Below are 226,230 nucleotides of genomic sequence, written 5' to 3' on the forward strand. Positions count from 1 at the left end.
TCAGCGTGTTCGGGGCCAGGTCGGTCGAATAGCGGCCAGGGTCGGCCCGCGCGATTGCAGGCAGGACCGCGCCCGCCATCGCCCCGGCCAGCAACCCGCGCCGGTTGATCCAGGTCGCGCGCGGCGTGACATCGGACCAGCGCAGAGAGTTCGGTGTCTTCGCGGTCATGCTCATCTCCTCCACGGCAGACCCGGATCAGAACCCGGGCTTGCCCCGCACCCTGACACAGAAGGCGCGAAACTCCACACACAGATAAGAGAGCGGCGGCCCTATCCGGTGGAATTCCGGCTTTCATCTGTCCTTAAATATCCCCGCCGGAGGCATCCGACGACAGGAAAGGGCGGCAAGGTTTCCCTGCCGCCCCATTCTGGTTCAGTGAACCTGCGTCCCGCCCGGCCGCGTCCGGTGCGAGGCGACGACGCGGTCGCCCACCTGCAGCCCTTCATCCGAGGCCGTGACATGCACGATCGAGCCGTCGAGGATCTCCCCCCCAGGAGCATCTCGGCCAGTGGATCCTGCAATTGCCGCTGGATCACCCGTTTCAGCGGGCGGGCGCCAAAGACCGGATCATAGCCCTCCTCGGCCAGCCAATCCCTGGCCTTATCGTCCAGCGCCAGCGTGATCTTGCGATCCGCCAGACGTTTCTCCAGCCGTTTCAGCTGGATCGAAACGATACCGGACATATCGGCACGGCCCAGGCGGTCAAAGATGATCATCTCATCCAGCCGGTTGAGGAATTCGGGGCGGAAATGCAGCCGCACTGCTTCCATAACCTCGGCCTTCGCCCTCGACGTGTCCGCGCCATCCGGCAGTTCAGACAAAGCCCGCGCGCCAAGGTTCGAGGTCAGGATGATCAGCGTCTGTTTGAAATCGACCACACGCCCCTGACCATCGGTCAGTCGCCCGTCATCCAGCACCTGCAACAGCACGTTGAACACATCCGGATGTGCCTTCTCGACCTCGTCGAACAAGACGACCTGATAGGGCCGGCGCCGCACGGCTTCGGTCAGCACACCGCCCTCGTCATAGCCGACATAGCCCGGAGGGGCGCCGATCAGCCGCGCGACCGAATGCTTCTCCATGAATTCCGACATATCGATGCGGACCATCGCATTGTCATCGTCAAAGAGATATTCGGCCAGAGCCTTGGTCAGTTCGGTTTTCCCCACGCCGGTCGGCCCGAGGAACAGGAACGAGCCAAGCGGCTTATTCTCATCCGACAGCCCTGCCCGCGCACGCCGCACGGCTTTCGACACCGCTTCCACCGCCTGACGCTGACCGATCACCCGTTTCCCGAGCTCCTCCTCCATCTTCAGGAGCTTCTCTTTCTCTCCCTCCAGCATCTTGGTGGTGGGGATACCGGTCCAGCGCTCGACCACTTCGGCGATCTGCTCGGGGCGCACCGATTCCGAGACCAAAGCCTCGCCTTCCCGGCCCTCCGCCTCGCCAAGCTGCTTTTCCAGCTCGGGGATGGTGCCATATTGCAACTCGCCCGCTTTGGCGAAATTGCTTTCGCGTTTGGCCTGGTCAAGCTCTGCCCGGGCGCGGTCAAGCTGTTCCTTGAGATCGCGGGCCTTATTGAGGTTGTCGCGCTCGGCCTGCCATTTCGCGGTCATCTCGGCGGAATGGTCTTTCAGATTGGCAAGTTCCAGCTCCAGCTTGTCCAGCCGGTCTTTCGACGCCACATCCTCTTCTTTCTTCAGCGCTTCGGCCTCGATGGTCAGCTGCAGGATCTGACGATCCAGCGCATCGAGTTCTTCGGGCTTGCTGTCGACTTCCATCCGCAGCCGTGCCGATGCCTCATCGACAAGGTCGATCGCCTTATCCGGCAGGAAGCGGTCGGTGATATAGCGATGCGACAGCTGGGCCGCCGCAACCAGAGCCGAGTCGGTGATCTTGACCCCGTGATGGAGCTCGTATTTCTCCTTGATGCCGCGCAGGATCGAGATCGTGTCCTCGACGGTCGGCTCTTTCACCAGCACCGGCTGGAAGCGCCGGGCCAGAGCCGCGTCTTTCTCGATATATTTGCGGTATTCATCAAGCGTGGTCGCCCCGACGCAATGCAGCTCCCCCCGGGCAAGCGCAGGCTTGATCAGGTTGGCGGCATCCATTGCGCCGTCGGACTTGCCGGCGCCAACAAGCACATGCAGCTCGTCGATAAAAAGGATGATCTCGCCGGCGGCGGCCTCGATCTCTTTCAGGATGGCCTTCAGCCGCTCCTCGAACTCACCGCGATATTTCGCCCCGGCGATCAGCGCGCCCATATCCAGCGCCATCAGCTTTTTATTGCGCAGGCTCTCCGGCACATCGCCGTCGATGATGCGCAAAGCGAGGCCCTCGGCGATGGCCGTCTTACCGACACCGGGCTCCCCGATCAGCACCGGGTTGTTCTTGGTGCGGCGCGACAGCACCTGCATCGCGCGGCGGATCTCGTCATCGCGGCCGATGATCGGGTCGATCTTGCCCTGGGCTGCGGCCTCGGTCAGGTCGCGGGCATATTTCTTCAGCGCCTCCATCGTGTCTTCCGACGAGGCACTGTCAGCCGTCCGGCCCTTGCGAATGTCATTGATCGCGGCGTTCAGACCCTGGGCCGTCACGGCACCTGCCGTCAGCGCATCTTTCGCACGGGTGTTCACCAGCGCGAGCGCGGTCAGCATCCGCTCGACCGGCACGAAACTGTCGCCCGCCTTTTTGGCAACCTCTTCCGCCTCGTCCAGCACGCGGACAAGTTGCGGGTCGATATAGGTCTGACCGTCACCGCCGGTCACTTTCGGCAGTTTCTGGATGGCGGCATTCACCGCCTCATTGACGCGCTCAGGCGCGCCACCGGCACGGCGGATCAGGTTGGAGGCCAGGCCCTGGTCATCATCCATCAGGGCTTTCAGCAGGTGATCGGGCAGCACGCGCTGGTGGCTTTCCCGCATCGCAATCGTCTGGGCCGCCTGGATAAAACCGCGCGACCGTTCCGTGAACTTTTCTATGTTCATCGGTCTCTCCTTTTCATAAGCGCCGATCTTTGCGGATGCCCTGAAAAGGCACATCCACCCCGGCCTTCGCCTCTCAATCTGGGGCGGCGCAGGGCGGGGTTCAAGCCGTCCGGGGGCACCCCGGCGAAAAAATCCCACGCTCTGGCGGGGCCATTTTCCGCCGAGGCGCGGCGGAGATTTCGGCGGCTTTCGTCGCGCGCTTCTGCGAGAGCGACGCCAGACCTTGTCCCCATGCGCCTGGCACAGGCACTGTTACAGCAAAAGAGGATAAGAGCATGACCGAGAGACTCGAAGCCATTCTGCCGCAGGTGCCCGTCGAAGGCATCGCCGTTCATATCGGCCGCGCCGGGATCTGCATGGGCGATATGGCCGAAGCGCGGCTTTTGCCCGATGGACGGGTCGGGATTTACGCGATGGTCCGGCGCCGGCTCATGGGGATCATTCCGGTCAGGCGGATGAGCTATCTCGGTCATCTCGGGCCGGTGGCCGAACGTATTCTGGCCCCGGCACTGATCGAGGGGCTGATGTTGCGGCTGAGGATCGTGGTGCTGACGCCCGAACATCTCGCCACATCCGGGCCGCCCGAGATCCATGTCTCGGTCTGGGCCGATCCCTACCGGCTTGCGCCCTGCCTGAGCGATGATGCGCTGATCCTCCCCGAGCCCCCGCGCGACGCTGACCGGGATGAGGACGCGCTGAGCCCGGCCTGAGGCCCGGCGCGCGACCGTAGCAGCAGCACAGGATCAACCGCTCAGGGTTCGTAGCGGATATAGGCAAAAGCGCTGCCATCCGGCGCCCAGGACGGCACATTGATCGTCCCCTGGCCCCCGGTTATTTCACGCAGGACCCGACGATCCCCGCCATCTGCATCAGAAATCATCAGCCACACCGGCAGATCGGCGGGATGCCCTTCGGTCCCGGGCGGATAGGACAACCAGCACAGCCAGCGCCCACAGGGCGAGGGATGCGGGAACCAGTTCACCCGGTCATCCTGGAAAAGCTGGCGCTGATTGCCGCCATCCGCCGCCATCACCCAGATCTGCGCATGGCCTGCGCGGTCGCTGTTCCAGTATATCTGCGCCCCGTCATGACTGAAATCCGGCCCGTCATTATGGCCTGCGGCTTCGGTCAGCCGGGTCTCAGGCCCTCCCGCCAGCGCGCGGCGGTATATATCGATCTGACGCTTTTCGCCCCGCGCTGCCGGATAGGTCATGGTCAGACCATCGGGAGAAAGCCCGTGCCACCAGCTCGGGGTCGCAGAGGACACTTTCTCCGGCGCCTGACCGGCCCCGATCCCGGCCACGGGCACCGCATAGATCTGCGCGCCCTCGGCCTCGTAATGGCTGCCAAACAGGATCCGGCCATCACGGGTGAAACCATGATCATTGTTGCAGCGCCCCGCGATCCCGGTGCCGATCGGTTCCAGCCGGGGCGACTGCGCAGGCACCCGCCAGAGCCGCCCCCCGGCATTGACCAGAAACCAGGTGCCGCCAGATGATCCATCGGGCGACCAGTTCGGCGCCTCCAGCCGCTCCTGCCCTTCACACCCCTGATGGCGCAGCACCTCCGTCACCTGCCCGTCAGGGGTGACGGTTTCCAGAACCGAGATCACTCGCGCACCTTTGGCGTCAGAAGCTTCTTCGGCCTCAGCGCCTCAGCCGCCTTAAAGAGGCCAAAGGTCTGGTTGACGTAATTCACCGCGCCGCCGATCTGGTCGATATAGGTATCCAGCTCGGCCGTGCGTTCGGCCGCGACGACCTGCACCGTGCGGGACGGATCCACCCCCTCGAACTGCACATAGAACAAGGGCTCGCCCCGGCGCAGCACGAGGTCTTTCTGCGGCTCATGCCATTCGAACGCCCACATCAGCGGGCGCGGCCAGACCGAGATCGGGAACCGCCCGCCGAAGATCGTGCCCGGCAGCGGATCGGGGCGGTAATGCATGAAAGGCGACAGCTGCGTCAGATAGACCAGCTCATCCGCGATGAAGCAGTAAGGCAGCGAAAGCTGGATCGTCGGGCGGTCAGGATAGCGCCATTCTGCCTCGTTCACGAGGGTCAGCATCTCATTAAGCTTGTTCCCCCGGACCGGGCTCGCGCTCCCAAGCCGGTTGATCAGCACCGCGCGGCCATCCTTGTCGCGGCCAAAGCCGATCTGCAGGTCAAAGGGGCATTTCACCATGAAGTACCGGCTTTCCAGCTGGATCACCCCTGGGCAACGCGCGGCACTTTTGGCATGGCTGCGGTTTTGCTGGCGAAACATCACCCGCTCCGGCGGATCGTAAAGCACCGCATTCTTGTCTTTGGTCAGGAACCAGCCCACCTGGATCGGGCCCGAGCCCGGCCCGTCCTCGGGGCGCTCGACGGTAATCGTGATGTCCATATGCCTGCCTTCGGATATTTCCGCCAAAGTCGCGTCATTAACCCTGTCTGTCAATCAAGCCCGGCCTTCGGTGAACAGCGGCTTAACGGTGCTGCCCTTTCGCGCGGGGCTTCCCTTGTCAAATGCGCGCGCGCGTGAGAGAGGGGCCGAAACCCCTTTGCAGCCCCCCGCTTTACAGCTCCGGAGAAGCCCGATGGATGACCGCCTGATCGTCGCGATGGATGTGCCGAATGTGGTGGCGGGCCTCGCCCTGGCCGACCGGCTGGGCGATGCGGTCGATTTCTACAAGATCGGGCTTGGAATGCTGACCGGCGGTGGCCTGGCACTTGCACTGGAACTGAAGAATGAGCGCGAAAAGCGGGTGTTCCTCGACCTCAAGCTTTTTGACATCGGCCAGACCATCGAGAATGCGGTGAAGGGGATTGCCGGGCTTGGCCTCGATTTCCTCACCGTCCATGGCGACCCGCAGGTGGTGCGGGCGGCCGCCGAAGGCAAGTCAGGGACCGATCTGAAGATCCTCGCGGTGACGGTGCTGACCTCGCTCGACCGGGGCGATCTGGATGCGAATATGATCCTGCCCGGCGACATCCATGACATCACCGTCGAACGGGCGGCGCGGGCGCTCGCCGCCGGCGCCGATGGCGTCATCGCCAGCCCGCAGGAGGCGGCGCGGATCCGCGCCCTCCCCGAGGCCGTTGGCAAGCTGATCGTCACCCCCGGCGTGCGCCCGGCAGGGGCTGCAACCGGCGATCAGAAGCGCATCGCCACGCCCGGGGCCGCGATCCGCGACGGCGCCGATCATATCGTGGTGGGCCGCCCGATCTGGGCCAGTGCCGATCCGGCAGCCGCGGCCCGTGCGATTATTGCGGAACTGCCCTGACCAGACCTTCCGCGACCAGACCTTCCACGCTGAAATGGCGCGGGAAAAATGCGGTGACACAGACCATCAGTGTCGCCAGCGCTTCGCTTGCATCATAAGGTGACTGCATCGTCATCATATCGAGCCAGACACCCTCGGTCGTGACCCGGAGAACCCGCGCCGTGCGGGTCGGATCGACCATATAGCCATGATCCTCATTCATCCGACGGCAGAGCTCTTCCAGATACTGGTTATACTGCTCGTCGTTTGAGCCGCATTTCTCCTGGTAAAGCGGCCTCCCCGAGGTCTCGCCCCAGAACGAACACCAGGCCGCCAGCCGCCCCGGCGTGCAGATCTCGGGCCGGAAATCAGCCGCCAGCATGGCATAAAGCTGTTCCGCCGCCCCTGGCCCCGCCGCCTCGACCGCCCCGGTCCAGTTCTGCCGGTATTCCGCGGACAGATAGAGCAGCGTTTCCGAGAGCAGGTTTTCCTTGGTCTGGAAGTGGAAATTCACGAGCCCATGCGAAAGGCCGGCCATCCGTGCCACCTCGGACATCGTCGTCCTGGAATAGCCAAAACGTGCGATGGTCTCGATCGTCGCCTCGATCAGCTGCACGCGCCGGGCATCGCGCGGCATCTTGCGGGGCTGGGAATCAGGGGTCCCGGATTCTGGGGTATCGGTCTGCTCGATTGCGGCCATCTGCGTCTCCGTTCGCGGCCAGTCTTGCCTGAAAAACCTGCCCGGTAAAAGCGATTTCAGATTCTGATTGACAGTTCAGTCAAAATAATTCGACAGTTTGGAGAGCCGCAACAGGAACAGGTTTACGCCATGACCACCGCGCCGCACCGCAAGCTGGAAAAGTCCAACGCCCATTTCCAAAAGGCGCTGAAGAAGCTGCCGCTGGGGTGGCCTCGACCTTCCGATACTGGGGTGATGAGCGAACGATCTATGTCGATCACGGCAAAGGCGGCCGGACCTGGGATATCGACGGCAATAATTACGTTGATTACCGGCTGGGCTACGGGCCGGCGATCCTCGGCTATGCAGACGACCGGGTCGATGCCGCCGCAAAGCGGGGGATGGAGGTCGGCGGCGTCTTTGCCCTCTCGACCGAGCGCGAGCTGGCCGTGGCCGAACGCATCTCGAAAATGGTTCCGGCGGCCGAACTGGTGCGGTTCTCCAATTCCGGCACCGAGGCGGTGATGTCCGCGCTGCGTCTCGCCCGCGCCTATACGGGGCGCGAGAGCTATCTGCTGGTCGAGGGCGGCTATCACGGGTTGTTTGATGCCGCCATGTGGATGGCGAATATGGATGAATGGGACGCGAAATCGAACAGCGATCCCGAGATCGTGCCCTATGGCCAGGGCATCCCGAATACCGTCAAACAACTCGCCCATCTGGTGCCGATGAACGATATGCAGCGGCTGGAAGACACCTTCCGCCGCCATGGCGACGATATGGCCGCGATGCTGATCGAGCCGATCCAGGGCAATTGCTGCGGCATCTCGGCCCGAAAAGACTATGTGCAGCGCGCCCGCAAGCTCTGCGACCAATATGGCGTTTTGCTGATCATTGATGAGGTGAAAACCGGCTTTCGCGTCGGCAAGGGCGGCATTCAGGGTATCCTGGGCGTCACGCCCGATATCACCACCTTCGCGAAAGCGGTCGCCAATGGCTATCCGATCTCGCTGGTCGCGGGGCGCGAGGATATCATGCGCACCTTCCGCTATGGCGGCGCGTCGCATGGCGGCACCTATACCGCCCATTCCGTCAGCCTCGCCGCCGCCGAGGAAACGCTGCGCATCCTTGATGAGACCCCGGCGCTTGAAACGCTCGCGAATTACGGCACCCGGCTGAAGGCCGGCATTTCCGAAATCCTCTCGGCGCGCGGCATCACGCATAGTTTCTCGGGCCATCCCTCGATGTTCGGCATCTTCTTCGCGCCCGAACCACCGGACAATTACCGCGCCTGGAAGACCTCGGATTACTCCTTCTACGACCGCATGGCCTGGTACCTGCATGATCTTAACATCATCGTGGAACCCGACTCGCGCGAGCCCTGGTTCATGTGCGAGGCGCATGGCCTGGACGAGACCTGCTACACCGACACCATCCGCGCGGTGGAGACAGCCGTTGACCTGACGCTGCGTGACCAGGCGGAAGGCAAGCTGGACGCCGCCGAATGACATATGACGCCCTGATCCTTGGTGCCGGGCATAACGGGCTGGTCACCGCCTGCTACCTCGCCCGCGCCGGGATGAAGGTGCTGGTGATCGAGAAAAACGACTGGGTTGGCGGGGCCGCCGTCTCGCGCGAACTGACCCCCGGCTTCACCTATTCCAACTGCTCCTATGTCGCATCCCTCTTCCGCCCCGAGATCATGCGCGACCTTGAACTGCCGCGCCACGGGTTGCAGATCCTGCCCTATGAGGGTGGCGCGGTGTTCCAGGAGGGCGGCGGCTACCTCGGCATGTATCGCGACCATGATGCGAACCGCCGCGAATTCGCCCGCCACTCGGCCCGCGATGCCGAGGCCTATGATGTCTATTCCCGCGACGTGCTGCGCTATTGCCGTTTCATCCGCCCGATGCTTCTGCGCACCCCGCCGGACCCGGCGCGGTTCCGCCCGCGCGACATCGGAGAGCTGCTGTTCATCGGCAAACAGGTCTCGGGCCTGTCGGAACGCCAGATTGCTGACATGGTCCGCTTCTGGACCATGTCGATCTCGGATTACCTCGACCACTATTTTGAAAGCCCTGTGATCAAGGCCTATCTCGCGGTTTCCGCAATCATCGGCACCGCGCTCGGTCCGATGTCGCCCGGCTCGGCCTATGTGCTCTTGCATCACTATATGGGCGATGTGGATGGCAATATCGGTGCCTGGGGGTTCGCGCGCGGCGGCATGGGGTCGATCACCAAAGCGCTGTCGTCGTCCTTGCAGGCCTCGGGTGGCGAGATCCGCACCGGCGCACCGGTCGCCCGGGTGCTGGTGAAGAACGGGCGTTCCATCGGCGTTGTGCTGGAGAACGGCGATGAGATCCGGGCAAAGCGCGTGATCTCGAACATGGATGTCAAACGTACGATGCTGAAACATGTCGAGGAGCGCGAGCTTCCCGGCGATTATCTCGCCTCGGTCAAAAAGTTCAAAACGCGCGGCTCCTCGGGCAAGCTGAACATCGCGCTGGACGCCGCCCCGAAATTCACCGCGCTTCCCGAGGGGTCACCCGCGATCAAAGGTGATCTGCATTTCACCGATTCCATCGAAAAGATGGAACGCGCCTATGACGACTGGAAGGCCGGGCATTTCTCGCGCGACCCGTTCCAGGATGTGATGATCCCCACCATGATCGACCCGACCATGACGCCACCGGGCAAGCATTTCATGTCGTGCTTCGTGCAATATGCGCCGCCAAAGATCGGAGGCCTGGCAGAGGGGGGCCGCGACTGGACCGATGCCGATCGCGATGCTTTCGGCGAAGCCTGTCTGAACCAGATCGAGCGTTACGCACCCGGTTTCAGAAACCTCGTCCGCCATGTCGAGATCCGCACCCCGCGCGAGCTGGAGGCCGAAGTCGGGCTGACCGAAGGCAACATCTTCCAGGGCGAGCTGACCTTTGACCAGTTGCTCTTCAACCGGCCGGTGCCGGGATATGCCAATTACCGAACCCCCGTTCGTGATCTCTGGATCTGCGGCTCCTCGACCCATCCCGGCGGTGGCGTGATGGGCGCGCCGGGGCGCAATGCGGCGTCAGAAATCCTGCGCGATGCGAAACTCTCTCCAAAGGATATGAGCGATGCCTGGCCCGTCCTTTGATCGTGATGTGATCGTCATCGGGGCCGGGCCTAATGGTCTGGCCTGCGCCCATCGACTGGCATCGAAAGGCCGCAAGGTGACGCTGATCGAGGCCGAAGCCACGCCCGGTGGCGGCATCCGTGCACTTCCGGATCTGGCGCCCGGACTGACGCCTTCGCTGGCGCATCTTGTCTGGCAGATCGACCCGCGGGTCGACGCCGCGATGGATCTGTCGCGCCACGGCCTCACATGGGAGGCCACAGATATTGCGACCACAGTGATCGGGCGCGACGGCAACCTGGTGATCCGGGGGCCACTGACCGAGGGCCCTGACGCGGCGATCTGGAAGGCGCTTTACCAGCGCCTCCTCTCCTTTGCTGCCGCGCTGGAGCCTTTCCGCCGGATGGCGCCGCCGCGCCTGCAGGCCGGCGGCAATTCCTGGGTCAGGCTTGCAAAGAACCTGCTTGGTATCCGGGCGCTTGGCACGAAGGATTATCGCGAATTGCTGCGGGTGATCCTGATCAATGCCCATGACGTGGCTCAGGATGAACTGACAGATCCCCGGCTGCGCGCCGCCCTGTGTTTCGATGCCGTGCTGGGCGCCTGGGCGGGGCCGCGCTCTCCCAATACACTGATTTTGCTTCTGGATCGGCTGTCCGGAGAAATCGCGGGACGTAAGGGGGCACTCGGGTTGCCCAAAGGCGGGATGCCCGCGCTGGCGCTGGCTATGACAAATGCTGCGACTGCAGCAGGTGTTTCGCTGCGCAGCAATTCCCGCGTCAGCCGGATCAGCATCGCCGATGATCGCGTCACCGGCGTGATCCTTCACAGCGGCGAAACCCTTGGCGCGCCGGTGGTGATCTCGGCGATCGGGCCAAAGGCGACGATCCTGTCCCTCGCTGGCCCGGAGCATTTCGACACCGGCCTTGTCACCGCTTTGCGTCATCAGAAATCGCGGGGCGGCACCGCAAAACTGCATCTCGCGCTTTCCGCCCGCCCGGATTTTCAGGGCGCCGACCTGCGCTCCCGCCTGCTGCTGGCCGCAGATGAGCATGAGGTTGAGACCGCCTTCAACCCGGTCAAATATGGCGAAGTGCCTGACCGCCCGGTGATGGAAGTCGTGATCCCCACGGCATTTTCCGGCGGCACTGGCCCGCATCTTCTGTCGGCCAATGTGCAATTCGCACCCCATGCGCCGAAGGCGGGCGAAGACGCGGCACGTGAGGCGATGCTCAAGGCCAGCCTCGCGCGGCTGGAGGAGGCGGCGCCAGGGATCAGCGCGCTGATCACCCGTGCCGGGATCCTGATGCCCTATGATATCGAACGACAGTTCGGCATGGCGGGTGGCAACTGGCATCATGGCGAGCTGGCGGTTGAACAGATGCTCTTCAACCGCCCGATCGCGCCGCTGTCGCGCTATGCAACACCGCTGAAAGGGCTCTGGCTTACCGGCGCCGGAACCCATCCGGGCGGCATGTCGGGCGCCGCCGGCTGGAACGCGGCTGACGCGGTGCTGGAGGCGAAAGCATGAGCGCAGCCCCCCATCTTAATGCGCCGCTGGTGCTGACCCATTTCACCGCCCCGCTGGCGCAGACCCCGTTCCACCCGCGCACCGAAGCCGCGAATCGCCTGCAGGGCTGGGCGCCCTGGGCCGGATACATGACTGCCACCTGTTTCGGCGACAGCACCATGGAACATACCGCGATCCGCAATGCGGCGACGCTGTATGATATCTCGCCCATGGTGAAATACCGCATCACCGGGCCGGATGCGGTGGTCTATCTCAACCGCCTGACGCTGCGCGATGTGGGGCGGCTGGCGGTGGGTCAGGTGCATTACACCGCCTGGTGTGACGATCTGGGCAAGGTGATGGATGATGGCACCGTCTTTCGCCTCGGGCCTGATGATTTCCGGCTGTGCTGTCAGGAGCGGCACCTGCCCTGGCTGCTCGACAGCGCCTGGGGTCTGGAGGTGCGGCTCCGGGACGAGACCGAAGATCTCGCCGCGCTGGCGCTGCAGGGGCCGGTTTCGGCGACGGTGCTGGCTCAGGCCGGGTTTGACATCCAGGCGCTGAAACCCTTCCGGCTGGCGACTTTCCCGTTCCTGACCGGCGAGGTGATGATTTCGCGCACCGGATTTACCGGCGATCTGGGCTATGAGCTCTGGATCGGCCCCGATCTCGCTTTGCCGCTCTGGGATCACCTGATGCAGGCGGGCGCGCTTTACGGGCTGATGCCGGTCGGGTCCGAGGCGGTGATGCTTGCGCGGCTTGAAGCCGGGTTCATCACGACCGGCATGGATTTCGTCCCTGTCCAGCATGCGGTGCGCGAAGACCGGGCGCGCTCGCCGTTCGAAATCGGCCTCGACTGGATGATCGCCTGGGATAAGGGGCATTTCACCGGGCGGCGCGCCCTGATGGCCGAGCGCGACGACAAATCATCGAAATGGGCGCTGGTCGGGCTCGACATCCCCGGCAATGTCAGTGCCGAGGGCGCGATCCTCTACTTCGACAAGCGCCGCGAGGCGGGGTTCATCACCGCCGCCTGCTGGTCTCCGACATTAAAACGCAACATCGCCATCGCCCAGGTCGAGGCGCGTCACGCCAGTTGCGACCATCTCTGGGTCGAAATCTACGCGCTGCGCGAGCTGCAATATCAAAAACTTATGCTGCCGGTCACCAAAACCGCCCGGCCGTTTTTCGCCCCGAACGCCGCCGTGCCACCCCACCGGGGAGGTTCTGATGCCGCATGACATCGCCCAAAGCCCCCATCCTGACAGCCCCCGCCTCAGCCACTGCCCCGAAACGCTTCCCCGTGCGGCCTGGATCGCCCCGAGTGGTTCGCCCGGGAAATGGAGACGATTTTCGCGCACGAATGGGTGATGATCGGGCGACTGGCCGATCTGCCCGCCGGCACCATGCGCGGAACCAGGGTGGGAGAGGCCCCGGTTCTGCTGGCGCGGGCGCCTGACGGCAGCGTCTCGGCCTTTCACAACAGCTGTCGCCATCGCGGGTCTGAACTGTGTCGCGAGGGGGAAGAGCGGTCCTTCAGCAAGCTGATCACCTGCCCCTATCACGCCTGGGCCTATGCCGCCAAAGACGGGCGACTTGTCTCGACCGCCCATGCCGTGCCAACCTCGGATTTCCGCAAGGAAGACCACGCGCTGAAGCCGGTCGCCGTGCAGATCTGGAACGGCTTCATCTTCCTGAACCTCGCCTCCGATCCCGGCCCGCTGACTGCCGATATGCCGCTGGAAACCTATGACAACTGGCCAATGGCGGGGATTGTCACCGGGCATCGCTGGGTCTCGGACCTCGACTGCAACTGGAAGGCATTCTGGGAGAATTACTCGGAATGCCTCCACTGCCCCGGCATCCATCCCGAACTCTGCGACATGGTGCCGGTCTATCGCCAGGGCATCATGGGCGCCAACGAAGCGCGGGACTGGGCACCCGATCAGCCCACCGGCCCGAACCTCAAAGCAGGGGCCGAAAGCTGGACACCTTCGGGCGCGCCTTGCGGGCCGGTCTTTCCCGGGCTGACACCTGAGGAACGCGCGCGCGGCTATACCTTCGTCACCCTCTGGCCCTCGACCTATATCGTCGCGCATGTCGATTATGTCCGCGCCGTGCGGCTGGAGCCGGTCTCGCCCACCCGCACGAGGCTGGTGGCGGAGTGGTATTTCCTGCCCGAAACACTGGCACAGCCCGGCTTTGACGCCGCCACCATCGCGGCTTTCGCGAAACTGGTGATGGAGCAGGACGGCGCCGCGTCCGAGATGAACCAGCGCGGCATTGCCTCGCCATCGTTCACGCGCGGCACGCTGATGCCCGAAGAATATGAGATCCACCGTTTCCACCAATGGGTGCTGGCGGCCATGGCGACCGGCGGCAAGAGGGGGGCTGCATGACCATATTTCCCGATACTCCGCTGCGCTCTGACCCGATCCCGACAGGCTGGGACCGGCGCGGATTGCCCGCCTGGACCTATCATTCCCAGGCCCTGTTCGATCTGGAACGTGAAGAGATTTTTCTGACCCACTGGCAGGTCGCGGGCCATATCTCCGACATCCCGGCACCGGGCGACTGGCTCTCCTTTGACCTTCTGGGCGAGCGTGCAGTGATCATCCGGGGCCAGGATGGCGAGATCCGCGCCTTCATGAACCTCTGCCGCCATCGCGGCGCGCGGGTGGTGGATGGCGCGCAGGGCAAGTGCAGGGGCGCGCTGGTCTGCCCCTTCCATGGCTGGGTCTATAACCTTGACGGCACGCTTCGCGGCGTCTCGCGCCCCGAAACCTTCGGCGATGGCCTGGACAAATCTGCCTTCGGGCTGAAACCGCTGGAGCTTGAGATTTTCGCAGGCTTCCTCTTCCTGCGCTTTCGCCCCGGGCCTCAGCCGGCGGTGCGCGACCTCCTTGCGCCCTATGCGCCCGATTTCACCGCCTGGAGCGGCGAGAGGCTGATGCCGCTCGATATCTCCGGCTGGTGGGCGGAGCTTGCAGTGAACTGGAAATCGGTGCGCGATGTGGACAATGAGGGCTATCACGTCGCCCTCGCCCATCCGTCTTTGCAGGATCTGTACGGCCGCGATTATCGCGACCTGTACCTGCCAGGCGGCCTGCATGTCAGCTACGGCTTTTACGGCGACCGCCCGGGCCGGAGCTGGTCGGTTAGGAACTATGTCAGGCATTCGCCGCAGCGCGCAGATCTGCCGCCACATCTGCAACGGAACTGGGCCTATTACGGCCTTTTTCCCAATACGGTGATCGCCTTCACGCCGGAAAGCGCACAATTCTACCATGACCTGCCGCTGTCACCGGGCAAAACGCTCCTGACCGGCCGCCAGTATCGCCTGGCCGATGAAGACCGCCAGACCCGCGTCGCCCGCTATCTCGCGCAGCGGATCGACCGCGACACCTCGGCCGAAGATCAGCAGCTGTCGATCTGGTCGAACGAATCAATGCGGTCTGAAAATTTCGAAGGCTTCCACCTCTCGGACCTCGAATACGGGTTGCGCCGCCATCATGATCAGCTGCGCCGCCTGCTTCCGGTGATGTCCCGCAGCGCCGCACCCGCAGAGGGTGAAATGCGCGCCCTGAACAAGGATTTGCTTTGTGCAAAGGCAGGGCGGGCTTAGGCTTTCTTAAAAATCAGACAATAAAACGCCAGGGAGACTAAGATGAAGCTGACCCGTCGCCACGCACTTACCGCCCTTTCCGGTTCCGTTCTTGCCGGACCGCTGTCTGCGCCCTTCATCCGCCCGGCCCGCGCGAGCGCAGGCTCGGTCAATGTCTATAACTGGTCGGATTACATCGGTGAGACCACAATTGCCGATTTCGAGGCCGAAACCGGAATCTCGGTCACCTATGACCTTTATGCCAGCGCCGAAGAGGTGGATGCCAAAATGCTGGTCAGCGGCACCGGATATGACCTCGTTTTGCAATCGGGCATGTCCTATCCGCGTATGGTGGCGGCTGGTGTCTATCAGAAACTCGACCGCTCCAAATTGCCGGGATGGAGCAATCTAGACCCCGACATCCTGAAAATCATCGAAGATTACGATCCCGGGCAGGTCCATGGCGTCCCCTATATGTGGGGATCGGTCGGTATGGCCTACAATATGCAGATGGTACGCGCGCGGCTGCCGGATGCTGATCTGAACAGCCTTGATGTTCTGTTCAAGCCCGGGAATGCGTCGAAACTGGCCGATTGCGGCATCTCGGTTCTCGATAGCCCAAGCGATGCCGGCTATATGATGCTGAAATATCTGGGCCTCGACCCCAATACTGCCGGCCCCGCCGAATATGCGAAAATGACCGAGGCTTTTGCGCCGATCCGGAAATATATTACCACATTTGACAATGCGAATTACCTCAACGCGATCCCAAATGGCGAACTCTGTGTGATCAATTCCTGGTCCGGTGATTACGCTGTCGCCAAGGCTCGCGCCGCCGAAGCCGGGATCGAAATGGAGCTGGCCTATTTCGTTCCCGAAACCGGCGCGCCGGCCTGGTTCGATCTCTGGGGCATTCCGGCCGATGCGCCGAATGTGGAAAATGCCTACATATTGCTCGATTATCTGTTGCGGCCCGAAGTGGCGGCGGCCTGCACCAATTTCACCGGCTATGCCAATGCCAATAAGGCGGCGACGCCGCTGGTCGATCCCGCAATCGCCGGCGACCCGGCGATCTATCCCGATGCCGAGACCCTCTCGCGCCTCTTCACCACGCGCCCGATGACCGAAGACCAGGAGCGCGACCTGAACCGAGCCTGGCAGACGATCAAGAGTGGCAGTTGAGGCGAGGCCCGTCATGTCAGAGCCCGTCATGTCGGAAAATGCCCCTTTCATCCGTATCGAGGGCGTCACCAAACGCTTTGGCCAGTTCGAGGCGGTACGTGACGTAAATCTGACCATTGGCAAGGGCGAGATCTTCGCCCTGCTCGGCGGCTCCGGCTGCGGCAAGACCACGCTTCTTCGGATGCTGGCGGGCTTCGAGACCCCGACAGCGGGGCGGATCTTCATCGACGGCCAGGATATGGCCGATACGCCGCCCTGGGATCGCCCGGTCCATATGATGTTCCAGAGCTACGCAATCTTTCCGCATATGAGCGTCGAAAAGAACATCGCCTATGGGCTGAAGCACGAAAAGATGACCGCCGCGCGGCGTGCCGCCCGGGTCGAAGAGATGCTGGCCCTGGTGCAGCTGACGCCTTTTGCCAAAAGGAAACCGCATCAGATTTCCGGCGGACAACGCCAGCGCGTGGCACTGGCGCGCGCGCTGGCGCGGCAGCCCAAGGTGCTTTTGCTGGACGAGCCACTCGCAGCGCTCGACAAGAAACTGCGCGAACATACCCAGTTCGAACTGATGTCGATCCAGCAGAATACCGGCGTCACCTTTGTCGTGGTGACCCATGATCAGGAAGAGGCGATGACCCTCGCCGACCGTATCGCGGTGATGGATAAGGGCGAGGTCAAACAGGTCGGTCCGGCGAACCAGATTTACGAATACCCCAATTCCCGCTTTGTTGCCGGCTTTATCGGCGCGATCTCGACCTATCCGGCCCGCGTCATCCGCCTGACCGGCGATCTCACCGAGATCGACATCCCCGCCATGGGCGGCACCTTTGCGGCCCGATCCCTCCCCGGCCTGACCGAGGGCCAGACCGTCACCGTAGCCCTGCGCCCCGAGAAAGTCTCCATCTCGAAAACCTGCCCCGATGCCGTCAATGTGGTCGAAGGTCAGGTGAAAGACCTCGCCTATTTCGGCAAGGACAGCCTCTACCGGGTGATCCTGCCGGGGGGCGATCTGATCTCGGTCCATACGGTCAATGCGCGGCGCGCCTCGGAATCCGGCCGCCCCGCCGACTGGGATGACCGCGTCTGGCTGTCCTTCGAGCCTGCCTCAGCCATCCTCCTGACGGATTGACGCTATGCGAAAAGCCGCCCCCTTCCTCCTGACACAAATACTCCCGGGGGTGCGGGGGCAGGCAGCCCCCGCCGCGAGCCCCAGAACACGAGGCCTGCCATGAAATCCCTCGCCTCCTGGTTCCACCGCCGCGGCTGGCGCGATCTGATCATCGGCATCCCCTATCTCTGGCTGATCGTCTTCTTCCTGATCCCCTTCCTCATCGTCGTGGCGATGAGCCTCGCGACCCGCACCCCCACCGCGCCGCCCTTTGGCTATGGCGGCGAGAACCCGATCCTTAATTTTGACGGCTATGCGCGGCTTTTCACCGAGACCCTCTATATCCGCGCCTTTATCACCTCGCTGATAAATGCCGCCGTCGCCACGGCGATCTGCCTGATCATCGGCTATCCGATGGCGCTCGGCCTCACCCGGGTTTCGAAATCCTGGCGCAATATTCTTCTGATGCTGGTGATCCTGCCCTTCTGGACCTCGTTCCTGCTGCGCGTCTACGCCTGGATGGGGATGATGGGGCGGAACTCCTGGTTCAACGGGCTCCTGACCGACATCTGGAATCTCCTCACCCCGCAATCTTACGCGCTGACCTCGATCCCGATGATGAACAGCAATTTCGCGGTGGTTCTCGTCATGGTCTATTGCTACCTGCCCTTCATGATCCTGCCGCTTTACGCCAATCTCGAACGGCTCGATCCGGTGCTGGACGAGGCCGCGATGGATCTCGGCTCAAGGCCTTTCCAGGTCTTCCGCGATGTCACCCTGCCGCAATCGATACCGGGCATCATCGCGGGCGCCATGCTCGTCTTCATCCCGGCAGCGGGAGAGCTGGTGATCCCCGCCCTCGTCGGCAACCCCTCTTCGCCGATGATCGGCCGCATCATCTCGGATGAATTCGCGCAGGTCAGGGACTGGCCCATGGCCTCGACCGTCGCCGTGGCGCTTCTGATCCTGATGGTCGGGCCGACCATGCTTTATTCCCGCTATCAGCAAAAAGCCGAGGGCCGGGCGGAGGAGCGCCCATGACCCGCCGCCCCGTCTTTCTGATCACCGTGATGTGCTTTGGGTTCGCCTTTTTCTACATCCCGATCCTCTCGATGATCATCTATTCCTTCAACGAAAGCCGGCTGGTGACGGTCTGGGGCGGATTCTCAATCAAATGGTATGTCTCGCTGTTTTCCAATCGCCAGATCGGCGCCGCGCTCTGGCTCTCGTTGCAGATCGCCCTGATCTCGGCCTCGGTCGCGACGGTGCTTGGCGCCATGGCCGGGATCACGCTGGCGCGGTTTCGCAAATTCCGGGGCCGCACCGCGTTTTCCGGCATGGTCACAGCACCGCTGATCATGCCCGAGGTGATCACCGGCATCTCGCTGCTGATCTTCTTCACGCTGCTTGCGAACTGGATCGGCTGGCCGGGGCAGCGCGGTTTCACCACGATCACGCTGGCGCATATCACCTTCTCGATGGTGTTCGTCACCACCGTGGTCCATTCGCGGATGATCCAGATGGACCGCTCGATCGAAGAGGCCGCGATGGATCTTGGGGCCCGTCCCTGGCAGGTGCTGAAGGACGTGACACTGCCGGTGATCTCGCCCGCGCTGCTGTCGGGCTGGCTGCTGGCCTTCACCATCTCGCTTGATGATGTGGTGATCACCACCTTCGTGATGGGGCCGGGATCGACCACGCTTCCCTTGCTGATCTGGTCCAAGGTCAAGCTGGGCGTCACGCCCGATATCAACGCACTCGCCACGCTGATCGTGGTGATTGTGGGGATCTGCGTTGCCATTGCCGGCTGGCTGATGAGCCGGGCCGAAAGGCGGCGCCTCGCCGAAGAACGCCTCGCTTACCGGAGCAACGGATGACGGATCTCAGAACCGGCGCGCTATGGCTTGCCCTGGCTGAGCCCGCCGGCCCGCCCGGCTCCGGGCGTCGCCGCTACGGCGCGGCGATGGCGCTCCACGCAGCCGGCGCGCTGAGCACCGCCCAGCTCGAGGCTTACCGCGAGGCGGCCACCGCCGATGCCGTCGAGCCATTCCGCGTCATGGCGGATCGCGGGCTCGCGCCACCCGCCGCGCCCGCGCCCGATGCCGCCGCCCGCCTCGCGCATCTCATGGCCGAGACAGACCGCTGCCTTGCCGCCCTTTCCGGCCCGGGGATTGCCGAGACCCGAACGCTTCTCGCCCCCGCCCTGCTGCAAAAGCCAGACCCACGCCCCGGGCGCGCAAACCTGGTGGTCGAAACCCATATGGATACCGCATTGGAGGCCGCAAAAACCATCGACCCGACACTGGCCGCCGCCATCGCCGCCGCGACGGGGGATCTGACCTGGATCACCTATGACGCCTATCCGCCCGATCAGATCGGGCCGCATTTTGCCTCTTCCCACGCCTTCTGCTCACTGATCGGCGCAGCCGCGCCCTGGACAGCCAGCGATTTCGACCTTGGCCTCTTCCTCGTCGCGCCTGGCATTCTCTACCGCGATCATGCCCATCCGCGCCCGAGCTTTACCTGCCGCTCACCGGCCCGCATCGCTGGCGTTTCACCCCTGACGGAGTCTTCCGCACGCTTCCCGCGCTGCAGCCGGTCTGGAACCCGGCGTTAAAGCCGCATGCGACCCTGACCGGGGCCCTGCCCTTCCTCAGCCTCTTCGCCTGGACCCGCGATGTCGACCAGCCTGCCCATGTGCTGCCGGCCAGCGACTGGAGCCTTTATGAGTGACCACCTCCTGATCAATGGCCACATCCATACGATGGACCCGGCTTTGCCGCAGGCGCGCGCGATCCTGATCCGCGACGGCATTATCGCAGCCGTCGGAGGCGATGACATCGCCGCCCTCGCCCACCCCGAGCACGGATCACCGACCTTGGCGGGCGGCTCGTCCTGCCCGGGTTTCAGGATGCCCATACCCATCTCCTCTCCGGCGGCACCGATCTCGCCACCGCTGCACAGCTTTACGAGGCCGAAGACCTCGCTACGCTGGCACAGCTGATCCGCAGCCATGCCGCAGCTCATCCCGACCTGCCTTTGCTGGTTGGTGCCGGCTGGCAGCCGGGGATTTTCGGCGACCATAACCTCACCGCCGCCTGGCTTGACCCGCTGACCGGTTCCCGCCCGGCGCTGATCTATGATTCCAGCTTCCACTCCGCCTGTTTCAACTCTGCCGCACTGGAGATCGCCGGGATCACCGATGACACAAACGATCCGCCCAATGGCCATATCCTGCGGGATGCGACCGGCCAGGCCACCGGCATGTTGCATGAAGAAGCGATCCCCTGGGCGCTGGAACGCCTGCCCGGCTTCACCGATGACCAGCTGTTGGCCGGGCTGATGGCAGGCCAGGCCCATGCCAATCGCCATGGCATCACCGGCGTGATCGACGCCAAAATCACCGCGATCGAGGCGCGGATCTATGCCCGTGCCGCGCGCGAAAACCTCCTCACCCTGCGCGTCGCCGGGGCGGCCCATGTCTCCGAGGCCGATACTCCGGAAACCGCAGTGGCACGGCTGAGCGCATTGCGCGCCGCCCATCCGGGTCCGGATTTCCACATCAATGCCGCGAAGTTTTTCATGGACGGCGTGTTCGAGAACCGAACCGCCGCCTGCCTCGTCCCCTATGCCGATGCAGAGGGCGGCAATGCACCCTGCATGTTCCGCCATGATCAGACGCTGGCGCTGATGACAGCACTGGATGCCGCGCGCTTTCAGATCCATGTCCATGTGATTGGCGATGCCGCCTGCGCCCGCGCGCTGGACGGGCTGGAGGCAGCGCTGGCCGCCAATGGTCCCTGGCCCGCCTGCCACCAGATCACTCATCTGCAACTGGTGGCCCCCGCCGATTTCCCCCGCCTCGCGCGGCTCGCAATGGCGAATATTCAGCCGCTCTGGGCGCGATTCGACCCGAAGATCCCCGATATCGCGCTCGACATGATCGGGCCCGCGCGCCTGCCGCAGACCTATGCGTTTCGCGACATGGTGAATCTGGGAGCCAGTTTCGCCATGTCGTCGGACTGGCCGGTCTCGACCCTGAACCCGTTCGAGATCATCGAAACCGCCATTACCCGCCAGGCGCGCGCCCATGATCATCCCGGCCCGCCCTTCCTGCCTGCTCAGGCGCTCAGTGTGACCGAATGTGTAGCGGGCTATACGATTAACGCCGCCCGCGCCTCCTGGCGTGACGGCTATAGCGGCCGGCTCTCTCCGGGTTTTTCTGCCGATCTGATCGTGACGGATCTGGATATTTTCAGCTGTGCGCCCGCGCGGATTTCTGCCACCCGCGTCCTTCTGACCCTGTTCCGGGGACAGGAGGTCTGGCGCGATCCTTCTCTGCGCTGAAAGAACAGATCCCGCATAAACCCATTCTAAACGCTCTGGCTTGCACAATGCCCCTGATTTTCAGCAAGGGCCGGCAGGCATGTATCCGCTCCATCTCTTCCTCCGGCTCGAAACCGGCACCGGGCGTGACGACTGGCTGCTCCTCAGCGTGGCAGCGGCGGCGCTTACAACCTTTATAGGCATCTGGCTGAGTTCGGGCGGCGCCGATCAGGTCACGCTCGGTCTGCGCGGCGTCATCTCGGATGCGGTGTATGAAATCGGCCGCGAGGAAGGGCCAGTGCCCGACCTGCCGCCAGGAGGGGAGGAAATACCGTGAAAGTCAGGATTCTGATGCTTATCCTGTTTGGCATCCTGCTCTCTGTGGCCGCGGGTTTCGGGACGTTTCAGTATTCGCGCGCGCTGGAAACGGAACTCGCCACCGCCAGGGTCAGCCTGCGCGCCTTTGGTGACACCGTGCTGGTGCCGGTACCGGCCCGCGACCTCGCCCCGGGCAGTATCCTCAGCCAGGAAGATTTCCTGCCGGTCAGGATGCCGGGCAGCTTCCTTCCGGCCAATGTGTTGCAAAAGCTCCCTCCCCCGAGTGAGGGCGGCCTTATCGCGCTGGCCGCAATGCGTCAGGGGGCGCTCGTCCTGAATGGCGATATTGCCACATCTGCCGGGGGCCCTGATTACGGGTTTATTCTCTCCGGCGATGCCAGGGCCATCGCCATCAAGGCACAAAATCTGCTGGATTTTATTGATCGGCTGAAACCGGGTGATCCCGTCGACCTGTTATGGACCCGCAATATCGGTGGCGGCACGACTGAGACGCGGATGATCGGCTCGGCCCTGCGGATCCTCACGCTTCCGGGCAACAGCGGCGAGGGGCCGCTGGCCGATAAAATGATGCTCGAAGGCGCCTCGCAGGACGCGATGCGTGTGGTGGAGGCATCGTCTTCAGGCGTGTTCAGCATCCTGCCCGCAGCGCGCAAGCTGAGTCTTGAGCACGAAGAATTTGTGGTTGGCCCGGCCGATCTGGCAACTTTGCCACTGGTGGTACGCGAGGGACAGACCGACGGGATCGCGCAGGTCTCGGCCCGCGCAAGGTGCCAGACAGCCATCGTGCGTGGCGGAGCACGGTCGGTGATGGATGTGCCATGCTGACAGAGGATCCTGCCCCAACAGCTGAAGACGACGCGCCGCTCAGGATCTGTGCGATCTGCGACGGGTTCGATGCGCTTTTACGGATGTCGGCCTGGCTTGTGCATCTGCCGGCGAATGCCATCCGTTCCGATCTGAGCCTGACCGAGGCGCTGGATATGCTGCATCAACCAGAAGCGCAGGATTTCGACCAGATCATCCTCGCCCCGGATACCGGCAAATCGGTTGCGCCAAAACTGGTGACCGGTGTTTTGCAGGCTGCGGCCAGCCTCAATTGTGAACTTGCGTTGCTGCTGCCACCCGGCGCGAGGCTGACCCTGCCACAAATCCCCGAGATGCAAATCCATTACGGTCCCCCCTTCGCCCCGCCAGATCGTCGCGCTGAACACGAAGCTGACCTTCCAGGCATCGCGCGCGATGAAACCTTACCCTCGCCAGATTCGGCCCGACGCCCGGATGAGGTTGCGCCCCAGACCGGCAGAACCCTGGTGAGCCGCCTGTTGCGCCGGCAGTCGGTGAATGCCGCGCCGCAGATCAAGGCATTCACCGCGCCCGAGCTGCCGCAGCACCCTTGCCGAATTCTGGCCTTTCAGCCGGTTGCCGGCGGCGTCGGCGCCACTACGATAGTGGTCAACCTTGCGATCGAGCTCTCTCGCCTGTCTCCGCCTTCGGAAATTTGTCTGATTGACCTCAATCCGCAATTCGGAAACGTCGGCACCTATCTTGATCTGCCGGCAAATTCGCGGGTGACCGACGCCTATCGGCAGCTTTCGGCGCTGGACTACGACTCCTTTCAGTCCTGTCTGCTGCGTCATTCTGACCATCTGCGGGTCTTCACAGCCCCTGCGGAAATCCTGCCGGTCGATGGGATTTCAGAACGGGATCTGCGCCGCATTCTCGCGCTTGCCCGCGACAGTGCCGATCTGATCCTTCTCGATCTGCCACATCTGATCACCGACTGGAGCGGAACCGCCTGGGCCGAGGCTGACGCCATTTTCACCACCAGCCGGGCCGATGTGCGCTCGGCCCAGAATATGGCGCGGCTGCTCGCCCTGCTGCGGTCCGAAAGACTCGCCGATGGCCGGCTCTTTCATCTGCTGAACATGGTGCCGGCCCGACCCGATGCGGGCTGGACCGCCTCGCGAAACGGGTTTGAAACCGGCCTCGGCGCAGGATTCTTCCGCCTTCTGCCCGATGGCGGCCATGAGGTCGGGGCGGCCTGCAATTCCGGCACTCCCCTGTGGCGGGCGGCTCCTGACAATCCGCTGCGCAAGGTGATCCTCGGTCTTGGTGAACTCCTGGCGCCAAAGATCGGGCGCCGTCATCTGAATGAAACGGGAACCGCCTGATGTTCGACAAATTCCGCCAGAGCAAATTCGGCGAGGCCACGCCGGTCGCCGCACAGAATCTTCCCCTGCCAGGGACGGCCGAAGCCGAGCCCATCCCCTCGACTGACGTTTCTACAGCCAGGCAACGGCGCCGGAAGCTTGCTGAAATCCGGCAGCAGGCACATCAGCAACTGTTGGAAATCCTGAACCTTTCCGCGCTGGTGCAGGCCTCTGAGGCCGATATTAAGGCCGAGATCGCTACGGTCCTCAAAGCGCTGATTCCATCGCAAAGTGTGGCCGTCAGCCGCTCGGAACGGGATGGGCTGGTCGAAGACCTCTATTATGAGGTGATGGGCCTTGGCCCGCTTGAGATCCTGATCAATGATGAGACGGTTTCCGACATTCTGATCAATGGGCCGGAACAGGTTTTCGTAGAACAAGGTGGTCTGCTCGAGATCACCGATGTGCAATTCCAGGATGAGGCGCATCTGCGGCGCATCCTGCAAAAGATTGTCGGCATGGCGGGCCGGCGGCTCGACGAATCGACGCCCTATGTCGATTCCCGTCTGCCTGACGGGTCGCGGCTCAATGCGGTCATCGCGCCGATCGCGCTGGGCGGCACGCTGGTTTCGATCCGCAAGTTCCGCAAAGACAAGCTGAGCCTTGAACAACTGACCTTTCTCGGCGCCATGAGCGATAAGATGGCCATATACCTGCGTGCCGCCGTCGCCTGCCGGCTGAATATCGTGATCTCGGGCGGCACGGGATCGGGGAAAACCACGCTGATGAACGCGCTTTCGGCCTTTATTGGCAAGCGGGAGCGGATCATCACCGTCGAAGACACCGCCGAGTTGCAATTGCAGCAGGCGCATATCGGCCGGATGGAAAGCCGGCCCGCGAATATCGAAGGCAAAGGCGCCATCACCCAGCGGGATTGTCTGAGGAATGCCCTGCGGATGCGCCCCGACCGGATCATCGTGGGCGAGACCCGCGGCGATGAGGTGATCGACATGCTGCAGGCAATGAATACCGGTCATGATGGCTCGATGACCACGATCCACGCCAACTCCGCCCGTGACGCCACCAGCCGGCTGGAAAACATGGTCGCGATGTCGGGCGTTGAGATCCCGCTCGGCGCGTTGCGGCGCCAGGTCGCAAGCGCGGTCAATCTGATCGTGCAGGTCAACCGGCTGCAAGACGGCAGCCGCAAAGTGACCTCCATCACAGAAGTCACCGGCTGCGAAGGCGAGGTTATGACCATGCAGGAGCTGTTCTTCTTTGAGCATACCGGCGTCACCCCGGATGGCAGGGTCGAGGGCGATTACGGCACGTCAGGGGTGCGCTCGGCCTGGTCCGACCGCTTCCGACGCTGGGGGATTTCCCTTCCCCCGACCTCTACGGGGTATGACCATGTCGCTTTCCCTGACCTTCGGCCTGATCCTGACCCTCGGCTGCGGCCTCCTCCTGCTGGCCCTGTGGCAGATCTCGGAGCTTGGCCCACGGCGCAGGCGGCTTATGGCGATCCGGCGTTTCTCGGGGCAGGTCCGCAGCGAGGACCCGCTGCTGGAAGCGGCCGATGCCATCGCACTCCGCCGGGACGGGTTGCACAAAAGCTGGCTGGGCCTGTCTGGTGCGGCCGCCGGCGGGCGGGCAGATGTGCTGCCCCGCCATCTCGCCCTGATCCTCGTCCTCACGGTTACCACGGTTGTGACATTGCTGGCGCATGTCATCCTTGGACTCGGGCTCGCGATCGGGGTTGCCTGCGGCCTGATCCTCGCCGTGACCATCTGGATCCTGCAGGTCCGGCGTCTGATCCACCGTCGCGCCCTGGCCATCGAGGAAGCCCTTCCCGAAGCTATGGATCTGATCGTGCGTTCGCTCAGGGTGGGCCAGCCGGTGGGTCCGGCCGTTCAGACCGCCGGGAAAGAGCTCAGCGGCCCGATTGCGGAAGAGTTCTCTGAAACCTCGGCGCGGATCAGCTATGGCCAGGAACCGGTGAGCGCATTGCGCGACATGGCAAACAGAACGGACTGTCAGGGCCTGCGCTTTTTCGCGGCGGCAGTTGCGATCCAGTCCAACACCGGCGGTAATCTCGCCGAAGTGCTGGACCGGCTCGCCGCCATCGCGCGCGGGCGACAGCAATTGCACCGCAAGGTGCGCTCCATCACCTCGGAAGCGAAATGGTCCGGGCGGTTTCTGTCTTTTTTCCCGCTGGGCGCAACGGGGATGCTTCTTATGGTAAACCCTGATTATTTCTCGGAAATATCTGACAAACCTTTCTTTTTGCCAATGCTGGGCCTGGTGGGGACTTTGCTCTTTCTCAACATTCTCTTCATGCGCTGGCTGGTCAAAGTGGAATGACACGGCAGTTCAGAAATCTGGCAGGCGGATACCGGCAATGACCTCATCCCTGTTTTTCCTCGGTGCCTTCACACTCGGCGGATCGCTTTTCTCCCTGGCCATGCTGGTGGTCAGCCGCCTGCCGGAAAGCGCCTTCCGCGCCAGGGAGCCGAGCGATCCGGCCGCCCCCGCGCCACTCTCCGGCAATGCGGCCGAGCTGCGGCGTCAGCTCTTCCAGGCCGGCTTCAGCCATCCCGAGGCCGCGCGCTATTTCACTCTGGTTAAAATCGGGCTGTCGGTCCTGCTGGTCGCCCTGGTTGCGACGTCTCTGGTCCTTATCGGGCCCCTCGACGAACTCACCCCGGTGAAAAAGGCGATCGCTTTGGTGGGCGCCTTTCTCGCGGGCTATTTTCTGCCCACCCTCATCGTTGACAGAAGGCGCAAGGCCTGGAAAAAGCGGATCGCCATCGCGCTGCCGGATGCGCTGGATTTCATGCTCGTCTGCGTCGAGGCCGGGCAGACCACCGATCTCGCATTGCTGCGCGTCGCCGAAGAACTGGAACCGGTACACCCCGATCTTTCAGCCCGTCTCCAGGCGCTGACCGAGGCGCTGACCGCTGGAGCCGAGAGACAGGATGCCTGGAGCCGGCTTGCCCTTGAGACCGGCAATGATGATCTGCGTCAGCTCGCCACCATCATCGTGCAATCCGGCACGATGGGCACGCCGGTCGCCCATACATTGCGGGTGTTCAGCGCCGATCTGCGCGACCGCCGGGTGCGTCAGATCGAAGAGCGCGCAAATGTGCTGCCAACCAAGATGACGCTCGGGACAATGATCTTCACTGTGCCCCCGCTGCTGATCCTGCTGCTTGCGCCCGCGATCTACCGTCTGATCACCACCAGCTGACGGCGAGGACCCCCGCAATGGACCAGAACCGGAAACACAGTGAGGGAGAACGGAGCTGGCGCCCGGCCACGGTCTTTTGCCTGACCCTCATACCGGCGGCGGGTCAGATCCTGACCCCGCTCGCCAAACAACCGACCGTGCAGCCACTCGCAACCGCAGTTTTTGGCGCTGTCCTGACAGGTATCCTCACGGCCCTCTTGCCGATGGACAGGTTTGGCGGCCGGATCACCCTGGTGCTCGTCCTCATAGCTGCGTTGCTCTTGCAGCCTGCATTCGGATTCAGCAGTCTCTTTCTGCCCGATGGCACCGGTACCGGCGAGCCCGTTGTCATGACGTCACTCTGCTGGGGGGGCGGCGCCCTGCTCGCCTTGCTGGCCCGCACCTCGCGACAGGTGCTCAGCTGGCAGGCCGTCGCGAATTCAAAGGCACTGATCCACCCTATTCATCTGGTTTTCGCCTGTTCGGTCTATGCGACCGGGTTCTGGCTTATCGCAACCGTGGTGCTGCCGGGCCTCAGCTCCCCGTTCTCGGCCGAACGCGCCCTGCTGGCCGCAGCGCTCGCCGCCCTCACAACCGGCATTACGCTCCTCTTCGGGCTTGCCGTAACCATCGCCAGTGACCGCAAGGAAATGGCGCCATCTGAACTGACCCCGGTTCTTCTCGCCATAGCCGCCATGCTGGGCTACGGGATCATTACCGGCAACCGTGTCGCTGCTGAAACGTCCTCCGGCTTCCTCACCCTGTTGCTGGTGCCCGCGCTGCTCACGGTTTTTCTGATGCGGCGTTTCACAGCGCTGACCCTTATGGGAATGCTGCTCTGCCTTTCGACACCGCTGTTTTGCGGCTGGTTGCTCAGCAATCCGACAGGCGACCCGGGTCTCATTGCGCTTCTGCTGGCGCTTCCTTTCAGCATCATGCGCACCAGCCGACGCAGCGGCGGCACTCTCGTGCGCCGGGCCGGCGACCCTCCGCCTGCGGTGATCTCAGCCTTCAACCGCGATTCGACCAGCTGGCTCGTTCTGCTCGACCTGGAAAAGCAGATAGTGCATTTCCCCTTCGGATCCGCCTTTTCGGCAGAGCGCGGGCCACCGGTCAGCTTCAATCGAATCTTCCATGAAAGCGCCTCGAGCGGGCTGCTCGATTTGCTGCGCGAGCTGCAAAAGCCAGAGGGAGCGCAGTCCGCGCCGGTCAGAATTCGCCTGCAGATGAAACGCGCTGGTGAAACGCGCCACGAGGTCAGCGGGCCGCAGCTTTTCGAAGCGCGGGTGCTGGAGAAGACCCTTCCAACCGCATGGCTCGCGCTTTTCAGCCTTTCGCATGAAAAAGAACTGGCCGAACGTGCAGAACGCGCAGAAAGGCTGCTGGCAGATGCCGTCCTGCGCGAGGAAAGGCTGCTCTCCTTTGCCGCACATGAATTGCGCACCCCATCGCCATCCTCTCGATGCTCGCCGAAGAGCTGCGCAACGGCGCGCTCTGGGAAGATGTTCGAGAAGGGTTTGCACAAACGATGGACCGGATCAGCTCGATCATCGAAGATCTCAGGGCAGATTCCGGCGCCTCAGCCCTTCCCGTCGGGCAGAGCTTTACGCCCATCGACCTGATATCCCAACTGCTTGAGATTTTCTCGCCGGTCGCCACCACCCATGGCATTACAATTGAGGCCAGCCGGACGGAGAGCGCCGATCTGCAGTTTCGCGGCGATTTCGCGCGGGTTTTTCATTGCGCTTTCAAAATTACTTCACAACGCGATCCTGCATTCGAAAGGCTCGGCAATCCGCCTCAGCGTGATTGCAGGTCGCGGGCTGGTGCCGAGGTCATGCTCACCTGGCATGTCGCCGATAATGGCATCGGCATCCCTGACGCGGAACGCGCGCGGATGTTCGAGCCCTTCAGCACTCCGCCCGAACACCGCCCGGGGCGTGGCGGCGCCGGCTTGGCCTTTATACCGCACGCAAGGCCATTACTCTGCTCGGTGGCGAGCTGAACCTGCTTGAAACACCCAGGGGCGCCCATTTCGTGCTGAGCCACCCGGTGCGCAGTGTCACTGCCCCACCCCGACCCAGATGCCAGGGACACTTTGCGAAGAAGACCCGGCCAATTCTGCCGGCGCACCGCGCTGGTTTGCCCGGAAGGTTCTGCTGATCGAGGACAACCGCCTTGTCGGCGAGATCACCCGCACGAGGCTGCGACGGCTGTTTCACCTGGTCGACAGGGCCGAGACCGGACCAGCCGGTCTGGATATGTGGGCGCGCGGGAATTACGATCTGATCCTCGTCGACCAGCTGCTGCCGGGCAGTACCGGTTGCGAAATCGTGAGAGAAATCCGCAAGACTGACAAAAATGTTCCGATCATCGGCATCACCGCCTCGACGCTGGGGTCCGAATGTCGGGACCTCGAAGCCGCAGGTGTCACCCTCGCGCTGGAGAAACCCCTCAGCTATACTCAGCTGCTCGGCCTGGCCGAGGAATGGTATCCTGCCGAAGATGCATATCGGGGTCGCAGATGAGCGGGTAACGAAAACTCTGCTCCGCAGATCCGGGCAAACGGCAATCAGCACCAAGCCGTAAGCAGGTTGCCCCATAGGCTACCGGCGGCTGGCTGTAAAAGCGATCCTCGACGGTTCACCCGTTTTCTCCAGAACCCAAGGGGGAGATCCAACCGCCCCTGTCGCTCAGCGGGAGGCAGACCTTTTCGCGACAAGGATACCTGCGAGGAAATCGACACCCGTTCGGGGCCATCGACCCTGCCCTCGCCACTATGCAGCCAGGGCAAGGCACCGGGTTTGCGTTTTGCCTGTCGGGCCAAAGCTGCACAACCGGGCCAGGTTGCGAAATCATAGTTTCGCTTTGCGAATTGCGCAGCGTCGTCCATCCCGGTGCAAGGCATCGCATCGAACGGCAAGCGCTGCGAACGCGTGTGCCTTTCCCAGGCGATGCGATCCCCTGGACTGTTCCCTGATCTGGCGCGCCTCAAGCCCGTTCTGGCGCATCGATTCGCCGATTTACAGACCATCACATCCGGCGTTCCGCCTGCAGAAGACCGCATTGCTGACCCCATGCTTGCCGCAGCTGGCGAGGACGGAATCGCCCGCCTTCCTCTCGCTCACTATGCAGAGCGATCCGGCTTTCGCTGAAGCCCACGCGCTTCACATCTGGTTATTTCAATTGTGGCAGGACCCGCTCAAACCGGATTGGCCGCAGACGGCGACGTCATCAGCTGCCGGTCGCGGACGGGTGAAAAAGAACCGGCCCCCGACTAAGAAAGCCGGGGCCGTGATATCATGTTGCCCTAGCGGGGCAGTGGTCAGCGCTGCGCTCAGCTGCGCGGGCGTTTCGGCGGGGTGAAGCGCTTTGAGGTATCGGTGGCATCTGCCGGGCGCGCCGCAGGCTTGCGCGGAGCAAAGCCTTTGCCTGCGTCAGGTTTCGCGCCAAAGGGCTTGCTGCCGGCCGCGCGCGGTGCGCCTTTGCTATAGGCCGGTTTCGCATCACCTGATTTTGCCGCTGCGGACTTCCCGGCATAGGGCTTGCTGCCCTCCCGTTTCTCAAAAGGCCGGCCCTCGGCGCCCCCTTCGGCGTGCGGTTTGCGCGGCGCCTCATCGCGGCCCGCATAAGAGTCGCGGCCTTTCGGCGCGCCGGCATGGCTCTTGAATCCGGTAGAGCGCGCCGGGCGATCCGGGCTGCCACCATGCGATTTGAACCCGGTCGAGCGCGGTGCGGGCTTTGACGGCCGGTCATCGCGCATCGGGCGCTCGCCTTCGGTCGGCGTCCAGCGCGGTTTGGCCGACGCATCACTATCCTCACGGCGCGTATAGGGTTTCCGCGGCGCATCGCTGTCCTCACGGCGCGCATAGGGCTTACGGGGCGCATCGCCATCCTCACGCTTTGCCCAGGGCTTGCGCGCTTCGCCGCTTTCAGCTGCCTCACGCGGGGCGCGCGACGGCGCGGCGCCTCTTCTTCGCCCTCGCCACGCGACGGGCGCGGCGACCAGGCCGGTTTGCCTTCACGCGGGGCGCGTTCGGGCCGGCCACCGGTCACCCGGCCCTTCGGCCCGAATTCCGGCGCCTCAGCGACACGCTCCATCGTAAGACCCGGCTCGATCTCGGTCGTCTCTTTGAACCGCCCGGCCAGCTGCTCGGCGATCTGCACATAGGTCACGTCCTGCTGCACCCGGATCGCGCCGATCCCGTCTTTAGAAATACCGCCGGCATCGCAGATTTTCGGCAGGAGCCAGCGCGCTTCGGCCCGGCCCTCGTGCCCAACCGAAAGCTTGTACCAGACCGACGGCCCGAACTCGCCCCGCTCACGCGGCGGCAAAGCGGCGGGGGCGGCAGGTCTTCGACCAGCTCTTCCGGGGCCGAACGCTTGGCGCGCCACAGCCGCACAAAAGCTGCAGCGATTGCCTCGCCGCCATGTGCCTCTAGCAGATCAGCCGCGATCCCGGCCTCTTCGCCCGGCGCCTCGGTCAGAGCCGGGTCCGAGATCAGACGCTCATCCTCGCGCGACTGCACCTCATCAGCGCCCGGCGCCTTGCCCCATTCGGCGACCAGCTTGGCGCCTTGCAGGATACGGTTCGCTTTGCGGAATTCGGCCTGCGGCACCACAAGGACCGAGGTCCCCTTGCGCCCGGCGCGGCCCGTCCGGCCCGAACGGTGCAACAATGTTTCCGGATTGGTCGGCAGATCGGCATGGATCACCAGATCCAGCCCCGGCAGATCGATGCCGCGTGCCGCCACATCGGTCGCGATGCAGACGCGGGCGCGCCCGTCGCGCAGCGCCTGGAGCGCATGCAGCCGCTCGCTTTGCGACAGCTCGCCCGAAAGCGCCACCACCGGGAAGCCCCGGTTCACCATCCGCGCATGCAGGTGGTTCACATTGGCCCGGGTTTTGGCGAAGACAATCGCCACCTGCGCATCATACCAGCGCAGAAGATTGAAGATCGCCGGTTCCTTGTCCCGGTTCGACACCGAGATCGCGCGATATTCGATATCGGCATGCTGGCTGGCCGAAGATTTCACCTCGACGCGGCGCGCTTCGCGCTGATAGGTCGCGGCAAGCGAGGCGATCTCTTTCGGCACCGTGGCCGAGAACATCAGCACGCGCTTTTCTTCCGGGGCGCCGCCCAGCAGGAATTCCAGATCCTCGGCAAAGCCCATATCCAGCATCTCATCGGCCTCATCGAGGACGACCGCCGCCAGTTCCGACAGATCAAGCGACTTGCGCTCGACATGGTCGCGCAACCGGCCCGGAGTGCCGACCACGATATGGGCGCCCTGGGAAAGAGCTCGGCGTTCGGTGCGGTAATCCATCCCGCCCACGCAAGAGGCCACGACAGCCCCCTCATACAGCCAGACCAGTTCGCGCTGCACCTGAAGCGCCAGTTCGCGGGTCGGCGCGATGACCAGAGCCAGCGGCTTTTCCGGCGGCAGAAGCCGGTCGATGCCGCCCAGAACCTCGGGCGCGATGGCCAGGCCGAAGGCCACCGTCTTGCCCGACCCGGTCTGCGCCGAAACCAGCAGATCGCGCCCGATCAGTTCGGGGCCAGCACGGCCTCCTGCACCGGGGTCAGCGCGGAATAGCCCTTGGCTGCCAGCGCCGCCTTAAGCGGGCCTGCGATAGAATCAATCGTCATTATTTGTCCTGTCAGGGAGCCAGTCGCCCCCGCATATGAGCCAGAAAGAAGGCCCAGAGCACCGCCGCAACCCTCCCGGTCGCGGCCCGGAGCAGACAGGCCTGGGGGCGCCATACAGGGTTTTCCCGCCACTGTCCATAAATCACCGCCCATCAGGCCCCAGACAGCAAATCGCCCTGCCCGCCAAGGCCGAACCGGGCCCGCCACCTCTGTTCCAAGGCCGATGTTCCGGGTATGATCCCCGCTATTATGCCAGCCCTCTGCCGCGATTGCCTGACCCGATTCGAACCAGGACAGCCAGGTATCGACCAACCGGGCCTGGTGGGGCGTGGCCGCCGCTGCCCCTCCTGCCGGTCGCCCAGGGTCATCGTCCATGCCGAGCTCGACCACCTTTCCATCGCCCATATGGATTGCGACGCCTTTTACGCCAGCGTTGAAAAACGCGACAATCCGGCGCTGCGAGACCAGCCGCTGATCGTCGGCGGCGGCAGGCGCGGCGTGGTTTCGACCTGTTGCTATCTTGCCCGGATCAAAGGCGTGCGCTCGGCCATGCCGATGTTCCAGGCGATGAAGCTCTGCCCCGAGGCCGTGGTCGTGCCCCCCCGCATCGCGCATTACGCCGAAGCGTCGCGGCAGATCCGCGCCATGATGGAAGAGCTGACTCCCGACATTGAACCCCTGTCGCTGGATGAGGCCTTTCTCGATCTCTCTGGCACCGCGCGGCTGCATGGCGCGCCGCCTGCCGTGCTGCTCGCGCGGCTGACAAAGCGGATGGAGGACGAGATCGGCGTTTCCGGCTCGATCGGCTTGTCGCATAACAAATTTCTGGCCAAGATTGCCTCGGATCTCGATAAGCCGCGCGGCTTTTCGGTGATCGGGCGGGCCGAGACCCAGGCTTTCCTGATGCCAAAACCGGTCGGCATCATCTGGGGTGTCGGCGCAGCGAGCCGGAGCGCGCTTGAGGCCGCAGGGGTCAGAACCATTGCCGATCTCCTCCGCTGGGACCGTCGCGATCTGGCATTGCGATTTGGCCAGATGGGCGAACGCCTCTGGCACCTGGCGCGGGGCGAAGACCATCGCCGCGTCAGCCGCGATACCGGTCTGAAATCCATCTCAAAGGAAACCACATTTTTTGAGGACACCACCGATGCCGATTTGCTCGACGGCCATCTCTGGCGGCTTGCCGAACAGGTCTCCGACCGCGCGAAAGCCAAGGACCTCGCCGGCCGCACCGTCACGCTCAAACTGAGAAAGGGTGACTTCCAGATTGTCACCCGCCGCCAGGCGCTGTCAGATCCGACCCAGCTTGCCGACCGCATCTACCGCACCGCGCGCAATATGCTCGACCGCGCAGGCGTCAGGGGCCCGTTTCGCCTGATCGGAACCGGCCTTGCCGATCTCTGCCCCGGAACTGAGGCCGACCGCAGCCCCGACCTTCTCGACCCGACCGCCGCCCAGCGCGCAAAGGCGGAACATGCGGCAGATGCGATCCGCGCCCGTTTCGGCAAGGATGCCATCATCAAAGGCCGGGCCTTGCGCTGAGCCTTTTCCTTCTGGCGTAATATTCCCGCCAGCGACGTCTAGAGCCTCCCCGGAGACAGAACAGAGACGGGCACTGCGATCTGACCCTTGCTGATCTTCAGAGAGGGGGAAAGCGATGCTGTGCTCAGCAAGGCGAGACGGCACTGACCTGCCCCGAACCTGGATCCAGCGCGCGGCAAGCCAGGTCAGCGGGTCGCGGGCCGCGACATTTCCCCTTCCACAGCCCCGCCCGGAAGGCGCCTCTTCTGCCCCCGCAATTGTGTTTTCAACCGGGCGAATAAGGTCAGTCGAAGAACGGCGTCATCTGCGCCACGATCACCGAATTCTCGGCCAGAGCGCGCTCCATCAGCACGACCTCGTCTTCGCCGATCTCATCCCCGGCGGCCCGGCGCTCTTCAAGCGTGCCAAGCCCCTGGACTTCCAGCGGCGAGAGATCGGCATCCTTCAGGATCGCCACCGTCTCGCGCACCGCCTCTGCCTCATCCACGCCCGAGGCATAGCACAGCAATGCCGCTCCGGTCGCTTTCTCCGGGAGACCGTCACCGGCCTTGCGACCAACCTCGACCACCAGCGAATAGACCTGCTGCGGACGTTTTTCTTTTACCGGCTTCTCAACATCATCCATGTCGCGCCCCCAAATCCTTCAAAGGATTTGGGCCGGTTTCTGCTCAGAAACCGACCCGCGCCCCTGTTCACCTGCGGCTCAGTCGCGCAGCAGCTCGTTGATCGAGGTCTTGGACCGCGTCTGTGCATCGACCCGTTTCACAATCACCGCGCAGTAAAGGTTCACCCCGTTCTTCGAGGGCAGCGAGCCCGCGACAACGACCGAACCTGCCGGCACTTCGCCATACATCACTTCGCCGGTCTCACGGTCGACGATCTTGGTCGATTTCCCGATGAACACACCCATGCCCAGGACCGCGCCCTCACGCACGATGCAGCCCTCGACAACCTCGGACCGCGCGCCGATAAAGCAGTTATCCTCGATGATGGTCGGGCCGGCCTGCATCGGCTCCAGCACGCCGCCGATGCCAACGCCGCCGGACAGGTGCACATTCTTGCCGATCTGGGCGCAGGAGCCAACGGTCGCCCAGGTGTCGACCATGGTGCCCTCATCGACATGCGCGCCGAGATTGACGAAAGACGGCATCAGCACCACGCCTTTCGCGATATAGGCCGAACGGCGGACGATGCAGTTCGGCACCGCGCGGAAACCAGCGGTTTTCCATTCGGCTTCGCCCCAGCCGTTGAACTTGCTGTCGACCTTGTCCCACCAGGTGCCGCCCTGCGAGCCGCCCTCATGGATCTCCATATCTTTCAGACGGAACCCCAGCAGGACCGCCTTTTTCGCCCATTGGTTCACATGCCAGACCCCATCCGCCTGACGCTCGGCCACCCGCAGCTGGCCTTTGTCGAGCGATTCCAGCGTCGCCTCGATCGCATCACGCGCCTCGCCTTTCGTGGCCGGGGTGATGGTATCGCGCGCCTCCCAGGCGGCCTCGATTGCGGTTTCCAGCGCGGCGTTCGACATGTGGATCTCCTCGGGCAGATTTATTCGGACAGTTTTGTTCTGGCAGGCTTCGTTCGTGACAGGGTTTTGTTCGGGTCCATGGGGCTATAAGGCTTGTATCCGGGTCACGCAATCGGCCCGGTGACTGGTGGGAGGTATCATGAACGACGAGTCGCGCAATCATCCGTTCCGGGACAGTGGCCAGGATCTGGTCGCGGCAGATAAATGCCCCGATACGCTGCAGACCCGCGCCCCGGCTTACCGGCTGGCCTTTGCCGACCAGGATTTTCTGACGCGCGAAGATCTGCGTCCGGTAAGGCTGCAGCTGGAACTGCTGAAACCGCAGCTGATCATGGATGAACGCGGGATCGAGACCACCATCGTCCTGTTCGGCGGGGCCCGCATTCCCGCGCCGGAACATCGCGATCAGGCAAAGAGCAAGGCGCTGGCCGATCTCTCGCCCTATTACGATGAGGCGCGCCGTTTCGCGAAGATCATGACCGAGCGCAGCCTGGGGTCTTACGGGCGCAAAGGCGTGATCGTGACCGGCGGCGGGCCGGGTGTGATGGAGGCGGGAAATCGCGGCGCGGCAGATGCCGGGGGCCATTCCATCGGCCTCAATATCGTGCTGCCGCATGAACAGGCGCCGAACGCTTATGTCTCACCAGATCTGTGCTTCAACTTCCACTATTTCGCGATCCGCAAGATGCATTTCCTGATGCGAGCCGAGGCGATCGTGGTTTTCCCCGGCGGCTTTGGCACGCTTGATGAGATGTTCGAGGCGCTGACCCTGATCCAGACTCATCGGATGAAGCCCGTGCCCTTCCTGCTCTTTGGCAAGAGCTGGTGGGAAAGTGTGGTCAACTGGAGCCAACTGGCGGATGCGGGGGTGATCTCTCCGGAAGATCTCGACCTCTTCCGCATGGTCGAGACCGCAGAAGAGGCGATTTCGGTGATCGACGGCTGGAAAAAGCCCTGCTGAATGCACGGGCGGGGGCAACCCCGCCCGCAGCTCCTTACCCGCGGGCGGGGATATTCATGGCGCGCTGCATGGCCGGGCGCGCAAGGATCCGGTCCAGATAGGCCGGCACGTTTTTCAGATCCGCCCAGCCTGCGATCTCTGCGGCTTTGTAAAAGCCCTTCAGCGTATTGAGCCAGGGGCCGATTGCCATATCGGCAATAGTATATTCGCCAACCAGCCAGTCCTGCCCCTCAAGCGCCTGATCCAGCACCTTCAGCAGCCGCTCTGCCTCGGCACGGTAACGTTCCTTCGGGCGCGGATCTTCGATCTCTTTGCCCGCAAAATGATGAAAAAAGCCCAGCTGGCCGAACATCGGACCAAGCCCACCCATCTGAAACATCAGCCACTGGATCACCTGCCAGCGTTTGGCCTCGGGCAGGAATTTCCCGCTTTTCTCGGCAAGATAGAGCAGGATCGCCCCGCTCTCGAACAAGGGCAGCGGCTTATCCCCCGGCCCATGCGGGTCAATCATCGCCGGGATCTTGTTATTCGGGTTCAGCGACAGGAATTCCGGGCTGAGCTGGTCATTTTTCCCGAAATCGACCAGATGCGCCTCATAGGGCAGGCCGGTCTCCTCAAGCATCAGGGACACCTTGATCCCGTTGGGCGTGGGCAGCGAATAAAGCTGGATCACCTCGGGATTGAGGGCGGGCCAGCGCGCCGTCACCGGAAAAGCTGAAAGTGTGGACAATGTGGCCTCCTGCGGCTGTTTTGCTAAGAGATAGGCAATTTTTCCCAGTGGGTAAGCCCCAATTTATGTGCGATATTCCTGCGGTAACTGTGCGTGAAGCGCAGAGAAGCGGACCGGCGCAAGAGCCGGAGGAAACAAGGGACAGTCAGATGCTCAATGAGTTCAAGGCCTTTATCTCGCGCGGCAATGTCATCGACATGGCCGTCGGTATCATCATCGGCGCAGCCTTCACCGCCATCGTCACCTCGCTGGTCGATGACCTCGTCAATCCGCTGATCGGTCTGATCGTCGGCGGCATCGACTTTTCGAATGTCAGCTTCGGGCTCGGCGAAGCGCAGTTCAAAATCGGCAGCTTCATCAATGCCGTGATCAAGTTCCTGATCATCGCCTGGGTGGTCTTCCTGCTGGTCAAAGGCATCAACCGCGTCTCGCAACTTGGCAAGAAGAAAGAAGAAGCGGCCCCGGATGCGCCGGCCGCGCCCACCGAGGCAGAGCTGCTTCAGGCGATCCTGGTCGAGCTGAAATCGAAAGCCTGATCTGACAGAACGGCCCGCCTCTCGCGGGCCGTTTTCGATGGCGCGGGGCGGTTGTGACCCGTGGCTTTTGCACGTCAGCCCGGCGAAAAAGCTTCTGTCCTGCCCGACGCGGGCGGCGACACGATCATGGATTTGCTGAACGTCGCCGGAAACAACGGTCTCTTCTGTATTTCGGCGGCGGGTTTCGTGATCCCCTGGAGGACAACAGCTCTGGGACCTGGCCTTTCAGAGACCCGAAAAAGGAAAACCCCCAACCACGAGGGCGGGGGTTGACCTTGTAAGGACCGAACGGCCCCAGTGTTCACGTCCCTGTCTGATCCTCTGGAAAACCGGAAGGACCAGATCGGGAAACGCCTCAAAGCTACCTCGCGGTAAAACTCAGAGTGCGCCTTCGCGTTGCGCTTTCTTGCGCGCGAGTTTACGCGCACGGCGGATCGCTTCGGCTTGCTCGCGAGCTTTCTTAACCGACGGTTTCTCGAAATGTTGCTTAAGCTTCATTTCACGGAAAACGCCTTCGCGCTGCAGCTTCTTTTTCAGAGCACGGAGTGCCTGTTCGACGTTATTGTCGCGGACGCTGACCTGCATGTGGTTGTCACCACCTTCCTAAGCTAGAGTTGCACATATTTGTGCAGGCCCGGCGCGCATAACAGATGCAGGGGCTCCTGTCCACCTTTCGACCTGCGGAGACGATGATGGAAGCGGCGATTGCAAGGGAAAAACTGCTGGATGCGGCCCTGGCGCATGTGGCGTTCGATGGCTGGTCCGAGACCACGCTGAAGGCGGCGGCGGCTGATTCGGGCGTGGCGCCGGGCCTTGCGGCCGCGCTCTTCCCGCGCGGCGGGGTCGATCTGGCACTGGCCTGGCATATGCGGGGCGACCGCGAGATGGCGCGGATCCTTGCCGAAGAGGATCTGGCCGCGCTGAGGTTTCGCGACCGGGTGGCGCGGGCGGTGCTCCTGCGGCTGGAGATCGCGGATCGCGAGGCGGTCCGGCGGGGCACCACCCTTTTCGCGCTGCCCCAATACAGTGCGGAGGGAAGCCGCGCGATCTGGGGCACGGCGGATGCGATCTGGACCGCGCTTGGCGATACATCGGATGATCTGAACTGGTACACGAAACGCCTCAGCCTCTCGGCGGTCTATGGCGCCACGGTTCTGTTCTGGCTCGGGGATGACAGCACCGGCCTTCAGGCCACGCGCGATTTCCTCGACCGCCGCATCGAAAATGTGATGCAGTTCGAGAAAGCGAAAGCAGCCCTTGCCAGCAACCCGATCAGCAAGGCACTGATGGGGGGACCGCTGAAATTTCTCGGCCGGATCCGCCCGCCCGTTCTGCCCGATGATCTGCCGGGCCAGGAGGCAAAGGGCGGCAAAGGCCCCCGCCCGTTCTGATCCATCCCCCGCCCCCTTTCCGCGTCACTGCCCCGCCCCCCGCATCCCTGCCCGCAAAGACAAAGCAAGCCCATGCCCCTTTCCGACAAACTCTCTGATTCCATGCAGGCCATCGAGATCGTTGCCCCCGGCGGCCCGGATGTGCTGCAACCCTGTACTCTGCCGGTGCCGGTGCCGGGCCATGGCCAGATCGTGATCCGGGTGGCCTATGCCGGGGTAAACCGCCCCGATGCGCTGCAACGCGCCGGCGCCTATGCGCCGCCCGCGAATGCCTCGCCGCTGCCCGGGCTGGAATGTTCGGGCACGGTGGTTGAAACCGGCCCCGGCGTCACGCGCTGGAAAATTGGCGACACTGTCTGCGCATTGCTTCCGGGGGGCGGTTACGCGGAATATGCGCTGTGCCACGAAACCCATGCCCTGCCGGTGCCGCAGGGCATGTCGATGAAAATGGCCGCCTGCCTGCCCGAGACCTGCTTCACCGTCTGGTCGAATATCGTGATGCGGGGCGGGCTCCGGCCGGGCGAAAAATTCCTCGTCCATGGTGGCACGTCCGGGATCGGCACCACGGCGATCCAGATTGCCAAAGCGCTTGGAGCGCGGGTCTTCGCGACCGCTGGCAGTGATGAGAAAGCGCAGGTCTGCCTCGATCTCGGCGCCGAGGCTGCCTTCAACTACCGCACCCGCGATTTCGTGACGGAAATGCGCAAGATCGGCGGGGCGGATGTGATCCTCGACATGGTCGGCGGCAGCTATATCCCGAGGAATATCAAAGCCCTCGCCGATGATGGCCGCATCGTGCAGATCGCCTTCCTGCAAGGCGCCAAAGCCGAGGTGAACTTCGCCGAGGTGATGATGCGCCGCCTGACCATCACCGGCTCGACCCTTCGCCCGCAAAGCGATATCGCCAAGGCCCGGATCGCGCGCGATCTGGAACGCCAGGTCTGGCCGATGATCGCCCGGGGGGCGCTGAAAGTGGTGCTCGACAGCGAATTCACGCTTAGCGACGCCGCAAAGGCGCATGAGCGGATCGAATCCCCCGGCCATATCGGGAAGATCGTGATGAAGGTCGAGAATTCCTGATCCGGGCGCGGGCTGAACCCTGCGCCTTCGGCGGGACTATTTCGATCAGGAGAATGCGGCATCCTCCTGACTTAAACACTCTCGCCGGGGGCGTCCGGATCACGCCTTTCAGCGCACCGCGTCAAGCACTGCGTCTTTCAGACGGCAGTCGCGGATCGCGTCCTCGCCACAACGGCGCGGCGCGAGGTCTTTGGTCAGGCAGATCCGAACCTCGCGGATGGCACCGCCTTGGCAGATGACGGTGACCTGATCGGGTTTCAGCCCCGGATTTGAGTCGAGAAAGGCGCCCTCGATCACCTCGGCCGGCACTTTCAGCGTCTTTGACATGCGCGCAAAGACCGGCGGGATTTTGACTCTTTCATAAGCATCCCGGGCCTTTGCATAGTAATCGCGCGGCGCGAGCCCCGAACAGCGCCCGTGCTTTTTCCACTGGTAGAAGGCATAACCGGCGCCGCCCATCACATCCGCCATGGCCGCAGATTCCGCCCGGGTCGGATCGCGCTCCACCGTGCGGCAATAAGATGGCCACCCCTTTTCCTTTTGCGGCCAGAGCCCATGCAGCACAAAGGTAAGCCCGCGCCCCACATCGCATTGCGGATCGCGCCGCGCATCGCCTTCGGCCTCGCACCAGCCCGAAGACCAGGACAGTGCCATGACGTAGTAATCGAAGTCGCCCGCCCGCTCGCCCTCGGCTTTTGCCGGAGAGGTCGCGAGCAGGGACAGCAAGACGAGCGACAGGATCCGCAGCAATTTTACTTTCCCTCTCGCAGGAATCGCACTATATGGCAGGGTAATTCCCCGACATCGGAGAACGTGAACCAAAGGTTCACAGCCGTTTTCCCGGCGCGGGAGAGATTTGTAAAGGCCAGCCCTGCAAACAGGGCAGCAGCTGAAAGGAAGTCCTATGTCGAAGCCGATTATGGCCCGCGCGACCGCCGTCTGGCTGGTGGACAACACGACCCTGACCTTCAGACAGATCGCCGATTTCTGCGGCATGCATGAGCTTGAGGTCCAGGGCATTGCCGATGGTGATGTCGGTGGTGGCGTCAAAGGGTTTGACCCGATCGCCAATAACCAGCTTGAACAGGTCGAGATCGACCGTGGCGAGAAAGATCCGCTTTACAAGCTCAAGCTCAAGTTCAACGCCGCCGCTCTGGGCGAGGAAAAGCGCCGTGGCCCGCGCTATACCCCGCTCTCGAAACGCCAGGACCGTCCGGCGGCGATCCTCTGGCTGGTCAAGTTCCACCCGGAACTCTCGGATGGCGCCATTGGCAAGCTCGTTGGCACCACCAAGCCGACGATCCAGTCGATCCGCGAACGCACCCATTGGAACATCCAGCATATCACCCCGGTTGACCCGGTCGCGCTTGGTCTGTGCCGCCAGTCCGAGTTGGACGCCGCGGTGCAGCAGGCCGTCCGCCGCAAGGCAGCCGAGGGCGGCGTGATGTCGGATGACGAGCGTCGCAAACTGGTTTCGACCGAGCAGAGCCTCGGCATGGAGCCGGTGGCGCGGGTCGAGACCGCCCTTACCGGGCTCGAGGTCTTTGGCGAGGAGCAGCCCGTCGAAGAGGACGAGGCGGAAGAGAAGGACTTCTCGGATGCCGACAGCTTCTTCTCGCTGCCCTCGGGCGACAAGGATGAGGACGAAGATGACGAGCCAGGCCGTCGCTGAGCCGCAATCCGCGCAGCAATTGGCTTGAATCGAGCGAAAAACCGGGCCCCGCGCCCGGTTTTTTTCTTTGTATCGCCTTAGTTCAGCGATCTTTGCCATAGATGACAAAAGCGGATCAGCGGGGGCTGATCCAGTCTGATGTTTCTCTGGAACGTGGATGCTGCTGCTATGAACCTTTCTTTGTTGCCGTCTCTGACGGCCGCCTTTCTTGCGCTGTCCTTTCCCGCGCTCGCCTGCACGGCCGCGTCAGAGCGGCAGCAAATCCGCCAGGAATTCGCGCATTGGGTCAATGGGCTGCGCGCGGAACGGGGGCTTGGGCCGCTGCGCCTCAACGGAACCCTCGACCGTGCCGCCAGGGGGCACGCCTGTGACATGGCCGTGAATGCTTTCATGAGCCATAGTGGCTCGAACGGCTCGTCGCTGAAGACGCGGCTGAAAAGGGCGGGCTACGGGCTGAAGACCGCGACCGAGAACCTCGCGACCAGCAGTTCCGCGCCCAATTCGGCGACGCCGGCACGGCTCTGGCTGAATTCGCCGTCGCATCTGGTCAATCTGCTCAACCCCAATATCACTGAGATGGGGCTTGAGATCACGGTGGCGCGCGGCAAGACCTATTACGTCTTTGTCGGCGGACATCCGCGCCGCAGCTGAGCCCTATGCGGGCCAGCGCGCCCGGGCAAGGACCGCCGCGTCGCCTTCGGGCGGTGCTGCGCCTGTTTCCCAGGCGTAAAGGCGGATGTGATCCGGGCTGGTGCCATCCGGCCCGGCAATCACCCGCCATTCAAGGTGAAAGCCCTCGGGGATCAGCCCTTCGGCCCAGAAGGTGATCTCTTCGCTTTCCAGCGCCTCGGAGGGCAGCGCCGGCCAGCCATCGGCATCGCCCCAGAAGACCAGCGCCTCTATCTCCGGATCCTCACCCGCAAGACGCGCCAGCGGCTGCAGAAACAGCTCTTCCGGTGTCTTCTCCTGCGGCTTTTTCGGCGCCATATCGACCTCCTGCGGGGGGGGGCCGCAGCAGCGGGGGGCTGCGGACTGGCCCGCATAAGCGCAGGAAGGCGCAGCCTGTCAAGCATCCGCTTCCCGGCTGGCAAGGCGCGTGCTAGGTCTGAGACATGAGCCAGATCCCGTCCAAAGAGCAGATCCGTCAATGGATCACCGATAATCCCGGCCTGTCGTCGAAACGCGACATCGCGAAAGCCTTCGGCGTGAAGGCCGATGAGCGCAACGAGCTGAAACGCCTGTTGCGCGAGATGGAGGCCGAGGGGGATCTCGCGAAACGCGCGCGCCGCTTCCTGCCGAAAGGCGAGCTGCCGCCGGTCGCGCTGCTGAAAGTGCTGCCCCCGATGCGGCGGGCGATCTTTTCGCCGAAGCGATGGAGGAAGGCATCGATCCCGATACCGGCCGTATCCTGATCATCGCGAAAAAGGGTGACCCGACCCTGGGGGCAGGAGACCGGATTCTGGCGCGGCTCGCGCGGGTCGATCTTGACGATTACGTCTGGGAGGCGCGGCTGATCCGGCGGATCGGGTCGAACCCGCTGAAGGTGCTGGGCGTGTTCCGCAAAGGATCCGATGGCGGGCGGATCGTGCCGATCGACAAGGGCCAGGACAAGGAATGGCGGGTCCTGCCCGATGGCGATATGGGCGCCAAAGACGGCGAGCTGGTCGAGGGCGAGGCCACAGGCCCACGCCGCATGGGTCTGCCGCAGGCGAAGATCCTGGCGCGTCTGGGCGATCCGGCGGGGCCGCGCGCGGTGTCGCTGATCGCGATCCATCAGCACGGCATTCCTGATCAGTTCCCCGACAAGGCGGTGGAAGAGGCCGATAACGCGCCGCCCTTTACCATGGCACATCGCGAAGATCTGCGGGGCCTCGACCTTGTGACCATCGACCCCCAGGACGCGCGCGACCGTGATGATGCGGTGCTGGCGCTGGTTGATGACGAACCGGGCAATCCGGACGGCTTTGTCCTTTGGGTGGCGATTGCCGATGTGGCGAATTATGTCCGCCCGGGCTCGGCCCTCGACCGCGAGGCGCGGCGCAGGGGCAATTCGAGCTATTTCCCCGACCGCGTGGTGCCGATGCTGCCCGATACGCTGTCGGGCGATCTGTGTTCGTTGCACGAACATGTCGACCGCCCCTGTATGGCGGTCAGAATGCGGGTCAATTCGTCGGGGCAAAAGATCGCGCATCGCTTTACGCGGGGCGTGATGCGGTCAAAGGGCAGCCTTGAATATGGCCAGGTTCAGCGCGCAATCGACGGCCAGCCCGATGCTGCAACCGAGGCGCTTTTGCCGCAGCTCAAAGTGCTTTACGCCTGCTATGACGCGCTGAAACGCGGGCGGGCCTTGCGCCAGCCGCTGGATCTGGATCTGCCCGAACGCCAGATCGTGCTCTCGGATGAGGGCAAGGTGCTGTCGGTCGATTTCAAGGACCGGCTCGACGCGCATAAGCTGATAGAAGAATGCATGGTGATGGCGAATGTCGCCGCCGCCGAGGAATTGCAGCGGGTGAAGCAGCCTTTGCTGTACCGCGTTCATGAGGAACCCTCGCCCGACAAGCTGGAAAGCCTTCGCGAAGTGGCGGAAAGCTCCGGCTTTACGCTGGCCAAGGGCCAGGTGCTGAAAACCTCTCATCTGAACCAGCTGTTGAAACAGGCCGAAGGCTCGGAATTTGACGAGCTGATCAATATCTCGACGCTGCGCTCGATGACCCAGGCCTATTACGCGCCCGAAAATTTCGGCCATTTCGGGCTGGCGCTGAAGAATTATGCGCATTTCACCTCGCCCATCCGCCGCTATGCCGACCTGATCGTGCATCGCGCGCTGATCCGGGGGCTGGGCCTCGGACCCGATGGCTTGTCGGATTTCGACATGGAGAACCTCGGCGAGACCGGCAAGCTGATCTCGGATGCCGAGCGCCGCTCGATGGCGGCCGAGCGTGACACGGTCGACCGCTATCTGGCCGCCTATCTGTCGGACCGGGTCGGCGCAGTCTTTACCGGCCGCGTCGCCGGGGTGCAGCGTTTCGGGCTTTTCGTGAAGCTTGACGAGACCGGTGCCGACGGGCTGGTTCCGATCCGCGAAGTCGGGCGCGAATTCTTCCATTTCGATCCCGAAAGCCAGACGCTGATGGGGGCCGATACCGGCCTGACCATTGGCATCGGCCAGAAGGTCAAAGTGCGCCTGGCCGAGGCCGTGCCGGTGACCGGCGGGCTGATCCTGGAACTTGTCGAACTGGAAGACCGCGCTTTGCCTTCTGGACGTGCCGCGAAAGGCCGGGGCCGCGCGCCGAAACGCGCGCTTGGCAAGGCGCGGGCGGCCGAGGCGGCAAAGCGTCGGGTGGTAAGGCGGCGGAAATGAAACGGCTCGCCCTTGCGTCGGCGCTGATGCTGGCGCCTCCCGCCATGGGGCCGGCGGTTCACGCCCAGACCATCGAAGACACGGAGGGCCGCACAACCGTGGGGCGCGAAAGCGAAAGTGCAGCGGGGTTCCGCGCCTGGATTGGCGAATATCGCGGCAAAGCGCTGGAGGCAGGTGTTCCGGCGGCGGTCTGGGACCGCGAAATGCGCGCGGCGGAGTTCCTGCCCGATGTCGTGCGCCGCGACCGCAACCAGAATGAGTTTACCCGCACGATCTGGGATTATCTCGACATTGCCGTCTCGGATGAGCGGGTGGCGATGGGCCAGGCGGCGGCTGAAAAACATGCGGAGCTGCTGGCCCGGATCGAGGCGAAATACGGTGTGCGCAAGGAAATTGTGCTGGCGGTCTGGGGGCTTGAGACCTCTTACGGCAGTTTTCGCGGCACGACCGACACCATCTCGGCGCTGGCAACGCTGACCTATGACGGGCGGCGCGAGGCGTTTTTCGGCGCGCAGCTGATCGAGGCGCTGAAGATCCTTGAGGCGGGCGAGATCACCCGCGCCGATATGCAAGGCAGCTGGGCGGGCGCGATGGGCCATACCCAGTTCATGCCGACCTCCTGGCGCGATTATGCGGTGGATTTCGATGGCGACGGGCGGCGGAACCTGTGGTCGGATGACCCCGCCGACGCCCTGGCCTCGGCGGCGCATTACCTCAGCCGGCATGGCTGGGCGACAGGCGGATGACCCCGCCGACGCCCTGGGGCGGCGCATTACCTCAGCCGGCATGGCTGGGCGACAGGCGTCCCCTGGGGGATGGAGGTGCAGCTGCCCGAGGGGTTCGATTACGACCTGACCTCTGAACAGGTGGTGAAAGCGGTATCGGACTGGGCGGCGCTTGGGGTGAAGCCGGTGGCGGGGGACTGGCCAGAGGGCGCGCGGGTGTCGATCCTGGTGCCTGCCGGGGCCAGGGGTGCCGCTTTCGCGATCTGGCCGAATTTCCAGGCGATCGAGAGCTATAACCCTGCCGATGCCTATGTGATCGCGATTGGCCATCTGGCGGACCGGATCGCGGGCGGCGCACCCATTGCGGCCGCCTGGCCACGCCACTGGAAGGCGCTGACGCTGGACGAGCGCAAAGAGGTCCAGCAGCTTTTGACGACCGCCGGCTTTGACGCGGGCGGTGTTGACGGACGGATCGGGCCAAAGACCGTGGCCGCGGTCAAGGCCTGGCAAAAGGCGCGCCAGCTGGTGGCGGATGGCTATGCCAGCCCGGATGTGCTGCGCGATTTGCGCACGCAGTAACGGGTCGGGGCGCAGCCCCTACACTGCCGGAATACTCCAGACAGCGGGAAGCCGGGGATTAAAGCCCGAGAAGGCCGGGCAGATCTTTCATGGACTGAAAAAGCGGCACGTTCAGGGCTTTGAGGCCTCTGGCGGGAGGCGTGTCTTCACCATGGGCGGCAAAGCCGAGGCAGGGGATGCCTGCGGCGATGGCGGCGCGGGCGCCGGCCGGGCTGTCTTCGATCACAATACAGGCCTCCGGCGCCACGCCGCAGGCTTTTGCACAGGCGAGGTAAAGATCGGGCAGCGGTTTTGGTTTTCCGATGGCCTGGCCCGACAGCACGGTGCGAAAGCGCGGGATAAGACCTCGCGCGCCCAGGGTGATCTGCATCTTTTCGGGTGATCCATTAGAGCCGACCGCATAGGGAATGCCGGCTGCATCCAGCCGGTCGAAGACCTGGATGATATCCGGGATCAGCGGCACCCCTGCTTCGAGCATAGCATACATATTGGCATAGAGATCGGCGACCCAGCTGTCGGGCAGAACGGCGCCATTGGCACGGGCGCGGCTTGCGACATCCTCGACAGTACCGCCGATATAATCGCGCTCGAGCTCTTCCAGTGTCAGATGAAAGCCGCAGCTGGCAAACTCGGCCAGCATCAGCTCGAAAGTCGGGCCTTCGCTGTCAACGATCACGCCGTCACAATCGAAGAGTACAGCAGCGGGAGGGGTCATGTCGTGCTCCGGTTCTGGCGGGGGCGGCAATCTCTGCCCGGCGCTATCACCCTTGACCCCGTGCGAACAGCGCCCGCGCGAGATCAGATCGGGATTGTGTGATAGCGGTAACGCTCAGGCCACTCCGGGGGCACGCAGCAGTGTAATCCAGGTATCGCCATAGCGGCGCTGGTCGAGCAGCCCGAATGCCCCGGGCGGGGCGGGGGCGGTGCCTTCCTCCCAGACGATGATCGCGCCCGGGGTCAGCCACGCGCCCTCCAGCGCCGAGGCGAGCGCGGCCTCGCCAAGCGCTTTGCCATAGGGCGGATCGAGGAAGACGAGACCATAGCCGGGGCCGCGATTGGCGCCGAGCTTTGTCGCATCGCGGCGCCAGACATCGGTGACGCCCATCGCCTGCATCTTTTCGATATTCTTGCGCAGAAGCGCGCGGGACGCCGCGCCGTCATCGACAAAGGCGACCTGCGCCGCGCCGCGTGACAATGCCTCAAGCCCGAGCGCCCCGGTGCCCGCGAACAGGTCAAGAACCCGTGCCTCCTGGACCGGATTGCCGTAGCCGCCATTCAGCAGCAGGTTGAAAATCGCCTCGCGGACACGGTCGGAGGTGGGACGCAGATGCGCCTCGGCATCCCCCTGCCCGACATCCGTGAGTTGCAACCCGCGCCGCGCGCCTCCGATGATGCGCATTATTTCAGCAAGGCCTTCAGATCGGGTGCGGTGGTGATCACCTCCGGCGCCGGCGATTTGCCCGATTCGATCAGCCGCTTGCCGACCATATAGGCGCGCGCATCGCTCATGGCATCGACCGCGAGCAGGTCATCGCCGCGGTAGTACCAATGCGAGATGCCGCCGATCTCGCGGGTGATCACCCGGTCATAGCCGATGTTCAGCCCGGCAATCTGCAGTTTCAGATCATATTGGTCCGACCAGAACCAGGGTTTTGCCTGATAGGCCTTTGCGGCGCCGAGCATGTTTTCCGCGACGATTTCGCCCTGATCAATGGCATTCCCGACCGATTCCAGCCGGATCCTGCCGCCTCTCCAGGGAAAGGAGGCACAATCACCCGCAGCCCAGATCGCCGGGTCTGAAGTGCGACCGAATTCATCGGTTGCGATACCGTTGTCCAGCGCGATGCCGCTGGCCTCGGCCAGCTCGGCCCCGGGCGAGACGCCCACCCCCACCACAACGAAATCGGCTGCGATCTCGCGCCCGTCTTTCAACAGGACGCCGGTGACCGCCCTGTCCCCAAGAATGCGGTCAAGTGCGGTTTCCTCAAGGATCGTAACGCCCTGCCCGCTATGGGTCTTGCGGACAAAATCAGCGGTCTCGGCGGCGGCGACGCGGCCAAGAATGCGGGGTGCTGCCTCAATCAGGGTGACGGTGAGGCCAAGTTTTTTGGCAACCGCCGCCGCTTCGAGCCCGATATAGCCGCCGCCGATCACGACCAGGCTGCGGCCAGCGGTGAATTCCGCGCGCATCCGGTCGACATCGCGCAGATTGCGCACGGTGAAGACGCCGTCCAGATCCCCGCCGATGGCAGCGGGCAGGCGGCGCGGGCTGGATCCGGTGGTCAGCGCCAGCTGGTCATATGGGATAGTTTCAGCCCCGACCGTCACGGTTTTCGCTGCGCGGTCGATGGCGGTCACGGGCGCGCCGAGATGCAGCCTGATGTTGTTTTCCTGCCAGAATTCCGGTCCGCGCAGCCAGAGGCGTTCCTGCTCCATCTCGCCCATCAGATAGGCTTTCGACAGCGGCGGGCGCTGATAGGGCGGCGCGGATTCGTCGCCGATCATCGTGATCGGACCATCAGCGCCAAGGCTGCGCAATTTCGCCGCCAGCGCCGCTCCGGCCTGACCGGCGCCCACTATCACCACCCGCATATTCCGCCCCCTCTGGAATGTTACGCGACACAGCCTATAACTTCCCGGGCAACAGGCGCAACGCGCGAGGAGACACGTAATGTCGCAAATCACTGTCGGGGCGAAACTGCCCGAAGCGAAGCTCTTGAAACTGGGTGCGAACGGGCCGGAAGCGGTGGATCTGGGCGAGAAGCTCAAGGGCCGCAAATTGGTGATTTTCGGTCTGCCCGGCGCCTTTACCGGCACCTGCACCACCGCCCATGTGCCGAGCTTTATCCGCACTGCCGAAAAATTCGCGGCCAAAGGCGTGGCAGAGATCATCTGCGTCTCGGTCAATGATCCTTTCGTGATGGATGCCTGGGCGAAATCGACCGGAGCCGACAAGGCGGGGCTGATCTTCCTTGGTGATGCGGATGGGGCATTCACCAAAGCGATCGGTCTTGAATTCGACGCGCCGCCCGCCGGTCTGCTGGGGCGTTCCAAACGCTACGCGCTGCTGGCCGAAGATGGCGTTGTAAAGGTGCTGCATCTTGAGGCCTCGCCGGGCCAATGCGAGATCTCGGGCGGCGAAGCGCTGCTGGCAGAGGTCTGATCCCTTACGCGGGTGCCTTTCAGGGGCACCCGCCCGCCCTCGCGAAGATCGGGCGGAAATCGAAAGGCCCGGGCTTCAGCGGCCCTGCGCCCTCACCTCACACAGGCAGAGGATCGGCGTACCATGGTCTTCCATGATCGGGGCGCCGGGGGCGAGCCGGTCGAGCCGCTTCGCCAGGTCGATATCCAGCGCGCTCAGGCCATTGACGTCATGGGTCGTCAGGGTGACATCGACGATATTGTAGCGGTTCGACCAGTCGGGATGGTGGTTCGCACGTTCCGCTGCTAGCGCCACGCGGGTCATGAAGCCCCAGGCCTCTGAAAAACTGCGGAATTTCCAGATCTTGCGGATCGCATCCTTGTCCGGCGCCGCCTTCCAGCCCGTCGCATCCAGATCGGGAAGCAGCGTCTGGCGTTCTTGCTGCGTAAGCAATGCGGTCATGGCAACGGGCCCCTCCTGAAACTGAAGATCAATGGCAGGCTATTCGTCCCCGGTGCTGCGACGGAAGGGGCCGTATTCCGTAAGGATCCCGATCTCTTCATCCAGCGCAAGCGATTCGCGGCTGGTGAAATCGGCAACCGCCCGACGAAACCCGGGATCGGTGATCCAGTGCAGTGACCAGGTTTCCTGGGGCAGATAGCCCCGCGCAAGCTTGTGTTCGCCCTGGGCACCGGCCTCGACCCGTTGCAACCCCTGCTCAATGGCATAGTCGATGGCCTGATAGTAACAGAGCTCGAAATGCAGCGCCGGATACTCTGCGAGCGCGCCCCAATAGCGCCCGAACAGCGCGTCCCGCCCGATGAAGTTCAGCGCGCCGGCCACCGCTGTCGCGCCATCGAAGGCAAGGACCAGCAACATGTCGTCGCGCATCGTCTCGTGCAGGGCGGTAAAGGCGGCGCGGGTCAGATAGGGACGGCCCCATTTGCGCGCGCCGGTATCCTGGTAAAAGGCCCAGAAAGCGCTCCAGTGTTCGGGCAGGATCTGATCGCCGCTGAGCGCCCGAATGGTAAGGCCATGGGCGCGCGCCGCCTCGCGTTCCTTGCGGATCATCTTGCGCTTGCGCGAGGACAGATCGGCTAGGAAGTCTTCAAATTTGGCATAGCCACGATTAAACCAATGGAATTGCTGGCTCTTGCGGGGGATGAGGCCCTGGAACCCGCGCAGCGCCTGCGCCTCTTCAGGCGTGCAGAAGGTGACATGCAGCGAAGAAATCTGATTGCCGGCGGTGATCGAAATGGCGGCTTCGGCCAGCGCCTCGCGGTAAGGGTCGGGGCCAAGAAACCGTCGGCCGCTGACCGGGGTGAAGGGAACCGCCGCCTGCAGCTTCGGGTAATAGCGGCCGCCCGCGCGCTCATAGGCCTCTGCCCAGCCATGATCAAAGATGTATTCCCCCTGGCTGTGGGTCTTGAGCCAGAGCGGTATAAGTGCAGCCGGGCGCCCGGCATCAGACAGAATCAAGGGCTTTGGCAGCCAGCCGGTCTTCCCCCGGTCGAGCCCGAAGCCTCCAGCGCCATCAGAAAGCGATGCGTGGTGAAAGGGTCGATGGGCCGGCCATCCGCCTGTTCCGGCGCAGCAATCGCATCCCAGGTGGCAGCAGGGATTTCGGTCAGGCTTTCGGCGAGGGTAATATCGGCCATCGCGATCCTGTTTGCGGCGCGGGGAGCAGGTGTCTGGTTTAAATGGGTCACCCAGGGGGCAGATCAAGCCGGAAGCGGGGCGCAATACCCTTCGAAGGTGATATTCTGCGCGATTTCACGGGCCTTTGCCTCGGCCTCGGGTGACCGGATGGTCCAGCACAGGATCGCCGCGCCCTGCGCCTTCAGCTCTGCCACGCGCGGGCGCGACAGATCTGCGGCCTCATGGCTGATAAAGGACGCACCGGTGCGGGTGAAATCCGGGATCTCGCGCAGATGGTCGCAAATGGCAGGGTCCAGCGGCGCCCAGTCCTCAGTGTCATAGGCCGAGGTGGTGATCCCCCGCGCGATCCCCGGCGCGAGCCGCGCCATATGGGCGATGGAATGCGGGTTGAAGGACATCACCGCCACATCGCCCCGGTAATCAGCCAGCAACCGCGCAGTCTCGGCCTCAAGCCGCCCATCGGTGTCAGACATGGTCAGGGTCTGATCTTTGATCTCGATCAGGAGCGGCACCTGTCCCGCAACAAGATCAAGCACTTCAGTAAGGGGCGGGATCCTGTCCTTGCTGTCTTTCAACGTGATCCGGGCCAGATCAGCCGCGTTGCATGCATTCAGCGGCCCGGTCTCATGCGTCAGACGGTCGAGGTCCTCATCATGGAACACCATCGCCACGCCGTCCTGCGACAGCTGCAGGTCGATCTCGATCGCATAGCCGGCGCGGATGGCCGCCCTTATGGCGGCGGGAGAATTCTCGATGATCCCCCGCTGCGGTCATGCAAGGCACGATGCGCGACCGGCAGGCAAAGCATTGACGGCGGCAGAGGGACCCGTGTCATGATCAGGCGATCTCGAATATCGCGTCGATCTCGACGGCCACGCCAAGCGGCAGCGAGTTTGCAGAGACCGCAGCCCGGGCATGGCGCCCTTTGTCGCCCAGCACATCAACCATGAAATCCGACGCGCCGTTGATCACCTTTGGCTGATCGGTAAAATCGGCGGTGGAATTGACGAAGCCGGTCAGTTTCACCAGCCGGGTGATACGGCTCAGATCGCCACCACAGGCCGCTTTTGCCTGCGACAGGAGCGAAATCGCGCAGCGACGCGCGGCAGCTGCACCCTGTTCGACCGAGAGGTCACTGCCCAGTTTGCCTTTGATCGGGCCGTTTTCATCGGCGCTGATCTGGCCCGAAATATGGACGAGATTTCCGGTCTGGACGAAGCCCACGTAATTCGCGACCGGGGCAGGCGCGTCAGGAAGGGTGACGCCAAGCTCTTTCAGGCGGGCTTCGATGGACATGGGATTCTCCGCTGATCAATGTCGCGGCCGAGCCTATCCGCAGGCCGCCCGGGCGACAAGCCGGGCGCGTCGGAAACGATTTCTTACAAGAAATCGTGCCGGAGCCTGTGCAGGCTCCGGTCCGGAGTTTTGGTAAAACTCCGGCTCAGCTCTCACGGAATGCGCGATTGAAATAGTCCATGAAGGGTTTGACCAGATAGCCGATCGGGGTGCGAGGATCGGTCTGGATAAAAGCTTCGACCGGCATGCCGGGCATCAGCTGCAGATCTTCCAGTTTGTCCATTTCCCCGACATCAAGCACGATTTCGACCCGGTAGAAACTGGCATGGGTCGTCTGGTCGCTGAAAGCATCGGCCGATACCACCGTCACCTTGCCCAACAGATGCGGCGTGGTGCGCGAAGAAAAGGCCGAGAACACCAGCTCCACCGGCTGGCCGACATGAATCTGGTCAATATCAATCGGCGAGACCTGAGCCGCGATCACCAGCGGGCGATCCTGCGGCACGATATAGAGCAGGGGATCTGCCGCCCTGATGACCGCCCGCGGCGTGGTCACGCCAAGCCCCAGCACGATCCCGGAAACCGGCGTGCGGATATCAAGCCGGGCCACCTGTTCGCGCAGCGCACGCCGCCGTTCGGCCAGTTCCAGCTCCATCGGAGCGATCTCGCGCAGCCGGTCGGTCGCCTCTTCACGACGGCGGATGTCGATACTGCCGATCACCACATTGATTTCGGTGATACGCTCTTCGGCCTGGGCGCGGGTCGAAATCAGATCCCCGGTCTGGCCCAGAAGCCGTGCTTCTTCGCGCTGCAGTGCAAGCACCGAGGCCATCTGGGTCAGCCCGCGATCCAGCAGGCTCTTCTGGCTGGTCAGCTCCTGGCGGATCAGGTCAAGCTGGATCCGGATCGCCTCGGATTGCGCGTCGATGCCGGTGATCCGCGCCTGGATCTGGCCGATCTGACGCCCCAGCTGCTCCGCCTCTTTCGCCGAAGTCGCAAGGCGCGCCTCAAAGAGGCTGATCTGGCCGTCGATCTGCCCCTGTATCTCGGGGCGGGTCTTCGCCTCTTCCCGCAGCGCCTCGGGGAAGTCGAGCATCGGGATATTGTCACGCTCCGCCTCCAGCCGCACCCGCTGCGAGATCACCTCGGAAAGCTGGCCTTCAACAATCGCAAGTTCACTGTGCAAAAGCGTCCCGTCCAGCCGGATCAGTATATCGCCGGCCTCGACCCGCTTGCCCTCAGTGACCTCAATCGCGGCCACAACCCCGCCATCAGGGTGCTGGATCACCTGACGGTTCTGCTCGACCTCGATCTGGCCCCTGGCGACGATAGCGCCCGAAAGGCTTGCCATAGCGCCCCAGACGCCGAAACCGCCGATCAGCGCGATAAGGGCGGTAAAGCCGATGATCAGCGGGCGGTGCATGGGCCATTGCCGCAGGCCGGGGAAGCTGCCGGGGGCAGAGCGGCTCATTGCACGCCTCCCTGGCTGGCCAGGGTCTGGGCGCCCTGCACAGGACGGGTAATATCGCCGGCATTTTTCACCGCCTCACGCAGCACCTGATCGCGCGGACCGAAATTCTGCACCATCCCGTCTTTCATCAGCATCAGCAGGTCACATTCCTGGATCGCCGCCGGACGGTGCGCCATAATGAATACCGCGCAGCCATCGGTTTTCGCCTGTCGGATCGCCCGGTTCAGCGCCAGCGAGCCGTCATTGTCGAGGTTGGAATTCGGCTCATCCAGCACCAGCATCACCGGATTGCCGTAAAACGCCCGCGCGAGGCCAATGCGCTGGATCTGGCCACCTGACAACTGGCCGCCCATGCTGGTCACCGGGGTGTCATAGCCCTTGGGCAGATGCAGGATCAGATCATGCACTGCCGCCTTCTTCGCCGCCTCGACGATCTCAGCGGGATCGGCATTCTCATCGAGCCGCGAGATATTCTCTGCAATGGTCCCGTCAAACAGCGACACCCGCTGCGGCAGATAGCCGATATAGCTCCCCAGCACATCGGGATCATACTGATCCAGCGTCGCGCCATCGAGCCTGATCGTCCCCGCGGCAGGCGGCCAGACCCCGCAAAGTGCCCGCGCCAGTGAGGATTTCCCCGAGCCCGAAAGGCCAATCACCCCGATGGCCTGACCGGGATCGACCCGGAAAGACACGCCCCGCAGAACCGGACGCGGATCACCAGGCGGCAGAACCGCAAGACCCGAAACCTCGATCCGCCCTGTCGGACGCGGCAAGGCGGTGCGGCTCCCCTCGCGCGGCACTTCGGATAAAAGCTTGCCCAGCCGGTCGTGCGCCGCCCGCGTTCTGGTCAGCATCGGCCATTGCCCGATGGTCTGTTCGATCGGCTGCAAGGCCCGCCCCAACAGGATCGAGCCCGCAATCATCGCCCCGGGCGACAGCGCGTTTTTCAGCACGAGCCAGGCGCCAAGGCCAAGAATCGCCGATTGCAGGAACAGCCGCAGCGTTTTGGTCAGAACCGAATAGCCGCCCGAGCGATCCGCCAGCTCCATCCCCCGGATCAGCGCGCGGCTGCGCAGATGATACCAGCGGGTAAAGGCATTGCCGCTCATCCCGAGGGACCGCACCAGTTCGGATTCGGATTTCAGGTTCTCGGCCTGGCGGTCGGCCGCGAAACTGGCCAGCGTGGCCTGTTGGGTGATCGTATCGGTGGCGCGCTGATTGGCCCAGGCCAGCAAGAGCAACAGGATCGCCGCGCCAACCGCAAACCAGCCCAGCACTGGATGAAAAATGAACAGGGCGGCGATAAAGATCGGGGTCCAGGGCAGATCCAGCAGGCCCTGCAGAAGCGGCGAGGCCCAGAAGCGCGCAATCGCCTCCAGATCCGACTGGGCAGCGCGAGCCTCGGTATGCATCGGCGCAACCGAGAGCCTGCGAAACGAGGCTGCCAGCACCCGTTTGTCCAGGGCCTCCTGGAATCGCGCCCCGATCCGGGCCAGGATGCGCGACCGCGCATGATCCAGAAGCCCCATCACCGCGAACAGGAAGACCATCAGCACCGTGAGCGCGATCAGCGTCGGCTCGGATCTCGACAGCAGCACGCGGTCATAGATCTGCAGCATGTAAAGCGGCGAGGTCAGCATCAGGAGATTGGCAAAGACCGAGAAGAGAAATGCCGCCGACAACGCCCCCTTTGAGAGGGACCGGACCGAGGAAAGCTCGCTCAGTCCGGATTGCGAGGTGTCTTTGACCAATGCATTTCTCCAGATGTCACATAAATCGCTCAGTAAAGGGTCTGATTTTGGCCGAAGCCTGCCACCCTGGGGGTCGCTGCAGAAATGTCCGTTGTCTTGAGGATTGCCACACCGTAAGCCTCTCACGCAATATCTCTGCACCCTTCTCCTTGTTTAGTGTCTCGTGACGCCTGAGATTCCGTTAATGACCGTGACCAGCCAGACCGAAATCCTCTCTCTTCGCCCCTTCCTGCTGGTCCTCGGGCTGAGCGCGCTTGCGGCCTGTGCCCAGACGCCGCGCACGGATGGCATCTATGACCCGATTGAGCCGATGAATCGCGGCGTCCATGCGGTGAATAAAGGGCTGGACACGGCAATTGTGCGGCCGGTGTCAAAGGCCTATGGCACCGTGGTGCCGAATCCGCTGCGCCAGGGGGTCTCGAATGTCGCCGATACGCTGGATCTGCCGGGCGTGGTGGTGAACCAGGTGCTGCAGGCCCGAATCGGCGAAGCAACAACAAATACGTTGCGCTTTGCAGTGAACGCGACCGCCGGGATCGGCGGGCTGTTCGACGTGGCCTCGGTGCTGGGAATGCCGAAAACCGATGCCGATTTCGGCCAGACGCTCGCCGTCTGGGGTGTCGGCGAAGGGCCCTATGTCGAATTGCCCATCGAAGGGCCCTCCACTGCACGCGACACGGTCGGGATCGTGGTCGATTTCGCGATGAACCCGCTGAACAATGTGTTCGACGGCAATGATGCCGATGCAACGCTCGCCATTGAAGGGCTTTCACGCCTAAATGATCGCTACCGCTATTCCGATACGGTGAATTCGATCCTATATGACAGCGCTGACAGCTATGCCCAGCTCCGGCTTCTGTATCTGCAGAACCGGCGCCATGAGATTGCGAAGGCAAAGGGCGCAGCGGATGGGGATGATGGCGATTTCATCGACCCCTATGAAGACGATTTCATTGATCCCTACGCGGATTGACGTTGCGAGGACTGACATGTCTGTTCATCTGGTTTCCGGCCTTTCGCGCCGACACTTCCTCGGCACCGGCCTTGCGGCAGCGGCCGCGCTTGGGGCCATGCCCGCCCTCGCCTTCTCGGATGCCGAGGCCAAGGCGCTGATCGACAAGGCGGTCGCGGATATCAATGCGATCATCAACTCGGGCCGCTCCGAAGCCCAGATGTATCCGGCCTTTGAAAAGCTCTTCGTGAATTATGCCGATGTGCCCCAGATCGCACGGTCGGCCCTTGGACCGGCCGCGAAATCGGCGTCAAAGGCCCAGATGCAGGCCTTCACCCAGGCCTTCCAGGGCTATATCAGCCGCAAATACGGCCGCCGCTTCCGCGAGTTCATCGGAGGCCGCATTGAAGTCACCGGCGCCCGCCCGGTGAAAAGCTATTTCGAGGTGATCTCAACCGCCTATCTCAAGGGCTCAAGCCCTTTCGAGGTGCGCTGGCAAGTCTCGAACAAAAGCGGGCGGGATCTCTTTTTCAACATCATCATCGAAGGCGTGAACATGCTCGCCTCGGAGCGCACCGAAATCGGCGCGATGCTCGACAAACGCAGGGGCGATATTGATGCGCTGATCCAGGATCTGCAAAGGGCCTGAGGCCGCGCCTCCCGACCGCCGGAGCGTCCAGGGGCTGCGGCGATCACCACGCTGAAGATGCGCGCTGAACATGGGAAAAGCCCGCCGGAACGACCGGCGGGCTTTGACTTTTGTCAGAGGCGGGGCCCCGCGGCCCCGCGCCCGGGCCGATCAGGAGTGATAGGCGCGCTCGCCATGCGAGGTGAGGTCGAGGCCTTCGCGCTCGGCTTCTTCCTTGACCCGCAGGCCGCCGGTCAGAACGCCGACCACCTTGTAGAGGATGAAAGACAGCACCGCACAGTAGAGAATGGTGATGCCGACAGCTGCGATCTGATAATAGACCTGCTCACCCATGCCGCGGCCTTCCGGATAGCCCTGGCCGCCCAGTGACGGTGCTGCGAAGATGCCCGCGCCAACAGCGCCGACGATGCCGCCGATCCCGTGGATGCCGAAGACGTCGAGGCTGTCATCATAGCCCAGTTTCACCTTCACGACGGCGACGAAGTAATAGGCCGCTGCCGAAGCAATCGCGCCGAGGAAGATCGCGCCGATCGGGCCGACTGCGCCGGCAGCGGGGGTGATGGCCACGAGGCCAGCGATCATGCCCGAGACACCGCCCAGCATCGAAGCCTTGCCGCGCAGCAGCGCCTCAACCAGGACCCAGCCGAGGATGCCGCCGGCGGTTGCGGTGAAGGTGTTGATCATCGCAAGGCCTGCCAGCGTGCCGGCCCCCAGAGCAGAGCCGACGTTGAAGCCGAACCAGCCCACGAAGAGGATCGAGGCACCGACCATGGTCAGGGTCAGCGAATGCGGCTGCATGTTCTCTTTGCCATAGCCGAGGCGCTTGCCGACGCAGATGGCGCCAACCAGAGCCGCAATACCGGCATTGATGTGCACAACCGTGCCGCCTGCAAAGTCAAACACTTCCCAGCCGAAGAAGAGGCCATTCGCGTCCCATGCCATATGTGCGACCGGGTAATAGACCACGGTGACCCACAGCAGCGAGAAGAGGAGCGCCGCCGAGAATTTGATCCGCTCGGCGAAGGCTCCGATGATCAGCACCGGGGTGATCGAGGCGAAGGTCATCTGGAAGGCGATGAAGACATATTCCGGAATGGTGCCCGAAAGGCTCTCCGGCCCCACACCTGCCAGGAAGAGCTTGCCGAAACCACCGAAATACGGGCCCTCGGCGCCACCAAAGGCGAAGGAGTAGCCGTAAACCACATAGGCGACCATCATCAGCGCGGCGATGGTGGTGGTCTGCATCAGCACGGAAAGCATGTTCTTGCTGCGCACCAGCCCGCCGTAGAACAGCGCGATGCCCGGGAAGATCATGAAGAGCACGATGACGGTTGAAATCATCATCCATGCGGTATCGCCGGTATCCAGCGCCGGTGCGGCCTCGGCCACTTCGATCACCGCCTCTGCCGCCGCTTGCGTGGCGTCCTGCGCCAGGGCGGGCAGTCCGGCGAGAAGCGACATCGCCGCCGCGAGACCGGAATATTTGACAAGTTTGTTCATTTTGGCTGTTTTCCCCTGTTCCCTCGGGTCGATGTTCAGATCGCGTCGTCGCCGGTTTCGCCGGTGCGCACCCGCACGGCCTGTTCGACATCGAGCACAAAGATTTTGCCGTCGCCGATCTTGTCGGTCTTGGCGGTCTTCGCGATGGTCTCGACCACCTGTTCGGCCAGCGCATCGGCCACGACGATTTCCAGCCGGACCTTCGGCACGAAATTCACTGCATATTCGGCGCCGCGATAGATTTCGGTATGACCGGATTGCAGGCCGAAGCCCTTGATTTCTGTCACCATCATTCCGCGCACGCCGATCGTGGTCAGCGCTTCGCGAACTTCGTCAAGCTTGAACGGTTTCAGTGCCGCAATGATGAGTTTCACATCTGTCCCCTTCCTGAGAGCGAGCCCGGGGCGAGCGGGCGTCTGAGCAAAAGAAGGCGGGGTTTTGCAGTTGCAGCACAAGAAAACGGCGTGTTCTGAACCGGTGCTTTGCGGTGCAGTTGCAAAATTTTTGCACTAATCGGGGCATGTGATTATTTTTTCATCAGCGGATAGATTCGAATCGTTTCCTCCTGCCCTTCGCAAAGCCGGGCGAACCCGCTATTCTCTGCCGGATTCTGAAAGAACACGCTTCGAGGCGGGCAGCAGGCATATGGCGACGAGTGGCGGGGGCAAAAGCCCTCTGGTGGCAGACAGACGATATCCTCCCCGCTCTTCTGCGGGTGGCGCCGGCGGGTCCGGTGGCAATTCCGGCAGGGGCCAGGGCGGAAGTCCGGGGCGTGGCGGAAATGGCGGCTCGGGCGGCGGCGGGGGCGGAAGACCGCCGCAAAAACCGGCGCCGCGCAAACAGGCGCCAAAACAGCCCCGCAAAGCGGCCCGCGCCCGGCGCAAACATGGTTTCATCCTCGGGACCATCCTGTTCTTCTGGCGGATGATCTGGGGCGTGCTGTGGCGTGTCACCGCCGTCGGCGCATTGGTCGTCGGTGCGGTGGTCGCGTTTTTCTACAGCCAGCTGCCGCCGCTTGAGGCGCTGCTGGACGGGCGGGCACGCGGCTCGGTCACCATGCTTGACCGTGACGGCAAGACATTTGCCTGGCGCGGTGAGACCTATGGCGGCCAGATCACCGCTGATACGGTCTCGCCGCATCTCCTCAATGCCATCGTTGCAACCGAGGACAAGCGCTTCTACTGGCACCTTGGCGTCTCGCCCCGCGGTATCGCCAGCGCGATCCGGATCAACCTTGCCGAAGGGCGCAGTGCGTTCCAGGGCAATGGCGGCTCGACCATCACCCAGCAGGTGGCCAAGCTTCTGTGTCTGGGCGTGCCCTTCAACCCGGCAGAATGGAAATCCGAGGCCGAATATGAGGCGGATTGCCGGGGTGGCGGCATCAAGCGCAAGGTCAAGGAAGTGCCCTATGCCATCGCGATGGAGCTGAAATACTCCAAGAAGGACATCCTCGGCATCTATATGAACCGCGCCTATCTGGGGGCCGGCGCGCGCGGGTTCGAAGCCGCCGCACAGCGTTACTTCGGCAAATCCGCAGCGACCGTGACACCGGCCGAGGCCGCGATGCTTGCGGGCCTGCTGCAGGCCCCTTCGGCACTGGCGCCCACTTCCAACCTCGAACGCTCGCAAAACCGCGCCAATGTGGTGATCGGGCTGATGCAGGAACAGGGTTACCTGACCAAAGCCGAGGCCGATGAGGCCCGCGCCCATCCCGCCACCCCGACCGAGGCCGCGCGGCAGCGCTCGGGCGGCTATTTCGCCGATTGGGTGATGGAGACCACGCCGGATTACCTCGCCCGCGACACGACCGAAGATGTGGTGATCGAGACGACGCTGGATCAGGATCTGCAGCGGAAATCCGAAGAGGCGCTGAAATATGTCTTTGATACGAAAGTCAAAGACGGCTCGACCGCCCAGGCCGCGATTGTGGTGATGAGCTCGGACGGCGCGGTGCGCGCGATGGTCGGCGGGCGCTCGATCCCGCGTGCGGGTGATTTCAACCGCGCGACCCAGGCGCTGCGCCAGACCGGGTCGGCGTTCAAACCCTTCGTCTATGCGGTGGCGCTCGATCTGGGCTACAGCCCGCTCGATTACGTCGATGACAGCCCCTATACGATCAATGTGCCTGGCTCCGGCCCCTATAGCCCCAAGAATTACGACAATAAATTCAAGGGGATGATCACATTGGTCCAAGCGTTGAAGGAAAGCCGCAATATCCCGGCGGTCAAAATCTCGGAAATGGTCGGACGTGACCTCGTGAAAAAGGTCGCGACGGAATTCGGCGTCGCGTCCAAAATGGCCGATGGCCCGGCGCTGGCGCTCGGCGCCTCGGAATCGACGCTGATCGAGATGACCGGCGCCTATGCCGGCATCCTGAACGGCGGCTCTTCGGTAACGCCTTATGGTCTGCGCGCGCTGAAGCTCCGGGGCGAAAATGACGAGCTCTTTGGCAGCGGCGGCGGCATCGGCGAAAGGGTGATCTCGGAAACGGCCGCCCATGCGCTGATCTATATGATGACCGAGGTGATCAATTCCGGAACCGGCGCCCGCGCCCGCCTCCCCGGCCGCGAGGCTGCCGGCAAAACCGGCACCACCAATTCGGCGCGCGATGCCTGGTTCGTGGGCTTCACTTCGGATTACGTGGTTGGCGTCTGGCTTGGCTATGACGATAATCGCCCGCTGACCGGCGTGACCGGCGGCGGCCTGCCCGCAGATGTCTGGCGTGAGGTCATGATCCGGATCAACGAAGGCGTCCCCCCGATGCCGCTTCCGAAAGAGATCCCGCCAAACACGGTCTCGGCCGGTGGATCCTTCGGCCCCTCCCCGGATATCGGTGGGGTCGACCGCCCGGTCCTGCCCGAAGAAGTGCCCTATTTCGACGGCTCTAACGCGCCGGTCTACCAGGGCGGCTCGAACCAGCAAGGCGCTCCCGCCTCGCAAAACCAGGACGATATCGACCGCGCCGTTCGCGACGCAATGGGACTGAACTGAGCCCCGGTCTTCCTCCTGACGGAAATACTCCACGGTGTGGGGAGGAGCCCCCCACCGCGGCCAAGGCCAAATGCAAAAGGGCGGGACATTGTCCCGCCCTTTCCACATCTGTCAGACCGCTCAGAGAACCGAGGCAATCGCCTTTGCCAGCACCGGCACGGTCCCCTTGTTCAGCCCGGCGATATTGATCCGCGAATCGCCGACCATATAGACGCCGAACTCTTCGCGCAGCTTCACCACCTGCGCCTCGGACAGCCCGAGCCGCGAGAACATGCCCCGATGATCCGCGACAAAGTCAAACCGGTCGGAATTGGTGGCCTTGCGCAGCTCGGATGCCAGCTGCTCGCGCAGGCCCAGCATATTGAGGCGCACTTCCTCCAGCTCGGCCTTCCAGTCGGCAGTCAGGGCCGCGTCTTCCAGGATCGTGGTCACGATCCGCGCGCCATGATCGGGCGGGAAGCTGAAGTTCTGGCGGTTGAGGAAGTTCAGATTGCCCTGCACCACCGCTTTGCGATCCGCTGATGTCAGCGCGATCAGCACGCCGGTCCGCTCGCGGTAGATCCCGAAATTCTTCGAGCACGAGGCCGCGATCAGAACTTCATCAAAGGCCGCTGCGACTTTGCGGGTAGCCTCGGCATCCGCATCCAGCCCGTCGCCAAAGCCCTGATAGGCAAGATCGACCAGCGGCAGCGCCTTGCGGCTCTTCAGAACCGCAATCACCTCATCCCACTCAGCCTGCGACAGGTTCGCCCCGGTCGGGTTGTGGCAGCAGCCATGCAGCAGCACCACATCGCCCTCAGTCACCTGGCCGAGATCCTCGATCAGACCGGCGAAATCCAGCCCCGAGGTCTTCACGTCAAAATAGCGGTATTCCGCCATCGGCAGGCCAAGGAATTTCACCATAGACGGATGGTTCGGCCAGGTCGGCGCCGAAAGCCAGACCTTCGCCCCGGGCCGCGCAAGCTTTACCAGCTCGAACGCCTGACGCAGCGCGCCGGTGCCGCCGGGGGTCGAGATCGAGGCGGCACGATCCCCAAACCCATCGCCAAGGATCAGCGCGGTGATTGCCGCATTATAGGCGGGCTCGCCCGCGAGCGCGGTATAGGTCTTGGTGGTCTCGGCTTCCCAGATCTTCTTTTCGGCGGCCTTGACCGCGCGCATCACCGGGGTGAGCCCGGTCGCGTCCTTGTAAACACCAACGCCAAGATCAATCTTGCCGTCCCGCTTGTCCTCGCGAAACATCGCGATCAGTTGCAGGATCTTGTCCTGCGGCTGCTGGGTCAAAGCCTCAAGCATGTCTTCCTCACATCAGCGGGCCAGTCCCCGGCCCCATTGCGCCCGTTCCGGCGGCCTTGCCTTATGCAGCGGGGCCCGTCTCGACCGGCAAATCCTCATACATGCCCCATTCGGCCCAGGAGCCATCATAAAGCGACCAGTTGCGATGCCCGATCCGCTCGAGCGCGAGCGCGAGGATCGCCGCCGACACGCCCGAGCCGCAGCTGGTGATCACCGGCTGCGCAAGGTCGATCCCCGCCTCCTGGAAAATCATCCGCAGGACGGCGGGGTCTTTCATGGTGCCATCCTGGTTCAGCAGATTGCCCCAGGGCAGGTTGCGCGACCCGGGAATGTGACCTGCGCGCAGACCGGGGCGCGGCTCCGGCGCCTCGCCGGCAAAACGCGCGGGCGCACGGGCATCAACCACCACTGCCTGTTTCAGCTTCGCGGCATGGGCGACCTGGGTCACGTCTTTCACCAGGTGGTTCTGGCGCTGCGTGGTCATATGGCGGTCGCGGATCACCGGCGGCAGGTCTTCGGTCTCGCGCCCTTCCGCCTGCCATTTCGGCAGGCCACCATCCAGCACCGCGACATCGGTCTTGCCCATCAGGCGAAAGGTCCACCAGATCCGCGGCGCAGAAAAGATACCGGTCGAATCGTAGACCACAACCTGATGCCCGTCGCCGACCCCCATCGCCCGCATCCGGGACATGAATTTCTCGACCGGTGGCACCATATGCGGCAGGTTCGAGCGGTGATCCGAGATTTCGTCCAGGTCGAAGAACCGTGCGCCCGGGATATGGGCCGCCTCATATTCCGCGCGCGCATTGCGCTCAGACGGCGGCAGGAACCAGCTTGCATCAAGCAGCCGCAGATCCGGGTCTTTCAGATGGCTGGCAAGCCAGTCTGTTGAGACCAGGGTATGTGGGTCATCCTTCGGGGCGGGGGTCAGCGACATGGCGGCCTCAGGTCAAAGGGGGCGGATCAACAGGCGGACCAAAAGCGGTCAGTTTCCTATAGCCCGCCTGTATGCGCGTGCAACCCCGCTCTGCCTGGCACAGGGCAGAGCAGGTGATCTTTGCCGGGAATTTCTGGCTACAGACCTGGACCGGCGGACCTTGCCCGGCAGATTTTGCACCCAGGTTTTGCGCCGGACATTTCCCGGGAACAAGAAATCCCGCCCGGAGGCGATCCGGGCGGGATGGTTTCAGGATCACGACCCCAGAAAGGCTGGCGGTCAGGCAAAATCTGCCTTCGGCTTACTTCACCAGCGCGTTTTTGATCGCACCCACAATGGCCACGAGGATGCCGCCGCCGGCACCACCACCGACAATGCTCTGGAGGATGGTCGAGATGTCGAGACCGGAAGACGTCGCAGCCGCCGCGGCCTCACCTGCACCGCCGAGGCCCAGCATGGACAGGATCTGCCCGCCGCCGACGCCGCCGAGAAGGCCTACCACCGAATTGAGGATCGGGCCCATATTGAGGTTCTTCAACGCAGATCCGGCCGCGTTGCCGCCGATAAGACCGGCAACGAGCTGGATGATAAGTGACATATCCATGATGACTATCCCTGCAAAGGGCCGGTGTGATCCGGCCTCACACCCGGAAAATGGCGTAAAATTGCTCACCGGGCAGGGGGAATACTGCCTGAACCTTCCCATCCTGGCAAATGTTGTGTCAAAGCGGCCGCTGGCTACAAGATCGGCCCTTCTGCAGGATCAGAGCTGGTGACCCTGTTTCATGATCCGCGCCTTCTGGCGATCCCAGTCGCGTTTGGCGCTGGTATCGCGCTTGTCGGCATTGTTCTTGCCCTTGGCCACACCGAGCGCGATCTTCACCATGCCGCGCTCGTTGAAATACATCCGCAAGGGTACGATGGTCATCCCCTCGCGCCTGGTCGCATTCCAGAGCCGCGACAGTTCTTTCTTTGACACCAGCAGCTTGCGGCGGCGGCGCTCGTCATGGCTGTCCCAGGCATTCGACTGTTTGTAAGGCGCAATATAGCCGTTGATCAGCCAGAGCTCGCCGCCTTCGACCGAGGCATAGCTGTCGGCAATGTTCGATCCGCCGATCCGCAGGCTCTTGACTTCGGACCCCTGGAGGATGATCCCGGCCTCGAGGTCGCTTTCGATATGATATTCGAACCGCGCCCGGCGGTTGTCAGCGATGAGTTTGGAATTGGGATCGTGTTTCTTCTGCATGATCGGGCAGAGATAGGGGATGGCGGGCGCTGAGTAAAGAAGCGCGCCCCTCTCCGGCGCGCGCTTTTCATACTTCTGTGGCGGCTTTGCGCGCGCGGATCAGGGTATAAAGCCCGCTCGCGACGATAATGGCACTGCCAAGCAGGGTCAGGTGATCGGGCCGCTCGGCAAGGAAGATCACCGCAAGGATCATCGCAAAGACGAGGCGGGTATAGCGGAAGGGCGTTACGGCCGAGACCTCGCCCGTGCGCATGGCGGCGGTCAGCGCATTATAGCCCAGAAGGCCGAAAAGCGTGGCGCCGAGGATCAGGCCGGCTCCGGTCGGGTCGGGCCAATGGGCGCCGCCGGTGTAAGACAGGACGATCAGCCCGGCAATTCCGAGCATCGAGAAGCCAAGGATCCCGAGCTGCCGGTTCGACATGGTCTTCGGCGCGGCGCGGGTGGCGAGATCGCGCCCGGCAAAGCCCGCCATGCCCGCCACCGCGAGGAGCGACATCGGCGAGAAGCCGTCGAGCCCGGGTCTGAGGACGATCATCACCCCAAGAAACCCAACCGCAACCGCCGACCAGCGCCGCCAGCCAACCTTTTCGCCAAAGATAAGCGCCGCTCCGGCAAGAACCACGAGCGGCGTCGCCTGAAGAATGGCAACCGTGGTGGGCATGGAAGTCAGCGCAATGGCGAGACTGTAGAACAGCCGCCCCGCGATCTCGAATCCTGACCGCACAAGCATAGCGGAAGACAGAAAGACCCGCGGAAAGACGGATTCGCGCGCGGCGCGCGCCATGAGCGCGAAGACCATGGCGCCGCCAAAGCCCATGATCGCCATGACCTGGCCGACCGGCACATGGGCAGAGGCCTTGCGGATAAAGAGATCCTCGACCGCAAAGCCCGCCATGGCCAGCGTCATCAGGGCCGCGCCCCGCAGATTTGGCGTGATGCCCTCGGTCATCCCGCGCGACCCCGGAGTTTTATGAAAACTCCGGGCCGGTTCCTGTGCAGGAACCGGGCGCTAGTTGAGAAGACCGGCATGGGTCATGGCCGCGCGGATCTTTGCTTTCGTATCATCGCTCAGACCGACCAGTGGCAGCCGGACCTCTTCGCTGCACCGCCCCAGAAGTGAGAGTGCATATTTCGCACCAACAAGACCCGGCTCGATGAACAGCGCCTCATGCAGCGGGAAAAGTCGGTCCTGGTAGTCAAGCGCCGTGCGGAAGTCACCTCGCAGCGTGGCCGCCTGGAATTCGGCACAGAGCTTCGGCGCCACATTGGCCGTGACCGAAATCGCGCCGCAGCCGCCATGGGCGTTGAAGGCCAGCGCGGTATCGTCATTGCCGGACAGCTGGATGAAATCTGCGCCGCAGGTCTCGCGCTGCTGGCTGACCTTGCCGATATTGCCGGTCGCGTCTTTCACACCGACGATTCGCGGCAGCTTAGCCAGCTCGCCCATCGTCGCGGGCGACATGTCGATCACCGAACGGCCCGGAATATTATAGATGATGATCGGCAGGGTGCTGGCCTCATGCAGGGCTTTGTAATGCGCGATCAGCCCGGCCTGGTTCGGCTTGTTGTAATAAGGGGTCACGACCAGAGCGGCATCGGCACCGACGCGCTCGGCATGGCGGATCAGCCGGATGCCCTCGACCGTGCTGTTCGAGCCGGCGCCCGCGATCACCGGCACCCGGCCGGCCGCGAATGTCACCACGGCCTCGACCACGGCCTCGTGCTCTTCATGGCTCAGCGTTGGGCTCTCGCCGGTGGTGCCGACGGGAACCAGCCCGGTCGAACCCTCGGCAATCTGCCAGTCGACAAGTTTCTTGAGCATGTCCATATCCACGGCGCCGTCCTTGAACGGCGTAACCAAAGCGGGAATCGACCCCTGGATCATGGCACGCGTCTCCTCATCTGGGGGCCCTTTTCGCCCCTGGCTGCAACGGACTTTCCTTAACCTTGCAATTGCGCCTTGCCAAGCACTGCATGAGTGCACCGGCAGGAGAGGCTCGGGCACAGATCCGCGGCCAGGACGGCGCCCTTACTCACGGGCAAGATCTGGCATGCGCCCGCAGGGCCGGGCCGCTGCTGACAGGAACGTGGCTTGTGGCGATCCGGCCTCTTTGGCAGACTCCGCCCCATGACCTTTCTCATCCACCGCCTCCGCATCCTGACTCTGGTTCTCCCGGCTCTGCTTTCTCGGGTTCTGATCATCCCGGCCCTGATCATCACGCCCCTGTTCCTACCGGCCGCGGCCCGCGCCGATCAGGTGCAGGAGATGCGCAGCGCGCTTGAGCTGGTGCGCAAGAAAGACTGGCCGGGGGCGCTTGCCGCCTCTCAGGACGGCCTGGTGAGGGATTTTGTCATCTGGAGCCAGCTGCGGGACGGCGATGGCCGGCTGGGCGATTACGAAGCCTTCCTCGCGCGGCGGGGCGACTGGCCGGGTCTTGCCCTCTTGCGGCAAAAGGGCGAGGAGGCGGTGGCCAGGTCCGAGACGCCATCGCGGGTGGTCGGCTATTTCCGCGCCTCGCCACCGCGCAGCGGCACCGGCGCCCTGGCCCTGGTGCGGGCCTATAAGGCGCTTGGCCAGATCGGCATGGCCGAGACCGAAGCGATGCGGGCCTGGGCAGAGCTTTCGCTCACCGCCGATCAGGAGGCCGAGCTGCAGGTCCTGATGCCCGATGCGGTGGCGATGGTGAATGATCTGCGGCTGGAAAACCTGCTCTGGGAGGGGCGGCGTGCCGAGGCGCTCCGGATGCTGCCCCGGGTGCCGGAGGCAAAGCGCAAACTCGCCGAGGCGCGGCTTGCCTTGCGCGCCGGTCAGCCCGGGGTCGACGGGCTGGTCGCGGCGGTCCCCGAGGCACTGAAATCCGATCCGGGCCTCAGCTATGAGCGGTTCTTGTGGCGGATGAAGCGGGATCTCTATGCGGAATCGGCAGAGCTGATCCTGTCGGTCGCGCCGGAAAACCTTGGCCGCCCCGAGGAATGGGCGCCGCGGCGCGCGCTGCTGGCGCGCTGGCTGATGCGCCAGGGGCGTGCGCAGGATGCTTACCGGGTGGCGGCGCGGCACGGGATGACAGCGGGCGGCGCTTACGCCGATCTGGAATTTCTGGCGGGCTTTATCGCGCTGAGGAAGCTGAACGACCCCGAAACCGCGCTGAAACATTTCGCGCATCTGCGGGCCGGGGTTTCCACCGCGATCTCGGTCTCGCGTGCCGATTACTGGCAGGGCCGCGCCGATGAGGCCGCCGGCCGGGCCGAGAGCGCAAAGGCGCATTTCCAGCGCGCGGCGCAACATCAGACCGCCTATTACGGGCTTTTATCGGCAGAAAAACTCGGGCTGTCGCTGGATCCTCAGCTTTTGAACGATGCGCCGGCCTCGGGCTGGCGGCAATCGTCTTTCGCCGGGTCTTCGGTTCTGGCGATGGGGCGGCTTATGCTCTCGGCCGGAAACCGGGTCGAGGGAAAGCGGTTTCTCCTGCATCTCGCCGAGGGGCAGGACGCAAGGGGCATCGCCCAGCTCGCCGAGATGGCGCTGGAGATGGGTCAGCCGCATATCGCGCTGGTGCTGGCGAAACAGGCGGCAGAGCGGGGCGCGATCCTGCCCCGCACCTATTACCCGGTGCCGGACCTCGTGCCGGACGGGTTGCATGTCAGCCGCGCGCTGGCGCTTGCCATTGCGCGGCGTGAAAGCGAATTCGAGCCGATGGCGCGTTCGGGCGCGGATGCGCGCGGGCTGATGCAGGTTCTGCCCGAGACCGCCGCGCGGATGGCCAAGGGGCTGGGCCTGGAATATTCGCTGTCGCGGCTTTATGACCCGGGGTTCAACACCCAGGTCGGTTCGGCCTATCTGGCGAAGATGGTCGAGGAATTCGGGCCCTCGATTGCGCTGATCGCCTCGGGCTATAATGCCGGGCCCGGGCGGCCGCGCCGCTGGATCGGCGAGCTTGGCGACCCGCGCCTGCCGGAGGTGGATGTGGTCGACTGGGTCGAGATGATCCCGATCGGCGAGACCCGGACCTATGTGATGCGGGTGGTCGAAGGCGTGGTGATCTACCGCGCGAAACTGCGCGGGACGGTGGGGCCGGTCCGGGTGACGGCAGAGCTGAAGGGCTGAGGCCGGTGGCTCCGGCGGGCGGCACCTGCCTCCGGCGCGGGTATTCAGGTCAGGCGGAAACTGGCAGGCAGGCTTTTCATTCCCGGCCGAAGCTGGTTTCTGGCGCGGGAATGGATGCAGGGGGGTGGTGCTTTGGAACTTAGTCTGGTCGGTATTGGCACCGGCAATCCGGACCATCTCACCTTGCAGGCGGTGAAGGCGCTGAATGCGGCCGATCTGATCCTGATCCCAGAGAAAGGCGAAGACAAAGCCGATCTTGCCGATCTGCGCCGCCAGATCTGCGCGGATCTCGTGACGCGGCCCGGGGTGATCGTGGCGGGCTTTGCCATGCCGGTGCGGGATCCGGCCAACCCCTCTTACCTCGCGCGGTGAATGACTGGCATGATGCGATTGCCGGGGCCTGGGCGGCGGCGATTGACGCGCATCCCGGGGTGCAGCGGGTGGCGCTGATGGTCTGGGGCGATCCGGCGCTTTACGACAGCACCTTGCGGATTGCCGCGCGGCTGGGCAAGCTGCGCGACGTCTCGATCTCGGTGGTGCCGGGGATCATGTCACCGCAGGTGCTGGCCGCTGCGCATCGCATTCCGCTGAACGGGCTTGGCGCGCCGTTTCTGGTGACCACAGGGCGGCGGCTGCGCGAAGAGGGCTGGCCCGAGGGCGTCGAGCGGCTAGTGGTGATGCTGGATGGCAGCTGTGCCTTTCAGAATCTGGCGCCCGAAGGCATCTCGATCTGGTGGGGCGCCTTTGTCGGCATGGCGAATGAGATCACCGAAGCCGGACCGCTGGCCGAGGCGGGGCCGCGTATCCTCGCCCGGCGCGAAGCGGCACGGGCCGAGCACGGCTGGCTCATGGATATCTATATTCTGGACCGGACATCCCCGGCGGCATAAGCCGCCGGGAAGCTGGTTTATGCCTCGCGGCCACGGCTCCAGAGCCAGGCTGCGAAAAGGCCGAGCAGCGTCCAGACCGCAAGACCGACCCCGATGGCGCGGCCGGCGAATTGCGCGGCCAGTTCAGGCGGCGTCGGGCCGGTGAACTCATGCGGATGCGGCGCGCCGACGATATGGGGCGCGAGGATCAGCAGGATCGCCGCCGCCCAGACCGCCCAGTTTTTGCCGAATGCGATCAGCCAGAGACCGATGCCGGTCGCAATCACTGTCGCCACCCACCAGATCGCGCGGGCGTTGACATCGGCCGCGGCCATGCCCGGAAGCTCGGGCGAGAGGCCGAAAGCCGGCGCCATCTGCACCGCGACAAAGCCCGCGATCCCCCAGAGAAGACCCTGGCGCGCGGTGACCCGGTTGCCATTATTCTCGGACAGGGCCATCGCCGCGACAAGCAGCAGCCCATAGCCGGCATAGACCATAATCGAGAACAGGATCGACAGCCCGTCGCGGCCTGCGTCAAAGCCGATACCCGGGATCTCTGCCGCCTCGCCATGGTCATGCGCTTCATCCGCGCCATGGGCATGGCCCGGTTCGGCGGCAGGCTCTGTCTGCGCCCCAGTGGATTCCGGCGCTGGTTCTTCACCGTGATGATGGTCGGAGGCCGCCGCGAAATGGGTGCGCTCGCCGCCCTCATAAAGCTCGGCATGAAGCAGCACGGGCTGCACGAAAACAAGCTGCAACAGGGCGGCAATCAGCCCCGCTGCAGCGCCAGCGATCAACGCGCTGGTCAGCAGTCTTTGCAACATATCAGTGGCAGGGGAATCCGACCGCGTGACGCACATCATGGGCGGCGTCATGCAGGGTTTCCGACTGGGCGAGGCCAGCGACGAAGATCAGCGCAGCACCCAAAAGCGCCACGACGAGGATATTCGCCAGTTTGACATCAGCCTTCGCGCCTGAGCGGGCAATGGTGGACATATGAATCACTCCTTGCCGTCATCCCCGACGGCGGTTCCATCAAATGCGAAGGTCGGTCTCCTGACTTGCAGGTCACAGCCTCTGCCCTCCTTCCCATGGATTGCTCCACAGTGGTTAACGGGGTCGGCTCGCTGCGCACAGTCGCGGGGGCGGTCGGGTCGGGGTCTCCCCCGCCCTGTTCCCATGCCGGTCGCCCGGCACCTTCACGATATCGAGAGTGACAGGCGCGTGACGCCCGGTCAAGCCGCTCTGGTCAGGGCGCCAGCGCGCCGTAGAGGATAAGGGTCGGCGCCGGGTCGGGGGCGGCGCCCTCAAGATACGCGGCCAGGCCCGCAACCGTATCACGGCGGAAGGATTGCGCCGGGGTCGAGACGCCCTGCGCCATCAAAGCGGGCGTGTCGGGCGCCAATCCGGCGGCGATCAGCTTTGCCGCCAGCTGCGGGAATGTCGCCCGCGCCATAAAGACCGAGGTCACCGCCTGGGTATCGGCCAGAGCCGCCCAGTTGAGGCTTTCGGGCAGCGCGCCGGTCACATCATGGCCGGTCACGAACTGCACCCTTCGCGCATTGAGCCGCCGCGTGAGCGGGATCCCCGCCGCCGCCGCCGCAGCCGAGGGCGCGGTGACGCCGGGCACGATCTCATAGCCGATCCCGGCCTCATTAAGCGCGGTGATTTCCTCTTCAAGCCTGCCGAACATGCCGGAATCGCCGGATTTCAGCCGCACCACTTTCAGGCCCGAACGCGCATGATCGACCAGGAGCCGGCTGACATGATCCTGGCGCGGCGAGGCGCGCCCCGCCCGTTTGCCGACCGAAATCAGATCCGCCTCCGGCGCCGCCAGATCAAGGATCGGCCCGGCAGAGAGGTCGTCATAAAGCACCACATCCGCCGCTTGCAGCCGTTTGACCGCGCGCAGGGTCAGCAGATCGGGATCGCCCGGGCCAGAGGAGACAAAGCTGACGATCTCGCTCATGTGGCGGCTCCGATCAGGTGGAAGAAGGTGCCGGTGACAAGGCCTTTGCGCGATCCGGTTTCGGGGACCGGCGCGCTTTCGGCATCAGTCACGCGGGCAAGGGGCGCATCGGGCTGGGCGAGAATGGTCGAATAATGGAACTCATGCCCGCGCAGCCTCGCACCCGCCACATGGCCCGGGATCGGCGCGGAAAGCGCGGCCAGCCGGTAGCCCAGATGCATCCTGCGCTTTTCATACGAGGTCACAAGACCGAGGAGCCCGGCCATCTGATGCCGGGTGCCGGATGCATCGACCAGCGCCTCGCCCAGCACCATATAGCCGCCGCATTCGCCATGAACCGGCTTTACCGCCGCGAAATTTCTGAGGCCCGCAAGAAAACCTGATGCCGCCGCGATCCGGCCTGCATGAAGCTCGGGGTAGCCGCCGGGCAGCCAGCAGAGATCGGCCTCGGGTGGTGGTTCATCGGCCAGAGGCGAAAAGGGCAGGATCTCGGCGCCCTGCGCGTGCCAGGCATTCAGCAGATGCGGATAGGTGAAGGAAAACGCCTCGTCCCGCGCCAGCGCAATGCGCTGACCGGGCGGTTTCGGCAGCTCTCCCGCCGGGGTGCTCACGCCACCCGCCGCCGCCGCGCGCAGGGAAGCAAGATCGGTATGGTCGCGCAAAAAACCGGCATAGTCACTGATGGCGCGTTCAAGATCCGGATGTTCGACAGCCTGAACCAGACCCAGATGCCGCTCTGGCAGGGTCAGGTCGCCGCGCCGGGGCAAGGCTCCGAAAACCGGCAGCCCGACCGCCTCCATCCCCAGCCGGCAGAGCCTCTCATGGCGGGGCGAGGCGAGGCGGTTCAGGATCACGCCCGCGATTTTCACATCCTTGCGATAGGCCGCCATCCCGGCAGCCATAGCCGCCACGGTCTGCGCCGCCCCCGAGACATCCAGCACCACCACGACCGGCCAGCCGGTCAGCGCCGCAATATCGGCGCTGGCGCCGGTTCCGGTCTCGCCCGGGAATGCCACGCCGTCAAACAGCCCCATCGAGCCCTCGGCCAGCGCCATCTCGCCGCCCCGCGCCAGCTGCGCCCCGATCAGCCCGGGCGCCATTGCCCAGCTGTCGAGATTGAAACTCGACCGCCCCGAAGCCGCGAGGTGAAAGGCCGGGTCGATGTAATCGGGGCCGCATTTATAGGGCTGCACCGCCACGCCGTCATCGCGCAATGCGCGCAACAGCCCGAGCATCACAGTGGTCTTGCCCGCGCCGGAGCGCGGGGCGGATATGATCAGCCCTTTGGTCACAGCTTCACCGCATCGGCCCGGCCCGCACGGAAACGGCGGTCATAATCGGTGGAATAAAGGCTCGATTCGATGAATCCCTCCTGCCCCTCCGAGTGCTGCCCCAGGGACGGGCCGACCAGGATCAGTGCGGTGCGCTCCATCGTGTCGCCGATCAGCCCGGCGATGGTCGCAAGTGTGCCGCGCACCACCCGCTCATCCGGCCAGGAGGCGCGCCAGACCACCGCCACCGGGCAATCGGCCCCGTAATGCGGGGTGAGTTCGGCGGCCGTCTCGTGCAGCCGGTGGATCGAGAGATGGATGGCCAAAGTCGCCCCCGTGGCCGCAAATGCCTCCAGCTTTTCGCGTTCCGGCATCGCCGAGGCGCGGCCAGGGGTGCGGGTCAGGACAAGGCTCTGTGCAAGGCCCGGCAGCGTCAGTTCCATCCCCAAGGTCGCGGCGGCTGCGGCGAAAGAGGGCACACCCGGCGTCACATCATAGGGGATGCCCTCGGCCTTCAACCGGCGGATCTGTTCGCCCATGGCCGACCAGACTGAAAGATCGCCGGAATGCAGCCTTGCGACATCAAGGCCTGCCTCATGCGCGGCACGGATCTCGGCGATGATCGCGTCCAGATCCAGCGGCGCGGTGTTGACGATCTTCGCGCCTGGCGGGCAATGCGACAGCACGGCCTCGGGGATCAGCGACCCGGCATAAAGACAGACAGGCGAGGCCGCGATCAGGTCACGCCCGCGCAGCGTCAGCAGGTCGGGCGCGCCGGGGCCGGCGCCGATGAAATGAACGGTCATGGGGCGGCTCCTGTCTGGACGATGGCGATGGCGGCAGTGGCCTTGCCATCGGCGGAAATCACACGCGGCGCAGAGAGGCGGGCGCCGGGGCCAAGGGCGGCCAGCGCGCAGGCCTCTGACACCGACCCCGTTCCATGCGCCGCGCGCGAGGCGGCGCTGTCGGTCAGGGTTGCCGGTGCCGTCAGCGCGGCAGCGGTGACCGGATGCAGGTGATAGCCCAGCCGCGCCAGCTGCTGCGCGGCATGATGGCGCGCCTTGACTGCCGGCAGCGCGATATGGCGCAGGTCAGCGGCGCCGGCGCGCGCCAGCGCATCAAGGATCGATTCAACCTGGGCGGTTTCGCGAAAGCCGATACCGGCGATGCGCGATGGATTGATATGGGGCGGAATCATCGCGTCACACTCCATTGCACCACCGGAAAACTGGATTTCCACCCCCGCTTGCGCCCCAATGGCGCCGCCTCGGCCAGCTCAATGCGCAAAAGCTGGCCGCCTTTGGCGCCATGCCAGGCCGCGAGCAACGTCTCGGTCTCAAGCGTCACGCCATGCGCCACAACCCGCACACCCTGCGGCAGGCAGGCCCAGAGCGCGTTCAGGAGGTTGTCATCGGCACCACCGCCGATGAACACCGCATCCGGGCGCGGCAATGCGGGCAGCACATCCAGCGCCCGCCCCTCGCGGATCTCAAGCTGGTCGACACCAAGCCGGGCGGCATTGCCGCGCGCGCGGCCAGCGCGGGTGGCATCCGCCTCGACACCAATCGCCCGCATGGCGGGATGCGACAGCAGCCATTCGATCGCGACTGACCCTGACCCGGTGCCGATATCCCAGAGCATCTCGCCCGCGCGCGGCGCGAGCGCCGACAAAGCCAGCGCCCGGATCGGGCGTTTGGTGATCTGCCCATCATGCTCAAAAAGGTCATCCGCGCGCCCGGTGGCAAGCGTCGCCGCCCGGCCCGCGCCCCGGATCTCCACTGCGGCGACGACAAGATCCTCTGTCACCGCCTCGTCGAACTCACCGGCGGTGGTGGCGATCACACGCTCTTCCGGGCCGCCGACATGGGTAAAAAAAGTCACCAGGCTTGCAGAAAACCCGGCTTCCACAAGATAAGCCACCAACGCCGCCGGGGCCTTGCCATCGCGAAGCGTCACGATCAGCCGCGCGCCAGGCGCGAGGCCCGGGCGCAGCCGCGACAGCGGCGCTGCGTGAAGCCCGTGGCAGCTGACCTCTTCCAGCCGCCAGCCCTTGCGGGCGGCAACCAGCGAAAAGACCGAAGGCCCTGGAAAGGAGCGCCATTCGCCCGGCGCCAGGTCTCGCGCCAGACTGCCACCGGCGCCAAACCAAAACGGATCACCCGAGGCCAGAACCGCGACCCGCTGCCCGCGCAAAGCCAGAACCGGCGCCAGCGCGAAAGGCACCGGCCAGGGCCGCTTGTCAGGGTGCCCGATCATCGCAAGATGACGCGGGCCCCGAACACGACATCCGCCGCCGCCAGCGCCTGACGGCTTGCATCCGGCAGGCCAGACGCGCCATCTTCGCCAATACCGATGATGGAAAGCCATTCAGCCATGACCCCGAACCTTCTCATTCTTGGTGGCACAACCGAGGCGAGCCAGCTCGCCCGCCTGGTCGCGGAACACGGGATCAGGGCCACGCTGTCCTATGCCGGTCGGACAGAGACGCCGCGCGCCCAGCCCGTCGCGGTCAGAACCGGCGGTTTCGGGGGCGCTGAGGGACTTGCCGCCTGGATGCGCCAGCACCAGGTCTCCCATCTGATCGACGCCACGCATCCTTTTGCCGCGCAGATGAGCCAGAACGCCCATGCGGCGGCGGCCCTGACCGGCACACCCCTGATCCGCCTGATGCGCCCGGCCTGGACGCCCGCGCCCGGCGACGACTGGACACTCCTCCCCGATCTCGAAACCGCCGCTATGCGGCTCGGGGCGGCACCGCGCCGGGTATTTCTCGCCATTGGACGACTGCATCTCGCGGTCTTTGCCGGCCAGCCGCAGCATGACTATCTCCTGCGCCTTGTCGATCCGCCCGAGGCGGCGCTGCCCTTGCCCCGCGTCACGCTGGAAATCTCTCGCGGCCCCTTTGACCTCGCCAGCGATCTCGCGCTGCTCAGGCGCCATAACAGCGACCTCATCATCGCCAAAAACTCCGGGGGCAGCGGCGCGGATGCGAAACTCGAGGCCGCACGCACGCTCGGCCTGCCGGTCTGGCTGATCGACCGCCCCGTTTTGCCGCCAGCGGAAACCGTCTCTGATCCTGCAGAAGTCCTCGCCCGGCTTCATGCCGACCTCGGCGTGTAAACAAACCGTCCGACCCGGCGCGTCAGCGAAGAGCCGACCAGAACCATGGTCCGCATATCGACCATCTCCGGCTGCAGATCGCGCAGCTCGACCACCCGCAGCTCCTGTTCCGGGGTCGAGACCGCGCGGGCCAGCACCACCAGCCGCGACGGCTCGCAGCCCTCGCGCAGCACTTCGATCACCCGCTCGAACCGCCCCGGCCGGGATTTCGAGCGCGGATTGTAGAAGCCCATCGCGAAATCACCTTCCACCGCCAGACGCAGCCGTTTCTCGACCAGTTCAAAGGGCTTGAGGTTATCAGACAGATTGATCGCACAGAAATCATGCCCCAAAGGCGCGCCCGCCGCCGCCGCTGCCGCCAGCATGGCGGTGATCCCCGGCAGAACCCGCAAATCCAGCTCGCGCCATGCCTCCGGCCCCGTCTCCATCGCCTCGAACAGAGCCGACGCCATGGCAAAGACCCCGGGATCGCCCGACGACACCACCACAACCTGCCGCCCCGCCGCCGCCAGCTCAAAGGCATGGCGCGCGCGGTCCAGTTCCACCCGGTTGTCGGACGGGTGCTTCACCAGACCATCCCGGTCCGCAACCCGGGCGACATAGGGGATATAGCCGATCACATCCGTGGCCTCGGCCAGAGCCGCCGCCACTTCCGGCGTCACCATCGCCTCTGCGCCGGGCCCGAGCCCTGCAACAACGACCCAGCCCGTCCTGCTGACAGTACCACGCTGGGGATGCGGGGGCAGCGCCCCGGCCTCTGCATCCGTCATGGCCGCCGCCCTTTTCCATGGATTATGGCAATCGAGAAATAGGGCGCTTCTTCGCCTACATCCTCCAATAGCCGCACCCGCTCGGCGGGCATGGTGCCATGTTCCACCAGCCAGGCCTCCGGCAGCCGCCCCGCCGCCGCCAGCACACGCCGGAGCTTCGCGAGGTTGCGCCCGATCTTCATCACCACCAGCGCATCGGTATCCGCCACCCGCCGCGCAAGCTCCGCCTCGGGCAGGGTCGCCGGCAACACCGTCAGCACATCATCTCCCCAGGTCACTGGCTGGCCTGTCGCATGCCAGCAGCCGACCATGCCTGGGATCCCAGGTACTACTTCAACCTTCCCCGCAGGCAGCCGCGCTTGCAGATGCATGAACGAGCCGTAGAGAAAGGGATCCCCTTCACACAGCACCACAACATCCGCTTCTGCCGACTGAAGCCGCGCGGCCCAATGGTCGTAAAACGGCGCCAAAGCCGCATTATAGCCTGGATCCTGCACCGGAATCTCGGTCGTGACCGGATATTCCATCGGCCATTCCTCGGCCCCTGCCGGGATCAGCCCCTCGACCATCCGCCGCGCCTGGCCTTCGCGACCGGGCTTGCGGAAATAGGCGACGATCCGCGCCGAGGTCAGCAGCCGATGCGCCCTGACGCTCATCAGATCCGGATCGCCCGGCCCGAGGCCGATACAGGTGACTTTGGCCATGCTCACTCCTTACGGCTGGCAAGCGCGTTGACCGCCGCCACCGTGATCGCCGAACCGCCGAGGCGGCCATCCACCACACACCAGGGCAAAGGGTTGTCTTCTGCCAGCGCCGCTTTCGATTCCGCCGCGCCGATAAAGCCGACCGGGCAGCCGATGATCGCCGCCGGGCGCGGGAAATCCGGGTCCTGCAGCAGGTTCAGCAGATGGAACAACGCAGTCGGCGCATTGCCGATCGCCACCACCGCGCCCGCAAGATAGGGGCGCCACAGTTCCACCGCCGCGGCCGAACGCGTATTGCCGATCCGCGCCGCCAGCTCCGGCACAGACGGGTCCTGCAGCGTGCAGATCACCTCATTGCCTGCCGGCAGACGGGCGCGGGTGATGCCCTCGCTGACCATTTTTGCATCGCACAGGATCGGTGCCCCCGCCTCCAGCGCCGCGCGGGCCTCGATTGCAAAGCCCGGCGCAAAGCGGATATGGGGGGCCAGTTCGACCATGCCGCTGGCATGGATCATGCGGACCGCGACCACCTCTTCCTCGGGGGTAAAGCGCGCCAGATCGGCCTCGGCGCGGATGGTGGCAAAGCTTGCGAGATAGATCTTCGCGCCGTCGGTTTCATAATGGTGGGTCAAGGCGGCCTCGCAAAATCGCAGGAAGGTCATCGGGGGAAAGCCCGCGCAGGGCGGGACTGGCACTGGCGGCGCCGTCTTCAATCAGATCGAAGCGGCCTTGTCTTGCAGTAAGGGTCAGGCGGGCGGGGCCTGGATGAGCGCAGCCCTTGCCACAGCCCGAAACATGCAACAAGGCGCCCTCCGGCACCAAAGGCGCCAGGCTGCGGGCAAGGCCCCGCACCGGCGCCTCGGCAGACAGGCAACCGGGCGCGCCAGTGCAGGCCGCCACGCGCAAAAGCGGATCATGAGGGTCTTCGATCAGGCCGGTGACCGGCGCGCGGGTGATGTCTTCCAGGATCACCGACCGCCAGGGCGTCAGCCGCAGCGGTGCAACCGCCAGCGCCCTGAGCGTTGTCGCCCCGATCTGACCAAAGGGCAGCGCGAGGCAGAGCCCCGCCGCAGTCCTGCCCGGGACCAGCGCCGGCCCGGTCATCGGCAGTTCGGTCGCGTTCAGCGGCGGGCGGGCCGCAAGCCGTGCCATCCGGGTCGCAGATCCTTGCGCGAGGAACCAGTGCAGCACCTCGATCAGGCGGGGAATGGCGGTGTCCGGGGTCACTGGCTCGCCTCGTTCCATCCCCTCGGCGCGCAGGATCAGGCCCTGAGCCGCACGTTCGATCCTCAGATCCGCCGAAGCGCCCCCTAGGATCGCCGCCGCCCCGGTATCCACGGCAAAGCCGAATTTTGCGGGAAGGACCGGCGCGTCCCGCAAAGCCTCTTCCAGGCCTTCGACCAGCGTCAGCGTCTCATCGCCCGCGCGGTGCAAGGGTGTCGTGAGGATATTGCGCCGCGCCTCGGCCTCGGCGCTGGAATCAAGGAGATCAAGCGAGATCAGAGCCTGATGCAGCGCTGGCAGCGCAGCCTCGGTGACGCCGCGCAATTGCAGATGCGCCCGCGAGCCGAGGTCGATCAGACCATTGCCATGGGTTTCCGCGAGATCCGCCAGCGCCAGCACCTGTTCCGGCATCAGCCGCCCGGCATGGGGGCGGATGCGCAGCACCAGGCCGTCGCCGGACATCATCGGCCGCAGCGCACCCGGACACCAACCTTGAACCTGCCCGCTCATGCCACCCCCTCTGACGACATCCTGGCTGCGCGGGAATTGGAGCGGCTTTGCCACAGACCCGCCGCTTCCAGCGCGCGGAAGCAATCCTCCATCGCAGCAAGGGCATCGGGGTTCGCAGTCTCGAGAAAAGCCCGGATCGCCGGGTCGTCCAGCGTCGCCTCGCGGTAAAGGTCGAAGAGATGCGACGGCACCACGCGGGCGAGATGGGCAAAAGCCGCGAGATGTTCCAGCGTCGCGGCGATCTCGGCGGCCCCCCGGAACCCATGCCGGGTCATCGAGGTCAGCCAGACCGGATTGGCAGCGCGGGCGCGGGTGACACGGGCGATTTCCTCGGTCAGCGCCCGGGCGCGGGGCTGGTCGGGGCGGGTGGCGTCAAGGTGGTAAAGCGCCGGTTTTGCCGCCCCAAGCCGCTCCATCGCGGCGGCGAAACCGCCTTCATGGCTGGCGTAATCCATCGCGAGCAAAAGATCGGTTTCCGGCATATCCTGGGTATGAAGGAAGGCGTCCGCCGCCCGAAGCCGCGTTTCAAGCAGATCGCGTGCAGGGGCGCCCTGGGCCGTATGGTCCGAAGCCGCAAGCCAGGCCTCGCCCGCCGCCTTGCGGGCGCTTTCGGAGTAATCGCCCTCGCGGATCCCGAGACCATAGCTGCCGGGGGCAGGCGCGAAGACCCGGGCCCCGCGCGGCGCGGTCGTGTAGGGGTTCATATCGGCAGCTTCGTCACGCTCGGCCAGCGCCTCGCAGCCTGCATCAAAAAGCCGGGCGAGATCGGGAAAGACGTCTCTGAACAGGCCGGAAGCGCGGATCGAGACCTCGATCCGGGGGCGGTCCATCAGGGTCAGCGGCAGGATGCCAAAACCGGTGACGCGGTCAGAGCCTTCGTCCCAGATCGGCTCCAGCCCGGCGAGATGCAGCGCCATGGCGAATTCCTCGCCCGCCGTGCGCATCGTGGCCGACCCCCAGAGGTTGAGGACAAGGCCGCGCGGGTAATCGCCATGATCCTGGAGGTGGCGGCGCACCAGTTCTTCGGCCAGTCTGATGCCCTGGGCATGGGCGGCGCGTGACGGCACAGCGCGCGGGTCGGTGCCATAGAGGTTACGTCCCGTGGGCAGCACATCGGCGCGGCCCCGCCAGGGCGAGCCGGAGGGTCCGGGCGGAACTGGCTGGCCGTTGAGCGCGGCGATGAGGTTGTCGCGTTCGGAGGTCAGCGAGTCGGGATCGCCGGATGGCTGGCCCCGGGGGCTGTCTGCCCCCCCGGGCCCGGAAGGGTGGCCCCCGAGGATATTTTCGGACAGATGAAAAGGTGTGCCGCGGGCCCAGATGTGGAGGCCTTCGCCGAACTGGCTTTCTTTCAGGTCGCAGACGAAACGGTCGATCCTGGGGATCGCCTCGGCGGGGGAGGCGGTTTCCGGGATGTCAAGATCCTGTTCGACATGCGCGCTTTGCGCTTCCTGACGGATAGCGGCGATCAGCCGGTCACGGCGGGCCGGGTCGAGGCCATCGGCGGTGGAATATTCATCAAGCAGGCGTTCAAGCCGGGCCAGCGCCGGGGGCATTGCGGCATCCGCCAGCGGCGGGGTCAGATGACCGAGCGTGACGGCTCCAATGCGGCGGCGGGCCTGAGCGGCCTCGCCCGGGTCATTGACGATGAACGGGTAGATCACGGGAAGCGGCGCGACCAGCGCCTCGGGCCAGCAGGCGGCGGAGAGGGCGACCGCCTTCCCGGGCAGCCATTCGAGCGTGCCATGGGCGCCGATATGGAGAAGCGCATCTGTGCCCTGCCGCAGCCAGAGATAGAAAGCGGTATAGGCGTGGCCGGGGATGCGACCGGTATCGTGATATTCGCCGTCACGATCCGGGCTGCGGCTGCGTTCGGGCTGCAGGGCGATCAGAAGATTGCCGCGCCGCGTCGCCTGGAAATGGAAGGCGCCGGCCTGGATCGCCGGATCGTCTTCTGGGCGGCCATGCGTCTCTGTTATGGCGGTTTTCAGGGGTTCCGGCAGTCGGGCGAGCGCCTCGCGATAGGCCGAAAGCGGCCAGGCGATGGTCTCGGACTGCAGCGCCTGATCAAGCGGAGCACCGGGTTGAATGCTGAAACCGGCGGCGCAGAGGTCCTCGGCCATCGCCTCGGCCGAGGCCAGAACGTCAAGGCCCACGGCATGAGCCATGCGCCAGGATTTGCCCGGATAGGTCGAGAGAACCATCGCGATGCGGCGGCTGGCCGGGGGCTCTGACGCGAGGCGGATCCAGGCTCTGACCTTCGCGACCACGGCCCCGATACGTTCGGGGTCCGGCGCGTGGCTGGTGCGGGAAAATTGCAGATCCGGGTCGCGCGGCGCCTCGTCCTTGAACGAAATCACGCCGGCGGTGATGCGGCCATCGACCTCGGGAAGCGCCACATGCATGGCCAGATCGGCAGGCGAGAGGCCGCGCCCGGCCCCTTCCCAGGCGGCGCGGGTGGAGGTGGCGTGGATCACCTGGAAGACCGGCACACCGGCGGCCTCCAGCGGTGAGCCACTGGCGGCGCGGGCGGAAAAGGCGGTGGCATTGACCAGCGCTTTCAGTCCAGGCGACGGGAGGGTCTCGCGCAGCCAGCGGGCGGCGGCCTCGTCCTTGAGGCTGGGAAGGAACGCGCCAAATGCCCGAAAGCCTGCGGCTTCGAACGCCAGGATCAGGGCGTCGATGGCAGCGGTGTCGCCGGCGGCGGCCCAGGCACGATAGAAGGGGATCAGGACAAGCGGCGTCTCGCCATGTGGCAGGTCACGGAGCACGCCGGCAGACGGGTGCCAGAAGCCAAAGCCCGGCAGCGATTTCGCGCCGGGCACCGGCCCGGCATAGAGACCCGCCGCAAGCGCGAGCTGCGCCAGCGCGCCCTGGGCCGCGACCGCCCCGCCGGTATCGCACAGCGCGGACAGGCGCCGCAGCGTGGCCACCGGCAAAGTCGAGGCGGCATCCAGTGCAGGGTCGGGGCGACCATCCGCCGGCAGGAGCGCCAGCGCGATCCCGCGTGATCTGGCGATGTTAGAGACCTGTTCGACGCCGTAAGCCCAGTAATTCACCCCGCCGATCAGCCGGATCAGCACGCCTTTCGCCCCGGTCAGCGTCTGCCCGATCCAGGTATCGACCGAGAGCGGATGCGTCAGCCGCGACAGGTTTGCCAGCCTGAGGGAGGGCAGCGTCTCGCGCCCCCGCTTCCACCCTGCCGCAAAAGCCCCGAGGTCGCTGTCGGAAAACGACAGCACCACAAGATCCCCGGGCGTCTGCCCGAGATCCTGCGGCATATCGGTCTCTTCCAGACCGTGGCTTTCGCGAAAGAGGACGTGCATCAGGCGCCTTATGCCCCCAGAGCGGCCCGAACGGCGGCCGCGTCGATATTGCCATGTTCCGCGATCACGACAAGCTGCGAGCGGCGGGGCTGGTTGCCCCAGGGCCGGTCGAACTGATGACGCACACGCGGGCCGACGGCCTGGATCAGAAGGCGCATCGGCTTGCCCTCGACCGCCACATGGCCTTTGACGCGCAGGATGTTCTGCGCGGCTGCCAGGGCCGAGACTTTCGCCGCAAGTGCCTCCGGGTCGGTGATCTCGGGCAGATCGACCACGATCGTGTCGAAATCGTCATGATCGTGATCATCATGGCCATCGTGATGCGAGGGGCGCTCATTCAGGCTGTCTTCGGCAGCCGCGCCGATCCCCAGCACGACACGCGCATCGATCACGCCTTCGGTCAAAGGCAGCATCGGCAGAGGGCGCGGCGCCTCGGCCTCGATCACGGCTTTCGCCTTTGCGATACCGGCATCCCCCGCGAGATCGGCCTTGGACAAAAGCACGATATCGGCGCAGGCGATCTGATCTTCGAAGACCTCGGAAAGCGGCGTCTCGTGATCGGCCTCCGCCGCGCCGGGCTGTGCCGGGTTCGGGGCGAAAAGGCCGGCGGCGACCGCTTCGGCATCGGCCACCGCCACCACACCGTCGATGGTGATTTTAGAGCGCAAAGCCGGCCAGTCGAAGGCCTTCAGCAGCGGTTTCGGCAGCGCAAGGCCCGAGGTTTCGATCACGATATGATCGGGGCGCGGCTCCATCGCCATCAGCTTTTCGATCGAGGGGATGAACTCGTCGGCAACGGTGCAGCAGATGCAGCCATTGGTGAGCTCGACAATCGAGCTTTCCGGGCAATTCGCATCGGCGCAGTCGCGGATCAGGTCGCCATCAACACCGACATCGCCAAATTCATTCACCAGCACAGCGAGCCGCCGCCCGCCCGGGTTTTGCAGCAGGTGCCGGATCAGCGTGGTTTTCCCGGCGCCAAGAAAGCCGGTGATCACGGTGACGGGGGTTTTTTCCAGGGATTTGTCTGCGGACATGTCAAAGCTCCATCGGAGGGATACGGGCGATTGTGTTCTTGCGGATGACCTCGGGCCGCGCACGCCAGGGGACGATGCCATCGGGCGTCGCCGCAAAGGCGTGATACATGGTGACGAGGTCGTTCAGATGCAGATCGGGGTCGAGATGGCCCTGGACATAGGTCCAGCGGCCCGGGCCGCGAAACACCACGGCGCAGCCATTGGAACAGGCAGACAGGCATTCCTGACGGCGATGTGCCACACCTTTGGCGGTCAGCGCCTCAGAGAGGCGCGCGCCATCGCGTATGGCCTCGGGGCTGCTGCCCGGCAATCTGCATGTGGTACAGACCACAAGCTCGGTTTCTCCGGCCATTTGCCCCTCCGGCATGGCTGTGGCTGCGCGGGGAACAGGTGGCGGGCAAAAGCACCACCAGACCCGCGGCTCACCCCGGCCGCCCGTTACGAATGATGCGCGCCCCGAAGGGCCGCACCGGCGCTGGCAGGTCTCCCGGCTTGCGGATTTCGGGGAATCCCCCTGCGGGCGCCCTGCCTTCCCGGCCGGGTGGCCAGTGGCGGTTGGGCGACCTTTCCGGTCACGGTCGCGGGGGCGGCTGCGTCTGGGCTTTCGGCCTGTCGCATTCCCTCTTCGCCTGCTGTATGGCAGGAACCAGCGATGGCCACAGCCAAGCCACCAGACCCACCGAATGTCAAGCGAGGCCAGGAATGACCGATGCTCCCGATCCCGCCGCAAATCCTGCGGAAGATGCTGCCCGCCACGCCGCAAAAAAGGCGAAGATCAAGGCCGCGCGCGACCGGATGATGGCGGAAAAGACCGGCGAGAAGGGGCTGATCATCGTCCATACCGGGCCGGGCAAGGGCAAAAGCTCCTCCGCCTTCGGGATGATCCTGCGCTGCATCGCGCATGAAATGCCCTGCGGCGTGGTGCAGTTCATCAAAGGCGCGATGTCGACCGGTGAGCGCGATCTGATCCTGAAGAATTTCGGAGGTCTCTGCCAGTTCCACACGATGGGCGAGGGCTTTACCTGGGAGACCCAGGATCTGGAGCGGGACCGCGCCGCAGCGGCGCGCGCCTGGGAAAAGGCGAAAGAGCTGATCCGGGACGAGCGGAACCGCATGGTGCTGCTGGACGAGATCAATATCGCGCTGCGCTATGACTACCTTGTTCTGGCCGAGGTGCTGGCGTTTCTGCGCGATGAGAAACCCCCGATGACCCATGTCGTGCTGACCGGGCGCAATGCAAAGCCGGAACTGGTGGAACTGGCCGATCTGGTGACGGAAATGGCGATGGTGAAACACCCGTTCCGCGCCGGGGTTAAAGCCCAGGCCGGGGTAGAGTTCTGATGTCTGGCCAGACGCCTGGCCGCGCGCTGATGATCCAGGGCACAGGCTCGAATGTCGGCAAGTCGCTGCTGGTCGCGGGGCTTTGCCGGGTGGCGCGGCGGCGGGGGCTGACGGTCCTGCCGTTCAAGCCGCAAAACATGTCGAACAATGCCGCGGTCACAGTGGACGGGGGCGAGATCGGGCGGGCCCAGGCACTGCAGGCGCTGGCCTGCGGGGTGGAGCCGCATAGCGATATGAACCCGGTCCTGCTGAAGCCTGAAACCGATACCGGCGCGCAAGTGGTGGTGCAGGGGCGTCGCCTGACCTCGGTGCGCGCAAAGGATTATGCTGGCCTGAAGCCGAAGATCGCCGAGGCAGTGCAGGAGAGCTTCCGCCGCCTCAGGGCTCAGGCGGATCTGGTGATTGTCGAAGGCGCCGGCAGCCCGGCCGAGGTCAATCTGAGGCGGAATGACATCGCCAATATGGGCTTTGCCTTGGCGGCCGACGTGCCGGTGGTGCTGGCGGGTGATATCGACCGCGGCGGCGTGATCGCGCAGATCGTCGGCACCCAGGCCGTGCTGGACGCAGGCGATAACGCGCAGATCGCGGGCTTTCTGATCAATCGCTTTCGCGGTGATCCCTCATTGTTCGATGATGGCTACCGGCTGATCGGGGACCGTACCGGCTGGCGCGGTTTTGGCGTTTTGCCCTGGTTTCGCGATGCCCGGCTTTTGCCGGCGGAAGATGCGCTCGACCTGGCGCCATCGGGCAAGGGGCGGGTAAAGGTCGCCTGCCTGGCTCTCAGCCGCATCGCGAATTTCGACGATCTCGACCCGCTGAAACTGGAGCCGGATCTGACGGTTTCGATGATCCTTCCCGGTCAGGCGATCCCCGGCGATAGTGATCTTGTGGTGATCCCCGGGTCGAAATCGACACGCGGAGATCTGGCGTTTCTGCGCGAACAGGGCTGGGATATAGACATTCTCGCGCATCACCGGCGCGGCGGGCGGATCCTCGGGCTCTGCGGCGGCTATCAGATGCTGGGCCACTCGGTCGCCGATCCCGATGGGATCGAAGGCGCGCCGGGGGTGACGCCGGGGCTTGGCCTTCTCGATGTGGAAACGGTGATGTCGGGCGACAAGCGGCTGGCACGGGTCACGGCCCGCCATGCCGCCACCGGCCTCGATGTGACCGGCTATGAGATCCATATCGGACGGACCGAAGGCCCTGACCGCGCCCGTCCCTTTGCGTATCTCGGCGACCAGCCGGAAGGCGCGCGTTCGCCCGATGGCAGGGTCGAGGGCAGCTATCTCCACGGGCTATTCACCAGTGACGCCTTCCGCGCCGCCTGGCTGAAGGATTTCGGCATCACCGCCGGCGCAACCCGATACGGCGCCGAAGTAGAGCGCATCCTTGATCGCCTTGCCGATCATATGGAAACCCATCTCGATTGTGACGGGCTGCTTGCGCTCGCCCGCTGATCGGGCAGAGTGACACGCCGCAACAGGAGGCCGCCATGGGACAATATCTGCGCCGGACACTGCGCCATGCCGGCCCCGCGATGGGCTTTACCGGCTGGACCGAAACCCTGCGCGCCACGGCAGGCATGTTTGTCGGCATGGTGGCGCTGATCCTGTTCCTCAGCCCCGACCCGGGCGCCTCGGCCTGGGGGCTGTTCGTCATCGCGCCCTTTGGTGCCAGCGCGGTGCTTTTATTCGCTGTGCCAAACAGCCCGCTGGCGCAGCCCTGGTCGGCGGTGGTGGGCAATGCGGTCTCGGCCCTTGTCGGCGTGGCGCTGGTTCTGACCATCGAGACGCCCGAGCTGCGGATCGTGCTGGCCCCGGCGCTGGCCGTCCTGGCGATGCATCTCAGCCGTGCCCTGCATCCGCCCGGGGGGCGGTTGCGCTGGCGACAGTGCTGGCCCCGCATGCGGCGGCGGAGCTCGGCTTTTTCTATGTGCTGGTGCCGGTCGCGCTTGGCACGCTGGCGCTGGTGCCGGTGGCGGCGCTGGCGGCGGCACTGACCGGGCGGCGCTATCCGTTCCGTCAGCCTGCCACCGCCGCCCCCGGCCAGCCCGATCCGCGCCCGCTTGACCGGCTCGGCGTTTCGCGCGCGGAACTGGCCGGGCTGCTGCAGGAATTTCACCAAAGCGCCAATATCGGCGTTGAAGACCTCGCCCGGCTGATCTCGGCCGCCGAGCTGCTGGCCGCGCGGCACAAGACCGAAGGCATCACCTGCGGCGAGATCATGTCGCGCAACCTTGTGACCGTTGGCCCCGAGACGCCCCTGACCGAGGTTGGCGCGATCTTTCGCGACCGGGGCTTTACCTCGCTGCCGGTGGCGGCGACGGATGGCAGCTATCTGGGCGTGATTTTCCAGATCCACCTGATCCGGCGCGGCGCCGAAGACGCCCGGCTGAGCGGCACCCGCTTTACCGCAAACCTTGCGCGGTTGCTGGGCGCTGCGGGCGGGCGTACCGTTCGGGCGCGGGAGGTGATGGATCCCCATGTGCCGACCCGCAGCCCCGGCACGCCGGTCCATGATCTGCTGCCGCTGCTGGCCGAGGGGCCGAATGATGCGGTGCCGGTGCTTGAAGGGGCGCGTATCCTGGGCATCGTCACCCGCACTGATCTGATTGCTGCGCTGGCACATCAGCGCAAGGAAGAGGGCTGAGATTTGCATTTCGATCTGGAAAGTACCGCGGCAGGGATCGCCTATAAGCTGCTCGTCGCCACGGTCATGCCGCGCCCCATCGCCTGGGTGGTGACGAAATCCGCCGCCAGCGTGGTGAATATCGCACCTTTCAGTTTTTTCAACGTGATGGGGGATGAGCCGCCCACCGTGGTGCTGGGGATCAGCCCGGGCCGCGACGGCGGGCTGAAACATTCGGCACAGAACATCCTCGACAGCGGCGAGTTCGTGGTGAACCTGGTGCCTTTCGCGCTGGCCGGGGCAATGAACCTGACCTCGATCGACGCGCCCGAAGGCGTGAGCGAGGCGGAACTGGCCGGGCTGGAGCTGACGCCTTCGGTCAAAATCACGCCGCCCCGGATAAGCGCGAGCCCCGTGGCGCTGGAATGCCGCCTCCTGCAGCGGGTAGAGACCGGGCCCCGGCAGACTCTGATCGTCGGCGAGGTGCTGTCGATCCATATCGAGGACCGTTTCGTGCTGGATGAGGCGCGCGGCCATGTCGACACGCCCGGGCTTGACCTCGTCGGGCGGTCTTTTGGCGCGGATTATGTACGCACGCGCGATGTGTTCCGGCTGGAGCGCCCGTTCTGGCAGGACCGCATTGCCAAAGACCGCGGCTGAGGCACGATTTTCGCTGGCATTTCCTGCCCGCTCAATGCAATAAATTTGTACTAACGTACAGGAGGCCCGTCAATGGACCCGGAACTGCGCAGGTGTTTTGTCGAAGGCATGAGCCGGGCTGCGACCTTTGTCGCCGTCGCCACCACGGATGGAGAAGGCGGGCGCTTTGGCGTGACGATTTCCTCACTGACCTCGGTTTCGGCGGATGGCGACCATCCCTCGCTGCTGGCCTGTATCCATCACCGCAGCTCGACCGCGACAGCGATCCTGAAAAACCGCGCCTTTTGCGCCAATCTGCTGCATGAGGGCCAGCACGAGATCGCCAATATCTTTGCCGGCCGCAGCGGTATGGCCGATCATGACGCGCGCTTTGCCCAGGTGCCCTGGCAACCGGGCAGCCTTGGCCAGCCGAAAATCGCGGGGGCGACGGCGGTGTTTGAATGCCGCCTTGCCACCGCGCTTTACTGGGAAACCCATCATATCTTTGTCGGCCATGTCACCGGTGTGACCCTGTCGGAAGATCCCGCAACCCTGCTTTACGGCCAGCGCGCCTATCGCCGGGCGGTGGATATCAGCTGATCTGCCGGGTCCCCCCGATCAGCATTCCGGATAGCCGAGGCGGATCAGTTCTGCCCCGCTCACCCGGAGAGGGCTGTCGAGCCTGTAACGCGCCGTTTCCATGAACCAGCTGCGAAGCGGTTCGCGGTAATTCTGCGCCATGATCTGCGACCAGTGGTCAAATTCCGGCTTTGGCAGCGGCTTGCCGTAAGAGCTTGGGCCATGAAAGCCAAAGCTCGCGCGGCGGTGGACGCAGATATTGTCGAGCCCGAGATACATCGTGCAGGCCGAATTGCAGGTGCCGCGCAGCTCGACGCGGTCGCCGCTGGCCCGCAAGCGCTGAACCTCGCGTTCCCTGGCCGCGATCAGACCACCCGGGTCTGCCCGCACCACCCTGATCGTGCCGATATGGGTCGGCCGCATCTGCGCCAGGGCCTTTCCCGGACTGAGCGGTGGCATTGCACCGCTGGCTATTGAAAAGCAAAGTACTGCAAAGCCCGCCCGCACCCGGGTCGAGACATGTTTCATGACGAACCCCTTTCCACCTTTGCGGCGGGGTCATCTGATCGTCCAACCCTCACCCGTCGCGAAGATGAGCAAAGCAGAGGCGTGCTTAAGACGAGGTTTTCACAGCAGAGGCCGGGGGCATTCGAGTCATTAAAATCGGTCCTTAATGCCCTGGACCTGCCATATTCCGCGCGGCCTACGGACCCGGATCAGGCCCGGGTCAGCTTCGGATCAGGGCGGCAAGCGCAGCATCGCCCGGGGCGCAGGCCGCGATAAGACGCGCCCTCTCAGCGGGGCAAGCCGGTCCGCGCGAGACGGGCGCGACACCGGCAGGGCGCCGGCCTCCCGCAGCCAGCCCGCCGGGGCCGATACGCCCAGATACAAGGCCAGCGCCGCCAGTTCGGGCTCTGGTGTCGCGATCAGCGCCTCATAGGAAAGGTGATGCCAGCGCGCCCGTGGCAGGGTCGCAAGCGCTTGCGCCCCCCGGATCATCATGGCCGACCAGAACCGCGCCAGCAGCAGCGGATCGGCGGACCGATCCAGCATCGGCGTGACCGGCATCGCAATGCTCAGCGCCTGCAGGACCCGCCAGATCCGCCCGCGCCCGTAATGGCTGTCAGGGTCAAGAAGGTCGATGCCAAGGCGCCGCATCCGCTGCCACATCCGCGCGGCCAGCCTGGTGGCGGGGTAATCGCTCATCGAGAGCACGGTTTCCGGGCCGCTCCGCGTCAGCAGGACAAGGCGCGCCTCGGGAAACAGGCGCGCCAGCGTCCGCGTCGCCACCAGCGAGCCACCCGAGCGTTCGACCCAGAGCCGGCGATTGCGGGCCATGGCCATCGCGCCAAACAGCTGGCGGTAGTGATCCGTAACGCTTTGCCGGGGATGAGCCGCAACCTCCGCCGCCAGCTGGTCGAAAAGGTCGTCGGGCGCGTCAGTCAGATGCGGCAGCGCGACCTGGAGGAGCGGCGGGCAGCGAAACGGGTCATGGCGGTTGCCCTGCTGGCGCCCATAGAGAAACTCGCGCGGCGCCCGCAGCGGATTGCCGGCCAGCGCGCCGATCCGGGTTGGCTCCGCGAGGCCGCGCCAGAAGTCTAGCGCCGAAAGCTGACCGGGCGGGAAGGCCCGCGCGCCGGCAGTGGCAAACACCTCCGAGAGGCTGAGAAGTTCGGGATGCAGCCGGATCAGATCCGAAACCAGCGTCGACCCGCAGCGCGCAGATCCAAGGATGAAAGCCCCCGCCATTTTTTAGCCCTTCGGCTTGAGCCGGCTGAGCATCGCATCCAGCACCGAAGCCGCGATCTCGCCGGCGCTTTGTGTGGTCAGGATGTCGAGCCGGCGGTCCACCTCCAGCGCCACCGCGCCATGAACCGCGACATAAAGCTGCTCGGTCAGCCGCATGGCACGATTGTCATCCAGATCGGGCGCATGTTCGCGGAGCAGCTCTGTCAACCGCCCCATCAGGCCCCGGACCGCCTCGCCATACCAGGCGGGGAAAGTCTCGCGCTGGCGCGTACCGCCGAAAAGCGCGCTCCACAAAGCCGGGTTGCGACGCATGAAAGAAATATAGCTCTGGCAGATCAGATGCAGCCGCGCCGCAGGGGTGCCAGTGTCGGGCAATGTGTCAAACAGCTGTTCAAGCCGGGCAAAGGTCTCGCGATTCACCTCCATCAGAATATCCGACATCGAGCCGAAGACATTGTAGATCGAGGCCGCAGTATATCCGACCTCACGCGCGATCGCGCGGGCCGAGAGACCCGGGACGCCTTCGCGATCCAGGATCCCGCGTGCAGACTCAAGGATGGCCTGGCGCAGCTCTGCCCGCGGCACACGCTGGGGTCGGCTCATATTCGCCTCCGTAAGGTTTTGCATACTGAACGTTGTTCAAAAACTTCTTGACGCAAAGCCCGGCCCAGGTCAAGGGTTAGTGAACAATGTTCAATAAGGTGCGTCATGCAGAGTACATCCCATCGGAACAGCCCACCTGCGATGCGGATTCTCGGAACGGGTATGTATCTGCCGCAACAGCGCCTTGCCTCATCCGCGATTGACCAGCGGTTCGGCTGGGCTGCGGGCACCACCGAACGCCGCTATGGGCTTGCCGCCCGCCATATTGCCGGGCCCGAGGAAAGCACATCGATGATGGCGACCGAAGCGGCGCGCCAGGCGCTTGAGGTGGCCGGGATCCGCGCGGGCGATCTCGATCTGATCCTTGGCGCCTGCGGGGTGATGGAACAGGCGATCCCTTCGACCGCGACGCTGGTGCAGGCCCGGCTTGGGCTGGGGAAATCGGGTATTCCTTCTTACGACGTGAATGCGACCTGTCTGAGTTTCGTGCAGGCGCTGGATCTGGCCGCGATGCGAATAGCCGCCGGGCGGGCGCGCCGGGTGCTGGTGTTTTCCGCCGATATCGCCTCGGTCGGGCTGGACTGGTCCGAACCCGATACGGCGGCGATCTTCGGCGATGGCGCGGCGGCGGTGGTTCTGGGCGCAGATGCGGGCGAAGGCGTGCTGGCAAGCCGGTTTGAAACCTATTCCGAAGGCCGGGCCGCCTGTGTGCTTGAAGGCGGCGGCACCCGTTACGGCGGCACCCGCGATCCGGAACTGCTCGACCGCACCAATGTGTTTCATATGGATGGGCAGACCGCCTTCCGCATCGCGGCGCGCTATCTGCCGCGTTTCCTCCGGGCGCTCATGGACGAGGCGGGTGTCGGCTACAACGATCTGGCCTGTATCGTGCCGCATCAGGCCTCTGGCCCGGCGCTGGATCACGGGCTGGAGCGGCTGGGGATACCGCCCGATAAGGTGATCCGGACCTTCGGGCAGCTGGGCAATCAGATCGCGGCCTCGATCCCGAATGCCCTGCATCACGCGATCACCTCGGGGCGCCTGCAGCGCGGCGAACTTGCCCTGCTGATCGGCACCTCGGCGGGGCTGTCGCTGGGTGGCATGGTGGTGCGCTGCTGATGGCGATTCTGATCACAGGGGCGACAGGGTGTCTTGGCGGCGGTATCACGCGGCAGTTGCTGGCCGCAGGTGTCAGGGTCATTGGCCAGGGTCGCGATCTGCGGGCCGGCGCAGAAATGGTGCAGCAGGGCGCGGAATTTCTGCCGCTCGATCTCTGCGATCCGGTGCCGCTCGAGCCGGTTTTAGCCGGCACAGAGACTGTTTTCCACTGTGCCGCCCTGTCTTCGGCCTGGGGTCGCGCCCGCGATTTCCAGGCGCTGAATGTGGATGCAACCCGCAGGTTATTGGACGCGGCACGTGACGGCGGGGTGAAACGGTTCATCTTTGCCTCTTCCCCCAGCATCTATGCCAATGGCTCCGACCGGCTGGATCTGACCGAAGACGCGCCCCTGCCCGCACACTTTGCCACCCATTACGCCCGGACCAAGGCGGAATCCGAGGCACTGGCGCTGTCTTATGACCAGCCCGGCGCGATGCGGGTGGTGGCCCTGCGCCCCCGTTCGATCTATGGGCGCGGCGACCGGGCGCTGATGCCGCGTCTTCTGACGGCGATGCGGCGCGGGACGCTGCCCCTGATCTCGGGCGGCGCGGCGCTGATTGATGTCACCCATGTCTCGGATGCCGCGCGCGCGATGGTTCTGGCCGCAGCTCACGCCCAAAAGGTCGGAGGGCGGGTGTTCAACATCACCTCGGGCGAGAGTTGGCGGTTCGCGCAGCTTGCCGATGCGGCGGCGGATCTCTTTGGCCTCACGCCGCGCCGCAGGCACCTGCCCTATGGGGTCGCCATGACAATCGCCACCGGGTTCGAGGCCCTGCATCACCTGTTTCGCCCCGATATCGAGCCGGTGCTGACCCGCCAGGCCGTGGTCTCGCTGGGCCGCAGCCTGACGCTCGACATCTCTGCCGCACGGGCCGATCTGGGATATCGCCCGCAAGTGACCCTTTCAGAAGGGATCCGCGACTATGCTGCCTGAACTCATCCCGTTTCGCGTCGGATATTGCTGCGCCCCCGCCAGGCTGTCGCGCCGCGATGCGGGCTGGCGGCCCATCCGCTTTCCCGCCGGTGTCGTGCTGATCCGCCATCCGGGCCTCGGCGATATCCTGTTCGATACCGGCTACGGACCTGCCTTTTTCGAGGCAACCCGCCCCTTCCCGGAACGGCTCTACCGTTGGCTCACGCCAGCGCAACTGGACGCAGACCAGCGCCTGCCCGCTCAGCTCGGCCGCCATAGCGCACAGATCCGGCAGGTGGTGCTCTCACATCTCCATGCCGATCATATCGCAGGGCTGTTCGGGATGGATCCGATCCCGCCCGTCATCACCTCGCGCAAAGCCTGGGATCATCTGCACCAGGGCAGCCGCCTCGCCACGCTGAAAGCGGGGTGTCCCGAAGGGCTCAGGCGGCGGCTTCAGACTCTGACACCGCAGTTTTTCGAAGATTTCCCGCAGGCCGCGCCCCCGGATGGCAGCAGCGGCCTGGGATTGTTTCACGACATTTCCGGCACTGGCAGCCTGCTTGCAGTGGCCTTGCCCGGGCATGGTCATGGCCAGTTCGGCCTATACCTGCCCCAGACCACCAGCGGCCCGGCCTTTCTGATCGCCGATGCGGCCTGGAGCCGCCAGGCGCTGCGCGATGGCTGCCCGCCGCCCGATTACACCCTGCGCCGCCTTGGCGATGCAGCGGCCTATCTCGCCACCTTCTCGGCCCTGGCCGATCTCGCCCGGAACCGGCCCGACATCACCTTCTGGCCGTCCCATTGCCCGGAGGCCTTTGCGTGACCCCCTCGCCCCTCACCGCCTTTCTGGCCGCACGTTACGGACGCGGCTTTCGCTCGCGCGCGGAAATCATCGCCTGGCAGGCCGCCGGGCTGCGCCGCCTGCGCGAGCAGATCATGCCGCGCTCGCCCTTTCACGCCCCCTTTGCCGCAAGGCGCATTGCGGACTGGCCAATGATGAACAAGGCCCGGCTGATGGAGCATTTTGCCCGCATCAACACCTGTGGCATTCATCGCGATCAGGCCCTGGATATAGCGCTGAAATCCGAAGAGAGCCGCGATTTTTCACCGATGATCGGCGAGGTGGCGGTGGGGCTTTCCACCGGCACCTCGGGGCAGCGCGGGCTGTTTCTCAGCGACAAAGGCGAGCGCGCGCTCTGGGCGGCGGTGATGTGCGGCCGGTTCTGGCCCGCGCCGCTTTTGTCGCGCCAGCGGATCGCGTTTTTCCTGCGCGCGAATAACGCGCTCTATGAAAGCCTTTCGAACCCGCTGATGCAGTTTCGTTTCTACGATCTTCTGTCTGAGTTCGAAGCGCATCTGCCTTTGCTGAACCAGCAGAACCCGACCGTGCTGATCGCCCCGGCGCAGATCCTCGGCCTGATCGCAAAGGCGCAGGCGGCGGGGCAGATCCGCATTCGCCCAAAGCGGATCATCTCGGTCGCCGAGGTGCTCTCTCCCGAAGATTGCGCGGTAATAGAGACTGTTTTCGACCAGCGTCCGGATCAGGCCTATCAATGCACCGAAGGCGTTCTGGGCTATACCTGTCGCCATGGATCGCTGCATCTGAACGAGCGCTATATCCATTTCGACCGCGATGTGATCGACGAAACGACCGGCGCCTTTTGCCCGGTGATCACCGATTTCACCCGGCAGAGCCTGCCGATCCTTCGCTACCGGCTGGATGATGTACTGATCCCCGATCCGGAGCCCTGCCCCTGCGGCTGCGCGAGCCAGCGGCTGAAACGGATTGAAGGGCGCGCTGATGATATCCTCTGGTGGGCCGGCGCGGATGGCAGGCCGCGCATGGTGCCCTCGGACGCGATCCGCCAGGCGGTGGCAACCCTGCCGGTGCCGGTGCGCGACTACCGGGTGATTGAAGAGGCGGGGCGGCTGACGGTCTGGCTCGACACCACGGTCGGGGAAATCGCCATCCCGGCGATGGAGCATTCGCTTACCCGCCTCGCCGCCGGCCTTGGCTGCATCCCGCCGGTGATGGAGTTCCGCACCGGATTGCCCGCCGATCTGGCCGCAGATCCGGGCGCCAAACGGCGGCGCGTGCTGGTGCGGCGCTGACAGGGGCAGTCTGAATGCGGTCAGTCTGAAAGGGACTTGCCAGCGCAGGGGCGTGACGGGCAGGCTGCCATGATGGACAAGCTGCAAGATATCCTGAACGAGATCACTGCCACGCTCGCGAGCCGCGAAGAGCGCGGCCATCCCGCCGATTACATCCCGCCGCTGGCCCATGTCAGCCCGAAGCATTTCGGCATCGCAGTCGCGCTGAATGAGGGCGGGCTTTTCACGGCAGGCGAGGCGGATCTGCCTTTCTCCATCCAGTCGATCTCCAAGGTTTTCACCCTGACACTGGCGCTTGGGATGTATGGCGACGCGCTCTGGCGCCGTGTCGGGCGCGAACCTTCGGGAAGCGCCTTCAATTCCATCGTGCTGCTGGAACAGGAAAAGGGCATCCCGCGCAACCCGTTCATCAATCCGGGCGCGCTGGTGGTGGCGGATGCGCTGCTGGCGCATGCCCGGGCGCCGCGTGAGACGATTGGCGAGATCCTGCGGTTTTTGCGTTTCATCTCGGATGATGACACGATCAGCGCCGATCCGGCGGTGGCGCGCGCCGAAAAGGCGACCGGTTTTCGCAATGCGGCGCTCGCGAATTACCTGCATTCCTGGGGCAATCTGACCAACCCGCCGGACCATGTGCTGGGCGTCTATTTCCACCATTGCGCGGTCACCATGAGCTGCGCGCAACTGGCCCGCGCCGGGGGTATCTGGCCAATGGCGGTAAGAATCCGGTGACCGGGCGCTCGGTGATCTCGGGCGTCAGGGCGCGGCGGATCAATGCGCTGATGCTGACCTGCGGCCATTATGACGGCTCGGGCGATTTCGCCTACCGCGTTGGATTGCCCGGGAAAAGCGGGGTCGGAGGCGGGATCCTCGCGGTTGTGCCAGGGGTGGCCTCGATTGCCGTCTGGTCGCCGGGGCTGAACGCGAATGGCAATTCGCTCCTGGGCGCCGAGGCGCTTGAGATGTTGTCGCAGCGGATGGGCTGGTCCGTGTTCTGACGCCCCGGCTTCTGATCAGCGCGTCAGGTAATCGCGGATGATATCGACCTCTTCCGTCGCGCCAAAGACCAGCGGAATATGTTCGTGATGGGCCTCGGGCAGACGGGTCAGGATCGTGTTGATGCCATCCGTCGCCCTGCCGCCCGCCTGTTCGATCAGGAAGGCAATCGGAAACGCCTCGTAAAGCGTGCGCAAGCGCCCGTTCTCATAACCTTTGCGGCTGTCGGCGGGATACAGAAACGCGCCGCCCTCGATCAGGATGCGGTGGAGTTCCCCCGCCGCTGCCGCGAGCCAGCGCATATTGAAATCGCGCCCGCGCGGGCCGTCACGGCCAAGCTCCATATCGCAGACCCAGTCCTGCAACCCTTGCGCCCAATGCCGCTGGTTCGAGGCGTTATAGGCAATTGTCGAGGCCTTCGGCTTCAGTTGCACATTGGCATGGGTCTGGCGGAAGTCGCGCCCCTGCGGGTCGTAGCCAAAGATCTGAACGCCCTCGCCCAGCGTAAAGCCGTAATCCAGTGAATGGCCGATCGAGGCATAGCCCGCCGCCACGATCTCAGCCCCTGAGCGCAGGAAATCGGTGCCTTTGGCCGGGAAGACCGCGAAGAACATGCCCAGAGGTGCCCCGATCCCGATGGAGTTTGATCCGTCAATCGGATCCATCGCCACATCCCAGAGCCCGTCCGGGTTCAGGGTGACGATATCCTCGGCCTCTTCCGACAGAACAAGCCGGACGCCCGCATCGCGCAAGTAAGGCAGCACATAGTGATGCGCCGCGTCATCCATCGCTTTCTGTTTGTCGCCGCTTTCATTGATGCCGATCACCGCGGCCGGGTCAGAGTAAAGCCGCCCCGCCGCAAGCCGCGCCGCAATCCCGGGAAGCGCCTCTGCAAAGGCCCGGATCACGGAAACCGGGCCGGATTTGCCGGTCAGGTGATCTTCAAGACGCATCCCGTCAGGCGCGTGATCAGCGGGGAGGGTCAGCATCGGCAACTCCGCAAATAGGTGGGGCGCGAGAGGAGGAGGAGGAGTTCGCGCCCCGACAAGCCCCGTCGGGGATAGACCCCGGGGGCTTGTTGTTCAATGGGGCTCAGCCGCCCGAAAGCTTCGCGTTATATTTCGCGCCGACCGCGTCGATGGCATCGACATTGCTGGCGGATTTGCCGGCGGCGTCGAAGTTTTCGGTTTCCGAGAGCCAGGCATCGGCAATGGCTTTCGCCAGTTCCGGCCCGATGACGCGCGCGCCCATGGTGATGATCTGGGCATTGTTCGACAGGGCCGCGCGGGTGGCGGAATAGGTGTCATGGGTCAGTGCTGCACGGATGCCCGGCACCTTGTTCGCCGCGATGCAGACACCGATGCCGGTGCCGCAGACGAGGATCGCGCGGTCATATTGGCCCGCCATCACCTCGGAGCCGACGCGGTCCGAGAGGTTGGCGTAAAACGCATCCGGGCCCGCATCGGTGCGCGAGATTTCCGAGACCTCGAATTTGCCTTTCAGGTGATCGGCCAGGATTTTGGCGAGACCTTCACCGGCGCTGTCGCCTGCGATTGCAAGTTTCATCTGTCTTCCCTCACAGTTTGGCGCTGACTTGCGCCATGATACCCAGATAGCCCTCGACCTCCCAGGCCGAGCGACCGACGAAAAGACCGTCAATATGCGGGCACTGGATCAGTTCCTCGCAATTGCCGGGGTTGACCGAACCGCCATAGAGGCAGGCCACGCGGCGGCCCAGAACCTCGGTGGCGACCGCGATGATTTCGGCCTGGCGCGCATCGGCATAATCGGCTTTCGCCGGGATGCCGTTGACACCGATGGCCCAGACCGGCTCATAGGCCAACAGGATCTCGGCCTGTTTCTGTTCAGGGGAAAGGCGCTCCAGCGCAGAACGGGTCTGTTTCGCGAGCACCTCGGACGCGCGGCCCGAATTGCGGTCTTCCAGCGTCTCGCCGATGCAAATGAGCGGCACGAGGCCGTGGCGGATCGCGGATTCGGTCTTCAGCCCGACGCCTTCATCGGTCTCGCCAAACATCTCGCGGCGCTCGGAATGGCCGAGCTCGACCATATCGAGACCCGCATCTTTCAGCATCATCGGAGAAATCTCGCCGGTGAAGGCGCCCTCGGATTCCCAATGCATATTCTGCGCGCCGACCCTGACCGAAGTGTCCTTCAGCATCGCTTTGATTTCACGCACATAAAGATAAGGCGGGATGATGAAACGCTGGATGCGCGGGTCGCGATCTTTGTCTGATGCGATCAGGCCCTCGGCAAAGCGCTTTGCTGCGGCCCAGTCCTTATGCATCTTCCAGTTGGTGCCGATCCAGGTTTTCCCGGTCCAGGTCTCTTGTGCCATTCTCTTTCCTCTTCAGTCCAGCAGCGCGCGCGCTGTCGGCTCATCTGTGATCAGCCCGCTCAGCCGGCCGCTGGCCAGCACGGCCCGGATGGCGTGGTGTTTGTCGGCACCGCCCGCGATGGCGACGATGCGGTCGCCCCCGGGCCGGAACCCGACCGAAAGCGTGCGGGCGGTCAGGCTGGTTTCCACCTCGCGCCCGAGCGCGTCAAAGAAATGCCCCAGCATCTCGCCCGCGCCGCCGGTGGCGGTGATCTCTTCAATCTCGCGCGGCTCAATCATGCCCGAGGCCACCAGCCCCGCCCCGGCATCCGCCGTGCCAATCCCCACCAGTTTCAGCCCGGCCCCGGCCGAAAGGTCGAAAATCTCGCGCACGCCGGGCTGCGACAGCAGTACCTCGCGATCCGTGACCGAGCGGGCAAAGAACGGCACCGGCAGCACAAAGGCCATTGCGCCGGTTTTTTCCGCCAGGCTGTGCATCACATCATGCGGATTGGCTGCGTAATTTCGCGTAAGCCCGCCCAGAAGCGAGACAAAGCTGACGCCGGACGCATTGATCCTGGGCAATTGGCGCACGGTCGCCTGCATGGTCCGGCCATGGCCCAGACCGATCACCGGCGTTTCGCCCCGTTCGATCTCGCGCCGCAAAAACCCGGCGCCCGCCATGCCGAGGGCGCGCAGAGGCATCCCCTCTTCGCCCAGATCCGGCGCCACTTCGCAGTAATCCAGCCCGTAACGGCGCGACAGCCGGTCTTCAAATTCCACACATTCGACGATGTCGCCGTCAATCGTGACCTTGACCGCGCCCTCAAGCACCGCCCGGGCGATCAGCCGATGGGTCTTGACGGATGCAAGCCCCAGCCGTTTCGCCACCGCGGCCTGGGTCAGCCCGCCTGCGTAATGCAGCCAGGCCGCGCGGATCGCGAGGCTTTCTTCGGGGTCAATGTCGCGGCGCGGTGCCATTGTCGTCCTGGGGTTAAGGCTGTTGCCCTGGGTTAACGCGGCGTCAGATATGCAGGTCCTGCACACCGGTGTCGATATGCGGCGCCCAGAAGGCGACGCTTTCCGCGATCTGCGCAATCACCTGGCGGTCATTCGGTTCCCGCTCCTTGAAGCTCAGCTCAAGGCAGATCTCGTTATCCACCGCCCCGCCTTCGCGGAAGGCGGCGAGCAGCGGCTCGGGCTGGATGCGGCCTTTGGCGTTGAAATCGGCGGTGAAAGGCTTGTGGCCGGATTTGTCCATCATCGACTGCTTGATATGGATGATCGGCGAAAGCTTCGGGACCGCCCGCGCCCAGGCATAGGGGTCGGTGTCATCGGGGTTCGGGCTGGTGACATCGCCATGGTCGATATCGGCCATCATCCACATCGGCACCGCCATATTCGCCGCCGTCAGCCGGTCTTGCAGCGCGATGGCCTCGCGGATCGTCTCGCCGAATTCGCGGCCCACCGACATCGGCTCCCAATAGACATATTTCAGGCCCGCGCCTTTGGCATGTTCCGCCACTTCGGCCCAGTGGTCGATGGCGATTTGCGTCAGCTCTTCGCGCCGGGCCTGGTCGTCGAAATCCTTATAGGTGAAGATCGCGAACTGGGTGCCGACCGAAACGCCGCCCAGATCGGCGGTGATATCGGCAAAGGTCTTGAACCAGTCGGTATAGTAGCGGCGCACATCCCGGTCCGGGTGGCCAAAATGGTTCAGCCGCCCGTAGGGCCCGGTCATGCCGGAGGTTACCCGCACCCCGGTGCGGGCCTGAGCCGCCTGCATCTCGCGCGTCAGACGGCGGATCACCGGGGCGGGCCAGGACGGGTTGATGAATTCATGCGTCAGCTGCAGGTCGCGGATCCTCAGATCGCGCGCCACGGTCTCGATCAGGTCCGAGGGTTCCGCGAAACGGTTCACCAGCGGGTTGGTGTTCAGGGAAAGTGTCAGTTTCATGCGCGCGCCCCCGCTTTCCAGCCGTCAAACCAGGTGGTGAATTCCGCAAGCTGATCTTCGGTCAGGTGCAGCTTGTGCTTGGTGCGGCGCCAGAGAATGTCTTCCGCCTCCATCGCCCATTCTTTCGCCACCAGGTATTTCACCTCGGCCTCATAAAGATCGCCGCCGAAATGCCGGCCAAGACCGTCGACCGAGGTCGCGCCCGCGATCAGATCCTTCATCCGGCTGCCATAGCGGCGGGCATAGTAAAGGATGAGCGCGCGCGGCATCCAGGGGAAGGCCTCCCGCTGGGTCTCAATAAAGCTCTCATAATCCGCGTTCGGCATCTCGCCACCGGGGAGTTTCGCTGTCGCGGTCCAGTCCGGCCCCATCTGCGGGAAGATATGTTTCAGCTTATGCATCCCGCGCTCGGCCAGCTCGCGGAAGGTGGTGATCTTGCCGCCAAACACGTTCAGCATCGGCGCGCCGCCGGTCTCGTCGAGATCAAACACATAGTCGCGGGTCACCGCCGAGGGGTTCCCCTTGCCATCGTCAAACAAAGGCCGCACGCCGGAATAGGCATGGACCACATCCTCACGCCGCAGCTTTTCCTTGAAATAGCGGTTCACGCATTTCAGCAGATATTCGATCTCACTCTCGTTGATCTCGACGTCTTCGGCGCGGCCTTCCCAGGGGATATCGGTGGTGCCGATCAGCGCCATATTCCCCTCATAGGGGTTGATGAAGATCACGCGCTTGTCGTGGTTCTGCACCAGATAAGCATTCTGCCCGGCCCACCATTTCGGCACGATGATATGGCTGCCCTTGACCAGCCGCACGCCGCGCGTCGATTTGGTATGGGCGACATTCTGGATCACGTCCGAGACCCAGGGACCCGCACAGTTCACGATACATTTGGCGCGGTAGGTCTGCTCCTCACCCTTGTGATTGCGAACGGTCACCGTCCAGCCCCCATTCTCGCGCACAGCAGAAGTCACCGGCGAGCGGGTCAGGATCGTCGCGCCCTTTTCCGCTGCGCCAAGCGCGTTCAGCGCCACGAGCCGCGCGTCATCGACCCAGCAATCCGAATATTCAAAGCCCTTTTTGTACTGATCGAGGATCGCCGCCCCTTCCGGGTCACGATGCAGGTTCAGCGTCCGCGTGCCGGGGAGTTTCTTGCGGCCCCCCAGATGATCATAAAGGAACAGCCCAAGGCGCACGAGCCAGGCGGGCCGGTCCGTCGGCGAATGCGGCAGCACGAAGCGCATCGGCCAGATGATATGGGGTGCGGCGTTCAGGAGAACCTCGCGCTCGATCAGCGCCTCGCGCACCAGGCGGAATTCGTAATATTCCAGATAGCGCAGCCCGCCATGCACCAGCTTGCCCGAGCGCGAGGATGTCCCCTGCGCCAGGTCGTCTTTCTCCGCCATCACCACGGAAAGCCCGCGCCCGGCTGCATCGCGCGCCATACCGGCACCGTTGATGCCGCCTCCGATCACAAAGAGGTCGATCATATCGGTCATGTCATTCTCCTGACGGGCGGCGGGCGCGGGACAGCTGATCCCAGACCGGGACCAGCGCCTGCCGCGCCGATTGATAGGCGGGAAAGATGCGGTGATAGGCGTCAACAAGGCCCGCATCCGGGGCTTCGGGCGCGCCCAGAAGCGGGATCACCCATTCATTGACGCAATCATCCATGGATTTATAGGCGCCGATGGCAACGGCGGCCATCATAGCGGCCCCTGCAGCCCCGGCCTCATCGCGGGCTGATACCCGGACAGGCGCATCAACCGAAGCCGAAAAGATCTTACGTAAAGCGCCCGACCGCGCCGCGCCCCCGGTCAGCCGCAACTCTCCGGGCAGTTTGCCCATCGCCGCGTAGCAATCGCGCATGGCGTGCCCGAGGCCCTCGGTCACCGCGCGCAAGAGATCGGGGAAGCCGTGATATTGCGAAAACCCGGTAAAGCCCGCACGGGCCTGAGCATTGACGAAAGGCCCGCGCTCACCCGCCTCGGAAATATAGGGGTGATAGACGATCTGACCGGGCTGGCTTTCCGACAGCCATGCGTCGATCCGCGAGACCAGCTCTTTATGGCTGACCTCATGACCAAAGGCCTTGAGCGCATCGCCGGCCAGGCCAAGCGCCCAGTCGACATTCAGCGTGGCCGCCATATTGGTCTGCACCTGGGTCACCACGCCGGGGACCGGCAGGCAGATCACATAGCCGGTGCCTTCCTCTTTCAGATGCACATCCTGCCATCTGACCGCCCGCATATGCACCCCGGTCGAGCCCACGGTCGAACAGGCGACATCCTCGCCGCCGCCGCCATAGACCCCGGCGCCAAGCGCGGTCATCACCATATCGACATAGCCGAGGCTGACCGGCGTTCCGGCCCTGAGCCCGGTCGCAGCCGCAGCCGCAGCACTCAGCGGATGCGTGACTTCGGTGCCCTCGACGATCGGCGGCAGCAGATGGCGCTGAGCCTCAAGCCCGAGGGCCGCGATCACCGTGTCATCATATTGCCGGTTGCGGTAATTCCCGAAGGTGAAACTCGCCTCTGACGGGTCGGTTGCCCGCACCCCGGTCAGGTTCAGGTAAAGCCAGTCCTTGCAATGCAGCGCGACCTCAGCCGCCTCCAGCAATTCAGGCCGGAAGCTTTGCATATGGGCGATCTGGCTGCCCATCTGACAGGTGTTGAGCCCGGTGCCGGTGGCCTCGAACCGCGCGCGGTTTTCAGCACAATGGGCGAGCCGCTCGACCGTCGGCGCCGCGCGGGCATCAAGCCAGAGCCAGGCATCGCCGACCGGGCGGTTCCCCGCCCCGGCAAGCCAGGTGCCGTCGCCTTGCCCCGTCACCGCCAGCGCGGCGGTGCGCCCCGCCAGCCCTTCGACCAGCTCGCCCAACTCACGCAAGGCGCGGGCGCAATCATCCCAGGTCTGGCCCAGGGGCTGCGTCGCCGATCCGTCAGCGGCAGTCGCGTAGCGATTCGGCACCGCAGCCGAGGCCAGTTGCCGCCCCGCGAGATCAAAAGCCACCGCCTTGATCACCGAAGTGCCCGCGTCAATTCCGATCAGAATGTCAGTGCCGGCCATGTCCGGACCCTCCCCCAGCCGCCATGACAGCCCTTGCGGCGGTCACGCCAGTGCGGACCCGCAGGGATGCCGGAGCAAGATCTCTCTGCCGCCCGATATGAAAGCCGATATGCAATCCATCCCTCCCGCCGATCCGGTCGCATCCGCGACCTCCCCCGTTTCGGCTGAAAAATCCAGGCCCGCATTTTGCCATGCAGACCCGCGCGAGGTATATCCCACAATCATACCATAGTGAATGAATTTTTTTACGGACAAAGTAATTTATTTCAGATATTCTTGGGGAAAGGAGCCAGCATCCGGCCAGGGCTTTCCCCGCCTGCCATCCCCGGAGGGCTGATAACCGGCGCCGGATTATCATGGCGATGCCAGAGGTGGATCTGTGCCAGTTCCCGCCATCAAATCACGTTAAATCAATAAATTGCGATTCAATTTCGCTGCTTATGCAGCACGCCCGGCTGCAACAGCAGCATGTTCGCCGCGAGGGCCAATATCCACGACCCTACCAGACGGAATCAGCGGGAGCGCCCGGCCTTCCCGGAAATTTCAAAGCCTGCATCCGCCTCATTTCATATCTTACTTGACGGATTAAATATCACTATAATATCACAAAGGCTGCAAACGAAGGCGAAAGTCCCCTGGCCCAAAGCCAGCGCGTTGAGGAGCGTGACACCCGGGACCGTCGCAAGGTGAGGAGTTAAAGGTATGCAAACGGACGTTCTGGCCTTCGCCGCCGGCGGCCATGCCCGCTTTGGCACTGGCCCCCTGATGCCGCGCCTGCCGCTTCTCTCAGACATCACTTTCCCGGGAACCAAATCATGAGCCAAAGCCTGGAAACCGCAGCCGCGCCGCGCAGCGAAAGCCGTCGCAGGATCTGGATCGCCGGCGCGATTGTTCTGGCCGTGATCGCGGCAATCGCGCTCGACACTAAGGTGGTACGGGTCGGATCCGACTCTGATACCCGCCAGCAGGCCTTCTCGCCCGACACTTATGGCCAGGCCGAGTTTCCCCGCATCAAAGACGCCGTGATCGCGAAAGCGGTGGATGTGGTGACGCTGGCCCAGGCCGTCCAGGCAGATAAGGCGGCGGCCGCGAAGGAATATGGCACCCCGGCGACCACCGGCACCGTGATGATGGTGAAATTCACCGGCGTCGCGGGCGAGGCGAAATCGGGCGTCTATGAAATGGCGATTGACGGGATGCCGGAAGGGATCAGCGTCCGGCTTCAGACCGGGCCGGCGATCAATGGCACCGACCTGCGTGACGCGCCCGGCGATATCGAATTCGGCGCCTTCAAGAACCAGATCGAGTATCAGGATGCCGGTTCGGCGATCAACCGCGCCATGAAGACCGCCGTTCTGGACGGGATCGACACCGCGAACCTGACCGGCAAGACGCTTGAGGTCACCGGCGCCTTCACCCTGATCAATGCCAAAATGTGGCGCATCACCCCCGTCAGCGTGACGGTGCAGTGATGAGCACTGAGACAGCCAAATTCGACACCGCCGAAGTGGTGCTTGCCGCGCGCAATGTGGCGAAATCCTACGGCGCAGTTCATGCCCTGAAGGGCGTGAATTTCGACATTCATCGCGGCCAGGTCACCACGCTGTTCGGCGAAAACGGCGCCGGCAAATCGACGCTGATGAAGATCCTTTCCGGGGTCATCCAGCCGAGCTCGGGCGAGATCATTCTGGATGGCCAGCCGGTCCATTTCCAGAATTCGACTCATGCCCGCGATCTGGGCATCTCGATCATCCACCAGGAGCTGAGCCTCGCGCCCAATCTTTCCGTGCGCGATAACATCTTCATGGGCCGCGAGATCAAAGGCCCGATGGGCGTCGATTTCGCCGAGGAAGAGCGCCAGGCCCGCAAGCTGATGCAGGATCTGGAGCAGGATATCGATCCGCTGACCCCGGTCGAGGATCTGCGCCTTGGTCAGCAACAGATCGTGGAAATCGCCCGTGCGCTTTCCGTCGACAGCCGCATCCTGATCATGGACGAGCCGACTTCGGCGCTTTCCGCGACCGAGGTCGAGGTTTTGTTCAAGGTGATCAATGACCTGACCTCCAAGGGCGTGTCGATCGTCTATATCTCGCACCACCTGGAAGAGGCGCTGCTGATCACCGATCACGCCGTGGTTTTGCGCGATGGCGCTATGACCGCCTGGGCACCGCGCGCTGACATCGATCTGAACTGGATCGTGCGCAATATGGTGGGCGAGAATTACAATCTCGGCACGCCGCCGGACGGGTATGAACTCGGCCAGACCGCGCTTGCTGTTAAAAACATGGTCGTCCCCGATCCGGGCGGCAATGCCTATAATGTGGTCGACAACCTCTCGCTTGAGGTGAAGGCCGGCGAAGTCGTCTGTATCTACGGGCTGATGGGCGCCGGGCGGTCAGAGCTGATGGAGACCCTGGCCGGGCGGCTGCATGCGGCCTCGGGCCGGATCGAGCTGAAAGGCACAGAGATCTCGCATCTTTCCATCGCGCAGCGGATCGCGCGCGGGCTTGCGCTGGTGCCGGAAGACCGGCAGCGCGACGGGCTGGTGCAGACGATGTCGGTGGGGCAGAACCTGTCGCTCGCCTCGATCACCGCCTTTACCCGCGGGCTTTTCACCTCGCGCAGGGCAGAAAAGGCGCTGATCGCCGATTCGATCAAACGCGTGACCGTCAAGACCTCTGGCCCGGACGCCGCGATTGGCTCGCTTTCGGGCGGCAACCAGCAAAAGGTGGTCATCGGCAAGATGATGGCGACCAATCCGCAGGTGATCTTGCTGGACGAGCCGTCGCGCGGGATCGATATCGGCGCCAAGGCCGAGGTGTTCCGCCTGCTCGCCGATGGCGCGAAACGGGGCCTCGCCGTGGTCTATACCACATCGGAAGTCAGCGAGTGCCTGTCGATCGCGCATCGCATCATCGTCATGCACAAGGGCCGTATCACGGCTGAATTCGGCGCAGACGCCACCAAAGAAATGATCATGGCCGCCTCTGGCGAACAGCACGCGGCTTAAGAGCGAAGTTCGGGGAAAACAGAACAATGTCCGACACCACCAAACCCGCCCCCGCCACCAGGAGCGAAGGTTTCAGCCTGCTGAAGCTTCTGCTTGAAGGCCGGGCTTTCTTCGCTCTGATCGTGATTGTCGCGGTCTTTTCATATCTCTCACCGAATTACTTCACGACTTCGAACTTCCTGATCATGGCCAGCCAGGTCGCGATTTTCGGCCTGCTGGCCATCGGCATGCTGCTGGTGATCCTGAATGGCGGCATCGACCTGTCGGTCGGCTCGATCCTTGCACTGTGCGGCGTGATCGGCGGCGCGCTGATGCAGGGCGTCGAGATCGACGCGCTCGGCGTGATCCTTTATCCGCCGGTCTGGGCGGTGGTGGTGATCACCCTGGTCGTGGGCGCGCTGGTCGGCGCGGTCAATGGCGTGCTGGTCGCATACCTGAAGGTTCCCGCCTTTGTCGCCACGCTTGGCGTGATGTATGTGGCACGCGGCGTCGCCCTTCTGATGACCAATGGCCTGACATATAACCGCCTCGCAGGCTCGCCCGATCTGGGCAATACCGGCTTCAAATGGCTGGGATCCGAGCGGATCGCCGGCGTGCCAATCTCGGTTCTGGTGCTGGCCTTCTGCGCGATCGTCGCCTGGCTTGTTCTCAGCCGCACCGCCTTTGGCCGCTGGCTTTATGCTTCGGGCGGCAATGAGCGCGCAGCAGAGCTGTCGGGCGTGCCGGTTAAATTCGTCAAGGTCACCGTCTATACCCTGTCGGGGATGCTTTCGGCGGTGGCGGGTCTGGTCCTGTCGTCGCAGCTGACCTCGGCTGGCCCGACCGCAGGCACGACTTACGAGCTGACCGCGATTGCCGCGGTGGTGATCGGGGGCGCCGCCCTGACCGGCGGGCGCGGCACCGTGCTTGGCACCATGCTCGGCGCTTTCGTGATCGGCTTCCTGTCGGCGGGCCTCGTGATCACCGGCGTCTCGTCCTACTGGCAAACCGTTTTCACCGGCGGCGTGATCGTGCTCGCAGTGCTGATGAACTCGATCCAGACCGGCAAAGGCGGGAGGAAAGCCTGAGCCACACCCCTTCGCCGGGGCGCCTGGACCATACCCCGCGCGCCATTGGCAAAGACCGCAAGACTGCATGCAACCCCTGGGAGGATTACACATGCTTAAACTGACCCGCCGCGCGCTGATGGGTGCTGCCGCCGCTCTGCCGATGATGGCTTTCGCCGCATCGGCCGAAGGCCTGATCACCATCATCGTCAATGACCCGGCGAACCCCTATTGGTTCACCGAGGGCGAAGTCGCCAAAGCGACCGCAGAAGAGCTTGGCTACACCGCCAATGTCTCCTCGCATAAGGGCGACACCAATACCGAGAGCACCCTCGTCGATACCGCGATCACCAATAAGTCGGTCGCGATCATCCTCGACCCGGCCAATGCCGATGGCTCGATTGGCGCAGTGCAGAAGGCTGTTGATGCGGGCATCCCGGTTTTCCTCGTGAATGCCGAGATCAACCAGGAAGGCCTGGCCAAGGGTCAGCTCGTCTCGAACAACGCTCAGGGCGCAGCTCTGGGTGCCCAGCAATGGGTCGAGGCCGTTGGCGATGCGGGCAAGTTCGTTGAACTGTTCGGCAACCCGGCAGACAACAATGCCGCGACCCGTTCGAACGGCTATGAAACCGTCATCACCCAATATCCGGATCTGGTGAAAGCCGGTCAGGAAGTGGCGAACTGGGACCGCACCCAGGGCTACCAGAAGACCCAGTCGCTCCTGCAGGCGAACCCGGATGTCATCGGCCTGATCGCCGGCAATGACGAAATGGCGCTTGGCGCGATTGCCGCGCTGAAAGAGGCCGGCAAGCTGGCTCAGGTCAAAGTTGGTGGCTTCGACGGCTCGCCCGACGCGGTCGAGGCAATCAAGGCCGGTGAGCTGCAATATACCGTTCTCCAGCCGGTCGCGATCTTCTCGCGCGAAGCTGTGGTTCAGGCCGACAAGTTCATCAAAACCGGCGAAACCGGCGCGGCATCGGAAAAGCAGCTCTTTGACTGCCTGCTGATCACCGCAGACAATGTCGACAAATACACCGCTCCCTTCGTTCTGTCGGAGTAAGCCCCGGCGCGGGCCGGCCCTCCGGCCCGCCGCTTCTGCCTTTTGCCGGTGCCGGATTGTTCCGGCCCGGCTTTCCCTCCGCTGAACATCGCCGTCGTTTGCCTTTCGGGTGAAATGCAGTAACCGGCTGGCGGGAGGCCCAAATGTCCGAGCATAAATACTTGTCAGATCCGATTCAGGATCCACGCCCCGATCTTCTGGGCAGCGATGCGATTCCGTCTGACAGCCGCCATGCCCGCCAGATCGCGCGGCGCCAGCTGATTGCAGAGACGGTGATCGCCGAGGGCTCGATGCGGATCGAGGATCTGACCTCGCGTTTCGGGATCAGCCTGATGACGGCGCATCGCGATCTCGATGAGCTCGCTGGTCGCGGGCTTTTGCGCAAGATGCGTGGTGTGGTTTCTGCTGCACCAACCAGCCTGATCGAGGCCTCGGATCTGTGGCGCACTTCCCGTCAGGGCGCCGAGAAACGCGCCATCGCCGCTATGGCCGCAGCAGAGCTGGAGCCGGGCCAGGCCGCGTTTTTCGATGACAGCACCACCGTATTCGAGATGGTGCCGCATCTGACCACCCGCGTGCCGCTGACCGCGATCACCAATTCCCTGACGCTGATGAATGCGCTGCGCTCTACGCCGCATATCACCCTGCTCGGCCTGGGCGGGCAGTTGCACAACTGGTGCAATGCCTTTCTCGGGCCGGTGACCGCGACCAGCATCCGCGCGCTCCGCGCCGATCTCGCCTTCATGTCCACCGCCGCGATCACCGATGGCCAGGCCTTTCACCAAAGCCCCGAGATGACCGAGATCAAGCGCGCCATGCTCGATTGCGCCGATCGCCGCATCCTGCTGGCCGATCATTCCAAATTCACCCGCCGGGCGCTGCATTCCATGGCGGGTTTGCGGGACTTCGACCTGGTGATTGTGGATGACGGACTGGACCCGACGCTGGCCAGCCATCTCCTGCGCGAAGGGGTGCGGTTAAAACTCGCGCCGCTCGCGGAGGGTGATCCGGCAATGTAACATCACTTGATGTTACATTAACATCATGAAATGGTGCCTTTCGTGGAACCGCCCATGTCGCGCGGTCGGGAGGTCTGTTTCATGGCTGATCAAGGTCCCTGCCTTCTTGGCATCGACAATGGACTGACAGTGACCAAAGCGGTCGTGTTCGACGCGATGGGCCGCCCGCTTGCCGTGGCGCGCCGCCGCCTGCCGCAGCTTATGCCCCGCCCCCGCCATGTCGAACGCGATATGAACCGGCTCTGGGCCGCGACGGCCGAGGCGATTTCCGAGGCGCTGGCGCTTTCGGGCCGGGCCAGTGATATCGCGGCGGTGGCAGCAACGGCGCATGGGGACGGGCTTTATCTCCTCGACCGCGAAGGTGCGGCGCTTGGGCCCGGGGTCCTTTCGCTCGACAGCCGCGCGGCGGATCAGGTGGCGGAATGGGAAGGGAATGGTGTCTCGGCTCGCGCACTGGATCTGTCGGGCCAGATGCCGCATGCCTCGGCGCCAACCGCGCTCCTTGCATGGATCCAGGCGCATGAGCCGGAGCGGTTCGCGAAGATCGGCCATATCCTCGCCTGCAAAGACTGGCTGCGCTATTGCCTTTCGGGGGTGATCGGCACCGATCTGACCGAGGCGAGCACCTGTTTCACCAATGTCAGGACGCAAGACTACGACCCTGAGATCCTGAGGCTTTTCGGGCTGGAGGCATTGTCACATGCGCTGCCGCCGGTCGCGCTGCCCGATCAGATCATAGGCCAGGTCACCGCTGCCGCAGCACGGCTGACGGGGCTGCGCGAAGGCACGCCCGTGGTCGCGGGGCTGCATGATGTGACTGCCTCGGCGCTTGGGATTGGCGGACATGGTGCGGGGCGCGTGGCGATTGTCGCCGGCACCTATTCGATCAATGAAACCGTCTCGAACACGGCCAAAACTGATGCGCGCTGGTTCTGCCGCAATGGGCTCAGGAAGGGCGAATGGAACAATATGTCGATCTCGCCGGCCTCGGCGGCGAATTACGACTGGTTCCTCGATACGCTCTGCGGCGATGACCGGGCAAAGGCGGAAGCGGCGGGCGAGAGCTTTCACGCGCTGATCACGCCCGAGATTGAAGCCGCATTTCAGCGCCCCTCGACCTTGATGTTCCACCCCTATCTCTTTGGCTCGCCGCATGGGGCGGGGGCTTCGGCGAGTTTTCTCGGCCTGCGCGGCTGGCATACCCGTGGCGATATGCTGCGCGCGGTGATCGAGGGGATCGCTTTCAACCACCGTATCCATGTCGATGCTTTGCGCGATGGGTTTCAGCCGCAAACCGCGCTTCTGACCGGGGGATTTCGCGCAATCCGCTTTTCGCGCAGGTCTTTGCAGATGTGCTTGGCCTGCCGGTCACGGTGACGGCAACCGAGGAACCCGCCGCCTGGGCGGCAGCACTTTGTGCGGGCTCGGGCGTGGGGCTGTTTGACGGCCCGACCGCCGATCCGCGTGACCTTGCAACGCTTGGTAAGACCTGGGTGCCTGACCCGGTTCGCCGCGCTGAGATGGACGCGCGCTACCGGCTGCATTGCGATCTGGCGGCTTCGCTCGCGCCGCTCTGGCCGCAGCTGGAAGCGCTGGCATGAGCAGCGCGGCAGGCAAACCGGGTCGCCGCGACGAGATCGCAGCGCTGGTGATCGAGAAAGGCGAGGTCCGGATCGACGATCTGGTCCAGGCTTTCGGCGTCTCGCGCATGACGATCCACCGCCATATCGAGGATCTCGCGCGGCAGGGGGTTTTGCGCAAGCTGCATGGCGCGGTCTCGGCCCAGCCTTCGGGCGTCTATGAAAGCCTGATCGCCTGGCGCGAGACCCATGCCGCCGGCGCGAAAGCCGCGCTGGCCCGCGCCGCGCTGGCGGAAATCCAGCCGGGCCAGGCGGTGATCCTTGACGACAGCACCACGGTCGCCGCGCTTGGGCCCCATCTGGGCCAGATCGACCCGCTGACGGTGATCACCAACAGCCTTGGCATGATGCAGCGCCTTTCTGCCCCCGAGGGGCCGCAGCTGATCGCTTTGGGCGGCGATTATCACCCGACCTATAACGCCTTTATCGGCCATCTGTGCGAGACCGCGCTGGCCGGGCTGCGGGCAAATCTTGTGATCTGTTCTGCCTCGGGCGTTTCAGGGGCGGTCGCCCTGATCCAGGACGCGCGGGCGGTGCGGGTCAAACAGGCGATGCTGAAAGCGGCGGCGCGGCGCGTCCTGCTGCTGGACCATACCAAATTCGGCAAACTGGCGCTGCACCGCTTTGCCGATCTCACCGAATTCGACGCGGTCTATGTGGATCGCGGCCTTGCCCCCGACACGGAACGCGATTTGCGTGCGGCGGGTGTCCCCCTGATCCTGGTGGATGAGAATGACTGACATACAAGATATTGACGTGCTGATCCTCGGTGCCGGGGTCAATGGCGCCGGTACCTTCCGCGACCTCGCGGAACAGGGCGTGAGCGTGGTGATCGCGGATAAGGGCGATTTCAGCTCGGGCACCTCGGCGGCGCCGTCGCGGCTGATCCATGGCGGGATCAAATACCTTGAGACGGGTGAATTCGGCCTGGTTGCGCAGTCGACGCTGGAGCGCAACCTGCTGCTCAGAAACGCGCCACATGCGGTGCATCCGCTGCATACGGTGATCCCGATCTTTTCATGGTTCAAAGGCATTCCGGCGGCGATACGGACGCTGTTCGGATCGACCACCGCGCCCCGGTCGCGGGGGCGGTGCTGATGAAAATCGGCCTCAGCCTATATGATTTTTACGGTGCAAAACGCCGGGTGATGCCGAAGCACAGCCTCTGGTCGAAAACGCGCGCGCTGAAGGAAATCCCGCCGCTGACGCCGAAGATCGTCGCGGCAGGCACCTATTATGACGCGACGGTGCGGATGCCGGAACGCCTGGTGCTGGAACTGCTGATGGATGGCAAACGCGCCAATCCAAATGCCGAGGTGCTGAACTACACGACCGGTCTTGTGGTCGAAGGTGATGTAATCCGCCTGACCGCAGCGGACGGCACCTCGCGTGCCTTCCGCCCGAGGATCGTATTGAACGCAGGCGGCCCCTGGATTGACCGGGTCAATGCGCAGCTGGGGCTGACCACAAAACTGATCGGCGGCACCAAGGGCTCGCATATCCTGCTGGATCACCCCGGAGTCATTGCCGCGCTGAAGGGCCGGATGATCTATTTCGAGGCCGATGACGGGCGGATCTGCCTTGTCTTCGACTATCTTGGCCGGGCGCTGGTGGGGTCGACCGATATCCGCGCGGCGGATCCGGATGATGTGCGCTGCGAAGAGGACGAGATCGACTATTTCATGCAGGCGATTGCCTCGCTGCTGCCTGGGCTGAGTTTCTCGAAGGATCAGATCGTCTATGCCTATGCCGGGATCCGGCCACTGCCGGCCTCGGATGCGGCAAATCCCGGGTTGATCAGCCGCGACCATTCGGCGCCGGTGATCGAAGCCGAAGGCGCGCGGACCTGGCCGGTGATTTCGCTGGTGGGCGGCAAATGGACCACTTTCCGGGGCTTTTCGGAAGAAGTGGCCGATGTGGTGCTGAAACGGCTCGGGCAGCCGCGGAAAGTGTCAACGCAGGATCTCGCCATTGGTGGCGGGCGCGACTATCCGGCGGATCAACCGGCCTGGGTGGCGCAGGTCGCAAGCGAGACCGGTGCCGGCCAGGGCAGGGTGAAGGCGCTGTTCGCGCGGTATGGCACAACGGCGCGCGCGGTGGCAAAGGCCGAAGGGTCGCGCCCGATCACGCTTTCGGATGCGCCGGATTATTCCCTGCAGGAACTGGGCTGGATCATCCGCAACGAACAGGTCGTGCATCTGGATGACCTGGTCAAACGCCGCACGGCGCTCTCGGTGACCGGTGTGCTGACCGATGCCAGTCTTGAACAGGCGGCGGGCGTGGCTGCCGCCGCGCTCAACTGGGATGAGGCGCGGCGGGCCATGGAAGTAGAGCGGGCGCGGGAGGATCTTAAATCCCGCAACCGCCTGCGGCTGAAATGATCAGCCGTTGATTTTGGCTTCGAGGTCGCGCATCGCCTTGACGGCTTCTGCGGCCTCGGCGCCTTTCTTGACGAAATGCGCGTGGTAAAAGCCTTCCAGCACTTCCACCGGCTGGAAGTTATGCGGCGTCAGCGAGACGGAATAGACCGGCACTTCGGTCTCAAGCCCGACCTGCACCAGGCCGTCCACCACCGCACCGGCGACGAAGTCATGGCGGTAGATGCCGCCATCGACGACCAGGGCCGCAACCACGATGCCTTCATATTTGCCGGTTTTCGCGAGCTTTTTCGCCACCAGCGGCGCCTCGAGCGCGCCGGGCACGTCAAAGACGTCGATCCCGGTGCCGGGCAGCACTTTCTCCGCACGCTCGGTAAAGCCTTTCAGCGCCTGATCGACGATTTCAGAATGCCAGCGGGCACGGATGAACGCGATGCGCGGGGATTTGGAGGAGGAGTTATCAGTCATTTCGGAACCTATCCGTTGAGTTAACGTCTTCGGCCCCAGAGCATTGCCCGCCTGACAGACCGGCGAAGCCGGGTTTCCCATCAGACAGGTTCTCTTTCATCCGGACTATACCGTCGGCCCCGGAATTTCACCGGATCTGCTGACCCTCTCCCACCGGGAGAAGCGCTCGCGGGCTATAACCGCCGGTGGGGAATCTCACCCCGCCCTGAGAACTCCTAAGGGCTAACATGAGAGAAAATATGAAATCAAGGCCCGGCCGCGCATTGCCGCTCTTGTGATCCTCACAAGAACAAATAAGCATTGCCGCCGAAGACCCGGGAAAGCGGTCGGTCCGATACAGCTATGTCAGATTGACCACTCGGACCGGAAAGTTCAGTTAAACACGGTTCAAGACCGGAATAGTGCCGGCATCCGACAGAACCGCGCCAGCAGGAGTAACCGATGATCAAGCGGCTCATAATTGCAGTCATTCTTTTGGGAATAGTCGTCGGCGGAATCGTCTGGTTCAAGTTCTTTCGTGACGAGATGATTGCGCAGTTCCTCGGGGGGATGGTGCCGCCGCCGGTCGCGGTCAATGCCGAACCGGTGCAGCCGGTGACATGGGAGCCGGGCATCGACGCCATCGGCACTTCGCTGTCGCGCCAGGGGGTCGATCTGGCAATTGAGAGCGGTGGTCTGATCCGCGCGGTGCAATTTGCCGCCAATGACAAGGTCACCGAAGGTCAGATGATGATCCTGATCGACGATGACAGCGAGAAGGCGCAGCTCGGATCTGCCGAGGCGGCGCTCAAAGTCGCCCGCGCCGAGGAAAGCCGCGCCCGCACCCTGTCGGATCGCGGTGTCGGTGCCGCGACCACGCTGGAAAGCGCCGAGGCCCAGGTCGAAAGTGCTGCGGCGCAGGTGGCGATTGCGCAGACCGCGCTTGACCGCAAGACCCTGAAAGCCCCCTTCGCCGGGGTGATCGGCATCCCGCGGGTCGAGGTCGGGCAATATGTCTCGGCCGGCGAAATCTATGCGACACTGCAGGATCTCAGCCGGATGCGGGTCGATTTCTCGGTTCCTGAACAACAGCTTGCCGTTCTGAAGATGGGCGGCGCGGTGACTGTCACTTCAGAGGTCGGCGATTTTTCCGCCACCGGCACGATCACCGGCATCGAGCCGCGCGTTGACCCGAATACCCGCATGGTTTCGGTTCGGGCCGAGGTCGAAAACCTCTCGGGCGGGCTGGTTCCGGGGCAGTTCCTGCGCGTCCGCATCACGCTTCCGAAAGAGGAAGGCGTGATCGCGGTGCCGCAAACGGCGGTCAGCTCTTCGCTTTATGGCGATACGATCTATGTGATCCAGGACGGCGAGACGGCGGAAGAGCAGAAGGTCGAGCAGGTCTTCGTGAAGCTTGGTCGCCGCGCCGGCGGCCGGATCGAGGTCACCGAAGGGATCAAGGCGGGAGACCTGATCGTGACCTCGGGTCAGAACCGTCTGACCTCGGGCGCGCGGGTCAGGGTCGACAATTCTGTCGATCTGATGCCCAAAGCCGAAACCCAGGCCGAATAAGGGGAAACGGATGCATTTTTCTGAGATCTTCATCCGACGCCCGGTCCTTTCAACGGTCCTTGGCGCCCTGATCCTGTTTATCGGCCTCGCTTCGGTGGTGAACCTGCCGGTGCGCCAATATCCCGAAGTCGAGGAATCGGTCATCACCATCAGCACCGTCTATGCCGGTGCCGATGCCGAACTGATCCAGGGCTTCATCACTTCGCCCATCGCCTCGGCGGTCTCGACCACCGAGAATGTGGATTACATCACCAGCGCCTCGCGGCAGTCGGTCTCCACCGTCACGGTGCAGATGAAACTGGGCGCCGACCCGGATATCGCGCTGACTGAAGTCATGTCCAAGGTCAACCAGGTGCGCGGCAATCTGCCTTCCGACGCCGATGATCCGGTGATCCTGAAAGGCACCGGCCAGACCTTCGCGCTGATGTATCTGGCGGCGCAGAACCCGAATATGTCGTCCGAACAGCTGAATGAATATCTGGAACGCGTGATCAGCCCCAGGGTGACCAATATCCAGGGCGTGGCTCAGATGGATATTCTGGGCGGCCAGGAATTCACCATGCGGGTCTGGCTTGATCCGCTGAAGCTTTCGTCGCGCGGCGTGACGGCGGCAGAGGTGCTGGGGGCGATCAGGTCGTCGAACTTCCTCTCGGCACCGGGCAAAACCGAGAACGAATATTTCGTTTATTCGCTGACACTTGCCTCGACGCTGCAAGATGCCGAAGCCTTTGGCGAGCTGCCGCTGGTGTCGGGTGAGAACGGCGTTGTGAAGCTGCGCGATGTCGCGCGGATCGAACTGGCCTCGGGCGAGCCGGAAGGAATCGTGACCTTCAAGGGCCAGCCCGGCACCTTTATCGGCATCATTCCGGCACCGGGCGAGAACCAGCTCGATGTGGCCTCGAATGTGCTTGAGGCGCTGCCCGAATTGCAGGCCACGTTGCCCCGGGGCATGGAAATCACCATGGTCTATGACAGCACCGAGACCATCGCCGCCTCGATTTCCGAGGTGTTCAAGACCATCGCCGAGGCGGTTGCCATCGTGGTGGTGGTGATCTTGCTGTTCCTCGGGTCGTTCCGCTCGGTGCTGATGCCGATCGTCACCATTCCCCTGTCGCTGATCGGGGTCTGCGCGATCATGCTGGCGCTTGGCTATTCGATCAACCTGCTGACGCTTCTGGCGATGGTGCTGGCGATCGGCCTTGTGGTGGATGATGCCATCGTCGTGGTGGAAAACATCCACCGTCATATCGACGAGGGTCTCTCGCCACCCAAAGCCGCAATTCTGGGGATGAAAGAGATCACCGGCCCGGTGATCGCGATGACGATCACGCTTGCCGCCGTGCTGGCGCCGCTGGCCTTTACCGGCGGCCTGACCGGGTCGCTGTTCACCGAATTCGCACTGACACTCGCCGGGTCGGTGATCATTTCGGGGGTCATCGCGCTGACCATCACCCCGCGATGTCGGCACGTCTGCTGACCCATGGCGAGCCCGGGCGCTTCCAGAAGATCGTCGACAAGACGCTGAACGGGCTTGCGAACTGGTATGAGCGGCGCATCTCGTCGTCGCTGGATTACCGGCCCGTGACCCTTCTGATGGTGGTCTCGTTGCTGGGCGCGACGGGCTTCATGCTGACGAACACCTCGTCAGAACTGGCACCCGAAGAAGATCAGGGCGCGCTGTTCGCGCTGATGAATGCCCCGCGCTATGCGACGCTGGATTACACCCAGGCCTTTGCCACGGAAATCACCAACCGCACCAAAGACATCGAAGAGGTCGAGACCTATTTCTCGGTCGCGGGCATGGGGACGCCGAATACCGGTTTCTATATCTGGGCGCTGAAGGACTGGGCCAATCGCAGCCGCAGCCAGGAAGAGATCAAACAGCAGATCCAGGGCGTTCTCGACAATGCGCCGGGGATGCAGAGCTTCGTCTTCGCACCGCCCTCGCTGCCCGGCGCGGGCGGTGGGCTGCCGATCTCGATGGTGATCCAGTCGATCCACGCCCCGAACGCGTGGTCGAAGTCGCGGATGAGATCTACCAGAAGGCGATGGCCAGCGGCCTCTTCATCGTCGTGCAGAACTCGATGTCGTTTGACGCACCCCAGGTGCGGGTGACGATTGACCGCGACCGCGCCGCCAATCTTGGCGTTTCGGTCTCGGATATCGGCACCACGCTTGGCCTCCTGGTCGGTGGCGGCGCAGTGGCGCAGTTTGACCGCGACTCGAACAGCTATGATATCGTGACCCAGGTCCCGTCTGAATGGCGCGACAACCCCGAGCGGCTGAATGACTTTTTCGTCCGGTCCTCTTCGGGCGCGATGCTGCCTTTGTCTGCGGTGATCAATCTTGCCCCGGGCGTCGCAGCCTCGTCGATCGAGCAGTTCAACCAGCTTAACTCGGCCACGCTGTCGGCAATGGCGATGCCCGGCGTGTCCAGCGGCACCGCACTGGCAAAGCTTGAAGAGATTGCCGCAGAGGTCCTGCCGGATGGCTTCTTCATCGACTATTCCGGCCAGTCGCGGCTGGAAAAGACCGAAGGCAATACGATCATGCTGGCCTTCGGGGCGGCAATCATCGTGATCTACCTGGTTCTGGCCGCGCAGTTCGAAAGCTTCCGCGATCCCTTCATCATCATGATGTCGGTGCCACTGTCGATTTTCGGCGCGCTTTTGCCGCTGTATATGGGGGCGAGCACGCTCAACATCTACACTCAGGTGGGTCTGATCACACTGATAGGTCTGATCACGAAACACGGGATCCTGATGGTGGAATTCGCCAACCAGCAGCGCGAGGATCACGGGCTGTCGCGGCGCGCAGCAATTGTCGCGGCGGCGAAAACCCGTCTGCGCCCGATCCTGATGACCACTGCGGCCATGGCTCTGGCCGTGGTGCCGCTGATCATCGCGGAAGGCGCGGGGGCCGCGGCGCGGCAGGCGATGGGTCTGGTGATCTTCACCGGCCTGTTGATCGGGACGCTCTTCACCCTCTTTGTGGTGCCGATGTTCTACACGCTGATCTCGCGCTCAGATGCCGCTTACGCCTTGCACAAACGGCAGGTGGAGCAGCAATTCGGGTCCAGCCCGGCACATTGAGCCGGCAAAACACACCGGAAAGGAGGGCTCCGGCCCTCCTTTTTCTTTGCGCGCTCCCATGCCGGTGGCGCGGTTTCACCGCCCGATGGCTATAAAACCTTCATATTTTTCATGGAAGCTCGCCGCCAAGATCATGGCCCTGGCGCCATTCCGCCGGCAAATCTGTCTGATTCTGGCAGAAGTGCTTGCGGCTGACGCCGACATGAAGAAAACTTACGCTGCACCGGGGCGTGCGCGACGGCGGGATAATCGCCCGCTCGCAGCTCCGGACCGGCAATTATGGGAACACGGGTGAAACTCGGTCACGTCACAGCGCGGCAGACGCGCAGGTCAGTCGGCATATCATGCCGCGCCCCCGCCAGATCGCGGGGCACCTGCAACACGGGTGTCACAGGCGCAGGCCGTGGCACCTCTTCTGCCGAACCGGCCGCCGCGCCGGCCCCCTCGGATGAGGGCTCAGGCAGTATAGGGCGAAGTCTCGACGCCCAGCCCCCGCGCCCCGACGAAGGGAAACCTTCGTAAGAAGGCCCCTCTTACCCCTGATACCCCTGCCCTGCCCTTTTGCGGGCAGTCACGCCAACCATTACGCCAACCGCGCCGGGATGATCCCGGCGCGGCTTTCTCACTTCGGAGCCAAGCCTCGTGTTATTTGAATGGATGTCTGACCCGGCCGCCTGGGCCGGCCTCGCGACACTGATCGTTCTTGAGATCGTCCTGGGGATCGACAACCTCGTCTTCATTGCCGTCCTCGCCGACAAGCTGCCCGCGCATCAGCGCGACCGCGCCCGCATTATCGGCCTGTCGCTGGCTTTGATCATGCGTTTTGTACTGCTGGCCTCGATCGCCTGGATCGTGACGCTGCAGTCAAACCTGTTCACCATATTCGGACATGGTTTCTCGGGGCGCGATCTCATCCTGATCTTCGGCGGTCTGTTCCTGCTGTTCAAAGGAACAATGGAGCTGCATGAGCGGCTGGAGGGGCATTCCGGCCAAAAAGAGGGGTCTGTCGTCCAGGTCGCCTTCTGGCAGGTCCTTTTGCAGATCGTGGTGCTGGATGCGGTGTTTTCGCTGGATTCGGTGATCACCGCCGTCGGCATGGTTCAGCATCTTTCCATCATGTATATCGCCGTGCTGGTCGCGATGGCGGTCATGCTGCTGATGTCGAAGACGCTGATGAATTTCGTCTCAAAACACCCGACCGTGGTCATTCTCTGCCTTGGCTTCCTTATGATGATCGGTTTCTCGCTGATTGTTGAGGGTTTCGGCTTCCACATCCCGAAGGGCTATCTCTATGCCGCCATCGGCTTCTCGGTGGGGATCGAGGCGCTGAACCAGATCGGCCGCGCCAATCGCGAACGCTACATCACCTCGGGCGACCTGCGCGACCGCACGGCCGAGGCGGTGTTGCGGCTTCTGGGCGGGCGTAAGGGCGAGGATCTGGGCGGCACAGCGGATGTGATCGCCGACCGCTCGGCCGAGCAGGCCCTGTTCGCGCAGGAAGAGAAAGAGATGATCCAGGGTGTTCTGGGTCTCACCGACCGGCCTGCGACCTCGGTGATGACACCAAGGAACGAGATCGACTGGATCGATCTCGACTCCGACGAGGCGAAGATCCGCGAACAGATCCTCGATCAGAAGCATTCCCGTTTCCTGATCGCACGCGGCAGCCTCGATGAGTTTTCAGGCGTGGCGCTGGCGCGTGATCTGATGCGCGATCTGCTGACGGATGGTCATATCAGTGTCGAGCGTTCGGTGCGAGAACCGCTGGTGCTGCATGAAAGCGTCTCGGTGCTGCGCCTGATGGAGCAGCTGCGCCGGGCCCCGGTGCAGCTTGCCGTGATCGTTGACGAATTCGGATCTCTCGAAGGGATCGTCACCCCCACCGATGTGCTGGAGGCGATTGCCGGCGACTTCCCCGACGAGGATGAAGCGCCTCTGACCGAGGAACGCGCCGAGGATGGGTCCTGGCTGGTCGATGGCTGGATGGATATCCGCCGCGCGAGCGCGCTGTTCGAGGCCGATCTCGAGGATGAAACCGAGCGCTATTCGACCCTTGCCGGCTATATCCTCTGGCGGCATGGCAATATGCCGGTCGAAGGAGAAAAGCTGGAATTCGACGGGCTGGAATTCGAGATCGTCGCGATGAATGGCCGCGCCATAGACAAGGTCCGCGTCCGCCGGTCTGAAGCGGCGTGAGCATGTCAGTAAGAGTTTAATAGAAACAGAGGCTTAATCTTCTTGGTGGAAGGAAGAGCTGCGGCCACAGTGAGCGACAGTGCACTGATGGCCGCAGCTCTTCCGGACAATGCCACCCGACATGATCCGTTTTCCACATATTGGCGCCCTGCGCCGCTGGCTTGCCGATACCACCGGCAGCGTGACGATCTTTTTCGTGGTGATCTTTCCGATCCTGATGCTGATCGGTGGCCTGGCAACAGATGCCGTGCGGCTCAATGCGCAGAAACGCTATACCCAGTCTCAGGCTGACCTGGCCGCCCAAAGCGCGGCGCGGTTCCTGCCCGATCCGGTGAAGGTGCGCGCCATTGCCCGCAAAGTGGTGGCGGTGAACACGCTCTATGGTGAGATCGAATTGCAAAATTCGGATATCCTGCTCGGCAGCTACAGCGCGCAAGGCGGGTTTGTGCCACATGCGAACCAGGCCAGTCCGACCGGCGCCAGCGCGGTGATGGTAAAGGTGCCCTCGCGCTACCATCCGCTGCTTCTTGGCCCGGTCATGCGCGATGAGAATGTGGTGATCAGGCGCTCGGCCGTGGCGGGGCAACAGGCTGTGGTGGTCTTCACGCTGCGCAACCGCCTGCTCGGGGTGAACACCCGCAAAGCGATCCTCGATCCGGTGCTCTCTGGCCTTGGGATCGGGCTGAACGTGCCGGTTCTCAGCTATGAAGGGCTGGCGAATACCAGGGTCAAAGTCGAGGATCTCCTGTCACTGGTCTCGCTTGGTCTTGCAACCGAGGTCTTCACCTTTAACGATGTGCTGCATTTGCCCCTGACAGGGCCGCGCCTTTTTACCGGACTCGTCCAGGCCGGAGGTCTGCCGGCGGGCGCCCTGCCAGCGGCGGCGCATGGCGGTCAGCCGGTGACCCTCGCCGAAGTGATGAACATCTCGCCCGGCCTGTTGAACGCCAGGATCGGGGATGTGCTGCCGGATGTAACGGTGAATGCCTTTGATCTGGTGATGGCCTTCCTCGGTCTTGCCGCCGATCCCAAACAGCGGCTGGATATTGGCACCGGGCTCAATCTCGGGCCGCTGGCCAATGTCGGGCTGAAGATCGGCCTTGTGCGCCCGCCGGTGATTGGCATTGGCCGGATCGGAGACACCCCGCCGCCACGTGCCTCGGTGTCGCAGGTCGATGTGGCGCTTGGCGCAGATACGATCAACGCCGGGAATACCGCACTCTTGCGGGTCGCTCTGAATGTGGGCCTGGGGACGGCAGACGCCGTCGCGCTCAGCCTCAATTGCGGGGCGACTCAGCCCGCGGATCAGCTCGCACTCTTTCGGGCCGAGACCGCGCCGGTCGAGCTTGCACTCAGGGTCGGGCTGCTCGATTCCCGTGCCAATGTCGCACCCGCAGATATGAACCGTGTCAAGCTGGCGCGCGGGTTAAGGATGTGCCGATCCGCCTCGACCAGTTCCGCAAGCCGGTGCCGGTGCGCAACCCGCTGACCCTTTCCCGCCTGGTCGCCGATGTCAGCACTTTCCTCGATTCGGTCCGAAATGATCTGCAGGCCCAGGTCAATGCCAGGGCCTGCGAGGGAGGGTTGCTGTCCCTGCTTTCCTGCCCGCTGTTTACGGTGGTGAATGCGACGGTCTCCGCGCTGCTTTCGGTGCTCAGCGGCCTGATCAGCAGCATTTCCTCACTCCTCGCCTCGCTGGGGTGGATGCCATCGTGCAGGCTTTGCTGGATCTCCTGGGAATCAGCGTGGCCCAGGCAGATCTTATCCTCGACGACTACAGCTGCAGCACCTCTGTCCTGCAATAGGCGGGGGGCCGGCCAGCACCAGGCCGCAGGCCGACCCGCCCCGACTCTCCGCCTCGATGCCCCCCAAACACCGCCGGCCGGCCGCCTCGCGTTGATTTCCTGCAAAGAGCCGGGAATGCCCCTTGCAAAACCCCTGCTCTGGCGCTATCCCGCCTCAATGGTCGGAGCGTAGCGCAGCCTGGTAGCGCACCTGCTTCGGGAGCAGGGGGTCGGAGGTTCGAATCCTCTCGCTCCGACCAATTTCCCGAATAATTGCAAACACTTAGTGCCATGTCGTCTAATACGACTCGCTCGTGCAAAAGCCATCATAGCGGCATACTGGCCGGTCGGGCTTCACGCGATTCTAGCCGGTGCCGCGCTTCCCGAAACTCGTCGCGATCATAGGCCTTCGGTTCGAGCCACCAGCGCCTGCCGTTTTTGTCCTGAGTGGCGAGACTGCGCATGTCATCCTGCCGCAGGACATAGCAGACAGGGTTTCCTTTTCCAGATTCCCGCCGGAATGCTTGGTCCACCAGCTTTCCGGGATGGCCTTGTCCCTGATGGCAGACCACTGCATGTCGGGGACAGCAGCCATGTGCCGGTGGCGGATACGGCGCGAACTCTACCTCCGATCCCGATCACAAAGGGTTGTTCCTGCTGGCTCTTGGGGCCGCGCGACCGCCCAATGACCGTGGTGGGGGTCAGGGCGCTCTCCATCTCGTCCCACGAAGGCCGGGTCGCATAAGTCGGCTTCCTCGGCGATCTTCCGGCGCATCTGTTCGCCGGTCAGCCAGTGGTCTCCGGATTTGGTGGGCGGGTTGCCCGGGGGCTTCGGTGGACGCGGCGGTTCGTCTTGGCGACCCTGACGACGTAGCTGTTACTCCTCGCGGCGGTTGGCGGCATGGATGAAGGACAGACGCGGACTGTTCGTCCACGCGCTGGCCCCCATCAGGATTTCACGCCGAAAGACCCGATGATTGGCTAAAGGTCTCTCGGAGGTGATCAGCCCCTTTCGTTCATAGAAGTGGAGCGTGGAAATGGCGAAGTCGATCATCGTAAGCCTGAGGTCACGCACTCTGACCAGCGCTTGCAATCAGACCGTCTCTCTCCCGTCCTGATCGTCGAAGAGACGAGCTTCGCGTGGCCTTTGCTACCCGAAGCCCCGGATCGCCCGCCTAGCCGCCGCTGGTCGCACGCAGGCCGCGGCGGGTTTCGTCGGTCGACAGCTCACTGTTGAGTTTCTGGAATTGCCGCCGCGCCTCGGCGCGGTCCCCGAGGCTCAGCCAGGCATAGGCCCGCAGGATGGCAAGGTCGCGGCGCAGACCGCCGCCCAGCTGTTCAAGCGCGTCAAAATAGGCGATCGCCTGTTTGTAACGCTTGTTTTTATAGGCACTCACGCCCCGCTGATCGAGGATCTGGCGCTCGATATCAAGCCGTTGTTTTCGGGTGAAATCGGTCGATGCCGCGATGCGTGAGGCTTCCTCGGGCATTTGCATTTTCAGATGGGCCAGTGCCAGACCATAGGCAGCATCCCGGCGCTGATCCGCTTGCAGCCCGGCCTTCAGCGCCGCTTTAAAGCTCTGCACCGCCTCCATCGGCTGGTCGAGATTATAGGCGCACCAGCCGCGCTGATAGATCACCGAGGCCACGCGCGAGCCGGAGGAGAGCGCAAGACAGCGCGGCCAGTCTCCTGCCGCAGCAGCAGCCTGAAAGCCGCTGCCGCCGGCCCCGCCCTGAGCGGCCGGCGCTTTGGCCGCCGGTCGCGCGGGTACCGTTTCGCCAGAAGATGCCGGGGCCGGTGTTGCTTTCGGCGTCTTCCCGGTTTTCGGCGGCTCCGCAGGCGCGGTCACCACAGCCGCAGGCGCGGTCACATCATGGCCACGCCCGGCAAGCAAACGGCTGCGCAGCGCCTGCAATTCCGGATCCATGGCGGGCAGGCGCTGGCCCACCTGCGACAGGAGAGCGAGGATCTCTGCCTCGCTTGCAACCGCATTGGCCTTTTCCAGCGTTGCGATCAGATCCGCCGCCACGACACAGGTTCCTGCCACCGCACGATAGGTGCCAAGCGCATCCGCCGCCCACCCTGCCGCCGCCTGGGCCTCGGCGATACGCCAGGCGTTGTTGATCCGGTCACAGCGCAACAACCCCGGCACCGACGAGGCCACCGAGACCGCCTGACTGAGATTTCCCGCCGCCAGCGCCGCGTCAAACCGCATCTGGCCATCCGCAATCGCGAGCAGATCGGTCATCGCGGAAGGTGGCTCCCAGGACGGAAATTCCGCGCGTGTCGCGGCAATCAGCGCGCGGGCCTGGTCGATCTGCCCCGCCGCGATCAGGCGAAAAATGTCATCAATCTCGGTCGATGGGCCGGTCACCGTCAGCCTGCTCATATCCGCAGGCGGTTTCCAGGCCGGGTATTTCAACTGCAACCGGCGCAGTTCGGCCTCAACCGAAGCCTGATCCTTTTGCTGCACATAAAAGCTGAGCGCCAACAGTTCATCCGGGGCGGGCGCAGAAACCTCCTGGGCCGCAGCCGGGCCGGCTGCCGTCAGAAAAAGGGCGCAAAGCAGAAGGGAACGCATCATATCGGCACACATCTTTGAAAGCTGGAGGCCTGGACGACCAGCGCCATCAGATGCAGCGTGGCCGGATAATAGGGCTGATCGTCGGTAAAGCCGGGCATCACCGAGCCGACCGCATTGCTGGTCACGCAATCGGCCAGCGCACCAAGTGCTGCATAGCCGGGATGGGCGCTGCGTTCAAAAACGCCAGTGCCGGCGGTATCGAAAACCGTGGCAACGCCGCCAGCATCCCCCGCCGCCGCCATCCGCGACGCATAGGCGCGCACCGCCGGGCTTTGCGGCTGATCCGACCAGAGCGCGAAAAGCGGAACCCGCACCGCCTCGTAGCCCGAAACCCCGGAAAAGGGTTGCGGCGCCGGGGCCACGCCCTGAGCCGTTACCATGACCCAGTCCGGCACCGGGCCGCGCGCGGCCAGCGCCGCGATCAGCGTGTCGCCATCCGCGGCCAGCCGGGCAAGGTCGGGCAGCGAGGCGAGTGCTGCAAGGTCGCGCAATGCCCGTGCCATGTAATAGGAGGGGTTGACGACAATCCCTTCATCGCGCCGGAAACCACTTGTTCCGGGCAGAAGGATCAGCCTGCCGGACCCGTCCGGACAGGGGGCGCTGCAGCGCCGCGCCAGATCGCCAGCAATGGCCACCGCGCGCGCAAGACGGGCCTTACTGTCGCTCAGCGGTGCCGCAAGGCTCAGTCCCCAGGCGTAGAAAAGATCGCCGTCACTTGCATTGTTGCGATCCGTGACATGCGGGGTGGCATCGGGCCGCCAGCGCCAGGCCAGCAGCGCATCCTCGCGGATGGCGAGATTGGTTTCGGTCCAGCGGATGATCTGCGTCACCGCCGCATCATCGCCGAACAGCGCGGCAAGGGTCAGCCCATAGCCCTGGCCTTCGGAATGGCTGGCATCGCCCTGAAAACCGTCGACCACCCGACCGTCCGGCGCAAGGCAGAGGGCTTTCCAGGCCCGCCAGCTTTCCTGTAACGGATGATCCGGTGCAAAGGGGCTGACGCTGGCCATGGCGGTATGCGGTAAAAGCGGCATCACAAGCGCTGCCCCCAATCCTGCGCCAAGAAAGGACCTGCGGTTCATCGCTCTTCCCGCCCCCGTCGGCTCAACAACACATAAAGCAAGGCCGGAATCGCCGAGAGGAGCGTCAGCCCCAGCATCGCAAGTGTAAACAAAAGCGGCGACCAGGAGGCGTAATTGCCCAGAGCCGTCCGCATCCCGCCTGCATCAGGCACGGTCAGCATGCGCGGCGGGCGGATCGGGGTCCAGACCTGCCAGCTGCCATCCGCCTGGAGCAATGCGGCCTCTCCCTGGGCCATCGACGCCACACGCAGACGGTTCAGCGCCTCACCGATCGCCTCTGGGGCCACGCCCGGCCCCAGCATCAGCCAGAGCTCGCCGCGTTCGGTGAAGTCGGGGCGCAGCAGCAGGGCCTGGCCCCGGCGCCCCTCCAGCCAGTCCGGCAGGCTCTGCGAGGTGCCGACGAAAGAGCTTTCACGCAACAGCCTGTATTCGTGCGCAAGCAGGGCAGAGGGCGAAAAACTCTGCCAGAGGTCGCGGACAAAGCCCCCGACTGCGGCAGGATCCTCCGGCTGCCCCGGCGCCTCGGGATCCGCGTCTTCGACCAGGGTGAATGCAGGGGTGCTGGTCGCGCGACCATTGGCTGCGGGCGTGCCGCCAGGGGCCGGTTCTGCGGCAACCTGCGGCGGGTCGTTCAGCGGAAAGAGCACACGCTGCACGGTGTTCAGGCTGAGATCGGTTTTCTCGAATGGCACCAGGCCGAAATCGCTCAGCCCGACGACCTGCAGCCTGACCGTGCCCGACATCTCGGTCACAGGGGCCAGTTTGGCTGCGATCCGCATCGCATCCTGCGCGAGCTTTTTATACTCGATGGCGCCTTCGGGCGCGATCACACCCGACGGGTCCAGCCGCAACAATACGGCGGCAAGCCCCGGCAGCACCATAGAAGGAGACGGCGGGATGGTCAGACTGCTGTCGTTTAACACCGCCAGCAGATCCGCGCGGCGGACCGGGCAGGCCCCGTCCGGGGGATTGCCGGGCACCATCATTTCAAAGGACAGCGTGTTGCGGCCCGGATGCAGAAGATTGGCGTTGAAGCTTACCGGCAGCACCGGCAGTACTTCGCCGCCATTCTGGTCAAGCGGCAAGAGCCGGATGGTCTCGTCATTGACCTTCACAAGCAGAATCGCGCCATGCGGCAGATTGCGGGCAAAGCCGTAATGCAGGTCGAGGCGGGCCTTTTGATTGGCCATCAGCAACCAGTCTGCGGGCAGCGAAAAGGGAAGATCGCGGCGGAAATAATGGGTATTTCCAACCACATCTGCGATTCCCAGATCGGAAAGCAGGGTCTTTTCCCCAGGCCGGATCGCGGGCGCGCTTTCGGGCAGTGCCGGCGGGAAGGCGGCCAGAAAGGGGTCAGGTCAGGCAGGGTGCCGTCCTGATACTCCACCTGAAGCACCAGCCCGCGCGCGGCGCCGCGCCGCACCAGCGCATTCGGCCGATCCGAGGGGATCAGCGCGACTGAGGCGATTTCCCGTGGCTCCAGGCTGTAGAAAGAGGACTGAGCAACGCCTCCCCCCGGCCCGAGCGCCCGTTCCAGCTGTTCAGACAGGCTTCGGATCAGCGCGGGGTCCGTCGCCTCATCAGCCAGCAAGAGAAGGTTGCGTCCGCCGGCGGTCTCGCTTTGCGCCGCCAGCGCGAAGCCCGCTGCATCCGCAGGCAAGGCGCTGTCATCAATCAAGACACCGCTATTGGTCAGGTCGATCTCGGTCCAGACGCCGAATGTGGCCTCCGGGCCGCAGAAAATCCGGTGCGGCTGCTGCAAAGACAGTCTGATGCGGTTGCTGCCAGGGATCAGCGCCGCAGTCTCGACCGTGACCCCGGTGAAATCCCCCAGCTGATCAAGCCTGATCCCAACCGGATCCGCATCATTCACCACGATCTGCATCATGGCCTGATCAGGCAGGACATTGACGCTGGAATGCAGGGTAAGCTGCAGTGTTTCGGGCAGAACAGTCCCCGCAGGCAGGTCGAGGCGCAGATCCACCCCGGCGGTTTCACCGGTCAGCCGGATGGTGCCGGGCGCCACGAGGCTCGCCCCCACCTGCACCCCATCGGGCAGGAGGGTCGCAGGCCGGGGCCGGATGAGCCAGCCCGTGCTGGCAGTGGCGCTGCCCGCGCTGCGGTCACGGTCAACCGGTATCTGCGCGATCGCGGCCTCTTCGCCGGGCGCGTCCTCCGGAACCTCCGCCTCTGCTTCGGTTTGCACCGGCGCTGGCAGGCGGATGATCCCGTCTTCCGGCGCTTCCGTCTGATTTACGGGCGCGGTTTCGGCGGGAGTTTCGGCCCGGGTTTCGGCCCGGGTTTCGGCGGGGCTTTCCGAAAGGGGGAAGGCAATTCGATCTGCGGGGTTTCGGCCATGACCGGACCACCCGCCCCAAAGACGGCAAGCACCAGCGAGGCCAAGATCAGCCTGCCCCCACCGAAGATTTCTGTGATCAGCGGTGCGGTCATTGCGCTTTCTCCACACCGATAAAGGCCTCGGGAGCGAGCTTTGTCTGATCCAGCCGGTATTCCTCGGCATCGAAATCGGCGCCGAAGGTCACAAGATGCGCGGGTTTCGGGCTTTGCTTTGCAAAGAGGGCGGCGCGGCGACGGCGGCCTGGTTCGCGCAGGAAATCGCCCAGGGTTTTTGGCAAAGAGCTGAGCGAGAGCCAGAACACATAGCCCAGCCCCATCAGCAGGCCTTTGCCCCGGCGGCTGTTCTGACGGATCGCCAGCCAGTTTTCCGACGAGCCGAACAAAAGCTGCGCCACCGCCTCGCGCACGATCATCGGCTGATCGGGCAGGAACTGCACCCCGACGGCAATGCCATGTCCGGCCTCGTTGAACACAGCGCGGACCACGGCCCGGACCTCGCGTTCCAGATGCGGCGCATGGGGGAAGCGCGGGCGGAACACGACCTCGTCACCCTTGACCACCATACGGCTGCCGGCGCCCTGCGGCAGGCCGGTCAGCCGCATCTTCAACCCGCTGGTCGAAACGTCAAACACCTCGGCCGGCAGCGCTTTCTCGCCCGAGCCTTCCCAGCGAACCGTGCCTTCTTCGCGGATCTCGACACGCGGCGAGCTGCGGCGCTGCTGTTTCTCGGACACGGCGCGCAGCGAGAGGCCAACCAGCAGGAAGTTGATCACCGCCCAGACGCCGACCACGGAAAGCACCGAATGATCCCCCGGAAAAGCGATCCAGCGAATGACAAGCGCGACAAGCCCCGCAAGCATCAGGAAGAACAATCCCACAAGCGGCCCTGCGATGGGCGAGATGTAATCCTCGACGAGGGTCTCATCCTTTGCGGTCACGTTGAATTTCGCGCCGCGCGGCCTGAGGATGGTACTGATGATCGCCTTGGCGAGATAGGGGGCCTGGGCGACCTCATAGACCTCGGAAATCAGCGGCCATCGGTAGCGCGAGAAGATGGCATTCTGCACCAGAAGGCTCACCGCCATATAGCTCAGCGTATAGGCCATGGCCTCGCGGAAGGTGGTGACGAAGATTTCGACGCCGAAAAACAGATAGGCGAGCGGCGCCAGAAGATAGGTCATCCTGACCAGCGGGAACAGCCAGAAGGCCATCGAATTCAGGTAGCACAGCCGCTGGAACGGCCGCAGCCCCGGGCGGAAGATCGGGTTTTTCAGCATGAACATCTGCATCATGCCCGAAGCCCAGCGACCACGTTGCTGGATGAAAGACGCAAAAGTCTCGGGCTGCAGCCCGGCGATCATCGCGCGGTCCAGATACAGGCTGCGCCAGCCCTTGGAATGAATCTCAAGTGCGGTTTCGGCATCCTCGGTGATGGTCTCACCGGCAAAGCCGCCCACCGAATCCAGCGCCTTGCGGCGCAGAACGGCGGCCGAGCCGCAAAAGAACGCCCCGCCCCAGCGATCAAGCCCGGGATGGATGCGGCCATAAAACATCTCATTTTCGGGCGGGCATTTCAGATCAAGATTGCGCTCGATCGGGTCTTTATTGATGAAAAAATGCGGGGTCTGAACGAGGAAAAGCTTTGGATCCTCGACGAAATAGCCGACTGTGCGGGCGAGAAAATCGCGAGATGGCACGTGGTCGGCGTCAAACACCACCACCAGATCGCCATTCAGCTTTGCCAGCGCCGCGCTCATATTGCCGGCTTTCGCATGTTCGTTCTTCGCGCGGGTCGAATAGACCACGCCGAGTTCGGCGCAGAGCGCCTGCAATTCGGCGCGCCGCGCCTTTGACCTTGCGGCAAGCTCCGGGTCGGGCGAATTGCAGCGCTGATCGGTGCCGCCGTCATCGCACAGCACCACCGTGCGCAGCCGCGCCGGGTAGATCATGTTGCGCGCCGCCGACAGGGTCACCGCCAGCATCTCGGTCGGCTCATTGTAAGACGGCACGAGGATATCGACGCTGGGCAGGTTCTCGGGCTCGACGCGCGGTGGCAAAGCGCGCTCGACCGGATCGGCGGTGATAAAGGCGTTCAGGAAGAAGACGAGGATAGAATAGGTTTCGACCACCAGCAGCGCGATGGCCAGCACGAAAGAGACCGTCAGCCCCGGATCGGGCAGCGTCGAGGTCAGCCGCCAGATCCAGTAACGCAGCACCAGGACGCTGGCGACGCTCATCATCGCGACGCGGCAGATGATATTCCCGGCAAAGGGCTTGAGCAAAATCACCAGCAGCAACGCGGCAAGCCCCAGCATGGCCTGGGCCGCATTCGAGACTGGGATCGAGGCCAGCACCAGAACCGGCGTCATACCGATCAGCCAGAGGAGAAGCAGGACGCCATTGCGGATACGATCAGAGCTCATATGCGCCCTCGGCCTTGTGCTGGGGGGTCACCTTGCGCATCTTCTCATTTCCATTCCAGATCGGCGCCTGGCGCCGCAAGCGGGGAAAGCATCCTTGTGCTGCCGCCGCCGGTATTGCCCGCCACCGCGCCATAGCCAATGCTCGCATCCAGCACCGGCACCAGCGCCTCGGCGGCCGTCCCGGCGATGCAGTTGCGCAGCATCACATCCATCACCCGCGCGCCCTGCGGCAGGCCACGCTCGGCCTGGGTCAGCCGCCTGAGCGCGAGAACGCAGGTCACATTGGGCCCGACCGCCTCTTCGGTCCAGAAATAAAGGCCGAGACTGTCTTCGCCGGTCATCAGGGCACCCGGTTTCACCGAAGTGAACGGCGCAGGCGCGCCGCCGATCCGGGTCACGAATTCTTCAAACCTGAAGCGCGCCGCCGCCAGATGGCCCAACCGCGTGCGCAGAATCAGAAGGTTATCGCCGCGCACCGCCACGTTGTTTGGCAGCCCGATCCGCTGCTCAGACCCGCCGAGCAAGCCGCGCTGCATCACAAAGGTCATCCCCTGCGGGTTGGCCCATGCCTTCGCGGCCGGAACCGGATGAAACAGCTCACGGTCCTCGATCTGTTTTTGTGTCAGACCGAAGGTATCGATTTCATATCCGCAGCCCGTCAACAGGGCGCAGAGGAATGCTCCGGCGATCATTCTGCCGATGCGGGGATAGTCTGCTCTATTCGTCATGCTTCCGGGCCGGATCAGGACATTATTATCGTTTTCGGGATCGCCCCCACGACCCACAACCCCAGGATGATCTGATTCCAGCCGAAAAGGCAACGCACTGGTTAATTTTTGCCGGGAGGTGTGGCACATGGCCGACGGTCGGGACGGGAAGTCTTTACCGATGGCGTCACAGGATTGAGCTATTCAATAAATTAATCAACAATAATGCGCAGCACAGGAGATTATCCATGGAAGCAAGCGAGATGGTGGCCCAGGAGTTGGATCGTGGCCTGCCGCAGTGGAAGGATCTGCCCGACGCCCTTCGCCCGGCGCTTGAACGCCACTGTGCAAATCTTGTCGGCCTCGCTGCTTCTTTGCGTGCAGCTGGCCGGGAGACCAACGATATCCGTGAGCTTGTAGCAGAGCTTTTGCGCAGCTATGGCGCGGATCTCATTGCGGCCCTGGAGACCAAAAATGACGATTAAGCCATTGTTCAGGCTGAATGACGAGGCCGGGCGCCTTGCCGCGCTGCGGCGTTATGAGATCCTCGACAGCGCGCCCGAGACAGAGTTTTCCGATATCGTCGCCCTCGTGAAATCCATCTTCAACACGAAATATGCCGCGATCAATCTGATCGACAGCGAGCGGCAATGGATGAAAGCCGCCGCCGGGCTGGAGCCGCTGGAATGTGGCCGGGGCGATGCCTTTTGCGATCATACGATTCGCGGCACCAGCGCGCTGGCGGTCGAAGATGCCACTGCAGACAGCCGGTTTTCCGACAATCCTTTCGTGACCGGCGAGGCGAGTATCCGATCTTACCTCGGCGTGCCGCTGACCAGCCCGGACGGGTATAATATCGGCGCGATCTGTGTTTTTGACACCGGGCTGCGCAAATTCAGCGATGCCGATAAGACGGTGCTGGAGAATTTCGCCAAAGTGGTGATGTCGCAATTCGAGCTGCGGCTGATCGCCCGTCAGGACAGTCTGACCGGCAGCCTCACCCGCCGCGCCTTCATGAGCGCATGGACCGCCTGGCCGGTCGCGAAGAGCCTGCCTCCCTTCTGATGATCGACCTTGATCGCTTCAAACTGGTCAATGATACATTCGGCCATCCGGTGGGTGACATCGTGCTGAAGACAGTGTCGACCACGATCCAGTCCAGCCTGCGCAAAAGCGATGCGCTCGGGCGGCTTGGGGGCGAGGAATTTGCTGTGTTGCTGCCTGGCGCCGATGCCACGGGCGCGCTGGCCTTTGCCGACCGGCTGCGCAACGAGATCGCCACCCGCAAGCTCGATGAGATCGCCGGGGCAAATGTGACGCTCAGCATCGGGATCGCCGACCACCGGGCGGGAGAGAGCCGTGACGCCTGGCTGGCGCGCGCGGATCACGCGCTTTACGCCGCCAAGACGTCAGGCCGTAACCGCTGTGTCGTGGCAGAGTGACGCCGTTTAACGCAGCAGATTGCTGAAGCGGATGTCAAAGGTGATCTGGTCATAATTCGCAATCGCCGCGGTAGAGCGGCTGGACATCACCCCGAGCCGCAGCGTTACCCCGGGGCGCAGCGAGGCCGAAACACCAAAGCCTTGGCTGCGATCTTCGCGCGGCTGACCAAGGAAGGCGCCGCCCTCCGCCCGCTGATACCAGAGATCAACACGCCAGTCGCGCCCCGCCCGGGCCCAGGAATAGCCCGCCTCGATCCGCTGCCGCAGGACGGTTGTTTCATCCATTCTGGCCCCCAGGGTCAGCGCGATATCGCTGACACCCGCGGATCCGATCCGTTCCAGCGACAGGCGGAGCCGGTCCTGCATTCCGCCGGAGGTCGAGACAGCTTCATATCTCAACCCGGCCTCCTGGACGCTCCTGCCAGTGGCAAAGACCTTTGACAGCTCTGCTGAAAGACGATGGGCGTTGCTGGTATCAAGCTCGCGCCAGCTGCGGGTGCCCAGCGCGCAGAGGTCGAGAAACACCCAGTCCTGCACATGATTACGCGAACAGAGGCTGAGTGCAGAATCTGCACGGCCGATCTCATGACGCGGCGACCAGGCCAGTTCCCCGCCTGCAGTAAGCTCGACCACCCGCCCCGGTCCCCAGGCAAAGCGTGCCATCGCCCCGCCCGCGCCGCCAAAGACCAGCCCGGCCTTCGCGCGAAACGCCGGGTCCGCCTCAAGCACCAGGCCGCCAATGGTCAGCCGGTCCTGCAAAACGCCGCCATTGATATTGCCGTCCCAGCCCAGCACCGGCGCAAAGCTCAGTCGCCGCGCCGTCAGGGACAGCTGCCCCGGCTCAACCCCATAGCCCTGCGCCAGAAGCTCGCGGCGCATGAACAGGGTTTCCGCTGGCCCCAGGTGCCCGGCCTCAAGTGCGGTGCCGAAAGCCCGCAGGCGAAGACGGTCAGAGCCGCTCAGAAAAGCGTTGCGCATCAGATCGGCAGGATCGGCTGCCGACTGCCCGGATACGGCCCCGGCAAGACAGACCCCGACAAGTGCCGCGCGGAACCAGCACCGCAGCGATTTACGGCTTGGCATTCGGATCGCGGCCGAAGAAGACACCGTCCACCGAAACCTCATGGCTGCCCTGGTCACTGGTCAGGGTGCCGCTGCCGGTATAAAGCCCCGACGTCGTCATGCCATGCTGGTCGTTGCTATAGCCCGGCGTGCCGCCGACATTGCCGCGCAGGGAACCCGCAATCGTCCCCTCCAGCGCCGGGTGACGCACCGCGATGCTGACATCCCCGCCATAGGCCCCGCTGCGGATATTGAAGGGCAGGTTTTCCCCCCTCAGTTCGATCCATGTCTCGGACCCGTTATCGGTGCCGGTGCGCAGGCTGATCGACGCTGTCTGCGCATCGAAATCAAGCACGAGATTTTCCAGCCCCTGGGCATGATGGCCCGACAAAAGCGGGCCGTCATCGATGGTGACCCAGGCAAAACTCTCCCCCCGGAAGTAGTATTTCCCCTTGGCCTCGATCAGCCTGCCATTGCGTTCATTGATGAATTGCGACTGGTCAGCGGTGAGACGCAAAAGACGGGTCGCTTTCCCGGTGTCGGGTCCTACGCTGGCAATCACCTCTATCGTCATATGCTGCGCATAGGGGGTGCCAGTAAGATCGATCAGGCTGAGATAGCCTGCGGGGCCGCCGGCGGGAGAATCGAACGCGTCGAGAGCCTTCTGCTCGGCCTCGGTCACAGTGATGCGCGATCGCACACGGTTTCGCTGGTTATGCTTTGTCTGGTAGGTTTCAAATGCTGCGACATCGACGCCTTTGCCTGGTGGCAAATCCGTACCGCCACCGCCACCGCCGCAGCCCGCGAGCATGGCTAAAGCAAGGAACCATACCGCCAGATATTTCATGGATCTGCCTCATATCGTTGGTCCGGCTCGTCACCCGGAAATCACTTTGCGATTGCATTTATATTCAATGACATCAACCTGAGGATATGAACAGATGGGCTGGTTACAATCCGCCCGCTCTTCTCAGGTGGTGGTTATCCCAGGCCGCTCTTAAGATTGATCCCGTCGAGGACAGCCCCGGCCTGCGAGGTTTATCGGCGGGATCCGGTCGGGCGTAATTCCAGGTGCATCGCGCCACCCCATCGGCAGAACGCGCCTGATGGCAGACCCTGCCACAGGGTCACCCCCATGCCCGGCCTGCATGTCTGTGTTCTCCCCACCACGGGGCCGAACAAATGGTGCCGCTCCCCCGTTACAGAGGATCACGCGGATCGATGGCAAGACGGCCACCACTCCTGCCATGTGCGCGGTTGCCACAATAGGGGGGCCGCCCTCTGCCGTGATCCAGGCTGTGGCTATGCAGGTGATCGAATGCCCCTGAGAAGGCTGCGCTCGACCCTTCGCCAGGCCTGCGTCACTCCACATGTCGAGTGAGACAGGCGCGCTATTCAGCAATCGACTGGCGCGCCACCCGGCACAAGGGCTACGTGCTCTCCCTCAGGCACTGCAACGGATCGAACAGTCGTTCATCTGATCTTAAACCAACTGAGGTGCTGCTCAAGCCACCTTTCGCAGCACCGAACGCGCACGGGCGCGCTACATCCTGACGCGGGCTGCAGGAAACCTCGCCAGACTGCAGAAGCTGCTCGCAGCATGAACGGAGGGTGGCGCCGCGAGCAGGCCAGACCTGACAACCATGACGGATGAACGAACCGAAGCTCTGACAGCGCAAGGAAAAACGCTCTAAGCGTCGGACTAAATCAGCAGGCTGTCAATGACCTCACGCAGATGCCCCCGGCCCTGGCTCCTCCGCCCGGCATCACCGGGTGCCAGAGTTATCCGGGAGGCATTGTCTCTTGGGGCCATATTTTTGCCCACTCAGTCCCGGTCATCCCGAGCCCTGGGCCCGCACGCAACGCGTCCCGGCCGAGACAAATCCAGGGCGCGACCTGGTTTTTTACCGCTGCCCGGGCAGCTATCTCCCCAGCGAGCGAGAAACTTTGCTGCGCGATTCCATCCGCGTTTTGCTGTTATCCGTTCGCAGACGGCAGCAAGGATAACTGGCCTCTTTCGCGTAGACTGTTCGCACCCCGTGGCAATGCGAGGTCCAGTGAATGGTAAACACCGCGAGTGTTGTCATGTCAGCCCGGGACGCTGCCGAAACGCCACCACGCGGCGCTCGGGCGCCGTGGCAACCCCGCTCATCGCTACCAACTCAGCCGATGATCTCTAGGTCGTGTTGACAAAAGGGATTCCGCTGGCATTCGTCCTATGATTCAAGCTCATCTCTACGTGGGAGATGAGCTTGGCACGCAACCTGATATCCGACTATGAGTGGACCTTCTTCGAGGGCTTCATTCGTGCCGCCCGGCACTCTAACGGGCGGAAACCTGCGGACCATCGTCTTGTTCTCGATGGAATTTCCTGGATCACAAGGACTGGTGCGCCATGGCGTGATCTGCCCAAAGAGTTTGGCAAGTGGTCCTCGGTCTACCGTCAGTTCCGCCGGTGGACTTTGGCGGGATTGTGGGAGGATATCCTGGATGCGCTGAACCACGCTGGGATCGCGCCAGACAAGCTCCAGATGGTCGACAGCACTGTGATCCGCGCTCATCATCATGCGGCGGGCGCAAAAGGGGGACTGCTGACAAGAGGCTCCTGGCCGTTCGAGAGCGTCCGGTGGGAAAACGATCCACTGGATCGTTTTCTGGACCACCTTCCACTTCTCGACCAAGATCCATCTCCGCGTCAACGGCGCAGGCCTCCCGATGAGGACCGAGATCACGCCGGGGCAGGATTCCGACTACACCGGCTATGATCTGGTGATGGCTGACAATCTGCCCCAACCGACAGTTCTGGTCGCCGACAGGGGCTATGACTCTGATAAAATTCGGGAAGACATCGAGAGCCGCAACGCCCTGCCCATGATACCGATGCGAAAGAACCGAAGGGTGCGCAAGGCTGTCGACATGACCATCTATACCCTGCGCAACATGGTCGAGCGCTGCTTCAACAACCTGAAAAACAGCCGCCGCCTTGCAACCCGCTACGACAAAACCGCCGAAAGCTTCCTGGGCTTCGTCGACGTCGCCTGCATCAGGCTCTGGCTCCGCCATTTGTCAACATGACCTAGCAACAAGAGGGCATTCTGTGCCGGGGAGTTGTTCATGGTAGTCAGAGAATCCCGCACGATGTAGTTTCTGACCAGTTTCTCCATCTTTGCACTTTCGCGGAACTGGCTCACCGTGTAGGCACCAAACTGGCTTTGCGCCCTGGATTTCAGCACACGAAGCTGTTGATCAATGTCAAGATTGCTAAACCCGGTCGGCAATCCGAAAGATTTTTCAAAGACCTGCCGCAATGGTTTGTTTCCCATGATGGTAAACCATTTCGTATCCTCGCTCGCCTGGGAAGTCGCCAGTTTCCCGATCTCTCTTTCCGCGTTTAATGCAAGTCGGAAAGAGTCATTTTTCTCTCCGACTGCCGCCTCGAACTGACGCACGTAATATTGATCAAGCAGAGCATCAGCAAACCCCTCACTGAGGGTCTTTGGCAGCTGAGTTCCATCCAGGCCAAAGCTTGCGGCAAACGCCCGGTAGCTTTTATCCGCTAGACGATTCGAGAGGTCTTTTGGGGAATCGACTCCATCTGAAAGGATCTTTTTGACGAATGCCTTCGCATTTATGTCTTGTTCCAGGCCAAACGCACTCAATGCGATCTTTAGCAACCTGCGATCAGATACAAGGTCCTCGGCCGAGGTCACGGTCCCGATTTTATCGCGAAAGTACTGCGCGTCGCGCTGATTTACCGGCGCTTGCTGAAAAGCTTTCTCTTGCGCCGGCATTATTCGCTTCAGCAAAAGCCAGCCGCCATAGCCATCAGCCGGGAGAACTGGCTGAAAACTCATCTCAGTTTCCTCCCGCTGCCATAAGGCGCGTCTCGCGGGGAAGCAGGCCGCGAAGTGCCTTAAGAACCTGATAATGCTGGTCCTCAAGGACAGCCTGGCTGGCAAGGGTCAGCAGGCGGCGGCTATCAGGATCCGTCAGAACCTGGCTGAGTTGTTCAATCCCGCGCAGCAGTTGCGACCTGGTGTCGCCCGGAGCGGCATCACCGGAAAGGACCAGCTGGGCGATATAGCAAACCCGCCGCACCGGCGTATTGGCTTCATCCGGATGCAGCGCATCGCGCAACCGTAAAATATTCGCATTGGGCGTCATAACCGCAAGCCGCGACCGCTTATCGCCGTTTTCAATCACCGCACCATTGATCAGGACCCTTTCATGCGGGCCGAGTTTCAGAACCAGCCCCGTCATGTGGCCGCTCCTTCGCCACGCAATCCTTTCAGGACCGCCTTGTTGATTTCGATGAGAACGCCGGCATCTGCGGTTTTCTGGCGGATCTTCCGGCTATGGTCTGCAGTAAAGCGATAAAGGTAGAATAACCGCGCACGAAGTGCATCAGGCAGCCCATTTCCGGGCTCCGCTACATCGGCTGCGAGAGTCGACCACAGTTTTTCGTTGTGGAATACTGCCTCGAGAAATCCACTGCGATCTTCGTTGCGCCGCTGATCGGCGGCGACAAGACGTTGCGTGATCCGTGCGATAACCTCGTATTCGGCCATGCGCGGGGTGCGAATTGGCGCTGTCGGTTGCGCATAGGCAAGGCTGGAGCTGAGAGTCATTCTGACATGTTCCGTACTTGAGATAGTTTAAAAGCTGGCCGGGGTCCTGCGACCCCGGCGTCGCGCCTTAACGGAACAGGGACAGCAGATTCTGTGGCTGCTGGTTGGCGATGGAAAGCGCCTGGATGCCCAGCTGTTGCTGGACCTGAAGCGCCTGGAGGCGGGCCGAAGCTTCCTCCATATCGGCGTCGACAAGTGTGCCGATACCCGCCGTCATCGCATCTGTCAGAGACGACACAAAACTGGTCTGGGTATCGATCCGGCCCTGAGCCGAGCCGAATTCGGCAGCTGCATCAATGGCCTTGTTGATCATGGTTTCAATGTTGCTCAGCGCAGAGCGTGCCCCGGCAATTGTGGTAACGTCGATCGCGCCGAGCCCGAAGAGGCCCCCCGAAGCCTTGCCATTGACAGTGCCGGAGCTGGCCGCAATTGCGCGTGCGGTATCGGAGGAGTTATCGATATTGAGCTGCCATGCCCCGGTCGAACTCTGGGTGACCCTGGTGGACAGACCGGGCACTTTCCCGGCGTCGATGGCGATTTTTAACCCGCGCACCACATCCTCAGTGGTTTCGCCTTTGCCGGCGACATAGCTGTATGCCACACCTCCGACACTGAGCGTATAGCCGTCGCCATCCTTGACCGCATTGCCGCCGAAGACATAGGTTTCGGCACGTTGGGCAATCGTGGCAACCGAACCGGCGACCGTACCCTGACCCGCGGTAGGAATGGTTGGGGCCGCAAAGCCGGCGACATGTTCGACGGTGACCTGTTCGAAAGCCCGGCTCGACTGGATATCAACGTTAGAAGTGCCGTTCAGAACCGCCGTCACCCCCTCAAGGCCAAGCTTGTTGACCTCGCTGATCATGCGGGTTGCCGATTCGGCCGCCGTCATGGCAACACCGCTGTCATTTGTGAACGAGACGGTCTGACCGTTGATCTTCAGCGTTGCAGAGGCCCCGATTGCCAGGCCAGCCCCGGCCAGTCGCGCCGAATTCGCGCCATTCGTGATGCTGGTCACCGCAGCCCCGGCCAGATCGACCGGCGCCGTGATGTTTCCGGTGATGACCGCGACTCCTGCGAGGATCTGGGGCGAGCCTGTAGCAACGCCCAAAGTCCCGTTGCCTGCGCTGAGATCCTGACGCGCGACCGTGATGTCCGACGTGGTGACACCCGAATCCGAGCGATCCAGCGAGGCCAGGAATTTGACATCATCGGTGCCGGAGACGAGGTTCAGCCCGCTGAACTGCGCGCCGCTGACAATGCCGGCGATCTGATTGCGCAATGCGTCGATATCGGTCTGAAGTTTTTCGCGCGGCACATTCTCGCTTTGCGCCGAAACGATCTTTTCTTTCATACTGTTGAGAAGCCCCTGGATCTTCTCAGAGGCTTCGCGGGCGACCGAGAGCGAGGAGGAGCCAAGCGCGAGGCTGTCGGAGATCCCCTTGAACCCTTTTACGTCGGATTCCATCACCTTCGAGATCGACCAGACAGCGGCGTTATCCCGCGCGGTGGCGACTGTCTTGCCGGTGGAAATCTCCGACTGGACCTTGTTCATATTGGAGTTGATGGTTTTGAGGGTCTGAAGCGCGACCATTGCGCTGGAATTCGTCAGAATGGACGACATTTTGTTTTCCTCTGGCTGCCCTGGGTGCTTTGCACGGGGGCGAAAACACCGCCCTTGCAGGCGGCAATTCCGGCGTTCTGGCCGCTGCCGGGGGTCAACCCTCAGCGCCATCCCCACATCGGGATGCAGGTACAGCTTTGCAGTTCATCCCTGCCAATTTGTTAATGCGACAGGTCAGTTTTGCCGTGAAAATGATCGGATTTTACAAGATTGCTTCCAATCATCTCCGATGTGGCCGGATTTCGCGCTGGCCCGCTTTTCCAGGTGAAACTCAAATCCGCCTCGCTTTGCCCGATTCGTCAGCCTGCACCGCGCCGCGCTGACCGTTGGAATCATAGGTCGAAAACGACGCCGGGCGGTTCAACCGGCCTTTTGCCGCCGCGAGTCCCCGCGCTGCGGCCTCGAAAAGCACCGTATTGGCCGCGGCCATCTCGCGGATGCGGTCCAGCGCTTCGGGATCCGCGCCCGGCAGGGCCTCCAGTGCCGCCCCGGTGTCCCGGGCCAGATCATCGAGCGCTGCGAAATCGCCCGCCAGCAGAGCGCGGCTTGTCTGCTCCAGCAGGTCAACCAGGGTCTCAGAGTTCATTCACATCTCCTCCCATCGCCCGAAACAGCGTTTCAGCGAGACCGATTCCCCCGCGCTCCACCATCAGTTTCGCCTGTTCTGCGCGCAGGAAAGACCCGAATTGCTCTTCGCCGATCCCTCCGCCAAAACTCTCGGATGTCGCGCCAAGCCCGCTTTGCGCAAGCATCTCCGTCAGGAAAACCGCCTCCATCTCCTGCGCTTTCTCCATCAGGAGATGCGGATCGGGCGCCCGCTTCATCGCCGGTATGTGAGCCGGCCGGATCTGGATTTCTGCCATCAGATCGGGTCCTTTTATGTTGAATTTTTCGACTCTGGCGCGATGTCGGTAAACATCCGGTAACCCGATGCTGGCAAAAACGACGGGACTCAGAAGAGATTTCCGTATATGCAGAACGTCCAGATCAGCCTGCCGCTTCTTCGCCTGCCAATCTCTGCCGGCGTAAGCCTTGCGGGGACGAAATCCGTTGCCGGTGATCAGCCAAGGGCGGATCTGTTTTCGCTCGACCTTGCCTCTGATGGTACAGACACACCGCCGCCTGTTTCCGCGCCATCGGCCACGCTTCCGGAAGAAGAGCCTGAGGGTCCCGATCTGGCCGATATCGACGGGACCTGTGACCTGCCCCTGGCCACAGGTGGGCATGAGGCGGATCGGACGAAGCAGAATAGCGGCTTCGCCTTCGCGCTCGCACCCCAGTTTAGCCTGGCCCATTCCGGCAGTGATCCTGAAGTCGAAAAGTTGTCGCCTGACGACAAACCGGCTCCGGCGCCGCCTCATCCGACCGAGACGGGGCAGGCTGCAGTGGGTGATCTCGCGCGGGTCGAAGATTTTGAAGCACCCGCACCTATATCCCTGCCGGATGGGCGTGGACCGCGGGCCACCTTCGCCGTGATGACGAACAGTTCCGGAAAGCTACCGGAACCGATCACGCCCGCAGTGCAAGATTTGCCTTACGATCGGCTTAGCGTCCCCGGCACACTTCCATCGGCGCCGCAGGGTCAGAGCCGCTTGCAACCCGCAAATCCGTCTCCGGAAATGACCTCTGAAACAAATCCTGAAAGCGGTGCGCAGCCCCGAATTCCGGATCCGGACGCCGCTGCAGCGCCCCCCCTCCAGGCCGAACCATTCAGGCCGGCCCATGGGTTGCCCGAGCGGGTGCTCGCATCGAGTGGACCCCAGGAAATCGAGACGCCTCCGTCCGCCCACTTGCCCCGCGCTGAAAGCACGCGGGCATGGCCCGAGCAGCGACATCTGCCGCCACCGCCGCCGCCACTGCCGGGGTCAGAGCCTGGTCGGCTGGCGCCGTCTTCGCTTGATCCGAATGTGAACACCGGCGAACCCCCTGCCCGGATCGCGCCTGAGCCGGCCCATCTCGAAGCCCCACAACAGTCGCACATTGCAGGGGCCATAACCGGCAGCACACCCCTGTCGGACCTTACGGATCAGTTCCTGCCTGCAGATGCAGCGCCTTTGCCACCGCCGGGCCGTTCCGCGCAGCCCCAGGCAGAGGCGAAGCCTCAAAACCTCGCGCCAGTGTGGAACTCCCGGACAGAACCCCTGCCTCTTGCCATGCCGGTCATCGCATTTTCAAAGCGATCTGCGGTTCCCGGGCCCAAGGCTGAGGTGGCTGAACCGGTTCTTCCCGAAGACCTCAGAACCGGCGCGAATACTGAAATAATTTCGCAACAACCGGCGGCATGTGCCGTGACCAGAATTGAAACCGATGCCCTCACCAATGCGGCTCCGCTTCCCACTGGCACCAGCCAGTCCGACCCTGGCACGGCGCCGCTCAGCGCACATCATATGCCCACGCTGCGCGAGATTTCACCGCATCATGTGGCACCGGCCACACGCCCCGAGATGCCTGTACAGGTTCCGGCCCAGATCAGCCAGGCCGTCATAAGTGCCAACGGCCCGGTGACAGAGCTGCGGCTTTCACCGGAAGAGCTCGGGACAGTGCGGATCGAAGTGAAAACCGAGCGCGAAAAGGTGACGGTCACCTTGCTGGCCGAGCGTCCGGAAACGCTGGATCTCCTTCGCCGCCATGCGGATCGCCTGGTGGCGGAATTCAGGGCGGCCGGGTTCAGCGAGATGAACCTTGGATTCGGAAACCTTTCCGCCGGTGATCAGGGGCGCGCACAGCCTGGCCCGGAACCCCCTGTCCGGGAAGTGAGCGAGGCGGCAATTTCTGCCGCGACCCCGATTTCGGTGCCGGATACAAGGTCCGGCCCGCAAGCTTCACTTTATCTCAGATTGTAGGAGAAAACATGCAGGTCAATGCGGTGAATTCCGCCTACGGATCCGCTCAGACGTCCTCTCAAACCTCGGCGCTCTCATCGGACTTCACGACATTTCTGAAAATGCTCACCGTTCAGATGCAAAACCAGGACCCGATGAACCCTATGGAAGCCACGGATTTCGCGGTACAGCTCGCAACTTTTTCCGGCGTGGAACAACAGGTGCGCACCAATCAGCTGCTCAGTGCGATGTCAGGTGAGTTTGCGCTGATGGGAATGGCACAGCTGGCGGGCTGGGTCGGCCAGGAGGCGAGGGCCGCGGCAGATGTCGTCTGGTTCACTGGCAACCCGGTGACACTCTCGCCCAATCCGGCCTCAACGGCGGATCAGGTTGTGCTGGTTGTACAGGACTCGCATGGCAATCTGGTGTCGCGCGAGGAATTGCCCGTCTCGGCAGAGCCCTATCAATGGCTTGGGGGGGATGCGGCCGGCAATCGGCTACCGGATGGCCGCTATATCCTGACGCTTGAAAGCTGGCGGGAGGGATCGCTTCTAGCCGAGGATCCGGTCGAATATTATGGCCGCGTCGTGGAGGCCCGGGGCGGCGCTAAAGGAACGGTTCTGGTTTTCGAAGGCGGGATCGAGGTCCCCGCAAGTTCGGTCACTGCTTTGCGCCTTGCCCGGAACTGATCTCTCAAAACAGTTTCGCAATCAGCACCGCGGCCCCGAGCGAGCCCAGCGTCATCGCGGCCGAAAGCAGCAGGACTGTCCCCCACCCGAACCCCTGAACCGGGCGCTGCGTCTGGTTACGTTCGTCCAGAGCAACCAGCCTTGCCTCTGCCAAAGCCGGAAGCCGGGGCAGAAACCGTGCCAGAACGCGGCTGGTGCGCCAGAGATCGCGCAGCATCGCTTTGGGCCCGATGCTGGTGCGGATATAGGATTCGACCACCGGCCGTGCGACCTCCCACATATTCAGATGTGGGTCGAGGCTTCGTGCCACACCTTCCACCACAACCATGGTGCGCTGCAAAAGGATCAGCTCGGTCCGGGTTTCCATGCCAAAGCGCTCGGTCACCTCGAACAGGTAGGCCAGCAGCTTTGCCATCGAGATCCGGTTCGCCTCCATTCCGAAAATCGGCTCTCCGACCGCGCGCAGGGCGCGGGCGAATTCGTCGATATTGCGGTCGGGCGGCACATAGCCTGCCTCGAAATGCACTTCGGCTACGCGGCGATAATCCTTCTGGATGAAGCCCATCAGGATCTCGGCATAGACACGGCGGGTATATTCGTCGATCCGCCCCATGATCCCGAAATCATAGACGATCAGATCACCATTCGGCGCGACCTTCAGATTGCCCTGATGCATATCGGCATGGAAAAATCCGTCCCGCAGCGCATGCGACAGAAAAAGCACCAGCACCCGCCGGCCAAGCTCCGCCCGGTCGATCCCGGCGGCGTCAATTGCGGCAATCTCGTTAAGCCCGATCCCCTCGGCCCAGTCGATTGTCAGCACCGTCCGGCCCGAGAGCCCCCAATGCGGGCGCGGCACGACAAGCCGGTCATCTTTGGCCGTATGTTCTGCAAATTCAGCGGCTTCGGCACATTCCAGCCGCAGATCCAGCTCGCCCTGGACTACGCCATCGAAATGCGCGACCACATCGGAAGGCCGCAACCGGCGCGAAAACGGCGCCAGTCGCTCCATCCATTTCGCCGCATAGTAAAAGGCGTCGATATCCCTGCGGAAGGCGCGTTCGATCCCAGGGCGGAGGACCTTCACCGCAACTTCGGCACCTGTGTCTCGCAGCCGCGCATGGTGAACCTGGGCAATCGAGGCCGCCGCAACCGGCTCGGAAAGCTCGGAAAAAAGCGCATCGGCGGGGGCGCCGAATTCTGCGGCAATGATCTGGCGCGCCTCCTCCATCGAGAAGGGCGGCAGCTTGTCCTGCAGGTATTTCAGCTGCTCGGACAGCTCGGCGCCAACAATATCGGGGCGGGTTGAGAGTACCTGGCCCAGCTTGATATAGGCAGGCCCGAGCGCGGTGATCGCGCGCGTGACAGGCGGCAGCGCGGGGTCGCCCTTCAGCCCGAGAAAACGGAACGGCCGCCCCAGCAAACGCGCGGCAAAACGCAGGCGCGGCGAGACCTCCATCGCCTCAAGCGCCACGACCATGGCGCCGGTACGCTCAAAGGTCGCGCCGGTGCGGATCAACCGCCAGATATTATGCGGGCCGCGCATCTCAGACCTTCCAGCCGGAATGCAGCGCCGCAATCCCGAGCGAGAGGTTGCGATATTTCACCAGATCGAACCCGGCCTTGCGGATCATTTCGGCAAAGACCTCTTGTTCGGGGAATTTGCGGATCGATTCCACCAGATATTGATATGAATCGCGGTCGCCCGTCACCATCTGGCCCATCGGCGGGATGATGTTGAACGAATAAAGGTCGTAAACCTTTTGCATCAGATCATTCGGGATCTGGCTGAATTCCAGCACCATGAGCCGCCCGCCGGGGCGCAGCACGCGGTAAGCCTCGGACAAAGCGTCCTGGACCCGCGTCACATTCCGGATGCCGAAACTGATCGTATAGGTGTCAAAGCTGTTCGACGCAAAAGGCAGCGCCATCGCATCGCCGACCACCCAATCGAGTTGATCGGCCATGCTGGCGGCCTCGGCACGGGTGCGCCCGGCGATCAGCATGTTCTCGGTCATGTCGCAGACCACGGCAGATGCGCCCGGCGCGCGCTTCAGATAGCGAAAGGCCACATCGCCGGTGCCGCCCGCGACATCCAGCAGCCGGGTCCCGGGCCTTGGCGCCAGCCAGTCCATCATCGCATCCTTCCAGATCCGATGGATACCGACCGACATCAGGTCATTCATGACATCATATTTTGAGGCGACCGAGGAAAACACGCCATGGACCAGGCCCGCTTTTTCTTCCTCCCGCACGTCGCGAAAGCCGAAATGAGTGGTTTTGTCCTGATCTGACATGGTTTTCGCCCGGATTGTGCCGCGGATAACGGCTCTGCACCGGGGATATACCGCAAGAGCGCAAAGGGAAACCAGTCAAACCGCGCAGCCTCTTGGACCGGGGCGGTCTTGCGCTTAGGTTCCCATGCGAATCCAGAGGAAGATGATCATGCCGGAACTGCCCGAAGTGGAAACTGTGCGCCGCGGGCTTGAGCCGGTGATGGACGGGCAGCAGATCCTCGCCGCGCAGGTGAACCGCCCCGATCTGCGCTGGCCCTTTCCGCCGCGCATGGCAGAACGGCTGACCGGCGCCCGCATCAACGCGCTGCGGCGGCGGTCAAAATACATCCTTGCGGATCTTTCAACCGGCGAGACGCTGCTGATCCATCTTGGCATGTCGGGGCGTATGCTGATTTCGGGTGCCCAGATTGGCGGTTTTCACCATGAACACCCGGCACCCGCGAAACATGACCATGTCGTCTTTGATATGGAGGGTGGTGCCCGCGTGACCTTCAACGACCCCCGCCGCTTTGGCGCGATGGATCTTCTGGACACCGTGAGTGCCGAGGCGCATCCGCTCCTCGCGGTGATCGGGCCGGAGCCGCTGGGAAATGCGTTTGACGGCGATTATCTGGCGGCGCGGCTTGCGGGGCGGAAGACGCCGGTGAAATCGGCGCTGCTGGATCAGCGGATCGTCGCGGGTCTGGGCAATATCTATGTCTGTGAGGTGTTGTTCCGCGCCGGTATCGCCCCCGACCGGCTTGCTGGCGATCTGACCGGCAATGAGGCCCAGGGCCTTGTGCCGCTGATCCGGGAAGTGCTGTCAGAGGCGATCGATGCCGGGGGATCCTCGCTGAAAGATTATCGCCAGGCAGATGGCGAGCTTGGCTATTTCCAGCACAGTTTCCGCGTCTATGGCCGCGAGGGCGACGCCTGCACCACGCCAGGCTGCAAAGGCAGCATTGCGCGGATCGTGCAGGCAGGCAGATCGTCCTTCTTCTGTCCGGACTGCCAGAGATAAGGGCTCAGCTTGCCTTCCTGACCCTCAGGTGGCAGGAGTCACGGACCTGTTAACCGGAGACCCCGCGATGGCCTATGAAACCCTGATCGTCGAGATCGAGGATTATACCTGCCTCATCCGTCTCAACCGCCCCGATGCGCTGAACGCGCTGAATTCGCAGCTGATGAGAGAACTGGCGCAGGCGGTCACCGCCGCAGACAAGAATGACAAGGTGCGCTGCATCGTGATCACCGGCAGCGAAAAGGCCTTCGCGGCCGGCGCAGATGTGAAAGAGATGGCGTCCAGGGGTTTTACCGACGTGTTTTTCGACAATCTCTTCGGCCCCGAAGCCGAGGCGATCATGCGCTGCCGCACCCCTGTCATCGCGGCCGTGTCGGGCTATTGCCTGGGCGGCGGCTGCGAGCTGGCGATGCTGTGCGATTTCATCATCGCCGCGGATACCGCGAAGTTCGGCCAGCCCGAGATCAATCTGGGCATCTGCGCCGGTATGGGCGGCACCCAGCGTCTGACGCGCCTCGTGGGCAAGTCGAAATCAATGGATATGCATCTGACCGGGCGCTTCATGGAGGCTGCCGAGGCGGAGCGTTCGGGCCTTGTGAGCCGCATCTTCCCGGCGAAAGCCCTGCTGGAAGAGGCGCTGAAAATTGCGGCAAAGATTTCCGAAAAGTCGATGATCACCGCGATGATCGTGAAAGAAACCGTGAACCGCGCCGAAGAGACCAGCCTTTCCGAAGGGCTCCTGTTCGAGCGCCGCATGTTCCATGCCGCCTTCGCGACCGAAGACCAGAAAGAGGGCATGGCCGCCTTCCTGGAAAAGCGTCAGCCGCAGTTCCGCGACCGCTGATTCCCGTTTGCAAAGCCGGGGCCTTTCGCGTATAGGCCCCGTCAGACATGCGCGTGGGCCCGCTTAGGCATTTGTGATTCCCGTCCTCCGGGCCAGTTTTGGCCATATGGGCGGGGCCATCGGGTTTCGTGCATTTAAAGTTTGATATCCGAAGGACAAAGCCCATGGCAAATACCGCCCAGTCGAAAAAACGCGCCCGCCAGGCCGAAGCACGCTATGACGTGAATAAAGCCCGCCGCTCGCGCATCCGCACCTTCCTGCGCAAAGTTGAAGAAGCCATCGCTTCGGGCGACCAGGCTGCTGCAGCCGCCGCTCTGAAAGCCGCTCAGCCCGAGCTGGCACGTGGCGTGACCAAGGGCGTTCTGCACAAGAACACCGTCGCGCGTAAAATGTCGCGTCTCTCGGCCCGCGTGAAAACCACCGGCGCAACCGCCTGAATTCGGTTCACCGTCCCGGCGTATCGGGGAATTTGAGGGCGCGATCCGCAGGGATCGCGCCCTTTTCCGTTCCCGGTTTTGTGCCCTGTCTCCCGGCCCGAAGCCAGGCCGGCACCAATCCAGCGCAGGCGCGGCGCGAAGCCCTCTTCATGCCACGTTAATAAAGCGATTCCCCAGGCGCCGTATGGGGGGTCAATCCCGCGCGGGAAAAATATCCACACTGTCGGATTTCGGGCGGGATTTTGCTGCTGACATGGCCTCTGACAGCCAGAGAACGTAGCGCTTCTGCCGCCTCTTCAGGATTCGCCCCGACGGACTCTGTGTCAAGCGAGTTGTTCAGTTGCAGAGCGCGCTCGCGGCTTGTTACCTTTGCCAGGCGATTCACTTCGTCCTGGGGGACAGGGAAATGTCGCAAACCTGATATCACAACCGACACTTTGGGCTGCCAGCCAACAAGATCGGGGATTTCGGTTTGTGTTCAACCGGATAGAGCCAAAACTCTGGCTTTTGTCTGGTGCCCGGCCGGTGCAGCAGGTCTGCCCGGCATGTCTTATGTTTTGCCCTGCGGCGGAGGATGACCCTCTGACCTTCGCAGCCTTTCCGGCGCGGTGGTCAAAAGGTCGGGTCTCGCGAATTCGACCGTGCCGCATCGGGCGGAACGGTGAGTTGATTGGGCAGGTCTGGTTAGAATGACGAATGAAACTTGGGGGCAGATCCGCGAAGGTCTCATCAGCCGGGTCGGACGAAATAATTATACAACCTGGATCGAACCCCTGCGGCTGTCACAGCTGGAGGGCGGTGTAGCGCTGTTCGAGGTCCCCACTCCGTTTTTCGGAGACTGGGTGCAACGCAACTATGGCGACCATATCCGCAATCAGCTGCTGACCTCTGGCGCTCTGGTTGAGCGGCTTGAATTCCTCGTCGGCACTGAAGCCCCGCGCCCTGCCGCGACCGCGTCTGCCGAGCGTGCGGCGAGCGCCAGACCGGCTGTCACAGCCCCTGCTGCACCACAGACCCGCAGCCGTGCGCCCCAGGACGATGATCTGCCGGGTGCCCCGCTGGATGGTCGCTTCACCTTTGAAAGTTTCGTGGTCGGCAAGCCGAACGAGCTTGCCCATGCCGCCGCGCGCCGCGTGGCCGAAGGCGGACCGGTCACCTTCAATCCGCTTTTTCTTTATGGCGGCGTTGGTCTCGGCAAAACCCACCTGATGCATGCCATCGCGCATGAGCTGCGCGAGCAGAAGCCCGATCTGAAGGTGCTCTATCTTTCGGCCGAGCAGTTCATGTATCGCTTCATCCAGGCGCTGCGCGACAAACAGGTGATGGATTTCAAATCGCTGTTCCGCTCGGTGGATGTGCTGATGGTGGATGATGTGCAATTCATCGCCGGCAAGGATTCCACCCAGGAGGAGTTCTTCCATACGTTCAACGCGCTGGTAGATCAGAATAAGCAGATCATCATCTCGGCCGACCGCGCGCCTGGCGAGATCAAAGATCTGGAAGACCGGATCAAATCACGGCTGCAATGCGGCCTGGTGGTTGACCTGCATCCGACCGATTACGAACTGCGCCTCGGTATTCTGCAGCAGAAAGCCGAATTCTACCGTGGCCAATATGGCGGGCTCGCGATCAGCCATGGCGTGCTGGAGTTCCTCGCGCATCGTATCACGACCAATGTTCGGGTGCTGGAAGGCGCGCTGACCCGACTTTACGCCTTCGCCTCGCTGGTTGGGCGTGAAATCACCCTGGAACTGGCGCAGGACTGTCTCGCCGACATTCTGCGCGCCTCGGATCGCAAACTGTCGATCGAGGAGATCCAGCGCAAGGTCGCCGAGCACTATAATATCAGGCTCTCGGATATGATCGGGCCAAAGCGCCTGCGCACCATCGCGCGACCTCGTCAGGTGGCAATGTATCTGTCAAAACAGCTGACTTCGCGCTCTTTGCCGGAAATTGGCCGCCGTTTCGGCGGACGTGACCATACAACAATCATGCATGGCGTGCGGAAGATCGAGGAACTGGCGGCGCTCGACAGCCAGCTTGCTGATGACATCCAGTTGCTCAAGCGGCTGTTGCAGGGCTGACCGCCCGATTTCTTGCAAGAAATCGGCCCGGAGTTTTTAAAAACTCCGGGTTGCGCCAGATGGATACGGCTCGGTCTTGACGAGACTGGCAAAGCTTCGCAAAGTCGGGCAAAACAGGCAACCGGGCTTCCCGGCTCGCTTCGTGCGCCCTGAATGCGGGCAAGAGGATTTGGACGAATGAAACTCTCGATCGAACGCGCATCGCTTCTTAAGGCGCTGGCTCAGGCTCAATCCGTTGTCGAGCGGCGTAATACGATCCCGATCCTTGCCAATGTGCTGATCGAGGCTGAAGGCGCCCAGGTGTCCTTCCGCGCGACCGATCTGGATATCGAGGTGGTCGACCGGACCGATGCAATGGTCGAACGCGCCGGAGCAACCACGGTCTCGGCGGTCATGCTGCATGAGATCGTGCGGAAACTGCCGGATGGCGCGCTGGTCAACCTGTCAGAGGATGGCGCCTCGGGGCGGCTGACCATCACGGCAGGGCGCTCGACTTTCAGCCTGGCGACGCTGCCGAAAGAAGATTTCCCGGTGATGGCGTCATCGGAATACAGCACGAATTTTTCGGCCCCAGCCACCGATCTGCGCCGGCTGTTCGACAAGGCGAAATTCGCGATTTCGACCGAAGAGACACGCTATTATCTGAACGGCGTTTATCTGCATGTCTCGACCGGCGATGATGGCCCGGTCTTGCGCGCGGTAGCGACCGATGGTCACCGCCTTGCACGGATCGATGCGCCGCTGCCGGCGGGCGCCGAAGAGATGGCAGGCGTGATCGTGCCGCGCAAAACCGTCAACGAGCTGCGCAAGCTGCTTGATGATGATGAGGCGAAAATCGCGGTTTCGGTTTCCGAGACCAAGATCCGCTTCGCGACCCCGGCAATCACGCTGACCTCGAAAGTGATCGACGGCACTTTCCCGGATTATACCCGCGTGATCCCGCAGCATAACACCCGCCGGCTTGAGGTCGACGCCAGCGAGTTCGCCAAAGCGGTTGACCGGGTGGCGACCGTGTCGTCAGAGCGCTCGCGCGCGGTGAAGCTGTCGCTTGACGAGGATCGGCTGGTGCTTTCGGTCAATGCGCCGGACAGCGGTGCAGCTGAGGAAGAGCTCGCCGTTGCCTATGCCGATGAGCGGCTGGAAATCGGCTTCAACGCGAAATACCTGCTGGAGATCGCCAGCCAGGTGGATCGTGAGAATGCGGTTTTCCTGTTCAATTCTTCAGGTGATCCGACGCTGATGCGCGAGGGCAATGACACATCGGCAGTCTATGTCGTGATGCCGATGCGCGTCTGATTTCGGGCCGCAAAGTGGGGGCCAGCCCCCACACCCCCGGGATATTTAGGGACAGAAAATGAGCGGGCTTTGGGTCACTGCGCTGAGCCTGTCGCATTTTCGCAGCCACCAGGCTTTGCGGCTGGAATTTGACGGAAGACCGGTGGCGATTTCCGGGGCGAATGGCGCCGGAAAGACCAATATTCTGGAAGCGGTGTCGCTTCTGTCGCCGGGGCGCGGTTTGCGTGGGGCGACGTCTGAGGAATTCATCCGCCGGCCCGAAGCAATCGGCTGGAAAATCACTGCGGATGTATCGGGCCCGGGCGGGTTGCACCGGCTGGAAACCTGGGCCGAACCGGGCGGAACGCGGCAGGTCCGGCTTGATGACAAGGCCACGACCCAGCTGGCGCTTGGTCAGGTGATGCGGGTTCTGTGGCTCGTGCCGGCGATGGACCGGCTCTGGCTGGAAGGCGCCGAGGGGCGGCGCAAATTCCTCGACCGCATGGCTTTGTCGTTTTTTCCCGACCATGCCGAGGCCACGCTGGCCTATGAAAAGGCGATGCGGCAGCGCAACCGCCTGTTTCGCGACGACGTCAGTGACCCGCACTGGTATTCCGCGCTTGAGGCGCGGATGGCCGAGACCGGCGCGATCATCGCCGCCAACCGGAGCGCGGTGCTGGAGCGGATCAAAGCGGCCCAGGCCGGGGCGGTTTCGGCCTTTCCCCGTGCCGATCTCAGCCTGAGCCACCCGGAAGATGACAAGGGCAATCTTGCCGCCGCCCTGGCTTTGGGCCGGCGGCGTGATATGGCGGCAGGCCGGGCGCTGATCGGGCCGCATCGTGCCGATCTCGAGGCGGTCTACAGCGACAAGGGCGTGCCGGTCGCGATGTGCTCTACCGGCGAGCAGAAGGCGCTTCTGATCTCGCTGATCCTTGCCAATGCGCGCGCTCTGGCGGCCGAGACCGGTTTCGCGCCGGTTTTGCTGCTGGATGAGGTGGCGGCGCATCTCGACCCGGGCCGGCGGGCGGCACTTTATGACGAGATCTGTGCGCTTGGCGCCCAGGCACTGATGACCGGGACGGATGCATCCCTGTTTGACAGCCTTGGCGGAAGGGCGCAGACACAGGTTGTCGCCGCAGATGGCAACCAGTCAGGAGTGACCCAATGACCCCGCAGCGCGTTACCCTGATCACCCTCGGCGTGGCCGATCTGACCGCCGCGCGCGCCTTTTATGCGCGGCTGGGCTGGCAGGAACATGGTGAGAGCCAGGAGGGGGTTGCCTTCTTCCAGATCAACGGTCTGGCGCTGGCCTTGTTCGGGCGCGAGGCGCTGGCCGCAGATCAGGGGCGGCCCGGCGCCGCGCTTGGCAGCGGCGCGGTGACGCTGGCGCAGAATTTCGCCACAGAGGCCGAAGTTGATGCGGCCTATGCTGCGGCGCTGGCGGCCGGTGCTACCGCGCTGAAAGCGCCTGAAGGTGTGTTCTGGGGCGGCTATTCCGGCTATTGGGCCGATGCGGATGGCCATGTCTGGGAAGTGGCGATGAACCCCTTCTGGCCGCTGAATGCCGATGGCAGCCTGACCTTGCCGGAATGACCCCATGACCGTGACCCTGTGGCAATTGCTGGTTTATGCCGGCGCGATGGCAGCGCTTTGGGCGGTGCCGGGGCCGGTCTGGGTCGCATTGCTTGCGCGGGCGCTTTCGGGTGGCTTTGCGGCGGCCTGGCCGCTGGCGGTGGGGGTGGCGCTTGGCGATCTGGCCTGGCCCTTCGCCGCAATCATGGGGATGAGCTGGATCCTCAGCCAATATGGCGGGTTTCTCGAGATCCTGCGCTGGCTGGCGGCGGCGATTTTCCTCCTGATGGGGATCATGCTGCTGCGCGCGCCCGGCGGTGCCGTTACCGCCGACAGCCGGCTCACGCGGCCCGGGCTGATCGCAGGCTTTACCGTCGGCCTTGCGGCGGTGATCGGCAACCCCAAGGCGATCCTGTTTTATATGGGGGCGCTGCCAGGGTTCTTCTCGCTTGATCAGCTGAACCGCTGGGACATACTGGCGATCATCTCGATTTCCGCCTTCGTGCCGATGCTCGGAAATCTTGCCCTCGCGCTGTTTCTCGACCGGGCGCGGGCGCTGTTGCAAAGCCCGTCCGCGCTGCGGCGGCTCAACATCGCGGCTGGGGTTATGCTGATCCTCGTAGCCCTGCTTATCCCCTTTCTCTGACTACAAAATCTTGTGGCATATGCGTGACATTCCCGGCCTGAACCGCTATAACTCGCGAGCAATCTGAGGGGTTACGAGAGTATGGCTGACGAAGCCCGTAAGACCACCGAATACGGTGCCGATTCCATCAAAGTTCTCAAAGGGTTGGAAGCAGTTCGCAAGCGGCCCGGCATGTATATCGGCGATACCGATGACGGCTCGGGCCTGCATCACATGGTCTATGAGGTCGTCGATAACGGCATTGACGAGGCGCTGGCCGGTCACGCCACCGAAGTGGTGGTGACGATCCACGAAGACGACTCCGTCTCGGTGCGCGACAATGGGCGCGGCATCCCGGTCGGCATCCACGCAGAAGAAGGCGTTTCGGCAGCCGAGGTCATCATGACCCAGCTTCATGCCGGCGGGAAATTCAACAATACAGATGACAGCGGCAATGCCTATAAGGTCTCGGGCGGCCTGCACGGGGTCGGCGTTTCTGTGGTGAACGCGCTGTCGGAATGGCTCGACCTGACCGTCTGGCGCGACGACAAGGAATATAAGGGCCGGTTCGAATTCGGCGAATGCACCACGCATGTCTATGAGGCGGGCCCGGCGCCCGGCAAACGTGGCACTCAGGTGCGGTTTCTCGCCTCGGCCAAGGTCAATCGCCCGGATGGGACGTTTTCCAACCTCGAATACAGCTTCAAAACGCTGGAGCACCGGCTGCGCGAACTGGCCTTTCTGAATTCGGGTGTCCGGATCGAGCTGAATGATCTGCGAACCGCCGAGCCGCAGCATGTCGAGCTGTATTACGACGGTGGCGTGCGGGAATTCGTGAAATATCTCGACCGCTCGAAACAATCGGTGATGGCCGAGCCGATCTATATCGTCGGCGAACGCAACGGGATCGGCGTCGAGGTCGCGATGTGGTGGAACGACACCTATCACGAAAACGTCCTGCCCTTTACCAACAATATCCCGCAGCGCGATGGCGGCACCCATATGGCGGGCTTCCGCGGCGCGCTGACGCGGACGATCACCTCTTACGCGCAGTCTTCGGGCATCGCGAAGAAGGAAAAGATCGACTTTACCGGCGATGATGCGCGTGAAGGCCTGACCTGCGTGCTTTCCGTGAAAGTGCCGGATCCGAAATTCTCCAGCCAGACCAAGGACAAGCTGGTCTCTTCCGAGGTGCGGCCTGCGGTCGAGAACCTGGTGAATGAAAAGCTGAGCGAGTGGTTTGAAGAGAACCCGGCCGTTGCAAAGGTGATCGTTGGCAAGATCCTCGAAGCGGCTCTGGCCCGCGAAGCGGCGCGAAAAGCGCGCGAGCTGACCCGGCGCAAAACGGCGATGGATGTGAATTTCAACGCAGCCAAGCTGAAGGACTGCACCGAGAAAGACCCGTCGAAATCTGAAGTCTTCCTCGTCGAGGGTGACTCGGCAGGCGGGTCGGCCCAGACCGGGCGCGACCGGAAGAACCAGGCGATCCTGCCGTTGCGCGGCAAGATCCTGAACGTCGAACGGGCGCGGTTTGACAAGATGCTGGGCAGCCAGGAAATCGGCAACCTGGTGATGGCGCTTGGCACCGGCATCGGTCGTGACGAATTCAACATCGCCAAACTGCGCTACCACAAGGTCGTCATCATGACCGATGCCGATGTGGACGGTGCGCATATCCGGACGCTTCTTCTGACCTTCTTCTTCCGCCAGATGCCGGAGCTGATCGAGGGCGGCTATCTCTATATCGCGCAGCCGCCGCTTTATAAGGTCGCGCGTGGCAAGTCCGAGGTCTATCTGAAAGACCAGGCCGCGCTGGATGATTATCTTGTGGAACAAGGACTTGAAGGCGCTGTCCTGCGTCTGGCAACGGGCGAGGAAATCGCCGGCGCCGATCTGGCACGGGTGCTTGACGGCGCCCGTCAGTTCCGCCGGATCCTTGATGCCTTCCCCTCCCACTACCCGCGACCGATCCTTGAACAGGCAGCGCTGGCAGGGGCATTTGAGGCCGGCGCGGCAGATCGTGACCTCCAGTCCGTGGCAGATCAGGTGGCGCGGCGGCTTGACCTCGTTGCGCTGGAATATGAGCGTGGCTGGTCGGGGCGTATCACCCAGGACCAGGGCATCCGCCTGTCGCGTATTCTGCGCGGCGTCGAAGAGCTGCGGACGCTCGATGGGGCCGTGCTGCGCTCGGGCGAAGCGCGCCGGCTGGCGCAATCCGCCGGCACCCATCGCGATGTCTATCGCAATCCGGCCCGCCTCGTGCGCAAGGATCGCGAGCAGATGATCCACGGGCCCGGCGATCTGTTGAAAGCCATCCTCGCCGAAGGCGAGAAAGGCCTTTCGCTGCAACGCTATAAGGGTCTGGGCGAAATGAACCCCGAACAGCTGTGGGAAACCACGCTGGACCCCGAGGCCCGCACGCTGCTGCAGGTGAAGATCGACGATGTGGCCGAGGCCGACGATATCTTCACCAAGCTGATGGGCGATGTGGTGGAACCGCGTCGCGAGTTCATCCAGCAAAACGCGCTGACGGTCGAGAACCTCGATTTCTGATCAAAGCATAAGAAAAACCCCCGCGAAGCAGGCGCTTTGCGGGGGTTTTTCTTTATCTGTCAGTAGCTGAGCAGCCGGTCGCCATCCTTGTCGATGATGCGCGTCGGCAGGCCGATTTCGTTAAGAAGATTGATAAAAGGCTTCGGATCCAGCTCTTCGGCATTAACCATCGTGCCGACATCCCAGAGGCCCTCGGCAATCAGAACCGCAGCCGCAACCGGCGGAACACCTGCGGTATAGCTGATGCCCTGGCTGCCAACCTCTTCAAAGGCTTCCTTGTGATCGGCGGTGTTGTAGATCATCACCTCGACCGGCTGACCGTCTTTCTCGCCTTTGACGAAATCGGCGATCAGCGTCTTGCCGGTATAGCCGGGCGCCAGGGTTGCCGGATCGGGCAGCACGGCCTTCACCACTTTCAGCGGGATGACCTCCTGGCCTTCGGCGGTCTTCACCGGCTGCTCGGACAAAAGCCCGAGGTTTTTCAATACGGTAAAGACGTTGATGTAATGGTCGCCAAAGCCCATCCAGAACCGCACATCGGCCTGGGGATAGTTTGCCGCAAGGCTGTGGACCTCGTCATGGCCCGACATATAGGCCTTTTGCGGGCCGACGACCGGCAGATCCCAGGTCTTGCCGATCTCGAACATCTGGTTTTCCTGCCAGGCACCGCCCTGCCAGGAATAGACCGTGCCGGTGAATTCGCGGAAATTGATCTCAGGGTCGAAATTGGTCGCGAAATACTTTCCATGCGAGCCGGCATTGATGTCGACGATGTCGATCTCGGTAACCTTATCCATCATATCGGCCGCAGCACGCGCCCAGACGTTAACCACGCCCGGGTCGAAACCGATGCCCAGAACGGCCGTCACTCCCGCCGCTTTGCAGGCCTCGCGCTTTTTCCATTCATAATTGCCATACCAGGGCGGCGTCTCGCAGATCTTAGTCGGATCTTCATGAATTGCGGTATCAATATAAGCGACGCCGGTCTCGATACAGGCGTCCAGCACCGTCATATTCACGAAGGGAGAGCCCACATTGATGACAATCTGAGAGCCAGTCTCGCGGATCAGTGCCGCCACCGCCTTGCTGTCCATCGCGTCGACCGAATGGGCGTCAAAGCGACCTGCCACTTTCATCGCGCTTTTCTCATGGACTGAGGCAATGATCGCCTCGGCCTTGGCCTTTGTGCGGCTGGCGATATGCAGCTCCCCAAGGCGGTCATTCAGCTGCGCCGCTTTATGCGCCACCACCTGAGCGACGCCACCGGCGCCAATGATCAACACGTTGCGTTTCATGGGGAAACCGCCTCCTCTTGAGTGCTGGGGAAGGGGGACTGTCTGGGCCTCAGCCGAGACTGTCCCGGTAATCGGCATAGCCGAATTCGCGTGCGACGGTGAGCGAGCCATCCAGCTCTTTCACCACGATGGACGGCATTTTCACGCCGTTGAACCAGTTCTTCTTGACCATGGTATAGCCTGCGGCATCCGGGATCGAGATCCGGTCGCCGATCTGCAAAGGCGCTTTGAACCCATACTCGCCATAAATATCGCCAGCGAGACAGCTCTTGCCGCAAACCATGAAGCGATGCGGCCCGGTATCGTCCATCCGGGCGCTTTCGCGGTAGATCAAGAGGTCGAGCATATGCGCCTCGACCGAGGAATCCACGATGGCGAGATCCTTGCCATTGTTCAGCACGTCGAGCACCGTCACTTCCAGCGTGGTCGTGTTGGTGATCGAGGCTTCGCCCGGCTCAAGAAACACCTGGACCCCGAACCGGTCCTGAAAGACCCGCAGCCGCTCGGCCAGGGCTTTCAGCGGGTAACCTTCGCCGGTAAAATGAATACCGCCACCCAGGCTGATCCATTTCAGACGGCGCAAAAGTGGGCCGAATTCTTCTTCGATCCGCGAGAGCTGGCGGTCAAACAGATCAAAATCGCGATTCTCGCAATTGTAATGGATCATGAAGCCGGAGATCCGGTCCATCACCCGCTCGATCTTTGCCGGGTCCCATTCACCCAGCCGCGAAAACGGCCGCGCCGGGTCCGCAAGATCAAAGCCGCTCGTCGAAAACCGTGGGTTCAGGCGCAGCCCGCGCTGGATCTGGGCCGATTGATTGTCGAACCGCTCCATCTGGCTGATCGAGTTGAAGATGATCTTGTCGGCATAGCCCACCGCCTCTTCAATCTCGTGATCGGCCCAACCCACGGAATAGGCATGGGTTTCTTTGCCGAACTTCTCGCGCCCCAGCCGCAGCTCGTAAAGCGAGGAAGAGGTCGTGCCATCCATATGCTGCGCCATCTGGTCAAACACCGGCCAGGTCGCAAAACATTTCAGTGCCAGCAGGCATTTCGCGCCCGAAAGGCTGCGAATCTCATCCATGATCGCCATATTCCGCGCCAGCGCGGCGCGATCGATCAGGTAATAGGGCGTCTGGATCATCGAATCCCCCCGGGTTGCAGCAGAGAACCAACGGCCACACGGCCAGAACGGCCATGTAGGGCCGCAGGCCCTCTGATGCAAGCATCATCGGTGCTGCTTAGCCCGCCGTCCATGACGGCGGGATGACAGAAAGCTGTCACTTTGCCGCGAACCAGGCCCAGGCATCGGCGGCAATGGCGGGCGCCGCGTCGTAGAACCAATGATCGTGACCCGGAATCACCACCAGGTCGGTCGGATGCCCGGCAGAGGCCAGAAGCTGCGCCGAGCGCCGCACCTCAGTAAGCGGAAACAGGCGATCCTGATCGCCGACATAGATCCGGACCGTCACCGGATTCTCCGGCAGACTGGTCGCAAAAAGTGACCCCGCATACGCCACGACCGCCCGCACACCCGCAGGCGGCCGGACGGAAAGCGCAAGCGCCATATTGGCACCCGCCGAATGTCCGAAAAGATAAATCCGGCTGCGATCTAGCGCATAGAGATCGGCGGCATCGGCAAGAACCGCCTCAAGGAATTCGACGCCATCGCGGCTGGCCGACCAGGCCTGGCTGTCGACGGCATCCGGTGCGATCAGCATCAGGCCCTCGCTTTTTGCAATCGCCTGCCAGGGCGCCAGCATATCGCGCCCGTTGCGGCCCGAGCCGTGGAACAGGATCACGACAGGCGCGATCTGGCCGGATTTCGCCCCGTCATAGCCGTACCATGTCCGGCTTACGCCATTAACCTCAAGGATATGCTCGCTGACGCCCGGGGCGGGGATGGCCGGCGCCGCACCCTGACGTGGCGCGGCAAGCATCGCGTTGACGGTTTCGGTGAAATCCGCCCCGCCCGAGGGGCCAGGAACCGGAGACAGTCCCGTGGCTGGCTGCCAGTCCGGGATGAAGCGCGGCGCGGCAAGCAGAAACGCACCGCCCAAAAGCGTAAAAAAAACGAAGGAGAGGAGCGTGTTCAGGTAGCGTTTCATTCCGGGCAATTTTCAGCATCTTTGGACAGGGTTCGCCTCCTGATTGCTGCCCGATTGAGACAACCAGAAGGCGTCAAGGTGATTTGTTGGGTCCAACTCACGGGAAACGGCAACAATCCCGGGTCAGATCATACGGATCGTTTCCTTTCCAACGGCCAAAACATAACCGCGCCGGGCAATGGTCTTCACCAGAAGCTCGCTCACCAGTTGATTGCCAAGCGCATCGCGGAGCCGTTTGACCCGCGTGGCACCTGCCGCCTCTTCGCAATCTGCCTCGGACCGGCCCGAGATCACCGCTTCGATCTGCACCCCGGTCAGCACCTCATCATCCATCCGCGCCTCGGCCAGCACAGAGAGCGTCTCCAGCGCGGCCTCGGTCAGGGTGAATTCCAGGTCGTTGATATAGACCGCGCGCGCCTCGCGCGAGATCATCAGCGATGAAACCTGGATGCCTGACCGCTGGATCGCGCCGATCTTCTTATTCAGCACGATGATCATCACAAGGAAAACCAGTGCCGCGACCAGAAGTGCAGACGAAAAGACCAGCAGCACGAAAATCACCATCCGATAGCTGGTCAGAACTTCGGAAAAAGTGGTTCCCGACCCCGCCAGAATCTCAAGAAGCCGGATCTCGGCCCCGCTGCGCAGATCGTCATTCTCGATAAAGATCCGCTCCACCCTTGCATTGAACGCATTGGCGTCGGGCAGGTTCAGGAACAAGAGCAAGGCAGCCGCGAACAGGATCAGCACGATCCCGGCGATTCCGAAGGTCACAACCCGGTTGCCCTGTTTCAGACTGTCAGTAACGAAGGAACCAGGCCCCGGCATTCGCTTTCCTCTCATCCAGCCCCTCCGGCCCGAAAGTGGACAGGACATTAAGCAAAGTCCAGCCGCCGGCGGCAAGACGGGGTTTCAACTCGGATCCGGCCTTGCCGGGAGAGCAATTGCCATCGGAAACCTGTGCCACCCCATAGTGGAGCTGCAACGGGTCATCTTTCTTGGCCTTGTAATCTGCGTAGCAATCAGCCGCCGCAGGCCCGGCAAGGGCCAGCGCCAATATGGCAGCAAGCATGGTTCTGATCATCTCCGGCTCCATCGTCGGAATACTGCCCGTCCCTTAACGGGGCGTTATATTTCTGCGCTCAATCTGCGGAAATCCGCCTGGATATACAATAACGAGCAAGGTCTCAGGGCGCTGATATCCCATATCACGCGCATCGGGGGCGGCTGTTATGGCCTGGCCATGCGCCGTTATTGCGCGACCTGGCCACTGCGAGCCAGGTCGGGTCATCCGCTGCAGGACGCTGACGGCCCTCCCGAACTCAGATCGGGGTCGAGGACACCGACAGCGACGGACAGTGGCGCAACAAGACCCAAGGAGGCATTCATGCAGCATCACAGGACAGAAGCGGCTCCGGCCCGGCAGAGCAACCAGTCGCATTCCGGTGATTTCGATTTCGGCCAGGCCCGCGCGACGGGCAAGCCGCGGAAAACAGCACGCCCCGGCCTCACCGCCGGTCTGATTGGCTTTGCTTTTGCCATTTCGATGTTCATGCCCGTCGGCGCTAAGGCAGAAGCCGCCTGGCAGCGCTATCCCGATCAGCTGAGCGAGCCGGTCCGTCCGGGCATTCTGCCAGAGGTGCTGAACGTGGACAGCAGACGCGGGGGCGCCCCGGCTGGGACAAGCCGCATCGCCTGCGCCTGCCCGGGGTTTGCGCGCTGGAGATCGACGGGCGCCGCGGCTACAGCGGTTATTCCGAAAATTGCCTTCGAAATCAGGGGCTGCGCGAAAAGCTGCCGCGTGACTGCGGCACCGCTGCCCGCGTCTTCGGGCAGCGCGACCGGCTGTTTTCGGCAGGCTGCCTGCGTGATTTCGGCTATCTGCTGCGCGATTGATCCGCCACAGCCTGCGCGTCCGCACTCCGGGCGCGCGGTTTCAGCCGGCTAACGGAGCCCCAGAACCCGGCCAGCTGGCCGACCGATTTCTCGCCCTCGACCAGGTGGCAGCGGAACAAAAGCCGGTGTCGGTTGCCAGGTGCCCTCAGGAGCGCGCCCGCCTCATCGGCGGTGGCGAGCAGGGTCTGCGGTTTCAGGTCCATTTTGGTATGCGTCTGGCTCTATCTACATAAAATCGCAGATAAAATCAAAGCGGGCGGCGGGCGGCCAAACTGAGAGAAGTGGCCCGAAAACAAAAGCACCCCCGAGGCCGAGGGGGACTCCGGGGGTGAGATCACCGACAACTGGTCCGCCGGCGCGTTGCCGGGAACCGGCAACCACCAACCGGCGGCCTGACAGGTTACTGACTGACACGTCAACTCGTTAAGCGCATTGGCAACGTTCGTGCACAACGACCGCCCAAGGCCCAGACCGCCGGTGGTCTGAAACTGGAACTCTACGGATCCGGCATACAGATTTATTCCATGGGTCCGGTAAAAGTTAAATTCGCGTGGTTGCCTAGGCAGAACTGCCTACTTCCTTTTACAGGGCCACTGGCATTCGCCGACCGTAGCCTCTAACCTGCCCCGGATCCGGCCAAGCCCCGGAAGCTTGCAATAACAGGCAGAAATTTTGCAATCAGGCCCGAGAATTGCGTCACCACTATGCTGCCCCGGCCCCGCCGAGACCGCCTTCCGTGGCGTCAATCCGCGCCTGGCCTGCGGAGGCCGATGATGCGGTATTCGCTGCGGATCCTTCTGGCACTCTGCCTTGCCGGGCTGCAGCTGATCGCTGTTCTTGCAGTGGTGTTCTCGTCATATTTCACCTCGGAAAAGGCGCTGATCGCCCATGCGCGCCACCTGTTGCGCGATGTCGGCACCAATGCGATCGAGCATTCCAAAGGCTTCCTGAACCCCGCCCAGGGTGCCGCCGAACTCGCGGCGCGGCTGGCGCAGAACCAGGTGGTTGCCAGCGATGACCAGGCGCGGCTTGAACAGCTTTTGTTCCAGCAATTGCAGATCTCGCCGCAATTCGCCGGCCTCTATTTCGGCGGCGAGGATGGCAATTTCGTCATGGTCTCACGCACGCCAGATGAGGCAGGACCGTTCCGCACCAAGCTGATCACCAATGAAAACGGCATCCGTCGGATCGAGCTGATCTGGCGCCGGGATGACTTTTCGATCATGGCGCGGCGGCTGACCCCGGACGACCCCTATGACCCACGTACGCGCTCCTGGTTCATCCTGGCAAAGAACAGTCTCGGTACGGTCTGGACCGACCCCTATATCTTCTTCTCGTCGCAACAGCCGGGGATCACCCTGGCGGCGCCGGTGCTGCGGCCGGTAAAAGGTAAACGGGGGGCCAGCGGCGCGCGCAGGTCGATCTGGGGCGTGGTCGGTGTCGATATCGAGATCAATCGCATCTCGGAATTCCTGTCGCGGCTGCAGATCGGCACTTCAGGCAAGGCACTGATTATACACAAGAACGGAGATGTTATCGCGCATCCGGATATGGACCTGTTGCGGATCACTGCCGAGGATGGCTCGTTGCGCTTCGCCAGTATCAGCGAGATCGACGACCCCATCGCGCGCGCCGCCTTTGCGCCGCTGGCGCGCAGCGGCGAGTTGAAGATCGCCCAGCTCACCCCCTCGCAATTCACCTATAAAGGTGAATCCTATGTCTCGACCGTCATGCCGACGATCAGTGGCAAATTGCCCTGGACCATCGGCGTATATGCGCCCGAGAGCGACTTTACGGCCTCGATTAAGGACAACCGGACCCAGAATATCTGGATCGCGGTGCTGGTTGCCGCGACCACCGGCATCGTCGGGCTTTTGCTGGCCGATTACATCTACCGCCCCGTTCGCGCCTTTGCGGTTCGCAACGCCTTGATTTCTCAGGGTGAAGTCGACCCCACTAAACCGCCGCCGCGCACCTATAAAGAGCTGGAAAAGGCAAATTCCACCCTGATGCAGCAAATCGTGGCCCGCCGCGAAGCAGAGCGCGAATATGGCCAGACCTTCGAGCTTTCCACCCGCGCGATGGCGCAGATCTCTCCGGTGGATGGTTCGGTCATCCGCGCCAATGCAAAGTTCGCCGAACTGGTCGGCGCCCCCTCGCCCGAGGCGGTGATCGGGCGTAAGGTGACGGATGTCGCGCATCCTGATGATCTCACCAACTATCCCTGCGCCGATGACCCACTGATCTTCGACACCAACGGCGCCGAGGCCAGCCACGAGATGCGCTGGTTCCGGCGTGACGGCTCGCTGATCTGGGTCAAGCTGAATTCGATCATCATCCGCGATGAGGCAGGCAAGCCCTTGCATGGCGTGTTGACCGTCGATGATGTCACCGAGGAAAAGGCCCGCGCCGCCAAGATCGAGCAGCTGAACCGCGACCTTTCCCATATGGCGCGCGGCAATACGATGGGGCAAATGGCGGCCGGCCTCGCGCATGAGCTGAACCAGCCGCTGACCGCCATCTCGCAAAATGCCGATACCGCCTTGCTGGCGCTGCAACTGGGCAAATGGACCGACACCGAACTGCGCGAACTTCTGACCGAAATCGAAAGCCAGTCTCTGCGCGCCGGGGATATCATCCGCGCGTTGCGGGGTTTTATCCGCAAGGACGAAGGAGCGCTTACGCCTTTTGATTTCGCTGAACTTCTGGGCCAGACGCTGCGCCTCGTTCATGCCGAGGCCAGCGATTCCGGGGTCCGGATTGTCGAGGATCTCGGCGTGCTGCCGCAAGTTCTGGGCAACCGGATCCAGGTGGCGCAGGTGCTGGTCAATCTTTTGCGCAACGCCATCGAAGCCATTGCTTCTGACAGCGAAAACACCCGCCAGGTGACCGTGACCGTGCGGCCTTTTCTGCAGGACAGCCGCGAAATGCTGGTCGTGACGGTCGAGGATACCGGGCCCGGCGTCAGCGACTCCATCACGCTATTTACCCAGTTCGACACATCGAAACCCGAAGGCATGGGCCTTGGTCTCTCGATCTGCCGGTCGATCATCGAGGCCAATGGCGGCACGCTCTGGCATGAAAAGCCAGGCACGCGGGGCGCAAGATTCTGTTTCACGCTGAACACAGCTGCGGAGGCGGTATGAAAGAGCAGTCGATTGCACAGCAGGACCCCGTAGCCGGGCTGACGGTCTTTCTGGTCGATGATGACGAGGCGATCCGCAATTCACTCGCCCGTGCGCTGCAAAAACGCGATTACCGGGTCGAGACATTTGCCTCGGCGGCGGATTTCCTGCTCCGCTATGACGGAGAGGCCCCCGGCTGCCTGATCCTCGATTACGGGATGCCGGGGATGAACGGGCTGGAATTGCAGGCCTGGCTGGCCAGGGCTGGCCATGCCCTGCCGATCATCTTCATCACCGGCCATGGCGGCGTGCCGGAATCGGTGCAGGCGATTAAGGCGGGCGCGCTGGATTTTCTTGAGAAACCCTTCCGTCAGTCTGTGCTGATCGAACGGATCGAGACCGCTTTCGCGATGGTTGCCGAACATCACGCCGCCCGCGCCGGGACCGAGCGGCTCAGGGCGAAATTCGACCGGCTTACCAGCCGCGAGATGGAAATCGTCAGCCATATGGTGTCAAACCCGTCCGAGACCTCCAGCAAAGAGGTCGGCGCGAGGCTCGGGATCAGCCCGCGCACCGTCGATCACCACCGGGCGCGGATCCTGGAAAAACTGCAAATCCGCTCGGTGGCAGAGCTGATCTCGATGGCGCAGCATTTCCTCGCAAAGGGCTGAACATGGGGCAGATCGACCTTAATTCCGATCTCGGCGAAGGCTATGGGCCCTGGACGATGGGCGAGGACGCCCGGATGCTTGAACTTGTGACTTCGGCAAATCTGGCCTGTGGCGGCCATGCCGGTGATCCCGAGACCATGTTCACCGCGCTGTCGCTGGCGGTTTCCCGGGATGTCGTGATCGGCGCCCATCCCGGCTATGCCGACCGCGAGGGGTTTGGCCGAAGGGTGATCCCCATGCAGCCGGCCGAAATCACCCGGATGGTGGTGGCCCAGACCGCCGCTTTGCAGGGTCTGGCCGCGCTGGCCGGGGCCGAGATCCGCTATCTCAAGCCCCATGGCGCGCTGTCTGGCCTGGCCGCCGGGGATCCGGTAGTAGCAGGCGCCATCGCGGATGCGATTGCGGCGCTGCCGGGCAGCCTCGCATTGCTGGCGATCTCGGGGACGGCGCTGGAAAGCACAGCGCGCGCGCGCGGCCTTACCGTTTATTCCGAGATTTTCGCAGATCGCGCCTATCTGCCCAATGGCCAGCTGATGCCACGCGGCCAGGTCGGCGCCGTGCTGCATGACGCTGACGAGATTGCCGAACGCCTGATCGGGTTCCTCGACAGCGGGATGATGCCGGTTGCAGGCGCGGCGCCGATTACGCTCAATGCGCAGTCCGTCTGCATCCATGGTGATACGCCGGGCGCCGTCGATCTTGCCACCGATCTGCGCCTGCGGCTGAGCGCGGCAGGCGTCGCGATCCGCCCCTTCCTGCCCGGCTGACCCCTGATGAATGACGCGCCCCGCTTTCGTCCCGTCGCCGAACATGGCCTGCTGGTGGAATTCGGCGAGGGCGTGGATACGGCGCTGCATGACCGTGTGATGGCGCTGGATGCAGCGCTGAACGCCGCGCCACCGCCGGCCATGATCGAAACCGTGCCCGGGAATGCCTGTCTGCTGGTGCGTTTCGATTGCCTGGAGACCGATCATGCCAGGGTCGAGGCAGACATCCGTCAGCGGCTCGACACCGGGCGGCCGCAGGTGACGGAAAGCCGGTTGCATGACGTGACGGTATGCTATGACGCGCCCTTTTCACCCGATCTCGCTTCGGTTGCGGCGATGACGGGGCAAAGCCCGGAGGCGGTGATCGCCGCCCATCTTGGCGGCGCGTATCAGGTCAGCCTTTACGGCTTTGCACCGGGCTATGCCTATCTGACCGGCGTGCCAGATTCGATCCGCCTGCCTCGCAAATCCGCTGCCATCCGTGACATCCCGGCCGGATCCGTTTTGATCGCGGGTTCGCAATGCATTGTTTCGACACTTAAAATGCCGACCGGATGGTGGATCATTGGCCGTTCGGCCACAAGCATTCTCACGGCCGACACTGCCCGCCCCTTCCTCTTCGATCCCGGCGACCGGGTGCGGTTTCGTCGTATTCGCCAGGACGATCCGGAAATGGCCCCGGAAATGACCGATGTCTGAGGTCGAACTCTGCCTGCGCTTTGCCGGCCCGCATGTCTCGATCCAGGACGAGGGCAGGCCAGGCTGGGCGCGTTTTGGTGTGCCGCAATCGGGCGCGATGGACCGGCTGGCGATGCGGGCCGCGAATGCGGCCATCGGGAATGCGCCCGGTACGCCGGTGATCGAGATTTCGCGCGGCGGCGTTCAGATCGGCTGCGAGGCGGGAGAGATTGCCTTTGCCCTCACCGGCGGTGGTTTCCTCCTGGAACATTCCGGTCAGCGGCGGGGGTCCTGGTCACGCGGGCTGCTGCGGGCCGGCGAAACCCTGGTGATCCGGCCTGGCATCTGGGGCAACTGGTGCTACCTGGCCTTTGCCGGGCAAAGCCTGGTACACACCTGGCTGGGGAGCGCCGCGACCCATGGGGCCTCCGGCTTCGGGGGTGGCAAGCTTGTGACGGGAGCAAAGCTGCATTTTGCCCCGGTCGGGCCGCGCCTTCCTTTGTCACCGCGCATCCCGTGCCCGATCCTGGCACGCCCCCGCCACATCTTGCGTGTAACACCCGGCCCGCAGGAGCGTTACTTTCCCGAAAGTTCCATCGAGGCGCTCTATGCCGGCCCCTGGAAGGTGACGACTGCAGCGGATCGGATGGGAACCCGGCTCAACGGCCCCGCAATTGCACCGCTTGCGCCGCTTGATATGGCCTCAGAGCCGCTCACGCGCGGCTCGATCCAGGTGGCGGGGGACGGGGTGGCAACGATCCTCACCGCGGATCATCAGACGACGGGCGGCTATCCCCGGATTGCGACGGTGCTCGATTGCGACCTTGGCGCCTTTGCGCAGGTAGCGCCGGGCCAGAGGGTCGCCTTTGTGCCGGTTTCGCCTGGACAGGCCATCGCTTTCGCCCGGCAGCACGTGGCAGCCTCGGAGCGCTACTTAGCCCGCCTCTCTTTCCTTAGTCAGCCGGTTCAGGGTCTCTTCTTGCCCTCCTGAAGCCGGGCGAGAACCTGATCTCTTCCGAAGGCCTGTCGCGCCGCCGCGAGCTCTGTACGCCAGATCACCTCTTGCCGCGCCAGGTGCTGGTTCAGTTTTGTCCTGCGCCCGGCCGCCCATCCTTCATAGACCAGAAATCTCTGCGCCTCGGTCATATCCGCCATCGCCGCCTCATCCGGAACCCGGTTCAGCACCGCCAGCCTTTCCCTGACTGCCTCACGCTCTGCCGCAGCTTTGGCGAGGCTGGCCGCCCTTAGGTCAAGCACCATGCCGGCCATCCTGCGGAGCCGATGCAGTTTTTCGGCCCGTTTCATCGCTCATCTCCGTTTTCTGGCTTTTTCCCGCATCATGGCTGCAAACCGGATCGCGGCGGCCACGGCGGCATAATGCTCGCGCCGGATCTCCTGGCCGATCTCGGTGATCCCATAGATCGCGCGCGCGGTGGCAGGATCGCGCCGGATCGGCACCCCGGCCTCCTGTGCGCGTTCCCTTATCCGCGCTGCGATTTCATCGATGCCTTTGGCAACACAAACCGGCGCACCGCCCCTGATCCGGTCCCATTTCAGCGCGACGGCGTAATGGGTCGGGTTGACGATCACCACATCCGCGCCCGGCACATCCGCAAGCATCTGCCGTGTCGCAATCTCCTGCGCCCGGCGCCGGCGATCGGCCTTCATATGCGGATCGCCCTCGCTGTCTTTCATCTCATCGGTCAGGTCTTTCCGTGTCATCCGGTTGCGCCGCATGAATTCGGCCCGTTGCCAGAAGTAATCCACCGCGCCGATAACCGCGTTGAGCGCAATCACCAGCGCAAGGAATCCGGCAAGCAGTCTGACCAGCAAAAGGGCCACCTGCCCGGCCTCAAGCCGGGTGCTGCCAATGATCTGATCGGCCCGGCTGGTCAGAAACAGGGCCAGGGCCAGCGATATCAGGACCATTTTCACTGATTTCTTCAGGAAATCGACGAGGCCGCCGCGCCCGAATTTCTGTCCGAAATTGCTGATGATCGAGATGCGGGACATTTTCATAGTCAGCTTCGACGGTGCAAAAACGAACCCTTTTGACGCAATCAGCCAGATCAGGATCAATGCTGCCGGCACCAGCAGCAGTGCGATGACCGGCCCGGCCATCGACAGAGCAGCCCAGCCGATCACCGCCGCCGCTCCCTGATCTCCGGGTCCCGGAAGGCGGTCGGCCTGATCAAAAAACGCCGCCGCCGCCTCTCCGGCCCGGGTGATGGCAACTTTGCCAAAAATGGCAGCGGCCAGCAGAATGCCCGCACCTGCAAGCGCGGCGTGAATATCCTCGGATCTGATCGCATCGCCCTCTTCCCGCGCCCTTTCCAGCCGGCGGGGGTCGGGTCGAACTGCTTTTCATCCTGATCGCTGTCGGAGCCAGACATCACCAGGGTCCGAACGGGTCAAGCAGGCGGACGCCCAGGGCATCCTGCCAGCTTTGCAGCAGCAAAGGACTGGCCAGGGCAAGCAGGATCAGGCCGCCAAGCGTCAGGGCCGGCGCCCCGATAAAGGTCACCATCAGAGAGGGCATGGCGCGGTTGATCGCCCCGAGCGCAAGATTATAAAGCAAGGCCGCCAGGATGAACGGTGCAGAAAGCGTGAATGCGAGGGAGAAAGCCCGCGCAGTCAGCCCCAGCGCCCAGCGCGAGATCTCGCCCGGATCGGGCATCTGCCCTTGCGGCAGAACCTCATAGGACCAGACCAGCAATTCCACAGATCGTGCCAGCCCGCCCATAGAGCAAAACAGCACGAGCCCGCCAAGTGTCAGCAGATTGGAGACGATGGGCTGGGGCTCAGGCCCGGTTCCGTTGAACATCTGGGCGAGTGAAATCGACTGACCGACCATCGTTCCTGCGGTTTGCAGGCAAAGGATCATCAGGCGCAGCGTGAAACCAAGGAGCAGGCCCGCGACAACCTCGGCCGCCACGGTGAGGGGCGTAATGACCGCGCTTTGCGGGTCAGCGCCGGGCAGGCCAGCGGGCGCCTCAATGACGGCAGGAAACACAATCGCCGTCATGACCATTACGGCGGTGATTTTAACCTTTTGTGGCAGGAAGCTTTCGCCGAAACCGGGGAGCAGTGCGACCGCCGCGCCGACGCGCAGAAACACGAGGGCCGCCTGCCAGATCAACCCCTCCGCGATGCCGAAAGCGCCGCTGAGTTGCGCGATCAGACCGGTCATGCTGCGACCTGCCCGAATAGCGCGGGGCGATTGTCAGCGCCGATTTCCTCATAAGAGAGGACCGGCACCCTGAGCCCCCGCGCCTGAAGGACGGTCCGCAGGAACCGTCGCCTTGCCGCCGAGGTGACGATCGCAGGCGAGGCGCCACTCTCTCCGGCCTGACCAATTTTTTCCGCTATCCCATTGGCAAGTTTTGCGAAAATATCCGGCGGGAGGGCGACATCGCGCAATCCGCGGTCCCCGTCGGTTTGATGGGCCTGGAAGGTCCGCTCCCATTCTGGGGCAAGCTGGATAAGGGGCACGGTCCCATCTTCGCGGCGGAATTCGGCAACGATCTGGAAACCGAGACGCTGGCGGACATGTTCGCAGACCGCTTCGGGAGATCCGAAACTGCGCGCCTCGGCGACCGCTTCCAAAATCAGCGGCAGGTTTCTGACCGAAACCCGCTCCTCCAGCAACAGGCGCATCACCGCATGAAGCAGATCCATCGGCACTTTTTCAGGGATCATGTCGTCGAGCAGCCGGCGGTTCGCCTCTGCCCTGCCCCGATCCGAGAGATCGGTGAATTCATCGAGCAGACGGCGCAGGCCACGCAGCGACAGAAGACGCGAAAGGCTGGATTTCAGCACTTCAAGCAAATGGGTGGCGAGGACTTCGGCCGGCGACACCACCGTCAGACCGGAGAGAGCCGCATCCTCCTGGTATTCCGGCCGGATCCAGCGGGCAGGCGCGCCATAGACGGGCTCTTTGACATCCTCACCCTCAGGCGCGCTGGCACCATCAGACATCAGCACCAGCACGCAATCCGGAACCAGCCGGTCGGTCACCTTTGCGACGCCCTGAATGCGGATCCGGTAGTGGCCGCCCGGCAGCATGGCCTCATCTGTGAGGCGAATTTCGGGGAGAATAAGCCCATAGGTCGAGGCGATGTGATTGCGCATACTGGCAATCCGCCCATCCAGGCCGGTCGCAGGATCCAGCGCCATATCCACGAGATCTGGCGAGAATTCGATATGAATTTCGTCAAAATCAAGCACATCCCCGATATGGTGTTTTGCAGTGGTCTGGCTATTGCTGAGCTCTGGCTCGGCCTTTTCGACAGGCTTTTTCCAGACCATGCGCGCAAGCCCTCCAAGCCCTGCCGCCGTGCAGATGAACGGAAGAAAGGGCATGCCGGGCAAAACCGCAAGAACCGCCATCAGCCCGGCAACGGTTGCAAGGGCGGCGGGATAGCGCCCAAGCTGCTCGACCAGGCTGATATTGACGGCGCCTTTGGTTCCGCCGCGCGCGAGAAGAAGGGCTGCTGCAACCGAGATGATCACCGCGGGGATCTGACCCACCAGACCATCCCCAACCGTAAGAATCGCGTAGGTCGAGAAGGCGCGGGCGGCATCCATATCGTGCATCCCGATACCGACGGCCAGGCCCACCACAAAGTTCAGCGCGGTGATCATGAGGCCGGCGATCGCATCGCCTTTTACAAACTTCGAAGCACCGTCAAGAGAGCCGAAGAATGTGGTTTCCGCCAGCTCGGTTTCACGCCTCTGGCGCGCTTCATCATGTGTGATCGCGCCGGCGGACATATCTGCATCAATCGCGAGCTGGCGCCCCGGCATCCCGTCGAGCGCGAAGCGCGCGCCCACCTCTGCCATTCGCCCCGCGCCTTTTGTAATGACGATAAAATTCACGATCATGATGACGGTGAACACCACGAGGCCGAGCACGATATTGCCGCCCATGATAAAACTTGCGAAGCCCTCGATCACATGGCCGGCAGCAGCCGTGCCGGTATGGCCCTGGCTGATGATCAGCCGGGTCGAAGAGACATTCAGCGCAAGCCGCAGCAGGAGGGATGCAAGAAGGATCGTTGGGAAAGACGAAAAGTCCAGCGGCCGTTCGACAAACAGCGTGACAGTCAGCATCAGGATCGCCAGCGAGAAAGACAATGCCAGGCCAATATCCAGCAATGCAGGCGGTATCGGCAGGATCATCATGCCGATGACGGACATCAGGGCAACGGCCATCAGGACGGTCGGATGGAACAGGTTGCGCGCTTTCAAAGTCTCCATTTCGGCCTCCTCACGGTGACCCAAAGAGCGGGCGCGCAGAGCCCGAAACCGTCACAAGCGAGCCCGGGCTCAGAACATTTCCCATTTGCAACAAGGGGTAATTGTTCTCGCGAGGTGTATCAGCGGCCAGCAGAACACTGTCGAAAGGCTGGCCCTGAACGGCTGCATGGATCGGTCTGAAGCGCTTCATATAGCGCTCGGCAAGTTCCGGAGTAAAAGAGTGATAGGCCGCAACTGCTTTTTCCCAGCTGCCGGTCTGTTGCATCAGGTCTGACAGAAATCCGGCCGCGTAATCGGCATTTTTCTGCGGGTCTATCATCGCATCAGGTGATGCAAAGGCTTCGCCATGCCAGCGCCAGTTTAACTGAAAACAGCCTATATCTATATTGGTCACACCCCTGGCGATGACAGTGTTGAGCCATTGCAGCGCCTGCTCCCGGCTGTCGAACCAATTGCTGTCGCCCGCCTGGTTCAGCGCCCAGGGCCAGGGCTCCGGTCCGTTCATGCCCTGACGGCCGCTTTCAGTCATTGCGACTGCCAGCAATATGTCACGCGGCACACCGGAGACCTGTGACGCACGGTGAATTGCTTCCAGACATTGCCGGGAATAGTCAGCACTCTGACCTGGTGCCGGAATGCCAAATGCGCAGATCATGATAAGGGGAAGGCCAGTCAAAAAGCTGTATCGTGACATTCTGTCTGATCCACAGGAGCCGGATCATTTCCGGATGAAGGGTACAATTCGACTATTGCGCATTGGTGGTTGCCAAAGGGTTACGGAAATTGCCCCGGAACAGCCTGCATCAGTTCGACTATGGCGTCGCGTGCAGTCTCGCTTTCGCCTGCCAGCCTTGTGCCGCGCGCGAGCATCCCCTCGGAGGCTCCGTCCGCCGAAGATGAGAGCACCATCGCCGCCGCCGGACTGAGGCCCGCCGCATCCTGATCGGCAATGTAGCTCCAGTCGCCGGCCCAGAACTCCGCCCGCAGCGCTCTGCGCGTGTCGCCGCTTGCGAGGAAAATAGCAGCGGCAGCATTGGCGTTTCCCAGTTGTATCGCGGCCCGCGCCCGCAAGTCATCCGCTTTGGTACCGGCGAGGCCCGCAAGGACCCGAACCGCAAGCCGGGCATCGCGGATCGCAAGTGCGGCCTCAGCTGCCAGCATTCGGTCGGCCTCTGCCTCCAGGCCATCGGCAGGCCCAAGCCAGTGCAGCGCTTCCTGAGCAAAGCCGAAACGCAGCAACCGTTGAGCAACCTCTCTGTTAACTTTTGGTTTTCCGCGCGGTGGGACAGAAACCTTCAGCGCCTCTGTCAGCAATATCTCATCCGGTGCCGCAACTGAGGCCAGTTCCCACAGGTCTCCGACTGCATCGGGGGCTTCCGGCAGGTGATCGAACGCAGCCCGAAAATCGCCCGACATGGCAAGAGTAAGAACTTCTGCCCGTCGGATGCGTGAATAGCCGTCTGTCCCTCGCAGTTCTGCTGTCAATGCGGAGAGCTGCGCCGCCAGATCCGGCGGAACCAGGCGATCCGCCCCGAAAGCAGATTCCGCACGCAAAATTGCCGCCTCCGCAGCCGAAACTCCCGGATCGGCGAGCACTTCTTCCGCAATATCCGCGGCCGCGTAGGCATTGCCGGTTGCCAGTTCAATTCCGGCATCCATTAACTGAACCTGTTGCCCTGTCGGCCCGGGCACACGCAGAACAGCATCCCGCAAGCGCCGGGCGGTGGTTTCGTCGCCCTGCGCCATGAAATAGCTGACCAGAACAGGTGCCAGGTGGCGGCGCAGATCCTGAGACAGCGCCGAGAAACTGCGGGTAACTGCGGCCGTATCTGGCGCAGTTGCACTTCGCTCAGATCCCGCTGTCGCAAGCGCAAGAATTGCCCACAGGGCAGCATAGGAATCGCAGCTTTCCATCCCCGAAAAAGCACCGCGAGGCCCAGGTTCCAGATCCACCAGATAACTGAGGTCGTAAAGCGCTGGCCGTTGAGCCGCCTCTTCCACAGGCAGAAGTGTGAGAATTTGCCTCGCCTCAGCGCCGAAGCCGAGTGCAATATTAACCCGGGCCGCCTCGAGCACTTTTTCGACCACTGGCTGGTCGAACTCTGTCAGGAGATTCGTACGCAGATTGCTCAATGCGGTAAGCGGCGCCTGGTCGGGAAGCCATGCCCCAATATCTGTCATGTGATCGGGAAGACAGGGTTTACCGTCAGCCGTCAGATTTGGCCCCGGGGACCTGTCGGTTCCGGCGCGTATTCCCGGCATCTCGCCATTCGCAATCCGCACGCCGGGGGCTTCGGCCAGGGGGGATTTCGCCGCCGCGGGCAACTCTGCGAGAGCTCCGGGCACGACAACCCCTTCGACGATGCCCAGACTGATCTGCCGCAAGAGTGAATCGCGCAATGGATTCAGCAAAAAACGCACTTCATCGCTGGCATCTTCATCGCTGACTGAAGGCTCTGATGGCAGACCGAATCCTGCGATTTCAAGCCAGTTGTAGGAGGGTTTCTGCTCCACTCCTGCCGCCGGAGAGACTTTCGGCGGCCTGATAACCGGGGCGGCAATAATCGGGACCGCCGGGTATTGTGACGGCTGGCTTCCTTTAACAGGGTCATCGGGCTCAAAAGGGCGTTCAAATTCTGATCCGGAGGGTGCGGGTCCGTTTCTGACATCTATCGCAACAATGCCCGGCCTGACCTCGAAAGCGATTGCATGACAGGTGCAGCCGATATCCATCCGAAGCGCCCCGGTCTCTTTGTCCTGCCAAAGAGACCGAATGCGGGATTTCGGGATTTTATCGAAGGCTTTGCTCAGATCATAGCCGTCAGGTAGATCTTCAGTTCTGAAAGCGTAGCCCCGCCCCTCCTTGCCAAGCTTCCATTGGCCGAGCGACGCTGCTTCGATCACAATCCGTGTAAATTCATCATGTTCGCCACCACGAATCCGGGCAATTTCGGCCTGAGAATGAGACGGCAGCAGGATGGCCAAGATAGCAGCCGCACTCCGGATCGCGCGCATCATGCGGCCTCTTGCTTAAGAGCACGCAGCGCCTCTTCAAGATCGCCGAATTCCGGGCGCATGTGATGCGGGGTGTTCTGACGTCCGACCTCGATACAGATATTCGCCGGATGGCGATGCAGGTTGGCGATCAGGACCTCCCGTATCAGATTGTAGAAATGGCCGTCTTCCTCGACGACCGCGCGGACACGCGCCGCGAAGGGCCCCATGAGCCCATAGGCCAGGAACACGCCGAGAAAGGTACCCACCAATGCGCCACCGATCATTTTGCCAAGGATTTCGGGCGGCTGATCAATCGAGGACATCGTCTTGATAACCCCAAGAACCGCAGCGACAATCCCAAGCGCAGGCAGGCCATCGGCCATATTCTGCATCGCATGACTGGAGTGCAGAGCGTGGCTCATCTGCACTTCCATACGTTTGTCGAGAACTTCCTCCACCTGATGGGGGTCGTCGTAGTTCATCGAGGCCGCGCGCAACGTGTCACAGATCAGATCAACGGCGTCGTGATCCGCCTGAATGCGGGGATATTTGCCAAAGATGGTCGAAGCACCGGGATTCTCTACATGTTCCTCCAGGGCGACAGGGTTCGCCCTGGCCAGCCGCACCAGCTCGAACAACAGGCAGAGCAGATCGCGGTAATCTTCCGGCTTCCACCTGGGACCTTTGAAGACCTTGCCAATATCCCGAATGGCCTGTTTCACACCGGACATTCCATTCGATATCAGGAAGGCCCCGACGGCCGCACCACCAATCATCGCCAGCTCGAACGGCAGGGCTTTCAGAATGATCCCGAGTTTACCGCCAGCCGCAGCATAGCCGCCGAAGACCATGATAAAGATCACTGCAATGCCGATCAGACCGATCATGGGAAATATTCCTGCCTTGGTTCACGCCAGCCTGGACGCAAGCCGTTAAAAAAACGCCAGGCTTGCCGCCCGTCAGCCAGCCGATCCGCAGCTATTCGCGCGGCGCAGCCGCATTCCTGCCCGCGAGAATGGCACTGACCGCATAGGCCTTGTCCGGCGCCATGCCGGTCAGGATCGCCGCAGCGGCATCGGGGCGCATCCGCCCCAGAAATCCGGCGGCAAATTGCGACTCCATCGCAGTGAAAAGAAGGGCGGCATCTTTTGGCTTCATCGATTCGTAGACAGTCGTCAGCCGTGCAAGATCCGCCTCCGCCGCACCATCCGCGAGCGCGAGGGTCGCACGCAGCTCCGTCTCAGTCTGGCGGAGGGCTTCCATTCTGCCGTCGAGGACCTCACCCGCGAGATCCAGGGCCGCTGCGCGATCCGCCAGCGCAGCTTCCTGAGCTGTCACCCTGGCCTCCCGCGCCGAGAGGGCGGCGGCAAGCTCCTGCGGCAACGGACCACAGCCTTCGGCAACCACGGCCTCCGGCACGGGATCGGCGCCTGCCGCCCGGGCAAGCGAGGATCCAAGGCCATCGCCAAACCTCACCGCCCCGGATGCCGCGAACAGAAAGGCGATCAGAACCAACGTACCGCGCCCGGTGCTCCGGTTCATTCGGCGGCTTCCATCACACTGCCGCGTCGACGCACCAGCCGCACGCGACGCAGATCCTCGCTGGCCTCTGGTGTCCTGGCCACGGCATATGGCTGCAACGCAAGGCCGCCAGGCGAAGCCGCCGGGATATCATGCATCGAGGCCACCATAAGCTCGTGCCTGGTCGAGAGCTCTTCCGCGCGGCTGGTCAGCACCGCAAGACGCTGGCCGGACTGACCCGCTACCTGCTGCGCCTTTTCCAGCGCCCGCGTCATCTCATCAACCTGGCCTGATAGCACGGCAATCGCGCCCCCCATCCCGGTTTCCAGCGCGGTAAAGCGCCGCAGGCGGCCCGCCAGAACATAGCAGTAGACTGCTGCGCCCAGGGTCGCGGCCAGCAGCAGAATATCGGCGATCAAGGTCATATCAGCCCCTCAGTTCATGACAAATTCGGTGATCAGAAGATCGCGCACCCGGCCTTCGCCGGTGACAATCTGGATGCGGCGCAGCATTTGCGCCCGAAGCCGCGTCATCGCGCCCGGATCATCAAAACCTGCGGGATCGACGGCGCGCAGATAGCTGTTCAGGACATCAAGCACACGCGGCATCAGCAATGTGACCTCGGCCGCATGGGGCCTTGCCACCTCGATCTGGGCCGCGAAGCGCAAATGCCGCCCGGGCGCCCCCGGCGGCAGCGAAATCAGGATCTGATCGACCGGAACATAGGCGATATCCGGCAGCCCCTGGACCTGCGACCCGGCCAGAGCATCGTGCCCCCCGTCCATCAAAAGGCCCGATTTCATGACATAAAATCCCGCACCACCCGCGCCGGTGGTCAATAGAAGGCCAATCAGCAGCGACAACTTCGGGCGCTTTTTTCCGGCCCCCTCAGCAGCAGCCTCTTCAGGAATCGCAGTATCCGACACGTCAGCCTCCGTTTCGTCTTGAGAACGAAGATAGATCGAGGGGCACTAACCGATTGTTAATCCAGACCCTTCATTTCTGGTCCCGTCAGGAAAGAATTCCGGCGGAGAGAAAAGTGCAGAACGTGATCTCGATCTGGAATGGGCTTGAGTTGCGGCGTAAGCTCATCCTTGCGGGCGCGACAATAGCAGTATTTCTTGCGGTTCTGGCCCTTTCACGCCTCTCGGGCGGCGGGCCATCGGTTCTGCTTTACGCCGGTCTGGATGGGCGGGCGGCGGGCGAAGTGGTCACCGCGCTGGATCAGCGCGGCGTCCCTTACGAGGTGCGGGGCGATTCGATCTGGGTCGATTCCGCCAGTCGCGACTCGCTGCGGATGTCGCTGGCCGGAGAAGGTCTGCCCACGGCGGGCGGCGCCGGATATGAATTGCTGGATACGCTTTCGGGCTTCGGGACCACCGCGCAGATGTTCGATGCCGCCTATTGGCGGGCGAAAGAAGGCGAACTCGCCCGCACGATTCTGGCTGTTCCGGATGTGCGGGCGGCGCGGGTCCATATTTCTCAGGGTCCGTCAGACCCTTTCCGGCGCGCGGCAACGCCAACAGCAAGCGTCACGGTGACAACCGCCTCGGGGCGCATATCGGATGATCAGGCGCGGTCCCTGAAACATCTGATCGCCTCGGCGGTCAGCGGGATGACGCCGGCTGATGTCCAGGTGATCGACACCACCGGCGGGCTGGTGTCTCCTGCGGAAGACGGCACCAGCGGTTCCGCCAGTGATCGTGCGAAAGAAATCCGCCAAAGTGTCGAGAGGCTGCTTGCCGCCCGGGTCGGCCCCGGAAAGGCAGTCGTTGAGGTCTCACTGGAGCTGCAGACCGAGCGTGAACAGATCACGGAAAGGCGTTTCGATCCGGAGGGACGGGTCGCCATTTCAACCGATACCGAAGAGAAAAGCAGTCAGAACAGCGAGCCTGGCGGTGATGTCACCGTCGCGTCCAACCTGCCCGAAGGGGATACGGGTGCCGGCGCCGGTGGCCAGTCGCAGACGAATGAGACCCGCGAAAGGGTGAATTACGAGATCTCCGAGACGCAGCGCGAACTGTTGCGCGGGCCGGGTGGCATTCGCCGGATGACGGTGGCGGTGTTGATCGACGGCCAGACCGTGACCGCGCCTGACGGGACACAGAGCTGGGAGCCCCGCAGCGAAAGCGAGCTCTCTGCGCTGCAAGAGCTGGTGACTGCGGCTGCGGGAATCGACACGGCACGTGGTGACAGCCTTACGCTTAAATCCCTTGAATTTCAGCCGCTTGTGCCCGATGGCACCGAGGCTTCCTCTGGCTTCCTCTCAGGCTTTGGCCCCCTGGATACGATGTCTCTGATCCAGATTGCCGCGCTTACCATTGTGGCGCTGATCCTCATGCTCTTCGTGCTGCGTCCGATCCTTGCTTCCGGTCGCGCGGCGACGCTGCCGGCGCCGCCTTTGCCGTTGCAATTGCCCGGGATGGCGTTGGCTGGCGCAGCGGACGCGGTATTAAACGGGGAAATCGACAATGGGTTCAGCCTGCCTGACCTCCCGATGGTGGATTTCAGCGGCTCTGACGCCTTGCAGGAAGACCCGGTGGAACGGCTGCAGCGGCTGATCCGCGAACGTCAGGCGGAATCGATCGAGATCCTGCGCGGCTGGCTTGGCCCGGATGAGGAGCGCAGCTGATGCCGCTGCCGCAGCTTGAAGTCTTCGAGGCCGGGCGCAGTCCGGGGCGGGACGTGGTCATCACCGACACCGCTTCGGTGGAAGAAAACCGTGCCGCCGCCTGGGAACAGGGGTACCGCGCCGGCTGGGACGATTCAGAGGCCGCCCATATGCAGAATGGTAACCGGGTCAGGGCCGAGCTGGAGCAGAACCTCATGACACTTGACTTCACCTGGCAAGAGGCACGGGCACATATCCTTGGCGCGATGGAGCCGCTGTTGCAAGAGATCGTCAACCGGCTGCTGCCGGATCTGGCACGCGAGACGCTCGGCCCGATCCTCGTCGGGCAACTGATGCCAATGGTGGCCGAAACTGCCGAACAACCGGCAAATCTGACCCTGCACCCGGCCGCCCGCCCGCAGGTTGAGGCGCTTCTTTCGCGCAGGCCGGGCCTGCTTTTCGAGATTTCCGAAGATCCGGGTCTCGGCGAGTCCCAGGTCTTCCTCCGCCTCGGAGCGCGGGAAGTCAGCATCAATCTGAGCCGTGTCACCGAGAGCATTATCAGATCCGTTCAGGACTTTTTCACCCTGTCGCAGGAGAACCCCGATGGATGAACCCGCAAGCTCCAGCCCCTTTGCCCAGGTGCCGATCGAGATCACCATCTCGGTTGGTCGCGCCCGCCCCAGGGTGCAGGAGCTGCTGCGTCTGGGTAAGGATACCGTCCTGCCACTGGATCGCCGCGTGGATGATCCGGTCGAACTTTATGTCGGTGACCGGCTGATCGCACGGGGTGAGCTGACCGAGCTGGAGGGCGACAAAGCCGGGCAGCTTGCCGTCCGCCTGACCGAGGTCGCCAATCTCAAGAGCGGATTGTGACCGTTTTTTGCCCTGTCCCCGCGTGGAAATGCGCAGCCCTGATCACTGCCGTTCTGGTGGTTTTCCTGGTCTCGGCCCCGCCGGCGCTGGCCCAAGGGATCACCCTGGACCTGGGCGGAGAAGAAACTCTGGCCGCGCGGTCGGTGCAGCTTTTGCTGATGATCACCGTGTTGTCGGTCCTGCCGGGTCTGGCGATCATGGTGACCTGCTTTCCCTTCATCGTGACTGTCCTGTCTATTCTGCGCCAGGGCCTCGGGCTTCAGCAGGCCCCGCCCAATATGCTGATCATCACGCTTGCGATGTTCCTGACCTGGTTCGTGATGGACCCGGTCTTTACCGAGGCCTGGGCGCGCGGCATCGGCCCCTTCACGCGCAATGAAATCGACCTTCCCACCGCCTTTGCCGGGGCCTCGGAGCCGTTCCGTCACTTCATGGCGGCGCGGATGGACCCGGAGACATTCGCCCGCCTCGACGCATTGCGGCCGCGCGCGCCTGGCGCGATCGTCGAGGCGCCGCTGTCGGTGCTGGTTCCTTCCTTCCTGCTGTCGGAAATCCAGCGCGCTTTTGAGATCGGCTTCCTGATCTTCCTGCCCTTCCTGATCATCGATCTCGTGGTGGCGGCGATCCTGATGTCGATGGGGATGATGATGGTGCCCCCGGCCGTGGTCTCGCTGCCGTTCAAACTGGCCTTCTTCGTAGTGGCGGATGGCTGGAGCCTGCTCGCCGCCGCCCTTGTCCGAAGTTATACATAATGAAAGCAGCCCTTGCCTGGCCCGCACAGCTGTGGCCTCTTCCCGAAAAACCAGGAGGTCTGTGATGCCGTTCAACCAACCGCTCGGCGGCAATGAGATGCCGCGCTTCGGCGGGCCGGTCACCTTCATGCGCTTGCCCGCAGCGCCATCCGCCGAGGGGCTGGATGTCGCATTTTGCGGCATTCCGATGGATATCGGCACATCGAACCGCCCCGGCACAAGGCTGGGGCCGCGGCAGATCCGCGATGAAAGCCGGATGCTCAGGCCCTTTAACATGGCGACCGGCGCCGCGCCCTTTGACCATCTGCAATGCGCCGATATCGGAGATGTGCCGATCAACACCTTTGATCTGAAGAAATCCGTCGGTATTATCGAGGCGCATTATGATCAGATCCTCGCCGCCAGTGCGCTGCCACTGACGATGGGGGGCGATCACACGCTGACCTGGCCGATCCTGCGTGCGATCCGCAAAAAACACGGGCCCGTGGCGCTGATCCATGTCGATGCCCATGCCGATATCAATGACACGATGTTCGGCGAAAAGGTCGCGCATGGCTGCCCGTTCCGCCGCGCGTTTGAGGATGGCTGTCTGCAAAATGACAAGGTCTTCCAGATCGGGCTGCGCGGCACCGGCTATAGTCCCGATGATTTCGACTGGGGTCGCAAGAACGGCTGGACGGTGATCCATGCCGAGGAATGCTGGCACAAATCGCTGAAACCGCTGATGGCAGAGATCCGGGCGCAGATCGGCGATACGCCGGTGTACCTGTCTTACGACATCGACAGTCTGGACCCCGCCTTCGCGCCAGGCACCGGCACGGTAGAGCCGGGCGGGCTCACGATCTGGCAAGGGCTGGAGATCGTGCGCGGCTGTGCCGGGCTGAACCTCGTCGGCGGTGATCTGGTCGAGGTCTCGCCGCCCTATGACCCTTCAGGCAATACCGCGCTGATCGGGGCAAACCTGCTTTACGAGATGCTCTGCGTGCTGCCCGGCGTGCCGCAAAACCCGCCGAAAGCGCTGCGTTAGAGACGAAAAAGCCCGCGCCGGATCAGGGCGCGGGCCAGTCACAGTGCCGGGTCCTCAGCGCTCGCGCAGGGCCTCGTTGGATTTGTAAAGCGGCTTCAGCAGATAGGTCATCACCGTCTTCGCGCCGGTTTCCAGCTCGACACTCGCCTGCATTCCGGGGCGGATCTCGAGATCCTTCTGCCGCTCGGTTAGCTGCGCCATATCGACTTTCAGCGTCACGATGTAATGCGGATCCCCATCTGCCGACCGTGACCGTTCGTCGATGAAAGTGTCGGCCGAGACAAAGGTGACCTCGCCCTTCAGCGAGCCATAGATCGTGTAATCATAGGCCGAGAGCTTGATCACCGCCGTCTGCCCCTCGCGCACCGAGGCGATGTCGCGCGGCTTTACCTTGGCGTCGATATACAGCTCTTCATCCAGCGGGATGATCTGCAGGATCTCTTCACCCGGGCGTACAACACCACCGATTGTGGTGATGCCGATCTTGTTCACCACACCTCGCATGGGCGAGACCAGAGTGGTGCGGCCCAGCTGATCCTGCGCCACTTTCAGCTTCTGCTCCAGCGTCGCCACTTCGGCCAGGGTATCGGCATATTCCCGGGCGCGTTCCAGTTCCGTCTTGGTTACAGTGTCGGACAGCTGGTTCTCGGCATCGCGATGCGCCTTCTTGGCCCGCGTCACCTCGATGGCGGGCGCAACCTCCTGGGCCAGCATCCTCTCCATGATATCCAGCTCGCGTTTCGCCTGTTCAAGGATCGCCTCTGCACCTTCTTTGCGGGCGGTGAAATCGTCGATCCGCGCCTTCAGCAGTGAGGATTCCGAAGCGAAAATATCGGGCACCCGCGCCGCGAGGTCTTCGGATACAGTAAAGGTGATCTCACCGCGCATCTCGGCTTCGATCCGGGCGCGGCGGATCGACAGACCCGCCAGCTGATCGGTGTAATCATCCACCGCCGCGTGATATTGCGTCGATTGCAACCGGCCGAGCAATTCTCCCGGCTCGACCACATCGCCTTCGGCGACGTTCAGCTCGGCCAGGATGCCGCCTTCCAGGTTCTGGATGATCTGCGGCCGCGACGAGGACACGACTGTGCCCTCGGCGCTGACGATCTCGTCCAGCCAGGCGAAGGCCGACCACATGACAAAGACCGCGATCACCGCGCCGATGGCCCAGATCACCATCGACGGGCTTTTCGAACGGCTCTCGAATTCGTCAGACCAAACTGCCGTCATGCGCCCGCTCCTGCCAGTTTCACGCCCTGGGCTTTCGCCAGATGCGCCAGCACCGCCTCTTTCGGTCCGTCCACCGCCAGCTTGCCGTTTTGCAGGATCAGCGTGCGTTCGGTCAGTTGCAGGATCGGCACACGGTGGGTCGCGACCACCGCCGTGCGGCCCTTGAGCCAGCCGCCCAGACGGCTGACCAGCGTGGTTTCCAGCGTCTGATCCAGCGCGGCGGTCGGCTCGTCCAGCAGCACGATCTGCGGGTCCTGGAGCCAGAGCCGCGCCCAGCCGATCGACTGGCGCTGGCCCACGGAAAGCCCCTCGCCCAGCTCGCGGACCTCAAGATCGAGACCGCGCGGATGATTGCGGACAAACGGCCCGAGGCCTGCAAAATCCAGCGCCTGCAGCAACCGGTCGTCGTCGCGCTCCAGCTGGTTCATGTTGAGATTGTCGCGGATGGTGCCCTGGATCAGCCGCACCTCCTGGCCGAGATAGCCGATGCCGCGGCGCAGGTCGCGCGGATGGATCTGGTTCAGGTCGATCCCGTCCACCAGCACCCGCCCTTGCCCGGCTCGTAAAGCCCGGCCAAAAGCCGCAGCAACGTCGATTTCCCCGAGCCGTTCGAGCCCAGAACCGCAACATGCTGCCCCTGCGGAATGGAGAGGCCGTTGATCTCGACCACCGGCGCGCTTTGCTCGTCATAGCGGAATTCGAGGTTCCGGAGCTCGAAACTGCCGGCCATACGGTCGCGGCGCAGATATCGGCGGCCCTCTTCTTCGGCCTGACGCGATTCAGCCACCTGCTCCAGCGCTTTCAGCGAGATTTTCACCTGGCTCCAGCGCGCCATCATGGTCGAGACCTGCGACAGCGGGCCGAGGGTGCGGCCGGTCAGGATGCCGGTCGCAATGATGGTGCCGACGGTGAACTGGCCGGCAAAGACCAGGTAGGTGCCGGCAATCACGGTGGCGACATAGGTGATTTGCTGCACCGCCTGCGACCAGGTGGACAAAAAGGTCGTCAGCTTGCGCTGTTCGGCGCTTTGCACGGCATTGACCGCGACCAGCTCTGACCAGATGCGGTTGACCCGGTCCTCGCCGCGCTGCGTGGTCAGGGTTTCATGCTCGAACACCGCCTCATAAAGCAGTTTCGCCTGTTTGATCGAGGCGCCCTGGGTCTCGCCAGCCAGCCGCACCATCTTTTTGCGCATCAGGAAGCCGGGCAGCACCATCAGGATGCCGCCGATGACCAGGAGCCAGACCAGATTGCCGGCAATGGTCGCCACAAGTGCCAGGAACAGCAGAAGGAAGGGCAGATCAGCCAGGGTGCCAACCGTGGCAGAGGTGAAAAACTCGCGCACCGAGCCGAATTCCCGCATCGCGGCAAAGACTTCGGAGGGTTTGCGCTCTCCGGGGCCCATTTTCATGCCGAGGAGCTTTTTCATCAGCCGCTTCTGCACGGCGATTTCGACCTTGCGGCCGGTATTGTCCATCAAAAGCGCGCGGGCGATTTTCAGCGTGGCCTCAAGGCAGACTGCCAGAAGCACACCGATCCCAGCACCCAGAGCGTGGGCTGCGACTGATAGGGGATGACGCGGTCATAGATCTGCATCGAGAAAAGCGAGATCGCGACGGCAAGGACATTCGCCACCATCGACGCGGCCGAGACTTCGCCGAAGGGACGGCGGAAATGACGGAACTCGCCCCAGAACCAATGCGGCTTTGCCTTGACCTCGATATGGCGGGCTTCCAGCTCGCTCAGCGGTGCGCGCGCCTGCAGGATTCGGCCTGCATAGAGACTGTTCAGGTCGGAAAGCAGCAATTCCGCACGGTTGTCATGCGCGGTCTTGTCGTAGATCGTGGCGCCCTCGCCATCGACGCCCAGCACCAGAACGACCTGGCCATTGGTGGTCTCGGCCAGAGCCGGGTAGCCGTCGACCGGCAGTTGAACCGAGCGCAGGATGCGCGTCGAAAGACCGCCCTGTGTCAGGGCCTGAGCCATCTCATCCAGCCCCGGCGCCGCGCCCGTGGCATCGGAAGCGCTCTGGATCCGTTCCAGCAGGTCAGGCACCGACAATTCGGACCCGATCAGCCCGGCATAGACCGAGGCCAGCGTGGCCCGGTTCTTTGCCCGGTTGGTAAAGCGCTGGCTTGCCGGCCTGGCGGCGATGACCGGGCGGGCGCCCGCTGCCACCTGACCCGCATTCATTTCGAAAGCGATCACCCGATTATCGGTCACATTGCGCCTCCATCTACCAGAACTCCGCGCATCAGCGCGATATCCAGCCGCGCGAGCGCGATCTGGTATTTCAGCGAAGCGTGGTCCCGCTTCATCGAGGTCAGGGTCTCGAACTGGCCGGTCAGCTCGATCAGGCTGCGGCGGCCGGCTTTATACTGTTCGGTATAAAGACCCATATTGCCTTCCATCTGGGCAATCACCGCGCCATCGGCCTGCTCGCGCAGCGCCAGCATGTTGATCTCCTGGGTCAGCGAGACGATCTTGCGATTAGCCTCGCGGTCGGCCTCGTCAACCTTGCGCCGCGTCACTTCGATCGCTTCGTCCAGCGAGGCCAGATTGTCGGCACGACCAAAGCCAAGAATGTCACCACTCAACGACAACCCGCCGTCGATGCCGCCATCCTTGCCGACCGATGCCCCGGCCCCGATCCCTGCGAGCAGCCCCGATTTCGCCACGGCGACCTCGGCCAGGGTCCGCGCGGCCTCGCCTTTGGCATAGACCACGGTCAAAGGTTCCGGCGTGCCATTGTCCGGCGGCAGCGAGGTCAGACCCCGCTCGGCCTCCATCGATTGACCTGCAATGACCGCAAGCTCGGCCCAGGCACTTTTCTCGCCCTGCCGGTAAGACATCAGAGTCGCTTCGATCTCGGCGCGGCGCTGGCTGACAAGCCGGTATTCCGAGCCGTCCGACAGCCCCCCGCTGACGCGGATCTTCGTGATACGTTCGAACTCTGTCATCTGCGTCAGGGCACCATCAGTGATCTGCGCAAGATCGGCGGCGCGCTGTGCCTCGATATACAGCTTCAGCCCATCATAGACCTTTTTGTTCAGGTCCTGGACCAGCCCAATCGCTGCCATCTCGACATCGGCCGCCGCGAAATCGCGCTCGGCCTGGCGTCGGCCGCGGTCAAAGATCGCGGTATCCAGCACGAGGCTGGCCGCAATCGACGACAGCGAGCTGAGGCTGACATCCGGCCCCAGTTTCGGCAGCCAGTTCTTCGATCTTGCCCGCGCGCTCAGGCGTTTGACGCGCAGCTGGGATTCGGCCGAGGCCTGGCTGCTTTTCAGGACCGCAGCCCCGACCCGGCCAAAGCTGCTGTTGGCGGGCAGGATCGACTGTCTGAGCTTCAGCTGGTCGATCTTATCCGACACAACCTCGCCCTTCCTGTCGAGATGGGCAGCGGTTTCTCCGGCTGTTGCCGGATCACCCGGCGATGCGGAGGACCTGGTTGCCTGGGGGCCGCCGAAGCAGCCCGCAAGCGCCAGGACCAGAGCGCCAGAGATGAGGGGGGCAGCGGCAGAGCGAAATCGCTCTGCCTTCTCTGCCTTGCAGGTGCGGGCTTCCATTTCCGGTTCTCCGGGTGGTTTCCGGGATGCTGGATCAGAAGAAGGTGGTGTGAATATCCTGATCCACCAGGACGGTCCCACCATCCATCGCATAGACGTTGTAATGCTGACCGTCGATCTCGCGAACCTCCACCGGAGTGGTGTTGGTCAGCTGCAAGCGGACCTGATCCAGGCTGTCACCGCGGATCATCAGCTCGTTGTCGCCTCCGGTCAGTGCCAGCAGGTCATGGTTGCTGAGTGTCAGCTTTGCCTGGGACATGGTCAGATCGATAGAAGCGAAATCGAAGCCCTGCAGACCTTCACGATCCAGGTTCACGACCACGTCCGAACGGTTGTTGACGATGAACAGCGTAGACGCCTCGTTACCCGCAGCATCGGTATTCTGGATCACCAGATAGCTGCCGTCCGGAACGCCTTCCTGCAGGTCATAATAGTCGGAGACGACCGTCGTCCCATTGACCCTGGTAGGCATATCTTCGGTGACGGTGGCGTGCAGATCGACTGGTTTTCCGGTGTTGTCGACCCGATAAATCGAGACCTGTTCGCCATTGGTATCGGTGAAGATACCCGTCAGCGCCCCCTCGTCGCGCACGATCTTGAGCGGATCAACCGCGGTCGGGGCCACGGTGTCCACCGTCACTTCGCGTGTCAGTTCAGCCGTGTTGCCGGCGCGGTCGGTTGCGGTGACCGTCGCAGTCATCGACACGCCATCGCCAACCGGCAGATAGCTTGCCGGGATGGTGACCGACCAATGGCCGCTTGCATCCGAGGCGGTGCGCAGAACCTGACCGTTCGAGAGAACAACCTCGATCTGCGAGAAGGCCTCTGCCGTGCCGCCGAAGGGCACGCCGCTCAGCCGTTCATGGGCGTTGATCATGCCGTCGCCGCTGATCAGGGCATCCGCCCCGAAATTGGTCACGACCCGGTCGATCACGATGGTCTCGGTCGGCAGGGTCGCCGTATTACCATAGCGGTCAGTCGCGACTGCGACGACATTGACGGTGGTCTCGCCGGGCGGGATCACGCCGGGCGGGATGACCACGGTCCAGGTGCCGCCGGTGACGGTTGCGGCATAGGGGCCGTGAGCGCCGAAACTCACCTGAACCTGCGAACCCGCCTCGACGCTGCCGGTGATGGTCAGGCCAGAGGCCGCCTCGGCATTGTTGAGAACATGGTCAGCGCCGGTCGAGTTGCCGGTGATGGCGAAGGGGCTGACCTGGGTATCGATGGTCACCAGATGGCTCGCGGTTGCCACATTGCCGGCCACATCGGTCGAAGTGACGGTGGCGGTTTGCGCCAGGCCGTTGCCGGTCGGGATCTCGGCGGCGGTAAAGGTTGCCGACCAGGTGCCCGATGCGCCGACCGTCACCGTACGGGTGCCCGAACCGAACTGGACCACCACTGTTGCGCCGGCTTCGGCAGTGCCGGTGAGGCTGACGCCGGCGCCGCGCTCGACGCCCGAGACCACGTTGTCGCCGGCCTGGACCGGATCAAAGGCCACCGAAGTGCCAAGGTCGATCGAGATCACGCGGCTGTCGGTCGCGGTATTGCCGTAAGCGTCGGTCGCGGTGACCGTTGCGGTGGTGGCGGTCAGCACAGCGCTGCCCGAGACGGCCGGGAAGGTCACCGACCAGGTGCCATTCGCGGCGACCGTTGCCGGAAGGGTCGAGCCCTGCCACGAGACCGAGACCACCGAGCCCGGCTCTGCGGTGCCGGTCAGCACCACATTGCGCGATTCCGAAGCGTTGACGATATTGTCGCCCGCCACGGTTCCGGTGAAGGCAACCGAGGCCTGGGTGTCGACGCGGAAGGTATGGGTCTCGCTGCTGCCATTGCCAGCGGCATCGGTCGAGGTCGCGGTGACGGTCGCGTTATATTCGCCGCCCGGCAGGGTGCCGGCGGGAATGTTCAGCGTCCAGGTGCCATCCGCACGGGTGGTCACGGTCTGGCTGTAGCTGGTCGCACCGGCCTGAACTGTCACCACCAGCACCGCTCCGGCAACCGAAGTCCCGGTCACGGCGAAACCGAGGGTATTTTCGCCATTATTGACCACATTGTCGCGGGTCACAGCGTCGAAATCGATCGGGTTCGGCACCGTATCCACCACGAGGCGGTCGGTGATCACCGTGGTATTGCCCAGCGGATCGCGGGCGGTCACGGTGATGTCGGTGGTGTATTCGCCGGTACGGATCTCGGTCGTGGTGAAAACCACCGACCAGGTGCCGTCACCTGCAATCACGGTGGAATGGCTGTGGCCTTCGATCACAACAGTCACCGAGGCGCCGGGTTCACCCGTGCCGCCGATCCGCACGCCGTCGGTGTAATCGGCTGCGTTTTCAACATGGCCAACCGATTGCGACCCTTCAGTGATGTCCACATCCGGCGGCGTCAGGTCGAGGATGAAATCCGGGCCCGGCAGCGTGGTGGTCACGCCATCGGTCTGATCGAAAACGACCACGGCCTCATGGCTGCCGTCGGGCGGCAGGTTGGTTTCCGGGAAGGTGACATGCCAGGTGCCATCCGGCCCGATCACCGTGGTCTCGGTGACAGTGCCGATGGTGACGGTCACAGTATCGCCCGGCTCACCCGTGCCGGAGACGTCGAGCTCCTTGTCGGGCGTGTCGATGATGACCGTGGTGGTGTCTTTCGGGTCAACGGTCGGCGGACGGCGCTCGGGCTCAACCGGGCCAGTCGGGCCGGTCGGATCAATGGGGCCAGTCGGGCCGGTCGGATCAATGGGGCCAGTCGGGCCGGTCGGATCAACGGGGCCAGTCGGGCCGGTCGGATCAACGGGGCCAGTCGGACCGGTCGGATCAACGGGGCCAGTCGGACCGGTCGGATCAACGGGGCCAGTCGGGCCGGTCGGATCAACGGGGCCAGTCGGGCCGGTCGGATCAACGGGGCCAGTCGGGCCGGTCGGATCAACGGGGCCGGTCGGGCCGGTCGGATCAACGGGGCCAGTCGGACCGGTCGGATCAACGGGGCCAGTCGGACCGGTCGGATCAACGGGGCCAGTCGGGCCGGTCGGATCAACGGGGCCAGTCGGACCGGTCGGATCAACGGGGCCAGTCGGGTCTACAGGGCCGGTCGGGCCCGTAGTGCCGCCACCACCGCCGCCACCGACTGCGGCCAGGCCGACGAGACCGACGCCCGCAGCCCCGGCACCAAGCCCGCCCAGACCCACAAGGCCCGGCGCGAACATGGCCATGCCAGCCGGCTCATCCACCGCACCGCCGGCAAGAGCGACGTCATCGCCCTCCGAGAAACGCAGCGCATCGAGATTGGAGTATTTATCCCAGCCCTCGACCGCACCGTAGCTGGCGTAAAGCCCGCCATCAGCGGAATTCGAAAGCTGAACCGCGATCACCTCGCCATTTTGCGACAGATACAGCTGGTTGGCGGTGCCTGCGGTGAAATACCCGTCAAGCACAACCGTACGACCGTCGATCAGCGTCAGAACAAGGTCATCGCCCTGGCGCGCATAACCGGCGACGCTCTGCCGGGAGAGATTCAGCGAAACCGCGTCGCCCGAACCCATCTGAATGAAATTGTTTCCTGCATCACCCGCAACCGCACCGCGCGAGGTACCGCCCGCAGAATCGCGGACGACGAATTGAATCGCCTTAGCCATTTTACTACTCCGCCTCATACCGCCGGACTCGTTGGCCCGACATGTTTTTATTGACGCACTTCCGGCGTCTATTGCCGATCTGAATAACCGGTTTCACTTTCATTTCCAGTAGGTATCAGGCGTCCTTCACATGTCTGGCCCAATTTTTCCCAACTTTCGCCCCAAAGTTCTTTTCGGCAACCCTCAGATCCGGCCTGGAAGAACCCCAACTTTGTGTCCCTGGTCGCTCGGGCTACAAGCCGATTTGCCGCCTGCCCCATTCGCGCCGCATTCAGGCCACAATCGCAAAGGCCCCGGCGCGCTGGTGAGAAAATCTGCCAACTCACAAATCTGCTGACGGCACTGTGAGGCCGATGCGGCGTCCCCGCATTGCGGACAGGCCGCGTCATGACAGTCTGACTGCAGGTTGCGCCGCTTTCGGTGCCGCCTTCATGGTGCCATTCGGGCAAATGCCAGAAGGCCGCGCTCCGTCCCGACCGTTGAATGTAGTGTGAAGCGAGATGGTCAATGACCCTGATCCCGACCAGAACCGCAATTGTCAGCCTGCTTGGCGCCGCTGTCATCGCCGCCGCAGCTGCGTGGAAAGCCAGGCCGCAAAGCCCGCCGCCCTCGGCAGTCGCTGCGGCGGCCCCTGCCGCGCCTGCCGCGCGCCCGCTGGATGCGGCCGGCCAGGCCCGGGTTGCCGCACGCCTGAAGGAGCTGGAGCCGGATTCTGGACGCGCGCTCGAAAGATGTGAAGCCGCCGCGAATGCCTGGCTGCAGCAAAACGTCGTGATCGGCCGCGAAGAGGCACGGCGTGGCGCGGGCTGATCAGGTTTCGCCGATCTGGCCGCCGTAATATAGTCGCCCGCTGGCCCCGCCTTCAGCTGATCGACGGAATTCAGGCCCATCAGTTGCAACGTGATGCCGATTTCCGCCGTCAGCAGGAAAACAGGCGCCCGGCGCCCCAGGTGCCCTCGGCCGCGACGGCCCAGGCAAAGGGCCGCCCCATCATCACCGCATCTGCGCCCAGGGCCAGCGCCTTCACCACATCGCTGCCACGCCGGAAGCCGCTGTCCACGATCAGCTCGCAGCCCGGGCCAAGCGCTGCGCGCATCGCGGCAACCTGGGCAATCGTCGCATGCCGTGATCGAGCTGGCGCCCGCCATGGTTCGACAGCACCACGCCATCGACCCCGCTTTGCCGCGCGATCTCGCCATCGCGCGGGTCAGAAACCCCCTTGATCACCAGCCGCCCCGGCCAGAGATCGCGCAGGGCTTTCACCTTGTCCCAGGTCAGGTGCGCCCGCCATGGTTCGACAGCACCACGCCATCGACCCGCTTTGCCGCGCGATCTCGCCATCGCGCGGGTCAGAAACCCCCTTGATCACCAGCCGCCCGGCCAGAGATCGCGCAGGGCTTTCACCTTGTCCCAGGTCAGGTGCTTGTCGAGCCGTGACGACAGGGCCGAGGCCTGGGCCAGCGCGCCGCGCCCGAATTCGGGCCGCCCCTCGACCAGTTCCACCCCGGAAAGCCGTTGCGCAACAGATCCAGCGACCAGCGCGGGCGTTTTGCGAATTGCCAGGCCAGGCCCGGCGTGATGTGTTTCACCGCGCGAAAGCCGTTGCGGTTATCGCGTTCCCGCACCGAGGTGATGGCGGTGTCGACGGTCAGGAAGATCGTCTCGACCCCCGCCGCATGGCAGGCGGCCAGGTAGCTTTCATTCACCGCCGGATCGCGGTCGAGATAAAGCTGAAACGCCAGATTCTCGCCCAGCTGAGGCGCAAGGCTGGCGATCCCTTTGATCGAGAAGGTCGAGAGCCCGAACGGCACCCCCGCCGCCTTTGCCGAGAGCCCGACCAGCAGATCTCCGTCGCGGCGATAAAGCCCGAGAAACCCGACCGGCCCGGGAAAGAACGGCAAGGACCAGCGCCGGCCGAGATAGGTCGTGCTCAGATCCGGCTGCGGCGCGAGATCCTGCAGCACCCGCTGCGACAGGGCATAGCGGTCAAAACCCATCCGGTTGCGGGCCAGCGTGGTCTCCGAAAAGGCCCCGCCCTCGATATAATCGGCAAAGATCTTCGGCAGGCGGCGCCAGGCGGCGCGGCGGAAATCCTCGACATTCTGGTAGCGGCGGTCGCGCGACATGTTACGGCTCCGGACGGATGGACTCGAAGAACCGCACCATCCGGTCCTCGCCCGCCAGCGGCCTTGCACCGCAAAGGATCGCCTGGGACAGCCCGATGGCCGAGCTTTGCGGGTTATGCCGCCCGGCGCCGGCGCGCAGGTTCATCACCAAAGTCGGGCACAGGAACAGCGCGAGCCGCAAGACCTCCTCCCAATCCGCGGGCAGCATGTCATGCTCTGCCAGATGGGCGAGCCAGGGCTTCCAGAAGCGTTCGGCCTTGACCGCCAGCACCGCGTCGCGCAGAACGCCCGGCGCCCAGTCGCTGTCGATATAAAGGCAGCCATCCGCCAGCCGCGCCGAAACCTGCCAGCGCCCCGGCACCATATCGCTGTCGTAAAGCCAGAGCGGATGGGCGAGGATATTGTGGAAGGTCGACTTCACCTCGGCCAGCAGCGCGGGCACATGTTCGCCGGCGAAAGCCGGATCGAAAAACGCCAGATGATCAGCGGTCTCGCCGCGCTCATACCAGACATTGGCGTTATGGGCGTCACCATGCGCGACGATGCCGCCTGCATCCGCCAGCCGCGCGGGGCGAGCCGGGTCCGGGCCGCGTCGAACAGAACGGCGAGGGGGTGGTCATATTCAATGCCATTGATCACCGGTCGGGCCAGCGCGATCTCATCCCAGGAAGCGCTCAGACCGGCGAGATCAAAATCCTGGCCGATATAGAAAGAGGCCAGCCGTCCGCCGGGGTAATGCCCGGTCGCGGGGTCGATCAGGCGTTCGGAAAACAGACGGTGGATCGGTTCGGAGGCGGATTGATCCGGTGTGATCTCATGCAGGCTGGCCTTTGCCACCGCGAGCAGGTGGTCGTTCAGCGCGCCTTCTGCCGCCAGCGCGCGGGCCATCGCAGGCGCATCGGGCGCGAGGTCCAGCGCGCGCAGCACATCTGAAAAACGCGGGTCACTGCGGCGCCGATAGACGAGGATCTGCTCGCCCGGGAGCGTCGAAGACAGGATCGGCTGGTCCACCGGCAGACCGGCGCGGGCAAGGATATCGGCGCGGTAATATTCGCCGCGCATCTCCTCCTCACCCTCTTCCTGATGGAATTTAAAGAAACACTCGCCCTGCTCGCAGGTGAAGAACCCGTTCAGTGAGTTCAGCGAATACTGGTCGTGATTGATCCGCACATCGCTGGCAGTGATCGCAAAAGTCTCGCCCAGAAAAGCCGCGAGCATTGCTTCGGCACGGGCCGGATCGGTGGCGGCAGTGGCGCGGATTTCGGCGGTGCGCGACAGCGTCATGGCTGCATCTCCGGCAGAATAATCGTCTTGGCGCCCATCACTTCGCCCGCAAGATGGCGCGCATAGGCATCGGGAACCGCGTCGAGCGGGATCTCGGCGTCGATCAGCTGTTCCAGCTGCGGGCCGAGGAGGTCGAGCAGCGCCACCGCCTCGGGCAGTTCCCCCCCGAACGCATGACAGCCGGACAGCCGGATCTCGCGCTCCACCAGCAGCGTCGGATTCAGGCTGAGCGGGCGCGCGCCGATCCCCACCAGCGCTATCGCCCCGCCGCCGCGCAGGGAGCGGATCAGTTGGTCGATCACCTCGGGGCTGCCGGTCGCGTCAATCGCATAGCGGGGCGGTGTCGGGCCGAGCTCATCAAGCTGCACGACCTCGCCTCCGAAGGCCGCCGCGGCACGGGTGGCGCGGATCTGGTTACGATCAACGATGCTGACCGGGTGGCCTTTATGCGCGAGAACAAGCGCCGAAAGCGCGCCAATGGCACCGGCGCCCGTGACCAGAACCGGCGCGCCGGCTGGTGCGTTCAGAAGATGCGCGGCATGGAGCGCCACCGCCAGCGGCTCGGCCATCGCAAGCAGGCGCGGCTGCAGACCGGCGGGTGCTTTAACCACGTTTTTGGCCGGAATAGTGACGTATTCCGCGAAGCCGCCATCGATTACTTCGCCCAGAAACCCAAGCTTTTCGCAGATCTGGCTGAGGCCCTCCAGGCAGCTGTCACAGCTGCCGCAGGTCACGCGGCTGTCCACCGCAACGGTGTCGCCCCGGGCAACATGGCGCACCCCTGCCCCGACTGCCGTGACCACGCCGGCAAACTCATGCCCCGCAACCGAAGGGCTGCGCGAGATCCAGGCCCCGGTTGCAAAATTATGCAGGTCTGATCCGCAGATCCCCGCCGCCGTTACCCTGAGCGTCACCTCTGCCGGGCCGGGAGGCTCCGGCAAAGCCACGTCTTCGACCCGCAGATCCTTTACGCCATAAAGGCGGACGGCGCGCATATCTCAGCCTTTCAGATACTGCTTGCGGATGTCTGAGACCGCATTGGCGTGATTGTCGAATCCCTCATAGCGCGCCAGCGTGCCGGCAGCCTCGGCCAGTTCCGGGAAACCCTTTGCAGTGACGTAGCCGACCGAGGACCGGCGGATGAAATCGGTCACGGAAAGCGGCCCATAAGTGCGCGCCCCACGGGAGGTCGGCAGCACCGCATTCGGCCCGAGGCAGAAATTGCCGATAGAGACCGGCGTATATGGCCCCATCAGGATCTCGGCGGCGGCGGTGATTTCTCCCAGATGCTCGAAGGGTTTTTCCGAGAGGAGCTGGAGATGTTCGGGCGCGTAATCATTGATGAAGGCATAGGCCTCGGCCAGGGTTTCGGTCACGAGGATACCGCCATGGCTGCCGCACAGCACCGCTTTCGAGAAAGCAACCCGCTGCTCGCTCATCCGCGACCAGTGATCCGGCAGCGCGGCCAGCGCCTCATCGGCGACGCGGCGGGAATTGGTCACGAGCCAGGCGGAACTGTCGGGTCCATGTTCGGCTTCGATCAGCAGATCAAGCGCGGCGAGGCCGCCATGCACGGTTTCATCGGCGAAAATGATCGATTCCGACGGGCCAGCGGGCAGACCGGGGTCAATCACGCTCGACAGGAGGCGCTTTGCCGCCACCACCCAGGGGCTGCCCGGGCCAACGATCTTGTGGCAGGGGCGCACGGTCTCGGTGCCATAAGCCGCCGCCGCCACCGCCTGGGCCCCGCCCGCCTTATAGACCGTCTTCACCCCGGCCAGCCGCGCCGCCACCAGCGTTGCCGCATCGACCTTGCCGCCCGGGATCGGCGGCGTGAAGATCGCGATATTCGGCACCCCGCCACCACTGCCGGCACGCCGGTCATCATGGTCACGGACGGAAACGACCCCTTGCCGCGCGGCACATAGAGCGCGACCGAATCGATGGGGATGAACCGATCCCCGGCAAAGGCGCCTGGACGGATCTCCTTCAGCGTCATCGGCTCGGGCAGCTGTTCCTCATGGAACGACCGGATGTTCGAAATCCCCAGCTCAATCGCGCGGATCACCTCGGGCTCGACCAGGGTGAAGGCCTCGTCAAACTCGGCTTCGGTGACTTTCAGCTTGTCCGCCGTCAGCCCCTCGGCCTTGTCGAAACTCACCCCGAACTCGACCAGCGCGGCATCGCCACGGGTTTTCACTGCCTCAATGATCGCGGGAACCTTGTCGAGGAAGCCCGACAGATCGGTCTCGGATCGCGCGAAGAGCGCCTCACGTTCGGCCGAAGTCAGATCGGCCAGGATTTTGAAATTGACCTCAGCCATGGACAGGCCCTCTCGCATAGTCATTTGGATTTAAGAAAGATTTCCAGCCCGACGAGCTTGTCGAGCAGCCAGATCGCCGCCAGCGCAATCGCGATGAACACCACCGAGACGGCGGCCAGATCAGGCGTGATGATCGAGCGGATGGAGTTGTAGATCAGCACCGGCAAAGTGACGATGCGGGCATCAGTGAGAAGAAGGCTCACAAGGAATTCGTTCATCGCGAGGATGAACATCAGAAGACCCCCGGTGATCACGCCCGGCATCACGGCAGGCAGCGTGACATGAAGGAAGGTCTGCACCCGCCCTGCCCCGCAATTCTGCGCCGCAAGCTCAAGATCCGGGTCCAGCAGCACCGCCGAAGACGAGACCGACCAGATGATGAAGGGCAGATTGATGACCGCGCAGGCCATGCCCACCGGCCAGAGGCTGCCCAGCACATGCCATTCGCCGAAAACCAGCATCAGCCCGATCCCCGATCCGATCAGCGGCACGGTAAAGGGCAAGAGCAGATAGACCTGGATCGCCGTGGTAAAGCGCAGGCGGAACCGCGACAGGGCAAGACCCGCCAGCGTCCCCACCGGCACCGCTACGAGGGTGCAGATCCCGGCAACGATCAGCGAGCGCAGAAAGGCCTGCTGCAAATCGCGGGCCAGCGCGATCTTCTCATACCATTGCAGCGAAAGCCCCTGCGGCGGAAAGGCGACCATATTGCCGGCGGTCAGGCTCGCCCCCAGCACCACCAGCGTCGGCAGAGACAGCGTGATGATCGAGAACCAGACGAGGCTCCAGACGGTGATCTTCTGGCTGAAAGACATCATTTGCGGCCTCCCATCGCCAGCGTCCCGGCGCCGAAGATCATGAACACCAGCCCCACCAGCACCGACCCCGCCGCCACCAGCAAAAGCGCCAGGGCCGAACCAAGCCCCTGATCGGCGGTGCGGAAGAACTGGTCATAGATTGCATTGGCGATGAAATCCTGGCCACCGCCGCCCAGCATCGCCGGCACCGCGAAGTCGGTAAGCGTCAGCGTAAACACCACCAACCCCGCCCCGATCAGCCCCGGCTTCGCCATTGGCAGCAGAACATGCCACAGAATGCGCGGCCAGCTCGCGCCCAGCGATCCGGCGGCGGTCTCGGTTTCCTCCGGGATTGCGGTCAGTGCCGGCACCAGCAAAAGCACGGCGAAGGGCAGCATATATTGCACCAGGCCAAAGACCACCGCGCCGTAATTGAACAATAGCCGCATCGGGGTCACGCCGACCAGCGACATTGCCTCATTCACCATGCCGGAATTCCCGAGGATGATCAGCCAGCCATAGGCGCGCACCACCTGGCCGATGAAAAAAGGCAAAAACAGGGTGATCAGCAGCGCCTTGCGGATCCAGGCCTTTTTCACCCGCACCAGCGCATAGGCATAGGGAAACGCGAGAATGAGCGTCAGAACCGTGGTCAGCATCGCGGCAGACAGCGACCGCCAGGCCACCGTCAGATAGGTCGATGACGAAAGCGCCTTGCGGTAATTCTCTGTCGACCAGTCCTCCGACATCAGAAAAGTCGAGGTGTCCAGCGTCCTGAGCGAGGCATCCGCGATCTGGATCAGCCCCAGCACCAAAAGCCCGACCAGCAAAAGCGCAGGCGCGATGAACAGCCAGCCGGTATGGCGCGACAGACGGCGCGGCCAGACCAGGTCGGCAATCCGCTCCACCGCGTCCATCAGGCGCCAGTGCAGCGGGTAGCGAAACTCGGGAGAGGGGTTCGGCATCGGCTTTATCCGGAAGGGTCACCCCACCCGCCGGGTGAACCACCGGCGGGCAGGCGCGGGATGGGGGGTCCGGGGGGCCTGCCCCCCGGCCTGCGCTGACGGTGCCCCCTGGCCTTCAGGCCCGGGGAAAGCCGTCAGCTCCCGTTACCCCTGCATGATCTCTTTGAACTTCGAGAACCATTCGCTCTCATTCTCGACCTGCACCTTGGTCGAGATGCGGATCAGATGCGACATCTCTTCCGGCGTATCCGGGTAGGACGGGTCATCCGCCAGATCTTCCGGCGGCGTCAGGCCCGGCACCACGCCCGGCAGACCCAGCCCGTCACACCAGACCTGCTGCGCCTCCTGGCTGATGGCGAAGTTGATATATTCCTTCGCCCAGTACAGCTCATTCTCCGGCAGGCCTTTCGGGATCCAGAGCCCATCCGTGTCAAACTTCGCGCCCTCTTCCGGCACGGTCCAGGCCAGATCAACGCCGTTCTTCTTCGCTTCACGCGCATTCGTGGAAATGGTGCAGGCGATGTCGATCTCACCATTCTGGAACCAGGCGGTGAAATCGGGGTCTTCGCCCAGCAGCGGCTGCTGCTGTTTCACCTGCGTGATGAAATCCCAGGCCGGTTGCATATTGCCTGGAATATCCTCAAGCTTGCCGCCGCCGGCCACCTGGGCCGGGAAGTGGAAGCCGATCCCGTCATTGTAAAGCGCGATCCGCCCCTTGAATTTCGGATCCAGCAACGCCTTCCACGAGGTCGGCGCGCCATCGGGGAACGCCCCGGGCCGGTAGGCCAGCACATAGACATAGCCATAGGTGTTCACGATCGGATAGCCGTCGAGCCCCACCGGCTTCGCGAGTTCCGTGGTATTCGCAAGGTTCGCCAGATCTGACAGATCCTCGGTCACACCGCGCAGCGCCGATTTCGTCGCATTGGTGGTGGTGTCCCAGTTGATATGGATCGGCGGCACGCGTCCTTGCGCCACGGCGGCCCAGACCTTCGGCTGGATCTCGTTATCCTCGGTCAGATCATGACGCACCTGGATGCCGGTCGCGGCGGTGAACGGGTCCGAGACGCCTTTCTTCAGCGCCTCAACCCAGGATCCGCCCCAGGCCCGCACGATGATTTCCGCCGGTTTCGCCGGCGCGTCCTGCGCCATCAGCCGGCGCGCCGGCAGCGATCCGATCAGCGCCGCTGCCCCCGCAGCAGCCGTTCCGCGCAACAGCGCACGGCGATTGGGACGATAAACAGGGTTCGACATGTCTCAGGTCTCCTTGTTGATATGGCTCGCCGCCTGTTTAGCGGTCTTTTGCGGGAAAGATCAGCAGGTCTCTTGCAGTCCAGCCGACTGAAACTGTCGCACCCCGCGCATAGGGCGCATGTTCTGCCGGATCGTGGTGAAAAACCTGAATTGTCGTCTCAAGCGCCGGCAGGGTGACAAAGTACAAAAGCCGCTCGCCTTCGAAAATCGTGTCACTGACCTGGCCCTCCAGCACGGTATCGCAACCGGAAAGCGCGTCCCCCGGCGCCCCGATCCGCACCTGTTCAGCCCGGATCGCGCCCTGGGCCGCAGCGCCCGGCGCAATATCCGCCACCGCCTGGCCCGCGCAATCACTGCCATTCACGGTCAGGCCCGTTTCTGTCCGCCGGCCCGTCAGAAAACTCGACACGCCGATAAAATGCGCGACGAACGGGTTTGCGGGGCGGCGATACATCTCGACCGGCGAAGCATGTTGCTGGATCTCGCCCTGGTCCATCACGATGATCTCATCCGAGACCACCAGCGCCTCGCGCTGGTCATGGGTCACATTGATGGTGGTGACGCCCAGCTCTTTCTGAATGCGGCGAAATTCCAGCTGCATCTCTTCGCGCAGCTTGCGGTCAAGCGCCGCCAGCGGCTCGTCCAGCAGCAAAAGCTCCGGCTCGAATACCAGCGCCCGCGCGATCGCCACGCGCTGCTGCTGGCCGCCCGAAAGCTCATTGATCCGCCGTTTTGCAAACCCGCCCAGCCGCACCAGGTCAAGATACTGCGCCACCCTTCCCGGGATCTCACGCGGGTTGAATCGCCGCATCTTCAACGGGAAGGCGACATTTTCCTCGACACTCATATGCGGGAACAGCGCCAGTTTCTGAAACACCATCCCGACCGAGCGGCGATGCGGCGCCACCGCATCCGCCGGCTTGCCGCCGATCAGGATCTCGCCACGAGTCGGCGTCTGAAAGCCTGCGATCATTCGCAAAAGCGTGGTCTTCCCCGATCCCGACGGGCCAAGAATGGTCAGGAAACGCCCGCGCGCAAGGCTGAACCCGGCCTGTTTCACCGCCATCGCGCCGGTGCCGAAATCCATATCCACATTCCGCGCCACCACTGCGTCAGACGAGCCCGTCCCGCTCATTTCTGCGTTGCTCCTGCCTGACATTTCCGTAGGTCCTCACCCATCGCATCGCGCCTTCCGCTGTCTTTCTTCCCCTTAACCGGTATAATGTATATACCTGAGAAGGGTCTCGGCCCGGATTTTACAGCATCACGCCTGTATTTCAGGCAGATGGCTCAGATCGAGGCCAGATACCCGCCGTCAATACCGATACATTGCCCGGTGATATAGGCCGAAGCGTCCGAGGCGAGGAAAATCACCGCGCCAATCAGATCTGCCCCTTCGCCAAAGCGGCGCTGCGGGATCTTGTCGAGCATCGCGCCCGCCCAAGCCTCGTTCTGGTAGAACACTTCCGTCATCTCGGTGCGGAAATAGCCCGGCGCGATGGCATTGACCCTTACGCCCCGCCCCGCCCATTCCGATGACAGCGCCCGCGTCATGCCCAAAAGCCCCGATTTCGACGACCCGTAAGGCGTGGCCGTCGGCACGCCGACATAAGAGGTCAGCGAGCAAAGATTGATGACCGTACCGCGCCCGCGGTCCAGCATGCCCTTTGCCACCGCCTGGGTGGTGAAAAACGCACCCTTAAGATTGGTGTCGACGATCTTGTCCCAAAGCGCCTCGGTCACTTCGGTCGAGGGACGGATTTCCTCTACCCCGGCATTGTTCACAAGGATGTCGATATCCCCTAGGCCCGCAAGCGCGGGTTCGATGCCGCCGACCTCACTCTGATCCATTGCAAGCGCTGTGACCCTGCCGCCAGCGTCGCGGATCAGCCCGGTGGTTTCCTCAAGCGCAGTGATGCTGCGGGCGGAAATCACCAGATCCGCCCCCGCTTTCGCCAGACCCAGTGCCATGGCCTGGCCAAGACCCCGGCTGGCGCCAGTCACAAGGGCACGACGGCCGGAAAGAGAGAAGAGCGCGTTGACACTCGACGCGGTATGCATGGCGGGCTTCCTTTCATTGCCGGCGAGATTAACGATCCCGGCCGGAAGAGAGAACAGCAGACGGCACTCTTTACATGTATATACAAGAGACATAGCTTCGGCCTGGCTGTCAACCGCCCTCGCCCTCCGCTTTCCCCTGAGGCTCCATGACCGGATCTGTCCCGCTTCTGCGCCCCGAGCTGGCGGCGCTCAGCCCCTATAATGCCGGGCTGACGCCGGCGGCAGTCGCGTCGCGCTCCGGTGTGACACGGGTGGCAAAGCTGGGGTCGAATGAAAATCCCGCTGGCCCGGCACCCGAGGTGATCACGGCTGTTTGTGAAGCGGCGGGTCGCATCGGGGCCTATCCCGATCCGGAGGGGCGCGATCTGATCGCCGCGCTGGCCGCGTTTTACGGGTTTGATCCCCAGCATTTCATCCTTGGAAACGGCTCTGAGGATCTGCTGGCGGTGCTGGCCCGCGCGGTTCTGCGGCCCGGAGACGAGGTGGTGACGCTGTTCCCTTCCTTCCCGCTGCATGAGGATTACGCGCAGGCCATGGGCGCGAAAGTCACGCGGATCGGGCTGACCGCTGCGGGAGAGATAGACCTGCCGGCCCTGCTCGCGGCCGTGTCACGGCCGGTGCGCCTTGTGCTTTTCGCTAATCCGATGAACCCGGCCGGCCTCTGGCTTGATGCGGACGGGCTGCGGTCGGTGCTTGCGGCTGGTCATCCCGACTCGATCACCTGTCTCGATGAGGCCTATCACGAATATGCCTCGGCCCCCGGTGACGGGCCGGATTATGCCAGCGGCGCGCCCTGGCTTGCCACCCATCCCGGCCCGCTGGTGATCCTGCGGACCTTCTCCAAGGCCTGGGGTCTTGCGGGTCTGCGGATTGGCTATGCCATGACCAACTCAGCAGACCTGAAGCGCGGCTTTGATCTTGCCCGCACGCCATTCAATACGAATCTCCTGGCGCAGGTCGCGGCGCGGTCCGCGCTGGATCATACCGCGTCGATGCACCAGGCCGTCAGCCTTGCGGTCCAGGAACGTGACCGTATGGCAAAGACGCTGCGGTACTGGGGCTGCGGGTTCTGGCCTCGCGCGGCAATTTTCTCTTTGTCGATTGCGGGCGGCCTGCTGGTCAGGTCGCTGAATCGCTGCTGGATCAGGGTATCATCGTGAAGCCCTGGAAACAGAAGGGTTATGAGAGCTGGCTGCGGGTTTCGACCGGGACTGTGGAAGATGGAGACCAGGTGCTCACAGCGCTTGGCGCCCTTCTTGCCTGACTGCCTTTTCCCGGGTGCGGCCACCGTCTGAAAAGAGATCACCGATCTGATTGTCGTCGGGGATATGTCTGTGGACTGCAGCAAAGGTTTTGTGCTGTTTTCCCGCCTTTGCTTTTATCAGTGATGCCTCAGACATCGCCAGAACCTCCTTTTTGCGATCCGCAAAAACAGGGGCATTGTCGAGGCGGGCCTCGTCCTATTCCCCAGGCGACCGGGCCATCGGGCGCCCTTTTCCTGCGTGTTACAGCCGACTGAAGCGACCTTAAGCCAAACATCTTTCAAAAAAGTTGACACATTTTTTGCCGGACCCGGCCATCAATGACCCTGGCGGCGTTGAGACTCTGTAAAGCTGTGCTGCGCAGAATGGCGGCAGTCCGGGGTGCGGAAAAGCGAGTCCGATGTTGCCTTTCATTTCAGGAAATCGGCCGGTCGACCACCTGACAGTGCTGGCCCGCTTTGTCGCGCGTGCCCAGGATGTCGGTTCGGTCTGGTCCGGCAGGCTGACCCCGAATGTTTCCGGGGCGCAACTCCTGACGCCGGAAAGGCCCGGCGCGGTGGTTTTCCCGTCAGACCTGTCGATTGCCGAAGCCCGCCTGCCATCAACGCGCTGTCTTATTATCGCTGCCCCAAAAGCCTTGATCGCGCTGGCAATTCCTGGTGTCATGCCATGACCGGGCGCCGGTTGCAGAGGTTTCTCCTCCGCTCAGATGCCGCTGTGACGGCGGAATTCGTGATCATCTTCCCGCTCGTGCTGGCGCTGATTTTCCTTATCGTCTTTATCAGCATGTATATTTCCGCAGCCAGCGATCTTCAGCAGGTCGTGCATGAACTTGCCCGCTATTCCTACCGCTTTGCGGGCCGACCCGAAGCGAGCCAGCTCTGCGCGACCCTTGAACGCGACGCCGTCCCGGTTCTCGTCAATGCCAGCCTGCTATTGCATCCCGAGAATTTCACGCTGATCTCGTGCAGTCCGCCTCAGGGTCCGGACAGGATTATTGTTATCACAGCCAGCTATGATTTCGCCGGCAGTTTCGTGCAATCCGCAGGCCGGACACTGGGTCTGAGCATCGGAACGATCACCCGGCAGTCTCTGTTCATCCCGTGACCCGCTTCGCAGCAGCCTGTGACAGGGTCAGTCCAATACCGCGCGCAGCGCCGATGCATATGCCGCTGCAACGGGAGCGCGCAAAACATGTTCCCCGCCCTGCACCACATGAGCCCCAAAGGCCCAGACATCGGCGACCCTCAGGTCCCGGCCAAAGATCCAGCGATCAACGATCTGCCCGGTGGCAAAATCCGGCCCCAGCGGATCGGTCAGGGCCACAAGATCCGCATCTGCACCCGGTGCGATCTGCGGCTCCGGAACTGACAGGGCCTGCGCCCCGCCCTTTGCTGCCGCCGCAAACAGGGCAGTCCCCACAGAGCCGCCAGCGGTCATAACGTTGCGTGCCCGCGTGGCCAGTCTTTGCGAATATTCCAGCTGTTTCAGCTCCCCCGCGACAGTGATCTCGACATTGCTGTCAGTGCCGATCCCCCAGGCTCCCCCGCAGTCAGATAGTCCGATCCCGGAAAGATCCCATCGCCCAGATTGGCCTCGGTCAGCGGGCAAAGGCCAACAACCGCACCCGAAGCCGCAATCGCCCTGGTCTCGGCCCTGGTCAGATGTGTCGCATGAATAAGGCACCACGAGGGATCAACCGGCGCCTGTGCCAGCAGATATTCCACCGGGCGCGCGCCGCAAAAGCCAAGGCAATCCTCAACTTCCTTCACCTGTTCGGCGATATGGATATGGAAGGGGCGATCCGGAAAGTCAGCCGCCAGCCGCCGGATTTCAGCCATGCTCGCCGCGCGCAGGCTATGCGGCGCGATCCCCACCCGATCCTGCTCGCGTCTCAGGGGGGCGCAATGTTCAACCAGCCGCGCGAAAGCGTCATAGCTGTGCAGAAAGCGCCGTTGCCCCTCTCCCGCCGGGGTCGGGCCAAAGCCACCATGCGCATAGAAGACCGGCAGATGGGTCAGCGCAATGCCGGTATCCCGTGCCGCCGCGAAGATCCGGCCCGACATCTCGGCCGGATCAGCATAGGGGCGGCCATCCGGCGCATGATGCAGGTAGTGGAACTCTCCCAGCCTTGTATAGCCCGCCTCGAGCATCTCGACACAGGCCATGGCTGCGATGGCCTGCATCTGATCCGGTGTCAGGCTGAGGGCGAAGCGGTAAATCATCTCGCGCCAGGTCCAGAAACTGTCCGGACCTGCGCCCCGAAATTCCGTTAACCCCGAAAACCCACGCTGAAACGCATGGCTGTGGAGGTTGGGCATCCCGGGCACCAGAATTTCAGCACAGTGATCGCCTGGCCGCGCCGTCACCTGGCTTTCGACCGATACGATCCGCCCTGCCGCTGTCGTCAGCCGGACATCATCGGCCCAGCCGCCCGGCAGCAATGCCTGTTTTGCATGGATCGCCATTCACCCCTCCAGCCCGGTCCGAGAATCCGCTTCCCTTCTTATCTCTTTATGTATATACCTGAAAGAGATCCAGGGGAAGGGAAAAGCCCATAACGGCCCCGCCCTTTGCACAGGGAGACACAGATGGGTGCCACGCTCTACACCAATGCGCGGATCGTCACCTGCGACGGCGAGGTTGCGCGCGACCCTGAACCCGGCGCGCTTGAGCTGGAAGTGACCGGCACCCGCATCACCGCGCTTGGCCGGGGGCTGCCGCGTGACGGGCGGCGGATCGTCGATTGTGGCGGGCGGCTGATGACGCCGGCGCCGATTGACTGCCACACACATCTGGTCTTCGGCGGCGACCGCGCCAATGAATTCGAGATGCGGCTCGACGGGGTTCCTTACGAGGAGATCGCGCGTCAGGGCGGCGGGATCAAAGCCTCGATGGTGGCCACCCGCGCCCTGTCCGTCGATGCGCTGGTCACGGCCAGCCTGCCGCGCCTTGATCATCTGCTGGCCGAAGGGGTCTCAACTGTCGAGATCAAATCCGGCTATGGCCTGTCGGTCGGGGCCGAGCTGAACATGCTGCGTGCCGCGCGGCGGCTGGGGCAGACCCGGCCGGTGCGGATCAGGACGACCTGGCTCGCCGCCCATGCCCTTCCGCCCGAATATGCGGGCAGGGCCGGTGCCTATATCGACGAGGTCGCGATTGCCGGGCTTAAGGCCGCCTGTGCCGAAGGGCTGGTCGATGCCGTTGACGCCTTTTGCGAGGGCATTGCCTTCAACACGGCCGAGCTGGAGCCGCTTTTTGATGCAGCCCGCGCCCTCGGTCTGCCGGTAAAGATTCATTCGGAACAGCTCAGCCATCAGGGCGGCACCGCTTTGGCCGCGCGCTATAATGCCCTTTCCGCCGACCATCTGGAACATGCGACGGCGGCAGATGCGCGGCTTATGGCGGAAGCGGGCATGGTGGCCACCTTGCTGCCGGGTGCCTTTTACATGTTGCGCGAAACGGTGATGCCGCCAGTCCAGGCCTTTCGCGACCATGGCGTCCCGATGGCGCTTTCGACTGATTGCAATCCGGGCACTTCACCGCTGACCTCGATCCTTATGGTGATGAATATGGGCGCGACGCTCTTTCGCCTTACCGTCGCCGAATGCCTGCTGGCGGTGACCGCCAATGCCGCAAGCGCGCTTGGTCTGAGCGCCGAGACCGGGCGCCTCAGACCCGGGCTTTCCGCCGATCTGGCGCTTTGGGATGTCACGCGCCCTGCGCAGCTGGTGGCGCGGATCGGCTTTAACCCGCTTCACGCCCGCATCTTCCAGGGAGACCTGCAATGACCGAGACCCTCATCCCCCAAAGCCTGATCCCGGGCGCGGTGCCGCTCTCCCTCCTGCGCCGGATCTGGTGGGACGGGATCACCCCCGGTCTTGATCCGGTCGCAGATGCCGGCATCAAACGCGCAGCGGCGCGGATCGCCGAAGTCGCCAACGGCAATGAGGCGGTCTACGGCGTCAATACGGGCTTTGGCAAACTGGCCTCGATCCGCATTGAGGCCCGCGACGTCGCCACGCTGCAAAGGAACCTGATCCTGTCGCATTGCTGTGGGGTGGGCGCGCCTCTGACCGAGCCCGTGGTGCGGCTGATCATGACGCTGAAACTGATGTCGCTGGGGCGCGGAGCCTCGGGCACGCGACCCGAGGTTGTGGCGCTTTTGGGCGCTATGCTGGCTGAAAACGTAATCCCGGTGATCCCTGAAAAGGGTTCGGTCGGGGCCTCGGGCGATCTGGCTCCGCTGGCGCATATGGCTGCGGTAATGATCGGTGAGGGTGAGGCGTTTTACCAGGGCACCCGCCTTTCGGGCGCCGAGGCCCTCGCACGCGCCGGGCTGAAACCGGTGACGCTTGCCGCGAAAGAGGGGCTCGCGCTGATCAACGGCACGCAAGTCTCGACCGCGCTTGCGCTGGCGGGGCTCTTCCGGGCCGAGCGCGCGCTGCGGGCCGCGATCATCACCGGCGCCCTGTCGACCGATGCCGCGATGGGATCGACCGCGCCCTTTGCCGCAGAAATCCACACCCTGCGCGGCCATCAGGGCCAGATCGATGTCGCCCGCGCTCTGCGCGAATTGCTTGAGGGCAGTCAGATCCGCAACAGCCATGTCGAGGGGGATGAACGGGTTCAGGACCCCTATTGCATCCGCTGCCACCCCCAGGTCGCGGGCGCCGCGCTAGACGTGCTGCGTCAGGCGGCGCGGACGCTTGAGATCGAGGCCAATGCCGCCACCGACAACCCGCTGATCCTCTCGGATGGCCAGGTGGTCTCTGGCGGCAATTTCCATGCCGAGCCGGTGGCCTTTGCCGCCGATATGATCGCGCTGACTGTGGCCGAGATCGGTGCAATCGCGCAGCGCCGCGTCGCGCTGCTGGTTGACCCCGCGCTGTCTTACGGGCTGCCAGGCTTTCTGACACCGAAGCCGGGGCTGAATTCCGGCATGATGATCGCCGAAGTCACAACCGCCGCTTTGATGAGCGAAAACAAGCAGATGGCACATCCGGCGAGCGTGGACAGCACCCCCACCTCCGCCAATCAGGAGGATCACGTCTCGATGGCCTGCCACGGCGCCCGCAGGTTGCTCGCCATGACGCAGAACCTGTTCTGGATCATCGGCACCGAGGCGATGATCGCGGCCCAGGGCGTGCATCTGCGCGGCCCGCTGAAATCCTCGCCCCGGCTTGAAGCCGCAATCGAGGCGATCCGGGCGCGCATTCCGGTGCTTGAAACCGACCGTTTCATGGGAACCGACATGGAGGCGGCGGGCGAGCTGATCGCCACCGGCGCGCTCGACCTCGCCGGGGCCGGCCTCTTGCCGGAGGTGGGCTGATGGACCCGTTCACCCTCCGGCAGGGCAACAGTCCGATCATTCTTGGCTTTCCCCATGCCGGGTTTTCCTACCCGCATGAGGTTGTTCAGCGCCTGAATGACGAGGGTCGGCGCAGCCGCGATACCGACTGGCATATTCAGCATCTCTATTCTGATCTGATCCCGGGCCTGACCACGATCACCGGCAATCATTCGCGCTATGTGATCGATCTGAACCGTGATCCTGAGGGCAACAGCCTCTATCCCGGCCAGACCACGACGGGGCTTATCCCGGAGACCACCTTTGACAACACCCCGATCTGGCGCGAAGGGGCCGGTCCGACTGCCACCGACATCGCCCATTGGCTGGAAACCGTGCATCGCCCCTATCACGCAGCACTTCAGGCTGAAATCGACCGGGTGAAGGCGCTGCATGGCGTGGCGATTGTCTATGACTGCCACTCGATCCGCTCGCAAATCCCCTGGCTATTCGAGGGCGTTCTGCCCGATCTGAACATCGGCACCGATGGCGGCGTGACCTGTGCGCCGGAATTTGAGGCGGCGGTGGTCGATATCGCCCGGGCCTCTGGCCATTCCTGGGTGCTGAACGGGCGCTTTCGCGGCGGCTGGACCACACGCCATTATGGCAAGCCCGCGTCAGGCGTTCACACGATCCAGATGGAACTGGCGCAAAGCAGCTATCTCGCGACCGAAACGCTCCCCTTCGCAACGGATCCGCAGAAAGCCATCCATTTGCGTCTCACCCTGGCGCAAATACTCAAAAAACTTGCCGAACTCGCGCCCGCTTTGGCCAATCGCTGAGAGGTTCCCGCCATGACCATGACCCGCCATAACACCCGCGACATCTACCCCCCGACCGGGCCGGAGATCAGCTGCAAGACCTGGGGCGCCGAAGCCGCGCTGCGCATGCTGATGAACAACCTGCATCCCGATGTGGCCGAGAACCCGCATGAGCTGGTGGTCTATGGCGGCATCGGGCGGGCGGCCCGCAGCTGGGAGGATTTCGACCTGATCGTCGACGCACTGCGCGATCTGGAAGCGGATGAGACGCTGCTTGTGCAATCCGGCAAGCCGGTTTCCATCATCCGCACCCATACAGACGCACCGCGCGTGCTGATCGCGAATTCCAACCTCGTCCCCCGCTGGGCCACCTGGGAGCATTTCAACGAGCTCGATCGCAAGGGCCTGATGATGTATGGCCAGATGACGGCCGGATCCTGGATCTATATCGGCGCGCAGGGCATCGTTCAGGGCACCTATGAGACCTTTGCCGAGATGGGGCGCCAGCATTACAATGGCGATCTGACCGGCAAATGGGTGCTGACCGGCGGGCTTGGCGGTATGGGCGGCGCGCAGCCGCTGGCGGCGGTTTTCGCAGGCGCCTCCTGCCTTGCGGTCGAGGTCGATGAGACCCGGATCGATTTCCGCATCCGCACGAAATATGTCGATGCGAAAGCGCGGACGCTGGACGAGGCGCTGGCCCTGATCGCGGATTGGACCGCAAAGGGCGAGGCGAAATCGGTGGGTCTTCTGGGCAATGCCGCCGAGATCTTCCCCGAACTGCTGCGCCGCCAGCTGGCCGGTGAGGCGCTGCCGAATGGTGGCCCTGATATCGTGACCGACCAGACTTCGGCCCATGACCCAGTACATGGCTATTGCCCCGCCGGCTGGAGTGTTGGCGAATGGCGCGCGCGGCAGGAAAGCGATCCGGCTGGCGTCGGGCGCGCCGCGCGGGCCTCGATGCGGGCGCATGTCGAGGCGATGACCGGTTTTCATGATGCCGGTGTGCCCACGGTCGACTATGGCAATAATATCAGGCAGATGGCCAAAGAAGAAGGTTTTGAACGTGCCTTCGCCTTCCCCGGTTTCGTCCCCGCCTGTATCAGGCCTTTGTTCTGCGAAGGCATTGGCCCCTTCCGCTGGGCGGCGCTTTCGGGCGACCCTGAGGATATCGCGAAAACCGATGCGGCGATGAAGCGCCTCTTCCCCGAGAACACGCACCTGCATCGCTGGCTGGATATGGCCTATGAGCGGATCGCGTTTCAGGGCCTCCCCGCCCGGATCTGCTGGATCGGCCTTGGCGACCGGCATCGCGCAGGGCTGATGTTCAACGAAATGGTGGCAAGAGGTGAGCTGAAGGCGCCCATCGTGATCGGGCGCGACCATCTTGACAGCGGCTCGGTCGCGAGCCCCAATCGCGAGACAGAAGGCATGATGGATGGCTCAGACGCCGTCTCGGACTGGCCGCTGCTGAACGCGCTCACGAATACCGCTTCGGGCGCGACCTGGGTGTCGATCCACCACGGCGGTGGTGTGGGAATGGGGTTCAGCCAGCATGCCGGCGTGGTCATCGTCGCCGATGGCACGCCCGAGGCTGCAAAACGACTGGAACGCGTGTTGTGGAATGATCCGGCCTCAGGTGTGATGCGCCATGCCGATGCGGGGTATGAGCTGGCGAAAGACTGCGCCCGCCTGCATGGTCTGCGCCTGCCGGGCATATTGAAGTGAGGGGCATCTACCCCGCTGAAGGCCGAAGCTTCCGGCCCTGGAAGAACGGCGGCGGGCAGACGGCGGAGATCGCCATTTCGCCGGTTTCCGCCGGGTCAGAGACGTTTATCTGGCGCGTCTCCACCGCCTGGGTGGCATCTGACGGTCCGTTTTCCGAATTTCCCGGCATCGACCGCGTGCTCACGGTGATCGAAGGCGGGCCGATGGTGCTTGCCACCCCGCAAGGCGACCATCGGCTTGACCAGACCAGCCAGCCCTTTGCGTTTTCAGGCGAGGCCCCGGTCTCGGCACGGCTGATCGGGCCGGCATTGCTGGATTTCAACGTCATGTGCCGTCGCCCCTTGCAGGCCGAGGTCAGCAAGGGCACGCTGCCGGAAGAACATGACTTCGACCTTGCCCTGCTGCTGGCACCCGGTGGCGGATTGCAACGGCTTGATCTTGTGGATTTCACGCAGCAGCCGGGTCTTATCCGCTCCCTGTCCGGAACCCTGGCCATCGCGGTCCGCTTTACTCAGGCAGGACGGGAGTCTTCGGCGCGCGGCTCGAACTGAGCCATCAGCTGGTGGCGCTCTCCGGGGTAACTTTGCCGCACCAGCGTCACCCATTGACCAGAAAGCTCCGTCCGCCGCGTCAGCTCCAGACAGGCCTCGCCCAAAGGCAGGCGCAGATCCCGCGCCAGCGCTTCGGACGCATTGACCGCCCGGATCCGGTTTTCCGCCGAGGTCCAGGGAATTTCCACCCGCAGCCAGTGGCCCGGCGCCTCATGGCTGAAATCCTGGTCCAGCGCGGCCGGGGCGGCTGCGGGATTGATGATCCGCTCTTCGAGGCAAAAGGGCAGATCGCCTGCGAAATGCAGCCCGCGCAGTGCCAGAACCGGCGCCGCAGCGTCAGAAATCCGCGCTTCACGCATCTCGCCTTCCACCGCAGGGCGCAGCGCCCGTGACATCAGCTGGAACCGCCAGGCCAGGCCGAGCGCCCGCACTTCGGCCTCGATATCGGTGATCTCCATCACCGCCGATTGCGCGCGCGGCTGCGCGACAAAGGTGCCCAGCTTGCGCCGCCGCACCAGATAGCCTTCGCGCGTCAGCTGCGTCAGCACCTTGTTCATCGTCATCCGCGAGACGCCATGCGCCTCGGCGAGATCGGTCTCGAACGGCAGCTGAAAGCCCGGCGGCCATTCCTGGCTGACGATGAAACCATGAAATTTCGTCAGCAGCGTCTCATGCAGACTGCGTGCTTTCTCTGGCTTCATCGGGGGACTGTCCATTGGGCGCATGACCCTTCTTAGGCAGAGACGGCGCGCGCGTCCATGGTGCCGCTTATGCCGGCATCACGACCCAGCCAAAGGGCGGCAGATCGCCGGTCTGAAGAGCGGTCAGATTGGCGCGGAAAAGCCGGGCGCCAAGCCGGAGCCGCGCCTCACCGCCCTCAATCTGTGCCGCAATGACCGGCTGCCCGGCGCTGGCCGCGAGTTCACGCAGCAATTGCGCAACCGGCCATGCCCCATCGCCCAGACCACGCGGGCCGAAGAGCGCCGCAGGGCTCCAGACCGCAGGCGCGAAAGGTGCGAGCGCCGTCGCCATGCCAAGGGTCCAGGCCGCGCCGAAGGCTGCGCGGTGGCGGGGGTCGTCATCGGTCATTGTCACGCGCCCGCCCTTCGGGTTCGGAATGGTGCGTGAACCATATGGGTTCTGCCGCATTGCAATCGTTGACGGTCCGATCCGGTATTCCGCCGCCCCGATGATCGCACGGGCCGAGCGCGCGATATGCGGCACGGCTTCCAGCGTCTCCATCACTGCGAGATCGTCGGAGGCATGGACGGTCGGACAAAAGCCGTGGCTGATGAAATCGATCCCGGCAGGCGGGCGTTTGCGGTTCAGCTCGGGGAAGAAGCTCGCCATTCCGCCGCCACGTTTGATGCCGGGAAAGGTGCGGGCGGCGGCGGCATGGATCTCGTCCAGCGGCGGGCAATCGGGCCAGGCCGAACCCGGCGGCGTCGATTGGCGGTCAACCGAGGGGCAGACGAAAACCGACGCCACAGCCAGGCCCGATGCGCCAAGATCCCTGGCATGCGAGGTGAGTTCCGGCGCGGGATCACCGCGGAAGCGGCAGATCAGCTCCAGATCATAAAGCGCCGCGGGGTAAGCAACCTGCAAAGCGGCAAAAGCGGCGAGCTGACCTGAAACCGGTTCGGGGAGCGTCGCATCGACATGGGCGAGAACGCGTTGCGGCGCGACCAGAGCCAGCATCTGAGCAGCCTCGGGGTTGCGCGCCTCGTCCGGGGTCACGACCAGCGCCAGATCCGGGAAGACGGTGCCCGCCGGGATCACAACCGGTTTGGCTTTGACGGCATTGCCCGCGCCGCTCCAGCTGAGCGTGACCGACTGGCGCAGCGTATCTGCGCCGGTCAACTGATAGGGCCAGGGCAGGGCCAGCGGGCGGTTATAGGTCTTGTAAGAGGCATCGCCCCATTGGCGCTGATCCTCCATCTCGAACGTATCGCCCTCAAAAGCGCAGCTGATCGTCAGCCCATGCGCCTCATGTTCCAGATGGACGATGTCCATGAAGGGTTGCCAGGGTTCGATCAGATCGGGAAAGCGGCTTTCTTCCACCGACCCGTCGCTATGGGTGACGCGGGCCGGCGCTCCGGCAACTCCGGTGATCGGATGCAGCACGGTAAAACCGGTTCGATTCGTCTCGAACATGCCTGAAATTCGCGATTCAGCTGCAAAGGAGAGGCTGGTCGCGCCGATGGTCAGCGAAAGGCTCACATGCTGTTCCGCGCCGTTCGAGCGGAAGACCATCGGGAAACGAAACACCAGGTTGTCGCCAGTGGTCTCGCGCCCGACCACACCGATTTCCGGGCGCACGGTGCCCCAGTCACGGTCGCGCACCAGAAACGCGATCTGGCGAATGATTTCGGTGCCGCCGACGCGGATATGACGCAGAGCGCCATCCTGAAACCCGAGGCTGACATCGCCATGACGGATGATTTCCGCCTCCTCCACCGGCTCGGCAGTACCATAAAGCGCAAGGGCGCCCATCACAGGGTCCCCGGATCAACCGAGCGGCCTTCCGCGGCGGAAAGGTAAGCGGCCTCGACCAGGGCAAAGGTCTCAAGATTGTCAGCGCCCGAGGTTTCCGGCTGGCGCCCCTCCCGCAGGCAATCCACGAAATGCTGTTGGATGATCAGCACACTCTCCTGGATATTGTGCCAGGGGCGCTCGGCCCAGGGCAAAAGCGGCGGGCTGACATCCTGGGTCTGCGATCCGCCATCACGCTGGATCACCAGCTTGTATCCGGCATCAAGGCACAGGCTGCCTTCGGTCCCGTCAATCTCGATCAGGCTTTCGGGGAAGGTCTCGGGGAGCCGTTTCGTCGCGTAGGAACAATCCACCACCGAGGTCACGCCCGATTTGTGCAAAAGCTGCATCGTGGCGACATCCTCGCCTTTGATCTTCGGATTGACCCGCCGCGTGGTCGCCGTGACCCGCGCCACATCGCCGAACAAAGCCCGCGCGATGTCGAGGATATGGATCCCGAGATCTTCGATGATGAACCGTTCGCCCTCGGCCAGGTAAGGCTGGCCCGAGTACACGTCATAGCCGGACCGGAAGGAGACGCGGCCAAAAAAGGGCTCGCCGATCGCGCCCGCGCGCAACGCGTCGATCGTATGACGCACGGCGGATTGCCAGCGAAAATTCTCGTGGATCATCAGGGTTTTGCCGGTTTTGGACACCGCTGCGACCATGGCTTTCGCATCTGCGAGGGTTGGCGCGAAGGGCTTCTGGCAGATCACATGCACGCCGGCAGCCGCCGCCATTTCAACCAGTGCCCGATGTGAGCCCACCGTCGTCGCGATATCGGCCACATCGAAACCGCCATCGGCAAACAGCTCTGCCGCGTCCCTGTAACGGCGCGCGATCCCGAACTCCTCGCCTGCTGCCGCGAGCCGAACCGGGTCGCGGTCACAGATCGCCACGACCTCGACCCCTTCGATCCCCGACCAGGCAAACAACTGGTTCCGGGCAAAGAACCCGGCGCCGATCAGCGCGATCTTCAGCGTCTGGGTCATGGTGAGGCTCCTTCTGCAATGTAACTGGTATAATGAGGTAACATGCCTTTGTCACGCGGCAAGCGGTGGCCCGCTCTTGTACCCGCGCGGTCCAGGTCTATCTGGCAGTAAGACGGGATTTCATGCCATAATCCTGACGGATCGCAGCGCCGGAGAAGCACAGATGAGCCAGAACATTGTCACCATCGGCGATATTGCCATCGGCGGAAAGAACCCGATTGCGCTGATCTGCGGCCCCTGCCAGCTGGAAAGCCATGACCACGCGCGGATGATGGCCGAGAGGATCCTTGAGGCCTGCGCGCCCACGGGCACGAAATTCATCTTCAAGGCCAGCTATGACAAGGCAAACCGCTCTTCGCTGGGCGGCAAGCGCGGCCTCGGGATGGAAAAGGGGCTCGAGATCCTTGGGCTGATCCGCGACGAATTCGGCGTGCCGGTGCTGACCGATGTGCATGAGCCGGGCCATTGCGCGCCTGCGGCCGAGGTTTGCGATGTGCTGCAGATCCCGGCTTTTCTCAGCCGTCAGACCGATCTTTTGCTGGCGGCGGGCGCCACGGGCAAAGCCGTGAATATCAAGAAGGGCCAGTTCCTTGCGCCCTGGGATATGGACAATGTAGCAGTCAAGGTCGCCTCGACCGGCAATCGCAATATCATGCTCTGCGAGCGAGGGACGTCCTTTGGCTATAACACGCTGGTCACCGATTTTCGGGGCCTGCCGCGTATGGCCGAGACCGGCTGGCCGGTGATTTTCGACGCCACCCATTCGGTGCAGCAGCCGGGCGGGCAGGGGAATTCCTCGGGCGGACAGCGCGAATATGTGCCGGTTCTGGCGCGGGCGGCCTGTGCGGTCGGGGTCTCGGGCCTCTTTATCGAAACCCATCAGGACCCCGACAATGCGCCCTCGGACGGGCCGAATATGGTGCCTGTCGATCAGCTGAAAGACCTGATCGGCACCTTGCGCAGCTTTGACGCATTGGCCAAGGGCCTGTGAGGGAAGCCGCGATGGATACGGTCATCATCATCCCGGCCCGCTATGCCTCGACCCGCTACCCGGCCAAGCCGCTGGCGCTGTTGAAAGGCGCGAGCGGGGCAGGGCGCAGCCTGCTGGAACGCTCGGTCATAGCCGGGCGTCGCGCCGTCGAAGAGGCCGGCGGCGGAATCGGGCTTTATGTCGCAACCGACGATAGCCGCATTGCCGATGAGGCGCGGCGGATCGGGGCCGAGGTGATCATGACTTCGGAAACGCGCGCAACGGCACCGAGCGCGTTTCGCCACAGATTGTGGTGAATTTACAAGGCGATGCGCCACTGACGCCGCCGTCTTTCGTCACCGCGCTGATCCGCCATATGCGCGAGAAACCGACCACCGGCATCGCCACGCCGATCCTGCGCTGTGACGAAGACGCCGTGCGGAATTTCATCGCCGACCGCGCGGCGGGGCGCGTGGGCGCGACGACCGTGGTCGCAAACCGGCTCGGCCAGGCGCTCTATTTCTCGAAAGAGGTGATCCCCTTTACCAATGGCAAAGGTGTGGTCGATGGTCAGGTGCCGGTCTTCCACCATGTCGGGCTTTACGCCTATCGCCCCGCCGCACTGACCGCCTATGGTCAATGGGAGCCGGGCCACCTTGAGACGCTGGAAGGGCTGGAGCAGCTGCGTTTTCTGGAAAACGGCCATCCGGTCGATGTGGTCGAGGTATCGGCCCCGGTGCGAAATTCTGGGAGCTGAACAACCCTTCTGACGTGCCGCTGATCGAGGGCTATCTGAAGCAGATGGGCTGGGACTAAAGGCCCGAAGCAATTGTCCCCGGAGCCAATGGCTCCGGGGACAAATCAGGTGGGGACAAATCAGATCAGACCGAAGCGTTCAGCGCTGCGATGATCGCATCGCCCATTGCGGCGGTGCCGATGGGCGAGCCGCCCTCCGGGCCAAGAAGGTCAGCGGTGCGCAGCCCGTCGGCGAGCACTTTTTCAACCGCCTGTTCGACGCGGGTGGCCTCGTCGCCAAGATCAAAGCTGTAGCGCAGCGCCATCGCAAAGCTGAGGATACAGGCGATCGGATTCGCCTTGCCCTGGCCCGCAATATCGGGGCCGAGCCATGCACCGGCTCATACATCGCTTTCGGGCGGCCATTGGCCATCGGCGCGCCGAGGCTGGCCGAGGGCAACATGCCAAGCGAGCCGGTCAGCATCGCGGCCAGATCCGACAGAAGATCGCCGAACAGGTTGTCGGTCACGATCACGTCGAACTGTTTCGGCCAGCGGGTCAGCTGCATCGCGCCGGCATCGGCATACATATGGCTGAGTTCGACATCCTGGTAATCGCGCTGATGCACCTCGGTCACCACATCGCGCCACAGGATGCCGGATTCCATCACATTGGCCTTCTCCATCGAGCAGACCTTGTTGCCCCGGCGGCGCGCCAGTTCAAAAGCCGATTTCGCGACACGGGCGATTTCGCTCTCGGTATAGCGCTGCGTGTTGATGCCAACGCGCTCATTGCCCTCTTTGAAGATCCCGCGCGGCTCGCCGAAATAGACGCCCGAAGTCAGCTCGCGCACGATCATGATGTCGAGACCGGCAACCACATCGCGCTTCAGCGACGAGAAATCCGCCAGCGCGTCAAAGCACTGCGCCGGACGGAGGTTCGAAAACAGGTCCATCTCTTTGCGCAGCCGCAGCAGGCCCCGCTCGGGCTTTACGCTGAAATCGAGCTTGTCATATTTCGGGCCGCCCACCGCGCCGAGCAGAACCGCATCCACCTCCTGCGCCTTTGCCATGGTCGCGTCGGTCAGCGGCGTGCCATGCGCGTCATAAGCGCAGCCGCCCACCAGATCCTCCGAGACATCGAAATGGATGCCGCGGGCGGTGCCCATCCAGGAGATGACTTTTTTCACCTCATCCATGACTTCGGGGCCGATACCGTCACCGGCAAGGATCAGGAGGGAGGGGTTGGCCATCGGGGCGCTCCGTTTGAATGGGGTCGGCAGCGGGCTAGCCGATGCCTGACCCCTGGTCAAGGTCGGGCCTATTCCGCCGCCAGTTTTACGCCATTATCAGGGGTGTAATTCAGGATCGGCGCCAGCCAGCGTTCGGCCTCGGTAAGATCCATCCCCTTGCGGGCCGCGTAATCCAGCACCTGATCCCGCTCGACCCTGGCCACGCCGAAATAATAGCTGGACGGATGGCCGATATAGAAGCCAGACACCGACGAGCCCGGCCACATCGCCATGCTCTCGGTCAGCGTGACGCCAGTATTTTTTTCAGCATCCAGCAGACGGAAGAGGGTGAGCTTCTCGGTATGGTCGGGCTGCGCCGGATAGCCCGGGGCAGGGCGGATGCCGGCATAAGGCTCGCCGATCAGCTCATGCGGCTGGAAGGTCTCTGCCGCGCCGTATCCCCAATATTCCTTGCGCACCCGTTCATGCAGCATCTCGGCCATGGCTTCGGCATAGCGGTCAGCCAGCGCCTTGACCATGATCGAGCCGTAATCATCATTTGCCCGCTCATAGCGCGCGGCGATCTCTGCCTCTTCCGGGCCGGCCGTCACCACGAACCCGCCGACATAATCCGGCGTGCCGTCCGGGCCAACGAAATCCGAAAGCGCCACATTCGGACGCCCGTCCCGCTTGGTCGTCTGCTGACGCAGCGTGTGCAGCATAGCCAGGGTTTCGGCACGGTTTTCGCCTGTATAGAGACGAATATCGTCGCCGGTCGCATTGGCGGGCCAGAAGCCGATCACGGCGCGCGGGCGGAACCATTGCTCGGTAATGATGCGCTGCAGCATCGCCTGGGCATCTTCGAACAGCTGGCGCGCAGCCTCGCCCTGCTTTTCATCTTCGAGAATGCGCGGATAAACGCCTTTCAGCTCCCATGTCTGGAAGAAGGGGGTCCAGTCGATATAGCGCGCGATATCCGCGAGATCCCAGTCCTCAATCACCCGTGGGCCGGTAAATTGCGGGGCAGGGGGCGCATAGCCCTCCCAGTCGATTTTCAGCGCATTGGCGCGGGCGGCTTCCAGTGGCAGACGTTTTTTCGCCAGCTCGGCGCGTTCATGACGCTCGGCCACCTCGACATATTCGGCCTGGATCGACGCGATATAGGGCTCTTTCTGCGTTTCACTCAGCAGCTGGCTGACCACGCCCACCGCGCGGCTGGCATCCAGCACATAGATCGCCTGGCCCTTATGGTAGCGCGGCGCGATTTTCACCGCCGTATGCACCTTGGACGTCGTCGCGCCGCCGATCAGCAGCGGAATGTTGAATCCTTCACGCTCCATCTCGGAGGCCAGATGCACCATTTCGTCAAGGCTGGGGGTGATCAGGCCGGAAAGCCCAATCACATCAACCTGTTGTTCGCGCGCGATCTCAAGGATCTTCTGCGGCGGCACCATCACGCCCAGATCAATGATCTCGTAATTGTTGCAGGCCAGCACGACACCGACGATGTTCTTGCCGATGTCATGCACATCGCCTTTCACCGTCGCCATCAGCACCCGGCCGGCAGAACGGCGCATCTCGCCGCCCTGCGCCGCCTTTTCCTCTTCCATATAAGGCAGCAGCACGGCGACCGCCTGTTTCATCACCCGTGCCGATTTCACCACCTGGGGCAGGAACATCTTGCCGGCGCCGAACAGGTCACCGACGACATTCATCCCCGCCATCAGCGGGCCCTCGATCACATGCAACGGGCGGGTGGCCTGCTGGCGCGCAACCTCGGTATCCTCTTCGATGAATTCGGTGATGCCATTCACCAGCGCATGTTCGAGACGTTTTTCCACCGGCCAGTCGCGCCATTGCAGATCGCGGACCTTTTCCTCACGCGCACCACCGCGGTACCTTTCCGCGATTTCCAGCATCCGTTCGGTCGCATCGTCACGGCGGTTGAGGACGACATCCTCGCAGGCCTCGCGCAGCTCGGGCTCGATCTGGTCATAAACGGCGAGCTGGCCCGCATTGACGATGCCCATATCCATCCCGGCCTGAATGGCATGGTAGAGAAAGACGCAATGCATGGCCTCGCGCACAGGTTCATTGCCGCGGAAGCTGAAGGAAAGGTTCGAAACGCCGCCCGAGATGTGACAATGCGGCAGGTTCTGGCGGATCCAGCGCGTCGCCTCGATAAAATCGACGCCGTAATTATTGTGTTCCTCGATGCCGGTCGCGACCGCGAAAACGTTCGGGTCAAAGATGATATCTTCCGGCGGAAAGCCGATTTCCTCGGTCAGGATGCGGTAGGCCCGGGCGCAGATCTCGGTCTTGCGCTGGAACGTGTCGGCCTGGCCAGTCTCGTCAAAGGCCATGACCACCACTGCCGCGCCGTAAGCCAGGCACAGACCGGCATGGTGGCGGAACTGAGCCTCACCCTCTTTCAGGCTGATCGAATTGACGATCGGCTTGCCCTGAACGCATTTCAGCCCGGCCTCGATCACCTCCCATTTCGAGCTGTCGATCATCACCGGCACGCGGGCGATGTCGGGCTCGGACGCGACGAGGTTGAGGAATTCGACCATCGCGGACTTACTGTCGATCAGCCCTTCATCCATGTTGATGTCGATGATCTGGGCGCCGTTTTCCACCTGATCACGCGCCACGTCCAGCGCAGCGGCATAGTCGCGATTGGTGATCAGCTTGCGAAATTTGGCCGAACCGGTGACGTTGGTGCGCTCTCCAACATTCACAAACGGGATGTCGGGCGTGAGGATGAAGGGTTCCAGCCCCGAGAGACGAAGATAGCGGCTCATTTTTTGATCTCGCGCGGTTTATGGGGGCGGACAGCTTCTGCAATGGCCTGGATATGGCCGGGCGTGGTGCCGCAGCACCCGCCAACCACATTGACCAGCCCGTCGCGGGCAAAGGTCGCCACCTGGGCAGCGGTCTCCTCGGGCCCCTCGTCATATTGACCAAAGGCATTGGGCAAGCCGGCATTCGGATAGGCGCAGGTGAAGGTTTCCGCCACAGCAGAGAGCTCCGCCAGATGCGGACGCATCGCGCTCGCCCCGAGCGCACAGTTCAGCCCGATGGTTAAGGGTTTCGCGTGGCGCACCGAATGCCAGAAAGCCGTAGGGGTTTGCCCGGACAGGGTGCGGCCCGAAGCATCGGTTATGGTGCCCGAAATCATCACGGGCAGCCGGCTTCCATGTTCGGCAAAGGCGCTGAGACAGGCGAAGATCGCGGCTTTGGCGTTCAGAGTGTCAAAAATCGTTTCGATCAGAATGATATCGGCGCCGCCCCTGATCAGGCCCCGGATCTGTTGGGCATAGGCTTTGTGGAGGTCGTCGAAACTCACCGCGCGATAGCCCGGATTGTTGACGTCGGGGCTGATCGACGCCGTCCGGTTGGTCGGACCGACCGCACCGGCAACAAAGCGCGGCTTGCCGTCAATGGCTGTGGCGCGGTCCAGAGCGCGGCGGACAATGCGCGCGCCCTGGACGTTCAGATCGTCTACCGCTGCTTCCAAAGCATAATCGGCCTGCGCGATGGTCGTCGCCGAGAAAGTATTTGTCTCAACGATATCGGCACCAGCCATGGCATAATTGAAGTGGATCTCCTCGATGGCCTCCGGCTGGGTCAGGATCAGAAGATCGTTATTGCCCTTTTGCGGATGGTCGGAATGGTGCCGACAGGCACAACCTGAGCCATGGCCGGAATAGTCCTCTTCCGTCAGTCCAAGGCCCTGGATCTGGGTGCCCATCGCCCCATCGAGAATAAGAATCCGCTGCCTCGCTGCGGCTTCCAGGGCAGCGAGTGCCGGAGTGGGGGGAAGAATGAAGTTCTGCATGAATCCGGCGCTCCTGGTTCGCGCGGACCATATGAGACCAGATGCCTGTTGTGAAATTCATAATACCGGTTAATATTATGAGGAATTTCGAATATTATGCTACTGGATGACAAATTCTGCGTGCAACGCGCCAGCTGCATGGATGCTCTTGAGAATATCGATCATGTCATGTGGCTGAACACCCAGCGCGTTAAGACCGGAAATCACTTCGGACAGACTGGTATCGCCCGTGACTTCCGCCAGAGCGCTGCCTTCAGTGGTGATTTCAGCGTTGCTTCTGGGAACCACAATGGTTTCACCCTCGGCGAAAGGGTTGGGCTGGATTACGATAGGATACTCTTCCACACGCAAGGTGAGATTTCCCTGCGATACCGCAACACGGCTGATCCGAACATCGGCGCCAATCACGATTGTACCTGATCGCTGGTCGACCACCACCCTGGCCCTGGTCGCGGGGTCGATCCGCAGACTTTCAATCCTCGCTATGGCATGTGCCGGAGAACCACCACCGATACGGCTAAGATCAAGCGCAACCGTACCCCCGTCCAGCATTGTCGCCGAACGTGAGCCAAATTCCTGATTGATGGCCCGTTCAATTCTGGCGGCTGTTGTAAAATCTGCTGATTTCAGCGCAAGCCGCAAAACTGAAACCTGGTTGAAATCGAACGGAACCTCACGCTCTACCCGTGCGCCGGAGGGGATCGACCCCGCCGTTGGCACACCCTGGACAACCCGAGCGGCATCGCCTTCGGCAGAGATCCCACCTGCAATGATGGTTCCCTGAGCCACCGCATAGATCTGGCCGTCCGCCCCATTCAGAGGTGTCATCACAAGCGTTCCACCAAGCAGGCTTTTCGCATCACCAATGGCCGAAACCGTTATGTCAATCCGCGCCCCGGCCCGCGAAAACGGCGGCAGGGTTGCGGTTACGAAAACAGCCGCGACATTTTTCGGGCGCGATGCTTCACCGACGATGTTGACACCAAGCCTCTCCAGAAGATTTGCCATAATCTCTTCTGTGAACGGCGAATTCCGGATACCATCACCGGTGCCGTTCAGCCCCACAACAAGACCATATCCCACGAGATCATTGCCCCTGACCCCGTCGATTTCGACCAGGTCTTTGATACGGACCGGTTGCGCCATGGCCGGGATCGACAGGGCGAGACTTGAGACAAGCAGCAGGATCAGACCTTGTAAGGCGTAAGCAAAGATATTCGGTTTCACCGGAGATATCCCGTCAGGCTGAGTTGCGACAGTCGCGCTGTGATGGTGTAGAATGCATCCAGTCTGCTCTCGAGATCCTTAAGGCGCACCGTAGCCTCATAGGGATCTGCTTCGGTCAGGCTGTTGCGTGTCAGGGCAAGTGCCGATTTCTCCGCAGAATTGCGACTTTGTGCCTGAGACAGTTGTTGCTCAACCGTGCCAATCCTGCTGGCGAGGACAGTCCTCGCTTCGGAAGAGCTGAAAAGGTTCTCACCCGCCCTGAGCGCAAGGGCAGACCGCGAAGCGTGATCTCCTGTAAAGAGACCCCGGTCAAGCAAAGCCACCTTAGAGAGGCCCGCCAGTGTCGCGCGGATTGCAGGGTCAAGGGCAGTGAAGGGAAGCGATGCCGTCTCTCCAGGTGCCACATTGAGGCCAGCCCGACCCTGGCCTCCGGTGTATAATGCCTCATATCCGGCGGTCCCTTTGAACCAGTCATCTATCCCGTTGGAAATATCGTCAATATCTGTCAGGCCGGCGATCGCGGTCTCGAGTGCCGTGAGGATCGCCTCGGATCCGGGCAAAGCCAGTTGGTCAGAAGCATCGCCGCCAAAAACCGACTTGTCGGCAAGGCGGGTGTTCAGCGCTGATATGGCAGTGTTGAAATCACGCGTGCCGGTGGACAGGATCGAAGAAAGCAGGGTGTCAGACGCGCCACTGGTTACGCGCAGCAGGTTAGCTGCGAGCTCTGTGGTCGCTTCAGAAATGACAGATAAAGCGCGCTGCATCGCCTCGCCCATCAGGGTAAGTTCGGTGGTGGCTGCGGCAAACCCGGAAAGTCGGGCAAGGGCATGATCTGTCGCGGCCAGAGCAGAAAAGTCGCCACGCAAAGCTTTACCCTGATCAGAAAACTTGCCGGTCATCATCTCTTGCGTGGCCTTTTGCAGGCCCGCACGAAGTTCAGACGACTGTCGCAGAAGTGCCGGGGTCAGAAACGGGTTTGAGCTTATGCGTTCCATCGTCAAAGCCCCAACAGAGTTTTGATCATTTCATCCACGACCTGAATGACCCGCGCATTGGCCGCGTAGTTTTTCTCAATCACCAGCAGCGACTGCAGCTCTTCATCGGTGTTCACGCCCGAAGCGGCCTCGATGTCGGACAATGCCGTGTATCTCGCGGCAGTATAGCTTTGTTCGGTCTCCTGTGTGACGCGCTGAGAGGAGGTTCGGGACAGAATGGCTGCTGCCAGGCCTGCGAGGCTCCTGGTGCCACCGGGGATCGGCGATGCGATGGCGCGGTTGGTGTTGAGCGCTGAGGAGAGTGAATTGAGGAGCGTGGAGTTTCCAACAGGGCCCGGCGTGAGCGCGCCGAGCCCGTCGCGCAGCCGCGTGACTTCTCCGCCTTTCAAAGGATCTGTGGCGAAATTCAATGCGATACGTGACGCCAGACCCACCTCATCAGCGGGATCAAAGGCCAGACCGCCATCGGTGAACAATCCGGGGGCACCAGCAGGTAAAGTGGGATCGAGACCTGCTGCGCTGAACCTTTCAATCATGTCACGCGCCAATGCATCGAGCACAGACTGGCCTTCAACAGCCAGCTCGTCGCGAACCGCGAAGAGCGCCCCGAGCTCTCCACCAAGGATCATGCTGCTGCTTCCTGTGGTTGCCATCGGTTTGCCGTTGATGGTCAGCCCATAGAGGCCTCCGCTGGCCTGGGTCATTTCAGGCACGATTGTATGGACTTCGGTGAAACCGAAGCTCACAGGGTTTCCGTCCAGCAGAA

Annotated in this window: 211 protein-coding genes, 1 tRNA gene, 12 pseudogenes and 3 riboswitches (2 of these 227 running past the window's edge); of the genes and pseudogenes, 104 read left to right on the forward strand and 120 right to left on the reverse strand. The window is 63.3% G+C overall.

The window, feature by feature from the left end:
• Both msrP and clpB read right to left on the reverse strand, forming a co-directional pair.
• Positions 1-169 carry the 5' portion of a protein-methionine-sulfoxide reductase catalytic subunit MsrP gene (gene msrP, locus QNO18_RS02495; RefSeq protein ID WP_283176388.1) on the reverse strand. It extends 743 nt beyond the left edge of the window, so the window shows 169 of its 912 coding nt (coding positions 1-169); the start codon lies at positions 167-169; its stop codon lies off the left edge, out of view.
• 204 nt (positions 170-373) lie between these two features.
• Positions 374-2,988 (reverse strand): annotated as a pseudogene (gene clpB, locus QNO18_RS02500) (ATP-dependent chaperone ClpB).
• A 275-nt stretch (positions 2,989-3,263) separates the two neighbouring features.
• Between clpB and QNO18_RS02505 the strand changes: the two are divergent.
• Positions 3,264-3,698: a hypothetical protein gene (locus QNO18_RS02505; RefSeq protein WP_283176389.1), complete on the forward strand. Its 435-nt coding sequence runs from the start codon at positions 3,264-3,266 to the stop codon at positions 3,696-3,698.
• A 41-nt stretch (positions 3,699-3,739) separates the two neighbouring features.
• Here the strand turns inward: QNO18_RS02505 and QNO18_RS02510 are convergent, their stop codons facing one another.
• Both QNO18_RS02510 and QNO18_RS02515 read right to left on the reverse strand, forming a co-directional pair.
• Positions 3,740-4,600: a hypothetical protein gene (locus QNO18_RS02510; RefSeq protein ID WP_283176390.1), complete on the reverse strand. Its 861-nt coding sequence runs from the start codon at positions 4,598-4,600 to the stop codon at positions 3,740-3,742.
• Positions 4,597-5,370, reverse strand: a complete 774-nt coding sequence (locus QNO18_RS02515; RefSeq protein ID WP_283176391.1) for a hypothetical protein — start codon at positions 5,368-5,370, stop codon at positions 4,597-4,599. Before QNO18_RS02515 ends, QNO18_RS02510 begins: the two co-directional genes overlap by 4 nt.
• A 193-nt stretch (positions 5,371-5,563) precedes the next feature.
• Between QNO18_RS02515 and pyrF the strand changes: the two genes are divergently transcribed.
• Positions 5,564-6,250, forward strand: a complete 687-nt coding sequence (gene pyrF / locus QNO18_RS02520) for an orotidine-5'-phosphate decarboxylase (protein WP_283176392.1) — start codon at positions 5,564-5,566, stop codon at positions 6,248-6,250.
• Here pyrF and QNO18_RS02525 read toward each other — a convergent pair.
• Complete coding sequence (locus QNO18_RS02525) at positions 6,231-6,929, reverse strand: TetR/AcrR family transcriptional regulator (RefSeq protein ID WP_283176393.1); 699 nt, start codon at positions 6,927-6,929, stop codon at positions 6,231-6,233. The two genes, pyrF and QNO18_RS02525, sit on opposite strands and share 20 nt — an antisense overlap.
• Before the next feature lie 206 nt (positions 6,930-7,135).
• On the opposite strand from QNO18_RS02525, the gene QNO18_RS02530 reads away from it, so the two are divergent.
• From QNO18_RS02530 to QNO18_RS02630, 21 genes and pseudogenes are all read left to right on the forward strand, one after another.
• Positions 7,136-8,416, forward strand: a complete 1,281-nt coding sequence (locus QNO18_RS02530; RefSeq protein ID WP_283176394.1) for an aminotransferase class III-fold pyridoxal phosphate-dependent enzyme — start codon at positions 7,136-7,138, stop codon at positions 8,414-8,416.
• Positions 8,413-10,044 (forward strand): NAD(P)/FAD-dependent oxidoreductase, encoded by a 1,632-nt coding sequence (locus QNO18_RS02535; RefSeq protein WP_283176395.1) that lies wholly within the window; start codon positions 8,413-8,415, stop codon positions 10,042-10,044. The genes QNO18_RS02530 and QNO18_RS02535 overlap by 4 nt, the downstream gene beginning before the upstream one ends.
• On the forward strand, positions 10,025-11,554 hold the full coding sequence (locus QNO18_RS02540; protein WP_283176396.1) for an NAD(P)/FAD-dependent oxidoreductase: 1,530 nt from the start codon (positions 10,025-10,027) through the stop codon (positions 11,552-11,554). The genes QNO18_RS02535 and QNO18_RS02540 overlap by 20 nt, the downstream gene beginning before the upstream one ends.
• Complete coding sequence (locus QNO18_RS02545; RefSeq protein ID WP_283176397.1) at positions 11,551-12,774, forward strand: aminomethyltransferase family protein; 1,224 nt, start codon at positions 11,551-11,553, stop codon at positions 12,772-12,774. Before QNO18_RS02540 ends, QNO18_RS02545 begins: the two co-directional genes overlap by 4 nt.
• A 99-nt stretch (positions 12,775-12,873) precedes the next feature.
• Entirely contained in the window at positions 12,874-13,932 is a 1,059-nt protein-coding gene (locus tag QNO18_RS02550; protein WP_283176398.1) for an aromatic ring-hydroxylating dioxygenase subunit alpha, read from the forward strand.
• Positions 13,929-15,158, forward strand: a complete 1,230-nt coding sequence (locus QNO18_RS02555) for an aromatic ring-hydroxylating dioxygenase subunit alpha (RefSeq protein ID WP_283176399.1) — start codon at positions 13,929-13,931, stop codon at positions 15,156-15,158. Before QNO18_RS02550 ends, QNO18_RS02555 begins: the two co-directional genes overlap by 4 nt.
• A gap of 42 nt (positions 15,159-15,200) precedes the next feature.
• On the forward strand, positions 15,201-16,319 hold the full coding sequence (locus tag QNO18_RS02560) for a polyamine ABC transporter substrate-binding protein (protein WP_283176400.1): 1,119 nt from the start codon (positions 15,201-15,203) through the stop codon (positions 16,317-16,319).
• Between the two features lie 13 nt (positions 16,320-16,332).
• The gene (locus QNO18_RS02565) at positions 16,333-17,448 is read left to right on the forward strand and encodes an ABC transporter ATP-binding protein (protein WP_283176401.1); all 1,116 of its coding nucleotides are present in this window, start codon (positions 16,333-16,335) and stop codon (positions 17,446-17,448) included.
• 99 nt (positions 17,449-17,547) lie between these two features.
• Positions 17,548-18,468, forward strand: a complete 921-nt coding sequence (locus tag QNO18_RS02570) for an ABC transporter permease subunit (protein ID WP_283176402.1) — start codon at positions 17,548-17,550, stop codon at positions 18,466-18,468.
• On the forward strand, positions 18,465-19,304 hold the full coding sequence (locus QNO18_RS02575) for an ABC transporter permease subunit (protein WP_283176403.1): 840 nt from the start codon (positions 18,465-18,467) through the stop codon (positions 19,302-19,304). Before QNO18_RS02570 ends, QNO18_RS02575 begins: the two co-directional genes overlap by 4 nt.
• The gene (locus QNO18_RS02580) at positions 19,301-20,044 is read left to right on the forward strand and encodes a dimethylsulfonioproprionate lyase family protein (protein ID WP_283176404.1); all 744 of its coding nucleotides are present in this window, start codon (positions 19,301-19,303) and stop codon (positions 20,042-20,044) included. Before QNO18_RS02575 ends, QNO18_RS02580 begins: the two co-directional genes overlap by 4 nt.
• A gap of 108 nt (positions 20,045-20,152) precedes the next feature.
• On the forward strand, positions 20,153-20,431 hold the full coding sequence (locus QNO18_RS02585) for a hypothetical protein (protein WP_283176405.1): 279 nt from the start codon (positions 20,153-20,155) through the stop codon (positions 20,429-20,431).
• Positions 20,323-21,774 (forward strand): amidohydrolase, encoded by a 1,452-nt coding sequence (locus tag QNO18_RS02590; protein WP_283178727.1) that lies wholly within the window; start codon positions 20,323-20,325, stop codon positions 21,772-21,774. Before QNO18_RS02585 ends, QNO18_RS02590 begins: the two co-directional genes overlap by 109 nt.
• A gap of 79 nt (positions 21,775-21,853) precedes the next feature.
• A complete protein-coding gene (locus tag QNO18_RS02595) occupies positions 21,854-22,090 on the forward strand; it encodes a hypothetical protein (RefSeq protein WP_283176406.1) in 237 nt (78 codons plus the stop codon).
• On the forward strand, positions 22,087-22,917 hold the full coding sequence (locus QNO18_RS02600) for a hypothetical protein (RefSeq protein ID WP_283176407.1): 831 nt from the start codon (positions 22,087-22,089) through the stop codon (positions 22,915-22,917). Before QNO18_RS02595 ends, QNO18_RS02600 begins: the two co-directional genes overlap by 4 nt.
• The gene (locus QNO18_RS02605) at positions 22,911-24,263 is read left to right on the forward strand and encodes an AAA family ATPase (protein ID WP_283176408.1); all 1,353 of its coding nucleotides are present in this window, start codon (positions 22,911-22,913) and stop codon (positions 24,261-24,263) included. The genes QNO18_RS02600 and QNO18_RS02605 overlap by 7 nt, the downstream gene beginning before the upstream one ends.
• Positions 24,263-25,657 (forward strand): annotated as a pseudogene (locus tag QNO18_RS02610) (CpaF family protein); the annotation flags it as partial. The gene QNO18_RS02605 and the pseudogene QNO18_RS02610, both read left to right, overlap by 1 nt.
• A 442-nt stretch (positions 25,658-26,099) precedes the next feature.
• A complete protein-coding gene (locus QNO18_RS02615) occupies positions 26,100-26,603 on the forward strand; it encodes a type II secretion system F family protein (protein ID WP_283176409.1) in 504 nt (167 codons plus the stop codon).
• A gap of 37 nt (positions 26,604-26,640) precedes the next feature.
• Entirely contained in the window at positions 26,641-27,489 is an 849-nt protein-coding gene (locus QNO18_RS02620; protein ID WP_283176410.1) for a type II secretion system F family protein, read from the forward strand.
• Positions 27,490-27,506: 17 nt separating this feature from the next.
• Positions 27,507-29,090 (forward strand): hypothetical protein, encoded by a 1,584-nt coding sequence (locus tag QNO18_RS02625; protein WP_283176411.1) that lies wholly within the window; start codon positions 27,507-27,509, stop codon positions 29,088-29,090.
• Between the two features lie 462 nt (positions 29,091-29,552).
• Positions 29,553-29,996: a response regulator gene (locus tag QNO18_RS02630; RefSeq protein WP_283176412.1), complete on the forward strand. Its 444-nt coding sequence runs from the start codon at positions 29,553-29,555 to the stop codon at positions 29,994-29,996.
• Positions 29,997-30,768: 772 nt separating this feature from the next.
• Here the strand turns inward: QNO18_RS02630 and QNO18_RS02635 are convergent.
• Positions 30,769-31,713: a hypothetical protein gene (locus tag QNO18_RS02635; RefSeq protein WP_283178728.1), complete on the reverse strand. Its 945-nt coding sequence runs from the start codon at positions 31,711-31,713 to the stop codon at positions 30,769-30,771.
• Complete coding sequence (locus QNO18_RS02640) at positions 31,641-32,969, reverse strand: DEAD/DEAH box helicase (RefSeq protein ID WP_283176413.1); 1,329 nt, start codon at positions 32,967-32,969, stop codon at positions 31,641-31,643. The genes QNO18_RS02635 and QNO18_RS02640 overlap by 73 nt, the downstream gene beginning before the upstream one ends.
• Positions 32,970-33,367: 398 nt before the next feature.
• Between QNO18_RS02640 and QNO18_RS02645 the strand changes: the two genes are divergently transcribed.
• Complete coding sequence (locus QNO18_RS02645; RefSeq protein ID WP_283176414.1) at positions 33,368-34,660, forward strand: DNA polymerase IV; 1,293 nt, start codon at positions 33,368-33,370, stop codon at positions 34,658-34,660.
• Positions 34,661-34,943: 283 nt separating this feature from the next.
• Here QNO18_RS02645 and QNO18_RS02650 read toward each other — a convergent pair whose 3' ends face one another.
• Together QNO18_RS02650 and dapD are read right to left on the reverse strand one after the other, a co-directional pair.
• Positions 34,944-35,285 (reverse strand): hypothetical protein, encoded by a 342-nt coding sequence (locus QNO18_RS02650; RefSeq protein ID WP_198838298.1) that lies wholly within the window; start codon positions 35,283-35,285, stop codon positions 34,944-34,946.
• 78 nt (positions 35,286-35,363) lie between these two features.
• Positions 35,364-36,191 (reverse strand): 2,3,4,5-tetrahydropyridine-2,6-dicarboxylate N-succinyltransferase, encoded by an 828-nt coding sequence (dapD, locus tag QNO18_RS02655; RefSeq protein ID WP_198838297.1) that lies wholly within the window; start codon positions 36,189-36,191, stop codon positions 35,364-35,366.
• Positions 36,192-36,330: 139 nt separating this feature from the next.
• On the opposite strand from dapD, the gene QNO18_RS02660 reads away from it, so the two are divergent.
• On the forward strand, positions 36,331-37,152 hold the full coding sequence (locus QNO18_RS02660) for a TIGR00730 family Rossman fold protein (RefSeq protein WP_283176415.1): 822 nt from the start codon (positions 36,331-36,333) through the stop codon (positions 37,150-37,152).
• Between the two features lie 34 nt (positions 37,153-37,186).
• On the opposite strand, the gene QNO18_RS02665 is transcribed toward QNO18_RS02660, so the two are convergent.
• A complete protein-coding gene (locus tag QNO18_RS02665) occupies positions 37,187-37,882 on the reverse strand; it encodes a glutathione S-transferase N-terminal domain-containing protein (RefSeq protein ID WP_283176416.1) in 696 nt (231 codons plus the stop codon).
• Between the two features lie 149 nt (positions 37,883-38,031).
• Between QNO18_RS02665 and mscL the strand changes: the two genes are divergently transcribed.
• Positions 38,032-38,418: a large conductance mechanosensitive channel protein MscL gene (gene mscL, locus QNO18_RS02670; protein ID WP_092899989.1), complete on the forward strand. Its 387-nt coding sequence runs from the start codon at positions 38,032-38,034 to the stop codon at positions 38,416-38,418.
• Between the two features lie 378 nt (positions 38,419-38,796).
• On the opposite strand, the gene rpsU is transcribed toward mscL, so the two are convergent.
• Positions 38,797-39,003, reverse strand: a complete 207-nt coding sequence (rpsU, locus tag QNO18_RS02675; RefSeq protein ID WP_082400860.1) for a 30S ribosomal protein S21 — start codon at positions 39,001-39,003, stop codon at positions 38,797-38,799.
• A gap of 107 nt (positions 39,004-39,110) precedes the next feature.
• Between rpsU and QNO18_RS02680 the strand changes: the two genes are divergently transcribed.
• Complete coding sequence (locus tag QNO18_RS02680) at positions 39,111-39,809, forward strand: COQ9 family protein (RefSeq protein WP_283176417.1); 699 nt, start codon at positions 39,111-39,113, stop codon at positions 39,807-39,809.
• Between the two features lie 72 nt (positions 39,810-39,881).
• Positions 39,882-40,889 (forward strand): NAD(P)H-quinone oxidoreductase, encoded by a 1,008-nt coding sequence (locus QNO18_RS02685; RefSeq protein ID WP_283176418.1) that lies wholly within the window; start codon positions 39,882-39,884, stop codon positions 40,887-40,889.
• A gap of 108 nt (positions 40,890-40,997) precedes the next feature.
• Here QNO18_RS02685 and QNO18_RS02690 read toward each other — a convergent pair whose 3' ends face one another.
• Positions 40,998-41,639 carry a ribonuclease T2 gene (locus QNO18_RS02690; RefSeq protein ID WP_349293826.1) on the reverse strand — a complete coding sequence of 214 codons (642 nt, stop codon included), beginning with the start codon at positions 41,637-41,639 and terminating at the stop codon, positions 40,998-41,000.
• Between the two features lie 154 nt (positions 41,640-41,793).
• Between QNO18_RS02690 and QNO18_RS02695 the strand changes: the two genes are divergently transcribed.
• Positions 41,794-42,561, forward strand: a complete 768-nt coding sequence (locus QNO18_RS02695; protein ID WP_283176419.1) for a cell cycle transcriptional regulator TrcR — start codon at positions 41,794-41,796, stop codon at positions 42,559-42,561.
• 168 nt (positions 42,562-42,729) lie between these two features.
• Positions 42,730-43,212, forward strand: coding sequence for a CAP domain-containing protein (locus QNO18_RS02700; RefSeq protein ID WP_283176420.1), 483 nt, complete (start codon positions 42,730-42,732; stop codon positions 43,210-43,212).
• 3 nt (positions 43,213-43,215) lie between these two features.
• On the opposite strand, the gene QNO18_RS02705 is transcribed toward QNO18_RS02700, so the two are convergent.
• A complete protein-coding gene (locus QNO18_RS02705) occupies positions 43,216-43,548 on the reverse strand; it encodes a hypothetical protein (protein WP_283176421.1) in 333 nt (110 codons plus the stop codon).
• Positions 43,549-43,673: 125 nt separating this feature from the next.
• Here QNO18_RS02705 and rnr point away from each other — a divergent pair.
• From rnr to QNO18_RS02720, 3 genes and pseudogenes are all read left to right on the forward strand, one after another.
• Positions 43,674-45,922, forward strand: a pseudogene (gene rnr, locus QNO18_RS02710) (ribonuclease R).
• 44 nt (positions 45,923-45,966) lie between these two features.
• Positions 45,967-46,974, forward strand: a pseudogene (locus tag QNO18_RS02715) (lytic murein transglycosylase); the annotation flags it as partial.
• The gene (locus tag QNO18_RS02720; RefSeq protein WP_283178730.1) at positions 46,960-47,226 is read left to right on the forward strand and encodes a peptidoglycan-binding domain-containing protein; all 267 of its coding nucleotides are present in this window, start codon (positions 46,960-46,962) and stop codon (positions 47,224-47,226) included. The pseudogene QNO18_RS02715 and the gene QNO18_RS02720, both read left to right, overlap by 15 nt.
• 58 nt (positions 47,227-47,284) lie before the next feature.
• Here QNO18_RS02720 and QNO18_RS02725 read toward each other — a convergent pair whose 3' ends face one another.
• The 3 genes from QNO18_RS02725 to QNO18_RS02735 form a co-directional block, all read right to left on the reverse strand.
• Entirely contained in the window at positions 47,285-47,941 is a 657-nt protein-coding gene (locus QNO18_RS02725) for an HAD family phosphatase (RefSeq protein ID WP_283176422.1), read from the reverse strand.
• Positions 47,942-48,055: 114 nt separating this feature from the next.
• Positions 48,056-48,625, reverse strand: a complete 570-nt coding sequence (gene rsmD / locus QNO18_RS02730; protein WP_283176423.1) for a 16S rRNA (guanine(966)-N(2))-methyltransferase RsmD — start codon at positions 48,623-48,625, stop codon at positions 48,056-48,058.
• Positions 48,625-49,818 (reverse strand): FAD-dependent oxidoreductase, encoded by a 1,194-nt coding sequence (locus tag QNO18_RS02735; protein WP_283176424.1) that lies wholly within the window; start codon positions 49,816-49,818, stop codon positions 48,625-48,627. The genes rsmD and QNO18_RS02735 overlap by 1 nt, the downstream gene beginning before the upstream one ends.
• 79 nt (positions 49,819-49,897) lie before the next feature.
• Here QNO18_RS02735 and QNO18_RS02740 point away from each other — a divergent pair, with 79 nt between their 5' ends.
• Positions 49,898-50,389 carry a peroxiredoxin gene (locus QNO18_RS02740; protein WP_283176425.1) on the forward strand — a complete coding sequence of 164 codons (492 nt, stop codon included), beginning with the start codon at positions 49,898-49,900 and terminating at the stop codon, positions 50,387-50,389.
• 75 nt (positions 50,390-50,464) lie between these two features.
• Here QNO18_RS02740 and QNO18_RS02745 read toward each other — a convergent pair whose 3' ends face one another.
• The 6 genes and pseudogenes from QNO18_RS02745 to QNO18_RS02770 form a co-directional block, all read right to left on the reverse strand.
• Positions 50,465-50,830, reverse strand: coding sequence for a 4a-hydroxytetrahydrobiopterin dehydratase (locus QNO18_RS02745; protein ID WP_283176426.1), 366 nt, complete (start codon positions 50,828-50,830; stop codon positions 50,465-50,467).
• Positions 50,831-50,869: 39 nt separating this feature from the next.
• Positions 50,870-52,026 (reverse strand): annotated as a pseudogene (locus QNO18_RS02750) (GNAT family N-acetyltransferase).
• A 63-nt stretch (positions 52,027-52,089) separates the two neighbouring features.
• Positions 52,090-52,862, reverse strand: a pseudogene (locus QNO18_RS02755) (glycerophosphodiester phosphodiesterase family protein).
• 2 nt (positions 52,863-52,864) lie between these two features.
• Complete coding sequence (locus QNO18_RS02760) at positions 52,865-53,323, reverse strand: RidA family protein (protein WP_283176427.1); 459 nt, start codon at positions 53,321-53,323, stop codon at positions 52,865-52,867.
• Between the two features lie 145 nt (positions 53,324-53,468).
• On the reverse strand, positions 53,469-54,794 hold the full coding sequence (locus QNO18_RS02765; RefSeq protein WP_283176428.1) for an HlyD family type I secretion periplasmic adaptor subunit: 1,326 nt from the start codon (positions 54,792-54,794) through the stop codon (positions 53,469-53,471).
• Positions 54,791-56,548, reverse strand: coding sequence for a type I secretion system permease/ATPase (locus QNO18_RS02770; protein ID WP_283176429.1), 1,758 nt, complete (start codon positions 56,546-56,548; stop codon positions 54,791-54,793). Before QNO18_RS02770 ends, QNO18_RS02765 begins: the two co-directional genes overlap by 4 nt.
• Positions 56,549-56,732: 184 nt before the next feature.
• Between QNO18_RS02770 and QNO18_RS02775 the strand changes: the two genes are divergently transcribed.
• Positions 56,733-57,521, forward strand: coding sequence for a VacJ family lipoprotein (locus QNO18_RS02775; protein WP_283176430.1), 789 nt, complete (start codon positions 56,733-56,735; stop codon positions 57,519-57,521).
• A gap of 16 nt (positions 57,522-57,537) precedes the next feature.
• Complete coding sequence (locus tag QNO18_RS02780) at positions 57,538-58,149, forward strand: ABC transporter substrate-binding protein (protein WP_283176431.1); 612 nt, start codon at positions 57,538-57,540, stop codon at positions 58,147-58,149.
• 150 nt (positions 58,150-58,299) lie between these two features.
• Here the strand turns inward: QNO18_RS02780 and QNO18_RS02785 are convergent, their stop codons facing one another.
• The gene (locus tag QNO18_RS02785) at positions 58,300-59,649 is read right to left on the reverse strand and encodes an ammonium transporter (RefSeq protein WP_283176432.1); all 1,350 of its coding nucleotides are present in this window, start codon (positions 59,647-59,649) and stop codon (positions 58,300-58,302) included.
• A 35-nt stretch (positions 59,650-59,684) separates the two neighbouring features.
• On the reverse strand, positions 59,685-60,023 hold the full coding sequence (locus QNO18_RS02790; RefSeq protein WP_112310129.1) for a P-II family nitrogen regulator: 339 nt from the start codon (positions 60,021-60,023) through the stop codon (positions 59,685-59,687).
• Positions 60,024-60,294: 271 nt separating this feature from the next.
• Between QNO18_RS02790 and QNO18_RS02795 the strand changes: the two genes are divergently transcribed.
• Positions 60,295-62,640, forward strand: a complete 2,346-nt coding sequence (locus tag QNO18_RS02795; protein ID WP_283176433.1) for a transglycosylase domain-containing protein — start codon at positions 60,295-60,297, stop codon at positions 62,638-62,640.
• 120 nt (positions 62,641-62,760) lie between these two features.
• On the opposite strand, the gene QNO18_RS02800 is transcribed toward QNO18_RS02795, so the two are convergent.
• The 6 genes from QNO18_RS02800 to dapA all read right to left on the reverse strand — a co-directional run bounded on the left by QNO18_RS02800 (position 62,761) and on the right by dapA (position 68,004).
• Positions 62,761-63,936 carry an amino acid aminotransferase gene (locus tag QNO18_RS02800; protein WP_283176434.1) on the reverse strand — a complete coding sequence of 392 codons (1,176 nt, stop codon included), beginning with the start codon at positions 63,934-63,936 and terminating at the stop codon, positions 62,761-62,763.
• Between the two features lie 61 nt (positions 63,937-63,997).
• A complete protein-coding gene (sseA, locus tag QNO18_RS02805; protein WP_283176435.1) occupies positions 63,998-64,873 on the reverse strand; it encodes a 3-mercaptopyruvate sulfurtransferase in 876 nt (291 codons plus the stop codon).
• Positions 64,874-65,174: 301 nt separating this feature from the next.
• A complete protein-coding gene (locus QNO18_RS02810) occupies positions 65,175-65,477 on the reverse strand; it encodes a hypothetical protein (protein ID WP_283176436.1) in 303 nt (100 codons plus the stop codon).
• Between the two features lie 159 nt (positions 65,478-65,636).
• A complete protein-coding gene (smpB, locus tag QNO18_RS02815; protein ID WP_198835398.1) occupies positions 65,637-66,119 on the reverse strand; it encodes an SsrA-binding protein SmpB in 483 nt (160 codons plus the stop codon).
• Positions 66,120-66,186: 67 nt separating this feature from the next.
• Positions 66,187-67,068, reverse strand: coding sequence for a DMT family transporter (locus tag QNO18_RS02820; protein WP_283176437.1), 882 nt, complete (start codon positions 67,066-67,068; stop codon positions 66,187-66,189).
• Positions 67,069-67,128: 60 nt separating this feature from the next.
• Positions 67,129-68,004, reverse strand: coding sequence for a 4-hydroxy-tetrahydrodipicolinate synthase (dapA, locus tag QNO18_RS02825; protein WP_092900042.1), 876 nt, complete (start codon positions 68,002-68,004; stop codon positions 67,129-67,131).
• Between the two features lie 243 nt (positions 68,005-68,247).
• On the opposite strand from dapA, the gene QNO18_RS02830 reads away from it, so the two are divergent.
• Both QNO18_RS02830 and cobF read left to right on the forward strand, forming a co-directional pair.
• Positions 68,248-70,224, forward strand: coding sequence for a lytic transglycosylase domain-containing protein (locus QNO18_RS02830; protein WP_283176438.1), 1,977 nt, complete (start codon positions 68,248-68,250; stop codon positions 70,222-70,224).
• Between the two features lie 114 nt (positions 70,225-70,338).
• Positions 70,339-71,114, forward strand: a pseudogene (gene cobF, locus QNO18_RS02835) (precorrin-6A synthase (deacetylating)).
• A 17-nt stretch (positions 71,115-71,131) separates the two neighbouring features.
• On the opposite strand, the gene QNO18_RS02840 reads toward cobF, so the two are convergent.
• From QNO18_RS02840 to cbiE, 7 genes and pseudogenes are all read right to left on the reverse strand, one after another.
• Positions 71,132-71,917, reverse strand: coding sequence for a CbtA family protein (locus tag QNO18_RS02840; RefSeq protein WP_283178731.1), 786 nt, complete (start codon positions 71,915-71,917; stop codon positions 71,132-71,134).
• Position 71,918: 1 nt separating this feature from the next.
• Positions 71,919-72,089 carry a CbtB domain-containing protein gene (locus QNO18_RS02845; RefSeq protein ID WP_092900049.1) on the reverse strand — a complete coding sequence of 57 codons (171 nt, stop codon included), beginning with the start codon at positions 72,087-72,089 and terminating at the stop codon, positions 71,919-71,921.
• Between the two features lie 32 nt (positions 72,090-72,121).
• Positions 72,122-72,309: riboswitch (cobalamin riboswitch) on the reverse strand.
• 33 nt (positions 72,310-72,342) lie between these two features.
• A complete protein-coding gene (cobA, locus tag QNO18_RS02850) occupies positions 72,343-73,062 on the reverse strand; it encodes a uroporphyrinogen-III C-methyltransferase (protein WP_283176439.1) in 720 nt (239 codons plus the stop codon).
• Complete coding sequence (locus tag QNO18_RS02855; RefSeq protein WP_283176440.1) at positions 73,059-74,354, reverse strand: cobyrinate a,c-diamide synthase; 1,296 nt, start codon at positions 74,352-74,354, stop codon at positions 73,059-73,061. The genes cobA and QNO18_RS02855 overlap by 4 nt, the downstream gene beginning before the upstream one ends.
• Positions 74,351-75,139 carry a precorrin-4 C(11)-methyltransferase gene (gene cobM, locus QNO18_RS02860; protein ID WP_283176441.1) on the reverse strand — a complete coding sequence of 263 codons (789 nt, stop codon included), beginning with the start codon at positions 75,137-75,139 and terminating at the stop codon, positions 74,351-74,353. The genes QNO18_RS02855 and cobM overlap by 4 nt, the downstream gene beginning before the upstream one ends.
• Positions 75,136-75,531 carry a cobalamin biosynthesis protein gene (locus QNO18_RS02865; RefSeq protein WP_283176442.1) on the reverse strand — a complete coding sequence of 132 codons (396 nt, stop codon included), beginning with the start codon at positions 75,529-75,531 and terminating at the stop codon, positions 75,136-75,138. The genes cobM and QNO18_RS02865 overlap by 4 nt, the downstream gene beginning before the upstream one ends.
• Positions 75,528-76,708, reverse strand: a pseudogene (cbiE, locus tag QNO18_RS02870) (precorrin-6y C5,15-methyltransferase (decarboxylating) subunit CbiE). Before cbiE ends, QNO18_RS02865 begins: the two are co-directional and overlap by 4 nt.
• Between cbiE and QNO18_RS02875 the strand changes: the two are divergent.
• Positions 76,707-77,453: a cobalt-precorrin-6A reductase gene (locus tag QNO18_RS02875; RefSeq protein ID WP_283176443.1), complete on the forward strand. Its 747-nt coding sequence runs from the start codon at positions 76,707-76,709 to the stop codon at positions 77,451-77,453. The pseudogene cbiE and the gene QNO18_RS02875 overlap by 2 nt on opposite strands.
• Here the strand turns inward: QNO18_RS02875 and cobJ are convergent.
• Genes cobJ through QNO18_RS02910 form a run of 7 tightly spaced genes read right to left on the reverse strand, consistent with a single transcriptional unit; the run spans position 77,432 to position 85,373 of the window.
• On the reverse strand, positions 77,432-78,223 hold the full coding sequence (cobJ, locus tag QNO18_RS02880; protein ID WP_283176444.1) for a precorrin-3B C(17)-methyltransferase: 792 nt from the start codon (positions 78,221-78,223) through the stop codon (positions 77,432-77,434). The genes QNO18_RS02875 and cobJ overlap by 22 nt on opposite strands.
• Positions 78,220-78,927 (reverse strand): precorrin-2 C(20)-methyltransferase, encoded by a 708-nt coding sequence (gene cobI / locus QNO18_RS02885; protein ID WP_283176445.1) that lies wholly within the window; start codon positions 78,925-78,927, stop codon positions 78,220-78,222. The genes cobJ and cobI overlap by 4 nt, the downstream gene beginning before the upstream one ends.
• Before the next feature lie 2 nt (positions 78,928-78,929).
• On the reverse strand, positions 78,930-79,559 hold the full coding sequence (locus tag QNO18_RS02890) for a precorrin-8X methylmutase (protein WP_283176446.1): 630 nt from the start codon (positions 79,557-79,559) through the stop codon (positions 78,930-78,932).
• A complete protein-coding gene (locus QNO18_RS02895; protein ID WP_283176447.1) occupies positions 79,543-80,613 on the reverse strand; it encodes a hypothetical protein in 1,071 nt (356 codons plus the stop codon). Before QNO18_RS02895 ends, QNO18_RS02890 begins: the two co-directional genes overlap by 17 nt.
• Positions 80,614-80,657: 44 nt before the next feature.
• Positions 80,658-83,984, reverse strand: coding sequence for a cobaltochelatase subunit CobN (gene cobN / locus QNO18_RS02900; RefSeq protein ID WP_283176448.1), 3,327 nt, complete (start codon positions 83,982-83,984; stop codon positions 80,658-80,660).
• A gap of 8 nt (positions 83,985-83,992) precedes the next feature.
• A complete protein-coding gene (gene cobW / locus QNO18_RS02905; RefSeq protein ID WP_198835382.1) occupies positions 83,993-85,021 on the reverse strand; it encodes a cobalamin biosynthesis protein CobW in 1,029 nt (342 codons plus the stop codon).
• A gap of 1 nt (position 85,022) precedes the next feature.
• On the reverse strand, positions 85,023-85,373 hold the full coding sequence (locus QNO18_RS02910; protein ID WP_198835381.1) for a DUF1636 domain-containing protein: 351 nt from the start codon (positions 85,371-85,373) through the stop codon (positions 85,023-85,025).
• Between the two features lie 107 nt (positions 85,374-85,480).
• A riboswitch (cobalamin riboswitch) is annotated at positions 85,481-85,687 on the reverse strand.
• A 36-nt stretch (positions 85,688-85,723) separates the two neighbouring features.
• Between QNO18_RS02910 and cobO the strand changes: the two genes are divergently transcribed.
• The 6 genes from cobO (at position 85,724) to QNO18_RS02940 (ending at position 90,232) form a co-directional block, all read left to right on the forward strand.
• Positions 85,724-86,362 carry a cob(I)yrinic acid a,c-diamide adenosyltransferase gene (gene cobO, locus QNO18_RS02915; RefSeq protein ID WP_283176449.1) on the forward strand — a complete coding sequence of 213 codons (639 nt, stop codon included), beginning with the start codon at positions 85,724-85,726 and terminating at the stop codon, positions 86,360-86,362.
• Positions 86,362-87,822, forward strand: coding sequence for a cobyric acid synthase (locus QNO18_RS02920; protein ID WP_283176450.1), 1,461 nt, complete (start codon positions 86,362-86,364; stop codon positions 87,820-87,822). The genes cobO and QNO18_RS02920 overlap by 1 nt, the downstream gene beginning before the upstream one ends.
• A gap of 35 nt (positions 87,823-87,857) precedes the next feature.
• A complete protein-coding gene (locus QNO18_RS02925) occupies positions 87,858-88,364 on the forward strand; it encodes an HPP family protein (protein WP_283176451.1) in 507 nt (168 codons plus the stop codon).
• Complete coding sequence (locus QNO18_RS02930; protein ID WP_283176452.1) at positions 88,256-89,014, forward strand: CBS domain-containing protein; 759 nt, start codon at positions 88,256-88,258, stop codon at positions 89,012-89,014. The genes QNO18_RS02925 and QNO18_RS02930 overlap by 109 nt, the downstream gene beginning before the upstream one ends.
• A gap of 3 nt (positions 89,015-89,017) precedes the next feature.
• Positions 89,018-89,653 carry a flavin reductase family protein gene (locus QNO18_RS02935; protein ID WP_283176453.1) on the forward strand — a complete coding sequence of 212 codons (636 nt, stop codon included), beginning with the start codon at positions 89,018-89,020 and terminating at the stop codon, positions 89,651-89,653.
• Between the two features lie 72 nt (positions 89,654-89,725).
• Positions 89,726-90,232: a flavin reductase family protein gene (locus QNO18_RS02940; RefSeq protein WP_283176454.1), complete on the forward strand. Its 507-nt coding sequence runs from the start codon at positions 89,726-89,728 to the stop codon at positions 90,230-90,232.
• An 18-nt stretch (positions 90,233-90,250) separates the two neighbouring features.
• Here QNO18_RS02940 and QNO18_RS02945 read toward each other — a convergent pair whose 3' ends face one another.
• The 3 genes from QNO18_RS02945 to QNO18_RS02955 all read right to left on the reverse strand — a co-directional run bounded on the left by QNO18_RS02945 (position 90,251) and on the right by QNO18_RS02955 (position 92,563).
• On the reverse strand, positions 90,251-90,739 hold the full coding sequence (locus QNO18_RS02945; RefSeq protein WP_283176455.1) for a hypothetical protein: 489 nt from the start codon (positions 90,737-90,739) through the stop codon (positions 90,251-90,253).
• Between the two features lie 210 nt (positions 90,740-90,949).
• Positions 90,950-91,960, reverse strand: coding sequence for a sulfotransferase (locus tag QNO18_RS02950; protein WP_283176456.1), 1,011 nt, complete (start codon positions 91,958-91,960; stop codon positions 90,950-90,952).
• A gap of 3 nt (positions 91,961-91,963) precedes the next feature.
• Complete coding sequence (locus QNO18_RS02955) at positions 91,964-92,563, reverse strand: TetR/AcrR family transcriptional regulator (protein WP_283176457.1); 600 nt, start codon at positions 92,561-92,563, stop codon at positions 91,964-91,966.
• Positions 92,564-92,725: 162 nt separating this feature from the next.
• On the opposite strand from QNO18_RS02955, the gene QNO18_RS02960 reads away from it, so the two are divergent.
• The 6 genes from QNO18_RS02960 to QNO18_RS25580 all read left to right on the forward strand — a co-directional run bounded on the left by QNO18_RS02960 (position 92,726) and on the right by QNO18_RS25580 (position 97,748).
• Entirely contained in the window at positions 92,726-93,682 is a 957-nt protein-coding gene (locus tag QNO18_RS02960; protein WP_283176458.1) for a 3-oxoacyl-[acyl-carrier-protein] synthase III C-terminal domain-containing protein, read from the forward strand.
• Positions 93,682-94,656, forward strand: coding sequence for an NAD-dependent epimerase/dehydratase family protein (locus QNO18_RS02965; protein WP_283176459.1), 975 nt, complete (start codon positions 93,682-93,684; stop codon positions 94,654-94,656). The genes QNO18_RS02960 and QNO18_RS02965 overlap by 1 nt, the downstream gene beginning before the upstream one ends.
• The gene (locus QNO18_RS02970) at positions 94,646-95,461 is read left to right on the forward strand and encodes an MBL fold metallo-hydrolase (RefSeq protein ID WP_283176460.1); all 816 of its coding nucleotides are present in this window, start codon (positions 94,646-94,648) and stop codon (positions 95,459-95,461) included. Before QNO18_RS02965 ends, QNO18_RS02970 begins: the two co-directional genes overlap by 11 nt.
• Positions 95,458-96,750 (forward strand): F390 synthetase-related protein, encoded by a 1,293-nt coding sequence (locus QNO18_RS02975; protein WP_283176461.1) that lies wholly within the window; start codon positions 95,458-95,460, stop codon positions 96,748-96,750. The genes QNO18_RS02970 and QNO18_RS02975 overlap by 4 nt, the downstream gene beginning before the upstream one ends.
• Positions 96,751-96,822: 72 nt before the next feature.
• Entirely contained in the window at positions 96,823-97,482 is a 660-nt protein-coding gene (locus QNO18_RS02980; RefSeq protein WP_349293827.1) for a glutaminase, read from the forward strand.
• Entirely contained in the window at positions 97,479-97,748 is a 270-nt protein-coding gene (locus QNO18_RS25580) for a glutaminase (protein ID WP_349293828.1), read from the forward strand. The genes QNO18_RS02980 and QNO18_RS25580 overlap by 4 nt, the downstream gene beginning before the upstream one ends.
• Positions 97,749-97,763: 15 nt before the next feature.
• Here QNO18_RS25580 and QNO18_RS02985 read toward each other — a convergent pair whose 3' ends face one another.
• The 7 genes from QNO18_RS02985 to QNO18_RS03015 all read right to left on the reverse strand — a co-directional run bounded on the left by QNO18_RS02985 (position 97,764) and on the right by QNO18_RS03015 (position 105,110).
• Positions 97,764-98,735 carry a class 1 fructose-bisphosphatase gene (locus tag QNO18_RS02985; protein WP_283176462.1) on the reverse strand — a complete coding sequence of 324 codons (972 nt, stop codon included), beginning with the start codon at positions 98,733-98,735 and terminating at the stop codon, positions 97,764-97,766.
• Between the two features lie 103 nt (positions 98,736-98,838).
• A complete protein-coding gene (locus QNO18_RS02990) occupies positions 98,839-99,312 on the reverse strand; it encodes an RpiB/LacA/LacB family sugar-phosphate isomerase (protein ID WP_283176463.1) in 474 nt (157 codons plus the stop codon).
• Positions 99,313-99,322: 10 nt separating this feature from the next.
• A complete protein-coding gene (locus QNO18_RS02995) occupies positions 99,323-100,102 on the reverse strand; it encodes a triose-phosphate isomerase (protein ID WP_283176464.1) in 780 nt (259 codons plus the stop codon).
• 12 nt (positions 100,103-100,114) lie between these two features.
• Entirely contained in the window at positions 100,115-101,062 is a 948-nt protein-coding gene (locus QNO18_RS03000) for a sugar-binding transcriptional regulator (RefSeq protein WP_283176465.1), read from the reverse strand.
• A 43-nt stretch (positions 101,063-101,105) separates the two neighbouring features.
• Positions 101,106-102,038 (reverse strand): TIM barrel protein, encoded by a 933-nt coding sequence (locus tag QNO18_RS03005; protein ID WP_283176466.1) that lies wholly within the window; start codon positions 102,036-102,038, stop codon positions 101,106-101,108.
• The gene (locus QNO18_RS03010) at positions 102,035-103,540 is read right to left on the reverse strand and encodes a glycerol-3-phosphate dehydrogenase (RefSeq protein WP_283176467.1); all 1,506 of its coding nucleotides are present in this window, start codon (positions 103,538-103,540) and stop codon (positions 102,035-102,037) included. The genes QNO18_RS03005 and QNO18_RS03010 overlap by 4 nt, the downstream gene beginning before the upstream one ends.
• A 1-nt stretch (position 103,541) precedes the next feature.
• Positions 103,542-105,110, reverse strand: a complete 1,569-nt coding sequence (locus tag QNO18_RS03015) for an FGGY-family carbohydrate kinase (protein ID WP_283176468.1) — start codon at positions 105,108-105,110, stop codon at positions 103,542-103,544.
• A gap of 815 nt (positions 105,111-105,925) precedes the next feature.
• Here QNO18_RS03015 and QNO18_RS03020 point away from each other — a divergent pair.
• The 9 genes and pseudogenes from QNO18_RS03020 to QNO18_RS03060 all read left to right on the forward strand — a co-directional run bounded on the left by QNO18_RS03020 (position 105,926) and on the right by QNO18_RS03060 (position 115,266).
• On the forward strand, positions 105,926-106,582 hold the full coding sequence (locus QNO18_RS03020) for a DUF2291 family protein (RefSeq protein ID WP_283176469.1): 657 nt from the start codon (positions 105,926-105,928) through the stop codon (positions 106,580-106,582).
• Complete coding sequence (locus QNO18_RS03025) at positions 106,582-108,120, forward strand: sugar ABC transporter ATP-binding protein (protein WP_283176470.1); 1,539 nt, start codon at positions 106,582-106,584, stop codon at positions 108,118-108,120. The genes QNO18_RS03020 and QNO18_RS03025 overlap by 1 nt, the downstream gene beginning before the upstream one ends.
• 26 nt (positions 108,121-108,146) lie before the next feature.
• The gene (locus QNO18_RS03030) at positions 108,147-109,187 is read left to right on the forward strand and encodes an ABC transporter permease (protein ID WP_283176471.1); all 1,041 of its coding nucleotides are present in this window, start codon (positions 108,147-108,149) and stop codon (positions 109,185-109,187) included.
• Between the two features lie 91 nt (positions 109,188-109,278).
• Positions 109,279-110,226, forward strand: a complete 948-nt coding sequence (locus QNO18_RS03035) for a D-ribose ABC transporter substrate-binding protein (RefSeq protein WP_092900116.1) — start codon at positions 109,279-109,281, stop codon at positions 110,224-110,226.
• Positions 110,227-110,369: 143 nt separating this feature from the next.
• The gene (locus QNO18_RS03040; protein WP_283176472.1) at positions 110,370-111,245 is read left to right on the forward strand and encodes a DeoR/GlpR family DNA-binding transcription regulator; all 876 of its coding nucleotides are present in this window, start codon (positions 110,370-110,372) and stop codon (positions 111,243-111,245) included.
• 156 nt (positions 111,246-111,401) lie between these two features.
• A pseudogene (locus QNO18_RS03045) lies at positions 111,402-112,846 on the forward strand (FGGY-family carbohydrate kinase).
• Positions 112,843-113,625, forward strand: coding sequence for a DeoR/GlpR family DNA-binding transcription regulator (locus tag QNO18_RS03050; protein ID WP_283176473.1), 783 nt, complete (start codon positions 112,843-112,845; stop codon positions 113,623-113,625). Before QNO18_RS03045 ends, QNO18_RS03050 begins: the two are co-directional and overlap by 4 nt.
• Entirely contained in the window at positions 113,618-113,983 is a 366-nt protein-coding gene (locus tag QNO18_RS03055) for an FAD-dependent oxidoreductase (protein ID WP_283176474.1), read from the forward strand. Before QNO18_RS03050 ends, QNO18_RS03055 begins: the two co-directional genes overlap by 8 nt.
• Positions 113,983-115,266, forward strand: a complete 1,284-nt coding sequence (locus QNO18_RS03060) for an FAD-dependent oxidoreductase (RefSeq protein WP_283176475.1) — start codon at positions 113,983-113,985, stop codon at positions 115,264-115,266. Before QNO18_RS03055 ends, QNO18_RS03060 begins: the two co-directional genes overlap by 1 nt.
• On the opposite strand, the gene QNO18_RS03065 is transcribed toward QNO18_RS03060, so the two are convergent.
• Entirely contained in the window at positions 115,267-115,731 is a 465-nt protein-coding gene (locus tag QNO18_RS03065) for a 6,7-dimethyl-8-ribityllumazine synthase (RefSeq protein ID WP_092900124.1), read from the reverse strand.
• A gap of 84 nt (positions 115,732-115,815) precedes the next feature.
• Positions 115,816-115,948: riboswitch (FMN riboswitch) on the reverse strand.
• Between the two features lie 224 nt (positions 115,949-116,172).
• On the opposite strand from QNO18_RS03065, the gene QNO18_RS03070 reads away from it, so the two are divergent.
• From QNO18_RS03070 to QNO18_RS03095, 6 genes and pseudogenes are all read left to right on the forward strand, one after another.
• The gene (locus QNO18_RS03070) at positions 116,173-117,282 is read left to right on the forward strand and encodes an efflux RND transporter periplasmic adaptor subunit (RefSeq protein ID WP_283176476.1); all 1,110 of its coding nucleotides are present in this window, start codon (positions 116,173-116,175) and stop codon (positions 117,280-117,282) included.
• Between the two features lie 10 nt (positions 117,283-117,292).
• Positions 117,293-119,397, forward strand: a pseudogene (locus tag QNO18_RS03075) (efflux RND transporter permease subunit).
• Positions 119,331-120,374 (forward strand): efflux RND transporter permease subunit, encoded by a 1,044-nt coding sequence (locus QNO18_RS03080; RefSeq protein WP_283176477.1) that lies wholly within the window; start codon positions 119,331-119,333, stop codon positions 120,372-120,374. The pseudogene QNO18_RS03075 and the gene QNO18_RS03080 overlap by 67 nt, the downstream one beginning before the upstream one ends.
• 657 nt (positions 120,375-121,031) lie before the next feature.
• The gene (locus tag QNO18_RS03085) at positions 121,032-122,570 is read left to right on the forward strand and encodes a TerC family protein (protein ID WP_283176478.1); all 1,539 of its coding nucleotides are present in this window, start codon (positions 121,032-121,034) and stop codon (positions 122,568-122,570) included.
• Positions 122,571-122,691: 121 nt separating this feature from the next.
• Positions 122,692-124,059, forward strand: a complete 1,368-nt coding sequence (locus QNO18_RS03090) for a pilus assembly protein TadG-related protein (RefSeq protein ID WP_283176479.1) — start codon at positions 122,692-122,694, stop codon at positions 124,057-124,059.
• Between the two features lie 478 nt (positions 124,060-124,537).
• A tRNA-Pro gene (locus QNO18_RS03095) sits at positions 124,538-124,614 on the forward strand.
• Positions 124,615-125,231: 617 nt separating this feature from the next.
• Here the strand turns inward: QNO18_RS03095 and QNO18_RS03100 are convergent.
• The 8 genes from QNO18_RS03100 to QNO18_RS03135 form a co-directional block, all read right to left on the reverse strand.
• The gene (locus QNO18_RS03100) at positions 125,232-125,408 is read right to left on the reverse strand and encodes a MerR family DNA-binding transcriptional regulator (RefSeq protein ID WP_283176480.1); all 177 of its coding nucleotides are present in this window, start codon (positions 125,406-125,408) and stop codon (positions 125,232-125,234) included.
• 121 nt (positions 125,409-125,529) lie between these two features.
• On the reverse strand, positions 125,530-126,846 hold the full coding sequence (locus QNO18_RS03105; protein WP_283176481.1) for a hypothetical protein: 1,317 nt from the start codon (positions 126,844-126,846) through the stop codon (positions 125,530-125,532).
• 89 nt (positions 126,847-126,935) lie between these two features.
• Complete coding sequence (locus tag QNO18_RS03110; RefSeq protein ID WP_283176482.1) at positions 126,936-128,021, reverse strand: glycosyl hydrolase family 8; 1,086 nt, start codon at positions 128,019-128,021, stop codon at positions 126,936-126,938.
• Positions 128,018-129,325, reverse strand: a complete 1,308-nt coding sequence (locus tag QNO18_RS03115; protein ID WP_349293879.1) for a cellulose biosynthesis cyclic di-GMP-binding regulatory protein BcsB — start codon at positions 129,323-129,325, stop codon at positions 128,018-128,020. The genes QNO18_RS03110 and QNO18_RS03115 overlap by 4 nt, the downstream gene beginning before the upstream one ends.
• The gene (locus QNO18_RS03120) at positions 129,211-130,227 is read right to left on the reverse strand and encodes a cellulose biosynthesis cyclic di-GMP-binding regulatory protein BcsB (RefSeq protein ID WP_283176483.1); all 1,017 of its coding nucleotides are present in this window, start codon (positions 130,225-130,227) and stop codon (positions 129,211-129,213) included. The genes QNO18_RS03115 and QNO18_RS03120 overlap by 115 nt, the downstream gene beginning before the upstream one ends.
• Positions 130,228-130,274: 47 nt before the next feature.
• Positions 130,275-130,472 carry a hypothetical protein gene (locus QNO18_RS03125; protein WP_283176484.1) on the reverse strand — a complete coding sequence of 66 codons (198 nt, stop codon included), beginning with the start codon at positions 130,470-130,472 and terminating at the stop codon, positions 130,275-130,277.
• Positions 130,469-132,802, reverse strand: a complete 2,334-nt coding sequence (gene bcsA, locus QNO18_RS03130) for a UDP-forming cellulose synthase catalytic subunit (RefSeq protein WP_283176485.1) — start codon at positions 132,800-132,802, stop codon at positions 130,469-130,471. Before bcsA ends, QNO18_RS03125 begins: the two co-directional genes overlap by 4 nt.
• A 44-nt stretch (positions 132,803-132,846) precedes the next feature.
• Positions 132,847-133,338 carry a hypothetical protein gene (locus QNO18_RS03135; protein ID WP_283176486.1) on the reverse strand — a complete coding sequence of 164 codons (492 nt, stop codon included), beginning with the start codon at positions 133,336-133,338 and terminating at the stop codon, positions 132,847-132,849.
• Positions 133,339-133,389: 51 nt separating this feature from the next.
• Here QNO18_RS03135 and QNO18_RS03140 point away from each other — a divergent pair, with 51 nt between their 5' ends.
• The 4 genes from QNO18_RS03140 (at position 133,390) to QNO18_RS03155 (ending at position 134,951) form a co-directional block, all read left to right on the forward strand.
• Positions 133,390-133,605 (forward strand): hypothetical protein, encoded by a 216-nt coding sequence (locus tag QNO18_RS03140; protein ID WP_283176487.1) that lies wholly within the window; start codon positions 133,390-133,392, stop codon positions 133,603-133,605.
• A gap of 152 nt (positions 133,606-133,757) precedes the next feature.
• On the forward strand, positions 133,758-133,994 hold the full coding sequence (locus QNO18_RS03145; RefSeq protein WP_283176488.1) for a hypothetical protein: 237 nt from the start codon (positions 133,758-133,760) through the stop codon (positions 133,992-133,994).
• The gene (locus QNO18_RS03150; RefSeq protein WP_283176489.1) at positions 133,984-134,574 is read left to right on the forward strand and encodes a GAF domain-containing protein; all 591 of its coding nucleotides are present in this window, start codon (positions 133,984-133,986) and stop codon (positions 134,572-134,574) included. Before QNO18_RS03145 ends, QNO18_RS03150 begins: the two co-directional genes overlap by 11 nt.
• On the forward strand, positions 134,532-134,951 hold the full coding sequence (locus QNO18_RS03155; RefSeq protein ID WP_283176490.1) for a GGDEF domain-containing protein: 420 nt from the start codon (positions 134,532-134,534) through the stop codon (positions 134,949-134,951). Before QNO18_RS03150 ends, QNO18_RS03155 begins: the two co-directional genes overlap by 43 nt.
• A gap of 6 nt (positions 134,952-134,957) precedes the next feature.
• Here the strand turns inward: QNO18_RS03155 and QNO18_RS03160 are convergent, their stop codons facing one another.
• Together QNO18_RS03160 and QNO18_RS03165 are read right to left on the reverse strand one after the other, a co-directional pair.
• Entirely contained in the window at positions 134,958-136,034 is a 1,077-nt protein-coding gene (locus QNO18_RS03160) for a hypothetical protein (RefSeq protein WP_283176491.1), read from the reverse strand.
• Positions 136,021-136,860 carry a hypothetical protein gene (locus tag QNO18_RS03165; protein WP_283176492.1) on the reverse strand — a complete coding sequence of 280 codons (840 nt, stop codon included), beginning with the start codon at positions 136,858-136,860 and terminating at the stop codon, positions 136,021-136,023. Before QNO18_RS03165 ends, QNO18_RS03160 begins: the two co-directional genes overlap by 14 nt.
• A 1,399-nt stretch (positions 136,861-138,259) precedes the next feature.
• On the opposite strand from QNO18_RS03165, the gene QNO18_RS03170 reads away from it, so the two are divergent.
• A protein-coding gene (locus QNO18_RS03170; protein ID WP_283176493.1) for an IS5 family transposase occupies positions 138,260-139,088 on the forward strand; the annotation gives its coding sequence in 2 pieces (ribosomal slippage) (positions 138,260-138,607 and positions 138,609-139,088; 828 coding nt in all).
• Here the strand turns inward: QNO18_RS03170 and QNO18_RS03175 are convergent.
• The 6 genes from QNO18_RS03175 to QNO18_RS25585 all read right to left on the reverse strand — a co-directional run bounded on the left by QNO18_RS03175 (position 139,007) and on the right by QNO18_RS25585 (position 143,560).
• Positions 139,007-139,867 (reverse strand): DUF1217 domain-containing protein, encoded by an 861-nt coding sequence (locus QNO18_RS03175; RefSeq protein ID WP_283176494.1) that lies wholly within the window; start codon positions 139,865-139,867, stop codon positions 139,007-139,009. The genes QNO18_RS03170 and QNO18_RS03175 overlap by 82 nt on opposite strands.
• A gap of 1 nt (position 139,868) precedes the next feature.
• On the reverse strand, positions 139,869-140,273 hold the full coding sequence (flbT, locus tag QNO18_RS03180; protein ID WP_198835321.1) for a flagellar biosynthesis repressor FlbT: 405 nt from the start codon (positions 140,271-140,273) through the stop codon (positions 139,869-139,871).
• A complete protein-coding gene (gene flaF, locus QNO18_RS03185) occupies positions 140,270-140,641 on the reverse strand; it encodes a flagellar biosynthesis regulator FlaF (protein WP_283176495.1) in 372 nt (123 codons plus the stop codon). The genes flbT and flaF overlap by 4 nt, the downstream gene beginning before the upstream one ends.
• Positions 140,642-140,708: 67 nt before the next feature.
• Positions 140,709-142,265: a flagellin gene (locus QNO18_RS03190; protein ID WP_283176496.1), complete on the reverse strand. Its 1,557-nt coding sequence runs from the start codon at positions 142,263-142,265 to the stop codon at positions 140,709-140,711.
• A gap of 271 nt (positions 142,266-142,536) precedes the next feature.
• Positions 142,537-142,851 (reverse strand): hypothetical protein, encoded by a 315-nt coding sequence (locus QNO18_RS03195; RefSeq protein WP_283176497.1) that lies wholly within the window; start codon positions 142,849-142,851, stop codon positions 142,537-142,539.
• Complete coding sequence (locus QNO18_RS25585; protein ID WP_349293829.1) at positions 142,841-143,560, reverse strand: rod-binding protein; 720 nt, start codon at positions 143,558-143,560, stop codon at positions 142,841-142,843. The genes QNO18_RS03195 and QNO18_RS25585 overlap by 11 nt, the downstream gene beginning before the upstream one ends.
• Positions 143,561-144,553: 993 nt before the next feature.
• On the opposite strand from QNO18_RS25585, the gene QNO18_RS03205 reads away from it, so the two are divergent.
• Together QNO18_RS03205 and QNO18_RS03210 are read left to right on the forward strand one after the other, a co-directional pair.
• Positions 144,554-145,108: a flagellar hook-length control protein FliK gene (locus QNO18_RS03205; RefSeq protein ID WP_283176498.1), complete on the forward strand. Its 555-nt coding sequence runs from the start codon at positions 144,554-144,556 to the stop codon at positions 145,106-145,108.
• Between the two features lie 8 nt (positions 145,109-145,116).
• Positions 145,117-145,776, forward strand: coding sequence for a flagellar hook capping FlgD N-terminal domain-containing protein (locus QNO18_RS03210; protein WP_283176499.1), 660 nt, complete (start codon positions 145,117-145,119; stop codon positions 145,774-145,776).
• Between the two features lie 4 nt (positions 145,777-145,780).
• Here QNO18_RS03210 and ubiB read toward each other — a convergent pair whose 3' ends face one another.
• Both ubiB and ubiE read right to left on the reverse strand, forming a co-directional pair.
• On the reverse strand, positions 145,781-147,322 hold the full coding sequence (gene ubiB / locus QNO18_RS03215; protein WP_283176500.1) for a 2-polyprenylphenol 6-hydroxylase: 1,542 nt from the start codon (positions 147,320-147,322) through the stop codon (positions 145,781-145,783).
• A 1-nt stretch (position 147,323) separates the two neighbouring features.
• Complete coding sequence (ubiE, locus tag QNO18_RS03220) at positions 147,324-148,073, reverse strand: bifunctional demethylmenaquinone methyltransferase/2-methoxy-6-polyprenyl-1,4-benzoquinol methylase UbiE (protein ID WP_283176501.1); 750 nt, start codon at positions 148,071-148,073, stop codon at positions 147,324-147,326.
• 148 nt (positions 148,074-148,221) lie between these two features.
• Here ubiE and mutM point away from each other — a divergent pair, with 148 nt between their 5' ends.
• The 9 genes from mutM (at position 148,222) to gyrB (ending at position 158,463) form a co-directional block, all read left to right on the forward strand.
• On the forward strand, positions 148,222-149,073 hold the full coding sequence (mutM, locus tag QNO18_RS03225) for a bifunctional DNA-formamidopyrimidine glycosylase/DNA-(apurinic or apyrimidinic site) lyase (protein WP_283176502.1): 852 nt from the start codon (positions 148,222-148,224) through the stop codon (positions 149,071-149,073).
• A 67-nt stretch (positions 149,074-149,140) separates the two neighbouring features.
• Positions 149,141-149,917: an enoyl-CoA hydratase gene (locus tag QNO18_RS03230; protein WP_283176503.1), complete on the forward strand. Its 777-nt coding sequence runs from the start codon at positions 149,141-149,143 to the stop codon at positions 149,915-149,917.
• A 164-nt stretch (positions 149,918-150,081) separates the two neighbouring features.
• A complete protein-coding gene (rpsT, locus tag QNO18_RS03235; RefSeq protein WP_283176504.1) occupies positions 150,082-150,354 on the forward strand; it encodes a 30S ribosomal protein S20 in 273 nt (90 codons plus the stop codon).
• A gap of 689 nt (positions 150,355-151,043) precedes the next feature.
• Entirely contained in the window at positions 151,044-152,438 is a 1,395-nt protein-coding gene (gene dnaA, locus QNO18_RS03240; RefSeq protein ID WP_283176505.1) for a chromosomal replication initiator protein DnaA, read from the forward strand.
• 177 nt (positions 152,439-152,615) lie between these two features.
• Positions 152,616-153,734, forward strand: coding sequence for a DNA polymerase III subunit beta (gene dnaN / locus QNO18_RS03245; protein WP_092900182.1), 1,119 nt, complete (start codon positions 152,616-152,618; stop codon positions 153,732-153,734).
• Positions 153,735-153,792: 58 nt separating this feature from the next.
• Entirely contained in the window at positions 153,793-154,881 is a 1,089-nt protein-coding gene (gene recF, locus QNO18_RS03250) for a DNA replication/repair protein RecF (protein WP_283176506.1), read from the forward strand.
• Positions 154,878-155,306: a VOC family protein gene (locus tag QNO18_RS03255; protein ID WP_283176507.1), complete on the forward strand. Its 429-nt coding sequence runs from the start codon at positions 154,878-154,880 to the stop codon at positions 155,304-155,306. The genes recF and QNO18_RS03255 overlap by 4 nt, the downstream gene beginning before the upstream one ends.
• A 4-nt stretch (positions 155,307-155,310) precedes the next feature.
• Positions 155,311-155,931: a LysE family translocator gene (locus tag QNO18_RS03260; RefSeq protein ID WP_198835307.1), complete on the forward strand. Its 621-nt coding sequence runs from the start codon at positions 155,311-155,313 to the stop codon at positions 155,929-155,931.
• 81 nt (positions 155,932-156,012) lie between these two features.
• Positions 156,013-158,463 carry a DNA topoisomerase (ATP-hydrolyzing) subunit B gene (gene gyrB, locus QNO18_RS03265; protein ID WP_283176508.1) on the forward strand — a complete coding sequence of 817 codons (2,451 nt, stop codon included), beginning with the start codon at positions 156,013-156,015 and terminating at the stop codon, positions 158,461-158,463.
• Between the two features lie 59 nt (positions 158,464-158,522).
• Here gyrB and QNO18_RS03270 read toward each other — a convergent pair whose 3' ends face one another.
• The 6 genes from QNO18_RS03270 to QNO18_RS03295 form a co-directional block, all read right to left on the reverse strand.
• Positions 158,523-159,758, reverse strand: coding sequence for a saccharopine dehydrogenase family protein (locus QNO18_RS03270; RefSeq protein WP_283176509.1), 1,236 nt, complete (start codon positions 159,756-159,758; stop codon positions 158,523-158,525).
• A 49-nt stretch (positions 159,759-159,807) separates the two neighbouring features.
• Positions 159,808-160,902: a carboxynorspermidine decarboxylase gene (locus QNO18_RS03275; protein WP_283176510.1), complete on the reverse strand. Its 1,095-nt coding sequence runs from the start codon at positions 160,900-160,902 to the stop codon at positions 159,808-159,810.
• 136 nt (positions 160,903-161,038) lie between these two features.
• Entirely contained in the window at positions 161,039-161,866 is an 828-nt protein-coding gene (locus QNO18_RS03280) for an alpha/beta hydrolase fold domain-containing protein (protein WP_283176511.1), read from the reverse strand.
• A gap of 123 nt (positions 161,867-161,989) precedes the next feature.
• Positions 161,990-162,694: a response regulator transcription factor gene (locus tag QNO18_RS03285; RefSeq protein ID WP_092900198.1), complete on the reverse strand. Its 705-nt coding sequence runs from the start codon at positions 162,692-162,694 to the stop codon at positions 161,990-161,992.
• The gene (locus QNO18_RS03290) at positions 162,666-162,950 is read right to left on the reverse strand and encodes a hypothetical protein (protein WP_283176512.1); all 285 of its coding nucleotides are present in this window, start codon (positions 162,948-162,950) and stop codon (positions 162,666-162,668) included. The genes QNO18_RS03285 and QNO18_RS03290 overlap by 29 nt, the downstream gene beginning before the upstream one ends.
• Positions 162,951-163,743: 793 nt before the next feature.
• Positions 163,744-163,965 carry a hypothetical protein gene (locus tag QNO18_RS03295; RefSeq protein WP_283176513.1) on the reverse strand — a complete coding sequence of 74 codons (222 nt, stop codon included), beginning with the start codon at positions 163,963-163,965 and terminating at the stop codon, positions 163,744-163,746.
• Between the two features lie 570 nt (positions 163,966-164,535).
• Between QNO18_RS03295 and QNO18_RS03300 the strand changes: the two genes are divergently transcribed.
• Genes QNO18_RS03300 through QNO18_RS03320 form a run of 5 tightly spaced genes read left to right on the forward strand, consistent with a single transcriptional unit; the run spans position 164,536 to position 169,994 of the window.
• Positions 164,536-166,908: a cache domain-containing protein gene (locus QNO18_RS03300; RefSeq protein ID WP_283176514.1), complete on the forward strand. Its 2,373-nt coding sequence runs from the start codon at positions 164,536-164,538 to the stop codon at positions 166,906-166,908.
• Positions 166,905-167,558 (forward strand): response regulator, encoded by a 654-nt coding sequence (locus QNO18_RS03305; RefSeq protein ID WP_283176515.1) that lies wholly within the window; start codon positions 166,905-166,907, stop codon positions 167,556-167,558. The genes QNO18_RS03300 and QNO18_RS03305 overlap by 4 nt, the downstream gene beginning before the upstream one ends.
• Positions 167,559-167,560: 2 nt before the next feature.
• Positions 167,561-168,325, forward strand: coding sequence for a 5-oxoprolinase subunit PxpA (locus QNO18_RS03310; RefSeq protein ID WP_283176516.1), 765 nt, complete (start codon positions 167,561-167,563; stop codon positions 168,323-168,325).
• A gap of 6 nt (positions 168,326-168,331) precedes the next feature.
• On the forward strand, positions 168,332-169,024 hold the full coding sequence (locus tag QNO18_RS03315) for an allophanate hydrolase subunit 1 (protein WP_283176517.1): 693 nt from the start codon (positions 168,332-168,334) through the stop codon (positions 169,022-169,024).
• The gene (locus tag QNO18_RS03320) at positions 169,017-169,994 is read left to right on the forward strand and encodes a biotin-dependent carboxyltransferase family protein (protein ID WP_283176518.1); all 978 of its coding nucleotides are present in this window, start codon (positions 169,017-169,019) and stop codon (positions 169,992-169,994) included. Before QNO18_RS03315 ends, QNO18_RS03320 begins: the two co-directional genes overlap by 8 nt.
• Here the strand turns inward: QNO18_RS03320 and QNO18_RS03325 are convergent.
• The 10 genes from QNO18_RS03325 to QNO18_RS03370 form a co-directional block, all read right to left on the reverse strand.
• Positions 169,970-170,308 (reverse strand): hypothetical protein, encoded by a 339-nt coding sequence (locus QNO18_RS03325; RefSeq protein ID WP_283176519.1) that lies wholly within the window; start codon positions 170,306-170,308, stop codon positions 169,970-169,972. The genes QNO18_RS03320 and QNO18_RS03325 overlap by 25 nt on opposite strands.
• 3 nt (positions 170,309-170,311) lie before the next feature.
• Positions 170,312-171,340, reverse strand: a complete 1,029-nt coding sequence (locus tag QNO18_RS03330) for an EscU/YscU/HrcU family type III secretion system export apparatus switch protein (protein ID WP_349293880.1) — start codon at positions 171,338-171,340, stop codon at positions 170,312-170,314.
• Between the two features lie 55 nt (positions 171,341-171,395).
• Entirely contained in the window at positions 171,396-172,193 is a 798-nt protein-coding gene (locus QNO18_RS03335) for a flagellar biosynthetic protein FliR (protein ID WP_283176520.1), read from the reverse strand.
• Complete coding sequence (gene flhA / locus QNO18_RS03340; protein WP_283176521.1) at positions 172,190-174,262, reverse strand: flagellar biosynthesis protein FlhA; 2,073 nt, start codon at positions 174,260-174,262, stop codon at positions 172,190-172,192. Before flhA ends, QNO18_RS03335 begins: the two co-directional genes overlap by 4 nt.
• Before the next feature lie 10 nt (positions 174,263-174,272).
• Complete coding sequence (locus tag QNO18_RS03345; RefSeq protein ID WP_349293830.1) at positions 174,273-174,791, reverse strand: transglycosylase SLT domain-containing protein; 519 nt, start codon at positions 174,789-174,791, stop codon at positions 174,273-174,275.
• 245 nt (positions 174,792-175,036) lie between these two features.
• A complete protein-coding gene (locus QNO18_RS03350; RefSeq protein WP_283176522.1) occupies positions 175,037-177,280 on the reverse strand; it encodes a hypothetical protein in 2,244 nt (747 codons plus the stop codon).
• On the reverse strand, positions 177,277-178,146 hold the full coding sequence (gene motA / locus QNO18_RS03355; protein ID WP_283176523.1) for a flagellar motor stator protein MotA: 870 nt from the start codon (positions 178,144-178,146) through the stop codon (positions 177,277-177,279). The genes QNO18_RS03350 and motA overlap by 4 nt, the downstream gene beginning before the upstream one ends.
• Before the next feature lie 91 nt (positions 178,147-178,237).
• Complete coding sequence (locus QNO18_RS03360) at positions 178,238-178,801, reverse strand: hypothetical protein (RefSeq protein WP_283176524.1); 564 nt, start codon at positions 178,799-178,801, stop codon at positions 178,238-178,240.
• The gene (locus tag QNO18_RS03365; RefSeq protein ID WP_283176525.1) at positions 178,798-179,205 is read right to left on the reverse strand and encodes a hypothetical protein; all 408 of its coding nucleotides are present in this window, start codon (positions 179,203-179,205) and stop codon (positions 178,798-178,800) included. The genes QNO18_RS03360 and QNO18_RS03365 overlap by 4 nt, the downstream gene beginning before the upstream one ends.
• Positions 179,206-179,214: 9 nt before the next feature.
• Positions 179,215-179,706 (reverse strand): flagellar basal body-associated FliL family protein, encoded by a 492-nt coding sequence (locus QNO18_RS03370; RefSeq protein WP_283176526.1) that lies wholly within the window; start codon positions 179,704-179,706, stop codon positions 179,215-179,217.
• Positions 179,707-179,819: 113 nt separating this feature from the next.
• Between QNO18_RS03370 and fliF the strand changes: the two genes are divergently transcribed.
• From fliF to speB, 5 genes are all read left to right on the forward strand, one after another.
• Positions 179,820-181,412 (forward strand): flagellar basal-body MS-ring/collar protein FliF, encoded by a 1,593-nt coding sequence (gene fliF, locus QNO18_RS03375; protein WP_283176527.1) that lies wholly within the window; start codon positions 179,820-179,822, stop codon positions 181,410-181,412.
• A complete protein-coding gene (locus tag QNO18_RS03380; protein WP_283176528.1) occupies positions 181,412-182,005 on the forward strand; it encodes an HrpE/YscL family type III secretion apparatus protein in 594 nt (197 codons plus the stop codon). The genes fliF and QNO18_RS03380 overlap by 1 nt, the downstream gene beginning before the upstream one ends.
• The gene (locus QNO18_RS03385; protein WP_092900232.1) at positions 181,998-182,267 is read left to right on the forward strand and encodes a FliM/FliN family flagellar motor switch protein; all 270 of its coding nucleotides are present in this window, start codon (positions 181,998-182,000) and stop codon (positions 182,265-182,267) included. The genes QNO18_RS03380 and QNO18_RS03385 overlap by 8 nt, the downstream gene beginning before the upstream one ends.
• 38 nt (positions 182,268-182,305) lie before the next feature.
• A complete protein-coding gene (gene fliP, locus QNO18_RS03390) occupies positions 182,306-183,019 on the forward strand; it encodes a flagellar type III secretion system pore protein FliP (protein WP_283178735.1) in 714 nt (237 codons plus the stop codon).
• 61 nt (positions 183,020-183,080) lie between these two features.
• The gene (gene speB / locus QNO18_RS03395) at positions 183,081-184,046 is read left to right on the forward strand and encodes an agmatinase (RefSeq protein WP_283176529.1); all 966 of its coding nucleotides are present in this window, start codon (positions 183,081-183,083) and stop codon (positions 184,044-184,046) included.
• A 54-nt stretch (positions 184,047-184,100) separates the two neighbouring features.
• Here the strand turns inward: speB and QNO18_RS03400 are convergent, their stop codons facing one another.
• The 6 genes from QNO18_RS03400 to QNO18_RS03425 are packed head-to-tail and all read right to left on the reverse strand — an operon-like array spanning position 184,101 to position 192,479.
• On the reverse strand, positions 184,101-185,279 hold the full coding sequence (locus tag QNO18_RS03400) for an HlyD family efflux transporter periplasmic adaptor subunit (protein WP_283176530.1): 1,179 nt from the start codon (positions 185,277-185,279) through the stop codon (positions 184,101-184,103).
• Positions 185,276-185,818 carry an ATP-binding cassette domain-containing protein gene (locus QNO18_RS03405; RefSeq protein WP_283176531.1) on the reverse strand — a complete coding sequence of 181 codons (543 nt, stop codon included), beginning with the start codon at positions 185,816-185,818 and terminating at the stop codon, positions 185,276-185,278. Before QNO18_RS03405 ends, QNO18_RS03400 begins: the two co-directional genes overlap by 4 nt.
• The gene (locus QNO18_RS03410; RefSeq protein ID WP_283176532.1) at positions 185,800-186,810 is read right to left on the reverse strand and encodes an ABC transporter transmembrane domain-containing protein; all 1,011 of its coding nucleotides are present in this window, start codon (positions 186,808-186,810) and stop codon (positions 185,800-185,802) included. The genes QNO18_RS03405 and QNO18_RS03410 overlap by 19 nt, the downstream gene beginning before the upstream one ends.
• The gene (locus QNO18_RS03415; RefSeq protein WP_283176533.1) at positions 186,777-187,502 is read right to left on the reverse strand and encodes a hypothetical protein; all 726 of its coding nucleotides are present in this window, start codon (positions 187,500-187,502) and stop codon (positions 186,777-186,779) included. Before QNO18_RS03415 ends, QNO18_RS03410 begins: the two co-directional genes overlap by 34 nt.
• On the reverse strand, positions 187,499-188,848 hold the full coding sequence (locus tag QNO18_RS03420; RefSeq protein ID WP_283176534.1) for a TolC family protein: 1,350 nt from the start codon (positions 188,846-188,848) through the stop codon (positions 187,499-187,501). Before QNO18_RS03420 ends, QNO18_RS03415 begins: the two co-directional genes overlap by 4 nt.
• Before the next feature lie 34 nt (positions 188,849-188,882).
• The gene (locus QNO18_RS03425; protein WP_283176535.1) at positions 188,883-192,479 is read right to left on the reverse strand and encodes an Ig-like domain-containing protein; all 3,597 of its coding nucleotides are present in this window, start codon (positions 192,477-192,479) and stop codon (positions 188,883-188,885) included.
• Between the two features lie 507 nt (positions 192,480-192,986).
• On the opposite strand from QNO18_RS03425, the gene QNO18_RS03430 reads away from it, so the two are divergent.
• Positions 192,987-193,289: a hypothetical protein gene (locus QNO18_RS03430; protein WP_283176536.1), complete on the forward strand. Its 303-nt coding sequence runs from the start codon at positions 192,987-192,989 to the stop codon at positions 193,287-193,289.
• A gap of 109 nt (positions 193,290-193,398) precedes the next feature.
• Here the strand turns inward: QNO18_RS03430 and QNO18_RS03435 are convergent, their stop codons facing one another.
• From QNO18_RS03435 to QNO18_RS03495, 13 genes are all read right to left on the reverse strand, one after another.
• Positions 193,399-193,575: an alpha-hydroxy-acid oxidizing protein gene (locus tag QNO18_RS03435; protein WP_283176537.1), complete on the reverse strand. Its 177-nt coding sequence runs from the start codon at positions 193,573-193,575 to the stop codon at positions 193,399-193,401.
• A complete protein-coding gene (locus QNO18_RS03440; RefSeq protein ID WP_283176538.1) occupies positions 193,542-193,820 on the reverse strand; it encodes an alpha-hydroxy-acid oxidizing protein in 279 nt (92 codons plus the stop codon). Before QNO18_RS03440 ends, QNO18_RS03435 begins: the two co-directional genes overlap by 34 nt.
• Before the next feature lie 74 nt (positions 193,821-193,894).
• On the reverse strand, positions 193,895-194,605 hold the full coding sequence (locus tag QNO18_RS03445) for an alpha-hydroxy acid oxidase (protein WP_283176539.1): 711 nt from the start codon (positions 194,603-194,605) through the stop codon (positions 193,895-193,897).
• A 1-nt stretch (position 194,606) separates the two neighbouring features.
• Positions 194,607-195,047: a hypothetical protein gene (locus QNO18_RS03450; RefSeq protein ID WP_283176540.1), complete on the reverse strand. Its 441-nt coding sequence runs from the start codon at positions 195,045-195,047 to the stop codon at positions 194,607-194,609.
• Entirely contained in the window at positions 195,023-195,889 is an 867-nt protein-coding gene (locus QNO18_RS03455; protein WP_283176541.1) for a hypothetical protein, read from the reverse strand. Before QNO18_RS03455 ends, QNO18_RS03450 begins: the two co-directional genes overlap by 25 nt.
• Positions 195,886-196,884 (reverse strand): alcohol dehydrogenase catalytic domain-containing protein, encoded by a 999-nt coding sequence (locus tag QNO18_RS03460; protein ID WP_283176542.1) that lies wholly within the window; start codon positions 196,882-196,884, stop codon positions 195,886-195,888. The genes QNO18_RS03455 and QNO18_RS03460 overlap by 4 nt, the downstream gene beginning before the upstream one ends.
• 3 nt (positions 196,885-196,887) lie before the next feature.
• Entirely contained in the window at positions 196,888-197,745 is an 858-nt protein-coding gene (gene hisD, locus QNO18_RS03465; protein ID WP_283176543.1) for a histidinol dehydrogenase, read from the reverse strand.
• Positions 197,658-198,212: a histidinol dehydrogenase gene (locus QNO18_RS03470; RefSeq protein ID WP_283176544.1), complete on the reverse strand. Its 555-nt coding sequence runs from the start codon at positions 198,210-198,212 to the stop codon at positions 197,658-197,660. Before QNO18_RS03470 ends, hisD begins: the two co-directional genes overlap by 88 nt.
• Before the next feature lie 20 nt (positions 198,213-198,232).
• Positions 198,233-199,030 carry an ABC transporter permease gene (locus tag QNO18_RS03475; RefSeq protein ID WP_198835274.1) on the reverse strand — a complete coding sequence of 266 codons (798 nt, stop codon included), beginning with the start codon at positions 199,028-199,030 and terminating at the stop codon, positions 198,233-198,235.
• Positions 199,027-199,974 (reverse strand): ABC transporter permease, encoded by a 948-nt coding sequence (locus QNO18_RS03480; protein WP_283176545.1) that lies wholly within the window; start codon positions 199,972-199,974, stop codon positions 199,027-199,029. The genes QNO18_RS03475 and QNO18_RS03480 overlap by 4 nt, the downstream gene beginning before the upstream one ends.
• Before the next feature lie 144 nt (positions 199,975-200,118).
• Entirely contained in the window at positions 200,119-201,228 is a 1,110-nt protein-coding gene (locus QNO18_RS03485; protein ID WP_283176546.1) for a PotD/PotF family extracellular solute-binding protein, read from the reverse strand.
• A 37-nt stretch (positions 201,229-201,265) separates the two neighbouring features.
• Entirely contained in the window at positions 201,266-202,363 is a 1,098-nt protein-coding gene (locus QNO18_RS03490; protein WP_283176547.1) for an ABC transporter ATP-binding protein, read from the reverse strand.
• Between the two features lie 155 nt (positions 202,364-202,518).
• Entirely contained in the window at positions 202,519-203,289 is a 771-nt protein-coding gene (locus QNO18_RS03495; protein ID WP_283176548.1) for an SDR family oxidoreductase, read from the reverse strand.
• A gap of 146 nt (positions 203,290-203,435) precedes the next feature.
• Here QNO18_RS03495 and QNO18_RS03500 point away from each other — a divergent pair, with 146 nt between their 5' ends.
• A complete protein-coding gene (locus tag QNO18_RS03500) occupies positions 203,436-204,449 on the forward strand; it encodes an aminotransferase class I/II-fold pyridoxal phosphate-dependent enzyme (protein WP_283176549.1) in 1,014 nt (337 codons plus the stop codon).
• A gap of 75 nt (positions 204,450-204,524) precedes the next feature.
• Here QNO18_RS03500 and QNO18_RS03505 read toward each other — a convergent pair whose 3' ends face one another.
• Positions 204,525-204,689, reverse strand: a complete 165-nt coding sequence (locus QNO18_RS03505) for a hypothetical protein (RefSeq protein ID WP_283176550.1) — start codon at positions 204,687-204,689, stop codon at positions 204,525-204,527.
• A gap of 262 nt (positions 204,690-204,951) precedes the next feature.
• Between QNO18_RS03505 and QNO18_RS03510 the strand changes: the two genes are divergently transcribed.
• Entirely contained in the window at positions 204,952-205,224 is a 273-nt protein-coding gene (locus tag QNO18_RS03510; protein ID WP_283176551.1) for a hypothetical protein, read from the forward strand.
• A gap of 44 nt (positions 205,225-205,268) precedes the next feature.
• Positions 205,269-205,658, forward strand: a complete 390-nt coding sequence (locus QNO18_RS03515) for a TadE family protein (protein WP_283176552.1) — start codon at positions 205,269-205,271, stop codon at positions 205,656-205,658.
• Positions 205,659-205,685: 27 nt separating this feature from the next.
• On the opposite strand, the gene QNO18_RS25590 is transcribed toward QNO18_RS03515, so the two are convergent.
• Both QNO18_RS25590 and hutF read right to left on the reverse strand, forming a co-directional pair.
• On the reverse strand, positions 205,686-205,973 hold the full coding sequence (locus QNO18_RS25590; protein WP_349293831.1) for a hypothetical protein: 288 nt from the start codon (positions 205,971-205,973) through the stop codon (positions 205,686-205,688).
• A gap of 65 nt (positions 205,974-206,038) precedes the next feature.
• Positions 206,039-207,019 (reverse strand): formimidoylglutamate deiminase, encoded by a 981-nt coding sequence (hutF, locus tag QNO18_RS03520; RefSeq protein ID WP_349293832.1) that lies wholly within the window; start codon positions 207,017-207,019, stop codon positions 206,039-206,041.
• Positions 207,020-207,172: 153 nt separating this feature from the next.
• Here hutF and hutI point away from each other — a divergent pair, with 153 nt between their 5' ends.
• The 5 genes from hutI to QNO18_RS03545 are packed head-to-tail and all read left to right on the forward strand — an operon-like array spanning position 207,173 to position 212,941.
• Entirely contained in the window at positions 207,173-208,342 is a 1,170-nt protein-coding gene (gene hutI / locus QNO18_RS03525) for an imidazolonepropionase (RefSeq protein WP_349293881.1), read from the forward strand.
• Complete coding sequence (gene hutH / locus QNO18_RS03530) at positions 208,339-209,883, forward strand: histidine ammonia-lyase (RefSeq protein ID WP_283176554.1); 1,545 nt, start codon at positions 208,339-208,341, stop codon at positions 209,881-209,883. The genes hutI and hutH overlap by 4 nt, the downstream gene beginning before the upstream one ends.
• Positions 209,883-210,683: an N-formylglutamate deformylase gene (hutG, locus tag QNO18_RS03535; protein WP_283176555.1), complete on the forward strand. Its 801-nt coding sequence runs from the start codon at positions 209,883-209,885 to the stop codon at positions 210,681-210,683. The genes hutH and hutG overlap by 1 nt, the downstream gene beginning before the upstream one ends.
• A 12-nt stretch (positions 210,684-210,695) precedes the next feature.
• Complete coding sequence (gene hutU / locus QNO18_RS03540; protein ID WP_283176556.1) at positions 210,696-212,390, forward strand: urocanate hydratase; 1,695 nt, start codon at positions 210,696-210,698, stop codon at positions 212,388-212,390.
• Positions 212,387-212,941 carry a HutD family protein gene (locus tag QNO18_RS03545; RefSeq protein WP_283176557.1) on the forward strand — a complete coding sequence of 185 codons (555 nt, stop codon included), beginning with the start codon at positions 212,387-212,389 and terminating at the stop codon, positions 212,939-212,941. The genes hutU and QNO18_RS03545 overlap by 4 nt, the downstream gene beginning before the upstream one ends.
• Here QNO18_RS03545 and QNO18_RS03550 read toward each other — a convergent pair.
• The 3 genes from QNO18_RS03550 to QNO18_RS03560 form a co-directional block, all read right to left on the reverse strand.
• Positions 212,902-213,642: a UTRA domain-containing protein gene (locus tag QNO18_RS03550; protein ID WP_283176558.1), complete on the reverse strand. Its 741-nt coding sequence runs from the start codon at positions 213,640-213,642 to the stop codon at positions 212,902-212,904. The genes QNO18_RS03545 and QNO18_RS03550 overlap by 40 nt on opposite strands.
• 67 nt (positions 213,643-213,709) lie before the next feature.
• Positions 213,710-215,434: a hypothetical protein gene (locus QNO18_RS03555; protein WP_283176559.1), complete on the reverse strand. Its 1,725-nt coding sequence runs from the start codon at positions 215,432-215,434 to the stop codon at positions 213,710-213,712.
• Entirely contained in the window at positions 215,434-216,465 is a 1,032-nt protein-coding gene (locus QNO18_RS03560; protein ID WP_283176560.1) for a Gfo/Idh/MocA family oxidoreductase, read from the reverse strand. Before QNO18_RS03560 ends, QNO18_RS03555 begins: the two co-directional genes overlap by 1 nt.
• 163 nt (positions 216,466-216,628) lie before the next feature.
• On the opposite strand from QNO18_RS03560, the gene kdsA reads away from it, so the two are divergent.
• Positions 216,629-217,456 (forward strand): 3-deoxy-8-phosphooctulonate synthase, encoded by an 828-nt coding sequence (gene kdsA, locus QNO18_RS03565; RefSeq protein ID WP_283176561.1) that lies wholly within the window; start codon positions 216,629-216,631, stop codon positions 217,454-217,456.
• A gap of 11 nt (positions 217,457-217,467) precedes the next feature.
• Positions 217,468-218,251 (forward strand): annotated as a pseudogene (locus QNO18_RS03570) (manno-octulosonate cytidylyltransferase).
• A 65-nt stretch (positions 218,252-218,316) separates the two neighbouring features.
• Here the strand turns inward: QNO18_RS03570 and leuB are convergent.
• The 6 genes and pseudogenes from leuB to flgK form a co-directional block, all read right to left on the reverse strand.
• Positions 218,317-219,422: pseudogene (leuB, locus tag QNO18_RS03575) on the reverse strand (3-isopropylmalate dehydrogenase).
• Between the two features lie 68 nt (positions 219,423-219,490).
• Positions 219,491-222,205 (reverse strand): methionine synthase, encoded by a 2,715-nt coding sequence (gene metH / locus QNO18_RS03580; RefSeq protein ID WP_283176562.1) that lies wholly within the window; start codon positions 222,203-222,205, stop codon positions 219,491-219,493.
• On the reverse strand, positions 222,202-223,242 hold the full coding sequence (locus QNO18_RS03585) for a homocysteine S-methyltransferase family protein (RefSeq protein ID WP_283176563.1): 1,041 nt from the start codon (positions 223,240-223,242) through the stop codon (positions 222,202-222,204). The genes metH and QNO18_RS03585 overlap by 4 nt, the downstream gene beginning before the upstream one ends.
• 99 nt (positions 223,243-223,341) lie before the next feature.
• Complete coding sequence (locus QNO18_RS03590; RefSeq protein ID WP_283178736.1) at positions 223,342-224,388, reverse strand: flagellar basal body P-ring protein FlgI; 1,047 nt, start codon at positions 224,386-224,388, stop codon at positions 223,342-223,344.
• 77 nt (positions 224,389-224,465) lie between these two features.
• Positions 224,466-225,464 (reverse strand): flagellin, encoded by a 999-nt coding sequence (locus QNO18_RS03595; protein WP_283176564.1) that lies wholly within the window; start codon positions 225,462-225,464, stop codon positions 224,466-224,468.
• A gap of 2 nt (positions 225,465-225,466) precedes the next feature.
• Positions 225,467-226,230, reverse strand: partial view of a flagellar hook-associated protein FlgK gene (gene flgK / locus QNO18_RS03600; RefSeq protein WP_283176565.1) — the 3' portion only. Its footprint extends 691 nt past the window's final position; the window shows 764 of its 1,455 coding nt (coding positions 692-1,455); its start codon lies beyond the right edge, outside the window — the gene reads right to left on this strand; its stop codon occupies positions 225,467-225,469.

This window comes from Gemmobacter sp. 24YEA27, assembly GCF_030052995.1.
Taxonomy (GTDB): Bacteria; Pseudomonadota; Alphaproteobacteria; order Rhodobacterales; family Rhodobacteraceae; genus Pseudogemmobacter.

Excerpts from the sequence above, each read along its gene's own strand:
- QNO18_RS02505 (WP_283176389.1), top strand. The coding sequence starts at position 3,264 with ATGACCGAGAGACTCGAAGCCATTCTGCCGCAGGTGCCCGTCGAAGGC.
- QNO18_RS02515 (WP_283176391.1), bottom strand. The coding sequence starts at position 5,370 with ATGGACATCACGATTACCGTCGAGCGCCCCGAGGACGGGCCGGGCTCG.
- pyrF (WP_283176392.1), top strand. The coding sequence starts at position 5,564 with ATGGATGACCGCCTGATCGTCGCGATGGATGTGCCGAATGTGGTGGCG.
- QNO18_RS02525 (WP_283176393.1), bottom strand. The coding sequence starts at position 6,929 with ATGGCCGCAATCGAGCAGACCGATACCCCAGAATCCGGGACCCCTGAT.
- QNO18_RS02535 (WP_283176395.1), top strand. The coding sequence starts at position 8,413 with ATGACATATGACGCCCTGATCCTTGGTGCCGGGCATAACGGGCTGGTC.
- QNO18_RS02540 (WP_283176396.1), top strand. The coding sequence starts at position 10,025 with ATGCCTGGCCCGTCCTTTGATCGTGATGTGATCGTCATCGGGGCCGGG.
- QNO18_RS02545 (WP_283176397.1), top strand. The coding sequence starts at position 11,551 with ATGAGCGCAGCCCCCCATCTTAATGCGCCGCTGGTGCTGACCCATTTC.
- QNO18_RS02550 (WP_283176398.1), top strand. The coding sequence starts at position 12,874 with ATGGAGACGATTTTCGCGCACGAATGGGTGATGATCGGGCGACTGGCC.
- QNO18_RS02555 (WP_283176399.1), top strand. The coding sequence starts at position 13,929 with ATGACCATATTTCCCGATACTCCGCTGCGCTCTGACCCGATCCCGACA.
- QNO18_RS02560 (WP_283176400.1), top strand. The coding sequence starts at position 15,201 with ATGAAGCTGACCCGTCGCCACGCACTTACCGCCCTTTCCGGTTCCGTT.
- QNO18_RS02565 (WP_283176401.1), top strand. The coding sequence starts at position 16,333 with ATGTCAGAGCCCGTCATGTCGGAAAATGCCCCTTTCATCCGTATCGAG.
- QNO18_RS02570 (WP_283176402.1), top strand. The coding sequence starts at position 17,548 with ATGAAATCCCTCGCCTCCTGGTTCCACCGCCGCGGCTGGCGCGATCTG.
- QNO18_RS02575 (WP_283176403.1), top strand. The coding sequence starts at position 18,465 with ATGACCCGCCGCCCCGTCTTTCTGATCACCGTGATGTGCTTTGGGTTC.
- QNO18_RS02580 (WP_283176404.1), top strand. The coding sequence starts at position 19,301 with ATGACGGATCTCAGAACCGGCGCGCTATGGCTTGCCCTGGCTGAGCCC.
- QNO18_RS02585 (WP_283176405.1), top strand. The coding sequence starts at position 20,153 with ATGAGTGACCACCTCCTGATCAATGGCCACATCCATACGATGGACCCG.
- QNO18_RS02595 (WP_283176406.1), top strand. The coding sequence starts at position 21,854 with ATGTATCCGCTCCATCTCTTCCTCCGGCTCGAAACCGGCACCGGGCGT.
- QNO18_RS02605 (WP_283176408.1), top strand. The coding sequence starts at position 22,911 with ATGCTGACAGAGGATCCTGCCCCAACAGCTGAAGACGACGCGCCGCTC.
- QNO18_RS02615 (WP_283176409.1), top strand. The coding sequence starts at position 26,100 with ATGGATCTGATCGTGCGTTCGCTCAGGGTGGGCCAGCCGGTGGGTCCG.
- QNO18_RS02620 (WP_283176410.1), top strand. The coding sequence starts at position 26,641 with ATGACCTCATCCCTGTTTTTCCTCGGTGCCTTCACACTCGGCGGATCG.
- QNO18_RS02625 (WP_283176411.1), top strand. The coding sequence starts at position 27,507 with ATGGACCAGAACCGGAAACACAGTGAGGGAGAACGGAGCTGGCGCCCG.
- QNO18_RS02630 (WP_283176412.1), top strand. The coding sequence starts at position 29,553 with ATGCCAGGGACACTTTGCGAAGAAGACCCGGCCAATTCTGCCGGCGCA.
- QNO18_RS02645 (WP_283176414.1), top strand. The coding sequence starts at position 33,368 with ATGCCAGCCCTCTGCCGCGATTGCCTGACCCGATTCGAACCAGGACAG.
- QNO18_RS02650 (WP_198838298.1), bottom strand. The coding sequence starts at position 35,285 with ATGGATGATGTTGAGAAGCCGGTAAAAGAAAAACGTCCGCAGCAGGTC.
- dapD (WP_198838297.1), bottom strand. The coding sequence starts at position 36,191 with ATGTCGAACGCCGCGCTGGAAACCGCAATCGAGGCCGCCTGGGAGGCG.
- QNO18_RS02660 (WP_283176415.1), top strand. The coding sequence starts at position 36,331 with ATGAACGACGAGTCGCGCAATCATCCGTTCCGGGACAGTGGCCAGGAT.
- mscL (WP_092899989.1), top strand. The coding sequence starts at position 38,032 with ATGCTCAATGAGTTCAAGGCCTTTATCTCGCGCGGCAATGTCATCGAC.
- rpsU (WP_082400860.1), bottom strand. The coding sequence starts at position 39,003 with ATGCAGGTCAGCGTCCGCGACAATAACGTCGAACAGGCACTCCGTGCT.
- QNO18_RS02680 (WP_283176417.1), top strand. The coding sequence starts at position 39,111 with ATGGAAGCGGCGATTGCAAGGGAAAAACTGCTGGATGCGGCCCTGGCG.
- QNO18_RS02685 (WP_283176418.1), top strand. The coding sequence starts at position 39,882 with ATGCCCCTTTCCGACAAACTCTCTGATTCCATGCAGGCCATCGAGATC.
- QNO18_RS02695 (WP_283176419.1), top strand. The coding sequence starts at position 41,794 with ATGTCGAAGCCGATTATGGCCCGCGCGACCGCCGTCTGGCTGGTGGAC.
- QNO18_RS02700 (WP_283176420.1), top strand. The coding sequence starts at position 42,730 with ATGAACCTTTCTTTGTTGCCGTCTCTGACGGCCGCCTTTCTTGCGCTG.
- QNO18_RS02705 (WP_283176421.1), bottom strand. The coding sequence starts at position 43,548 with ATGGCGCCGAAAAAGCCGCAGGAGAAGACACCGGAAGAGCTGTTTCTG.
- QNO18_RS02725 (WP_283176422.1), bottom strand. The coding sequence starts at position 47,941 with ATGACCCCTCCCGCTGCTGTACTCTTCGATTGTGACGGCGTGATCGTT.
- rsmD (WP_283176423.1), bottom strand. The coding sequence starts at position 48,625 with ATGCGCATCATCGGAGGCGCGCGGCGCGGGTTGCAACTCACGGATGTC.
- QNO18_RS02735 (WP_283176424.1), bottom strand. The coding sequence starts at position 49,818 with ATGCGGGTGGTGATAGTGGGCGCCGGTCAGGCCGGAGCGGCGCTGGCG.
- QNO18_RS02740 (WP_283176425.1), top strand. The coding sequence starts at position 49,898 with ATGTCGCAAATCACTGTCGGGGCGAAACTGCCCGAAGCGAAGCTCTTG.
- QNO18_RS02745 (WP_283176426.1), bottom strand. The coding sequence starts at position 50,830 with ATGACCGCATTGCTTACGCAGCAAGAACGCCAGACGCTGCTTCCCGAT.
- QNO18_RS02760 (WP_283176427.1), bottom strand. The coding sequence starts at position 53,323 with ATGTCCATCGAAGCCCGCCTGAAAGAGCTTGGCGTCACCCTTCCTGAC.
- QNO18_RS02765 (WP_283176428.1), bottom strand. The coding sequence starts at position 54,794 with ATGAGCCGCTCTGCCCCCGGCAGCTTCCCCGGCCTGCGGCAATGGCCC.
- QNO18_RS02775 (WP_283176430.1), top strand. The coding sequence starts at position 56,733 with ATGACCGTGACCAGCCAGACCGAAATCCTCTCTCTTCGCCCCTTCCTG.
- QNO18_RS02780 (WP_283176431.1), top strand. The coding sequence starts at position 57,538 with ATGTCTGTTCATCTGGTTTCCGGCCTTTCGCGCCGACACTTCCTCGGC.
- QNO18_RS02785 (WP_283176432.1), bottom strand. The coding sequence starts at position 59,649 with ATGAACAAACTTGTCAAATATTCCGGTCTCGCGGCGGCGATGTCGCTT.
- QNO18_RS02795 (WP_283176433.1), top strand. The coding sequence starts at position 60,295 with ATGGCGACGAGTGGCGGGGGCAAAAGCCCTCTGGTGGCAGACAGACGA.
- QNO18_RS02800 (WP_283176434.1), bottom strand. The coding sequence starts at position 63,936 with ATGCTTGAGGCTTTGACCCAGCAGCCGCAGGACAAGATCCTGCAACTG.
- sseA (WP_283176435.1), bottom strand. The coding sequence starts at position 64,873 with ATGTCGCTGACCCCCGCCCCGAAGGATGACCCACATACCCTGGTCTCA.
- QNO18_RS02810 (WP_283176436.1), bottom strand. The coding sequence starts at position 65,477 with ATGGATATGTCACTTATCATCCAGCTCGTTGCCGGTCTTATCGGCGGC.
- smpB (WP_198835398.1), bottom strand. The coding sequence starts at position 66,119 with ATGCAGAAGAAACACGATCCCAATTCCAAACTCATCGCTGACAACCGC.
- QNO18_RS02820 (WP_283176437.1), bottom strand. The coding sequence starts at position 67,068 with ATGACCGAGGGCATCACGCCAAATCTGCGGGGCGCGGCCCTGATGACG.
- dapA (WP_092900042.1), bottom strand. The coding sequence starts at position 68,004 with ATGATCCAGGGGTCGATTCCCGCTTTGGTTACGCCGTTCAAGGACGGC.
- QNO18_RS02830 (WP_283176438.1), top strand. The coding sequence starts at position 68,248 with ATGACCTTTCTCATCCACCGCCTCCGCATCCTGACTCTGGTTCTCCCG.
- QNO18_RS02840 (WP_283178731.1), bottom strand. The coding sequence starts at position 71,917 with ATGTTGCAAAGACTGCTGACCAGCGCGTTGATCGCTGGCGCTGCAGCG.
- QNO18_RS02845 (WP_092900049.1), bottom strand. The coding sequence starts at position 72,089 with ATGTCCACCATTGCCCGCTCAGGCGCGAAGGCTGATGTCAAACTGGCG.
- cobA (WP_283176439.1), bottom strand. The coding sequence starts at position 73,062 with ATGAGCGAGATCGTCAGCTTTGTCTCCTCTGGCCCGGGCGATCCCGAT.
- cobM (WP_283176441.1), bottom strand. The coding sequence starts at position 75,139 with ATGACCGTTCATTTCATCGGCGCCGGCCCCGGCGCGCCCGACCTGCTG.
- QNO18_RS02865 (WP_283176442.1), bottom strand. The coding sequence starts at position 75,531 with ATGATTCCGCCCCATATCAATCCATCGCGCATCGCCGGTATCGGCTTT.
- QNO18_RS02875 (WP_283176443.1), top strand. The coding sequence starts at position 76,707 with ATGACCCCGAACCTTCTCATTCTTGGTGGCACAACCGAGGCGAGCCAG.
- cobJ (WP_283176444.1), bottom strand. The coding sequence starts at position 78,223 with ATGACGGATGCAGAGGCCGGGGCGCTGCCCCCGCATCCCCAGCGTGGT.
- cobI (WP_283176445.1), bottom strand. The coding sequence starts at position 78,927 with ATGGCCAAAGTCACCTGTATCGGCCTCGGGCCGGGCGATCCGGATCTG.
- QNO18_RS02895 (WP_283176447.1), bottom strand. The coding sequence starts at position 80,613 with ATGTCCGGCGACGGCCTGGTGCTGCGCATCCGCCCCCATGCCGGGCGG.
- cobN (WP_283176448.1), bottom strand. The coding sequence starts at position 83,984 with ATGCACGTCCTCTTTCGCGAAAGCCACGGTCTGGAAGAGACCGATATG.
- cobW (WP_198835382.1), bottom strand. The coding sequence starts at position 85,021 with ATGTCCGCAGACAAATCCCTGGAAAAAACCCCCGTCACCGTGATCACC.
- QNO18_RS02910 (WP_198835381.1), bottom strand. The coding sequence starts at position 85,373 with ATGGCCGGAGAAACCGAGCTTGTGGTCTGTACCACATGCAGATTGCCG.
- cobO (WP_283176449.1), top strand. The coding sequence starts at position 85,724 with ATGACCGATGCTCCCGATCCCGCCGCAAATCCTGCGGAAGATGCTGCC.
- QNO18_RS02920 (WP_283176450.1), top strand. The coding sequence starts at position 86,362 with ATGTCTGGCCAGACGCCTGGCCGCGCGCTGATGATCCAGGGCACAGGC.
- QNO18_RS02925 (WP_283176451.1), top strand. The coding sequence starts at position 87,858 with ATGGGACAATATCTGCGCCGGACACTGCGCCATGCCGGCCCCGCGATG.
- QNO18_RS02940 (WP_283176454.1), top strand. The coding sequence starts at position 89,726 with ATGGACCCGGAACTGCGCAGGTGTTTTGTCGAAGGCATGAGCCGGGCT.
- QNO18_RS02945 (WP_283176455.1), bottom strand. The coding sequence starts at position 90,739 with ATGAAACATGTCTCGACCCGGGTGCGGGCGGGCTTTGCAGTACTTTGC.
- QNO18_RS02950 (WP_283176456.1), bottom strand. The coding sequence starts at position 91,960 with ATGGCGGGGGCTTTCATCCTTGGATCTGCGCGCTGCGGGTCGACGCTG.
- QNO18_RS02955 (WP_283176457.1), bottom strand. The coding sequence starts at position 92,563 with ATGAGCCGACCCCAGCGTGTGCCGCGGGCAGAGCTGCGCCAGGCCATC.
- QNO18_RS02960 (WP_283176458.1), top strand. The coding sequence starts at position 92,726 with ATGTATCTGCCGCAACAGCGCCTTGCCTCATCCGCGATTGACCAGCGG.
- QNO18_RS02965 (WP_283176459.1), top strand. The coding sequence starts at position 93,682 with ATGGCGATTCTGATCACAGGGGCGACAGGGTGTCTTGGCGGCGGTATC.
- QNO18_RS02970 (WP_283176460.1), top strand. The coding sequence starts at position 94,646 with ATGCTGCCTGAACTCATCCCGTTTCGCGTCGGATATTGCTGCGCCCCC.
- QNO18_RS02980 (WP_349293827.1), top strand. The coding sequence starts at position 96,823 with ATGGACAAGCTGCAAGATATCCTGAACGAGATCACTGCCACGCTCGCG.
- QNO18_RS02985 (WP_283176462.1), bottom strand. The coding sequence starts at position 98,735 with ATGCTGACCCTCCCCGCTGATCACGCGCCTGACGGGATGCGTCTTGAA.
- QNO18_RS02990 (WP_283176463.1), bottom strand. The coding sequence starts at position 99,312 with ATGAAACTTGCAATCGCAGGCGACAGCGCCGGTGAAGGTCTCGCCAAA.
- QNO18_RS02995 (WP_283176464.1), bottom strand. The coding sequence starts at position 100,102 with ATGGCACAAGAGACCTGGACCGGGAAAACCTGGATCGGCACCAACTGG.
- QNO18_RS03000 (WP_283176465.1), bottom strand. The coding sequence starts at position 101,062 with ATGGCACCGCGCCGCGACATTGACCCCGAAGAAAGCCTCGCGATCCGC.
- QNO18_RS03005 (WP_283176466.1), bottom strand. The coding sequence starts at position 102,038 with ATGAAACTGACACTTTCCCTGAACACCAACCCGCTGGTGAACCGTTTC.
- QNO18_RS03010 (WP_283176467.1), bottom strand. The coding sequence starts at position 103,540 with ATGACCGATATGATCGACCTCTTTGTGATCGGAGGCGGCATCAACGGT.
- QNO18_RS03015 (WP_283176468.1), bottom strand. The coding sequence starts at position 105,110 with ATGGCCGGCACTGACATTCTGATCGGAATTGACGCGGGCACTTCGGTG.
- QNO18_RS03020 (WP_283176469.1), top strand. The coding sequence starts at position 105,926 with ATGAGCCAAAGCCTGGAAACCGCAGCCGCGCCGCGCAGCGAAAGCCGT.
- QNO18_RS03025 (WP_283176470.1), top strand. The coding sequence starts at position 106,582 with ATGAGCACTGAGACAGCCAAATTCGACACCGCCGAAGTGGTGCTTGCC.
- QNO18_RS03030 (WP_283176471.1), top strand. The coding sequence starts at position 108,147 with ATGTCCGACACCACCAAACCCGCCCCCGCCACCAGGAGCGAAGGTTTC.
- QNO18_RS03035 (WP_092900116.1), top strand. The coding sequence starts at position 109,279 with ATGCTTAAACTGACCCGCCGCGCGCTGATGGGTGCTGCCGCCGCTCTG.
- QNO18_RS03040 (WP_283176472.1), top strand. The coding sequence starts at position 110,370 with ATGTCCGAGCATAAATACTTGTCAGATCCGATTCAGGATCCACGCCCC.
- QNO18_RS03050 (WP_283176473.1), top strand. The coding sequence starts at position 112,843 with ATGAGCAGCGCGGCAGGCAAACCGGGTCGCCGCGACGAGATCGCAGCG.
- QNO18_RS03055 (WP_283176474.1), top strand. The coding sequence starts at position 113,618 with ATGACTGACATACAAGATATTGACGTGCTGATCCTCGGTGCCGGGGTC.
- QNO18_RS03060 (WP_283176475.1), top strand. The coding sequence starts at position 113,983 with ATGAAAATCGGCCTCAGCCTATATGATTTTTACGGTGCAAAACGCCGG.
- QNO18_RS03065 (WP_092900124.1), bottom strand. The coding sequence starts at position 115,731 with ATGACTGATAACTCCTCCTCCAAATCCCCGCGCATCGCGTTCATCCGT.
- QNO18_RS03070 (WP_283176476.1), top strand. The coding sequence starts at position 116,173 with ATGATCAAGCGGCTCATAATTGCAGTCATTCTTTTGGGAATAGTCGTC.
- QNO18_RS03080 (WP_283176477.1), top strand. The coding sequence starts at position 119,331 with ATGGCCAGCGGCCTCTTCATCGTCGTGCAGAACTCGATGTCGTTTGAC.
- QNO18_RS03085 (WP_283176478.1), top strand. The coding sequence starts at position 121,032 with ATGTCTGACCCGGCCGCCTGGGCCGGCCTCGCGACACTGATCGTTCTT.
- QNO18_RS03090 (WP_283176479.1), top strand. The coding sequence starts at position 122,692 with ATGATCCGTTTTCCACATATTGGCGCCCTGCGCCGCTGGCTTGCCGAT.
- QNO18_RS03100 (WP_283176480.1), bottom strand. The coding sequence starts at position 125,408 with ATGATCGACTTCGCCATTTCCACGCTCCACTTCTATGAACGAAAGGGG.
- QNO18_RS03110 (WP_283176482.1), bottom strand. The coding sequence starts at position 128,021 with ATGAACCGCAGGTCCTTTCTTGGCGCAGGATTGGGGGCAGCGCTTGTG.
- QNO18_RS03125 (WP_283176484.1), bottom strand. The coding sequence starts at position 130,472 with ATGACCGCACCGCTGATCACAGAAATCTTCGGTGGGGGCAGGCTGATC.
- bcsA (WP_283176485.1), bottom strand. The coding sequence starts at position 132,802 with ATGAGCTCTGATCGTATCCGCAATGGCGTCCTGCTTCTCCTCTGGCTG.
- QNO18_RS03135 (WP_283176486.1), bottom strand. The coding sequence starts at position 133,338 with ATGCAGCGCGGCTTGCTCGGCGGGTCTGAGCAGCGGATCGGGCTGCCA.
- QNO18_RS03140 (WP_283176487.1), top strand. The coding sequence starts at position 133,390 with ATGAAACAGCTCACGGTCCTCGATCTGTTTTTGTGTCAGACCGAAGGT.
- QNO18_RS03145 (WP_283176488.1), top strand. The coding sequence starts at position 133,758 with ATGGAAGCAAGCGAGATGGTGGCCCAGGAGTTGGATCGTGGCCTGCCG.
- QNO18_RS03150 (WP_283176489.1), top strand. The coding sequence starts at position 133,984 with ATGACGATTAAGCCATTGTTCAGGCTGAATGACGAGGCCGGGCGCCTT.
- QNO18_RS03155 (WP_283176490.1), top strand. The coding sequence starts at position 134,532 with ATGGACCGCCTGGCCGGTCGCGAAGAGCCTGCCTCCCTTCTGATGATC.
- QNO18_RS03160 (WP_283176491.1), bottom strand. The coding sequence starts at position 136,034 with ATGCCAAGCCGTAAATCGCTGCGGTGCTGGTTCCGCGCGGCACTTGTC.
- QNO18_RS03165 (WP_283176492.1), bottom strand. The coding sequence starts at position 136,860 with ATGAAATATCTGGCGGTATGGTTCCTTGCTTTAGCCATGCTCGCGGGC.
- QNO18_RS03175 (WP_283176494.1), bottom strand. The coding sequence starts at position 139,867 with ATGAGTTTTCAGCCAGTTCTCCCGGCTGATGGCTATGGCGGCTGGCTT.
- flbT (WP_198835321.1), bottom strand. The coding sequence starts at position 140,273 with ATGACGGGGCTGGTTCTGAAACTCGGCCCGCATGAAAGGGTCCTGATC.
- flaF (WP_283176495.1), bottom strand. The coding sequence starts at position 140,641 with ATGACTCTCAGCTCCAGCCTTGCCTATGCGCAACCGACAGCGCCAATT.
- QNO18_RS03190 (WP_283176496.1), bottom strand. The coding sequence starts at position 142,265 with ATGTCGTCCATTCTGACGAATTCCAGCGCAATGGTCGCGCTTCAGACC.
- QNO18_RS03195 (WP_283176497.1), bottom strand. The coding sequence starts at position 142,851 with ATGAACTCTGAGACCCTGGTTGACCTGCTGGAGCAGACAAGCCGCGCT.
- QNO18_RS25585 (WP_349293829.1), bottom strand. The coding sequence starts at position 143,560 with ATGGGCCAGGCTAAACTGGGGTGCGAGCGCGAAGGCGAAGCCGCTATT.
- QNO18_RS03210 (WP_283176499.1), top strand. The coding sequence starts at position 145,117 with ATGCAGGTCAATGCGGTGAATTCCGCCTACGGATCCGCTCAGACGTCC.
- ubiB (WP_283176500.1), bottom strand. The coding sequence starts at position 147,322 with ATGCGCGGCCCGCATAATATCTGGCGGTTGATCCGCACCGGCGCGACC.
- ubiE (WP_283176501.1), bottom strand. The coding sequence starts at position 148,073 with ATGTCAGATCAGGACAAAACCACTCATTTCGGCTTTCGCGACGTGCGG.
- mutM (WP_283176502.1), top strand. The coding sequence starts at position 148,222 with ATGCCGGAACTGCCCGAAGTGGAAACTGTGCGCCGCGGGCTTGAGCCG.
- QNO18_RS03230 (WP_283176503.1), top strand. The coding sequence starts at position 149,141 with ATGGCCTATGAAACCCTGATCGTCGAGATCGAGGATTATACCTGCCTC.
- rpsT (WP_283176504.1), top strand. The coding sequence starts at position 150,082 with ATGGCAAATACCGCCCAGTCGAAAAAACGCGCCCGCCAGGCCGAAGCA.
- dnaA (WP_283176505.1), top strand. The coding sequence starts at position 151,044 with ATGACGAATGAAACTTGGGGGCAGATCCGCGAAGGTCTCATCAGCCGG.
- dnaN (WP_092900182.1), top strand. The coding sequence starts at position 152,616 with ATGAAACTCTCGATCGAACGCGCATCGCTTCTTAAGGCGCTGGCTCAG.
- recF (WP_283176506.1), top strand. The coding sequence starts at position 153,793 with ATGAGCGGGCTTTGGGTCACTGCGCTGAGCCTGTCGCATTTTCGCAGC.
- QNO18_RS03255 (WP_283176507.1), top strand. The coding sequence starts at position 154,878 with ATGACCCCGCAGCGCGTTACCCTGATCACCCTCGGCGTGGCCGATCTG.
- QNO18_RS03260 (WP_198835307.1), top strand. The coding sequence starts at position 155,311 with ATGACCGTGACCCTGTGGCAATTGCTGGTTTATGCCGGCGCGATGGCA.
- gyrB (WP_283176508.1), top strand. The coding sequence starts at position 156,013 with ATGGCTGACGAAGCCCGTAAGACCACCGAATACGGTGCCGATTCCATC.
- QNO18_RS03270 (WP_283176509.1), bottom strand. The coding sequence starts at position 159,758 with ATGAAACGCAACGTGTTGATCATTGGCGCCGGTGGCGTCGCTCAGGTG.
- QNO18_RS03275 (WP_283176510.1), bottom strand. The coding sequence starts at position 160,902 with ATGATCCAGACGCCCTATTACCTGATCGATCGCGCCGCGCTGGCGCGG.
- QNO18_RS03280 (WP_283176511.1), bottom strand. The coding sequence starts at position 161,866 with ATGAAACGCTACCTGAACACGCTCCTCTCCTTCGTTTTTTTTACGCTT.
- QNO18_RS03285 (WP_092900198.1), bottom strand. The coding sequence starts at position 162,694 with ATGCCGGGGCCTGGTTCCTTCGTTACTGACAGTCTGAAACAGGGCAAC.
- QNO18_RS03290 (WP_283176512.1), bottom strand. The coding sequence starts at position 162,950 with ATGATCAGAACCATGCTTGCTGCCATATTGGCGCTGGCCCTTGCCGGG.
- QNO18_RS03295 (WP_283176513.1), bottom strand. The coding sequence starts at position 163,965 with ATGGACCTGAAACCGCAGACCCTGCTCGCCACCGCCGATGAGGCGGGC.
- QNO18_RS03300 (WP_283176514.1), top strand. The coding sequence starts at position 164,536 with ATGCGGTATTCGCTGCGGATCCTTCTGGCACTCTGCCTTGCCGGGCTG.
- QNO18_RS03305 (WP_283176515.1), top strand. The coding sequence starts at position 166,905 with ATGAAAGAGCAGTCGATTGCACAGCAGGACCCCGTAGCCGGGCTGACG.
- QNO18_RS03310 (WP_283176516.1), top strand. The coding sequence starts at position 167,561 with ATGGGGCAGATCGACCTTAATTCCGATCTCGGCGAAGGCTATGGGCCC.
- QNO18_RS03315 (WP_283176517.1), top strand. The coding sequence starts at position 168,332 with ATGAATGACGCGCCCCGCTTTCGTCCCGTCGCCGAACATGGCCTGCTG.
- QNO18_RS03320 (WP_283176518.1), top strand. The coding sequence starts at position 169,017 with ATGTCTGAGGTCGAACTCTGCCTGCGCTTTGCCGGCCCGCATGTCTCG.
- QNO18_RS03325 (WP_283176519.1), bottom strand. The coding sequence starts at position 170,308 with ATGAAACGGGCCGAAAAACTGCATCGGCTCCGCAGGATGGCCGGCATG.
- QNO18_RS03335 (WP_283176520.1), bottom strand. The coding sequence starts at position 172,193 with ATGACCGGTCTGATCGCGCAACTCAGCGGCGCTTTCGGCATCGCGGAG.
- flhA (WP_283176521.1), bottom strand. The coding sequence starts at position 174,262 with ATGGAGACTTTGAAAGCGCGCAACCTGTTCCATCCGACCGTCCTGATG.
- QNO18_RS03345 (WP_349293830.1), bottom strand. The coding sequence starts at position 174,791 with ATGACTGAAAGCGGCCGTCAGGGCATGAACGGACCGGAGCCCTGGCCC.
- QNO18_RS03350 (WP_283176522.1), bottom strand. The coding sequence starts at position 177,280 with ATGATGCGCGCGATCCGGAGTGCGGCTGCTATCTTGGCCATCCTGCTG.
- motA (WP_283176523.1), bottom strand. The coding sequence starts at position 178,146 with ATGATCGGTCTGATCGGCATTGCAGTGATCTTTATCATGGTCTTCGGC.
- QNO18_RS03360 (WP_283176524.1), bottom strand. The coding sequence starts at position 178,801 with ATGAACCGGAGCACCGGGCGCGGTACGTTGGTTCTGATCGCCTTTCTG.
- QNO18_RS03365 (WP_283176525.1), bottom strand. The coding sequence starts at position 179,205 with ATGACCTTGATCGCCGATATTCTGCTGCTGGCCGCGACCCTGGGCGCA.
- QNO18_RS03380 (WP_283176528.1), top strand. The coding sequence starts at position 181,412 with ATGCCGCTGCCGCAGCTTGAAGTCTTCGAGGCCGGGCGCAGTCCGGGG.
- QNO18_RS03385 (WP_092900232.1), top strand. The coding sequence starts at position 181,998 with ATGGATGAACCCGCAAGCTCCAGCCCCTTTGCCCAGGTGCCGATCGAG.
- QNO18_RS03400 (WP_283176530.1), bottom strand. The coding sequence starts at position 185,279 with ATGACGGCAGTTTGGTCTGACGAATTCGAGAGCCGTTCGAAAAGCCCG.
- QNO18_RS03420 (WP_283176534.1), bottom strand. The coding sequence starts at position 188,848 with ATGGAAGCCCGCACCTGCAAGGCAGAGAAGGCAGAGCGATTTCGCTCT.
- QNO18_RS03425 (WP_283176535.1), bottom strand. The coding sequence starts at position 192,479 with ATGGCTAAGGCGATTCAATTCGTCGTCCGCGATTCTGCGGGCGGTACC.
- QNO18_RS03430 (WP_283176536.1), top strand. The coding sequence starts at position 192,987 with ATGACCCTGATCCCGACCAGAACCGCAATTGTCAGCCTGCTTGGCGCC.
- QNO18_RS03435 (WP_283176537.1), bottom strand. The coding sequence starts at position 193,575 with ATGCGCGCAGCGCTTGGCCCGGGCTGCGAGCTGATCGTGGACAGCGGC.
- QNO18_RS03440 (WP_283176538.1), bottom strand. The coding sequence starts at position 193,820 with ATGGCGAGATCGCGCGGCAAAGCGGGTCGATGGCGTGGTGCTGTCGAA.
- QNO18_RS03445 (WP_283176539.1), bottom strand. The coding sequence starts at position 194,605 with ATGTCGCGCGACCGCCGCTACCAGAATGTCGAGGATTTCCGCCGCGCC.
- QNO18_RS03455 (WP_283176541.1), bottom strand. The coding sequence starts at position 195,889 with ATGACGCTGTCGCGCACCGCCGAAATCCGCGCCACTGCCGCCACCGAT.
- QNO18_RS03460 (WP_283176542.1), bottom strand. The coding sequence starts at position 196,884 with ATGCGCGCCGTCCGCCTTTATGGCGTAAAGGATCTGCGGGTCGAAGAC.
- QNO18_RS03470 (WP_283176544.1), bottom strand. The coding sequence starts at position 198,212 with ATGGCTGAGGTCAATTTCAAAATCCTGGCCGATCTGACTTCGGCCGAA.
- QNO18_RS03475 (WP_198835274.1), bottom strand. The coding sequence starts at position 199,030 with ATGATGTCTTTCAGCCAGAAGATCACCGTCTGGAGCCTCGTCTGGTTC.
- QNO18_RS03480 (WP_283176545.1), bottom strand. The coding sequence starts at position 199,974 with ATGCCGAACCCCTCTCCCGAGTTTCGCTACCCGCTGCACTGGCGCCTG.
- QNO18_RS03485 (WP_283176546.1), bottom strand. The coding sequence starts at position 201,228 with ATGTCGAACCCTGTTTATCGTCCCAATCGCCGTGCGCTGTTGCGCGGA.
- QNO18_RS03490 (WP_283176547.1), bottom strand. The coding sequence starts at position 202,363 with ATGAGCGGGACGGGCTCGTCTGACGCAGTGGTGGCGCGGAATGTGGAT.
- QNO18_RS03495 (WP_283176548.1), bottom strand. The coding sequence starts at position 203,289 with ATGCATACCGCGTCGAGTGTCAACGCGCTCTTCTCTCTTTCCGGCCGT.
- QNO18_RS03500 (WP_283176549.1), top strand. The coding sequence starts at position 203,436 with ATGACCGGATCTGTCCCGCTTCTGCGCCCCGAGCTGGCGGCGCTCAGC.
- QNO18_RS03505 (WP_283176550.1), bottom strand. The coding sequence starts at position 204,689 with ATGTCTGAGGCATCACTGATAAAAGCAAAGGCGGGAAAACAGCACAAA.
- QNO18_RS03510 (WP_283176551.1), top strand. The coding sequence starts at position 204,952 with ATGTTGCCTTTCATTTCAGGAAATCGGCCGGTCGACCACCTGACAGTG.
- hutF (WP_349293832.1), bottom strand. The coding sequence starts at position 207,019 with ATGGCGATCCATGCAAAACAGGCATTGCTGCCGGGCGGCTGGGCCGAT.
- hutH (WP_283176554.1), top strand. The coding sequence starts at position 208,339 with ATGACCGAGACCCTCATCCCCCAAAGCCTGATCCCGGGCGCGGTGCCG.
- hutG (WP_283176555.1), top strand. The coding sequence starts at position 209,883 with ATGGACCCGTTCACCCTCCGGCAGGGCAACAGTCCGATCATTCTTGGC.
- hutU (WP_283176556.1), top strand. The coding sequence starts at position 210,696 with ATGACCATGACCCGCCATAACACCCGCGACATCTACCCCCCGACCGGG.
- QNO18_RS03550 (WP_283176558.1), bottom strand. The coding sequence starts at position 213,642 with ATGAAGCCAGAGAAAGCACGCAGTCTGCATGAGACGCTGCTGACGAAA.
- QNO18_RS03555 (WP_283176559.1), bottom strand. The coding sequence starts at position 215,434 with ATGGGCGCCCTTGCGCTTTATGGTACTGCCGAGCCGGTGGAGGAGGCG.
- QNO18_RS03560 (WP_283176560.1), bottom strand. The coding sequence starts at position 216,465 with ATGACCCAGACGCTGAAGATCGCGCTGATCGGCGCCGGGTTCTTTGCC.
- kdsA (WP_283176561.1), top strand. The coding sequence starts at position 216,629 with ATGAGCCAGAACATTGTCACCATCGGCGATATTGCCATCGGCGGAAAG.
- metH (WP_283176562.1), bottom strand. The coding sequence starts at position 222,205 with ATGAGCCGCTATCTTCGTCTCTCGGGGCTGGAACCCTTCATCCTCACG.
- QNO18_RS03585 (WP_283176563.1), bottom strand. The coding sequence starts at position 223,242 with ATGCAGAACTTCATTCTTCCCCCCACTCCGGCACTCGCTGCCCTGGAA.
- QNO18_RS03590 (WP_283178736.1), bottom strand. The coding sequence starts at position 224,388 with ATGGCGCAACCGGTCCGTATCAAAGACCTGGTCGAAATCGACGGGGTC.
- QNO18_RS03595 (WP_283176564.1), bottom strand. The coding sequence starts at position 225,464 with ATGGAACGCATAAGCTCAAACCCGTTTCTGACCCCGGCACTTCTGCGA.